Below are 229,400 nucleotides of genomic sequence, written 5' to 3' on the forward strand. Positions count from 1 at the left end.
GGAAGGCGCGCGGAACATCGCTCGCTCGCTCGCCTAGACCGCCAGATGGTCGATAGCAGCGTCCGCAACGGCGGTATCGTCGTAGGTTCGTCCGAGTCCTTCACTGAGGATCGCAATTCTCAGTTCACACCAGGGGTTTCGACAAGATCGTCGAAGCCGTCGCCACTCGTGCACCCCGCAGCCGGGAAGGGGGTTTCTTGCATTCGAACGGCTTGAGTTCGCAGTCCGCGAATTCGGCAGCGACCTTTCCCTGCTCGAAGCTGGTGTTGTAGTCCCATGCAATAGATCACCGCCCGGCCTTCCGCAGCCGCCTCGTCTGCGACCTTCTTCACGGCGCGACCACGCGCTCCCGCTCGGCTGCGTTGCGCTTGTCCGCCTCGACCTGTCGCTCGAAGCCGCGCGCGATCGCTTCGACCAGCTTTGGCGGCACCCTGCGTGCCTCGATCGCATTGGAGCATGCACCGTTAATATTGCACTTCAAGTGGACGGGCAGGAGGTCAGGAGGTCCACACGCACGGTGCCCCGGTTGAAGCGACCAGTCTTCCCCACCTGGGGAATGCCAGCGGACGACAGCAGCCTCCCTTGGCACCGCCGGTGATCCGAACGTCCCGAAAACGGCGTTGGTGTTTCGATCCGGAGTGACGTCGTATTCGGTAGCGGGATTAATCGGAATCTTGGAGATGACCGTGACTTCCAAGCCCTCGTGGGCCGCGGTCGCGGGTATGGCCAGATCCGTGACGGCCGCATGGTACTCCGGCCAGCCGAGATGCTTAGTAACGATTTCTGCGCCTCTGCGTCACGCCGAGGCTAGGCTGACCATGGTCCATCTATTCATCAGCAACGAACTTGCCGACGCGCCCACTATCCATAAGCCATTTGATATCCTGACCAGCGATATCGTCGCAACTGAAGTCGCTTCGACCTGAAGAAACAAACTCAACCTGCTGCCCCGACAGCGCTATTCCTTCGTAGGTATCCAGCGGATTTTTCGAGCAGGCCTTCAAGAATGACGCGAGGTTGGGAGAAATTTCCTCAGCCCACTCCAGCATGAGATGCCGCGTTGACGTGGGGGCCGTCCCGTAAGGCCAGTGCTGTTTCAGGAAAAGACATGGCTGACAATCGTCGTACGGAGGCGGCTCTCGCCGACCGGCATGAAATAGCACGAAACCTTCTGGATCGATCGACCAATTTCCTGCCGTCAGCATCATCCTGACGCAGGCCGATGCACAAACGGAATTGGCTGGCACCAGCAAAGGTAGGCCAATAGTTCGTAGAACAAGGCCGCCGGCTGTCGCGGCAAATCCGTACCCTCCAGGTCCCCAGATAAGCACACGCGACAAATGGTGAGAGCGCTCGCGGTAAGCAATCGCGATACGAACGGGCGTGGCATAATCGATGCCTCCATCCACGACGAGATCATCCGGATTTGCCTGGGTAAGCGCCTTAAACTTCCGGTGCTGTACAACGACCCGATGATGGGTTTCGCAATAATGATCAACAACAAACCATGAGACCACCACAATAAAAAGGCCGCCACATAACCAGATGCCTGCGGAAAGAAGATTTAATACCAAGCGTCGCAACTGCCATCTCCTTAATGAAATGGCGCCGCTCTACCGCGCACAGTTAAATGAAGTGTTGACGTGAGAACCGGGTGAAGGTCCTCCCACTCGGAATTCGGCTGATGGCTTTCAGCCGGTAGGTTCGGCAGCAATAATAGTAGCCTACCGGGAGACAAAAAATGACAGAAACGCTCAGCAACGAATTGGTCCCGCGCCGAATTGCGATGAACCGGATTGCTGGCAACGGGACTTTTCATCTGGTTTTCGTGATCGGCACGTTCGCGGCCTTGGTCGAAAAGGTTTTGAACAGCAGCACAGACTCACCTCTAATCGCCCTGGCGACCCTGATCCTCCTTTGTGTAGCTTGTTTCCTGTGTTTAGCGGGCCTTGTCGAATTCCGCGCGGCAGTGGCTGCTGGCCGAGGCAATTACATTCGCCCGGCGAGAACCGTTCTGGTTGGTTTCGCGATGGTAGCAGTGCATATTTTTGCTAAGGCGTCCTACTGCTGCGCTCCCCTCGGCTACCGATAATCTTGTGCGCCATTCAGTTCGGCTTTTGGCAAACGCGGCGGGCCTCGGGACCGCCGCGACGGCCTGCGCCGCGTCCCCCCGCGGGGAGGTCAGCCGAGTGAGGATCGGTAGGCGTCCAGGACCCGCGGAGATGGAAGCCTAGGGGTCGCGGATCGCAGTTGGCAAGAATTCAGCACGAGGTATAGCAGTGCCTTCTCACGTTGGAATCGCAAGCAAGCAAGTCTACCGTGCGTTAGGGTCGAATCAATTCAAGCGCTCGCACGATGTTCTTTCGAGTATTTTCCGCCGCTATTCCAGCCGACGCGAGAGACTGCGCCTACCTGATGGTGGACAACTGGGATGACTGGTTCTCGTTCCGGACCATGTTCACAGTCCTTGTCATCGATGAAACCGGCGTTCGACACCAGGTAGGCTCAGTCAAGATCGGGCGTATAGGACTCCAGCCAAGTCGCGAACTCAAGCCGGGACAACGTGCACCGGAACTCTACCCGGAATTCGACGAGCTTCCTGAAGGCTATTTCTCTCTCGGCCAGGGCGAGGATTATTATGAGTCCCTGAACAAGCTTAGTGACGCGCAGCGGCAGAAGATGCTGGAGGGCCTACGAGACGTTGCGTTCAATCTCGCCCTGTTCGACCAGGTCCAGCACGAACCTTCGATGACGACTTCGCTTCTGCGAAGCGTAAGCGCCAAGAGCGTCACGGGCCGTCTTCATCGCCTCACGACCGGGGATGCGGAACTGACGAAGTTCAGCTTCCTCTATACGCTGCCGCCCTCGATCGCACCGGAGGGTGTGACTTTTGAACCGCCCACGATGAGCTTCGAGGTCGTGCCGGATTCGGAGCCACCGTCGAACGTGCACGTGTTGATCGGTCGAAACGGAGTGGGGAAGACGCGAGCAATGAAGGGCCTGATCAAGGCGTTGCTCGACAGACACGACAAGGCTCCTGACTCTGGCGGTGGGGTCGTCTTCAACGCCGAGCGTGCGGGGGAGGGACAGTTTTCCAGCCTTGTGCTTGTATCGTTCAGCGCTTTCGACGATTTCGCGATTGTTCCAGCGGTCACCGACCCGATTCCGATAGAGCAGGTTGGCCTACGCGACACGGCCCCGGATTCGCAGGACCGGACTTTGAAGATCGGAAAAGCTCTTGCGATCGACTTCCGTAAGAGCCTGGATCGGTGCAGGACGGGCCTGAGGGCGTCCCGATGGCGGGAGGCAGTTGCAACACTTGAAGCCGATGATCTGTTCGCCGAAGCGGAGATCAGTGAGCTTCTTGGTGGGGAGGGGGATGAGTGGGCCGCAGCCACGGAAGAGCGTTTCGGTCGGCTCAGCTCCGGACACGCTATCGTTCTACTGACGATTACACGCCTGGTCGAACTCGTCGACGAGCGAACATTGGTGATGATCGACGAGCCGGAGGGCCATCTCCATCCTCCGCTTCTATCCGCATTCATTCGTAGCCTTTCCCGGCTCCTTGTCTCACGCAATGGCGTCGCCATCGTCGCCACGCACTCTCCCGTAGTGCTCCAGGAAGTTCCGAGATCGTGCGCCTGGAAGCTCCGGCGATCCGGTCGGAAGTCCGAGGTCGAACGGCCAACTATCGAAACCTTTGGAGAGAACGTCGGCATCCTGACGCGCGAAGTCTTCAGTCTCGAGGTAACGCGAACAGGATTCCACCGCTTGCTCGTCGAGGCAGTATTCGAGCGCAGACTCAGTTACGACCAGGCCGTCGCTCAGTTTGGGGATCAGCTTGGGACAGAGGCGAAGGCGATCATCCGGGCGCTTGTTCTCGAGAGGGACCGGTCTTAATGAGATCGCTCCCGAGGCCGCCATTCGCGGCAAAGAACGTGCTTGACGCCTGCGTCAACAGCATTCGTGACGAAGGGCTGAACAAGAACCTCTTGCTTGCTTCGACCGGGATTATCCTCGCAGAACTCGATTACCTGAATCAAGGTTTGGGGATGACGCTCTACTCGATCCCCGGATCCAACCTCGTAGCGTCGGCGCTTACAACAGCGGATATGAAGCGCGTGTACTCCGGCACCTTCGTGAAAAGCAAAGGCACTCGAGGACTATATGATCAATTGAAGGCGGCGCCAAAGAACGACGTGTGCCCGTTGTGCGCCCAGCGAACTGTCTCGACGCTCGATCACTATCTCGCGCAGGCGATACACCCGACGCTTACAGTTGTCCCATTGAACCTCGTCCCGGCTTGCGCGGAATGCAATAAGCTGAAGCTTGACTACCAGCCAACGTCGGAAATCCAACAGAGCTTCCACCCTTACTTCGACGACTTCGACGATGCCCAGTGGCTGGTGGCGGAAGTCGTGGAAACGTCGCCGGCGGCCGTCCGTTTCTCAGTATCTGCCCCAGCCGGATGGAATGCCACGAAAATCTCGCGGGCGGCATCGCATTTCGAAACGTTCCGTCTGGCATCGCTTTACGCCAGTCACGCGGGCGTCGAAATCAGCAACATCCGATATTCGCTGGAGCGGGTGGCGTCGTCCGGAACCGCCGATGATGTTCGGCTTCTCCTTTCCGACAGAGCCGAGAGTGCCCGGCGTGCCCAACTGAACGCCTGGCAAACCGCTACCTATCAGGCGCTTGCCGCATCCGACTGGTTTTGTTCCGGCGGCTTCAGGGCATAGGACTGCGCTGGTGGCACGGATACTCCAAGTGCCAGGCATGTCGCTGTGAGTTCTCCGTCACGACCGGTACAGTCTTCGCATTAGCTTCCAGGACATCCTGGCGGGCTCTGGTTCTCCGTGAACTCGGTCAAGGGGAATCGGTGCTGAAGGGGCGTCCAGGAACCATCGGGATCGATGGTCAAATCGTCGTGCTGGTGTCGCTCAAGGCGCTGGCAGACATCCTGTGCGGCAACGGACTGGAAGAATTCAAGCACGTTGTCGCGCGTGTTCCAAAGGGGAGGCGTCGCATCGTCTCGAACCGATAGCTTCAGCCGGTTCCACAGGATAGGTCGCGAAGCCGACGAGGCACGGGAGACGCGACGTAGTTAGGATTCGACCGCTGGTCATAAGAACAGGTTTACCCGCGGCGGCTATGACGGTCGAAACCTTCAGACGGACCGGTACATGACCAGAATGCTGATCGATGCGGAAGAATACCTTCCAGACATCCACAACGACTCTTCGAAATCCTACTTCGCGGAAGCGGTCGCGTGCTTCAATGCCGGCGCCTACAGGGCTTCCGTGGTCATGATGGCATGCGCGGTCTTTGAGGACCTAAGGCTGAAGGTCAAGGCCTACGGGCCATATGATGGCACTGCCGACGAACTCAGCGGAGTGCTAGAGAAGGCATATCAGGAGCAAAAGAGCTACGAGGCTGAATCCTTCAGAATGTTGCGGCACTCGGGGATGTTGGAGCCGACGGACAAGAACTATCTGTTGTCGCTAATCACCGCCCGGAACAACGCGGCCCACGCCTCAGGAGTCGCCATCACCGAGTCGGAGGCGTACCGCTTTGTCGAAGAGGGTGCCCGCAGGATCGTTGCCGTCCGGCTGATGTGGGACGAGCAGGGGGTGGCCGAGCTTATCCGGCGGATGGCGCGAACCGACCTCTTTCCTCCGACCGCATTCGAACATTTCAATGAAATAACACAAGCGGAACTGGCGTCGCTTCATCCCCGAGTCCACGGGCTCCTGATCGATACGATCGCTGACCAGCTCGGATCGGCCGGCCCAATCTTCCAACGCAATACGACGAGGCTTTTTACATGCCTCGCGGCTCGCCAGGACGGCGCAATTCGGCACGCTCTTTTCGAGAAGCTGATCGCGACGAGGACCCTCGACCCGTCGAACGTCTGGCTTTTCGAAATGCTCGCTGCCGATCCCCGTATCCTGAAGGGCAAGGCAAGAAACATCCATGCCGTCGATGCCGGACTCGCTGCGATCTGCGCGAACATAGACACTGAGGACGACAACCAGATTGCAGCACTCGAGACGGTTTTCCTCGGACTTCTTGCGGACGGCTCCTCTGGGACCTTGAGCTCCGACCTTGCCGCGCTCACCAGAGCAATCGGAAGCAAATTATGGCTGCGCCCGACCTTTGTCAGCGGTCTGGAGCACGGCGGGCCGGTCCGCGACATTCTAGTGGATGGACTGGTGGTCCGGACCTTAGATCCTGACATGGCCGAAGGCTGGCTCGCCGCCGTGGTGAGGACATGGGAAGAGGATGACGAACGTTTCTTCGCGGCCGCCATCTCGGAGGAGACGGCCCTGAGCCTGCTGCGCAACCTCGCCAACGGGGCCTCCGCCGGCAAGCCGGTATGTGCTAGGGTGCTAAATTCCGGATGCCAGATGCTTCCGTCGCTCCGACGCAGGGCGATCGGATGCATCGAGGCTGAACCGGATGTGGCTTGGCGCATCCTCGAAGACGATGAGGACGGAGGAATCTCTCCCAAAGAGTTCCTGGAACGCTATCTCAGCGTGGACCGATGGATCCGAGAAGAGGAAGGCGGAGAAGAGGATGCTGGGAGGAGCCCCAGATCGTTCGCCGGTCGAACGGTCACCGCTGCAGGGGCGAGGGCACGACGCTTTGGGCGTTGACACGGCGGGAAGTGGATCTCGTAGCGTCGGTACGCTCGCGGCGGGTGATCCACTCGCGGAGCGGCCGGTTCTCCTCCCAGCCGTTCCTCTGCCAGAGCGGCCAGCCGCCGATCCGATCGGAGCATAGACGACCGTGCCGGTTGAGACCGCTGCGGACTATGGCCGGAGGCATGATCGACTCCGCCATGTCGAGATCGTCGCGTACCTGGCGGCGCTCGAGGATGCGGACGCGGAGAGCGGTCTGATATTCCGCGGTGTCGAACCCTAGGATCAGAGCGTCCTTCATCGACAATGCTTCAAGGCCGACGTCGCGCAAGGGGGCGTCGCTCCTTTCGATAGAGCCGGTGGACCCATCTCGGACGAGGTAGTGCCGGAGGAAGCGATCCTCTGCCCAGACCAGGCTATCGTCGACTTCGTCGGCCGCCCAGCCGATCACTTCGTGCCTATCGAACATGGCGTCGGCCGGATATGGAACGCGGCGAACCGGATTCCATTCCTCCCAGTCTCCCGCCCCCTCGCGCTCCTCGGCCTCCCACTTGTCCTCGGGCGGGAGAAGTTCTGCTGCCAGCTCTTGCTCGCTTTGGATGAGAGCCCTCCGGAGCCAGCGGCTCCTCAGCCCCGCTTGATATTCGGCACTCGTGAAACCGAGGACTGTGGCGTCGTCGAGCGAAAGGTCTTCGAATCCTTCAACAGACAGCGGCCCCCAAGTGAAGGTGCGGCCTTCTTGACCGGCGCAGACCAACGGCGTGGCGAGTCGGTCGGAGGTTGTCTTCGTCGGGCCGCCGTCGGGACCTTCCCACCCGAGGACTCGGGCGCCGGTTTCGAAATAGTCGGACCCTCTGAAAATGCAGCGCGTCGCTACGGTGGTTGTGCCAGTCGATGGTGCAGTCATCACTATGTTCCCTGTTAAGGGGATGGTGGCCGACCGGCATGCAATGGACAAAGGGAATCTCGAAGGCCTGATACCGACCTTCACACGACCCCGACAGGCGACGGAGCCCAGGCTCTTACCGTACTAACCCAACTATGTGAGGCAGGTTCGACAGATGCAACATGTGCACGCCCGCGCGGGACGAGGAGTTCCTGGCGCTGACAAACCTTCGAGGCAAGGCCATAGAGGCGGTGTGTTCGAGCCCCGACGAAGCTGAGGCCATAATCGAGAGCAATGCACATCACGCTCGGGCCGCCGGCTCGCTCGACTTTCTCTTCACGGGAAGGATGGCGGCGGCGTAGGTTCATCCTCACTAACGGAGCTGCCCTGCATCCAACGGCGGGTTGGCCCCTCGACGTCCCACATGTGGTAACCCCACGCGACATCCCGGTTCTCCGGTTCCAGGAAGAGCCGGCCGTGCCTGTTGAGCGCAAGCTGTACATCTCTAGGCGGCGTCACCGAGCGCGCAAGATCTTGCTCGTCTCGAAGATGGCGCCGCTCGAATAGCCGCACACGAAGGGGCGGTGCGGTATTCCATCGTCGTGAACCCGAGCTTGATCGCGTGCTTGACAGACAGGGATTCCATCCCGACTTGAGCGATAGTGCATGCGCTCAGTCTCAACTGATTAGTAGAGGTGTCACGAACCAACCAGAGGCAGTTGAAGCGATCCGCCGGTGATTCTTTCAAGAGACGCCCGTCGACTGTCGCCCAACCTACTGCCTTTTCGTCCTGAACCAGATCTTCGCTGAGGGAACCTGCTCCACTGCGGTTGCACCTGGCCACTCTCCAGGTTCGTCGGTGCACAGTTCGCGATCCACTGCTTCAGAGAAGTCCGCAGGAGGGATATAAGCTCCGCTGCGAGCTCGGATCATGTGGCTTGGTTCCTGTTGACTAGGGAGGCGCCGGTGCAAGCGAATCGGCGCTTTCCGGCGCGATAGAATTGGCACTCCCGCCGCCTGTGGAATTTGATGTCGGCGCCTTGCGGCAGCGCCGCTACCTATCTACCTTCAGCTTTGAGCGTCGGCAGCGGCGCTTCGCACATTGATGATTGAAGCCGAGGTGGTTCTTGATGTCCGGAAATGACAGCGATCATGGCAGCAGAAGCTCTACTCCTCGCACAACGCCTCCGGCGGCCCCGGAAAGGGGACCGGGTCAAAGCTCGGCGCAGCCGTTGACCACTGGATCCGGCGATCGGCCGCCACCGCCCAGGCGCTGATTACTTCTTCCAGCCGATATCGATCTGCTTGATTTCGGAACGCGGAACGTAGGTGATAACGTTCTCCCCTGAAGAAGTGATCGTGTCGTAATCTTCTCGTTCACCTTCCGCCCGGTGAACTGCCGTAACGTAAAGCGCGATCCCATCTTCGTTGATGATCAGTGGTTTCGTCGGGATGCCTGACGATTCGGCTCTGTGAAACAGACTTTCAAGGATCTTTCCGCTGGCGAGATGAATCTGGATGAAACTCCACCTCGCGTTGGCGGATGTGAGAGATCTCAGGGCAGATGTCTCGTGGTCATCATGGTATACATTTAACGCCGACATTAGCTGTTTGATAGCTCTGTCCAGATAGCGCCGCCAGAGGAGTGCGAAGAAAGTGGAGCCTACCACGGCGAGCGTACCGATGATCAGAACGCTCCTGTAGTCGGTATCCACCACTGCCGTCGGTGCCGAGTAGCCCACCTTTACCGCCAGTTTTGTCACGACGTAGGAGAATGCCCGTCCGAGGGTGCCGAGGACCAGAACCTGCAGAAGGAAGTCTTCCGTCTTATGCTCGAGCTTCCGTGCGGCCGTGGTCAGCTTGTACCCGAGATAGCCAGCGACGAGAACGATCTGGATTTCGAAGGGAAGCTTGAGAAGCTCGTTCATACGTTCTCTCTACGCAACATACTGCGGAATGACTGGCACGGGTGCTGCCACGGCTCTCTGAGTCCGCTCTGCAGCCATCTCAACTGCCTTGCGGACGATCTTAAGCTTCTCGAGATCGTCGCCAAGGACGCGGAGGATGTCGGCGTCCTCGGCGCTTTCGATACTCGTCCCGGCGTCCAGCCGAGCTTCCGCGAGGGCACAATAGTCGCCGCGCGTGAGGGCGGCTCCAGCTTCCCTTGCCAAATCGACGGAGGTCGGCGCCACGCCATAAGTCAGCCTTAGGGTCAGCCGCTGGACGCGTTCTGAAAGATCTAGTTCGGGGTGCAGGATCTCGGCGACCTTCGCTGCGACGCCGATCAAATCTGCGGCACGGGACGATACACTTCGGATCGGACCGGCCGACCCGCCGAAAGCGCCGCCATGCTGCCCCATGGTGACTTCGATCTCGCTGATCGGTCGGCCCGACACATAGAGCAGGGAGGCCACTGCCTTCTTGGCCCGAAGAGTAGCGCTATGCTGATCGAGCGCCTCGGTTTCGAGGCTGCGCAGGACGTTCCAGTGGATGCCCTGCTGCTGAAGGAGGGAAGGCCACGTATGTGGTTCCTTATGCTTGCTGCTCTTGTTGATTGGAAAGTAGATCTCATCCAGCTCGATAGTGTTCTGAACAACAGCGAGCAGTGCCGGATCTGTGATGTCCGAAGGCGCGAGCCGCGAAAGGGCAGCAACAAGGCGAACGATCGACCCAACCTCGGTAGCACTTTCCCCTGCAAGGCGACCGAGCGGCGCAAGCGTATAGAAGCCTTCGGGATCCTTCTTGATGAGCCCATGCTTTTCGAGACTCGTCAGCGCACGCAACAGATCTTCATGCGACCATCGCCATCCGTCCTGCCGGCGACCAGCAAGGAATGCTCCGAAGCTGCTCTCCAGGAAGGAAACGACCGCGTCACTCGACACCCCGGCCTTCGCTGAGCGAGGCAATGCGACAAGGACGCGAAGGACAAGCGATCTCGGATCGGTGTTGCCAGCAATGAACCGCGACGATAGATCTTCAGGCCTTCCAGCGACATATCGGCGCCAGAGGTAATCTTCATCGCGTGAGTTCAGGGCCAGCAGATAAGATGTTCCGGCCTCGGCAAACCCCAAGCGGCCTGCGCGACCGACCAGGTTCTTGTATTCGGCAATTGAATACGGCACCTGGCCGGGATGTTCGAGGCCTACAATGATCACGCTGTTCGCGGGAGTATTCACGCCCATCGCGAGTGTCGTTGTGGCGGAGATCACTCGCAGGCCAGATCCTTCGCGACGGAATTCTTCCTCGATGACCTGCCTTTCAGCGGGCTGAAGGTCGGCGTTATGAAACGCGACCCCATGCTGAAGATCGGCGATCAGATCCTTGTGCGCCTGCGATGGGTCGAGCCGCGGCATGCGCTTCACCGCCTCGGTTGCCGGTGGCAATCCGAGCTGCGCTGCGAGGTAGTTGCCGACATGCCGGGACTCGCTCTTGGTTTCCCGGAAGACGATGACCTGCTCTCCGGCGGCTGCCAGCTTCCGGATCAGCGGGATGATCCAGTCCTGCGCACTGTCCTTCAGCCCCATACGGGCGGCTGCACCTCTTTCGATCTTCTCGCTTCCATCCGCTGGATCGATGTACCGGAAAGAGCCGTCGTGCCTCAGGATTCCTTCACGCAACGGAACAGGTCGCTCATCTCGCCGCAGCAGCCTGCCACCGAGCCAGGCCTCCAGACCACCGGTGTCGCCGATCACAGCGGAGAGAGCGATGATCTGTGGCTCGATACCTTCTCGTCTTCGCATTTTGATCAGCGTGAGGATGAACTCGAGGTTGGCTCCACGCGAGGGGTCGGCGATCATCTGAACCTCGTCGACAACGATCGTCCCGGCCTGAGCCAGGACATGCGGATGGGCCAAGGCGAGGGCCGCGAACTTCTCGTAGGTAAGAAGCGCGATATCGTACTTGCCGCGGATGAGTGGGGAAATATCGTCAGTTTCGCCGGTTGCCTCCAGGATGCGCAGACCGAACCCGCCATAGACTTTCTCGAAATGACGACGCTTGTCAGCGACGAGAGCCTTGAGGGGGAGAAGGAAGATCGCCCGCTTCCGATCCAGGACCTGCCGAAGGGCGGCCAACTCTCCGACCATCGTCTTGCCAGACGACGTCGGTGCGGAGACGAGGAGATGTTTCCCCTGAAGGATGCCGTACTCGTTGATCGCTTCGATCTGAAGCGCATTCAGCGAGGGGATTGCCTGTCTCCAGGCGGTGACGATTTTTTCGGGGAAGCCGTGAGCCGCAAGACTGTGGATGTCCGATGTGACGGCAGCCGCGCAAATCGAAGGAAAGGCCTTCGTGAAGCGCTCTCCCTGAACGAAGACGGGCCAAGTGAGGCCACCGTCGATCTGGCCACGCATGGATGGATTCTGGCTCTTGCCGATCTGCTGAGCTGCGGCCTTCACGCGCGCGGTCACATATTCAAGAATTCGGTAGACGGAAAGTCGTCCAGCCTCCTGGATTTCAGCCGGGCCGCGGAGCGCTTTCAGAAGGTAGTAGGTGAGGAGTCCGTGGCCGTGGCTCGAAAACTCCCATGCCTCTTCCGAGACACCTGATGCGGTGAGGATGAGACGACCATCACCCGCCAGGTTCTGAAGGCGGACCTCCGTCGAAGCGAGGCTGCGAGGCACTGCTGGCACCTGCAGAACCTTCGCGCCTAGGCCACCCGAGAAGCAGCAGTCGAGGAACAGGATCACGCGGCGAGCGGGTATCCGAGAGAACCAATCCTGAAGACGATCAAGCGGGAGGGAAGTAGCCGGTATGTCGTCGTAGGCGGTATCATGGACGATCAGTTCGTGCGTTTCCGAACCGTGACCGGAGAACGCGATGACAACGGTATCGTCAGGGTCGCAATTGGAAAGTGTCTCGAATTCCTCCTCGATCCTCCCCAGCGAAGCGTCCTGATCAGTCAGCAGGACCGTGCGGCCGCCCAGAGTATCGGCGAACATTGCCCAAAGCGCTCTCGCATCACGCGCCGCGCACGACAGGTCGCGGATCTCGGACGACTGGTAGCGGTCAATACCGACAAACAAACCCCTGAACGTCAACATATTCACCCTTTGTTCTGGAGGCTATTTTCCGGACGCCATAGACGCCCGGAAAGTTCATGTTCAAGACAGAAACGCCTTTGCGACAGAGTTTATGTCAAAAAGACAAAGTTCGTGTCATCGTACACTGTTGCTGACCGATAATCAGCTGCAGCCACTCGTGGCGCCGCACGTGTCGCACTTCTCGCAGGTGCCGTTCCTGACCATCGTGAAGTTCTGGCACTCGGAGCACATGTTGCCGGTGTAGCCCTGCATGATTGAGCGGGCGCGGCGTTCCGCTTCGACCTTCTTGGCTTCCGACTTGGCAGCGGCGGCCTCCGCGGCTGCCTTGTCGGAGAAGAGGGCGGTCACTTCCTGCTCGACTTCTTCGGCGATCTCCTCGGCGAGCTCGGCGGCGCGCTCCTCATAGTCGCGCTTGAAGGCGACGACCTCCGAGCTGGCAATGGCCGTTGTGGGCTCCAGCTTGCGGGCGGCATTGCCGGCAATCGAGGTCACCGTGGCGCCGCCGGCGGCGCGGGCCGGAGCGCCGGTCGAGGCACCCTTCGGCTCCGAGCGATCGCCCGTGCCGCCGACGATCGTCGGCTTGTAGCCGCGCGTCCAGCCGGTCGAGACGAGGTTGGTCTTGCCTTCCTGAATGCCGCGGCCGAGCGCCGTGTTGCTGAAGTCGGAGGTGTCGACATGGGCAAGGTCGTGACGGCCGAGATAGGAGACGGCGAGTTCGCGGAACACGTAGTCGAGGATCGACGTCGCGTTCTTGATCGCGTCATTGCCCTGAACCATGCCGGCCGGTTCGAACTTGGTGAAGGTGAAGGCCTCCACATATTCCTCGAGCGGCACGCCATATTGCAGGCCGAGCGAGATGGCGATGGCGAAGTTGTTCATCATCGCGCGGAAGGCGGCCCCTTCCTTGTGCATGTCGATGAAGATCTCGCCGATGCGGCCGTCGCCGAATTCACCGGTCCGCAAGTAGACCTTGTGACCACCGACGATCGCCTTCTGGGTATAGCCCTGACGGCGGTTCGGCAGCTTCTCCCGGGCGCGCACGACCTTCTCGATGACGCGCTCGACGATCTTTTCGGTGACGGCGACCGCTTGCGCAGCGGCCGGCGCCTGCAGCAGTTCTTCAAGCGCGTCCTCGTCTTCCTCGTCCTCGATCAGCGAGGCGTTCAGCGGCTGCGACAGCTTCGAACCATCGCGGTAGAGCGCATTCGCCTTCAGCGCCAGCTTCCAGGAGAGCATGTAGGCGTTCTTGCAATCCTCGACGGTCGCCTCGTTCGGCATGTTGATCGTCTTGGAAATGGCACCCGAGATGAACGGCTGGGCGGCGGCCATCATGCGGATGTGGCTTTCGACCGAAAGGTAGCGCTTACCGATCTTGCCGCAGGGATTGGCGCAATCGAAGACCGGCAGGTGCTCGGCCTTGAGGAACGGCGCGCCTTCGAGCGTCATGGCACCGCAGACATGGATGTTCGCGACTTCGATGTCCTTCTTCGAGAAGCCCAGGTGCTCGAGGAGATTGAAGTCCATTGAGGCGAGCTGCTCGTCCGTGACCTTCAGCGTGTCCTTGAGGAAGTCGGCGCCGAGTGTCCACTGGTTGAAGACGAACTTGATGTCGAAGGCGGATTTCAGCGCCGTGTTGAGGGCGTCGACCTTGTCGTCGGTGAAGCCCTTGGCTTTCAGCGTCGAAGGATTGACGGCCGGCGCCTGGTTGAGATTGCCATGGCCGACCGCATAGGCCTCGATCTCGGCGATCTGGCTTTCCGAATAGCCGAGGGTGCGCAACGCCTCCGGCACGGCGCGGTTGATGATCTTGAAGTAGCCGCCGCCGGCGAGCTTCTTGAACTTGACCAGCGCGAAATCGGGCTCGATGCCGGTGGTGTCGCAATCCATGACGAGGCCGATCGTGCCGGTCGGCGCGATCACCGTCGCCTGGGCGTTGCGGTAGCCATGCTTCTCGCCGAGCTCGACGGCCTTGTCCCAGGCGCTCTTGGCGTGCGCGATCAGATCCTGGTCCGAGCAATCGGCGTGGATGAGGGCGACCGGGTCGACCGACAGGCCCTCATAGCCCGTGGTTTCGCCATGGGCGGCGCGGCGGTGGTTGCGCATGACGCGCAGCATGTTGTCGCGGTTCGGCGCGAAGCCGGGGAAGGGGCCGAGCTTGGCCGACATTTCCGCCGAGGTCGCATAGGCAACGCCGGTCATGATGGCGGTCAGCGCGCCGGCGATGGCGCGGCCTTCGGCCGAATCATAGGGAATGCCGGTGGACATCAGCAGCCCGCCGATATTGGCATAGCCGAGGCCGAGCGTGCGGTATTCATAGGAGAGTTCGGCAATCTCACGTGACGGGAACTGCGCCATCATTACCGAGACTTCAAGCACGATCGTCCAGAGACGCACGGCGTGTTCGTAGTCGGCGATGTTGATCCGCTTGTTGGCGGCATCCTTGAACTGCATCAGGTTGAGCGATGCGAGGTTGCAGGCCGTGTCGTCGAGGAACATGTATTCCGAGCACGGGTTCGACGCGCGGATCGGCCCCGCCGCCGGGCAGGTGTGCCAGTCGTTCATCGTCGTGTTGAAGTGCAGCCCCGGATCGGCCGACGCCCAGGCCGCATAGGAAATCGACTCCCAGAGATCACGAGCCTTCAGCGTCTTCATCACCCGGCCGTCCTTGCGGGCCGTCAGGTGCCATTCGCCGTCGGCCTCGACGGCGCGCAGGAAGTCGTCCTTGATCGAGACGGAATTGTTGGAGTTCTGGCCTGAAACCGTAAGATAGGCTTCCGAATCCCAGTCCGTGTCGTAGGTCTTGAATTCGATGTCCTTATAGCCCTGCCGGGCGAACTGGATGACGCGCTTGACATAGTTTTCCGGTACCAGAGCCTGTTTGGCAGCGCGGATCTCGCGCTTCAGCGCCGGGTTCTGTTTCGGGTCGAAGCAGGCATCATCGCTGCCGTCGCAGTTGATGCACGCCTTCATGATCGCCTTCAGGTGCTTGGCGACGATCTTCGAGCCGGTGACGAGTGCGGCGACCTTCTGCTCTTCCTTGACCTTCCAGTTGATGTATTCCTCGATATCCGGATGGTCGATATCGACGACCACCATCTTGGCGGCGCGGCGCGTCGTGCCGCCCGACTTGATGGCGCCGGCAGCGCGGTCGCCGATCTTCAGGAAGCTCATCAGGCCGGAGGACTTTCCGCCGCCCGAGAGCTTTTCACCCCCGGCGCGCAGATGCGAGAAGTTGGAGCCGGTGCCCGAGCCGTATTTGAAGAGACGCGCCTCACGCACCCAGAGGTCCATGATGCCGCCCTCGTTGACGAGGTCGTCGGCGACCGACTGGATGAAGCAGGCATGCGGCTGCGGGTGTTCGTAGGCGGACTTCGATTTCCTCAGCTTGCCGTTGAAGGGATCGACATAGAAATGACCTTGGCCGGGGCCGTCGATGCCATAGGCCCAGTGCAGGCCGGTGTTGAACCATTGCGGCGAATTCGGCGCGACGCGCTGGGTGGCGAGCATATAGGCAAGCTCGTCACGGAAGGCGCTAGCGTCCTCTTCCGTGTCGAAATAGCCACCCTTCCAGCCCCAATAGGCCCAGGTGCCGGCGAGGCGATCGAAAACCTGGCGGGCATCCGTTTCGGATCCGTATTGCTCGTCCTTCGGTAGCGCCTTCAGCGCCTCCGTGTCGGGAACCGAGCGCCACAGGAAGGAGGGGACGTCGTTTTCCTCGACGCGCTTCAGCTTGGCCGGCACGCCCGCCTTGCGGAAATATTTCTGCGCGAGAATGTCGGCCGCGACCTGGGAGAACTGCGCCGGCACGTCGATATTGGCGAGGCGGAAGACGATCGACCCGTCCGGATTCTTGATCTCGCTCGTCGCCTTGCGGAATTCTATCTCGGCATAGGCCGATTGCCCTGCCTTCGTGAACCGACGTTCGATCTGCATTGTCCCGTCCTTCGTTGCCATGCGCCAAGGCGCAGTTAACCTCGCCCGGCCGCGAGGGTCCGCAGCCAGCTTCAGCTTCCGTTCTCTAGAGGAAACCCAATACCCGGGTGTTCCGTATCTTGTGGTGATGCTGGCTGCAATCACTAAATATAGTATTAACAGGTTCTTTATGCCAGCCTTAACATTGTTTCGGCGCCCTCGAATCGCGCAAAATTCCGCCGCTGCGGCCACGCGAGATCACCCGCTTCAGCCACATGCCAGAACCGACGATATGGGGGAATGAACCGGCTTCTCAACTTCCCGGTTCGCCGCCGTCGCAACGTGCAATCCATTAACCGTGAATCGCCTTGGGGCGTCAAGGGGTGGTTTGTGACGGAAATTTGAGCGCTAGATCTTGTGTGGATCGACTGTGGAAAACGGGGACATCAACCAAGCCGTTGAAAATCAGGGACTTCCGGTGGCTATCTTGCAACAGGCGGCGACCAGGGAAAGAAAATGAGAGTTTTCACGGGTAAAAAACAGGTAACGGGGCATCCCACGGTGCTACTAGCAATTGCGGTGCGCGCCGGAATGTGAAGCGATCGCTTTCATGATTCGGCTGACTATATGTTGTGCCTGGAGGGCCAGCACCCGAAGTCCGGTACATGCCTCGAATCGCATGTGAACGCGACCATGGCTCTCGTGCGGGGGCTCTCGTGCGGGGCTCTCTTGCGCTTGCGTTAGCCCACCCGCTTCTGCAATTCCCGCGCCCCGTTCGGAGCATTGACCTTGCCCGAACTGATGAAAAAGGCAAAAACATCGCGTGGCGCCTTCTTCGCCTTTCGGTCTGGCGCGCTCTTTTCCAATCCGTCCGGCTCGCCGCCGGCGGCAAAGGTCTTGAGCCTGTCGGCCCAGAGATCGAGTCCCGCCGGTGGATAGCAGGTCTTGACGTCGTCGCTGCCCTTCTGCAGCCGCGCATAGACGAATTCTGCGGTCACATCGGCGATCATCGGATAGTCCTCGTGCTCGGCGAGAACCACCGCCGCCTTGTATTTATCCAGAAGCTCCACGAAATCCGGTACCTGGAAGGAAGGATGGCGCACTTCGACGACGTGCCGGAGCTTGAGGCCGTCCTGCTTTTCCGGCAGGAGCTCCAGGAAGCCCTCGAAGTCGTCCGGCTCGAATTTCTTGGTCGGCGCGAATTGCCAGAGAATGGGACCAAGTCGGTCGCCGAGTTCCGTCAAACCCTGCGTCAGGAATCGCTCCATGGATTCGCCGGCTTCCGCCAGGACCTTGCGATTCGTCACGTATCGGCTTGCCTTCAGGGAGAAGATGAAGCCGTCCGGCACCTCCGCGGCCCATTTGGCGAAGGTTGCCGGCTTCTGCGAGCTGTAATAGGTGCCGTTGACCTCGATCGCGCGGAGTTCCTTGCCGGCGAATTCGAGCTGCCGCTTCTTCGGAAGGTCGGAGGGATAGAAGCTGCCCTCCCAGGGCTCGAAATTCCAGCCGCCGATGCCGACGCGGATTTTCCCGGTTTCTGCCATCATTCCTCCTTGAGGCCCAAAGTGCGCCCGCGCTTCTCATCTCATTCGACCGTCTCGCCCCCATCCCCGCGAGGCGCAAACCTTGGCGGATCCGTATAGGAATCGCCACCCGTTCCTTGAGCAGCAAGTCCGCCGACGTACTCCGCTTGCCCGTCCACGGCACGGCCAGATCACTCCGCCGCGACGACTTTCCTCACCGGACGTCGCTCCAGAAGCTCCTTCAGGAACTGCCCGGTATAGGAGCGTGGTTCCTTCACGACGTCCTCCGGCGTTCCTTTCGCGATGACCTCGCCACCGCCGTCGCCGCCTTCCGGCCCGAAGTCGATGACCCAGTCGGCCGTCTTGATGACTTCGAGATTGTGCTCGATCACGACCACCGAGTTACCCTGGTTGACGAGTTCGTGCAGCACTTCAAGAAGCTTGGCTACGTCGTGGAAATGCAAGCCGGTTGTCGGCTCGTCGAGAATGTAGAGCGTGCGTCCGGTCGAACGCTTCGACAGTTCCTTGGCGAGCTTCACGCGCTGCGCTTCGCCGCCCGACAGCGTGTTCGCCTGCTGGCCGATTTTGATATAGCCGAGCCCGACCTGGTTCAGCGTCACAAGCTTGTCGCGCACGGCGGGAACGGCCGAGAAGAATTCGACACCTTCCTCCACCGTCATGTCGAGAACGTCGGCGATCGACTTGCCCTTGAAGTGCACGTCGAGCGTTTCCCGGTTGTAGCGCTTGCCATGGCAGACGTCGCAGGTGACGTAGACATCCGGCAGGAAGTGCATTTCGATCTTGATGACGCCATCGCCCTGGCAGGCCTCGCAGCGGCCGCCCTTGACGTTGAAGGAGAAACGGCCGGGCTGGTAACCGCGCGCCTTCGCCTCCGGCAGGCCCGCGAACCAGTCGCGGATCGGCGTGAAGGCGCCGGTATAGGTCGCCGGGTTCGAGCGCGGCGTCCGGCCGATCGGCGACTGATCGATATCGATCACCTTGTCGATATGCTCGAAGCCATCGATCCGATCGTGATCGGCGGGGTTTTCGCGCGCCCCCATGACGCGGCGGGCGGCCGCCTTGTAGAGCGTCTCGATGAGGAAGGTGGATTTGCCGCCCCCCGAAACGCCGGTGACGGCGGTAAAGACGCCAAGCGGGATCGACGCCGTCACATTCTTCAGATTGTTAGCCCGCGCGCCTACGACAGTGATTTCCTTCTTCTTTTTCGGTTTCCGCCGTTCGCCGGGAACCGCGACGCACAGTTCGCCGGAGAGATATTGTCCGGTCAGAGACTTGGGATTGGCCATGATGTCGGCGGGCACCCCTTCGGCGACGATCTCGCCGCCGTGAATGCCGGCGGCCGGACCTATGTCAACGACATGATCCGCCGTCAGGATCGCATCCTCGTCATGCTCGACGACGATCACCGTGTTGCCGATGTCGCGCAGATGCCGAAGCGTGTCGAGCAGGCGGGCATTGTCGCGCTGGTGCAGGCCGATCGACGGCTCGTCGAGCACATAGAGCACGCCGGTCAAGCCTGAACCGATCTGCGAGGCCAGCCGGATGCGCTGGCTCTCGCCGCCGGAAAGCGTGCCGGAATTGCGCGACAGGCTCAGATATTCGAGGCCGACATCGTTCAGGAAGCGCAGCCGCTCGCGGATTTCCTTCAGAATGCGCACGGCGATCTCGTTCTGCTTCGTGCTGAGATGCTCGGGCAAGGCCTCGAACCAGTCGCGCGCGGAGCGGATCGACATGTTGGTGACCTCGCCGATATGCAGCCGGTGGATTTTTACCGCCAATGCCTCCGGTTTCAGCCGGTAACCGGCGCAGGCGGGGCACGGAGCGGCCGACATGAAGCGCTCGATTTCCTCGCGCGCCCAGGCACTATCGGTCTCCTTCCAGCGCCGCTCAAGATTGGGCACGATGCCCTCGAAGGTTTTCGTCGTATTGTAGGAGCGGGCGCCGTCCTGATAGTGGAAGGTGATCTTCTCGTCCGTGCCATGCAGGATCGCCCTCTGCGCGTCCTCGGAAAGCTCGCTCCAGCGATTGCCGAGCTTGAAGTCGAAGACCTTGCCGAGCGCCTCAAGTGTCTGGTTGTAATATGGCGAGGTCGATTTCGCCCAAGGCGCGATGGCACCGTCCCGCAAGGTCCGGTTTGGCTCGGGGACGATCAGCGCCTCATCAATCTTCTGCTGACTGCCGAGACCGTCGCAGGTCGCGCAGGCGCCGAAGGGATTGTTGAACGAGAACAGCCGCGGTTCGATTTCCGAAATGGTGAAGCCGGAGACCGGGCAGGCGAATTTCTCCGAGAACAGCACGCGCTCATGCGTTTCGTTCAGCGACTTGTTGGCGGAGCCACCGGCGGCTGTCTCTTCCGGCGGCAGCGGCTTGTCGGCGAATTCGGCGATCGCCAGTCCGTCGGCAAGCGTCAGGCACGTCTCCAGGCTGTCCGCCAGCCGGGCGGCGAGGTCAGCGCGTACGACGACGCGGTCGACGACGACATCGATGTCGTGCTTGTACTTCTTGTCGAGCGCCGGCGCGTCGGCGATTTCGTAGAACTGCCCGTCGACCTTGACGCGCTGGAAGCCCTTCTTCATCAGTTCGGCGAGTTCCTTCTTGTACTCGCCCTTACGGCCGCGCACGAGCGGCGCAAGGATATAGAGCCGCGTGCCTTCGCCGAATTCCAGGACGCGATCGACCATCTGGCTGACCGTCTGGCTCTCGATCGGCAAGCCCGTCGCCGGCGAGTAGGGGACCCCGACGCGGGCAAAAAGCAGGCGCAGATAGTCATATATCTCGGTGACCGTGCCGACCGTCGAGCGCGGATTGCGCGACGTCGTCTTCTGTTCGATCGAGATTGCCGGCGACAGCCCGTCGATCTGGTCGACGTCCGGCTTCTGCATCATCTCCAGGAATTGCCGGGCATAGGCCGACAAGCTTTCGACATAGCGGCGCTGGCCCTCGGCATAGATCGTGTCGAAGGCCAGCGAGGATTTGCCGGAGCCCGATAGGCCGGTCATCACGATCAGCTTGTTGCGCGGCAGATCAAGGTCGATGCCCTTGAGATTATGCTCGCGCGCGCCGCGAATGGAGAGGGTCTTGAGTTCGCTCATCGGAAGCCAGTTTTGCATGTCGGTTGAAAGCCCCCTATGTAATGACGAGAACGCCCATGTCGAGGCGCAAACGGCAAACAGGCGGCCCAATTGCGATTCGGTTGACAGGATAATACGGGAATATTAGAACAAATAAAGAACATACATAAGCCTCGGTCTGCCAAATGAGCTGTGGATTATGTACGATGCGGGGCGTATCGGCGACGGCTGGTCGCTAAGATGCGCGCTCTTGAGACATTCGAATGCCGGGCCGGTGGCCCTGCGGAAAGCACGGGAAAAGCGATATGGCTGGTAGCGTCAACAAGGTGATCTTGATCGGGAATGTCGGGGCCGACCCAGAAATCCGGCGCACGCAGGACGGCCGGCCGATCGCCAATCTCAGGATCGCCACCTCGGAGACCTGGCGCGACCGCAACAGCGGCGAGCGGCGCGAGAAGACGGAATGGCACAATGTCGTCGTCTTCAACGAGGGCCTCTGCAAGGTCGTCGAGCAATATGTGAAGAAGGGCGCCAAGCTCTATATCGAAGGCCAGTTGCAGACCCGCAAATGGCAGGACCAGACCGGCAATGATCGCTATACGACCGAAGTCGTGTTGCAGGGCTTCAATTCGACGCTGACGATGCTTGATGGCCGCGGCGAAGGCGGCGGAGCAGGTCGCGGCGGCAGCGATTTAGGCGGCGGTTACGAGGACTACGATCAGCCGCGGCAATCCTCCGGTGGCGGACGTTCCGGCGGCCAGCCGAACCAGGGCGGCGGCAATTTCTCGCGCGACCTCGACGACGATATCCCGTTCTGATCGTCAGGGTTTAAAACCTGCAGAAAAATACGGCCCGCCTCTGAGCGGGCCGTTGCGTTTTCTCGATCTAAATTGAGAATGCCGAGCGCACGCCGTCGATGACGAATTGCACGGCCAGCGCCGCAAGGATCACGCCAAGGAGGCGGGTGAGGATCGCCCGGCCGGTGACACCGAGAAAGCGATCGATCCGTTCGGCAATCACGAGGGCAAGGAACAGGATTGCCATCGACACGGCAATGACCACAAGAAGCTGCACGCGCTCGACGACCGAGGGAAACGAACTGCCGAGCAGGATGGTTGCCGAGATCGCTCCGGGGCCAGCTATCAGCGGCAAGGCGAGGGGAAAGACGGCGATGTTGTGGATGTGGTCCTTGGTCACCGCCGTTTCTCCGGTCTTTTCCTTTCTCTCCTGGCGCCGCTCGAAGATCATTTCGAAGGAGATCCAGAAGAGCAGCAGGCCGCCGGCAATGCGGAAGGCACCGATCGAGATGCCGAGCAGGCCGAGAATGCCGTCGCCGAAAAGCGCAAAGGCGGCAAGAATGAAGAAGGCGATCAACGAGCCGCGGGTAGCGACCTGGAAGCGCTCCTGCCGGCTCAAGCCGACCGTGAGGCTCAGAAAAATCGGCGCGAGACCCGGTGGATCGAGCGTGACGAGAAGCGTCGTGAGCGCGTTGACCAAGAGATCCAAATCGAACATCCGTTCCCCCTCCGGATTGACCCCGGTATTTCCGGTAGCAGAGCCGCATTGTTAGGCAAGCCATGCGTGCTTGGAAAGGGGCGCTAGCCAAGCGCCGCGCAATGGCTTAAACCCGGTCGACGCGGGAGCATGCCAGCAGATCCGGCGCCTGTAGAGGAAGTTATTCCGATTGGTGCACGCGTGCCCTAGAAAAGCCCGTTCCGCCAGCAAAAGACTGTTCAAAACCATTGGCCAAAATTGGCGCTTGAAGCGGCATTCGGCTATAAGAACTGACTGATTCTGAACAAAGATCGTGATCGACATTGACTGAACAAAGCACTCCCGGCGGCGGAAAAACTCCGCCAGGCATCGAGCCGATTTCCATCATCGAGGAAATGCAGCGGTCCTATCTCGATTACGCCATGAGCGTGATCGTTTCGCGCGCGCTTCCCGATGTGCGTGACGGCTTGAAACCCGTTCACCGCCGCATCCTTTACGGGATGAGCGAGCTCGGCATCGATTGGAACAAGAAATACGTCAAATGCGCCCGCGTTACCGGCGACGTGATGGGTAAATACCATCCGCACGGCAACGCGGCGATCTACGATGCGCTGGCGCGCATGGCGCAGGACTGGTCGCTCAGGCTGCCGCTGATCGACGGGCAGGGCAATTTCGGCTCCGTCGACGGCGATCCGCCGGCGGCCGAGCGTTACACCGAGTGCCGGCTGCAGAAGGCGGCCCATTCGCTGCTCGATGACCTCGACAAGGAAACGGTCGATTTCCGCGACAACTACGACGGCACGCTGCACGAGCCGGTCGTCGTTCCGGCGAAATTTCCGAACCTGCTGGTCAACGGCGCGGGCGGCATCGCCGTCGGCATGGCGACCAACATCCCGCCGCACAATCTCAGCGAAGTCATCAATGGCTGCATCGCGCTGATCGACGATCCGGCGATCGAATTGCCGGATCTGATGCAGATCATTCCGGGACCCGATTTCCCCACCGGCGCCCTGATCCTCGGCCGCGCCGGCATTCGCCAGGCCTATGAGACGGGCAGGGGTTCCGTCATCATGCGGGGCCGCGCCCATATCGAGCCGATGCGCGGCGATCGCGAGCAGATCATCATCACCGAAATTCCCTATCAGGTGAACAAGGCGACGATGATCGAGAAGATGGCCGAACTGGTGCGCGACAAACGCATCGAGGGCATCTCCGATCTCCGCGACGAATCCGACCGGCAGGGCTATCGCGTCGTCATCGAGCTGAAGCGCGATGCCAATGCCGAAGTCATCCTCAACCAGCTCTATCGCTACACGCCGCTTCAGACCTCCTTCGGCTGCAACATGGTGGCGCTGAACGGCGGCAAGCCGGAGCAGCTGACGCTGCTCGACATGCTGCGCGCTTTCGTCTCCTTCCGCGAAGAGGTCGTTAGCCGGAGAACGAAATACCTGCTGCGCAAGGCGCGCGAGCGCGCGCACGTCTTGGTCGGCCTTGCCATCGCCGTCGCCAACATCGACGAAGTCATAAAGTTGATCCGCCACGCGCCCGATCCGCAGACGGCGCGCGAGCAGTTGATGGAACGCCGCTGGCCGGCCCACGATGTCGATTCCCTGATCCGGCTGATCGACGATCCGCGCCATCGGATCAACGAAGACGGCACCTACAACCTCTCGGAAGAGCAGGCACGCGCCATTCTCGACCTGCGCCTGCAGCGTCTGACCGCGCTTGGCCGCGATGAAATCGGCGATGAACTCAACAAGATCGGCGAGGAGATCCGCGATTATCTCGAAATCCTCTCCTCGCGGCTCCGCATCATGCAGATCGTCAAGGACGAGCTTGCAGCGGTTCGCGACGAATTCGGTACGCCGCGCCGCACCGAGATCGCCGACGGCGGTCCGGATATGGACGACGAGGACCTGATCGCCCGGGAAGACATGGTCGTCACCGTGTCGCACCTCGGCTACATCAAGCGTGTGCCGCTGACGACCTACCGGGCGCAGCGCCGCGGCGGCAAGGGCCGCTCCGGCATGGCGACGCGCGACGAGGATTTCGTTACCCGCCTATTCGTCGCCAATACCCACACGCCGGTTCTGTTCTTCTCTTCTCGCGGCATCGTCTACAAGGAGAAGGTCTGGCGATTGCCGATCGGCACGCCGCAGTCGCGCGGCAAGGCACTGATCAACATGCTGCCGCTGGAACCCGGCGAGCGCATCACGACGATCATGCCGCTTCCCGAGGACGAAACGACCTGGGAAAACCTGGACGTGATGTTCTCGACGACGCGCGGCACGGTGCGCCGCAACAAGCTGTCCGACTTCATCCAGGTCAACCGCAACGGCAAGATCGCGATGAAGCTCGAGGAGGAGGGCGACGAAATCCTCTCGGTCGAGACCTGCACGGAATTCGACGACGTCGTGCTGACGACGGCGCTCGGCCAGTGCATCCGCTTCCCGGTCTCCGATGTGCGCGTCTTTGCGGGCCGCAACTCGATCGGCGTGCGCGGAATTTCGCTCGGCGATGCCGACCGGATCATCTCCATGGCGATCCTCGCTCACGTCGAAGCCGAACCGTGGGAGCGCGCTGCCTATCTGAGACGGTCGGCGGCCGAACGTCGCGCTACCACCGGCGAGGATGAAGAGATCGTGCTTGTCGGGGAGGAGGTCGCCAATGGTGGCGAACTCACCAACGAGCGCTACGAGGAACTGAAGGCCCGCGAGCAATTCGTGCTGACGCTTTCCGAGAGGGGCTTCGGCAAGCGCTCCTCCTCCTACGACTTCCGCACCTCCGGTCGTGGCGGCAAGGGCATTCGCGCCACCGATACCTCGAAGACAGCGGAAATCGGCGAACTCGTCGCGGCCTTCCCGGTCGAGCACAACGACCAGATCATGCTCGTTTCCGATGGTGGCCAGCTCATCCGCGTGCCGGTGGACGGTATTCGCCTGGCAAGCCGCGCCACCAAGGGCGTCACGATCTTCTCCACCGCCAAGGACGAGAAGGTTGTCTCGGTCGAACGGATCAGCGAACCGGAAGGCGAGGACGAGATCGAGGAGATCGTCACGGCCGGTGAAGCCATTGTGGCTGAGCCGCCAGCGGACGCCGACGATTGAGCGAGTTTGCTATAAGCGACAAGGAGCCCGCCGGATATGGCGGGCTTTCTTTATAAGTGAGTTTCGTCGAGGCCCGTGCGACGACACCGAGCTCTCGAATCAGTTCTTGAAGACAACGCAGGCGCCGCCGCTCCGGCGAATGGCGGTGCACAACTTGTCCGCCTCGGCGCGGGTCTGGCGGCCGATGCGGGCGGCATAACGCGTTCTGCCTCCGAAGCTGCCATTGCGCTCGCGCACCACCAGCGCCTTTTCACCACTGATTGGCGCCGGCAGTCTCTTTACGGCATTCACGAACAGGCGGTACGCAATGGTTTTGCGCTGGTGGGCCGCCAGTTGAACGCCCCATGGTGCCCAGGGAGCCTCGTCCACGACGACGACCTCTCGCAGTCGCCGGGTGTTGGCGAGCGCAACGCAGCCATCCAGGAAGCTCTTGTTTTTGTCGAGCGCGAGGTCGGGCGACTTTGGCGGGTTGTCACGCCAATCCTCCACCGGATGGGCGGTGATCGCCAGGACATATTCGCGCGTCTCGTAGGGCAACCAGTCAATCTCGAGAAACCGTTCGAGCCCGGCCTCTCCTGCATTGTAAGCGGCTGCTGCGAAACCAAGATTGCCGTAACGGAGCTTGAGTTCGCTCAGATATTCGGCCGACTTGCCGAGGGCCGCCACGGCGTCGAAGCTGTTGGACAGGCCGCGCAGCTTTGCCGTTCCGGGCATGAATTGGGCGATCCCTTCGGCGCCTTTCGGGCTGACGGCGTCCGGTTGAAACAGGCTTTCGCGCCAGATCAGCCGTGCGAAGAAGGGCGCTGGCAGACCGTTTGCCTCGGCATAATGCTCGATAATGCCGCATACGTCCCGGGCAAAATTCTCGCGGCGGACGCAGAGGGAAACCGACGGGCTTGTCGCAGACACACCGGAGTAGAGGCATTTGCGCGCGACCGGGGCGTCGGTTCGCGCGTCGGCGATACCGGCAAAGGCCATCACGGTCAGCAGTCCGGCCCCGGCAGTGCGCGCCAGACGTCCCATTCGGTTGCTCCAGATGTGGCATCGGCCCGCTCTGCTCGGTTTGACCATACGGCTCCTCGGCGCTGAACGAGTGAATATGAATAGCATCTTCGCCGCCGACGAGAAACGGGGCAGGCGCGGCGGCCGAACGAATCGCTGCTCTGCGCCCATACGCTTCGTCATCTCCCTCAACGATGTCGGGCAAAAAAAGAGGGCCGCAAGAAAACTTGGGCCCTTGTAGTTGTGAAGGTAATTAGAACCTCCAGAGGGGAACAGCTGCTGCGGTGGCACTGGGAGGAGAAGCCACCAAAGTGCATCAGCTGGGTTTGGTATGCTGCTTTTTTGGGCGAGGAGCAATCATATAATATGCATGACAGCCATGCCGCCTGCGCATCCCTGCATATTTTTGCATCGCACAATGGCATTGCCTTGCAGTACGGTTTCGCAGCGGAGAAATACTTATTCGCAAAAACAAGAGGTTAAGAGAAGTGCTGGCAACTGCTCATAAATCGAGCAATCGCTCCGAACGTCAGAAGTTCCAGTTGCGTGCCTTGGCGACAATAAAGTCGCGAAAGACCTTCAGCTTCGCGGCGTTCTTCATTTCGTCTGGATAGCAGAAATAAGTATCGAATGAGGGGATATCGGCGCTGATCGGCAGCTGGATCAACCCAGGATCCCGCCCGACGATGTAGTCGGGAAGCATGGCGATGCCGATACCAAGCAGGCAGGCGCGCTTGATCGAGGTCTGACTGTTGATCTGCAAGTGCGATACGCGCGGATTGTCCGGGTCCCGTCCGGCGATCTCCAGCCAGTTCACGTCAAGCAGGTAATTGGGTGCCGGTTCGCCGAAGGTAATGATGCGGTGGTTGTCGAGGTCCTGGATCGACTGCGGCTCGCCGTGCTTGTTGATGTAAGAGGGCGCGGCGTAGATATGCATGTGCACCGTGAAAAGCTTGCGCTGGATCAGATCCGATTGCTGCGGCTGGCGCAAGCGGATGGCGCAGTCGGCGTGCCGCATGTTCACGTCGAGCTCTTCATTGTCGAGAATGAGTTGCACCTGGACGTCCGGGTAGAGCGCCATGAATTCCTGGACCTTGTCCGTCAGCCAGCCCTGGCCGAGACCGACGGTCGTGGTGATGCGCAATTTTCCGCTCGGCTTGTCGGTCGTCTCGGTGAGCTTCGCCTTGACGCTCTCGAGCTTCATCAGCACTTCGTGCGCCGTCCGATAGAGCATCTCGCCCTGTTCGGTCAGAATCAAACCGCGCGCGTGGCGATGAAACAGTTTGATGCCGACATCCTGCTCGAGCGCGCTGACCTGCCGGCTGATTGCCGATTGCGAGAGGTGAAGTTTGTCTGCCGCATGCGTGAACGAGCCGGCCTCGGCCGCCGCATGAAATATGCGCAGTTTGTCCCAGTCTAGCGACATGAAATCCCCCATAAAGGACCGTTCGGAGGAAAGGGTAGAGTCCTCCGCGCGTCACCGATGCGTCTGTTCCCATGCGAAGCCACGCCCTCTACAGCGCCGCGTCAAGTCAGACGCAAAGATCGCCGTAGAACTTTGAATTACCGCATGTTTTTATCCTTAGATCGGCTCCGAACTAAGGAAACATGCAATAGGACGTAGGCCCCGTTTTGCAGCTTCTATTCGGCTGCAATTGCGACGGGCATATGACCCGCCAGATATTTCTCCGCCTCGAGCGCCGCCATGCAGCCCATCCCGGCGGCGGTGACCGCCTGACGATAGATATCGTCGGTCACGTCGCCGGCAGCAAAAACCCCGGCGACATCGGTCGCGGTCGAGTCCGGCGCCGTCCAGAGATAACCGTTTGGCTTCTGGCGCAGCTTGCCCTTGAAGAGTTCCACGGCCGGTGCATGACCGATTGCGACGAACACGCCATCCGCCGCCATTTCGGAAAGAACGCCGGTCTTGGTATTGCGAAGTTTCGCGCCATTGACCGAAGCCGGCATCGGCGGTTTTGCCGGTGTACCGAGATATTCGACCACTTCATGGTCCCAAACGATCTTGACGTTCGACTTGGCGAACAGGCGTTCCTGCAGGATCTTTTCCGCCCGGAATGAATCCCGGCGGTGGACGACCGTGACCGTCTTGGCCAGATTCGAGAGATAGAGCGCTTCCTCGACGGCGGAGTTGCCGCCGCCGACGACGATAACGTCCTTGTTGCGATAGAAGAAGCCGTCGCAGGTGGCGCAGGCGGAAACGCCGAAGCCCATGAAAGCCGGCTCGGTCTCGATCCCTAGCCACTTGGCCTTGGCGCCGGTCGCAATGATCAGGGCGTCGGTCGTCCATTCTGTGCCGCTGTCCGTCCTGATGCGGAACGGCCGCACGGAAAGGTCGACATCGGTGACGATGTCGTTGACGATCTCCGCGCCGACATGCATCGCCTGCTTCAGCATCTGCTCCATCATCCAGGGCCCCTGGACCGGATCGGCATAGCCCGGATAGTTCTCCACATCCGTGGTGATCATCAACTGGCCGCCTTGCTCCATACCGGCAATGAGCACGGGCGAAAGCATGGCGCGGGCCGTATAAATCGCTGCCGTGTACCCGGCAGGGCCGGAGCCGATGATCAGCACTTTGGTGTGGCGGGCGGTCATGCTTGGGTCCTTAGTTCGCCGGACGGGCGTGCGAGCCGGTTCGGTTCGATGCTAAAAAATATCGCCTTACTTTAGGTATTCACAGCGCGCTCTTTCAAGGGCACCGCTGCTGATACACACAAGTGGTTGCGTCCGCACCATGAATTTGACACCAGATCGGGCATTTTTGCATCGTTTTCGATGCAAAACGACCAATCGGGGGTCTGGAATCCGGCAAGCTGCGTCGTCGTCGGCGACGGCAGAAAGGTTTTTGTGCACGCAACCCCTTGCACTCTCGTTCAAGGGCGCAGTTACGTGCTACCCACAGCATGAAGAATATCGCCTCGGGCGAGACCCGACTCGCCCCGCCCGGGGAGCGGCGGGCAAGGGGAACCTCGTCGAGCGAGCTCCATGGAAACGGGGATTGGCAAATGGTCTTACGCGTCGACCTCGATGCAATCGACATGAAAATTCTGCGCGAGTTGCAAGGCAATGGGCGCATGACGAATGTGGAACTGGCCGAACGCGTGGGCATCTCGGCGCCGCCATGCCTGCGCCGCGTTCGCAAGCTCGAGGAAGCCGGCGTCATCCGCGGTTACCGCGCCCTTCTGAATGCCTCTGCGCTCGGTTACGACCTGGTGGCCTTTTGCATGGTCGGGCTAAAGCACCAGTCGGACGCCAATCTCAAGGCCTTTGCTGCACGCACCGCATCATGGCCGCTCGTCCGCGAGGCCTGGATGGTCTCGGGTGAATCGGACTTTCTGCTTCAGTGCGTCGCCGAGAACCTTGCGGCCTTTCAGGATTTCGTTATTGAAGAGCTCACTGCGACGGACAATGTCGATACAGTACGGACGATGCTGACGATCCGCCAAGTGAAGGACGCCTGCCAGGTGGAGATCTAGCGAAGCATCGCCGTTGTCAATCAATCTGGGCGAAACTGGGAAGCGGAGCTTGAAACTCGCTCGACAAGAGCCCTTTCGCGCCACGCAGGCTGCCGGTCGCGGCCGGTCAGAGGATCTCCATGACGCCAAAGCTTCCCCTGTCCGCTTTCATCATCTGCTTGAACGAGGAGGCTTATCTCGGCAATTGCATCGAGAGCCTCGAACAATGCGCGGAGATCGTCATCGTCGATTCCGGCTCCACCGACGGGACGGCGGCGCTGGTGCAATCCTATATCGACAAGGGCTGGCCCATCCGGTTCATGTACGAACCATGGCGTGGCTATGCCGGGCAGAAGCAATTCGCCCTCGAGCAGTGCGGCCAGCCCTGGTGCTTCAATATCGACGCGGACGAGCGGTTCGACGAACCGCTCAAGGCTCTGTTGCCTTCGCTCTTGAACGCCCCGGCCGACATCGTCGGCTGGCGGGTGGCGCGCCGCCCCTATCTGATCGGCTACGGCTACACGCCCGAAAAAGTGCAAGAACGGCGCAATCTTCGCCTGATCCGCAACGGCCGCGGCCGCTATGATCTTGGCCAGAAGGTGCATGAAGGGATCGTTCCGGACGGCAAGGTGGGCGCAGCCCGTTCCGGCAGCCTGCTGCATTATCGGCCGCTGATCATCGACGAGCAGATCCTCAAGGAGAACAAGTATTCGACGCTGAAAGCGGATCAGCAGATGGCGGAGGGCAAGGCAGCGCGGCCGTACAAGCTGCTGTTTAGTCCACCGCTCTATTTCTACCGGCTCTACTTCCGAAACGGCCTGTGGCGCTGCGGCTTTCCCGGCTTCATCGAAGCGATGACCGGAGCAGTCTACGCGTTCCTGACTGCTGCCAAGGTCTATCAGCGGCATGCGCTGAAGGCGCGGCCAAACATCGACGATGCGCTTTCCCGCTAATGCCCGGAAAAGGTGACCCATGAAAGTCATGCATATTCATTTCGGCAAGGAAGGCGGCGCGGAACGGTTCTTCGTGAACCTGGTCAACGCCCTGCATGACAGGGGTGTCGAGCAGCGCGTGCTGATCCGGCCCGGGCGTAGCTGGCGCAGCGAGATCGAGCGGAGCGCGCAGGTCTACGAGGGCGTCTTCCGCCGGCTTTCGCTGTCGCGATTTTTCCTGCAGTGGCGGATGTCGCGCATCCTGAGGGAGTTCCGGCCCGATGTCATCATGGCCTGGCAGTTGCGCGCCAGCCGCTTCATGCCTTCCTACAAGAACGCCTTACGGATTTCTCGTCTCGGCGACTATCCGGAGCATCTTGGTTACTACACCAATGTCGAGACATTGGTCTGCATCACCCCGGACATCGCCGCCAAGGTGCGGGAATTCGGATGGCGCCGTGATATCGAGGTGATCGCGAATTTCACGCGTGCCACACCCGTCGCGCCGGTCGCGCGATCGGAGATGCAAACGCCCGCCGAAGCATTCGTCGTAGTCGGCATGGGGCGTTTCGTCAAACGCAAGGGCTTCGACGGGCTGCTTCGCGCCATCCAGAAGGTCGAGGGTGTTTATCTTTGGCTGCTCGGCGACGGGCCGGAACGGGATGAGCTTGAGGCGTTGACCGACAAACTGGGAATACGCGAGCGTGTCCGCTTTCCCGGCTGGCAGACCAATGCCTATGGTTACCTCGCTGCCGGTGACGCTTTCGCGATCAATTCGTCGCATGAGCCTCTCGGCAACGTGTGTTTCGAGGGCTGGGGCGCCGGCAAACCGACTATTGCGGCACGGGCCGAAGGGCCTTCCTGGGTGATGACGCATGAGCGCGACGCCTTGATGGTGGACTGCGCCGACGACGAGGGCCTCGCGAACGCGATTCGCAGGCTGCGGGACGATCCGGTGCTACGCGAAAGACTGAGTGCCGGCGGCCGCGAAACACTGCAGACGCGCTTTTCCGAGAAGGCGATCACCGACGCCTATCTCGAGCTCTTCGCAAAAGGTGCGGCGCAGCGATGAAAGTGATGCACTTCCATTTCGGAAAAGACGGCGGCGCGGAACGTTTCTTTGTCCACCTCGTCAAGGCGCTTGCCGAACGCGGCGTCGAGCAGACAGCGGTTATCCGGCCCCACCGCCCGTGGCGCCCCGAAATCGAAGGTTCGACCAGGATAACGGAAAGCCATTTCCGGAACTTGTCTCTGGATCGCCTGCTTCTGCCGCGCAAGGTGATGCAGATGGCGCAGCGCGACAGGCCGGACGCCCTCATGGCCTGGGCACCGCGCGCCAGCCAACTGATGCCGCCTTATAAGCGGTGCATCAAGATTTCCCGGCTCGGCGACTATCCGCCTCGCCTCGACTATTTTCACAACACGGACTGCATTGTCTGCAATACGCCGGGCATTGCCGAGCATGTCCGCAAGCTCGGCTGGAAGCGGGATGTCGAGATCATTTCGAATTTCACCAGCACCGAACGTGTCGAACCTATAAGCCGGGCGACGCTCGACACGCCGGAGGGCGCGCCCGTCGTCATGTCGATGGGCCGTTTTGTGGAACGCAAGGGCTTCCACACACTCATCGAGGCCGTTGCCAAAGTGCCGGGCGCTTACCTTTGGCTGCTGGGCGATGGCGAGGAGGGGGAAAACCTCCACAAGCTCGCAACCGATCTCGGCGTCAGCCAAAGGGTCCGCTTCGCCGGCTGGCAGAAGGACACGAGACGCTTCCTCGCGGCGGCCGATATTTTCGTCATGGCTTCGAACCACGAACCGCTCGGCAATGTCATCCTGGAAGCCTGGGCCCAGGGAACGCCAGTCGTCTCGAGTCGCTCCGAAGGGCCGCAATGGTTCATGCGCGATGGCGAGAACGGCCTGATGGTCGACATCGGCGATGCCGATGGGTTCGCCCGCGCGATCGAGCGGATTGCCGACGATCGCAGCTTGGGCGCCGCACTCGCCGAACGGGGACATCAGACGCTGGTCAGTCATTTCTCCAAGGAGGCGATCACCGACGCCTATCTGACGCTATTCGCCTCGAAACGGTAAGCTTCAGCGTCAGCGCATCAGACGGTCGTAGATCGCGCCGATTGCCCGAGCTTCGCCCTCGATAGCGAAATCTCTGGACGCACGCGCCAGACCGTTCGCGGCGGCAGCCGCAAGGCGGGGCAGGTCGTCCATGAAGGTGGCGGCGCCATCGACCATCGCTTCGAGATTGCCGGCCGGAATGATGAGCCCGGTTTCGTCCGGCCCTTCTGCGATCAGTTCCGAAAAGGCGCCGACGTCACTTGCCACGACCGGCACGCCGCTCGCCATCGCCTCGAGTGGCGTCAGACCGAAGCCTTCCCAGCGCTGCGGCGCGACAAAGAGATCGAGGGCGCGATACCAATCGGGAATATTCGTGTGCTCGCCGACGAACAACAGGCGATCGGCGAGCCCCGCCTTGGCGACCCGGTCCTTCAATTCAGCCTCGAAGGCGAGGTGAGGGCCCGTGGCGCGTCCGGCGACGATCGCACCCCATTCGGGCCGGCCGGGCAAAAGGGCGATCATGCTGTCGACGAAAAGGTCGGTTCCCTTCTGGTGGCGGACACGGCCGAAGCAGCCGACGTATTTCCTGGACGGATCGAGATCGAGCCCACGCTTCGCTGCCGCCTTGTCGACCGGCGGGTGGAAACGTTTGGTGTCGATACCGTGCAGGATGACAGTGCTCGGCACCGCCAGATAGGCGGCGGTCTTGGCGCTGGTGGCGATCACCGCATCCATCCGGCCGATGAGGAACTTGCTCCACCCGGTATGCCGCCGCTGCGAGGCGGAGGTGAAGACGATCCGGATCTTCATGCGCAGCAGGTCGCGCAGCAGGATTGCCGGCAGCATTTCGACATTGCGGCGCGCATGCCAGACGCGGCAGCGGCGGCCTTTCGGCGTCCGCCACAGCTGGATCAGGTCGCGAAACCGGATCGATGGCAGACTCGTGGGCAGCCCGAGCCCGAGGACCGCGATCTTCTGCCCGAGGTTGCGCTGAACGGGAACAAGCTGGATGATCGTCGAAGTGACGCCGGAGAGCCGTCGCTTGAAATTGGGCGCAATAATCTCGATGTCCCGAATATCGGCCACGTGAGCGCTCTCCTTGCGCCGCTAGCAATCAGTTGTTTGGGGGAGAGGGGGGCGGAGCGAACGCCGCGCCCTGGGTGGAATGGCGAGGCCCTGTTCGGCCTCTGCCGCGTTCGCGCGTTTCGGCCGTGGGATCGGGCGCTCAGCCCCACTGAACGGCGAGGATCTCGTAGGCCTTGGAGCCACCCGGTGCGTTCACTTCGATCGAGTCTCCGACTTCCTTGCCGATCAGCGCGCGGGCGATCGGCGACGAGATCGAGATCCGGCCAGCCTTGACGTCAGCTTCCTGGTCTCCGACGATCTGGTAGGTCTTTTCTTCCTCAGTGTCCTCGTCGACGAGCTTGACCCTCGCGCCGAACTTGATCTTCGAGCCGGACATCTTCGACAGATCGATGACCTCGGCCCGGGCGATCAGATCTTCGAGCTCGGAAACGCGGCCCTCGTTGTGGCTCTGGGCCTCCTTGGCGGCATGGTACTCGGCATTTTCCGACAGGTCCCCATGGGCACGCGCCTCGGCGATCGCTTCGATGATTCGCGGGCGTTCTTCCTGCTGGCGCCAGCGCAGTTCCTCCTGCAGATTGGCGAATCCACCCTGGGTCATCGGAACTTTGTCGACCATTTCATTGTCCTTTACCAAGCGCGCGGCGCCACCTCCCGGCGGCATCGACGCAAAAGAAAACGGTCCCCGGTGCAAAAGCACCGGAACCGTCCGAAACATCCGAACCGTTCTTATAACAGAAACGGAACTGCGAAAGCCAGATTTTTCGCGACTGTCCACGGGCGGCCAAGGCCGCATACGACCTTGAGCTTCTCGCAATAAGCGGTCACTTGCAAAAGGCCTCTTTACCTCAACAGCACTTGAGGTTGTATCAATGCTGGTTCCATGAACAAACGATCGGAACCAATCTATGAGTGTAGCCGAAGAGAACCCGAGGATCTCCAGCGTGACAAGGCACAGGGAAGGCGAGGGACGCTGGAGCGAGTTGCTACGGAGGGATCATCTCGCCGCGACCGTGACATTGTGCCTCGGCGTCGCGCTCTTTGCTTTCAACGAATTCTTCATTTCGACGGCCTTGCCGACGGCGGTCGAGGAGTTCGGTGGCGCAGCCTTGCTGTCCTGGGCCTTCACCCTCTACCTCGTCTTCGCCATCATCGGCGGCGCCCTGGCGGCCAATCAGAAAGCCCGATTCGGTGCGCGCAATACGCTCATCGCTGCAGCGCTTGTCTTCGCCACAGGCACCGTCATAGCGACCTTGGCGACCGGAATGCCGCAAGTGCTCGCCGGCAGGCTGCTGCAGGGACTGGGCGAGGGCATCATTGCCGGGGTTTGCTACGCACTGATACCGGAGCTTTTTCCGCCGCGGCTCGTTCCCAAGGTCTTCGGGGCGGAAGCGATCGTCTGGGCTTCTGCAGCCTTTGCCGGACCGCTGATCTCCGGGCTACTCACGGAATACTGGTCGTGGCGCGCCGCCTTCTTCGTCAACATACCGGCCGTGGCGGTCTTCATCGCCCTCGTCATTGCGATCGTCGGTCAGCCGAAGCAACGCACGGTAGCGGCGGGCGCCGTTCCATTGCCGCGACTTGTCGCTTTCGGCCTCGGGATCTTGCTGATCTCGCTCTCCAACACCGCCAGCAAGGGTTATGTGATGGCGGTTTTGCTCATGATGGCACTCGCAGTTTTCATAATTGCGATCCGGTCCGACCGCAGATCGCCGCATTCCATTCTGCCGTCCGGTGCGTTCTCGCTCCGCACCGCACTTGGCACCGGCCTCTGGGTCGTTCTGTTGATGCCGCTGGCCCAGGCATCCGGTTCCGTCTATCTCGTCTATTCCATGCAGCAGCTGTGGGACTTCGGACCAACAGCCGCCGGCTTTTCCAGCGCCTTAATGGCCATGTCCTGGAGTGCAACAGCAATTGTGGTCGCCAGTCTGCCCTCGCATGCATTTCGCATTCGGCTGATGTGGACGGGACCGCTGATCCTCTGCCTTGGTCTCGTCGGGCTGACACTCGCCGTCGGCAGCGGCGAGCACCGGCTCGTCTTCATCGGGCAGGTGGCGATCGGTGCAGGCTTCGGGATCAGTTGGGGAACGCTCAGCCAGTTCCTGATGGACGTGTCGACCAGAGAGGAACGCGACAAGATCTCGGCGCTACTGCCGACGCTGCAATCGGCCGGCTACGCGATCGGAGCTGCCGCTTTCGGCGCAACCGCCAATGCATTCGGCTTCGATGAAGGCGCCAGCGACAATGTGTTGTCTTTGTCGTTGCTTGCCGTGTTTGCACTCGCTTGCGTGATTGCCGTCGCATCGGTCTTCTTTGCCGTCAGCACGCTAAGCTTGTCGCGGCAGGCACCTTCAGCCGCCACGCTCAAGTGAGAGCTCCAGTCACGGCGGAGAGGACGGCATTCTCAGGGAGGCGTCGCCTGGACGACGCCTGCCAATGAAAGCAAACTGCTCGTGGCCGCGGCCTTCGGATGGCGCGACGGTCGCGAGCAGTTTACCCTCGCTCGAGCGTACCTCCACCTTCAGCGATCCATAGTCCGCATCACGGCCGATCTTGTCGGCAATGCGCCGAGCGTAATAAAGCGCCGAACCCTCGTCGAAATGGACGATGCCATCCTCATCGATGAAGCGTTCATCGCCCCAGCGGAGATCGAAAAAATAGAGTTGCACGTCGTGGCCCCGCTTCGCGCGTTGCCGTTGATTGCGGCTTTGCTGACGGGTGGCATGGAACCACGGCGCATCCGAATGCAGCCTGAAGCAAACGTTCAGGTTGCATTCAGATATCTAACGAGAATTGACGCGCAATGGCGCACCGGAAAACAGATGCGCTATCAGGCATTCGTCAAGCCTCGAAATAGCTCTGCAGCGGACGCACCTCGAGGCTCCCGGCCTTCAGCGCCTTGATGGCGTGTGCCGCTGCCTCGGCTCCGGCCATGGTCGTATAATAGGGAACCTTCTGCATCAGGGTCGCACGGCGGAGCGACTTCGAGTCGGAGATCGCCTTGTTGCCATCCGTTGTGTTGATGACGAGCTGGATCTGGCGGTTGCGAATGGCGTCTTCGACGTGCGGCCGGCCCTCGAGCACCTTGTTCACCTTGGTGGCGGTAATGCCATGCTCGGCCAGGAACCGGGCCGTGCCGCCGGTTGCCATGACTTTGAATCCGATGTCCACGAGAACGCGGATGGCCGGCAGCACGCGTGCCTTGTCCTCGTCGCGCACCGAGACGAAGACGGTTCCGTCGCGCGGCAGGTCGACGCCGGCGCCGAGCTGGGACTTGGCGAAAGCCAGCGCATAGTCGGTATCGAGGCCGATCACTTCGCCGGTCGAGCGCATTTCGGGACCGAGCAGCGTGTCGACGCCGGGGAACCGGGCGAAGGGAAACACGGCTTCCTTGACGGCAATGTGCTTCAGATTGCGCGGATCCGGCTTCTTCCCATAGGCGGCAATCGCGTCATCCAGAGTTTCCCCGGCCATCACCCGTGCGGCGATTTTCGCAATCGGCGCCCCGATCGTCTTGGCGACGAACGGGACCGTGCGGGAGGCGCGCGGATTAACTTCGAGCACGTAGATCGTGCCGTCCTTGATGGCGAACTGCACGTTCATCAATCCGCCGACGTTCAGTGCCTTGGCAAGCGCTGCCGTCTGACGCTCGAGTTCGTCCACCAGGTCGTTGTCGAGCGAGTGCACCGGCAGCGAGCAGGCCGAGTCGCCAGAGTGAATGCCCGCCTCCTCGATATGCTCCATGATACCGGAAACGAAGACATCCTTGCCGTCGCACAAGCAATCGACATCCACTTCGATCGCATTCGTCAGATAGCTGTCGAAGAGCAGCGGGTTCTTGCCGAGCAGCGTGTTGATCTGGCCGGTCTTGTCGTTCGGATAGCGCTGCTTGATGTCTTCCGGCACGAGTCCGGGAACGGTGTCGAGCAGGTAGCTCTGCAGCATGCTTTCCGAATGGATGATCTGCATGGCGCGGCCGCCGAGAACGTAAGACGGCCGCACGACCAGCGGAAAGCCGATTTCGCCAGCGACGAGACGGGCCTGTTCGACGGAGTAGGCGATGCCGTTGCGCGGCTGGTTGAGGTCGAGCTTCATCAAGAGCTTCTGGAAGCGGTCGCGGTCTTCGGCAAGATCGATCGCGTCAGGTGCCGTGCCGAGGATCGGGATGCCGTTCTTCTCCAGCGCTTCCGCAAGCTTCAGCGGCGTCTGGCCGCCGAACTGCACGATTACGCCGTGCAAGGTGCCGTTTTCCTGTTCGGCCCGCATGATCTCGATCACGTCTTCGGCCGTCAGCGGCTCGAAATAGAGCCGGTCGGAGGTGTCGTAGTCGGTCGAAACGGTTTCCGGGTTGCAGTTGATCATGATCGCTTCATAACCGGCGTCCTTCAAGGCGAAGGCCGCGTGGCAGCAGCAATAATCAAATTCGATGCCCTGGCCGATCCGGTTCGGGCCGCCGCCGAGAATGACGACCTTCTTGCGATCGGAGACCTGTGCCTCGGAGCGGGCAGCGCCGACGAACGGCGTTTCATAGGTCGAATACATGTAGGCGGTCGGCGAAGCGAACTCCGCCGCGCAGGTATCGATGCGCTTGTAGACCGGGCGGACGTTCAGCGCATTGCGCAGCTCCGCCACTTCCTTCGGGCGCTTGCCGGTCAGCGTCGCAAGCCGGGCGTCCGAGAAGCCCATCGCCTTCAGCATTCTGAGGTTTTCGGCATCCTGCGGCAGGCCGTGTTCGCGGATGCGGGCCTCCATGTCGACGATCGCCTTGAACTGGGCGATGAACCAGGGATCGATCTTGCAGGACTCGTGCACTTCCGCCTCGGTCATGCCTAGGCGCAGCGCCTGGGCGACCATGCGCAGGCGGTCGGGGGTCGGGATGCCGATCGCGGCGCGAATGGCGTTGCGGCCGTCACCGTTCTCGTCGAAATCCGGAACTTCGATCTCGTCGAGGCCGGTCAGCCCGGTTTCAAGCCCGCGAAGCGCCTTCTGCAGCGATTCCGCAAAAGTGCGGCCGATCGCCATCACTTCGCCGACCGATTTCATCGCGGTGGTCAGCGTCGGCTCGGCGCCGGGGAACTTCTCGAAGGCGAAGCGCGGGATCTTGGTGACGACATAGTCGATCGACGGTTCGAAGGAGGCAGGCGTGGCTCCCCCGGTGATGTCGTTCTCCAGCTCGTCGAGCGTATAGCCGATGGCAAGCTTGGCGGCGATCTTGGCGATCGGAAAACCTGTCGCCTTGGAGGCGAGCGCCGACGAGCGCGAGACGCGCGGGTTCATCTCGATGACGACCAGGCGGCCGTTTTCCGGATTGACCGCGAACTGCACGTTCGATCCGCCGGTTTCAACGCCGATTTCGCGCAGAACCGCGATCGAGGCGTTGCGCATGATCTGATATTCCTTGTCGGTCAGCGTCAGCGCCGGCGCGACGGTGATGGAATCGCCCGTGTGGACGCCCATCGGGTCGATGTTTTCGATCGAGCAGATGATGATGCAATTGTCCGCCTTGTCGCGGACGACTTCCATTTCATACTCCTTCCAGCCGAGCACCGACTCCTCGATCAGGACTTCGGTGGTCGGCGAGGCATCGAGACCACCACCGATGATCTCGAAGAATTCCGAGCGGTTGTAGGCGATGCCGCCGCCCGTGCCGCCGAGCGTGAAGGAGGGCCGGATGATTGCCGGAAGGCCGACATCGTCGAGCGCCTGGGCGGCGATCGCCATCGCATGGTTCACGTAGCGCTGCTTGCGGTCGCCTTCGCCGAGATTCCACCTGTTTTCGAGATCGTCGAGGGCGGTGTCCAGTTCGGCACCGGAGAACTTGGCCTTGAGCGCGGCGCGCTCCGCCTCGTGCGCCTTGCGGTCCTGCTCCTTGATGTCGGTGGCGTTCGCCAGCCGCGACTTCGGCGTCTCGAGCCCGATCTTGGCCATCGCCTCGCGGAAAAGGGCGCGGTCTTCGGCCTTGTCGATCGCCTCTGGCTTGGCGCCGATCATCTCGACATTGTAACGATCGAGGACGCCCATCCGCCGCAGGGAAAGCGCCGTATTCAATGCCGTCTGGCCGCCCATGGTCGGCAGCAGCGCGTCGGGGCGCTCCTTGGCAATGATCTTGGCGACGACCTCGGGGGTGATCGGCTCGACATAGGTCGCATCCGCAAGCCCGGGATCGGTCATGATCGTCGCCGGATTGGAGTTGACGAGGATGACGCGGTAACCTTCCTCTTTAAGAGCCTTGCAAGCCTGGGTGCCGGAGTAGTCGAATTCACATGCCTGGCCGATCACGATCGGCCCCGCGCCGATGATGAGGATCGATTTGATATCTTGGCGCTTCGGCATGGTTCTCATCCGTTTTCTGGCTGCGCGAAAAACCGGCCGAGCTGGGAGATCGCCGGCCGGGTGCGCAATGAATGGTGTTTTCAGGCTAGAAGCGGCTTATAGGCAAATGTCTGTGCCAGCGGAACCCCGAAAATTCCGGAATCGACAATAAAGCGAAGATATTTGTGCGCCGATCAAGGGGGACGTCAGCAATCGATTTTCGCTGACGTGCGCGGCCTTCTAGGAAGACGGGATCACCAGCACTTTAACCTCTCCCGGGAGGGCTGGATTGGCAATGATATCCGGGGCCGCGTCGAGGGTCACGCGCCTTGAAATGAGCCGGTCGATTTCGATCGCCCCCGAGGCGACGAGGTCGGCGGCGCGGCGGTGCACAAAGGGATTGATGAAGGAACCTTGAACGCGCAGTTCACGGAAGAGAATATCGAAAGGTTCGATCTCGACCTTTTCGCCCTGCGGCAACACGCCGAGGATGACGACCGTTCCGCCTGCCTTGGCGAGACGTGTCGACTGCTTCACCGTTTCTGCCACGCCGGCGCATTCGATCACGACGTCCACGCCACCGGGAACGAGCCCGTGTGGCCCTGAAATCGCCTCGATGGCGTCGCCGGCGGCCGGATTAACCGTTGCGGTCGCCCCGACCTCTTCCGCCAAACGGCGCTTCGAAGCCTGGCGTGTCGAAAGAATGACCGTCGTGGCGCCGGCCAGCCGCGCGAGTTGAACGGTGAGGAGACCAATCACGCCGCCCCCGAGGACGACAACCGAGGATCCGGCGACGATGCCCGCGCTGTCAATACCGTGCAGGCAGCAGGCGAGGGGTTCGCAGAAGGCACCGTGCACCGGATCGAGACTAAGCGGAATTTCAAAGGCCTGCTTCTGAGGGACCAGCACGTACTCCGCGAAGCCGCCGTCACGATGGATGCCGATGGCGCGTAGATTGCGGCAGAGATTCACGCGGCCCGCCTGGCACTGTGGGCAGCGCCCGCAAGAGATATTGGGGTCTCCGGTGATCCTCGTCCCCGGCTTGAAACCGTGAACGGCGCTCCCGGCCCTCACGACAATGCCGCAGAATTCGTGACCGAGGGTGACCGGAGGCGTGGAGGGAAACTCCCCATGAAGGAGATGCCGGTCGGTCCCGCAAATGCCGCAAGCCTCGACTTTGACAAGCAGATCGTCGGGGCCAGGCTCGGGCACCTCGACGTGCCGAACGGAGATGTCGCCGACCGCTTCCAGACGCACTGCCTTCATGCACTGCTCCTCCGACCGTCCTCGCGCCATAGGAACGCGAAAGCGAAGAGACGTCAATCCTTTACCTGGCAGGACGAATCGGCGGCACACGCATCGCGGAAAATGACCGGTGCGATGAAACCGCGTGGCGGCGATTGCGTTTTACATGGGTTGTCGTGCGGGCATATAACTACTCAACGCGTCAGACAGAAAACGACGTCTCCGGAGGAAAGATCATGGAATGGAAGGGCCGCCGCCAGTCCAGTAACGTCGAGGATCAGCGGGGCGCGAGCCCCGGCGGCCTTGGAGGCGGCCCCTTTGGACGCGGCGGCGGGTTCCGCATACCGACCGGCGGGGGCATGCGTCGCGCCGGCGGCGGCTTGAGCTTCGGCACGATCATCTTCCTCGTCATTCTTTATTTCGTCCTGAAAGCCATGGGCATCGACATGCTCCAGATACTCGAGGGTGGTCCGGTGAACATGCCGGGCTTCGAACAGAGCGATGGCTCGCAGGCGCCGCGTGGCTCGGCCGAAGAAGAGGAAATGAAGGCTTTCATGGCGACGGTACTCGCGGAAACGGAGGATACCTGGAACGGCATCTTCCAGGCGGGTGGCGAACAATACGAGGAACCGAAGCTCGTGCTTTTCAGCAATGCCGTCCAGTCGGCCTGCGGGTTCGCCTCCGCTGCCTCGGGGCCGTTCTATTGCCCGGGTGACCGCAAGGTCTATCTCGACATGAACTTCTTCGAGGAACTCGCCCAGAAGTTCGATGCAGCCGGCGACTTCGCCCAAGCTTATGTTCTGGCGCACGAGGTTGGCCATCACGTGCAGAACCTGGTCGGGGTCCTTCCGAAGTTCAACCAGATGCGCCAGCGCATGAGCGAGGCCGAGGCAAACCAGATGTCGATCCGCGTCGAGCTGCAGGCAGACTGCTTTGCCGGCATCTGGGGCAAATACACCGAACAGAAGGGCTTGCTGGAGCGCGGCGACCTCGAAGAGGCACTCAATGCCGCGACCCAGATCGGTGACGACACGCTGCAGAAACGCACGCAGGGCTATGTCGTGCCAGAGAGCTTCAACCACGGCACCTCGGAGCAACGGATGAAGTGGTTCAGGCGTGGTTTCGACAGTGGCAGGATGTCGGATTGCGACACCTTCTCCGGTTCGGTTTGATTGCTCTCCGGACCGGGTAAATCCGGTCCGGAGCTCCGTCATTGTTGCCGCTCACTATCCATATGAACAAGCTGCGCCTCGGGATAGCGCGCGCCGGCGGCAGCGCCCTTCGGAACGGCACGCTCGATTGCCGCGAGATCATCGGCGTTCAATTGAACCGCCTGAGACCCGAGCGCCTCGGTAAGACGCTCACGCCGCCGGGCGCCGACGAGCGGCACGATATCGCACCCCTGAGCGGCAACCCAGGCAATGGCGATCTGCGCCACCGTCGCGCCCTTGTCAGCCGCGATGCGTCGTAACGCTTCAACCAAGGCGAGGTTCTGTTCGAGATTGCCTTCCTGGAAGCGCGGGCTCATGGCCCGGAAGTCGCCGCTCCCGGCCGCACCCTTTTGCCAATGACCGCTGATCAGGCCGCGCGAAAGCACGCCATAGGCGGTGACGCCGATCCCGAGTTCGCGGCAGGCAGGCAGGATTTCGTCCTCGATCCCTCGTGAGATGAGCGAATACTCGATCTGCAGGTCACTGATCGGGTGGACGGCGGCGGCGCGGCGGATCGTCTCCGCTCCCACTTCGGACAGGCCGATATGGCGAACGTAACCCGCCTTCACCATATCCGCGATCGCACCGATCGTCTCTTCGATCGGCACATCCGGGTCGAGCCGGGACGGACGGTAGATGTCGATATAATCGACGCCGAGGCGCTGAAGGCTATAGGCGAGGAAATTCCGCACCGCCTTCGGCCGTCCATCGTAGCCGGACCAGCCGCCCGCCGCATCGCGCAGCGCGCCGAACTTGACGCTCAGTTGCAGCTGATCGCGACGCCGGCCTTCGAGCGCCGCGCGGATCAGCATCTCGTTGTGCCCCATGCCGTAAAAGTCGCCCGTGTCGAGCAGCGTGATGCCGGCGTCGAGGGCGGCATGAATTGTAGCAATGCTTTCTTCGCGATCGGCGGGACCGTACATTCCCGACATGCCCATGCAGCCGAGGCCAAACGCCGAAACTTGGGGGCCGGACTTGCCTAGCGATACCATCTGCATCTGACTTCTCCTTGGTGAGGCCGCTGTGGCCGTATCGTTCGCTGCAATATTTACCCCGGATCAATCTGTGCGATAATCAGGCATTCCACACACAGGTTGTACGGATTTTTGCACAATGAACGATCTTCCCCTGGCCGATCTCGACGCCTTCGCCGCCGTGGCGCGCGAACGCAGCTTTCGTTCCGCCGCGAAGAAGCGCGGCGTATCGGCGTCGGCTCTCAGCGAAGCCCTGCGGCGGCTCGAAGCCAGGCTGGGGGTGCGGCTGCTCAATCGCACCACGCGCAGTGTCACCGTGACGGATGCGGGCAGACGCCTCATCGAACGGCTGGCGCCGGCGCTCGGCGAGATTGCCGGAGCTCTCGACCAAGTGGCGAGCGAACGCGACAACCCGGCCGGAACCTTGCGGCTGAACGTGCCGACGATCGTTGCGCGTAAAATCCTGCCATCCATCGTCGGTCCATTTCTCGCGGCTCACCCGTCGATTGCCATGGAGGTAACCGCCGAAGACGGATTCATCGACGTGCTGGCTGCCGGATTCGATGCCGGTGTGCGTTACGAGGAGCGCGTCGAAAAGGACATGATCGCGATCCCGATTGGCCCGCATGTGCAGCGCTACGTCACGGCGGCCGCACCGACCTACCTTGCCCGGCACGGAGTACCGCAGCATCCCCGCGATATCCTCGAGCACGCCACCATCCGCCATCGGTTCCAGAACGGCATTGCACTAGCCTGGGAATTCGGTGAGGGCGACGCCGCAATGACCGTGGCGCCGCCGGCAACCGTGCTCGCCAATGCGATCGACCTCGAGATCAGTGCGGCTGTGGACGGGCTCGGAATCATCCGGACGTTCGAAGAATTCCTAATGCCCGAAATCCATGCCGGACGCTTAGTGCCAATCCTCGAAGATTGGGTGACCAGCTTCCCCGGACCGTACCTCTATTACGCCAGCCGACGGCACATGCCGGCGCCGCTGCGCGCCTTCGTCGATTTCCTGAAGGCACGGCAGCGGCAACTGTCGCGGTGAGATACACGCGCCGCACGAAGAGCCATTCACGAATGTGATCATTCCGATAAGAACCTTTGAAATGTTCTCGGATTGTTTCGTTCCGGGCGATGCGATACACCTTATTTGGTGACGTCGTTCATGTTCTGTCTCCGTTTTGGCGGACAGCGGAGAGGAAGCTTCATGCTCGACAAGAAATTCGCGCGACGTGGCCTGTTCCTTGTCTTTCTGATTCTGCTTCTCGACATCATGGGCATCGCCATCATCGTGCCGGTGCTGCCCAGCTATCTCCAGGAACTGACCGGAACGAGTGTCGGCGAGGCCGCCATCGAGGGCGGTTGGCTGCTGCTCGTCTATTCGGCGATGCAGTTTCTCTTTGCACCGCTGATCGGCAATTTGAGCGACCGGTTTGGACGCCGGCCGATTCTGCTGGCCTCCGTGCTGACTTTCGCGATTGACAACCTGATCTGCGCTCTGGCAACCAGCTACTGGATGCTGTTTGTCGGCCGCATTCTTGCCGGCATCAGTGGCGCGAGCTTTGGAACGGCGTCCGCCTTCATCGCCGACGTCAGCGACGACAGCAACCGCGCCAGGAACTTCGGGCTGATCGGCATCGCCTTCGGCACGGGCTTCGCGCTCGGTCCGGTAATCGGCGGCTTGCTCGGCGAACTTGGCCCGCGTGTTCCCTTTTATGGGGCGGCTGGCCTGTCCTTTGTCAACTTCGCCATCGGCGTGTTCCTTCTCCCCGAGACGCTTGATCCGGCAAATCGGCGCCGCTTCGAGTGGCGCCGGGCAAACCCGCTCGGCGCGCTGAAGCAGATGCGCAACTATCCCGGCATTGGCTGGGTGGGTCTCGTCTTCTTTCTTTACTGGCTCGCCCATGCCGTCTATCCGGCGGTCTGGTCCTTCGTTTCCTCCTACCGCTACGGCTGGAGCGAGGGGCAGATCGGGCTGTCGCTCGGCATCTTCGGCGTCGGCGGCGCCGTTGTGATGGCGGTCGTCTTGCCGCGCGTCGTGTCTAGATTTGGCGAGCGAAGAACGGCAACGCTTGGTCTTATCTTTACCGCGCTTGGCATGGCAGGCTACGCCGCAGCCTGGGAGGGCTGGATGGTTTATGTCGTGATCGTCGCGACAGCGCTCGAAAGTCTCGCCGATCCGCCCTTGCGCAGCATCGCGTCGGCCCAGGTGCCGCCCTCGGCGCAGGGCGAACTACAAGGAGCTCTCACCAGCATTTCGAGCATAACGACGATTCTAGGACCGCTTCTTTTCACGCAGATCTTTGCCGTCTTCACAGGCCCGGCAACGGCCTATTCGTTCTCCGGCGCCCCTTACGCGGTGGCGGCGTGCCTGATCGTCGCAAGCCTGGCCGTCTTCCTGTTGCGGGTGCGCACCGTCCGAGGCAATGCGTTCCAGAATATCGTGCCGACTCCAATCGACGCTCCGCGTGGACAGGTCACGCCGCGATCGCAAGCGCCTGCGGATTGATCAATTTTCTTGATAGACCGATGAAAAATTAAGCAGCTCCGCCCTTGTCGCTGGCGCCCGTCCCGGTGGTGCTGTAATTCGGCTTACTCCTAGAATTTAATTTGTGCCTATGCGCCGCAGAGCGAGGATTTTTCCATGCTGATCGCGACAAAAGAGTTTGTCCCTGCGCAAACCGATAATTCGTGGGGCACCCACTTTCGCGCCAGCATCTATCTCGGCGTTCCCTTCATCGGTGCACAGCTAGCACAGCTTGCCATCAACACCACCGACGTGCTGATGGTCGGCAGGCTCGGAGCGGTCCAGCTTGCCGCGATTATCCTTGCCACGCAGCTCTTCTTCACCGTCTTCATCTTCGGCAGCGGCTTCGCAAATGCCGTGGTGCCGATGGTCGCGCAGGCACAGGGGCGCGGAGACCGGATCTCCGTTCGCCGCTCCGTGCGCATGGGCATGTGGGTGGTCGTGCTTTATGGCCTCGTTACCGCGCCGATCCTCTGGATGGCCGAGCCGATCCTGCTTCTCGCCGGCCAGAAGCCGGAGGTTTCGGCGCTTGCCGCGGAATATCTGCACATCGCGCAATGGGCGATCTTTCCGAGTCTTATCTTCATGGTGCTGAGGGCGTTCCTGAGCGGACTGGAGCGGGCTGGGATCATTCTCTATGTGACGCTCGCGACCTTGGTTCTCAACGCCGTGCTCTGCTACCTGCTGATCTATGGCCATTTCGGCTTTCCGGCGCTTGGCATTTTCGGCGCTGCGGTCGCGGCTCTCGGCGTGGCACTGCTTGGCGCAGCGCTGACGATCGGCTACATACGCAGCCAGCCTGAACTCGATCGGTACGAGCTGTTCGTGCGCTTCTGGCGTCCGGACTGGCTGGCTTTCCGAGAGGTCATCTATCTCGGCGTGCCGATTTCGGTGACGATTCTCGCGGAAGTGAGCCTCTTCACCGTCGCTTCGCTGCTCATGGGGACGATCGGCACGATCGAGCTCGCCGCGCACGGCATTGCGCTCCAGTTCGCGTCGATCGCCTTCATGATTCCGCTCGGACTCGCCCAAGCGGGCACCGTGCGCGTGGGTCTCGCCTATGGCAGCGGCGATCTCATCGGCGTCCGGCGCGCCGCCATTGCCGTTCTTGCCCTCGGCTCCGGGTTCGCGGCCATCGGCAGTACGATCTTCGCGCTGCTTCCGTACCAGCTTGCGACGCTCTATCTCGACACGAGCCGGCCCGATGCTGCCGAAGTACTAGCCTTCGCCGGCCCGCTGATCGTCATTGCGGGTGCGTTCCAGCTGGTCGACGGGCTTCAGGCGCTCGCCGCCGGCATGCTGCGCGGACTAAAGGATACGACCGTCCCGATGATCCTGGCGATGATTTCCTATTGGCCAATCGGCTTCGTCTGCGCCTGGGCCTTTGCCTTTCCGCTGAAGTTCGGCGGCGTCGGCGTCTGGTTCGGCTTCGTGCTAGGGCTGGCGGCGGCGGCCGTGCTGCTCAACTGGCGCTTCTTCCGCCTCATTCATTCGATGCGCGCTCCGACTGCTATTTGAGTGCACGGCGATCGCAAGAATATGCGAACAGGGTTCGCAGAAAAAGGAAAGCCGGACGCGCAGGGGATGCCGTCCGGCTTGTAATGAGCGGCCCCACCAGGGGAAGAAATGAGACCGCTTGTTGCGAAACTTCCTGGCAGAAGTTTCTGGAGGCATTCATCTCACAGCCACAGCGACCTAAGCACGGTCGCCGTCATTTTCTCCTCAGCCGATCCCTTGCTGCCGACAGGACCGTCACACGGTCACGGGCCTCGTCACGAAGCGCATGGATCGTCGCGAAAATCATCGCGAAAAACATCGCCATCGAAAACAGAGCAAGTCCCATGTCCGTCTCCTTTCAGCTGCTAAACGGCACGCCCTATGAAAAGTTCCGTTCACTTGTTGTTTCACGCTACAACTTCCGGTGTGAAACCATCTTGAACGTTGCCCTTCATCTAGCATTCATTCTCCCGTCGCTGCTGTTTCCGGTGGAACAGGGCTAGGGGGATCGCCCCACCCTTGCGGACGAGCGCCGTCCGTGACAAAAGGCTTCACCAAACGGAAACAGGCGCGATGACCACGGCTTTCTATCCCGGCTCCTTCGATCCGATGACAAATGGTCATCTTGATGTGCTCGTTCAGGCGCTCAACGTAGCGTCGAAAGTGACCGTCGCGATCGGCATTCATCCCGGGAAGGCGCCGCTTTTTTCGTTCGACGAGCGGGCAGACCTGATCCGCCGGTCGCTGAGCGAATTCCTGCCGGAAAGGGCAGGGGACATTGCCGTCGTCTCCTTCGACAATCTGGTCGTGGATGCGGCCCGTCAGCATGGTGCAGGCCTCCTTGTGCGCGGCTTGCGGGACGGTACGGATCTCGATTACGAGATGCAGATGGCCGGCATGAATCGACAAATGGCCCCGGATATCCAGACCCTGTTTCTGCCCGCGGGGACCGCATCCCGGCCCATTACGGCCACATTGGTCCGGCAGATCGCAGCCATGGGCGGCGACGTCAGCGCCTTTGTTCCCAGGGCGGTCTTTCAGGCGCTGCAGGCGAAGCACAGGGCCTGAGCTTCCACCACGCAAGGAGAACGCATGAAAATCCTCCAATTCGCTTTTGCAGGCGCCCTGGCGCTCGCCACCTTCACGGGAGGCGCGCAAGCGCAGTCGAGCGACAACATCCTGACGATCGAGCTCAAGGACGGCCCCGTCGCCATCGAGCTGCGCCCGGACATCGCGCCGAAGCACGTTGAGCAGATCAAGGCCCTGGCAACCGCGGGCGAATACGACAATGTCGCCTTCCATCGGGTCATCAAGGGCTTCATGGCACAGACCGGCGACGTGCAGTACGGCGACATGAAAGACGGCGTTCAGCCGGAGCTTGCCGGCACGGGCGGCTCCTCGAAGCCGGATTTGCCGGCCGAGTTCTCGGATGTTCCCTTCGAGCGCGGCACCATCGGCATGGCACGCTCGCAGGACCCGAACAGCGCCAACTCACAGTTCTTCATCATGTTCGCTCCTGGCGACTTCCTCAACGGACAATACACGGTCGTCGGCAAAGTCGTCGAAGGCATGGAAAATGTTGACAAGATCAAGCTTGGCGACGAAGCCAACAACGGCGCCGTCACCGACCCTGACCGCATGATCAGCGTCAAGGTCGGCAAGTAAGCTCAGCAGAAGGAGAAAAACCATGGCCGAGATCAAGGATCCGGAAAACACGATCATCATGGAAACCACCAAGGGCAGGGTGGTGATCGAGCTTCGGCCGGACGTGGCTCCCGGCCATGTCGCCCGCATCAAGGAGCTGTCACGAGAGGGCGCCTATGACGGCGTCGTCTTCCATCGCGTGATCGAGGACTTCATGGCCCAGACCGGCGACGTGCAGTACGGCAAGTCCGGCGGCGAGCACTTCGACCCGGCGCGCGCCGGCATGGGCGGTTCCTCCAAGCCGGACCTCAAGGCCGAGTTCTCCGAGGTCGCCCATGTGCGCGGCACCTGCTCGATGGCACGCAGCCAGATGCCGAATTCGGCAAACTCCCAGTTCTTCATCTGCTTTACCGACGCTCCCTGGCTCAACAAGCAGTATTCCGTCTGGGGCCAGGTCATCGAAGGCATGGAAAACATCGACCAGATCAAGCGCGGCGAGCCGGTGCGCGATCCCGACTCGATCGTCTCCATGCGAGTTGCCGCCGACGCCTGATTTGCGCCAATGCATGTCGCCCAAAAGTGTGCAGCGGTTTTGGGATGACGACATGCATAATAATAAAGACCTAAAGCGCGCCGCATGAATACGTTTGAATGCGACGCGCTTTAATGCACAGACCCGCCCCGGTGGCGCTTGGATCACAATGATTATCGGTCGAATCGACCCATAATCATGACCCGTGATCGATTCCAAGAAGTTGGAGCGGGACGCGGGCGGAAAACCGCGCACACTTTTCCTCATCCCGCTCTAGAGCCATCGGGGCGGGTTTGCTTTTGTTCGACACCCAGATGCGCGTAGACCTGTTCGATTTTGACCTGCCGGAGACTTCCATTGCGCTGAGGCCCGCAAGCCCCCGCGACAGCGCCCGCATGCTTGTCGTGCTGCCGCAAGGGGAACAGGTGCTCGGCGACCACGGCGTGCTCGATCTCCCTTCCTTCCTGAGACCCGGCGATGCGCTTGTCTTCAACGATACGAAGGTCATCCCGGCGCAGCTCGAGGGCATTCGCCGACGCGGCGAGGACGTCGCCACACCAGTCTCGTTGACGCTGCACATGCGCGTCGCGCCCGACCGCTGGAAGGCATTCGCACGGCCGGCGCGGCGGCTGAAGCCCGGTGACAGGATCAGTTTCGGCCACGGCGAAAATGCCTGCCTGCTCGGTGCGCTCGATGCGACCGTTGAAGAAAAGGGAGAGGCGGGCGAGGTCACGCTTCGCTTCGATCTTTCAGGCCCGGTGCTCGACGAGGCGATCATGTCGGTGGGGCACATTCCCCTGCCGCCTTACATCGCCGCCAAGCGCCCGGAGGATGCCCGCGATCGAACAGACTACCAAACGGTCTATGCGCGCGAGGAAGGTGCCGTCGCTGCCCCGACAGCGGGTCTGCACTTCACCGATCGCCTCTTCGCCAAGCTCGACGAAGCAGGCATCGAACGCCACTTCGTTACGCTTCACGTGGGGGCGGGAACTTTCCTGCCCGTCAAGGCCGACGATACCACGGATCATGTGATGCATGCGGAGATCGGTCATGTGGATGCGGCGACCGCCGAAAAGCTTAACGCGGTTCGGGCGCGCGGCGGGCGCATCGTCTGCGTCGGCACGACGTCGCTTCGGCTGATCGAAAGCGCAGCGACAGAGGAAGGCGAGATACGTCCCTGGTCGGGACCGACCAGCATCTTCATTACCCCCGGCTACCGCTTCCGTGCCGTCGACATGCTGATGACCAATTTTCACCTGCCGAAATCGACATTGTTTATGCTGGTGTCCGCCTTCGCTGGGCTGGAAACAATGCGTGCCGCCTATGCTTATGCGATCGAGGCCGGCTACCGCTTCTATTCCTATGGCGATGCAAGCCTGCTCTTCCGGAAAGACCAATGACCGAGACCTTTCAATTCAAACTACTCGCGACGGACGGTAAAGCGCGCCGCGGCGAGGTCTTGACGCCACGCGGAACGATCCGCACGCCGGCCTTCATGCCGGTCGGAACCGTTGGCACGGTCAAGGCCATGTATCTCGATCAGGTGCGGGATCTTGGCGCCGACATCATCCTCGGCAATACCTATCATTTGATGCTGCGTCCGGGCGCCGAACGTGTTGCGCGGCTCGGCGGACTGCACGATTTTATCCGCTGGGAGCGGCCGATCCTGACCGACAGCGGCGGCTTCCAGGTCATGTCGCTCTCGAGCCTGCGCAAGCTCAACGAACAGGGCGTGACCTTCAAGAGCCATGTCGACGGCGCGCTTTATCATATGTCGCCGGAACGCTCGATCGAAATTCAGGGACTGCTCGACAGTGACATACAGATGCAGCTCGACGAGTGCGTCGCGCTGCCGGCAGAGCCGGGCGAGATCGAGCGCGCAATGGAAATGTCGCTCCGCTGGGCGGAACGCTGCAAGGTCGCTTTCGGCGACCAGCCGGGCAAAGCGATGTTCGGTATCGTCCAGGGCGGCGACATCCCGAAATTGCGCGAACGTTCTGCCTTGGGACTCAAGGAGCTCGATCTCAAGGGCTATGCCGTCGGCGGTCTCGCAGTCGGCGAGCCGCAGGAGGTCATGCTCGACATGCTCGACGTCACGTGCCCCGTCTTGCCGGCCGAGAAACCGCGCTACCTGATGGGCGTCGGAACGCCGGACGATATCCTGAAGTCGGTCGCGCACGGGATCGACATGTTCGACTGCGTCATGCCGACGCGCTCCGGTCGCCATGGGCTGGCCTTCACGCGCCATGGGCGAATCAATCTGCGCAATGCGCGGCATGCCGAAGACACGCGTCCCCTCGACGAGCGGTCATCGTGCCCGGCGACGCGGGACTACTCGCGCGCCTACCTGCACCACCTGATTCGTTCCAACGAATCGCTCGGCGGCATGCTCCTGAGCTGGAACAATCTCGCCTATTACCAGGAACTGATGGCAGGCATTCGCAACGCGATCGAGGAGGGGCGTTATGCCGATTTCATGGCCGAGACGCAGGAAGACTGGCAGCGCGGCGACCTTCCGCCCGTCTAATTCGGCGTCGTGAGCTTGTTCAGAGCGCAGGACCAGGTGCCGTCGGCACCATCAAGACGCCATTGACCTTGTAGCTGCCGTCCGGCTGCGGGACGAGTTCGTAAATTGCCGTCCAGTCCTTGCCGTCTGATCCGACGATCAGCACCTCCTGGATGACTTCGTTGCCGACCAACTTCGATCGCCCGAAGGCAAAATTGCCGGGGCGGTACAGGTGCTGGTAGCGTCTCTTGACCATCTCGAAAAAGGCCAGCTCGTCCGGAAATTTTTCCCGGATTCCGGGGGAGGCGAAGGAATAGGCAGTTTCCGCGTCGTCCTCCAGAAAGGCCGTGATCTGGGCACGAATGACCGATTGCGCCTCATCGACAGGGTCCGCAAGTGCAGGTTTTACGCCCAGCGCGAGCACCAGACAGAGAGCGACGGAGACCCATCTTGTCATGGGTGCCTCTATTAGCTTCTTGTCATTGAAGCATATGCCCGGCAGTCGCATTGATAAGCACCACCTTCGGCTTACGGCGAGGCCGTGCGGGTGAACTCTACGATAGCGCTTTAATCTTTTCAGGGACTTATGCGGGCCAATTAAACATCTTGCGAAGCAGTCACAATCTCGTGAGCGAGGCCGCGTCGCCCTTCGCCTCGGGACGCACCGCAAGGAGCGCACGCACGCTTCTCGAAAGACTAACCGCGCTTCGAGATCGCCGGTTCTATCTTATGGTGGCGCGCGCCGTGGCATGTCGCGTATTTCTTGCCGGATCCACAGGGGCATGGATCATTGCTCCGGCGCTGCAGACGGCCGATCAAAGGCAGCAATAGCTTGGACGGCAACAGGGAAGTAACAAGGATTGCCAGCTTGGCCGAGATACCCGGTATGACGAGGCGACGGCCGGATCTGAAACCGCGCCAGGCGCATTCGGCGACATATTGAGAATCGACCTTGGGCAAGACCTTGAAGAGCGCCGCCCTGTTGGCACCCGATCGCTCGAGGAACTCGGTCGATACCGGTCCGGGGGCGACGCAGGTCACGGTCACGCCGGTGCGATGAAGTTCCTGGTGAAGGGCCTCCGAAAACGACCGCACGAAACCCTTGCTGGCGTAGTACAGGGCCATGTACGGGCCGGCCGTGAAGCTCGCGACGGAACCGAGATTGATGACGCCGCCGCGGCCGCGCGCCACCATGCCCGGCAGGAAGCGAAGGGTAAGGTCGGTGAGGGCGCGTATGTTAAGGTCGACGATCCCCAACTGCTCACCAACGGGCAACACCGTTGCACTGCCGCGAAGACCATAGCCGGCGCTGTTGACGAGGACATCGCAGAACAGGCCGTTGGCAGACAGGTATGATTCGAGCTGGCGTGCCGCATCGCCCGCCGAGAGATCCAAGGCGAGGGTGAATACCTCGCCGCCGGCCTTCGGCATATGCGCAGCGGCGGCCGAGAGACCGTCTGGCGAACGCGCCACCAGCACCACCGTGGCGCCGTCCCGGGCGGCAATGTCGGCAATCGCCTTGCCGATGCCGCGTGAGCCACCAACGACGACGACGGCTGGCCGGAGTTCCGTTTCCGCCGTCATGCCGCACCTGAGACGGCGGCGCCCGCAACTCCGGTGGTTTCCGCCAGACTAGCCACCTCGGCGGCGATGTCACCGTTCAGAATACTTTCGAATCGCTCCAGCGCCCGCGCCACATTGGCGCCATCCATGACCCGATGATCGTAGTGGATGCGGACGGTCACCGTTCCCTGGTCGTCGATCGGACCATAGTTGAAGATCGTCGTCAGAGGTGTCAGCGGATTGAGGGATTCGGCGCCGAGGCCCGAATAAACCGACAACTGGAAAGTCCCGAAATGACGGCCGCGCTGACGACCGAGATTGAGTCCCAACCACATGAGCAGCCAACGGATCGGCCCCGGCAGGCGGGCAATCTTCAGGGCGCGCCGGAACTCCTTGACCTCCATGATGGGACGCGTCCGCGCGGCCTCAACCAGGGCCGCGAGCTCGGCAATCGGCCGGCGTTCGGGAGTCTTGATCAGGCTCAGAAGCACAACCCGCTCGCCGTCAAGCTCGCGCTCGTGGGCGATCGAGGCGAGGCTTCCCGGATATTCGTAAAGCTGCGGTCTCGGCAGCTTGACATAAGCCCGCCGCAACTCTGGGGTTTCGAGAGACAGAAGCGCATATCCCTTGAGAAAGAGCACCGTCCAGGAGGGTCTGCTTTGCAGTGCCATGCGGGCCTTCAGCAGCGGACCGAGATTCATCTGCCGCTGCACGGTTACCCTCGGCACACGAATCGAAAACCGCATCAGATCGCCGACGAGGCGTCGCGACCCCGAAAGCTTGAGAGCTCGGCCTCGCATCAGGGCACCTCTAGTAAAGATATGGGATGATTCGCTTGGTTCTTTCCATGTAGGCGCGGTACTGCGGGCCGAATGTTTCCAGCATCATGCGCTCTTCGTCGTCCACCCTTAGGAAAAACAGGATCGCGAATCCGACGAGACCAGCGAATCCTGCCACCCAGTTCGACACCAGAAATGCCTGCCCGACTCCCATGAGCATGAACGAAGTGTACATCGGATGGCGGACGAGGCCATAGGGCCCGCCGCTGACCAGCTCGTGCCGATCGCGAATCTCCAGTGTGATGGACCAGTTGCGGCCAAGTTCCTTATGGGTCCTGCGAAACACCCACATGGCGGCAGCGAAGACGACGGCCCCGATCGCCACAGACCAGGCCTTGGCCGGATAATCGGCGGACTCGGGAATCCCCGTTACCACATAGAACCCGGGTACGATTCCGAGCCCGAGCAGGGCCGCAGCAAGCCCGATCATCTCCGAGCGCGAGCGACGGTTGCTGACGACCTCTACGCGCTTTGCGCGGCGTTCATAGGGACGGCGAATGAAGTACCAGGCGATGATGCCAAGCACCCAAATAATCTGGCCGATGGAAGCTATCGACATGCTTACCCTAGCTTACAAGGCTTTATTGCGATCATGCCGCTGAGAAGCGGGCAGAGCTCAAGCCGACCGCGTTAGCCGCCGTTCATCTCACGGAGCCTTGTAATGAATTCCTGCGGCCTTAGCCAGATGCCCGGCGTCTTATACCCCATGGAGCGCGCAATCTCCGCCACGAAGGCATTGCAGTTGTAGACCGACGCATGCCAGACGCGCGACTTTTCCTTCAGCTTGCGTATGAAGGCGACGACCTCGTTGTACTCTGCCTCGGTCAACATGATACGCCAGCTTGCCGACCTGTATTGCTCTTCCAGGTCGCCATCACTCGCTCCGGTCTCGGCCGGCACGGGAAAGAAATGACCAAATACATAGGGAGCGGCGTCATTGGTCGCCGGAGCGAGACCCGCAACCTCGGGGCTGATCATCGCCCCCGACGCATTCGTGCGGCCGAAAACTGCGTAAGTGTGGCCGTAGCTCAGCGCATAGCGCGAGCGGAATTCGATGAAGTAGCCTTGCTCTCGGGATTGGGAAACCAGCTTCGCCGGGCCGCCATTCTTCTGGCTGCTCGACACGTAAGCGGGTAGGGGGCCCTTGTCTTGCGTCTGGCACGCTGTTGCAGCGAATGCGAGTAAGAACACAGGGAGGATACGGCTTGCTGCAGATGTCATCACGTCACTTCGCTCTGTCGCCGAACTTTATTTTAGCAGAACTTTGGCCGGCTTGGGCCGATCAGTGGCGTTCTTTGACCGTCGGCCTTGCGCTGATTCGGTCGTAAAGGCGCCCCGTGGAAGGCGATTGGAGCCTCCCACGGAGCAAATTTAGATTTTACTTAAAAACGGGGGCAGGTTCTACTGCCGGCTCTGCTGCAACTGGCGGCGGAGCCTTCCCTTTGCCCTTGCCGATCGTGTCACAAGCCGTCAGGCCGGCGACAGAAAGCAACGCAATCATCACGATCAGAATTCTGCTCATCAAGTAGTCCTTTCCTCAATAGTCGGAATGGTTTATCGAAGGCAACACTCGAAGTAATAGTGGCGATTTGCGCCTAGGCCTAGTGCAAGAAGGACACAGTTGGCATCAGCTTTGTCGGTGCGGAACTGTTCAACGGGTACTTCAACACACATGGCTTGATTATTTATACCAAATACGCGCGCAAACACCATCAGATGATCAATACCGTGGTCCCGACGGGGGTCCGATTGTAGAGATCAACGATGTCGTCGTTCGTCAAGCGGATGCAACCGCTCGATACTGCCTGGCCGATCGTCCATGGTTCGTTCGTGCCGTGCAGGCGGAACATGGTGTCATTCCCGCCACGATAGAGGTAGAGGGCGGACGCACCAAGCGGATTGTGTAACCCGCCTGAGACACCCCCCGCATACTGACGCAGGTGCGGTTTGCGTTGCATCATGTTTTCGGTGGGTGTCCACGACGGCCACTCCGCCTTTCGGCCGATCGTCGCCTTGCCCTTGAGCGTGCGTCCTTCCTCTCCGACGCCGATGCCGTAGCGCATCGCCCAGCCGCCCCCTTGGACGTAGTAGAGATAGCGTTGCTCGGTGTCGACGACGATCGTTCCCGGTGCCTCGCCCCCGTGATAGACCACTTCCTGCCTGCGGTAGCGCGGGTCGATACGCGTCCTGGACGCGATGGAGCTTTCCATCGGTCGCGAAATCGAACTGCATCCAGTCACCAACGAAGCCAAACTACCCAACACGAGCATGCGACGCGTAACGTGGTTCTTGTCCATCTTCACCTGCTGAGAAATTCGTGAGTCCCCATTTTGCGTATTTAACACCGCTGCGCGTGTCGGCCAAGCCTAGCATCTCAGGCGGGCACAACGATGTGAATTTGACGTTCAAAATCAGGACGGTGCTGGCTCGATCCGACACACCACGTGGGTTCGCTGCGTCGAATCGGTCGACTGATTCGCGTCTGACTTACTCCTCTCAGTGTCCGATTCTTGCGGCCGCGGACGCCGAATCATGAACGGCTACGACTGCTGACGCCTGCGAATCATGGGGCAGTCCAACTGCGCGGATGGATTAAACCCTTGCGGCAACCACCTGTGTCTGCTCGACTAGGAGTGGGAAGAGGTAAGAAGGATAGAGAGCATGAAACTGGGCTTCGAGGGCAAGGTCGCCATCGTCACCGGCGGCGGTTCGGGAATCGGCGCCGCTATCTCCCGGCAATTGAGCGGCGAGGGGGCGGAAGTTGTCGTAGCCGATCTCAATCCCGAGGCAGCCCAGCAGATCGCCGAAGAGATCCGCTTCAATGGAGGCCGAGCCCGTCACTTCACGGTCGATATCGCCGACCCCCACGCCGTAGAGCGTTTGGTCGACTTCACTGTCCAGGAGTGCGGAGGCCTGAACCTGGCCGTCAACAATGCCGGCATTGAAGGCGTCCGGAAGCCGACCGCGGACTATCCGCTCGACGATTGGGCGCGCGTGATCGACGTCAATCTGAACGGCACGTTCTTTTGCATGAAACAGGAGATCGCCGCGATGCTGGGACGGGGAGGAGGCGCGATCGTCAACGTGACGTCGATTCTCGCCTCCGTCGGCTTGCCAACGGTATCGGCATACACCGCGGCAAAGCATGGGGTTGTCGGCCTGACCAAGACGGCAGCGATCGAATATGCGCGCATGGGCATCCGTATCAACGCTGTCGGTCCCGGATGGATCGAGACGCCGCTTCTGTCGGAGCATGCCGAGCTGGCGAAGACCCGGCGGCTGGAGGCCCTTCAGCCGATGGGCAGGCGCGGAATGCCGGAAGAGGTGGCGGCCCTTGTATGCTTTCTCTTGTCCGACCAAGCGAGTTTCATCACCGGCAGCTACCATCTCGTGGACGGCGCCTACACGGCTCACTGACGGTCATGAAGGTGCTGCGCTGCAGCTCGCGATGTCGTCGAGCGATTGGCGAGCGAATTGCTGCCTTATAACGGATTTGATACTCGCCAGAAGGGCTTGGCGATCTCTGCCTCGATCTGCCGTCTCGTCAGACCGATATCGTCGATCAAATGGGGATCGTCCTTCAATTTCTGCTCGAGCTCCCTGCGAAAGCGTATCCGCTCGCCCCAAGTCGCGATAATGCTTCGCAGGGTCGCTATGCTGTAGTGCCGATGCGAGACTTCCGCCAGCCCCACGGGCGTTCCCGGCCGCGCTGCCTGGTGCGGGGCCGACGCGAAGGTGGGGGTATTGTTCATGGCAACCTCCTTATGGTTTGAGGGTCCGGGGGCCCTCGACCTGAAAGAGGATGAATTCTGCAGGATGCGAACAGCGTCGTAATTAAGCTCTCCCAAAAAGTTCTCGAAAACTTCCAAACGGACTATAGATGCGGCTTATGCAGGGATCGCGTGTTGCCTTTGGTCCGTTCGTGCTTGATCCGGGTGCGGGAACGCTCCTCCGGAACGATGATCCCGTTGCCGTTGGCCATCGTGGGCTGAAGCTGCTTGCGGCGCTCGTCGGACGGCCCGGCGAAATCCTGGGCAAGGCCGAGCTGATGGACGCGGCTTGGCCGGGCACGGCCGTCGAGGAAGGCAACCTCACCGTCCAGATCGCGCAGCTCAGGAAGCTGCTTGGTCCGGCCGCCGACGGCGGTGAATGGATCTCGACGGTTCCGCGCGTCGGCTACCGCTTCACGGGGGTCATCGAACAGCTTGGTGGCGCGAGGCGAAAACCTTTGCCGCTGCCCAGCAAACCATCGATAGCCGTGCTGCCCTTCGTGAATGTCAGCAACGACCCCGAGCAGGAATCCTTCGCGGATGGGTTGACCGAAGACCTGATCACCGACCTGTCCAGGAGCTCCGGTCTGTTCGTCATCGCACGCAACTCGGCCTTTGCCTATAAAGGAAAGGTGATGGACGTCCGCGAAATCGCCGAGGACCTTGGCGTGCGCTACCTGCTGGAGGGGAGCGCAAGACGCGCCGCTGGGCGCGTGCGCATCAACGCCCAGTTGGTCGACGCGGCGAATGGCGATCATCTATGGGCGGAACGCTTCGATCGCAGCCTGAAGATATATTTGCCGTTCAGGACGAGGTCACCGGCAAGATCGTGGAGGCGTTACTCGGCCGGCTGCGCGCACCGCCGCCGCGCAATCGGCCCAAAAATCTCGAGGCTTACGATCTCTGCGTGCGGGCGCGCAAGCTGATCGATGATTCGCCACAGACGGCGCGGGAAGCGCATCTGATGCTCACGCGCGCGGTTTCGCTCGATCCGGGATACGCGGAAGCCTATCGTTGGCTGGCGATGAACCACTGGATGGGATGGGTGCATTGGGGCGAGCCAATCGAACCAAACCGTAGCGTTGCCTTGGAACTGGCGCGAAAAGCTGTAGCGATCGATCCCAACGATGCAGGCTGCCGCTGGGTCCTGGCCAACCTGCTTGCCTATGAGCGCAGCTTCGCGGACGCGGAATTCGCCAAGGCGATCGAGCTCGACCCGAACGAGGCCGACACCTGGGCGACATTGTCCGACATCGCGGTCTTGGCCGGGCGGGTAGAGGAGGGCCTTGAGCACATTCGCAAGGCGTTCCGGTTGAACCCGTTTCCGCCAAGCTGGTACTATCTGACGCTCGGCCAGACGCAATATGCGGCCGGCGAATACGAGGCCGCTGTCGAGACACTGCGCAGGGACGAGACTTATCGTACAAGCTCACGCCGTTTCCTGGCGGCAAGCCTTGCCCAACTGGGCCGGCTCGACGAGGCGCGCGCAGAGGTCGAACTGTTCCTCGTCAGCAACCCGCATTTCACAACCCGCCACTGGGCCACGACGGAACCATTTCGCGACGCTGCGACGCTTGAGCATTTCGTCGATGGATACCGCAAGGCCGGTCTTCCGGAGTGACGCTCCGGCGTGATCGAGGGCGCTGTCCTCGAGTATCTGGTTTGAGATGTCGAACAAGGCTTACATCTCGGTCACTCGTAACGGCGCCTTCGCACCTTTCGTGCGACCTACTCCTCAAAGCGACCCGTGGCGTCACGATCGCGTTCGTATCGCCTCGTGAGCGGAAACGGCGGCAACCAGGATTCGCGACGGATGATCCAGCTTTCGTAGGTTGGCATCAGTTGATCAGGGGCATCCAGGGAACCGAGGTTCACTTCGATTTCGTCTGCGGTGCGTGCGAAAATGGTCGAGCCGCAGCGGGGACAGAAAAACCGCCCGGCGTAGTCGCGTGTTTCGCCATTGATCGTCACCGCATCCTGAGGGAACACCGCGGAAGCGTGAAAAAGGGCGCCATGATGCTTGCGGCAGTCGAGACAGTGACAAAGGCCAACCCGGTATGGGAGTCCCGACGCCACAATTCGGACGTTGCCGCACAGGCAACCGCCGGTGAATCGGTCCATGCTGCGTCTCCTTTAAAATGAAGCGGTCCGAATGGTTACGACGAACAGCACCGTCATTGCAATTGCCCGCTGCGCGCGGTGACGCGTCGTTCTTCCGTAGCGGGCGATAGTGATCATCGCTTCCAGCCGAATGGAGCCTATCAGATGACACACCTGCATCCCCACCCAAACCGAGGCCCGATAAGGCTCTGACGAGCCTAGGGGTATAGCGAGGCTAAACCAAAGGAGAATATAAGCATCCTGGGCGGTTTCGAAGTCGAGGATCGGCTGAAGGCAGCCGTGCAGAAGATCGCCGTGGAGTTGCTTGCCGCTACACTGAGGGAGAAGGCTGCGAAGGCAAAGGCGTCGCATCTTCAGGTCGGAGACCTGTTGACGACGGCTTAGCGTAAGTGGGGCTCTCTGATCGGCTGGGGTATAGATCGATGCGCCTCCAATCGATCGATCACACGGTGGCGCAGCTGCGGGTGGCGCCTGAGCTTTCGTAAGCGTCCTCGACGCTCCTTGCTGATGTCGTCGGCGATGCCGCCGTAATAGCCGCTGTATTCCGGAAACTCGCGATCATGGAAGGTGTTGAGCGATAATCTTCGCTCGGACATGCAAAAATCCGCACCGCCAGCTCTGATCCGATCCAGCAGACGACGCACCTGGCGGGTGCTCAGATCGAGCACATGGGGGTCGGTTCCGGCACGGGGCGAAATGACACCTTAAGCCGATGCGATCTGTTTATCGGGCGCTTCGATCATAAAACGTGCGCGATATTCACTTGGGCTAATACCGACTTTCTTTCGAAAGTGATGCCGAAGCGTATGAGAGCTTCCGAAACCCACTGTCATCGCTACCGCCTCCATTCTTGCGTTGCCTTGGCACAGCAAACGCTTCGCTTCGTTGACGCGTTCGGCGGCGACCCAATCCCCTGGGGTCTGTCCCGTGGCTTCAGAAAACCGGCGTAGAAATGTTCGCGTGCTCATCCGGGTTTCATGTGCCATTCGCTCGACGCTCCAGTTGTTCGTGAGATCGGCACGTATTCTGTCCAGAAGCGGGGCGATTTCCAGCCCTTCCCGGATCGGAACAGGACGCTCAAGAAACTGCGCCTGCCCCCCTGTTCGGTGCGCGGGCATCACGAGACGTCTAGCGACGGAGTTCGCTGCAACCGCCCCGAAATCCTGCCTGACGATCTCGATCAGGAGGTCGATCCCGGCCGCGCTACCCGCTGACGTGTGGATGCGATCATGCGCACGATAGAGCGACGCGTCATCGACCTCGATATCGGGATAATGTTCGCGGAGCTTGTCAGCGTAGCGCCAGTGCGTCGTTGCTGTCCCACCCGAAAGCAGACCTGTCGCGGCCAGAACAAATGCGCCGGAACATATTGACGCGAGCCGGGCTCCGCGCATGTGAGCGGCACGAAGCTGCTGGCATAGTGTCTTTGGAACGGGAACGTCGGCGCCCTTCCAACCCGGAACGACAACGATGTCGGCTTGCTCGATGACCTCTGGTCCATGGTCCGCCACGATCAGCAAACCGCCATGGGCGCGCATCGGTCCTTCATCGACCGCGCAACTCGCAAAGCGATACCATTCTGATCCCATTTCTGGTCGAGAGAGCCCGAAGATTTCGGCGACGATGCCGAATTCGAAGGTGCAAAGGCCATCGTAAAGAAGGGCGACAACGAGTGGTCCGGTGAGGTTTGGCATAATCTTTACGTACATTGTCATTCACGCCAATTGCAAGCGTGGCGGCAAATCGTAGACAGAGAGAACAAAGGAGACCGATATGACCACATCCGTTACAGCTGTCCCGCCTGCACCGAGCGCGCTCGCCCGCGAACACTTCGCCGCTGAATTTGCCTTTGAATCCGATTGCTGGGACGTACACGAGGCCCTGGAGAAGGGTGCTGATTTCGTACTGCTCGATGTGCGTAGCCCAGCGATGTTTGCCAAAGGCCATGTGCCTGGCGCGATCAATCTTCCTCACGGCAAGATCGTCCGGTCGAAGATGAGCGTCTGGCCTGAGGATACGATATTCGTGACCTATTGCGCCGGCCCACATTGCAACGGTGCGGCACGTGGTGCTTTGCGTCTCGCTGAGTTGGGGCGCCCAGTCAAGATCATGGCCGGGGGCATCACCGGGTGGATCGATGAGGGTTTCAGGCTTGAAACGGTCGAAAACACATGACTCGAGTAAGGGGTGCTTTGCCGGAAGATGCCGCACAGTTGCTGGATTTGATCCGACAACATGCCCTCTTCGAGCGGGCGACCGCGCGCGTGACCGAAGCGGGGCTTGTCTCCATTCTTAGTACCGATAAGCCGCTTACACATCTTATCGTAGCCGAAGATGGAAAAAGTCTGATCGGCTATGCGGCAGTGACATTTGACTATGCATTGTGGACCGTTTGCCGCTTTGCTCACCTCGACTGCCTGTTCGTGCGCGAAACGGCGCGCGGACAGGGAATCGGAAAGCGTCTCTTTGAGCGCGCCTGCTTGCTGGCCGAGGAAGACGGTGCGGAACGGATAGAATGGCAAACGCCATCATGGAATCTGGATGCAATCCGATTTTACCAACGCGAGGGCGGCACAGGTCAACCAAAGATACGTTTCAGCAGGCATGTCAACCAACCGGAAGGATCTGGTGGTTCCGGCCGACATTAAGAAGGCATACCTAACCGATTTTTCGGTGGCCGTCGCCGAACGACGAAACGAAGGGCCGTGGGGAATCTAATCCAAGTGCAACATTGACGTGTGAAGGGTAGGGCACTACGCGCATTCGCGCAAATGCGCCATGAACACCTCGGCTGGTGTCCGATAGCCAGGCACTTCCTGGGCAGCGAATTTAGATGGTGGGCAAGGGCGAAAAGCTGCTGCTGGCTGACAGCGGATAGGTCCGTATCGCTCGGCACAAAGCGGCGGATGCGCTTATTGGTGTTCTCGACCGCACCTTTCTGCCACGGTGAATTTGGATCGCAGAACCAGCTCTTGGCGCCGATCCCATCTTCCAAAGCCCTGAAACCGCGAAACTCGGTACCACGGTCGAAGGTGAAGCCCTGCCGGGCAAAGGCGGGTAGCGGTGAGAAGGCATCGACGATCTTGTCGATGAGCGGCCGAGAGTGGCGGCTGCCATTCTTGATCATCACCGTGTAGCGGCTTTTGCGCTCGACCAGCGAGGTGACATTGGCTTCACCGAGGTCGCGCCGGAAGATCAGGAGATCGCCTTCCCAATGTCCGAACTGCGAGCGATCGGCAATAAAATCAGGACGTTGGCTGATCCTGCAATCAAACGGGATCGAGCCGTCGCGGGGCTTGCGGGAGCGGCGTGGGCGGCGCTTACGGCGGCCTTCCGGCAGATGCTGATAAAGCTCCCGCGCATCATCTTCCTTGCAATAGATGAAGCGGTAGATCGTCTCGGTGCAGACACGGACCGCGCTCACACCGTCGGCAAGCAGGCGGCCGGCGATCTGCTCCGGCGACCAAAGTGCCTTCAGTCGATCGATAATCAGCTCACGCAGCTGCGGGTGGCGCCTGAGCTTGCGCAGACGTCGCCGACGCTCCTTGGAGAGGTCGTTGGCGATGCCACTGTAATAGCCGCTGTATTCGGGAAACTCGGCATCATGAAAGGTGTTGCGCTTCAGCTCGCGGTAGATCGTCGAGCGATGGCGCCCGAGTTGCCGGGCGATCTCACCGACAGGAACCTTGCGTTCCATGAGCTGATGCAAACGTCGGCGATCGGGAAGGGCGAGCTGCGAATAGCACTGCGACATACAAAAACTCCAAGGGACAAGCCATTGTTTTATTGGCATGTCGCACTTGGAAATAGAATGCACCCCCGCTACACACAATGTCACAGCTATTTAAAGATGAGACAAAGTAGTCAACTTAGAAATGCGACACCATCTTATTCCTTAGTACTGCGTTTGCAAGTTGCTATATTTACCAAGTACGAAGGCGCAAGCCGCCGACCGGGTGGAGCTGGTCAGGGTTGCATAGCCCGGTCGGCGGCGGATGGCTCCAGCTGCAAGATAAACTTTAGCTTGGACATCCCGATCACTCCGCCGCTTTCAGCTGCGCAAGGGCTTGCTGGCGTCGGGCGATGACCACCGGATCCTTGGTAAAATCCGTCTTGCGGCCAGGCTTCGTGCCGCGCTTTTGGTAGCCATTGCTCTGACTGCCGTCGCGAATGCCGAACATATGGTCCGTCTGGCCGGTGCGACGCGGCCCGCCCTTGCTGCGCTGTTGCTCTCGTCCGGCCTGCATCCCGGCCACCAGCGCCAGCATGTCATCAAGGCGCTTGTTCTCAACCACCTCGGAGCGGTGCACCGAGCGCAGCGTGTCGAAGGTTCTGTAGGGCAGGGACGTCCCCTCATGGGTGATCTCGAGGCGACCATCGGGATAGTCGCAGACAATGACCTTCTGGCCGGCCAGCGCCGTGGCGAAATCCGTCGGATCGAGGATGAACATCACCTTGTCATAGCGCAGCGTCAGCGACTGCGACAGCTTGCGGATCTCCTTGCGGCACATGGCGCCATCGAGGTTCTCATGCGCGGCAAACGGCCGATGCATGTCCTTCGGATTGCGCGGCGCCTTGCCAAAGCGACGATTGAAGTCGGCCATGAACGCCGGCGCATAGGCATTGGCCGCCGCGATCGTGTCGATGCCGCGCAGCCGCAGTTCCTTGACGAGGCGATCCTGCAGCGTCTGGTTGGCGCGCTCGACGCGGCCTTTGGCCTGCGGGGTATTGGCGCAGATGATGTCGATGTTGAGTTCATAAAGGGCCCGGCCGAACTGCGTCAGGCCACTGGTTCTGTCCTTCTTGGAAGCATGGGTGGTGCGGAAGATGCCATGCTTGTCGCTGTAGAAGGCGATCGGCTTGCCCCATTGCTGCAGGTAGGCCTTCGTCGCGTGCAGATAGTCGAAGGTGCTCTCCGAGGCAGCAAAGCGTAAGTGCAACAGCTTGCCGGTGGCATCGTCGATGTAGACGAGCAGGGCGCATTTGGGACCGCGGTTCTCGAACCACCAATGAAGCGAGCCATCGATCTGGACCAGTTCGCCGAAACAATCGCGCCGGCCGCGCGGCTGGAAAACCCGCTTCTTGCGCTCGCGTCGCGACACCCAGATGCCGGCTTCCATCATCCACTGACGCAGCGTCTCCTTGCTGACGGAAATCCGGTGGCGTTCGAGCAGCTTCTCGGCGGCCAACGTCGGTCCGAAATCCACGTAATGCTCACGCACCAGGTCGAGCACCAGGTTGCGGAAATCCTCGCTGTGGCACCGGTTGCTCGGCCGGCCGCGCTTCTTCGAGACGAGACCGTCGGCGCCGACCAGGTCATAGGCCTGCAACAGCCGATGCACCTGACTGCGACTGAGACGAAGCAACTCGGCCGCCTGGACGACGCTCAGGCTACCACCGCGAATCCGCTGGATCAGTTCAAGACGATGCAATTCCTTCTGCGACATGGTGATCAAACAAGACATGACGACTCCGAACGCTCATGGTCTCAACCACGCTTCACGTCGCCAGTCTTCCTTCCAAACGTTGACGTTTGACCAGCCTCCCAAGAGGCGACGACTGTCGCATCTCTAACTGGCTCATATGTCGCATCTCTAAAATGCCGCTACACAACAAGATCGCATAAGATAGATTATGGAACATGCAATACGTGGCTAGGGGCCGCATGTCCCAATCTAAATCAACATCTTGCAGGCAAATTCTGTCAGCGGACTTTAGGCTTCTTCCGCCGATGGCATATCGATCTCGAACTCCAGCCGCATCATGTCGTAGGCCGGCTCGACATGCTCCGGCGTCTCGTCGAGCACAACGTCGTAATCCAATGGCACATGCATGTGGGTCAGCACCGCGCGCTTCGGCTGCAACCGTTCGATCCAGCCAAGCGACTGCACCAGCGACAGATGACTTGGATGAAATTTGTACTGCAGCGTGTCGAGGACAAGCAGATCGAGCCCACTGAGCTTGTCGACGGTTTCGGCCGGAAAGTCGCTGACGTCGCTGCAATAGGCAAAATTGCCGATGCGGAAGCCGAGCGAATGGATATTGCCGTGGAACTGCAACAACGGCTGGAATGCAATCGGCCCGCCGGCGCCTTGAACGGTAAACGGTGGAAGATCTTCCGGCATGACGTGCGGCTCGACGATCGGCGGATAGCCGCTTCCAGGCGGCGATTCCAGACAGTACCGAAATCCGTCGCGAATCCGCCCCATGGTAAAGGCGTCTGCCCAGATCGGCACACGCTTGCGATTCTCGATAACGAAGCCGCGCAGGTCGTCGATCCCGTGCAGATGGTCCGCGTGGGCGTGGGTATAAAGCACGGCATCGATGTGGCGGACATTGGCCGCCACCATCTGGGTACGGAAATCCGGCCCCGTATCGACGACCACGGTCGTCTTGCCGCCGTCCGGTGCGATTTGCTCCACGAGCAGAGCGGCCCTCGAGCGACGATTCCGCGGGTTTGACGGATCGCAGGCGCCCCAATCGCCAGTGATGCGCGGCACCCCGGGCGACGAGCCGCAACCCAGGATCGTAAAGACGCGCCGGAACGCCATGTCAAAGCCTCGGCATCTTAGCGAAGATCCGAAGGGCGTTTTCCGTGGTGATCTCCGCGATCTCCTCCTTCGAGACGCCGATCGTTTCGGCGAGCACTTCGGCCGTGTGCGCAACATAGCCCGGCTCGTTGCGCTTGCCGCGGAAAGGCTTCGGCGCCAGATAGGGCGCATCCGTCTCGACAAGCAGCCGATCGCGTGGAACCGTTTTGGCGATGTCCCTCAGTTCCTGCGACTTCGGAAAGGTGAGAATTCCGGAAAAGGAGACGTAGCCGCCGAGTTCGACGCCGATACGCGCCAGTTCGGCTCCAGACGAAAAGCAATGGAGAAGAAAAGGAAAGGCACCCTTCCCGGCTTCCTCCGTCAGGATCGCGGCCATGTCGTCGTCCGCCGACCGGCTGTGAATGACGAGCGGCAAGCCGGTTTCACGAGCCGCCGTTATGTGGCGTCGCAAGCCTTCCGCCTGGGCATCGCGCGGCGCGTTGTCATAGAAATAATCGAGCCCCGCTTCACCGATCGCAACGACCTTCGGATGCGCCGACAGGCGGACGAGATCCTCCGTCGTGACGTCCAGTTCTTCGTCGGCGTTGTGCGGATGCGTGCCGACCGAGCAGAAGACGTTCTCATATTCCTCGGCGATCGCCAAAATCGTCTCGAACCGTTTCACACGGGTCGAGATTGTCACCATCTGGGTCACGCCTGCCTGCCGGGCGCGCTCGATGATCGCGTCGCGCTCAGCGTCGAAGTCCGGAAAATCCAGATGGCAATGCGTGTCGATCAGCATGGGTTCGCTCTCGCTTACGCTTCCGGCGCGACGTAACGCGGGAAGACCGGCTTCGGCGCCTCGAGCGGCGTTCCGGGCACCAGACGGCCGGCCTCGCCGAGCTCGGCGAAACTGCGCTTTTCCGCAGGAACTGCCAGCAGGTCCAAGAGCTTACCGGCCGAGTCCGGCATGAAGGGTTGCAGAAGGATCGCGATCTGACGCACGACCTCCGCCGTTGCGTAGAGGACGGTCGCCATACGCTCCGGATCGGTCTTCTTCAGCGCCCAGGGCTCCTGGCCCGCGAAATAGCGATCCGTCTCGGAAACGACGGCGATGATCGCGGCAAGCGCGCGGTGGATGAGCTGTTTGTCCATTTCCTCGCGCGTCGCCTGGAGTAGCGAGTCAGCGGCAGCGAGCATTGCGCTATCCTCTTCCGTCAGCGCTCCGCACGCCGGGATCTGGCCGTCGCAGTTCTTAACGATCATCGATAGCGAGCGGCTGGCCAGATTGCCGATCCCGTTGGCGAGGTCGGAGTTGATTCGGGTCGCGATCCCCTCCTCGCTGTAGCTGCCGTCCTGGCCGAAGGAGACTTCCCGCAGGAAGAAATAGCGGATCTGATCGAGGCCGAAATGCTCGACGAGGTTGAACGGATCGACCACGTTGCCGAGCGACTTCGACATCTTCTCGCCCTTGTTGAGCAGAAAGCCGTGCGCGAAGACGCGCTTCGGCAGCGGCAGTCCGGCCGACATCAGGAAGGCCGGCCAATAGACGGCATGAAAGCGAATGATGTCCTTGCCGATGACGTGGATATTTGCCGGCCAGAACTTTGCTCGCGGCCCTGATGGATCGGTCAGATAGCCCGTCGCGGTGACATAGTTCGTCAGCGCATCCACCCAGACATACATGACATGGGAAGGATCGTTCGGGACACGGATGCCCCAATCGAACGTCGTGCGCGAGACCGACAGATCCTTCAGGCCCGACTTGACGAAGGAGATGACCTCATTTCGCCGCTCGGCCGGGCCGATGAAATCCGGGTTCTCCTCGTAATGCTTCAGGAGCTTTTCCTGATAGGCCGACAGGCGGAAGAAGTAGCTTTCCTCCTCCACCCACTCGACCGGCGTTCCCTGAGGCCCGTAGCGCACGCCGTCGCCGCGCAGTTCCGTCTCCTTTTCCTGGTAGTAGGCCTCGTCGCGGACGGAGTACCAACCGGCATAGGAATCCTTGTAGAGATCGCCCGCCTCGCCCATGCGGATCCAGATCGCCTGCGATGCCTCGTGATGTCGCTTCTCCGTTGTGCGGATGAAGTCGTCATTCGATGCGTTAAGCAGCTCGGCCATCTTTTCGAACTCGGCAGAGTTGCGGTCAGCGAGCTCCTGCGGCGAGATGCCTTCCTTCCGCGCCGTCTGCTGCATCTTCTGGCCGTGTTCGTCCGTGCCGGTCAGGAAGAAGACCTCGCGCCCGTCCAGCCTCTGATAGCGCGCCATGGCATCCGTCGCGATCAACTCATAGGCATGACCGATATGCGGTTTGCCGTTGGGATAGGAAATCGCGGTGGTGATGTAAAACGGGGACGTGTCTCTCATGGCGGACTTCGACTTACCTCGGATCGGAAACTACCGCTGCTATTAGCGCATCGCCTTTAGGTAGGGAACCGCCGCGCCAGAAAAAGCCTCACCGACAAGTGTGCCGCTTTCTTCCGCGGACGTTGACATCTGCGGCCATCAGGAACAAAACAGAAACACGGAAAAAGGGGAAATGCCGTGCTAAGCGACCTCAAGGACAAATTCGAGAAGGCTTCGGCCGCCTATGCGGCCGAGCACGCGATCATTCGCGATCCGGATTGGTACATTCTGAAGCTGCAGGAAGAGCTGGGTGAGCTCACACAGGCATGGAACAAAGCGAGCGGTCGCGGCCGAAAGCGCGGCGCGCCGATCGAGGAACTGCGCCGGTCGCTTGCGGATGAAACAGCCGATCTCCTCGGCCACGTCCTGCTCTTTGCGCACAACAACGGTATCGACCTTGCCGCGGCGATCGAGCGGAAGTGGAAATTCAGGCCGGCCCTATAAGGCGTCCTTCAGATCATCGAGCAGTGACAGGATCGTCTGCTTGCGATCGAGATTGTACGCGTCGCTTAAATTCAGGCGCTCGGTAAAACTGCTGGAGAGCCTTGCAAAGCGCTCGGCGCGGCCGATGTCGCCGGCAATCGCCGCCTCGCGCGCCAGTCGCATCACACGCCCCATGAGGAGCGACGAGAAGAAGTCGTAGATCGTTTCGCCATCCTTCGCCGAAAGGATATCGGCAAGCTTGTGCATCTGCTTGCGGACAGCTGGCCCCTGCCCTCTAATGACGTCCTCGAAGGCGGCGGCGATATCGACGCCGCCATAGTTGATCAGCTTCAGCGCCTCCGAAACGCTGCCGCTCGCCGCGGCAACGATCGCATCGGCGTTCGGACCCGTCATTTCGAATCCCAGATGGGTGAGCGCCAGGCGCATGGAGTCGGCCTCGAGCGGCTTCAGCCGCAGCGGCAGACAACGCGAACGGATCGTCGGCAGCAGCTTGCCCGGCGCGTGCGTCAGCACCAGGAAGAGCGAGCGGCGCGGCGGTTCCTCGAGAATCTTCAGAATGGCGTTGGCCGCATTGCGGTTGAGGTCGTCGGCAGGGTCGATGATGACGATGCGCCAGTTCCCCGTTCCCGATGTCTGCCCGAAGAACTTTCCGGCGCGCCGGACCTCGTCCACAGTAATTGCCCCTTTCGCCCTGCCCGTCTTCTCATCGACGGGGCGCGTCAGATGCAACAGGTTGTGCGACGCGCCGGAGGCAAGCTGGCGCGTGACGATCGAAGTCGGAACGGGGTCTGCGAGGTGCTCCGGCGCCTGCGCAGGTTCCGGATGGCTGAGCACATGGTTGGCGAATCGGAAGGCGAGCGTCGCCTTTCCAATGCCTTCCGGACCCTCGATGAGGATCGCATGGTGACCCTTGCCGGACCTGTAGCTCTGCGCCAGAAAGGCTTCGGCATCCCGATGGCCGAAAAGCTTGCTGTTTTCGACGGGAGCGACTGCCCCTTCGAGCACGCCGGGACGTTCCATCGTCATGACGCCGCTTCCACCCTGGACGGTTGCGGTTCGCCATCGTCCGGCAGCAGCGCTTCCACGTGCCTCAGCACTTCTGCGGCGATCACTTCCGGCGGACGCGTCGCGTCGACGACACGGCACCGTTCCGGATCGGCCTCGGCAATATCCAGGAAGGCCTCCCGGCGTTTCTCGTGCGTCTCCAGCTGCTCCTTCTCGAACCGGTCAGGCCCCTCATTGGCGGAACGGCGCCGGGCGCGTTCGAGCCCGACCTCTGCCGGCAGGTCGAAGATGATCGTCCGATCGGGAGTGACGCCGTTGACGGCGACGCGCTCGAGCGTTTCGACGAAGCCCGGCTCGAGATTGCCGGTGACCCCCTGGTAGACGCGGGAGGAATCCATGAAGCGATCGCAAAGGACGATCCTTCCCTGCTGCAAGGCGGGCCGGATGACTTGCTCGACATGATCGCTGCGCGCCGCCGCGAAGAGAATCGCTTCCATGCGAATGCCGAAGGGCTCCGCCGCGCCTGACAGCAGGACGTGTCGAACCGCCTCCGCGCCGATGGAGCCACCGGGCTCCCGGGTGGTCAGCACGTCATAGCCTCGGGCACTGAGCGAATCGGCAAGAAGGCGCATCTGGGTCGACTTTCCCGCCCCTTCTCCACCCTCGAATGTTACGAACAAACCCTTTGTTGGCGACACAAGTTCTTCCAGATCGGCGTGCATATCGGTTCTGTTTAGCCGATTGATCTGACGGAAGGAACCGCCAAGCGCCGCATTTGTCACAGCCAGAAGAACAGGAGTTCCTGAAGCGCATCGAGCGCACGGCTAGTGAGCGTGCCGGGTTCTACCGCCTCGGCCGTTTTGACCGGAACTTCCCTCAGCAGCTTGTCGCCGTTCCAGAGTTTGACGACGCCCACTTGCTGACCGGCCGCCACCGGCGCTGCCAGTGGCCATTTATAGACGATCCTCGCCGTCAGCCGTTCCGGATTGTTGACCGGAAGCAGCAAATCGACCGGGCCGGCGGCAACCAGCGAGACACGAGACGCTGCGCCGCCATAGACGCTCGCTTCGCCGATCGTTTCGCCATTGGAGAAAATGCGCCTTTTCTCGAAGTTCGTCATCGCCCAGTCGAGTACCCGGCGACTTTCTTCCGTCCGCTCCTTGTCGGTTTCGAGGCCGCCCATCGCCAGATAGACCCGGCGGTCGCCGCGCTGCATCGATGCGGCAAGCGAGAAGCCGAAGCCCTCCGCAAACCCCGTCGCCAGCCCGTCGACACCGACATTGGCGGCAATCAACGGGTTCTTGTTGCGCTGCAGGATCTTGTTCCATTCGAATTCCGGCTGCGCGTAGAGGCGATAGAAATCCGTATGCGCCTCGCGCAGATGGCGCGATAGCGCCACGAGTTCGCGCATCGTGATCCTGTTTCCCGGATCCGGGAGGCCGGTTGCGTTCTTGAAGGTCGCAACCGGCATACCAAGTTCGCGCGCACGTGCCGTCATCCGCTCGGCGAAGGCAGCCTCGCTGCCGGCCAGGCCCTCGGCGAGGATGATGCAGGCGTCATTCGCCAAGTGAACGATTGCACCTTGAACGAGGTCCGCAACGCGGATCTGGGATTTGATAGCAGCAAACATTGTGGACGTGCCGGAGGGCGCGCCGCCCGTGCGCCAGGCATGTTCGGAGACCGGGAAAACCGTCTCGGGCGTCAGTTCCCCTTTGTCCAGAGCCTCGAAGACCACCTCCATGGCCATCAGCTTGGCAAGCGAGGCGGGCGGTACGGGCTCATCTTCGCCGCGGGCAAAGAGCACGGTCCCGGTTTCCGCGTCGATGAGATAGATCTGCTTCGCCTTCGTATCGAAGGCCGGCGTTTGCGCCGCCGCCTCCCCCTGAGCAATCGCGGCCAGGATGCCCACGATCGCGAACCACTTCATGCGCATGAGAAACTCCGGTTTCTACACGGGCATAGCAGCGCAGACACCCCCGTTCAACCGGCGTCAACAGGATCAAATGGCGCCTTGCTGCCGCTTTGCATAGGCAAGGATCGACTCGGGCGTCAGCGGATTGGGGTCGACCATGATCGCTTCGAACGGCGAGGCCTTGTCGCTGACCCGCACTTCGACATAGGCCGCAGCATAGGCCAAGGTGCCGTCCGGCAGCGGGATCAATTCCGGTCTCTCGGTCGGGATCGGCCCGATCTCCGGCAGCAGCACGAACTCGGTCATCGAACGCGGCGTCGGAAAGCCTTGCGCCGGCGCGGCAAGGGCATTCACCGGGACTCCCGTGTCGAGCCGCGATTTGGCTGGGACAGTGACGGTGCCGAGGTCTTGCACCTGATTGCGCAACGGCTCGTTCGATGCGACCATGACACCCGTCGCGATCTGTCCTTCCGGCCTCACACCCGGGCTGCGATCGCCTTTGGTGACATAGGACGCCATAAGATAAGGCATGTCGTTGCCCTCGAGAGGTGCCCGGCCGACATATTGAACGCGGACCTTGGCACTTCCCTTGCGCTTGATGTCGAGCATGTCCGCCGTCTTCGACGATACATCGATGATCCGGCCGTATTCATAGGGACCGCGATCATTGACACGCACGATAACCGAAGTGCCGTTCTCCATATTGGTGACGCGGGCATAGCTCGGCAGCGGGAAAGTCGGGTGCGCGGCCGAGAGGTGATACTTGTCGTAGACTTCGCCGTTAGCGGTCATGCGACCGTGAAAGGCCGACCCGTACCAGGACGCGACACCGGTCTTGTTATAGCCGAAATCCTCTTTCGGCTGATACCATCTGCCCTTGACCTGATAGGCTTTGCCCACCTGATAGCGGCCGCCGCCCTTGGGGATGTTGCGGCCGGTGGCGACCCGGGGGCTGGCTTTGACCCCATAGACGGATTCGGCGAAGTACTCCGTGCTTCGCGACTTAGTCGTCTTGACACTGGATGCCGATCCGCAAGCGGCAAGTGCCGCGCACAGTAATGGAACGGCTGCGAGCCGTATTCCCCCCGCAAGGTATGCCGCTTTTCTATCGGAAGTCATCTGTCCCACAAGATCATTCGCAAAGCCGCACTCGAAACAATCCGCACGAGCCCCCGCGGACATTTCGATGTTCCAAAAAAGAACAATCGAGTAATCATGACAACAACAAGGCGAAATTGCGAATTGGATGGCGAAGACGCGATGCAAATCTCGCGTTATGGTTTATAAAGAGTAAAGCGCCGAAGCGGCACGCCGGCCAATGCCACCCCTGCGCAGTCCAATAAAATCATGCCGCCGCGCATCCTAAATCTTGCAAAGGCTTCCTGCTTCGGGCAATAACGCGCTGCCCGGAGGAGTGGCCGAGCGGTTTAAGGCACCGGTCTTGAAAACCGGCGTGCGTGAAAGCGTACCGTGGGTTCGAATCCCACCTCCTCCGCCATTTCCTCATTTTTGCCTCCCCTGCCCCATTTCTCAAATCGAGTACAAGGCGCATTATCGCCCCCGCCATGAAGGGGAAGGATCACAGCGAGCCGCCAACCGATTGCCGGGCCAGCGCTCAACGGCAAGCTCGGCAACATGAGCCCACGGCCATGACCCGCGAACCGCCGACAGCCGAGCAGATAGCCGGGATGATCGGCGAAATCCGCCGGCACGGTTTAGGACCGGCGGCGATAGCGCGCGAGGCGGGGATATCGAGGGATATTTATAGGATTGAGCAGGGCAACTCCGCGCGACCTCTTACGAAACCGTGCGCAAGCTTGAGGCGCTGCGGGATAGGGTATCGGCGAGCAACGATAACAGAATGCTCCGTGCTTACTAAACTTCATCAAAGTCACCCTCGTTGTCCTCAAGAGTAGCCTCAAGGCGTTGGAGCCTCGTGGCGACCCAAGGGTCCTCAGGCCTTGCACCTGCCAGACGTCGGATCGTTGTGTGCACAATACAAGCATCAAAGAGTTCATCGAGCGAGGTTCGCTTTGCTCTGTAGCCTGGCGGCATAAACAAAGCTGCCAACGTTGAGAGTGCCTCCAGAAAGTCGAGCTGCGCCGTGAGCGCGGTGCGCAATTCGCCGTCTCAGCGATCCGTGTTTGAAATCACGCAAATCGCTTCCACGTTTGGCAACCGCCTGACCGCCGTGCGCCGTCCAGCACCGCATCTCGATACCGAGGTAGCTCGCGGGAGAGCAAGGCTTGGGTTTCCTGCCGATCGAACACCTCGTTTCCTCTCGCAGGAGAGTGTTTTGCTGGGCCGTGAGCGAAGAGATGTTTGCGCAAGATCCACGGAACCAAGACGAGATCTCCGGCGGCTATCAAGGCTTCGATTGCGGCTCTAAGCCTAGCAACATGTTCGCTGTTGCGGTGCCCAAACCGGTACAAAGCAGCCCGCCGCGTCGTCGGCCAGCATATTCGTTGCGTCGCGGCCGACCAACCAATCTGTCTGTCTCAAAGGAATGTTGCACTTCAATTTAGCAGACCGATAAAAATCGCCCGAATACGGACACGGCAAGCGCCAGCGCGTACAGCCGCTAGAAGTTAAAGTAGATGGTGACGCCCGATCGCCGGTGGTAGCGGTGATAGTGGCGGTAGTTGGAGTACCCGTAATGGCGAGGGTAGCAGTGACCGTAATATCGGCAAGAACGGCGCGCGTAACGTCTATTCCAGTGACGTTCCGCGCGCCAATGGCGGTGACGTCGGTGATTGACTTGCTCGACGGCGTCAGCCTGCACTTGCGCGGGTTTCGGCACGAAAATGGGTGCGGCGCTTAGCGGCAAGGCAAAAGACGCGGCCAGAATTGTGGCTGTGAGGGCCGATAAGAGCTTACTCATCATGGTATCCTCCTCGGTGGCTATCAGAGTGCGCCAGGGAGGCTGAACTGCGGATGAACGGCTGCTCTTGAGGTTGACCTGCTGCGAGCAATGCGGCGTGCGGGGTCGGTGTGCTGATATCCGGAACCTCCCCGCCCGTTGTCGGTTCCTCCTTTCTCAACAGGAGAAACAACATGGCCAACGACGAACTGAGCGCCGGCTTCACCGGGACGCCGACCGAACCGCCCACTGGTGTCCGAAAGGTAGCGAAGACAGCCACCGACGCAGTGAGCCGCGAAGCAAACGCTGTGGTGGTCGGGGCCGCGGATCACCCATACACCGCAACTGGCTTGGCGCTCACAGTCGGCCTCGCCTTCGCGATCGGTTATGTTTTGGGCCGATCGTCAGTCGACAACGGGCGGAGTTACTGGCGATAGACGCCGCGCGAGACAAAAAGAGTACGGCGGGCCGGCGCGCTGCTTGTGTAGGCGCAAGTTGTGCTCGCGCCGGCCATAGGCAACTCAGAAATCGCCAGAGAATCTCGAAAAACTCACCTCGCCGCCAGGTCGTGTATGTCAACCAATCCATCGCGCCACGTTCTCTGTTGCAGCGGAGGCACGCGAGCGCAACGTTGTCGCGGCGCTTGCTTCCTCCCTCAGCGCGCCGCTCGAGGTGCTCGATCGTCTCAGCGTCGAGTGGCAGGAGCCTAGCTGTTCTGGACTTGCTCGATCGCCTGCGCCAGAAATTCCAGCATACGAACGCGGATCTCGCCTTCCGACTGAGGCACTCCGGCCGCATCGAAGTCAGCCTTGATCTTGCGCACGACATCTTCGTGGCCCGCTTCCTCGAAATCGGCGGCAATGACGTCCCGGGCATAGGCTTCCGGGTCCGACTTATTCAGGAGACCTGCGGCCCAAAGGCCGAGCTGCCTGTTGCGCCGTGCCAAGGCCTTGAACCTCAACTCTTCGTCCAGCGCAAACTTCGCCTCGAAGGCCTTCTCGCGATCCTGCATCGTCGTCATCAATCGGTCTCCCTGAAGTTCCTAGCGAGCATTCTCGCACAATCCAGTGCGCGGGTGAAAGAGCTACGTGCTTTTTCGTCTTTGGTGACTTTCATGATACCCTAATCTAATTCGGGGGACTGAAAGATACGCCGATTGTGAAATGCGTTCTTTTCAGATATGGACCCGCTGAGAAAATTCCAAATGCGCGACCCAAGAGCGCCAACAACCACAGAGACAAGTCCATGAATCGTCGCCGCCGTATCTACGAGGGCAAGGCCAAGATCCTTTATGAGGGCCCGGAACCGGGCACGCTGATCCAGTTCTTCAAGGATGATGCGACCGCCTTCAACAAGAAGAAACATGACGTCATCGACGGCAAGGGCGTGCTCAACAACCGGATTTCCGAGTACATCTTCACCCATCTGAACAAGATCGGCATTCCGACTCACTTCATTCGCCGACTCAACATGCGCGAGCAACTGATCAAGGAAGTGGAGATCATTCCGCTCGAGATCGTCGTGCGCAACGTTGCCGCCGGCTCGCTCGCAAAGCGTCTCGGCATCGAGGAAGGCACGGTGCTGCCGCGCTCGATCATCGAGTTCTATTATAAGGCCGATGCGCTCGACGACCCGATGGTGTCGGAAGAGCACATCACCGCCTTCGGCTGGGCAAGCCCGCAGGAACTCGACGATATCATGGCGCTCGCCATCCGCATCAACGACTTCCTTTCCGGCCTTTTCCTCGGCGTCGGCATCCAGCTCGTCGACTTTAAGATCGAGTGCGGCCGCCTCTACGAAGGCGACATGATGCGCATCATCCTGGCCGATGAGATTTCGCCCGACAGCTGCCGCCTGTGGGACGTCGAAACCAAGGAAAAGATGGACAAGGATCGGTTCCGCCGAGACATGGGCGGGCTGGTCGAGGCCTATCAGGAAGTGGCCCGCCGTCTCGGCATCATCAACGAGAACGAGCCGCCGCGCGGTTCCGGCCCAGTGCTCGTCAAATAGTGATGCTGGTCAAGTAATTTTCGGAGATAGCAAGTGATCAAGGCACGCGTAACCGTGACGCTGAAGAATGGTGTTTTGGATCCGCAGGGCAAGGCCATCGAGGGGGCGCTGGGGGCGCTTGGCTTCGACGGCATCGGCCAGGTCCGCCAGGGCAAGGTGTTCGACCTGCAGCTCGAGACAGCGGACAAGGCCAAGGCCGAAGCAGAGCTCAAGGCCATGTGCGAAAAGCTGCTCGCCAACACCGTGATTGAAAACTACAGCATCTCCCTCGCCTGAGGGCGGGCATTTTGCGCCGGCGGCCTCGCACGGACAGTCATCCGTACGGTCCTCCGGCGTCTGCAATGCACTGAAAATCGCCTCACGCCGCAGAGGCCGCGGGGCCAAGGCAAGGTATCTACGCCCATGAAGTCAGCCGTCGTTCAGCTTCCAGGCCTCAACCGTGATCGCGACATGATCGCGGCGCTCACGAAGATCTCCGGCAAGGCTCCGGTGACCGTATGGCAGACCGAGACGGAAATTCCGGATGTCGACCTGATCGTCATTCCCGGCGGCTTTTCCTACGGTGACTACCTGCGCTGCGGTGCGATTGCCGCACGCATGCCGGTGATGCAGGCAATCAAATCCAAGGCCGAGCAAGGCGTGCGCGTCCTCGGCGTCTGCAACGGTTTCCAGATCCTCGTCGAAGCGGGTCTGCTGCCCGGCGCACTGATGCGCAATGCCTCGCTGAAATTCGTCTGCCGCGAGGTGAAGCTCGAAGTCGTCAATGCCGATACGGATTTCACGCGTGCCTATGCCGAGGGCCAGGTGATCCGCAGCCCTGTCGCGCACCACGACGGCAACTATTTCGCCGACGCCGAAACGTTGAAGGCGGTCGAGGGCAATGGCCAGGTCGTCTTCCGCTATACCGAGGACACCAATCCGAACGGCTCGATCAACGACATTGCCGGCGTGATGAACGACAGGGGCAATGTTCTTGGCATGATGCCGCATCCGGAAAACCTCATCGAGGTCGCCCATGGCGGCTCGGACGGTCGCGGCATCTTCGCCTCGGCGCTCGATGTAATCGCTGCTTAACCTTATCGCTGCTAGATGGCGGCATCGATCGTCCCCCGTGTCCGAGGCCGCCTATGCCATCCATGAACCGCAGACATTTCAACGCTCTTGGCTGCGCTGCCGCAAGCCTCCTGCTCGTCGCCGGCTGTCAATCCAATCCCCCGGCCTCCCCGCCCGCGAGTTCCGCCGCTTTGCCGACGATGGAGCGCATCGCGCTTGGCGCCAATGGCTGCTGGTTCAAGTCGGGCGACGCGGCCTTCAAGGCCTATCGTCTTGCGCCGGAACTCAACTCCTTCTCGGGCCGCCCGCGCATCCTGATCGTGCCACGCAAGTCGCCCGAGTCGCGCCCCCTCGCCGTCATCGAGGCCGAAGGGCACCCTGCCCGCCTGCAGGCTTTCGGCCCGCTTCTCAGCGAGCCGGTGGGCACACGGATTGCGTCGGACGTCCGGCGCTGGGCCGCCGGCGGCCAAGGCTGTGGTTAACTTAGACAAATCTCCCGCGTCCCCGCCTAGCCTTCGCTGTGTGCCGGGTGGCTAACGCCAGAACGGAATGGCGGCCTCTCGCCGGGCCTCCGCCTCGGTGACGCCGATATCCTTGAGCTGGTCGACGCTCAAATCGCCAAGCTCCAGACGGCTGCGCCTCTTGGCGGCTAAAGTGCAATAGGCACGCCAGAGCCGAGCCAGAATATTCTCGTCACCAGGCGAAGCCCGAAACGCGGAGTTCTTGGTCCTTTGCGGTGACAATCGGATTGTATCAATTGTACTCATTGCATTGACCTGTGTGCCGTTTAAGTCTTGTCTTGTTGTAATAATTGACAGGGCAATCGTGGCAATATAGATAATTGTCACCATGACAACTACTTGGCTTCCCGACATACAGCAGGGACACGGCCCGCTTTACGCGCGGATCGCCGACCAGATCGAGCAGGCGATCGGCAATGGGGCGCTGCCCGTCGGCACCAAGCTGCCGCCGCAACGCAACCTCGCCTTCGATATCGGGGTGACGATCGGCACGATTGGCCGGGCATACAATATCGTGCGGGAGCGCGGTCTCGTCAGTGGTGAGGTCGGCCGCGGCACCTATGTGCTCGATCATCCGGAGAGCAGACCGCCCGAACAGGCCGATCCGCTCACCACCTCGCTTGCCGGTACCCGGCCGATCGTCGCACCGCCCGGCAAGCTGCGCTTCGACAGTACGGCGGCGCCGGACATCGGTCAGGGTGACATACTGGCGAGATTGCTCGGCGACATTAGCCGGGAGCACCACGCGGACATCGCAAGCTATGCCCGGAATTTTCCGGATCATTGGTTCGAAGCGGGCGCGCAGTGGCTGGCGAGCGGTCGTTTCCGGCCCGCACCGGAATGCATCGTGCCGACGCTCGGCGCGCACGCCGCGGTCATCGCAGTTATTTCTGCCGTCACCTCGCCAGGCGACCGCATCGCCTTCGAGACCCTCACCTATTCGCAGGTGAGCCGCAGCGCCGGGCTGATCGGGCGCCGAATCACGTTGATGGCAAGCGACGAGTTCGGCTTGATACCGGAGGATTTCGAGCGCGTCTGTGCCCAGCAGCATCCGAAGCTCGCATTCCTGATGCCCAGTGCGCAGAACCCAACGGTAGCAATCATGCCGTTCGAGCGGCGCCAGGCGGTCGCTGAGATCGCCAGGAAATACGGCGTCTGGCTGGTCGAGGACAATCTCTACGGTTCGATGACCGGTGACCCCATTCCGCTGCTTGCCGAACTCGCGCCAGAGCGGACCTTCCTCGTCGGCGGCCTGTCGAAGTCCGTCGCCGCCGGTGTGCGCGGCGGCTGGGTGGCCTGTCCGCCGCATTTCAGCCAGCGCATCCGCATCGCCCACAAGATGATCAGCGGCGGCCTCCCCTTCCTCCTTGCCGAGCTTTGCGCGCGGCTGGTCCTTTCGGGGGCCGCATCTTCATTGCGCGGTCGCGGCGTCGAGGAAATCGGCGAGCGCGTCGCCATGGCGCGGGAAATCTTCGCCGGCTTCGAGTTCAACTCCCATCCCAAGGTGCCCTTCCTCTGGCTGAAGCTGCCGGAGCCGTGGCTGTCGGGAACCTTCAAGCAGGCGGCACTCCAGGAAGGCGTGCTGATCGATGACGAGGACGAATTCAAGGCTGGCCGGGCCGATCGCGTCTTCCACCGCATCCGTATCGGCTTCTCCTCGCCGGCCAAGCGCGCCGACGTGGAAGCGGGATTCCACATCCTAAGACGCCTGCTCGACAGCGGCCGGACCGGCTACGACAGCTTCGATTGAATCCCTGGAAGACAGGTTTCGCGCAAGCGACGACGGTCTATAGTTCTTCGCATTCTGCGTGAGTCGATTCGTCTTTCCGAGGATTTTGCATGCTCTCTTCAACTTGGCTTGGGAGTCGGGATCGAGTCGTTCGCTCTACGGCTATCTCGGTACTGCTCGGATGCGCTTTAGCGACCTCCGTCCATGCGGAAGAGCCAATTTTCGATGAACTGCGTTTCGGTGCCACGACCTCCATCGGCGACGGCGACAATCAGGAAGACGGCGTCTTCCCGTCCGTCACGGTCTTTTTTGACCCATTTGGTGCGGACAATGCCGGCGGCTTTGTCGAAAAGGTCCTGCGGCCACGGGTGCACGCCGGAGCCTCGATCGCGACCGCGTCGAACGGCGTCAACCAGATCTATGGCGGCTTCAGCTGGGATGCCGATATCACCGAACGCTTCTTCGTCGAACTGGGCGCGGGCGCGACGGTCCACGACGGCGACCTCAACGACGATGGAGCGAGCGGACCGAAGCTCGGCTGCCGGCTGATGTTTCGCGAGTATGCCGCCGCCGGCTTTCGTTTCGACGACCACTGGAACCTTTCGGCAACCGTGGAACACTCCTCGAATGCCAATCTTTGCAACGGGCCCAACGACGGTCTGACCCGTGCGGGCCTGATGCTCGGCTACAAGTTCTAACAGCGGGAACGACGGAGTTTCCGGCCAGCAGTGCGTCGACCGGCCACCTGTTGATCTGCGGTATTTTTCTGTCGCGCCATGACGCAGCTTAGGCTAATAAGCCGCAAAGCGCCCCCACAGCGCCGGGCGTCTTATCAGACGCGCGAAGGTGCTGTAGCACTTTGAGTTGCTGCCTGTTTTGTCCTTGCATCGGCTACGATTAAGGAAACATGCAGTGTGTCTGTTGCGGTTCGCACGCGCCGTGTCCCTGTCGGAAGGGGTGCGGGCCGCCCGAAGGATTGACGGTCGACGATGACGATTTCCAACACCCGCCCCATCACCCCGGACCTCATCGCCTCGCATGGGCTGAAGCCCGACGAATACGAGCGCATTCTGAATCTCATCGGGCGCGAACCGACCTTCACCGAGCTCGGCATTTTCTCGGCGATGTGGAACGAGCACTGCTCGTACAAGTCCTCGAAAAAATGGCTCAGGACGCTTCCGACCAAGGGTCCGCGCGTCATTCAGGGGCCCGGCGAGAACGCCGGCGTCGTCGATATCGATGACGGCGACTGCGTCGTCTTCAAGATGGAGAGCCACAACCATCCTTCCTATATCGAGCCGTACCAGGGCGCGGCGACCGGCGTCGGCGGCATCCTGCGCGACGTCTTCACCATGGGCGCGCGTCCGATCGCCGCCATGAACGCGCTTCGCTTCGGCTCACCGGATCATCCGAAGACCCGCCACCTTGTTTCCGGGGTCGTTGCCGGTGTCGGCGGCTACGGAAATTCCTTCGGGGTGCCGACCGTCGGCGGCGAGGTTGAGTTCGACGCGCGCTATAATGGCAACATCCTCGTCAACGCCTTTGCGGCCGGCCTCGCGAAGAGCGATGCGATCTTCTATTCGAAGGCGGAAGGTGTCGGCCTCCCCGTCGTCTATCTCGGCGCCAAGACGGGCCGCGACGGCGTCGGCGGCGCGACCATGGCGTCGGCCGAATTCGACGAGTCGATCGAGGAGAAGCGCCCGACCGTGCAGGTCGGCGACCCCTTCACCGAGAAATGCCTGCTCGAGGCCTGCCTCGAACTGATGCAGACCGGCGCCGTCATCGCGATCCAGGACATGGGCGCGGCGGGTCTCACCTGCTCGGCCGTCGAGATGGGCGCCAAGGGCGATCTCGGCATCGAACTCGACCTCGACAAGGTGCCGGTGCGCGAGGAGCGCATGACTGCCTACGAAATGATGCTTTCCGAAAGCCAGGAGCGCATGCTGATGGTGCTGCGCCCGGAAAAGGAAGAGGAAGCCAAGGCGATCTTCGTCAAGTGGGGCCTCGATTTCGCAATCGTCGGCAAGACGACCGACGACCTGCGCTTCCGCATCCTGCATCAGGGCGAGGAAGTGGCGAACCTGCCGATCAAGGACCTGGGCGACGAGGCTCCGGAATATGACCGCCCCTGGAGCCCGGCCAAGAGCCCCTCGCCGCTTGCCACCAACGACATTCCCGAGACCGATGTCGCCGAAGCGCTTCTGAAGCTGGCGGGTTCTGCCAACAACTCCTCGCGCCGCTGGGTCTACGAGCAATACGATACGCTGATCCAGGGCAATTCGCTGCAACTGCCGGGCGGCGACGCCGGAGTGGTCCGCGTCGACGGCCATGCGACGAAGGCGCTCGCCTTCTCCTCCGACGTCACGCCGCGCTATGTCGAGGCCGATCCTTTCGAAGGCGGCAAGCAGGCCGTCGCCGAGTGCTGGCGCAACCTCACGGCAACCGGTGCGCTGCCGCTCGCTGCAACGGACAATCTGAACTTTGGCAACCCCGAGCGGCCGGAAATCATGAGTCAGTTCGTGCACGCGATCAAAGGCATCGGCGAAGCCTGCCGCGCTCTCGATTTTCCGATCGTTTCCGGCAACGTGTCGCTCTACAACGAGACGAACGGTCAGGCGATTCTGCCGACCCCGACCATCGGCGGCGTCGGCCTGATCGGCGATTGGGCAAAGATGGCACGCATCCGCTTTGCAGCCGCCGACGAGGTGATCCTCGTTGCCGGAGCGCCGGAAGGCTGGGGAACCCATATCGCCCAGTCGGTCTACATGCGTGATATCCACGGCCGCACCGATGGCCCGGCGCCACATGTCGATCTGGCGCATGAGCGCAAGGTTGGCGACTTCGTTCGCGGCCTGATTGCGGACGGGCTGGTCACGGCCGTGCATGACTGCTCTTCGGGTGGCCTGGCCCTTGCCGTCGCGGAAATGGCGATGGCCTCCGGGATCGGCGCGACGATTGAAGCGCCCGCTGGACACGATCCGATTGCGGCCTTCTACGGGGAAGACCAGGGCCGCTATGTCGTGACCGTTACGCCCGGGAAGCTCGAGACGGTCGCCGCACGGGCGAGAGACGCTGGCGTGACCTTGCCGGACATCGGCACGACCGGCGGCGACACGGTGAAGCTCGGCGATGCGAAGGCGGTCTCCGTCGAGGAATTACGCTCGGCCCATGAAGCCTGGTTCCCCACTTACATGGGCGGCGATCTCGCTCCCGACAATTGAGGGATTGGCGGTTCGAAGGGGGCAAATCATGATTTGCCTTCCGCCCCTGAATCGTGGTTCCCTTGAAGTCACGAGCGGTGGCAGCGCCGCCACAGAAAAATAACAAAGGGAGTTGGCATGTCATGCCCATGACACCAGGCGATATCGAAGACATGATCAAGGCCGGGATCCCCGGCGCCAAGGTCACGATCCGCGATTTGGCCGGTGACGGCGACCACTATGCCGCCGAAGTCGTGGCCGAAGCGTTTCGTGGCAAGACCCGCGTGCAGCAGCACCAGATGGTCTACAACGCTCTAAAGGGCAATATGGGCGGCATACTCCATGCGCTCGCCCTACAGACCAGCGCGCCGGAGTGAGCCTGTATGGCGGATCTGATCAAGGAGCTCGTCAGCGGCATCGTTGACAGCGCGCTGAAGGAGATTCTGAAAAAGACCGGCGCCAGGAAAGCCTCAACGCGGCGGGCGAAGCGTCGGACCCGGAAGACCGTTTCGGGCGGTGGCATCCTCGAGGAGATCATCGAGGCTGCGATCCGCAGACCGGCAAGGAAACAGGTCAGCCGCCGCCGCACGGCTGCGTCCCGAAGCAAAGTGCGCCGCCGCTCCGCCTGAGGGAGTGGTTCGCGAGCCGCATTTTGAGGACCATCAATATTTCTTGAGATTGGGTGGTGAAAATCGCGCCCGCGCATGCTATCTAAGCTGCAAAACGACATCCGGTCCTTGAAGCCGGCCAGGAAGGAAGACGATATGAGCGGAATTCAAGATTTCATCGCCAACGAAGTCAAGACGAACGACGTCGTTCTCTTCATGAAGGGCACGCCGCAGTTTCCGCAGTGTGGTTTCTCCGGCCAGGTGGTGCAAATTCTCGACTACATCGGCGTCGACTACAAGGGCATCAACGTGCTCGCCGATGCAGACCTGCGCCAGGGCATCAAGGATTACTCCAACTGGCCGACCATTCCGCAGCTCTATGTGAAGGGCGAATTCGTCGGCGGTTGCGACATCGTGCGCGAGATGTTCCAGGCGGGCGAGTTGCAGGAGCATCTTCAGGGACAGGGAATTTCCGTAAAGGGCGCCGCGTAAGGCCGCTAGTACCGAACAACTCTCGGAAAAGGCGGGCTGACCGCCTTTTTTGATTCCGGGATTATATGTCTCTCGGCTAATTTTCGACGTGCTCCAGGACCAGGCGGAGAAATTCACCCGCTCGGAATGCGCCTTCAACGGCCCAGAATTGGCAGACTTTTGACTTGCCCTCCATGGGGTTATCGACGGCATGCATTGACCCGGGGTGTGCGTCGTTGCGGCGGGATATTCTCGGCATCGACATCGGCAACGGTTCAACTCAGAACTGAAGTTTTACAGATAGTTCAACGTATTAAAGAGAGTTTTGCGCCTTCCGCATTAGCGGCGCGCTCTGGACTGCCGCCTGGTGGACGGTTAGCGGGAATCATGAAATGACAAAGCCTATAGATCAAACTGCCATGCTTTCCGGGCTGACCAAGGTCCAGTTCATCGCCCTGATGGCGATGCTGATGTCCATCAACGCAATTTCGATCGACATCATGTTGCCGGGACTGCAGGAAATCGGTGCGAGCCTTGGCGTTGCCGACGAAAACGACCGGCAATATGTCATCTCCGCCTATTTGTTCGGCATGGGCTTTGCGCAATTGTTCTTCGGCCCGCTTTCCGACCGTTTCGGCCGAAAAGCGCCCCTGCTGGCCGGGCTCGCGCTTTATGCTCTCTGCGCTGTCGCGATTGTATTTGTGCCGACATTCACGGCTCTTCTCTTCTTCCGCTTCCTGCAGGGTGTCGGTGCGGCGGCAACGCGCGTCGTCACCGTCTCGATTGTGCGGGATGTTTATGGCGGGCGCCAGATGGCGGAGATCATGTCGCTGGTGATGATGGTCTTCATGATCGTCCCGGTCGTTGCGCCGAGCATTGGTCAGTTGATCATGCTGTTCTCCGAATGGCACATGATCTTCGTCGTGATCGCCCTGTTCGCAATGATCGTGTCCACGCCGGTCGCTTTGCGGCTTCGGGAAACACTTGTTCCGGCGAACCGACGCGCTTTCACCCTGTCGACGATCCTGGACGGCTTCCGCATCGTTCTAACGAACCGGATCGCCCTATTCTATACGCTCGCGACGTCCGCGCTCCTCGGCGGCCTCTTTGGCTTCATAAACTCGGCGCAGCAGATCCTCGTCGGGATCTACGGGCTCGGCATCTGGTTCCCGGCTGTCTTCGCCACCTTTGCCGGGATGATGGCCGTTGCCTCGTTCACGAATTCGCGCCTGGTGGAGCGATTCGGCATGCGGGCGCTGTCGCATGCGGCACTGCTCGGTTTCGCCCTGGCAAGCTTCGTCTGGATGGTCGCGTCGCTGATCGGGCCGCTGCCGCTGCCGCTCTTCGTTCTCCTTCAGGCCGCCGCAATGTTCCAGTTCGGCCTGATGGCCGCGAATTTCAACGCGATGGCGATGGAACCGCTTGGCCATGTGGCTGGCACCGCCTCCTCCGTGTTGGGATTTACGCAGACGATCGGCGGCGGCTTTATCGGTGCACTCGTCGGCCAGGCTTTCGACGGGACCGTGACACCGCTGGCCGTCGGCTTTTCCATCGTAGCCACCCTTGCTCTGGTCTTCGTGCTGATCGCGGAGCAGGGAAAGCTTTTCAAACCGCACAATCCTGCCGGCTAGCCGGACGCCCGGTGTGGCACAACGGCCGGATTGTTCCTCCCAAATCTGCCTATTGTGGATACTCAAATGACTTCCATCTCAGAAGATACCCTCAACGCCCGACAACAATCGAAACATATCGACACGGTTTCAGGCGCGGCACGGATCGGCATGGGCCTCGTCGAATTCGTCGTGACCATTGCCGTGATGACGGCGAGCGTCGCGCTTGCGATCGACAGCATGCTGCCGGCGCTTTCGAGCATCGGACAGTCGTTCGGCGTTGCCAATGCCAATGACGCACAGCTCGTCATCGGCATCTTTTTCCTCGGATTCGGCTTTTCGCAGATATTCTTCGGCAGCCTTTCGGACGCTTTCGGGCGCCGTGTCGTGTTGCTCGGTGGATTGGCCTTCTTCACTCTTTCGAGCTTTGCCGCCTCGCAGGCGACGAGCTTCGAAGCGCTGCTCGTCCTCCGTTTCATCCAGGGGATCGGCGCGGCGGCCGTGCGGATCACGACCATGGCGATCGTGCGCGACTGTTTCGGCGGTCGCGAGATGGCACGCGTCATGTCCTATGTGATGATCGTCTTCATGATCGTGCCGATCGTCGCTCCGTCGCTCGGACAGCTCGTCATCCTCTATGCCGATTGGCACTGGATCTTCATCCTGATCGGACTGATCGGCCTGATCCTGTTCCTGGTAGCCCTGACGCGCATGTCGGAGTCTCTACCGGTTGAGGAGCGCCTGCCACTCTCGGTCAGCGCGATCCTTTCAGGATTCCGGACAGTCCTGACGAACCGCATCACCTGCGGCTATATGATCGGCCTGACATTGTTCACAGCGGTCATCTGCGCCTACATCGTCAGCGTTCAGCAGGTGTTCGGCGAGATCTACGGCCTTGCCGATTGGCTGCCGATCGCCTTCGCCGGAACGGCCGGCGGCATCGCCGTCGCGAATTTTGCCAATGGCTTCTTCGTCCGCAGCTTCGGCATGCGCCGTATCTCGCACGTTGCAATGATCCTGTTCACGCTGCTTTCAGCGGCAGGCTTTGCCATATCGCTTGCCGGCACTCCGGCCTTCGTCGTCAGCTATCTGCTGTTCTCGGTCCTGCTGATGTTCTTCGCCCTGATCGCAACAAACTTCACCGCCATCAGCCTTGAGCCAATGGGACATCTCGCCGGAACGGCGACGGCGATCACAGGCTTCATCTCGACGACCGCCGGCGCCCTCGTCGGCAGCGCCGTCGGTCAGCTGTTCAACGGAACACTGCAGCCCCTGTTCGGTGGTTTCGCCCTGTTCGGACTGCTCACCATTGCCGCAACGCTCTGGGCGGAAAAGGGAAAGCTCTTCACGCATCCGGGCGACAATCCCACGGCGCACGATCACGGCGGCGGTCATATCTAAGACAACGCCCGCTCGTCGTTTCGAGCGGGCTTTTTTGTCTCCGTGCTTCCTGTCGCGCTCAGACAGTAAAGACCTCGCGCCGCAGCACTTCCCAGCTTTCCTTGTCGGTGGTGAGCAGCAGCCCGCCATTGGTGTGCGCCGGTAGGTAGCGTGACCCGTCGAAGCGTGCCGCATAGGCGCCGGCCTCTTCGGCGATCAGCGTGCCGGCGAGGTGGTCCCACGGCATGAGCTTCTGGTACATCAGGAAATGCAAATAACCAGAGGCGAAGATGCGGTATTCATGCGCGGCACAGCGGTAGCTGGTGGCAATTCTCACCTTGGCCATATTGCCCATCACGATGCGGCGGTCGTCTTCCTTGTAAAAGGCCGTCGATGCGCCACCGACCATGTTTCCAAGCGGCACGCCGGCGGTGACCGACAGCTTCTCCTGCGATCCGTTCGGCCGGCACATCCAGGCACCGGAGCCCTTCTCGGCAATGACCCAATCGTTGCCGAGCGGGTCGTAGATAATCCCGGCAACCGTTTCCCCCTTGGCGACGACGCTCGCCATCACCCCAAAGAGCGGCATGCCGGCCGCGAAGTTGAACGTGCCGTCGATCGGATCCACGACGATAGCGAGATCAGCCTCTGCCAGCTTGTCGAGGAGCGCGGGATCGGCAGCGACCGATTCCTCGCCGATGAAGACTGCGCCAGGCGCAACCGCATCGATCTTCGATTTGATGAGCCTCTCGGCAGCCTCGTCGCCCTCGGTCACGAGATCGATAGCCTCGGACTTCATCCGCACATCGCCCGATTCCAGATTCCGGAAGCGAGGCAGGATCTCCTTCACCGCCGCCTCCTGCAACAGGTTTGCGAGGGCGGCGATATCGACGGATTGGCTCATTCTTTGGGCTCCGGAGAAAGGGATTGGAAATCGAAAAGCTTCGGGTCGAGAAGGTGAGACAGGTTTACATGCCCGAGCGCGCGCAGCATCGTATCCTTGCGGCCGGGCATGCGCCGCTCGATATCGGCAAGCATTGCCTTCATGGCATTGCGCTCGAGGCCATCCTGCGAGCCGCAGAGATCGCAGGGGATGATCGGAAACTCCATCGCTGCGGCGAATTTCGCCAGATCTTCCTCGGCCGCATAGGCAAGCGGCCTCAGGACCATCAGGTCGCCTTCGTCATTGAGGAGCTTCGCCGGCATGGATGCAAGCCGGCCGCCATGGAAGAGATTCATGAAAAAGGTTTCGAGAATGTCTTCGCGATGGTGCCCGAGCACCAGCGCGTCGCACCCCTCCTCCCGCGCGATGCGGTAGAGGTTGCCACGTCTGAGCCTGGAACAGAGCGAGCAATAGGTGGCGCCCGTCGGCACCTTTTCCTTCACGATCGAATAGGTGTCGCGGTATTCGATCCGGTGCTTGATGCCGATCGAGGCGAGATAGTCCGGCAGGATGTGCTTTGGGAAATTCGGCTGGCCCTGGTCGAGATTGCAGGCAATGAGCTCGACCGGCAGAAGCCCGCGCCATTGCAGGTCCATCAGCAGTGCCAGCAAGCTGTAACTGTCCTTGCCGCCCGAAACGCCGATAAGCCATCGCTTTGACCCCTTCAGCATCCCGAATTCATCGAAAGCCTGACGCACCTGGCGCAACAGGCGCTTCCTGAGCTTATTGAAGGAGACGGAGGACGGCATGCGCGCGAACAGCGGATGCGCACCGGTGTCCAAGCCGGGATCTTGCTCATCGATTGCGATGCCCGTCGTTTCGCACTGGGACGATTGTGAGAGTTCCATGGCGGTGGTCTCGGAATCTGCGGCGATAATAGAGCGCCCAAAGGTCTGCCTCAGCACTTGCCCCGTCCGGCCCGGAAGATCAAGGGAAAACGGGGGGCGTCCGTTCGTCACTTCCGTCCGTTCGTCACTGGCCGAAGACCGACCAGCCGGTGCGGGCGGCCAGCATTTCGAGTGCCAGCGATCCGAGCAGCGAATTGCCGTTCTCGTTGAGGCCCGGCGACCAGACGGCAATGGAGGCCTTTCCGGGCGCAACGGCCATGATACCGCCGCCGACGCCGCTCTTGCCGGGCAAGCCGACGCGATAGGCGAAGTCGCCGGAACCGTCATAGTGGCCGCAGGTGAGCATCAGTGCATTGATGCGCCGCGCCCGCTGGCGCGACACGACGGAATGGCCGGTCAGCGGGTTGGTGCCGCCGGCAGCCAGAAACAGGCCGGCCTTGGCAAGCTGGCTGCAGGTCATGGCGAGCGCGCAATGGTGGAAATAGACGCCGAGCACATGTTCGACCGGATGATCGAGGCGTCCGAACGACCGCATGAAGCTGGCAAGCGCGAAGTTGCGGTAGCCGGTGGCCGTCTCGGAGCGGGCCACCTCGTGGTCGATGACGATATTCTCGTCGTCGGCAAGATAGCGGACGAAACGCACGATCTCGCCGATCAATTCCCTCGGGGTATGGCCGGCGAGGATGAGATCGCTGATCGTGATCGCCCCGGCATTGATGAACGGATTGCGCGGCTTGCCGCCTTCATGCTCGAGCTGTACGATCGAGTTGAAGGCAGAACCGGACGGCTCGCGCCCTACCCGGTGCCATATATTCTCGCCATGCTTGCCGAGCGCCAGCGTCAGCGTGAACACCTTGGAAATGCTCTGGATCGAGAACGGCGCTTCCGCATCGCCGACGCGATGCATCTCTCCACCCGTCGTGATGATTGCCATGCCGAAATGCCGGGGATCAACGCGGGCAAGCTGGGGAATATAGTCGGCTACCTTTCCCTCGCCGAACCGCGGCGTCAGCTCTCGATAGATGTCGTCGAGGATCAGTTGCAGATCCTGTGGCGCTTTCTGCTCCGGCATACGGCACTCCTCGATCTCAAGCGGGATAGGAATGGTCTTTGCGGCGCGTCACCGCTTTCCCACTCCACCTATGATTCTCGTTTCAACATTTCCGTACAAAAAAACCGCCCGTCTCCGGGCGGTTTTCGAAAGTCGCAGGCGAGCCTGGATTAACGCGAATAGAATTCGACGACCAGGTGCGGTTCCATGACGACCGGGTACGGGACGTCGGTCAGAGCCGGAACGCGGACAAAGGTCGCGACCATCTTGTTATGATCGGCTTCGAGGTAGTCCGGAACGTCGCGCTCAGCGAGCTGGACGGATTCGAGGACCGAAACGAGCTGTTTGGACTTGTCCTTGACTTCGATGACGTCGCCCGGCTTGCAACGGTAGGAACCGATGTTGACGCGAACGCCGTTGACCTTGACGTGGCCGTGGTTGACGAACTGGCGGGCGGCAAAGACGGTCGGAACGAACTTGGCGCGGTAGACGATCGCGTCGAGGCGCGACTCGAGCAGGCCGATCAGGTTTTCCGGGGTGTCGCCCTTGCGGCGGGAAGCTTCGGCGAAGATCGCGCGGAACTGCTTTTCACGGATATCGCCGTAGTAGCCCTTCAGCTTCTGCTTGGCGCGCAGCTGCACGCCGAAGTCGGAGAGCTTGGACTTGCGGCGCTGGCCGTGCTGGCCCGGGCCGTATTCGCGACGGTTGACCGGGGACTTCGGACGGCCCCAGATGTTTTCGCCCATGCGGCGGTCAATTTTATATTTGGACGATTCGCGCTTGCTCATCGCATTTCCTTTCAAACAGTTACACCGGCCTGTTACCAAACCGGATCAAGGAAACACGCCCTCCTCTGAACCCATTTTAGGGGTTCTGACAGGTTTCTCACGATCGCTGCCGGAGAAACCACGGGACATGTCAAATGAAACACCGGGCATCGCTGCCCGGCGTTGGGCGGGTGTTTACGCATTGGGCGGTGAATTGTCAAATGGATTTACGCGAAAAACGCAGAGATTTCCGGCACTCGTCATTCCGCGGCGGCGCGTTCAGATATGCCGGTATCGAGCGCATTCGCATCGCCCGGCATGGTCTCGGCCGCGAGATCGGGAAAGGCTACGATGCGCCTGCCAGAGAAATCCGCATGAACGACGATCAGCCCCTGCTCCTCGAAATAGCCGAGCAGCCGCCGCGCGCGTCGGGCCGAGTGGGTGCCGTAAGCGCGCGCGATCATTGTGTCCGATGGGCACGGCAGGCCCCGCACGGCCGCCTGTGCGATCATCAGGAAGACAGCCTGCAGGTCTTCGGTCACCCGATCGGCGAGCCGGAGAGCCGATGCCCACGTTTCGGTCGCGGCCGTCTCGGCATCGACCCCTGAGCGGGCCACAGCCATTCTGCGCCGAAAGACACTCAGAGATGGTGCGGAGCCGGGTACACGGCGAATGCGGCAGCGGACGAGAAAATCCTGATACAGTTCCGCGTCCGGCCGGAAGGCCGCCTCAGGGTTGGCGAGAATTTCCGCGAACAGGCCGTCGAGCATGGCTTCGCGTTCTTCCGCTGAAATCTGTGGCTGCGCGGGCTTCAAGTCCACCGGCGCCACCGGCTCCGGTCGCGGTCGGGACAATTCTGCAAGGATATCGCTCGCGGGCCGCGGCTGCGGCGCCGGACGGCGCATGACGGGCCGGCTCAACTCTTCCGGATCCGGCGTGAAGATCAGGTCCTCGACGTCCTGCGGTGCTTCCGGCAGCGGCATCAGCTTCGGGCTCGTCGAGCGCGCCGAAGTCTCGACCGATCCGATCGTTACCTTCAGCGGCCGACGGGAAAGCGCCGGGCCAAGCGCCACGAACGAGCCGCGCTTCAGGTCGCGGAACATTTCGGCCGTGCGCCGGTCCATGCCGAGAAGATCGGCAGCGCGCTGCATGTCGATATCGAGGAAGGTGCGCCCCATCAGGAAGTTCGAGGCTTCCGCCGCGACGTTCTTCGCGAGCTTCGCCAGGCGTTGCGTGGCGATCACGCCGGCAAGCCCGCGCTTGCGGCCGCGGCACATCAGATTGGTCATCGCGCCGAGCGAGATCTTGCGCGCCTCTTCCGATACGTCGCCTCCGACAGACGGCGCGAACATCTGCGCCTCATCGACGACCACCAGAACCGGATACCAGTATTCGCGCTCGGCATCGAACATCGCATTGAGGAACACGCCGGCGCTGCGCATCTGCTGCTCGATATCGAGGCCTTCAAGCGAAAGCACGCAGGAGACGCGGTGCTGCCGAATGCGCGTCGCGATACCGATCAGTTCCGCGTCCGTGCGTTCGCCTTCGATCACCACATGGCCGAACTTGTCGGCAAGCGTCACGAAATCGCCTTCCGGATCGATGATGCACTGCTGCACCCAGGGCGCGGATTGCTCGAGCAGCCGGCGCAACAGATGCGACTTCCCGGAGCCGGAATTGCCCTGCACCAGGAGACGCGTCGCCAGAAGCTCCTCGATATCGAGCGAGGCCGAAGTCCCCTCGGACGTCGTTCCCATGTCGATGCCGACTTTCATTCTTACCTCTTCGTCAGGAATGATTCGCAACCCCGCCGGGATCGCCAAACGAGCGACACCTAGCACGCTTTTGCCAGCGGTCTGCGCCGCTATTCTGACAACTCACAGGAATACGAAGGCCACTCAGATAGAGCAAAACGCTTTGCAGGGAAAAGCTCGCAAAGGTTGAAATTTGATAGATGCGCTCCTATATGTTTATCGCCGCCTGAAAATGGCCCACAGAGGACTGCAACTCTTCCGATGTCCCAGTACGAAACCGAAAACCACTTTCAATTCGACCAGCAATTGCGCGAATCCGGGAAGGACGCTTACCGCGTCATCTCGCGAGCCGAAGCGCGGCGCTCCTGGCTCTAGCGATCGCCATTGTGCTTGCAATAGCCGCCTTCATCCTGCCGACGGCCTTCTGACGATCATGCGGAACGTACAGTGAGCCCAAAGCCCTGCATCAACCGTCGCGTCGCGAAATCGGGCCTGCCGGAGGTGAATATCGCCGGGTCCTCGCCATTCAACGGTTCGAAACCGTTCGGCAGCGGCACGAGCGAACGCGCCCGCCGCGCGATCGCCTCGGCCGGATCCAGCCAGTCGACCGGCCAGGGCGCGAGGCGTCGGAAGACGTTCGCCATGAAGGGATAATGCGTGCAGGCCAGCACGACGATATCGGTCTGCCTGCCGTCCATCTCGACGAAGCACGGCGCGATCTCCGCCAGCACCGCCTCGTCCTCCAGCTTTTCACCGCGGATGTAAGCTTCCGCCATGCGCGCCAGATTTTCGGAGCCGACAAGCCGGACGTGACATTGAGAGGCGAAGGACTGGATGAGGTCGCGGGTGTAGGCGCGCTTCACCGTGCCGGGCGTCGCCAGAACCGCGACCAGCCCTGAACGTGTGCGCTCGGCCGCGGGCTTGATCGCCGGCACCGTCCCGACGAAGGTCATCTGCGGATAGGCCGCGCGCAGATCCGACCCGACGAGCGTGAAGGCTGTGTTGCAGGCGATGACGCAGATTTCCGGATCGTGCTCCGCCAGCAAGTCGCCGAAGAGCGCAATCACCCGGGCCTTCAGAGCGCCCTCCTCCCATCCGCCATAGGGAAAGCCCGCATCGTCGGCGACATAGATGAAGTGCCGCTCCGGCATGAGCACGCGCGCTTCGCGCAGCACCGTCAGGCCGCCGATGCCGCTGTCGAAGACGAGAATGGGTTTCAGTTCAGTCGTCGTCACCGCTGCCTCGCACTTTCCTGCTGTCGGCGGGTGCGCCCGAGCCGCGCGGGTTTTCGCGCGTGAATCGGTCGAGCGATGAGATGACGCCGCGGAGCACCCGGATTTCGGATTCGCTGAAGGATGGCCTAGTCAGAACAGCGCGGAGATTTTCCACTAATTTCGGCTTTTTATCGGCGGAGCGAAAATAGTTGCGCGCCTCGAGCGCCTCCTCGAGATGATCGAACAGGCCCTGGAGATGCTCCTTGGTGGCAGGCTGCTGTTCGATCGCCTGGAATGAAGTTTCGTCCTCCGACTCCATGCCGGTCTTCATCCACTCATAGGACATCAGCAGCACGGCCTGGGCAAGATTGAGCGATGCGAAGGCCGGATTGACCGGGAAGGTGACGATCTCATCCGCCAGAGCCACTTCCTCATTGGTCAATCCGGTGCGCTCGCGGCCGAAAATAATGCCGACCGCCTGGCCGCTCTTGAAGCGCTGACGCAGCGTGCGAGTGGCGACGATCGGCGAACGCACCGGCTTGTAACCGTCACGGTCGCGGGCCGTGGTGGCATAGACGAAGTTGAGGTCGCCGATCGCCTCCTCGAGCGAATTATAGAGCTTGGCGCCGTCGATCACGTGATCGGCGCGGCTCGCTGCCGAGCGCGCCTTCTCACTTGGCCAGCCATCGCGAGGATTGACGAGGCGCAGCTCCGACAAGCCGAAATTCGCCATCGCCCGGGCGACCATGCCGATATTTTCGCCGAGCTGCGGATAGGCGAGAATGATCGCCGGACCTTCGGTCAAGAGTTCGCGCTCGCTGTTGGTGCCTGCCATTATGATACCCTGCCTCTCTTTGCCGCTTCCCTCGCACAAAAGCCTTCGAAGTTAAAGCCGGGACGCTGAAGACGGCGACCGTCCTACGTCACCTAAAGTTTCGGCCAAGCATGCTTTGCCTTGTGGGTCCACAGTGCTATAGGGCTCTGGATTTTCCCACCGTCGGAATGCCGCACGCGGTGTTCCGCAAGCTACGAGGCATATTCATGGCAAAGATCAAGGTCGCCAATCCGGTCGTTGAACTCGACGGCGATGAGATGACCCGCATCATCTGGCAGTTCATCAAGGACAAGCTGGTCCATCCCTACCTCGACCTTGATCTCGAATACTACGATCTCGGCGTCGAAAACCGCGATGCGACCGGAGACCAGGTGACGATCGATGCCGCAAATGCCATTAAGAAGCACGGCGTCGGCGTCAAGTGCGCGACGATCACGCCGGATGAGGCACGCGTCGAGGAATTCAACCTGAAGAAGATGTGGAAGTCGCCGAACGGCACGATCCGCAACATCCTTGGCGGCGTTATCTTCCGCGAGCCGATCATCTGCAAGAACGTGCCGCGTCTCGTTCCCGGCTGGACGAAGCCGATCATCGTCGGCCGTCACGCTTTCGGCGACCAGTACCGCGCCACCGACTTCAAGTTCCCGGGCAAGGGCAAGCTGTCGATCAAGTTCGTCGGCGAGGACGGCCAGACGATCGAGCACGACGTCTATGACGCGCCGGGCGCCGGCGTCGCGATGGCCATGTACAACCTCGACGAATCGATCACCGAATTCGCCCGCGCCTCCTTTAACTACGGCCTGCAGCGCAAGGTGCCGGTCTATCTGTCGACCAAGAACACCATTCTGAAGGCCTATGACGGCCGCTTCAAGGACATCTTCCAGAAGGTGTTCGAGGAGGAATTCGCCGAGCAGTTCAAGGTCGCCAAGCTCTGGTACGAGCACCGCCTGATCGACGACATGGTCGCCTCGGCACTGAAGTGGTCCGGCGGCTACGTCTGGGCCTGCAAGAACTACGACGGCGACGTGCAGTCGGACATCGTCGCCCAGGGCTTCGGTTCGCTCGGCCTGATGACCTCGGTGCTGATGACGCCGGACGGCAAGACAGTCGAAGCGGAAGCTGCACACGGCACGGTCACCCGCCACTACCGCCAGCACCAGAAGGGCGAGGAAACCTCGACCAACTCGATCGCCTCGATCTTCGCCTGGACGCGCGGCCTCGCGCATCGCGCCAAGCTCGACGGCAATGCCGAACTCGCGAAGTTCTCCGAAACCCTGGAACGCGTCTGCGTCGAAACCGTCGAAGCCGGCTTCATGACCAAGGACCTGGCGCTGCTGATCGGTCCCGACCAGCCGTGGCTCTCGACCACCGGCTTCCTCGATAAGATCGACGAGAACCTCAAGAAGGCGATGGCCGCTTAATCGGCCCATTCCAAACCACGAATGAGAAACCCGGCCTCGCGCCGGGTTTTTGCTTTTGACCAGAATAGACGGCTCGCGCGATAATTGGAGCGCCGGAGAGGCCGGCAGAGGACACGGTACTCGATCCTTTCCTATGGATGGTCCAATCCTACGGACAACGGAGATGGGGCGATCGCGATCTAGACCGGTAAGACTCGTCGCTTCTGATATCGACGGCACGCTGCTTGGCGATGACGCAGCTGCCGCACGCTTTCGGTCGACCTGGGAAGCGCTGGCCGAGGGCGAGCGCCCCCTTCTGATCTACAACAGCGCCCGTTCGTCCGAAGATATCCTGTCATTGGTCGACGCAAATCTATTGCCGGCGCCGGACTACGTGATCGGTGGCGTCGGCACGATGATGACCGAAGGGCGGATGCGCACGCGGATGGAGGCCTTCATCGAGGAGCTCGGTCCAGCCCTCGACCCGGCTGCCATCGCCGCGATCATCGGCTCGATCGAGGGTGCAATACTTCAGGTGGCCGCGGACCAGAATCCGCACAAGGCGAGCTGGCACCTACATGATGCCGAGCAGGAACGCATCCACGACATCGCGGCACGATTGAGGAGCGCCGGGTTGGACGTGAAGCTGATCTATTCCAGCAGGCGTGATATCGATATATTGCCGCGCACCGGCGGCAAGGGCAGCGCGCTTGCCTGGATTTGCCGGGAGCTTGCAGTCGATCTCGACGAAGTGGTCGTCGCCGGCGACACCGGAAACGACCTGGAGATGTTCGAGATGCCGCTTGTCCGTGGCGTCGTCGTTGCCAACGCACTTGCCGAACTTTGCCGGGTCGTTGCCCAGGATCGCCGACACTATCTTGCCCGCGCCTCCCACGCCGACGGGGTGATCGAGGGCCTGCGCCACTTGGGTGTCGTGCGGTAGTTCCGGCCGAACGCCAATCTGACAATGTCACTTCAGCGGCAGGTAGATTTCCGTCAGCAGCTCGGTCGGCGCCACCTCACGCGGATTGTTGAGGTATTTCTCGAACATGACGCTGTCACGGATTTCTCGGCCGGAGTTCGACAGCCAGGTCCCATAGAACCATTGATAGGCCTTCGGCATGTCGGCATAGGGCCCCTTATGCCGCAGCACGGCGTATTGCCCCCCGTCGATCGTCTGCGGCGTCAGCGGCGCCTCCGCCAACCGGTCTTCCTTTGTCGTGACGCAGGCGAAAGATCGGAGCTTGTCCGTCTCCACCAGTTCCGGATCATCCAGGTAGATGCCGATCATTTCCATCTCCGGCCGGAACAGGCCGCGCGCGAAGAGTGTGCCGTAGAGTGTCTCGAAGGCCTGACCGACGGCCATGTAAGAGCCGGAATGGGCAACGCCCAGCAAAGTCAGCGGATCTATCGTCCTCAGCGTAACGTCGTACATGACAGCATTTCCTTCCATCCAAGGGGTTTCAAAGGCTTTGTGGCTCCCCTCCTTCCTGTAGCGCGCCGGCGGAAGGCCAAAGACGGCCTTGAAGGTACGGTTGAAGGATTGAACATTCGGGTAGCCCGAGCGTCGCGCAATCGCGTCCACTGCGAGGTCGGTCTGGACGAGTTCTGCCGCCGCCCGCTGCAGCCGCAATCTCTTGACCGTCGCTGCCAAGGTCTCGCCGTGCACCGCCCGGTAGATGCGATGCCAGTGGTGCGGCGACAGGCAAGCGATCTCCGACAACCGATCGAGATCCAGCTCTTCGTCGAGATGTCCGTAGATATAGGCCGAGACGCGATGAAGCCGCCTCTCATATGTCGCCCATGCACCGCCCGTCATATCGAACCTTTCGCACTTCGCTCGAACACGTTCAAACCACGTATCGATTTGACAAATCCTGCTGATCTGAAGACCCGACCACCCGCTTGTACGGCATGGCGACTCAGATAGGCTGAGAATGCCCGGCACGTACGATTCCGCCAACGTGGCGGATCTGGAAAGTCTCGCCGATGTCCGATTCCCTCGTTCCGAAAACCGCCAGCGTCCTGGCCGAAGGATATGGCCTTGCCCGGCTGAAAGCGGACGCTTTCGCAGGCCTGACCGTCGCTATCGTTGCCTTGCCGCTCTCCATGGCAATCGCCATCGCCTCCGGCGTCACCCCCGATCGCGGCCTCTACACCGCGATTGTCGGCGGCTTCCTCGTTTCGCTCCTCGGCGGCAGCCGCGTCCAGATCGGCGGTCCGGCGGGTGCCTTCATCGTTCTCCTCGCCGAGACCGCCGCCCGGCACGGCATCGATGGCCTGTTGCTCGCGACTGCCATGGCCGGCGTCATGCTCGTTGCGGCCGGCTACTTACGCCTCGGGCAATACATCAAGTTCATCCCCTACCCCGTCACGGTCGGCTTCACGGCGGGCATTGCCGTGATCATCTTTGCCAGCCAGTTGCGCGACCTTTTCGGCCTGACGCTTCCGGGCGGCGAACCGGGACCGATTGTTGAAAAGATCATGGCACTCGGCCGGTCGGCCGACACGTCCAATTGGGCGGCAGTACTGACGGCTGCCCTGACCATCACCATCATTCTCGCGCTGCGCCGGCTGGCGCCGCATTGGCCCGGCATGCTGATCGCCGTCGCAGCGGCATCGATTGTCGTCGTCATCCTGCACCTGCCGACCGAAACGATAGGCACACGCTTCGGCGGTATTCCTCGCGGACTGCCGCTTCCGACCTTGCCGCCGCTGTCCTTCGAGAAGGCCGTCGCCGTCTTCCCGGATGCGGTCTCCTTCGCCCTTCTCGGCGCGATCGAATCCCTGCTTTCGGCCGTGGTCGCCGACGGCATGACGGGTCGCAGACATCGATCCAGCATGGAGTTGATTGCCCAGGGAATCGCCAATCTGTGTTCGGCGCTCTTCGGCGGCATTTGCGTGACCGGCACCATTGCCCGGACGGCGACGAATGTGCGGGCCGGAGGGACAAGCCCCTTCTCGGGCATGCTGCATTCCGCCTTTCTTCTTCTCTTCATGCTGCTCGCAGCACCACTCGCAAGCTATATCCCGCTCGCCTCGCTTGCGGGCGTGCTCGCCGTCGTCGCCTGGAACATGATCGAGAAGCCCGCCTTCATGGCGCTCTTGCGATCCTCCTACGGTGACGCCGTCGTGCTGCTCGCCACCTTTCTCATCGTCGTCTTCCGCGAGCTGACGGAAGGGATCGTAGTCGGCGTCGCACTAGGCGCCGTCCTGTTCATCAATCGAATGGCGAGAAGCATCGCAGTCGGCGAAACGAAGCCGCTCGCGATGCTGCAGTCGGCGAACGGCGAAGAGCACCCGGTCATCGCCGATGATCCGGATACGGTGATTTATCGGATCTCGGGTATCTTCTTCTTCGGCTCGGCGGCCACCGTTGCCGCAGTGCTCGACCGGATCGCCGACCAGCGCCGAAACTTCATTCTCGACTGCTCCGAAGTCCCCTTCATGGATTCGACCGCCGCCAACGTCATCGAAGGTACGTTGCGCAAGGCGGAGAGGATCGGCGTGCACTTCATCATCGTCGGGGCCAATACGCAGGTTCGCCGCGCCCTCTATCAGCACCACGTTCGTCCGCCGCGCGTCTTGATGCGCGCCTCTATCCAGGCGGCGCTCGAAACCATCCGCAGCGAAAAAGGCGCATGAAAAAGGGCGCCGCAGCGCCCTTCCCTCTGTCTTTTCTCAATGCTGTTCAGCCGGCTAGTGCGACGGCGACCGCCTCGATCGCTTCGGCGGCGCGCCCGCCATCCGGGCCGCCGGCCTGGGCCATATCGGGTCGTCCGCCGCCCCCCTTGCCGCCGAGCGCGGCTGAGGCGACACGCACCAGATCGATGGCGCTGACCTTGGAGGTGAGATCGTCCGTGACGGCCACCACCGCGCTGGCCTTCCCGTCGCCCGTGACGCCGACGAAGGCGACGACACCGGAACCGAGCGTCTTCTTGCCGTCATCGGCTAGGCTTTTCAGGTCCTTCGCCTCGACGCCGGAAACGACCTTGCCGAGGAACCGGACGCCGCCGATCTCGCGGGCCGCATCGCCCGAGCCATTCTGGCCGTCGCCGACGAGCGCGAGTTTCTTCTTGGCTTCGGTGAGTTCGCGTTCGAGCTTGCGTCGCTCGTCGAGGAGTGCCTCGACCCGACCAAGAACATCCCCGGCCTGTACCTTCAGCGCAGCCGCCAGCGTCTTGACGCGCTCATCCTGTTCGTTGAGGTAAGCCCGGGCCGCTTCGCCGGTCAGCGCCTCGACGCGGCGTACGCCGGCGCCCACCGCGCTTTCCGAGACGACGCGCACCAGGCCGATGTCGCCGGTTGCGGAGACGTGCGTGCCGCCGCAGAGTTCGACCGAATAGGGTTTTCCGGCCTTCGAGCCGCGAATGCCTTGGCCCATCGCTACGACGCGGACCTCGTCGCCGTATTTCTCGCCGAAAAGTGCCATGGCGCCCTCGGCGATCGCATCGTCCACGCTCATCAGCCGAGTCGTGACTGGCGTATTCTGGACGATGATCTCGTTCGCCATCTCCTCGACTTCCTTCAGTTCCTCCGCCGACATCGGCTTTGGATGGGAAACGTCGAAGCGCAGCCGCTCGGGTGCGACGAGCGAACCCTTTTGCGCCACGTGGGTGCCAAGCACCTCGCGCAGCGCCTCATGCAGCAGGTGGGTTGCAGAATGGTTGGCGCGCAGGCGCGCACGGCGCGCATGGTCAACGGTGAGTGCGGCCGCCTCGCCCGTCTTCAGAATGCCTTCCGCTACCACGCCATAATGGACGAAGAGCCCTTCGCCGCGTTTCTGCGTGTCGTTGACCGTAAGCTTTCCCGTTTCGGTGGCGATCACGCCGGTATCGCCCACCTGCCCGCCGGATTCTCCGTAGAAGGGCGTCTGGTTCAGGATCAGCTGGACACTCTCGCCTTTGGTGGCGGACTCAACGACCGCGCCATCGCGGACGATTGCCTGGATCACGGCCTCAGCCGATTCCGTGTCGTAGCCGAGGAAGTCGGTCGCGCCGTGCTTCTCCTTCAGTTCGAACCAGATCGTCTCGGTGGCGGCTTCGCCGGAGCCGGCCCAATTGGCCCGCGCTTCGGCTTTCTGCCGATCCATGGCAACCGAAAACGCGTCCGTATCGACGGTGATGCCCTTGGCGCGCAGCGCATCCTGCGTCAGGTCGAGCGGGAAACCGTAGGTGTCGTAGAGCTTGAAAGCCGTTTCGCCATCGAACTGGTCACCCTCGGACAGGCCGGCCGAAGCGTCTGCGAGCAGGTTCAAGCCGCGCTCCAGCGTCTTGCGGAAACGGGTTTCTTCGAGCTTCAGCGTTTCGGAGATCAGCGCTTCGGCGCGGACCAGTTCCGGATAGGCCCGGCCCATCTGGCCGACAAGCGCCGGCAAGAGCTTCCACATCAGCGGATCCTGCGCGCCGAGGAGCTGCGCATGACGCATGGCGCGGCGCATGATGCGACGCAGCACATAACCGCGCCCCTCGTTCGAAGGCAGGACGCCGTCGGCGATCAGGAACGCGGAGGAACGCAGATGGTCGGCGATGACGCGGTGGCTCGCTCGACGGTCACCCTCGGCCTTGACGCCGGTCGCTTCCTCGGAGGCAGCAATCAGTGCGCGGAACAGATCGATGTCATAATTGTCGTGCTGGCCCTGCAGCACCGCGGCGAGGCGCTCCAGACCCATGCCTGTATCGATCGACGGGCGCGGCAGGTCGACACGCTCTTCTTTCGTGATCTGCTCGTATTGCATGAAGACGAGGTTCCAGATCTCGATGAACCGGTCGCCATCTTCCTCGGCCGAGCCGGGCGGCCCACCCCAGATCTGCTGGCCGTGGTCGTAGAAGATTTCCGAGCACGGACCGCAGGGGCCGGTATCGCCCATGGCCCAGAAGTTGTCGCTGGTCGGAATGCGGATGATGCGGTCGTCACCGAAACCGGCGATCTTCTTCCAAAGGCCAAAGGCTTCATCGTCGGTGTGATAGACGGTGACGAGCAGGCGCTTGGCGTCGAGACCGTATTCCTTGGTGATCAGGTTCCAGGCGAGCTCAATCGCGCGCTCCTTGAAATAGTCGCCGAAGGAGAAGTTGCCGAGCATCTCGAAGAAGGTGTGATGCCGGGCCGTATAGCCGACATTATCGAGGTCGTTGTGCTTGCCGCCGGCGCGCACGCATTTCTGCGACGTTGCCGCCGTCGTATAGGGACGCTGCTCGAGGCCTGTGAAGACGTTCTTGAATTGCACCATGCCGGCATTGGTGAACATCAATGTCGGGTCGTTACGCGGCACCAGAGGGCTCGACGGCACGATTTCGTGACCGTTCTTGCGGAAATAGTCGAGGAACATCGACCGGATTTCATTCACGCCGCTCATCTTGCGTCCTATCTGTGCACATACCCGGCTGCAACCCACACGTTTTCCGCGCTTTGAGCCGTTATCTTTCAATCCCGCGTCTATCACCATAAACGCCTGCCCCGATGACGCCGCCATCGGAACCACAGGCTTTTATCGTTCGCATATCATGCTGTCCAGACGGCAGCAAAAACCGGCCGATCTGACCGACGGCCGGTTGATGCAGCATCCAAACCCGAAGCAGCTCCTACATGTCGGCCGCTTCGTCGCCTTCGCTCTCCGGCCCGCCATTCTCGAGGAACCGATCGGCGATGAGCCCGGCGTTCTGCCGCAAGGACATCTCGATCTCGCGGGCCAGATCCGGGTTTTCGCGCAGGAAAAGCTTGGCGTTTTCGCGGCCTTGGCCCAAGCGCTGGCTGTTGTAGGAGAACCAAGCCCCGGATTTCTCGACGATACCTGCCTTGACGCCGAGGTCGATGAGTTCGCCGGTCTTGGAAACGCCCTCACCATACATGATGTCGAACTCGACCTGCTTGAAGGGCGGCGCCATCTTGTTCTTGACGACCTTAACACGCGTCTGGTTGCCGACGACTTCCTCGCGCTCCTTGACCGAGCCGATGCGGCGGATGTCGAGGCGGACCGAGGCGTAGAATTTCAGCGCGTTGCCGCCCGTCGTCGTTTCCGGCGAACCGAACATAACGCCGATCTTCATGCGGATCTGGTTGATGAAGATCACCATGCAGTTGGACTTGGAGATCGATGCCGTCAGCTTGCGCAGCGCCTGGCTCATCAGGCGGGCCTGCATGCCCGGCAGGCTGTCGCCCATCTCGCCTTCGATTTCAGCACGCGGCACGAGTGCTGCAACCGAGTCGACGACGAGCACATCGATTGCGCCGGAGCGAACCAAGGTGTCGGTGATTTCGAGCGCCTGCTCGCCCGTATCGGGCTGTGAGATCAGCAGGTTTTCGAGATCGACGCCCAGTTTGCGCGCATAGATCGGATCGAGCGCGTGTTCGGCGTCGACAAACCCGCAGATGCCGCCTTTCTTTTGCGCCTCGGCAATGGTCTGCAGCGCCAAAGTCGTCTTGCCCGAGCTCTCCGGCCCGTAGATCTCAATAACACGCCCCTTTGGCAGGCCGCCGATGCCGAGCGCGATATCGAGGCCGAGCGACCCGGTCGAGACGGTTTCGATCTCGACGACGCTGTCCTTCGATCCGAGCTTCATGATCGATCCCTTGCCGAACGAACGTTCGATCTGGGAAAGAGCCGCTTCAAGTGCCTTGCTTTTGTCCACCGATTTGTCCTCTACGAGCCGCAAAGAGTTTTGTGCCATTGGTCCACCTTTAGGTTATTGGAGCTATCGAGGCAATGAAGCCGCCGCAGGAGTTTTTGTACATGTTTTGTTCCGCTTTGGCAATGGCGCTTCAAGCAACTGAATAATAAGGATTATCTCCAGAGTGTTCGATTCCTGTTCACGGGATGTTGTACTCCGTTTCCAGAAATTGTCCGGCGGTTCAGTCTGACGTCTCGCCAATGGGCCGATTCGCCGATAGAGGTGTTCAAATGACGAAGCGGGAAATTGCCGTTCTGGGCGGCGCCCATATCGACCGGCGCGGCCGTATCAGCGACACGACCGTCCCGGGTGCGAGCAACCCCGGAACATGGTTCGAGGAAGCGGGAGGCGGCGGCTTCAACGCCGCCAGAAATCTCGCGCGTCTTGGCCATCGGGTGCGGATGATCAGCCCGCGCGGCGGCGATTCCGCCGGCGAGACGGTGGCAGCCGCAGCCGCAGCGGCGGGCGTGATCGATTGTCCGTTCACCTTTCTCGACCGGAAGACGCCGAGCTATACGGCGATCCTCGAAAAGGATGGCAACCTGGTGATCGCGCTTGCCGATATGGATCTTTACGCGTTGTTCTCGCCGCGGCGGCTGCAGCAGCGCGCGACGCGCGAACTCCTCGCGGCGAGCGATCTCGTGCTCGCGGACGCCAACCTGCCACAAGAGACGCTGACGGCGCTGGTCGAGGCGACCGCCGGAACGAACCGGATCCTGGCCGGCATCGCCGTTTCACCGGCCAAGGTTGTCCGCTACAGCCAATGCCTGGCCGGGCTCGACTTCCTCTTCATGAACGAAGCGGAGGCCCGTGCCCTGACGGGCGCCGAGGCTGACGCCGCCGAGGAATGGCCGTCACTGCTGCGTGCCGCGGGCCTTTCCGGCGGCGTCGTAACTCGCGGCGGCAAGGCTGCGGTGGCCTTCGACCGCGAGACCGCCTGCCTGGCCGTACCGCCTGCCCTGCCCGCGCTTGCCGACGTGACCGGCGCCGGTGACGCTCTGGCGTCGGGCTTTCTTGCCGCCCTGCTCGACGGCATCGGTCTTGCCGGATGCCTCCGGCATGGCATCGCCGCCGCCATATTAACGCTCCACTCGCCCTTCGCCGCCGCTGTAGAGATGTCGCCGGGCAAGCTTGCACGGGTGCTGACCCTTGTGCCGGAGCCGCAAATGCTGTCATGAAATCGGCAGCCGAACTCCAGGCGGGAAGCGGAAAAATGCACGGCAATTTTCCGCCACGCCCCACTCATTGGAAGCGAAAGACCATGACAAGACCCACCTCGCCCCTCCTGCCCATTGAATATTCCGATGAAGTCGCATCCGCCAAGGCGCGCGGCGCGTCGATCGTGGCGCTGGAATCGACGATCATCACGCACGGCATGCCTTATCCGGGCAATCTAGACATGGCGCGCAGCGTCGAGGCGATCATCCGCGACCAGGGGGCGGTGCCCGCCACCATCGCGGTAATCCATGGCATTCTTTACATCGGTCTCGATGACACGAAGCTGGAGGCGCTCGCGAAAACCCAGGGAGCCATGAAGCTGTCGCGCGCCGACCTCGCCTTTGCACTCGCCGAGCGCCGCACGGGAGCCACGACGGTCGCAGCAACGATGATCGCCGCCGCCCGCGCCGGCATCAGCGTCTTTGCGACCGGCGGCATCGGCGGTGTCCACCGCGGAGCCGAACAGAGCTTCGACATCTCCGCCGATCTGGACGAACTCGCCCGGACCGGCGTGATCGTCGTCTGCGCCGGCGCCAAGGCCATTCTCGACATACCGAAGACGCTCGAAGTGCTGGAAACGAGAGGCGTCCCGGTCGTCACCTATGACAGCGAGACCTTCCCCGCCTTCTGGTCGCGCGATTCCGGCATCAAGAGCCCGCTGATGCTGAACAGCCCGGCGGCTATCGCCAACTTCCAGCGGATGCGTGACGTGCTCGGGGTCGAAGGCGGCATGCTGGTCGCCAATCCGGTTCCGGAAGAAAGCGAGATTCCGCGCGAGGAGATGGAAATCTACATCGCGCGGGCGCTGGACAATGCGGCGAGCGATGAGATCTCCGGCAAGGCGGTGACGCCCTATCTGCTCGACAACCTCTATCACATGACCGAGGGTCGAAGCCTCGAGACCAACATTGCCCTCGTCGAGAACAACGCGCGCCTCGCAGCCGAAATCGCCGTCGCCTTGGCGGCAAGCAAGGCGAAATAGAAGACCTCTGCGCCCGGCGCAAAAGCGTCGGGCCATCTTCCGGACTACCGCAGAGCCTTAGGAATCCAGCATTTCACGGACGGCCACCGCCAATTGCTTCAGAGAGAAGGGCTTCGGCAGGAAGCCGAACTTGGCATCGGCCGGCAGGTTGCGGGCAAAGGCATCCTCCGCATAGCCCGACACGAAGATGAACTTCAGATCCGGGTATTTCTTCCGCAATTCGCGCAAGAGCGTCGGCCCGTCCATCTCCGGCATCACCACATCCGACACGACGATATCGACCGCGCCGTCGAGCTCCTCCATAATCTCGAGCGCTTCGACGCCCGATCCCGCCTCATGGACCGTGTAGCCGCGTGTCTCGAGCATCCGCTTGCCGCCGCGACGCACCGCTTCCTCGTCCTCGACAAGGAGCACCACGGCGGAATCGCCGGTGAGATCCGTAGGCTCCGACTGAGCGGCCAGTGTCGCTGCATCGCTTGCCGGCGCCCGCGCTTCCTTGACCGGCGCGCCGCCGGATGCGGACGCTTCGCCGGTCTCGACCACTTCCACATAGCGCGGCAACAGAATACGGAAGGTCGTGCCCTTGCCGACCTCCGACTCCGGATAGATATAGCCGCCGGACTGCTTGACGATGCCATAAACCATCGAAAGCCCGAGGCCCGTGCCCTTGCCCACCTCCTTCGTCGTGAAGAAAGGCTCGAAGATCTTGTCCAAGATCTCCGCCGGAATACCCGTGCCCTGGTCGGAGACTTCGACCATGACGAAGTCGTCTTCCGGCAGTTCTCGACGTGCGAGCGCGGCGACTTCGCCCGCCGGCAGGTTTCGCGTCCGGAGCGTGATGATTCCGCCCTCGGGCATGGCGTCGCGGGCATTCACAGCCAGGTTGAGCAGCACCTGTTCGAACTGGCCGAGATCGGTCCTTACCGGCCAGAGGTCGCGACCATAGTCCACCTCCACCTTGACGTTGGTGCCGGTCATCCGATCGACGAGCATCCTGAGATCGCCGATCACATCGGTGAGATTGAGGACGGTCGGCCGCATCGTCTGCTTGCGGGAGAAGGCGAGCAATTGCCGCACCAGGACGGCGGCGCGGTTGGCATTGCGCTTGATTTCCATCAGGTCGGCGAACGTCGCATCCGCCGGCCGCGCCGAGAGCAGCAGATGGTCGGCAGAAAGCAATATCGCCGTCAGCACATTGTTGAAGTCGTGCGCGATGCCGCCGGCGAGCGTTCCTACGGCATTCATCTTCTGCGTCTGCGCCATCTGGTTCTCGAGCGCCTTCTGCTCGGTGATCTCCAGCGCATACACGATCGCCGCTTCTTCCGGTGCCTGGTCGCTCTGGTCGATGACGGCATTCACGTAGAAGCGGAAGTGGCGTCCTTCATCCGCCGGGTGCAGCGAGTCGATCGGCGCTATGTCGCCTTGCCGGTCCTTCGCCGCGGCGAGCGCCTCTTCGAGCTGGCCCCGCACGGCTTCGTGCATAACCGCGTCGATCAGCAGGCCGCGCTCGACGTCGTCCTGCGAAACAAGGCCGGCAAAAAGCTTCAGGAACGGGGCGTTGGTTCTGAGAATCCGCCCGTCACCGTCCACCGAGGCGATGGCCATCGGCGTGTTGTTGAAGAAGCGTGTGAACCGCATCGCCGCATTCGAGGCCGACTGATCGCCCTCGTCGCCCTCGCGGGACATGACAATCGTCCTGCTTTCCCCGGGCGCGCCGTCGCGGGTCGAGGAAACACGGTGGACCAGTCTTACCGGCAGGCTCTGGCCGTTCCCCTTGCGCAGGTCGAGATCCAGAACCTTGGTCTTCTTGAGGCCGGGCTCGGCCTGGACGGACTGAATGAGCGCAAGTCCCTCGCCGGCGACGAGATCGGCGATGCTGATCGATCCCGGCTGAAATTTTGTGAGGTCGATCCCCAGCCAATCGGCAAGCGTAGCGTTGATATAGAAGATCTCGCCCTTGCGCCCGGCGGAGAAAAAGCCTGCCGGCGCGTGGTCGAGATAGTCGATGGCGTTCTGCAACTCCTTGAAAAAGCGTTCCTGATCGTCGCGCTCTGCCGTTATATCGGCAATCTGCCACAGATAAAGCGGGTTGCTGTCGGCGTCCTCCAGCGGCAGCACCCGCGCCTTCAGTCGAAACCAATGCGCTCCTGAACCCGTCATCGCGCCATTTGCCAGAGGCTTCAGCAGGCGGAATTCCTCGTGCCCCTGCTTGCCCTCGTGCAGTCCGTTGGTCAGCCGGTAGATCGCCTCGGTCGCCTCCCGGTTGCGCGACAGGATGGTTTCCAGCGATTGGATTCCGGCGGCACCTTTAGCGCCAGTCAGGGCGCCGTAGGCCGCGTTCGCGTAGACGATGCGTCCCTTGCGGTCGGTCACCACGGTGCCGTCCTCATGGGCATCGACAAAGGCGCGGGCCAGTTCATCCGGTCGGGATTGCGGCATGACCTCGATAAAACCGATCACCGACGAAACCAGGAAGAATATCCCGACCATCGCCAGCACGCCGAGAATACCGAGGACGATCTCGTTCTCGAGCTGATTCTTGAAAACGACGAAGGCGGCAGCGGACGCGGTCAAGACGATTGCCAGCACGATGATCCTGAACACGGTACCCGGCCGCACGCCCCGGTCAACGACCGGCATCTGGTAGTCACCTGACTGCCGTAATTTCGTCATCGGGTCCTCACCTGCTGGCGGGATCGTCCGCCGCTACACCGGTACCCCGCTGACTTGCCGCGCCACGCATCCCGCGGACGCACAAGGGCCACCGTAATCCTTTGAATTTCCGCATAATTTATCCCTAAAACCGACACGGTTTAAGGTCCTATGCAGTTGCCGGCGTCCGATAAGGGTTTGCGAGACTCAAGTGTGTCGCATCCGCTTCGTCGAACTGGAATCATCTTTAACAATCAGAGATAACAGCAGAAAGCGTCTCGACGGAAGCGCAGAGGTCAATTCACAGGGAATGTCGGACGCAACCTTGTCCCGGCCCGAAAAAAGCCGTCAAATGTTGCAATTCGACCGGTAAAAGGAGTTCAGCCCATGATGGAAACGTTGGTCGGGGACAACGGTAGCCGATTCATCATCGCCGCCGGAGCCGTCGCCATCGGCCTCCTGTGCCTCGTGGCGGTGCTCTGGATCATGCGGACCAGACCCTCGTCTCCGTTCGTGCGCGGTGGCAAGAACCGACAGCCGCGGCTCGCCGTGCTCGATGCCGCCGCCGTCGATACGCGCCGGCGGCTCGTGCTCGTCCGCCGCGACGATGTCGAGCATCTGATCATGATCGGCGGGCCCACGGATATCGTCATCGAAAGCCGCATCGTGCCCGATGACGCGACGCCGACCGCGAGCCCCGTTCGCGCGGCGGCGGAACAGCAGACCGGCAAGCCCGCGGCCGCGCCGGAGCAATCCGTCTCGGCACCTCAACCTGTCGCGCCCCCCACACCTGCGGAAACCGAAAAGATAGAACCGATCCGGTCCGTGGGGCCGGATGAGACGCCGCGCGCCGCGCCCGTCCGAGAGCCACCGAAGGCGGAGGCGACCCTGCAGCAGCGTCCCATGCCTGTCGAACCGCCGCCTCGGCCGGAACCCGCCGTCAGGACCGCCCCCCCCCGCCCCGGCGATCGCTCCGGTGTCCGCCGTCGAATCGCCCCAGGAAACCCTAAGGGCGGCGCGCGACCGAATTCTTCCGATGACCCACCCCTTGCGTGAGGAGCGGTTTCCGCAGCCGGTAGCAGCGGCGCCGGAGGCTCCACGACCCGTCCAGATCCCGCCCGCCCCGGCCCGGCCGGCCGAGCCGGTGGTCGCCGAACCGGTTGCCATTGACAAGCCGGTCGCCGTTGACAAAGCAGCGGATTTCGAACGATTCCTCGATGCGGAAATCAGCGGCGATCTCCAGCGGCTTTCACCCACAGTGACGCCGAGGCCGGAAGTCCGCCCGACAGCAGTCACCCGCCAGGAACCGGTACTCGGCCCGGCACGAGAAGACAGCCGCAAGGAAGAGACGATCGAGGAAGAGATGAGCCGCATGCTGGCTGACATTTCCGCTGGCCGCAAACCCTGACTGGCGAAGCATGCATTTCTGCTGCTTCTGGACGTCTTGGCCCACACGCAAAGAAAAGTCGATAACGCAAAGAAAAACGGCGCGACCAAGCCGCGCCGTTCTCATAAGTCTGGAAAACCGGGCCTACTCGTCGCGATAGACCTTCTCGCGACGCTCGTGACGCTCCTGGGCTTCGATCGAAAGCGTCGCAATCGGCCTGGCGTCCAAGCGCTTCAGGCCGATCGGTTCACCCGTTTCTTCGCAATAGCCATAGGTGCCTTCGTCGAGGCGCTGCAAGGCGGCGTCGATCTTGGCGATCAGCTTCCGTTGGCGATCCCGGGCACGCAATTCGATTGCCCGGTCTGTTTCTGAGGAGGCTCGGTCTGCGAGATCCGGATGATTGGCGCTTTCCTCAGCCAGGTGATCAAGCGTCTCGCGGGCTTCGCGAAGGATATCGTTTTTCCAGGCATTCAGCTTTGCACGAAAATATGCCCGATGATTGGCATTCATAAAATCCTCGTCCTCGGAGAGGACATAGGTACTAAGATCGATCTTCTCACTCAACGCGATTCTCCTGAAGAACATCTCATTGCGGCGGTGTATAGACCTATGAAGGGCGCGATTCAAGCCTCGCCGACGACACCTCCGCTTATTTTAACAATGCTTTCATTGCAGGCTAACTGGCGAATATTTCACCAAAAATACACATGAAACGCCTTTCATAATATTCCGCTGGCGGTCGATGGCAATCCTGGGTGATGCCGGCCCAGCAGTTCAACCACATGGTCAATTGCGACGTTCGGTGTGCGGCGTGCGTCATATCAACGGCAGTGAGATTGCCGAACTAAAACCGTGGAGAACGGCTTGATCTTTGCGCCGACAGGGAGACAAGTTACCAATGCGACGGTATCCCGCGAAAGACTTCGCAGCTCCGGCGGCATCAGATTCGGATGGACATATGCAAGACAGCGCTCCGGCATTCCGCCTCATCCTCCTGCGTCACGCCCGGTCCGGCTGGGCCCTGCCTGGACAACGCGATTTCGACCGGATGCTTGACGAGACCGGCTATGCCGAGGCGAAACTGATTGCACAAAGTGCGGCAGATCGTGGGATACGTCCGGACCTCATATTGTGCTCGACCGCGGTGCGCTGCCGCCAGACCGCCGAACCATTCCGCCGGGCGCTTGGCGAAGACATCGACATCCGTTACGTCGATCACCTCTATGCTGGGCCTGCAGCCGTCTACACCGATCTAGTCGAGGCGCATGCTGAACGGGCGTCGCTGATGCTGATCGGACACAACCCCATGATCGAGGACGTTTTCCGAAGGTTCCTTGGCGAGGAGCATTCCGCCTTGACGAACGGCTATCCGCCCGCCGGCCTGGCGGTCATCGATTTCTCGACACGTTCTGCGGCCGGCCGCATCTCGGCTGCGGCGCTCTCTGCATGGCTGCTGCCAGAGCCCGAGGAAGTCGCAAGGCGGTGAACCGGTCCTTCATCAGGTTCGAATTGGGGGCCCAGGAACAGTCAACCCGGGAACGGTCAAAAGGCGGTGCATCATTGCGCCGACGCAAACGCTCCCTATATCGCGAAACACGTGAATGCGCGTAACCCGATGGGATATCGGGAAAAACGCTGGATCGATGGAAAATCCCGAAGGGGCGGAGACATTTGGCGTCCTTACTGACCAGCTTTAAAGACGGCGCGCTGATCGCCCTGGACAACCTCTCCGATCGCGCGGCGGGGCTCGTCAGTCCCTCCCTTCGGCTCGGCGTGACCGGCCTGTCGCGGGCGGGCAAGACCGTTTTCATCTCTTCATTGGTGCACAATCTGCTGAACGGCGGACGCCTGCCGCTTTTCGAGCCGGTCCGCTCCGGTCGGGTATCGAAGGTAAGGCTCGAGCCGCAGCCGGACGATGCGGTCCCACGCTTTCAGTACGAGGACCATATTGCCGCTCTCGTGCGCGACCGCGTCTGGCCGGATTCGACCAGGGCGATTTCGCAATTGCGCATCACCATCGACTACGAGAGCGCAAGCGGTTGGAACCGGATGTTTTCTGCCGGGCGCCTGTCGATCGATATCGTCGACTATCCGGGTGAATGGCTGCTGGATCTGCCCCTGCTCGCCCAGGATTTCCGGCAATTCAGCGAAACCACCGTGAAAAGGGCGCGTATCGGCACGCGGGCTGCACTGTCTCGGGAATGGCTGGCGCTTGCCTCCGCGAGCGGAGCGGAGACGGCGGCCGACGAGGGGAGCGCCCGGCGCCTCGCCGAGAGCTTCACCACCTACCTCAGGGCCTGCAAGGAAGACGACCATTCGCTCTCCACCCTGCCGCCTGGCCGATTTCTGATGCCCGGCGACCTCGAGGGATCGCCCGCGCTGACCTTCTCTCCGCTTCCGAACCTGCCCGAAGGCCGGGCACCCAAGGGCTCGCTCTGGGCGATGATGGAACGGCGATACGAAGCCTACAAGACGCATGTGGTGAGCCCCTTCTTCCGCGAGCATTTCGCCCGGCTCGACCGCCAGATCGTCCTCGTCGATGCGCTCCAGGCAATCAATCGCGGCCCGGAGGCAATGAGGGATTTGGAGCAGGCGCTCGCAGACGTGCTCGCCTGCTTTCGACCCGGGACCAATTCCTGGCTCTCGTCTTTCCTCACGCGCCGAATCGATCGGGTGTTGATCGCCGCCACCAAGGCCGATCACCTCCATCATGAGAGCCATGATCGGCTTGAGCGCATCGCCGCGCGCCTCGTCGGCCGTGCCGCCGATCGGATCGGTATGAGCGGCGCCGGCGTGGAAGTCATGGCTCTCGCCTCCGTCCGGGCGACGCGCGAGGCGACCGTCAATCATGACGGACATGCCCTGCCCGTTATCGTCGGCACGCCGATCGCCGGAGAGAAAATCAACGGAGAGGTTTTTGACGGCGAAAAGAAAACAGCGATATTTCCTGGAGATTTACCGGAAGATGCTGAAGTTCTTTTCCAACATATCGGTGGCAATTCTACGTCAATTCCGGCCGACCTGGAGCACGCAATGCCGGAGCTGAATTTCGTGCGCTTCCGCCCTCCTCATCTAGAGGAGACGCGCGGCGGATTGAAGCTCTCCGTACCGCACATCCGGCTCGACCGGGCCATGCAGTTCCTGCTTGGAGATCGACTGGCATGAACGACGATCCGAAGCATCGCCCCCGCAAGCCTGCCGTCTTCCCGGTGGAACCAGAAACACGTGCGGCACAGCGCACGCAACCAGCACGGCGCCCACCCGCAAGCTTCAGCGACAGGGTCATAATGACGCCCGATGCGGAGGATCCGTTCGTGGCGACGACCGCAGCGGTCGAAGCGCTCGATCCGCCCGAGGCGCGTCCCCGCCGGCACCGCCTCTCCTTCGGCAAGGTGGCTGCCGGGGCGTTTGCCATTGTCCTTTCGCTCGCTGCGGGGCTGTGGATCGACCACCTTGTAAGGGACCTCTTCTCGCGTGCCGATTGGCTCGGCTACACGGCGATCGCCGTCGTGGCGATCGGCACCCTCGCCCTGCTGGTCGTCGTCGGCCGCGAACTCGCCGGCATGATGCAGCTGACGGCGATTCAGAAACTGAAATCGGACGTCACCGATGCAACGACGCTCGGCAACAGCAAGGCCGCGCGAGCCACGACTGCGCAATTGGTCCATCTCCTTGCCGCCAATCCCCGCACCGCCAAGAGCCGGGCGCGGCTTGCGGAGACCGACGGCGAGATTATCGACGCGGCCCATCTTATCGAACTGACGGAGCGCGAGCTCCTTGCCCCGATTGACCGCGACGCCCGCCGAATCATCCTGGCCGCCTCGAAACGCGTCTCGATCGTCACTGCCGTCAGCCCTCGTGCCCTCGTCGATCTCGGTTACGTTCTTTACGAGTCGGCGCGGATGATCCGGGCGATGGCGGAACTCTATGGAGGACGGCCCGGCACGCTCGGCCTGCTGCGGCTGATGCGCGATGTGATCGCCCATCTGGCGGTCACCGGTTCCATCGCCGCCGGCGACAGCCTGATCCAGCAGGTCCTCGGCCACGGTCTCGCTTCCAAACTCTCCGCCCGCCTCGGCGAGGGTGTGATCAACGGCCTTATGACCGCGCGTATCGGCATCGCGGCTATGGATCTCTGCCGGCCGATGCCGTTCCGCGCTTTGAAGCGCCCGGGCATCGGCGATTTTCTGGCCGATCTGACGCCGGGCGCCTCGAGATCGGAGGGCTCGAACGGCGCCTGAGGTCTGCTTTCTGGAGCGGCGCGGAAACCCTCCATTAACCATTTTAGCGCAAATGTGGTTGCCAGATTTCGACGTTGACCCATCAAGGATCGATCATGTTCTCGCGCCCTTCTTTGATTGTTCGCGGCGTTGCCGCCATCGCGCTTGCAGCCACTGCCGGCACCGCGACGCCCGCGTCTTCCGGCGCGCGGGATAAGGCCTTCTTCGAGAAGGTCGCCGGCCAGTGGAAAGGCCCCGGCGAGATCGTCGCCGGTAAATACAAGGGCACCAAATTCACCTGCGATCTGACAGGTGAGCCGAGTTCAGGCAAGGACGCCGGGATAAAGCTCGACGGCTTCTGCCGCGTCGGCGTCTTCAAGCAGCCGATGTCGGCGATGATCACCCAAAAGGGTACCAGCTACACCGGGAAATTCCTCGATGGTGCGGATGGCAAGGGCCTGGACATCGTGTCCGGCAACGTCGCCAGCGACAAGGTCGTCGTCGGAATCAACCGCAAGAAATTGAATGGTGCGATGATTGCCCGCCTGCAGGACGCGGAGACGATGAACATCACGATCTCCGTCAAGGTCGAGGAGACGATGGTGCCCGTCATCGGCGTCAGCCTCAACAGGCAGATGGACGACATCGCCGTCGGCTCGATCAAGTAGCTGCATCGATCGGCTCCGAGCATGGGCGGACCTGGCAGCTACTCCAGATCGAGGAAGCCTGCGATCCTGGGAAGACACAGCTTCAGCGCTTGCCCTTCGAACGCGTAGAAGTCATGAGCGGCGGCAGGGACTGTATAGCTTTGCACAGCCTCGCCTCTTGCCCAGCAATCCGGGGGTCTGTTCGGATCATTTTCGCCGAAGACGGCCAAAGTCGGCTTCGGCATCATCGAAGAATTCACCTCGCGTAGCCTTGTCGAGGATATGCAAATCAGGCGATCAACGGTCAAGCCGTGTAGTACGCTGTGCCATAGAAGCGTGCCACCGGCGCTGTAGCCCAAGGCAACATCGGCAAATGCCGCAAGGCCCACCAGACGTTCGGATGCCCGGATAAATCCCTCGTTTTCAACAAGCTCGCGATGCAGGCGTTCGCCCGCATAGTCCACCCCAAGCAATTCGGAGACGCTTACAGTACGAACGAGCGATTGCTGCACGCCAGGCAAACGGCGCGACAGGCAATGATCGGCTGACGGCCTTCCGTGGATGTCGGTGACGATCAATAAACGCATCACTGCCTTCCCGATATGGAGCGCAACGCCGTCAATTGTAGGCCCGCCACCAGTCGGCCTTCTCGTCGGCCACTTCGATTCCTGTCACGTCTGCGTCCGCCAGCCACTCACCGACCGTTCTGCCCGCGACTTCGAGTTCGGCCGCAAAATCGGCAAGCGGCATCAACACGAAACCCCGCTCTGTCATGCGTGGATGAGGCAACTGCAGCTTGTCGCTGGCCAGGCTCGCTCCCTCGAAGGTCAGGAGATCAATATCGATCGTGCGCGGCCCCCAGCGCTCCTTGCGGACGCGCTTCATGACCCGCTCGATCTCGAGGCAGGTTTCAAGAAGCGCTTCTGGATCGCGCGTGGTTTCGACCGCTGCGCAGGCATTGAAGAACCAATCCTGGTCCGTCTTGCCCCAGGGCGGCGTCCGGTAGAGCCGCGAAACTGCCGCGACCCGGCAATCCGGCCGATCGTCCAGCTCCCGCAGGGCGTCCGCCATAGCACGGCGCGGATCGCCGATATTGCCACCCAGCCCCAGTGTAGCGCGCCGCCACTTCTTATCCCGCGGCATGCTCGACCGTGACTTCCACGTAGTCCAGGACCCCTGGGACCGGAGCATTGGGCTTGCGGATGGAGACTTTCGCTCGGCGTACCTGCCGGAAACGGGCGCACAACGTCTTGGCGACTTCCAGGGCGAGCGCCTCGATCAGGTAGCGCCGGCGCCCGGTAACGATCCTTTCGATCTCGGCGAAGGCGATACCATAATGCACGGTGTCATCGATGCAGTCTTCGGCGAGCGCCGTGCCCTGCTCCACCTCGAGTTCGGCGTCCACGAAGAAACGTTGGCCGAGGAACTCCTCCTCGTCAAGCACGCCATGGCGGGCAAAGAAGGCGCAGTTCTTCAGGGTGATCGTATAGGTCGCAGTCATGGCTTCATGTCCCGTCGGCTGTTCTTTGCGATGAGCATAGCATCCGCCATCGCCAGTGCATCCCTGTTGATTGCGACATCATGCACCCGAAAAATCGCCGCTCCAGCAACCCTGAGGAGCGCAGTCGTCGCGGCGGTACCGGCGTCGCGGTCTTTCGCCTCGCGGCCGGTGACGGCGCCGATGAAGCGCTTGCGCGACGTGCCGACCAGGAACGGCAGGCCGAGCCGGTGCAGTTCCGCAAAACGCGCCATGAGTTCCAGATTTTCGTCTGCGTCCTTGGCGAAGCCATAGCCGGGATCAAGAACGATCCGGTCGCGCGCAACGCCTGCCTCGGCGGCAATCTGCAGCGATCGACTCAGAAAATGGAACTGATCCTCGACGACATCGCCGAGCTTCTGACGATCGCGCCCCGTATGCATGACGCAAAGTCCGGCGCCTGTTTCGGCAGCGACTTGCGCGATCGCCGGCTCTCGCTGCAGACCGTGCACATCGTTGACGATATGCGCGCCGGCTTTCACCGCCAGGCGCGCCGTATCGGCGCGATAGGTGTCGACCGAGATGATTCCATCCGTCTGGCGGGCCAATGCTTCGATGACCGGCAGAATGCGCGCCTGTTCCTCGGCGGCATCGACCGGATCCGCGTCGGGGCGGGTCGACTCCCCGCCGATGTCCAAGATCGCCGCCCCATCATCGATGGCACGCATCGCCGTGGCGACAGCAGCCGTGGCATCGGCAAAGCGGCCACCATCGGAAAAGGAATCCGGCGTCACATTGATTATCGCCATCAGGACACCGCGCGGTCCCAGTTCCAGCGTGCGCCCATGCGCCAATTGCCAATGAGATATTCGGAAGGGGTCATAGGTCATCTTCGGGCGGTCCGCGGCTTTAAGCAGCGCCATCCTCGTCGGCATCGTGGGAGAGCGAGCGCCTTTGAAAGCAAAGGGTTAGCACGACTCTTTCACGCAGCTATCGATTTGTCGACTTCGGAATGGGCCGATTTTATGTTGCGCTCGCCCCGGCTATGCCCCAAGCTTGCGCCAACATCAATCCACGAGTGCCGACCAATGTTCCGAGTTCGCTATCCGCTGAGAGCCGTCCTGATCGCATTTCTCATCGGCCTTCCGCTTGGCAATGCCTCGGGCGAGACCTTGATCAGTAAAACCGTCACCTATTTCTCGATCGGCGGACGTACGGCGGCGGAGCTCGACAAGGCCCTTGCCGCCAGCGGCCCGCTGATGAAGAACACCGGCACGCGCCACCCCGGCGCGACACGCATCCAGTTCGGTGGCACTATAACCTATGTCAGCCGCGGCGGCCGCTGTGCGGTCGGCACGGCGCGCGTGACGCTTAGCACGCGCATCATCTTGCCGCGCTGGAAATACCGCCGGCAGGCAGGCCGCGATCTCGCGGTCGTCTGGGATACGCTCGCAGCGGACATCAAACGCCATGAGGAGCGCCATGCCGAGATCGCACGCAATCACGCCCGTCACATGGAAAGGGCGTTTCTTGGCCTGAAGCCGGAGGCGGATTGCGACCGCATGCAGGCCCGGGTGGCCGATCTGAGTGCGGCGGAAGTCGAACGCCACGACAAGGACCAGGCGCGCTTTGACCGCACGGAAGCAGCGAACTTCGACCGCCGGATGATTCGACTGCTGCAATACCGCCTGGACTCGCTGAAGAAAACCGAACGCTAGTCTAAGGCTAAGCGACGCCGGTGCTGACCACTGGCCATTGGCCCCGTCCGTACCATTCTCCGCCAAACGCCACCGCCCCAAAGAACAGCGTGATTTCGCCCTCAGCCGCCTCGGGCAAAGGAGCGAAAACCCACAGTATTTTATTGGCGGATTCTAACGATAGCCGGCGATAAACGACTCAGCTATATTAACACCATGAAACGAGTGGCGGAGCTAAAGTTCAACCACTCGACGGTAGGGACGTTTATTTTCGGATCGACAGTAAAAACGTCGCATTTGGATCGTCGACTTTGTACTTAATAGGGTTCGCTTCATTGCTTGTGGGTGTTCCAGCGGCCCCCGTGACATGAAGCAAAACAGGTTCTCCTGGCGTGTCTTGGTGCAGCAGGTGCTCCCTCCCTCATCTGTATGCGATACGCCCCCCTTGCCTCGCTCGTCGCCACGACCAGCGAGGCATTTTTTTGCGTATCCTCGATGCGTGGAGAGCAAGGACCGGGGGCGTGCCCCAGAAAGATAGGCCCTAGGCCTGGCGCTCCGGCACATGCACGACGAGGCCATCCAGGGCCTCGCTCATCTTGATCTGACAGGAGAGCCGCGAGGTCGCCCGTAGGTCATAGGCAAAGTCGAGCATGTCTTCCTCCATCGCCTCCGGAGCACCGACGGCCGCCGCCCAGGCATCGTCGACATAGACATGACAGGTTGCACAGGCACAGGCACCGCCGCATTCGGCCTCGATCCCTGGCACGGAATTGCGAACCGCATTCTCCATGACCGTGGAGCCGTTCTCGACATCGAGGTCGTGGCGCGTGCCGTCAAAGGCTACGATCGTAAGTTTTGTCATTTCTCTTTCCGGAATGAATGGATGGGATCCGCCCGCGAGCGCCGACCGCCGCGGCAGACACCGCCGGCCTGAATTCAGGGCAGTTTCTTCCAACAAATCGGCTGGTCAGTCAACACGAGGCCGTGCCGGGCCGCGGGATGTCCGCGCAAAAAGACCATGACCGGGCATTCAACGACGCCCGGCCGGACCCGGGATCAGCGGCAAAGCTTGAGGATGAAGAGCTCGGCTTCGAGTACGGCTGCGCCCAGTGCCGCGCGCAGGGTCCAGTCGGTCGGCCGCTGCTCTATGGCGGCGGCGGCTTCAGCGACACGAGTGGCTCCGATCGCGAGAGCTGCCCCCTTCAGCCGATGCGCCGATTGACCGAACCCGCCTGCATCCGCGTCGTTGAGTTCAGCCATTGTTTGACGTGCCTGGCGCGCAAACAGTTGAAGCACCTCGATTTCGAGGCCCTTGTCCCCCATCGTTTGCATGGAGAGCTGGACAAAATCGATAGGCTGTCTCCCGGCAGGAGATGAGTTTGCCGGGTTATCTGGCGAGTCGAAGGTTATTTTGAGCGCCGTCATGAGCCGATTTCCTTAATTGACGATACATCGGGTCCTGATCGACAATGCATCGGGCAACCGCACCATTTTCAGACATGATCATCCGGCGCGTGCGCTGCCATCGGCTTAAGAGCCATGGCGATGGAGGGGGGAATCTGAGGACATGGTTAACGATTGCTAAACAGGCTGATTCTCTTGGTTTTTCGGAGCGCGGCATCGTTGCCTCGTTAACAATTCATTAGGATTCTAGCGAATGCGGATTGCACTTAATTGTAAGAACCGGGCTAATGTGTCACTACGATACGATTAGGAACGGGCCTGCATATGAAAATGGCAACTGTTCTGGTGGATAAGCTGCGCGCCCGGTGTCCTGGGACGAGAGCTACGGCTATTCCATCGAGGCGATGCAATGGTGACCAATAGTAGTATTTGCGTAGATGTCTTGCGCGGAGCTTATGGGTCACCGCCCTGGTGAGGGAGTCTTGTGGCCTGGTATCGGCGCCAATGAGACGGCCATGAGCGGGCAATAGTAGTGAGGCGTATCCCTATGGCGACGAAGAAGAGCAACGAATCGATTGACGAAAAGGCCTTTCAGGCTCTGGAAGCGGCGCTGAAGATCGATTTTGACGACCTGAAGTCGGCCGTGCATGACAAGAATTCCTTGGATGATCCGGAGGAACAGGTGTCCGAGCCCAGCAAGAAGGCGGCCGCATCCGAGCAGAGGCGCCCTGCGAAGGAACAGCAGGAAGCACAGAAGGCCCGGACGAGTGAGACGCCTCGCAACCTTGCGCCGGAGCCCGCCCCGAAGCAGCCAGCACTTTCCCCGGCCAATGACGATACGCGCAGATCGCCTGCGGCAATGCTCCGCTCCCTCGAAGTACGATCCAGCCGAGCGGCGATCCGCGTCGCGGCGCTGATATCGCTGGTGTGGGCGCTTGCGGGTGTAGCGATCGGCCACCTCCTCTATGCGCCGCAGATCTGGCAGATACGCTCCCTCGGCGACCTGGCGGCCACGCCCGGTGTGGTCGGCATCCTGATCGGCATCGCCTTGCCGATCATGCTCTTCTTCTCCTTTGCCATCATGATTGCGCGTGCTCAGGAACTGCGCAATGCGGCCCGCTCGATGGCCGAGGTCGCCTTGCGGCTGGCGGAACCGGAAACCGCGGCAGCAGACCGCGTCATGGCCGTGGGCCAGGCGGTTCGGCGCGAAGTGTCGGCCATGAACGAGGGCATCGAACGCACGATCGCACGGGCGACCGAACTCGAGGCCCTTGTCCATTCCGAAGTCAGTGCGCTTGAACGCAGCTACAGCGAAAACGAACTGCGCGTTCGCACTCTGGTCCAGGAACTGGGGCTGGAGCGCGAAGCCATCGTCGGCCATTCCGAGCGGATCCGCTCGGCGATTGTCGGTGCCCACGGCAAGCTGAAGGATGACCTGGAGCTCGCAAGCGAAGACATCGCCTCGCGCATCGCGGTCTCGGGCGAAGCCTTCGCATCGCTGATCGACACCCGCGCCGCGGCCCTCAGCGAGAAATCGGATCATGCGCTGCAGACCCTCGGCACCATGCTCGACACCCGCACGGATGCGCTGCTTTCCGGCCTGACCGACGCCGGCGTGACGCTCAGCAAAGAGTTCGATGTGCGGCTCGATGCCCTCAGCGAGAACTTGACGAAGCGCGGCGAACAATTGCTCAGCCAGTTCGAAACCCGTGCCTCGACGCTCGATGCAAACACCGAGAAGCTGAACACCGCCCTTAACGAGCGCGCCCGCCAGTTGAATGAAACCCTGATCGCGCGCACCCGCGACCTCAACGAAAGCTTGAGCGTCGGCCAACACGCGATTGCCGGCGGCCTCGAAGACATGCTTTCGTCGCTCAATGCGGCACTGGACGAAAAGGGCGCGAGTTTCCGCCAGAGCCTGAAGTCGAGCGCCGACGACGCGATCATGGATCTGGATCTCCGCGGCGGTTTCTTCGAAGAAAAGCTGCAGACGACCGTCGGACACCTGGCAACCGCCTTCGACGAGCGTTTCCACGAATTCGCCAGTGCCTTCGACAAGCGGGCGAGCCTGCTCGACACCAAGTTGATGGAGAGCCTGCACAGGATCAACGAAACCGTGTCCGGCGGTTCGGATGCGATCGGCACTGCCTTGGACAGCAGCGTCGACAAGATCAGTTCGGCGCTCTCCGACCAGTCTCTGACGCTCGCCACGGCGCTTGGAGCAACCCAGGATTTCATCGAAGAGACGATCGGCAATCGCACCTCGGAACTCAGCAGCCTCATCGGCAATGCTCACAGCCGCATCGAGGGCGTGCTTACCGACAAGACCAGTTCGCTGATGGGCGCTCTGACGGAAGCACAGGAGAGGATCGAAGGTGGTTTCGGCCAGCGCGCCGATGCCCTCGCCAATGCGCTGACGACAAGCGAGCAGCGTCTGACGGATGGTCTGGATTCCCGGACATCCGCCTTCATCGACGGCCTGCAATCGGCCCATGCCCGCATCGAGCAGACGCTCACGGGCTCCACCGACGAGATCACCAGCGCCATCGCTGCCAGCCAGCATCGGCTGGACAATACGCTTTCGGAGCGCACCGCCGCGCTGTCGGCCGCCCTCACCTCGGGCGCGAGCGCACTGGAAGACACGGTCGGCGGCACGGCCGACCGTCTGGAGCGCGTCCTCTCCGAACGTGGCCAGACGATCTCCGCGGCCCTGACCGGCCAGACGACAATGCTTGAAGGGGTCCTGTCGGAGCGCAGCCAGGCGATCACCGACACGCTGGCCAGCCAGACGGCTGCCCTCGACGGCGTGCTCTCCGAGCGCGCCGTGCAAATCGATAAGACCATGTCGGCACGCGCAAGTGAGATGGCGGACTCGCTCAGCCGCCATGCCGAAGACGTCGCCGACAGCCTGACCTTCCGCGCGATGGCCGTGGCCGAAACGATGACCGACCGCGTCGGCGAGATCGAGAACAAGCTTTCGCTAAGCGTCTCCGAGGTCGCCGAGAATCTGGGCGGTCGCGTCAGTCAGATCGCCGACACCCTCACCGATACCAGTGCACGCATCGCCGAGGATCTCAGCAGCCGCGTCGGCAAGATTTCCGACTCGCTGGCAGGAACCAGCGCTGAGATCGCCGAAGCGCTGACGGCCCGCACGTCGGAAGCAACGGCGTCGCTCGCCGGCAAGGCGGCCGAGATCGAGCAGACGCTCTCCGGCAAGGCCGACCATCTGCGGGACACGCTGACGACGACGCATGATCAGATACGCTCGACGCTCGACGATCGCATAAAGGCGATCAATCTCGCCGTCGGACAGGGCCGCGATCAACTGGAAGAGCTGCTGTCCGACCAGTCGATGGCGATGGCAACGTCGCTTGCGACGAGCGCCGGTATGCTCGAAATGTCACTCGAAGAACGCCAGGCTTCGATCACTGGCGCGATCGAGCGCGGCACCGAGGCGCTCACCGCACGGACCTCGGAAGCGGCCGCGTCGCTCGCCAGCACGGCGGCCGAGATTGACCAGACGCTCTCCGGCAAGACCGCACAGTTGCGCTCGAGGCTCGACCAACAGATCGACACAATCAACCTGGTCGTCGGACAGGGCCGCGAGCGATTGGAAGAGCTGCTGTCCGATCAGTCGATGGCGATGGCGACAACGCTTGCGACGAGCGCCAGCATGCTCGAAATGTCGCTCGAAGAACGCCAGGCTTCAATCGCCGGCGCGATCGAGCGCAGCACCGAAGCATTCGCAGCACGGACCTCGGAAGCGGCCGCATCGCTTGCCGGCAAGGCGGCCGAGATCGACCAGACGCTCTCCAGCAAGACCGAACAATTGCGAGACACGCTGACGACGACGCGTGACCAGATACGCTCGACGCTCGACGATCGCATAAAAGCGATCAATCTCGCCGTCGGCCAGGGCCGCGAACAATTGGAAGAGCTGCTGTCCGACCAGTCGATGGCGATGGCGACGACGCTGGCGACCAGCGCCAGCATGCTCGAAATGTCGCTCGAAGAGCGGCAGGCCTCGATCGCCGGCGCTATCGACCGCGGCACCGAAGCGCTCGATCAGCGCATGCGCTCGACGACCGGCAACATCGCCGAGCGACTTGCCGAGACGGCCGACCAGATCAGCCTCGCTGCCGACACTCTGACCAATCGCGTCGATATTTCGCTCAACGGCATCAACAATCGTCTCGACGAGACCGGTGCGAGGATCGAATCGAGCTTCGCATCGCTCGAAGACCGCGTTCGCGGCGGCGTCAGCAACGTCAGCGCCATCGTCGACGACACCGGCGGCCGCATAGAAACGACGCTGGGCTCCCTCGAGGATCGCGTCCGCGACAGCGTCGGCAGCGTCAAGGCCATTGTCGACGATACTGGCAACCGCATTGGAACGACGCTCGGCTCTCTCGAGGGTCGCATCCGCGACAGCGTCGGCAGCGTCAACGCCATCGTCGACAATGCCGGACAGCGGATCACGGAAAGCCTCGCGGAGCGCGCCGGCGAAATCGACCGAATCAGCGAGACCGCGGCGGCCCGCATCACCTCCGCCATGGACGACGGGGCTGGCCGCATCGCCTCCGCGATGGATGCTGGTGCAGGCCGCATCGAAGAGCGACTCGGCACGATGGACCGCGCCCTCAACATCGGCCTCGAAAACGTCAACCGGACGATCGAAGGCAAGGCGGCGGCGCTTGTCACCAGCCTGCGAAGCGCCGTCAAAGATGCTTCCCAGGAAATTGACACGGAAGCCGCACGTTCCGCCGAGTTGCTCTCCAAGGCCGGTGCTGATTTCGCCAGTGCCTTGGCGGCCCGCAATGCCGAGTTCGCCAATTCGATCGAAGAGACGGCCTCGGCGACGGCGGCACGCCATGCCGAACTTGCCCGGACGGTCACGGACGCCGCCGATAAAGCCACAACCCGCCTCGCCTCGACCCAGGATCAGATCGCCGGCCACACCCAGAGCATCCAGCAAAGCCTGACGGATGCGGAAAAGGCGCTCGATGCGCGCGGCCAGTCGATCCGCAGCGTACTCGACGACAGCACCCGCGAGCTGAATTCCATGCTGGCCGGCCGTTCGCTCGAACTCACCCGTCTTCTCGACGAGCAGGCGCGTCCAGTCATCGAGCAATACGCGGCAACGGGCAAGGAAGCCGCCGCACGTATCGCCGCCCTGACCCAGGAAAGCGCCGAACGCCTGCGGGCGGAAAACGCGGCGCTCGTCAACGCCATCACGGAACGGACCAGCGAAACGCTCGATGCGATCTCGCTCCGGGCCGAAGAGACCGCCAAGGCGATGAAGATGGTCGAGAACCGGCTGCAGTCGACGGCCATGGGGCTCATCGACCAGCTCGCGACCAACAATTCCGCCATTGCATCGGTCATCGAGCAGGCGAACGGCAGTCTCGGGGACATGGATCAGCGTCTGGAAGCGGCCGCAGCGAAGGTTTCCGAATCGACGCGGCATGCATCCGACATGCTGTCCAGCTCCACCCGCCTCATCGAAGGCCGCGTCGACAAACTCTCCGACATCGCCGCATCGACGCTCTCGCAGATCGGCGGCATCGTCGGCCGGTTCGAGGACCATTCCAAGGTGCTTGGCCAGGCCTCCAACCTGCTGGCAGCAGCCCAGTCGAACCTGGTCAGCACGCTGGAGGAGCGGCAGGACGCCCTGCGGACCCTTTCCGTGGGTCTTGTTCAGCGTTCGGAAGAGATCGAACGCACGATGCGCGCGCTCGAAGGTTTCGTCGACGGCGCCTTCCAGCGAGCCGAGGAGCGCTCCGGTCAGGTCGCCGGCAACCTTCGCAACGGCATCCAGTCCTCCTTCACCGATGTCGGAAAGCTTCTCTCCAACACCGAGCAGCGTGCTGCGGAAGCTGCCGAGGCCATGCGCACCACACTTGCCGAAGCAGGCGGCGAAGCTGCCGCGTCCGTGGAGGGCGTGTTCTCCCGCGCCGAAGAGCGGTCGCGGCAGATCGCCGAGGCGCTGCGCTCCGGCGTCGAAAGCTCAATCGCGGACGCGAACAAGACGCTATCGCAGATCGAGGGCCGCGCGCTCAGCGCCTCCGAGGCCCTGCGCCAGGCAGTCGCCAAGGCTGGTGACGAAGCAAGCCAGGCACTTGAAGGCGCTTTCGGCAACGCGGAGGAACGCGCCAAGGATGCGGCGTCCCGCCTGCGCGGCAGCATCGGCGCTTCGGTCTCGGACGTCGAGCGGATGCTGGCGGAAAGCGGCAAGAGGTCGGATGGCGTTGCAACGCAGCTGCGCGAGGCCATGCGCCAGGCGATCGACGAAGCGATCAGCCGCTTCAGCGGCGCGACCGATGACATCCGTCGTTCCGCCGGCGAGATCCGCAAGGAACTCGACATGACCCGCGAGGAATTGAAGCGCGGCGCCTTCGACCTACCGGAAGAGGCCAAGGAGAATGCCGCGGTGATGCGTCGTGCCGTTGCCGAGCAGATCAAGGCGCTGCAGGAGCTCTCCGAAATCATCGGCAAGTCTTCGACGCATCTCGAGGTCGCCCAGCCGGTTCGCCAGCAACCGGCGCTGGCCGCTCCCGCCCCTGTCGTTCCGGCGCCCGTCGCGCCGCAAGAGCCTGCAGCCCAGCAGCCAGCGATCCAACAGCAGCCAGCGGTCCAGCCGCAGCCTGCCGCGCCGGCCCCGGCGCTGCGCGGCAGCCTGGGCCTGGAACAGGCGACGCGGCCGTTGCAGCCTGCCCGTCCGACGGCTGCCGAAGAGCGCGTCGAGGAAGGCGGCGGCTGGATGCGCGACCTTCTTCGCGCCGCCTCCCGCGAGGAAGAGCCGCAGGCCGCACGCCCTCGACCGGCCGAGAGCCAGCCTGTGGCACGCGCCGGAGACAGCCGCAATCCGCGTCACGTGGTCGAATCGTTGAACTCGCTGTCGGTGGATATCGCCCGGGCGATCGACCACGACGCCTCGGTCGAACTGTGGCGTCGTTACCAGCGCGGCGAGCGGGACGTCTTCACCCGCCGGCTCTATACGCTGAAGGGGCAGCAGACCTTCGACGAGATCAAGCGGAAGTATGATCGCGAGCCCGAGTTCCGCACCGCGGTCGATCGCTACATCGCCGACTTCGAAAAGCTGCTTGCCGATGTCGCACGCAACGATCCGGACAAGCGCATCACCCAGACCTACCTGACGTCGGATACCGGTAAGGTCTACACCATGCTCGCCCACGCGGCCGGACGCTTCAGCTAATCGCTGGCAAAAAGATCCTAGATGTTGAGAACGGCCTCGTTGAAAGACGGGGCCGTTCTTGCATTTGAACGAACGCAGCCCCAGCGTGATGTCAGCTCCTGCAAGTCTCCTTAAATCGGAGCCGATTTAAGGGTAAGAGCATGCAGCAGCCATTCAAAGTTCTACAGAGACCTTTGTGCGACTGAAGAGACGCAACGGCTCTGCGGTCCGCAGCCGCTCAGGAGTGTGCCATGAGACCCCGGATAAAAGTCCTTACGCTCGCCGTGAACGATCTGCAAAGGTCCCTCGCCTTTTATCGCGACGGCTTGGGCCTGCCGACCAAGGGCGTCATCGGTGAGGAATTTGAAGACGGCGCGGTCGTCTTCTTCCACATGGGCGATGATCTGATACTGGCGCTATATCCGGCGCCGTCGCTTTCCAAGGATGCGAAGATCAGCGTGACAGAGGCGCGGCTTGGCGCCGTATCGATCGGTCATATCGTCAACTCGAAGGCCGAAGTCGATGCAATCATGAAGCAGGCGGCGGACGCCGGCGCCGTCGTAACCGACCCCGCGTCCGATCGTTTCTGGGGCGGCTATTCGGGCTACTTCCATGATCCGGACGGACATCTGTGGGAAATCGCCTGGAACCCGCAATGGACCGTCGAGGACTGAAGCGGTCCGAGGGACGAGCGCGGATCGCGTCGAGAAAAAAGGCTCCATGCAAAAAAGCCCCGGTTTCTGCCGGGGCCTTTCTCCGTAACGCGGTCTGGCAATGCAAGCTTCCGATCAATGTTCCTTGTTGGCGTAAACCGACTTCTTCGTCAGATAGATCAGGCCGGTGAAGATCAGCAGGAACACCATGACCATGAAGCCGGTGCGCTTGCGGTCTTCGAGATGCGGCTCTGCGGCCCACATCAGGAATGCCGAGACGTCCCTGGCGTACTGGTCGACAGTCTGCGGTGCACCGTCGTCATAGGTGACCTGGTCGTCGGAGAGCGGTTTCGCCATCGCCAGCGCCGAGGCGCTCACGAAGTACGGGTTGTAGTGCGTCCCTTCGGCGACCTGAACACCTTCCGGCGGCTCCTGGTAGCCCGTCAGCAGCGCGTGGATATAGTCCGGACCGCCTTCCTGGTAGGGCCAGAAGATGTCGAAGACGAATTGCGGGAAGCCGCGCTCGATGCCGCGCGCCTTGGCGATAAGCGAGAAGTCCGGTGGTGCGGCGCCGTTGTTGGCGGCCGCTGCGGCTTCCTTGTTCGGGAACGGAGACGGGAAGTGGTCGGACGGAATGGCCTTGCGCGTGAACATCTCGCCATCGCCATTCGGGCCGTCCTGCACCTCGTAGTTCGCCGCAAACGCCTTCACCTGGGCGTCGGAATAGCCGAGGCCGTGCTCAAGCGTGCGGAATGCGACGAGCTCCATCGAATGGCAGGCAGAACAGACTTCGGTGTAAACCTTGAGACCGCGCTGCAGCTGGCCCTTGTCGTAGTGGCCGAAGAGGCCGGCGAAGGTCCAATCCTGCTGTTCCGGCTTGTGCAGCGGATAGTGCGGCGTAGCGCCGGCGGCATGCTCCTCGCCGCCTGCTTCCTCGCCTTGGGCCAAAGCAGCCCCCAGACCGAGACCGGCGACGACAGCGAGTGACAGAATGCCTGTAACAAGCTTTTTCATTTTTGTGAGTTCCTTATCAATCGCTGTTCCGGTCAGGCGTGCGCGGTCTTCGGCTGCGCCTTGGCATTCTGCTTCTCCAGCACCGCCTCGGTGATGGAGTTCGGAATGCGCTTCGGCGTTTCGATCAGGCCGAGGAGCGGCATGATGACGAGGAAGAAACCGAAGTAGTACAGCGTGCCGAGCTGCGACATGACGACGTACAGGCCTTCCGCCGGGCGGGAACCGAGCCAGCCGAGCATCAGGGCATTGGCGACGAAGATCCAGAAGAACAGCTTGTACCAGGGACGGTAGACGGCCGAGCGGACCTTGGACGTGTCGAGCCAGGGCAGGAAGAACAGGACGATGATCGAACCGAACATCACCAGAACGCCACCGAGCTTGGAGTCGATCGGGCCGATGTTGAAGGTGATGGCGCGCAGCATCGCGTAGAACGGCAGGTAATACCATTCCGGAACGATGTGAGCCGGGGTCTTCAAGGCGTCAGCCGGAATGTAGTTGTCCGGGTGACCGAGATAGTTCGGCATGTAGAAGACGAACCAGGCGTAGACGATGAGGAAGATCGAGACGCCCAGCGCATCCTTCAGCGTCGCATAGGGCGTGAAGGCCACGGTGTCGGTCTTCGACTTCACTTCGACACCGGTCGGATTGGTCTGGCCGGTGACGTGCAGAGCCCAGATGTGCAGGACGACAACGCCGGCGATCATGAAGGGCAGCAGGTAGTGCAGCGAGAAGAAGCGGTTGAGCGTCGGCTGGTCGACGGCGAAGCCGCCAAGCAGGAACTGCTGGATCCACTCGCCCACCAGTGGGAAGGCCGAGAAGAAGCCGGTGATAACCGTTGCACCCCAGAAGGACATCTGACCCCAGGGCAGAACGTAGCCCATGAAGCCGGTCGCCATCATCAGCAGATAGATGACGACGCCGAGAATCCACAGGATCTCGCGCGGCGCCTTATAGGAGCCGTAATAGAGACCGCGGGCAATGTGCAGATAGACCGCGATGAAGAAGAAGGAGGCGCCGTTGGCATGCAGGTAGCGCAGCAACCAGCCATGGTTGACGTCGCGCATGATCTTTTCGACCGAGTTGAACGCAACGCTTGCTTCGGCGACATAGTGCATCGCCAGCACGATCCCCGTCAGGATCTGGACGATGAGCATCACCGAGAGCATCGCGCCGAAGGTATAGGCATAGTTCAGGTTGCGCGGCACCGGATAGGAGACGAACGAGTCGTGAACGAGGCGCGGCAGCGGAAGACGGGAATCAACCCACTTCTCTATGCCCGTCGTTGGCGTGTAGGTTGAATGTTCAGCACTCATTATCAGTAGTCCCCTCAACCGATCTTGATAACTGTGTCGGAAACGAACGTGAAGGTCGGCACGGCGAGGTTTTCCGGTGCCGGGCCTTTGCGGATGCGGCCGGCCGTATCGTAGTGCGACCCGTGGCAGGGACAGAACCAACCGCCGAAATCGCCGGCCTGCCCGAGCGGAACGCAGCCGAGATGCGTGCAGGAACCGATCATCACGATCCAGTTTTCCTTGCCCTCGCCGGCGGAGCGATCGAGATCGGTCGCTTGCGCATCGGTGGTGAGATTGGCGTTGCGCGCGACCGGGTCCTTGAGCTCTTCGAGCGGCACGGCCTTCGCGTCCTCGACTTCCTTGTCGGTGCGGTTGCGGATGAAGACCGGCTTGCCGCGCCACTTCGCCGTCAGCGACATGCCGGGCTGGAGGCTCGAAACGTCGACCTCGATCGAAGCAAGCGCGAGCGTCGATGCATCCGGGCGCATCTGGTCGATGAACGGCCAAGCCGCCGCGCCGGCGCCGACAACGCCGGCCATGCCTGTGGCCAGATACAGGAAATCGCGGCGAGTGGGCTCGCCCAAGGTCTCGCTTGAAGTGTCGTGTTCGCTCACGGCTAAACCATCCTCTCACGCAATGTGCGGAAACCGCATCCGCCCCCGGCGCGTTTCCTTCCCTTCCCAGGTCTCGAAGCGCACCCTATCTTCACGCTGCCACCCTGCCCGACTTGCAGCAGCAAGCCTTGGCGGGCGTCAGAATCCGGAGAATCCTGCACGCAGAATCCCCAACAATCCGGCGCGTTCTATGCTTGATCGTGAACTATGTCCAGCCTTCACAAGAGGAGGTGGGCAGATTGTCGCGGGGGAGAGAGGCAGTCAATGAGCACAAGGGGTTGACGCGGTCGAGGGGCGTGTTGGCGCCCCCTATTCCGCCGCCTCTTCCTGCGCGATGAAACCGCCGGACTGGCGCGCCCAGAGTTCAGCATAGAGGCCGCCGCGCGCGATCAGCTCGGCGTGGCTGCCATCCTCGACGATATGTCCTCGGTCCATCACGACCAGACGGTCAAGTGCGGCGATCGTCGATAACCTGTGAGCGATCGCGAGCACCGTCTTGCCCTGCATCAGTCGCTCCAGATTGGTCTGGATCGCTGCCTCCACTTCCGAATCGAGCGCCGAGGTCGCCTCGTCGAGAACGAGAATGGGCGCGTCCTTGAGCATCACCCGGGCGATCGCAATCCTCTGCCGCTGGCCGCCGGAGAGCTTGACGCCCCGTTCGCCGACATGGGCGTCGAAGCCCCTGCGGCCGCGCTGATCCTGCAGACCGACGATGAAGTCATAGGCTTCCGCCTTGCGCGCCGCTTCCGTGAGCTGTTCGTCCGTCGCACCGGGCCGGCCGAAGAGAATATTGTCGCGGATCGATCGATGCAGAAGCGACGTGTCCTGGCTGACCATGCCGATCTGGGCGCGAAGCGATTCCTGCCGGACCGTGGCGATATCCTGGCCGTCGATCAGAATCCGGCCGCCCTCGAGATCGTAGAAGCGCAGCAGCAGATTGACCAACGTCGACTTGCCGGCACCGGAGCGGCCGACGATGCCGACCTTTTCACCGGGGCGGATGGTGAGAGAAAAATCATCGATGACGCCGCCACCCTTGCCGTAGTGAAACGCCACCTGCTCAAAACGGATCTCTGGCCGGTTTACGGTCAGATCAGGCGCGCCGGGCCGATCGACGAGGCCGATCGATTGGGAGACCAGCTCGGCCGAATTCTGGATCGTGCCGATATTGCGCATGATGGCGTTGAATTGCGACATCATCCGCCCGAGCAGCATGTTGAGGCGCAGCACCAGCGCCAGCGTGAAGGCGACCGCACCCGAGCTGACCGCCCCTGCAAGCCATAGGTGAACCGCGTAGACGGCAATCGCCGCGATCATCATCCCCGAAAGTAAGGCCTGCGACGCCCGCACGCCCGTCAGAAGCCGGGTAAATGGGATGACCGCCCCTTGGAAGCGGTCGAAGCCCGCGCGGATGTAGCGATCATTCTCCTCGTCGCTGCCGAAGAGCTTGAGCGTCTGGATGTTCGAATAGGCATCGACCATGCGGCCGTTCAGCATCGAGGCCATTTCCGCGGTGTCGCGGGCGTGCTTGCGCACGCGCGGAACGAAATAGCGGGCAAGCGAAAGGAAGACAACGATCCAGAAGGCCACCATCGCCGCCAGCCGCCAGTCGAGCTGGGCGATCAGCGCCATGGTCGACGCAGTATAGATGAGGATGAACCAGATGACCTGCAGCAAGGATACGATCAGGTCGCTCGTCGCTTGCGCGCCCGACCAGACCTTGGTGACGATGCGACCGGAAAAGTCGTTCTGAAAGAAGGTGAGCGATTGCCGGGCTACGTAGACATAGGTCTGCCAGCGCACCAGGTTGAGAAAGCCGGTGATGATCGCCTGCTCCTCGACCAGCGCCGCGAGCGCCACGGCCAGGAAACGGAACACCAGCACCGTCAGCAGCATGAAGAGCAGCTCCGGGCCGTTGGAGGCGATCAATCCGCTCCAGCCATCCTGCGGCCGGATGGTGTCGAGCACGTCGACCAGCCGGCCGACGAAATAGAACAGTCCCGCTTCGAGCATGGCGACCAGCCCGCCGAGCGCCGCCATGGCGAGGAACGGACCTTTCGCCTGACTTGCATAGAACCAGGCGAAGCCCCAGAGCGACCTTGGCGGCTGCAGCCGATCGCGCGGCGCGAAGGGGCTGATCCAATTCTCGAAGATGGTGACGATGGCGCGCAGCATTGTTCCGATAATAGGGGGCTGAGACCGGACGGCAATCCGTTTCCGCCGCCGGCCTGATTACAAATGCGTAAGCTTTTGCCCTGAAACGCGAGGAGGCGGCGGATTACTCCGCCGCCTCCTCCTTTTCGACATCGTCGGCGATGAAGCCGCCGGACTGGCGCGACCAGAGATCGGCGTAGAGCCCACCCTTCGCAACGAGCTCGGCATGCGAGCCGGTCTCGACGACCCGCCCCGCCTCGAGGACGACCAGGCGGTCCATTTCGGTCAGCGTCGACAGGCGGTGCGCGATGGCGATCACCGTCTTCCCGGCCATCAGGGCGAAGAGGTTCTCCTGGATCGCCGCCTCCACTTCGGAATCGAGCGCCGAGGTTGCCTCGTCGAGAATAAGGATCGGCGCGTCCTTGAGGAAGACACGGGCGATCGCAATTCTCTGCCGCTGGCCGCCCGAGAGCTTCACACCCCGTTCGCCGACCTGCGCGTCGAGCCCTTGCCTGCCCAGGTTGTCCTCGAGCGCCTGGATGAACTCCCAGGCGTTGGCTTTCTTGGCTGCGGCGATGACCTGCGCGTCGGTTGCCTCCGGGTGCCCATAGGCGATGTTGTCGCGAATGGAGCGATGCAGGAGCGATGTATCCTGCGTCACGACGCCGATCTGCGAGCGCAGGCTGTCCTGGCTGACGGCTGAAATATCCTTGCCGTCGATCCGGATCACGCCGTCCTCGAGATCGTAGAAGCGCAGCAGCAGGTTCATCAGCGTCGTTTTGCCGGCACCCGAGCGGCCGACCAGGCCGATCTTCTCGCCGGGACGGATGTCGAGCGACAGCCGATCGATGACGCCTTTTGCCTTGCCGTAATGGAAGCGGATATCCTCGAAACGGATCGCCCCCTTCTCGGCCGTCAGCGCTACGGCATCCGGCTGATCGACGATGTCGTGCGCCTTGGTCATCATTCCCATGCCGTCATAGACCGTCCCGATATTCTCGAAAAGCGCCGAGACTTCCCACATGATCCACTGCGACATCCCGTTGATGCGCATGGCAAGACCGATCGCAACGGCGATTGCTCCGACCGAGATCGCGCTGGTGAGCCAGAGGTAGATCCCAAGCGAGCCGACAGCGAAGAGCGCCACGCAATTGTTCGTGTAGACGCATATGTGGAACAGCGTGACCTTGCGCATCTGCCGGTAGACGGTGTCGAGAAACTCCTCCATACCGGCGCGCGCATAGGTTTCCTCCCGCCCGGCATGCGAGAAGAGCTTCACCGTGCTGATATTGGTGTAGCTGTCGACGATGCGTCCCGTCATCATCGAACGGGCATCCGCCTGCTCCTTGGAGATCTTCTGCAGGCGCGGCACAAAGGTGGTTACGATCACGACATAGATGACCAGCCAGATGGCAAGCGGCGCGACGAGCCGCAAGTCGGCAGCCGCGACGACGACCAGCATCGTCGTGAAATAGCTCACCACATAGACGAAGACGTCGAGGATCTTCATTACCGTTTCGCGCACGGCGAGCGACGTCTGCATCACCTTCGTGGCGACGCGACCGGCGAACTCGTTGGCGAAGAAGGTCATGCTCTGCCGAAGCAGATACCGGTGCATCTGCCAGCGCGCCATCATCGGATAGTTGCCGAGCAGCACCTGATGCATGATGAATGAATCGAGCGCCACGAGGGCCGGCAAGCCGATGAGGATCAAGGCTGCCATCCAGGCAAGCCTGCCCCCCTCGGTGGCGAGGAAGGTTTCACGCTCGGCATTGGACAGCCAGTCGACGACGTTGCCGAGGAACTGGAACAGCGCCACCTCGCCGATCGCGATCAGCATGGTGCAGACTGCCATGATGAGCAGCCAAGGCGCCGCGGGCCTGGTGTAGTGCCAGCAGAAGGCAAAGAGGCCCTTCGGTGGAAGCGTCGGCTCCTCCAGCGGGTAGGGATTGAGGCGGGATTCAAACCAGCCGAACATTAATTAGCTCCTTCAGATATTTTGAAGGAAGGCGGGTCGCCCCGCATTCTTTATCTTCGGAAAACTCGAAACCGGAGGGGATGCCCCGAATCGAGCTGCGCCCTCCGGGAAACCGGAGCACGCGTCATTCGATCGACAGAATGAAAGGGCGCGGAACCGGTCAGGCCTGGAACGGCCAGGCTACTTGCGGGAGGCGGGTCAACATCAGAATGGTCATGCATGCCTCCGTCGGTTCGCGTTGAAGAGGATTGAGCTTTACCTCTATTCCCGCCATTGCGCCAGATTGTCGCAGCCGTTTTCTTGCCTATTTTTTCACCGGGATCAGGTCTGTTGCCAATACGGCACAGATTAGCAAAGGGAAATTCGGCAGCGCGGCACGCAATCTCCCGCGCCCAATCCGGCAGTGGATCACGAGGCAATATGATGCCATACGGCCTCGCACGTTTTCGCGTCGCACCATCCTGCGTCTTCGGTACAGGCTCATGAACGACCTCCGCATCGCCCTCTACCAGCCGGATATTCCGGGCAATACCGGAACCATCCTTCGTCTCGCAGCCTGTCTCGGACTTGCCGTCGACATCATCGAGCCGGCGGGCTTCGATCTTTCCGACCGCAACCTCAAGCGCGCCGGCATGGATTACATCGCGGCTGTCACACTCACCCGCCATGTCAACTGGGAGCGCTTCGAGACATGGCGGGCGGAAACCGGCCGGCGGCTGGTGCTCGCTTCCACCAAGGCCGCCGAGCCCTATGCGCGCTTCGACTTTCGGGCCGACGACATTCTTCTCTTCGGCCGGGAAAGCGCCGGCGTGCCGGATCATGTCCATGACCGCGCCGACGCCCGCATCCTCATTCCGATGGCGCCCGGCCAACGTTCGCTCAATATCGCGATGGCGACCGCCATGATCGTCGGCGAGGCGATGCGGCAGACCGGCACGTGGTGACATGGTCGTCAACGCGCTGACACAAAGCAAGGTGAGATTGCGGCCGCGCGTTCCTGCAGCGAGAACGCCCGGCTCGCCCTCGTACGAAGATGCCGCGCTCGTCATGCGGCGATCTCGCTGTAGGGCGTAGTCTTGCGGGCATATTTCAGCGTTCGCGCCCACCAGGTGAGCCGGTCCATCATCAGGAACAGCGGCGCGCGCAGTTCTTCGGGCTTGTAGAGATTCCCGGCAGCGTCGAATTTCGACCAGGCCTTCGGAAGCGCAACACCGTCCCTGAGCGTCACCGCATGCAGCTCTCCGAAGACCTGGCGCAATTGCTCGACGGCGCGGATACCGCCCGAGGCGCCGCCGTAGGAGACGAAGGCGACAGGCTTGGCGTGCCAGGGTTCATAGACCGCGTCGATCATTTCCTTCAGCGCCGCGGGATAGCCATGATTGTATTCCGGCGTGATGACGATGAAAGCGTCCGCTTCGGCGACCTTTCGCTTCATCCATTCGGCCGGGTCTGCCGATTTCTCGCCGCGGGAGCTTCTCAGCCGCAACGGATCGATGATCGTCAGGCGGAAGACGTCGGATGCCGAAAGCTCGCGGATAAGCCAGCTGGCAACGGTATCGCAGAACCGGCCCTGCCGCGCGCTGCCGTAGATCAAGGCGAGGGTCAACTTCTCTGTCATGCGGGATCAGCTCCTAGTTGTCGGCTACAGGAAGCTCATGCTATAGAACCTCAACTATAGTTGAGGTCAAGAGCGCCCGTGAAAAAAGAAAATGACAGTGAATTCAAGCGCGAGCTGACGGTCGGCGAAGTGGCCGAACGCAGCGGCATCGCCGTCTCGACGCTTCATTTCTATGAAACGAAGGGGCTGATCCGCAGCAATCGCAGCCGCGGCAACCAGCGGCGCTATCCGCGCTCGGTGTTGAGACGTGTCGCTGTCATCAAGGTCGCCCAGCGCACCGGGATCCCACTGGCTGAAATTCAATCCGCCCTGTCGGTGCTCCCCAACGATCGGCCGCTGACGGTCGAGGACTGGGGCCGGCTGTCGAAGACCTGGCAGCAGCAACTCGACGATCGCATCGCCAAGTTGACTTCGCTGCGCGATCAGCTGACCGGCTGTATCGGCTGCGGCTGCCTTTCGATGCGGGACTGCCCGTTGCGCAATCCCTATGACGTGCTTGGGTCCGAAGGTGCAGGACCGCGCCTGATGGATCCCTCCGACAGCGTCGAGGACGCGGAATATGCACCCGGAGCTTGAGCGGTAAGCGGCCTCATCCGGTTGAGAAGCATCATGCTCGTCAAGGTACCGACGGAGCAAAAGAGCGCAATCGAAAGCGCCCAGCCATTCCCGGCTACGCCGAGGACGAATGAGAAGAATGGGGGTGCGGCGGCGAAGGCAAGGTTGAGCGGCAGCCCCAGGCGCGCCATCACCAACCCATATTGGGCCGGCGAGAAGAACACGAGCGGCATCGTCGCCCGGCTGACTGACATGGCGCCGCTCGAAAGGCCGTAGAGCACGAGGAAAAGTACGATCGATCCCTCGGTGCCCCCGCCGAGGATCAGAGCAAGCAATGCCAGGGGCATGATTGCCGCCGCAACGAAACCTGTCGTCAGCCCATCCCAGCGGTTGCCACCGAGGAAATCGAAAAGCCGCGCCGAGAGCTGAATGAAACCGATCGCCGATCCGAAGCCGACCGCGAGATAGTCGGGCACGGCATAACTGCGAAAAAGGTCGATGACGACGAGCTGAAAGCCCCAGGTGACGAAGCCGTTCAGCGCAACGGCTGCAACGATAAGCGCAACAAGCCGCCGATCGCGACGGGTCTTCGGCCGCTCCTGCCCGTCCGTCGCGGCGCGAGCTGCCTGGCCCACCGGTTCGCTTCGGGGCAGACCGAAGAAATGCAGCGGTGCACAGACGAGCAACATCATCGCACCGTAGATCACGAGAGTGCCGCGCCAGCCGAGCGCTGCCTCGAAGAACACGGTGACGGGCCAGGACACACTGGGTGCCAGCGCCATGGCGAGCATCTGCGCTCCGATCGCGCGGCGAGCGTCATCGCCGGCGATCTCGGTCAGGAAGACATGAGCAGAAGTCGTCAGCGTTGCAACACCAGCGATGCCAAGGACAGACCAGGCGACGAAATAAGTGATCGGCCCGTCGCCGCTCGCGAGCAGCCACAAGCCGGGTGCGGCGAGCGCCGAACCGGACGCGAGCACCAGGCGCGCGCCGAAGCGCGCATAAAGCGTCCCAAGCGGCGGCGAGCACAGCGCCATAGCCACCAGCATCACGGTCGGACCGAGATAGACCATCGATGGCTCGAGGCCGAGATCGCCAGCCATTCCCGCCGCCGTGACCGATACGAACATGAACATCGCGCCCCAGGCGACGATTTGCGTTACGGACAGGACGATTACCGAGCGGAAGACGGGCATGAGGTGAAGGCCGGTGAAAACGCACGCAGAAAGGGTGCCGAGAAGAGTGTCGGCAACTGTCTAGCGCGCCGGCGGGACCTTGGCGAGACGAATTGTCCATCACAAAGCGGAAGCTTTTGTCTCACGGACCGACCGCATGTGGCGGTCTTCGCCCCGGGCGGGAAATGCGGTCGTTCAGTCAGCGCTCGGCAGGCGCCGCATCGTGAACTCGATCTCGTCGCCCTCGAGTTGGCGCCAGCTCTCGACTTCCGTCCAATAGGCGGCCTTGGGCCAGGTCTCGAACCATTCGCGCGCCTTGGCGCGGGCGGCGCTGCGTTCGAGACGGAAGGTTTCGCGTACGAACAGGCTGCCGCCTCGCGCGGGGTGTTCCCGGCGGTGTCGGGCGATCTGGCGCCGCAAGCCATCGAGCGGCGGTCCTGGGGGTATCTTCGCCATGGCTGTACCTCTGATCATAAAGATAGGATGGGCACCGCCCCTTGGCCAGTCCATCGTCTCCAGCGCCTGCCAGCCATCGCCACGACCAAATGCCCGAGGCCCGTCATTGCTGTAGACTACCTTGGAGAAAGAGCCGCCGTTGCCATTCGGCCAAAAATATGGACTGTGACGGCGGCGACAGAATCGGCGGTCTCCTCTGCGGGATGCCGCAAATTGGAACCTGAACTCCATGGAAAGACCGCAATTGCCGCAGGAGCTGCCTGCAGACATCGAAGACAAGAAGGCCGAGGCGAAGGCCTGGTTCGAGAGCCTGCGCGACTCGATCTGCGCGGCCTTCGAGACAATCGAGGACGATTTGACTGGGCCGTTGTCGGATCGTCCGCCGGGCCGGTTCGTCGGCAAGGATTGGCTCCGCGAGGAAGGCACAGGCGGCGGCGGGCGCATGTCGATGATGGAGGGCCGCGTCTTCGAGAAGGTCGGCGTCCATACATCGACCGTCCTCGGCGAGTTTTCCCCCGAGTTCCGCAACCAGATCCCCGGCGCAAGCGAAGATCCGCGCTTCTGGGCGTCAGGCATTTCGCTGATAGCCCATCCGGTCAATCCGAACGTGCCCGCCGTGCACATGAATACGCGCATGGTCGTGACCACCAGCAACTGGTTCGGCGGCGGCGCGGACCTCACGCCCGTTCTCGACCGCCGGCGCCTCATGACCGACCCGGACACGGTTGTCTTCCACCGGGCGATGGAGATCACCTGCGACCGGCATCCGGTCGCCGATCATGCGAAGTTCAAGCAATGGTGCGACGAGTACTTCTTCCTCAAGCACAGGAACGAACCGCGCGGCACCGGCGGCATTTTCTACGATTGGCTGCACTCGCCCGAGGACATGGGCGGCTGGGAGGCCGATTTCGCCTTCACCCGGGACGTGGGCAAGGCGTTCGCGATTGTCTATCCGAAAATCGTCAGGGCAAATTTCAACACGCCATGGACGGAGGCAGATCGCGACGAACAGCTCGTGCGTCGCGGCCGCTATGTGGAATTCAACCTCCTCTACGACCGCGGCACGATTTTCGGCCTCAAGACCGGCGGGAACGTCGAGTCGATCCTGTCGTCCCTGCCCCCGGTCGTGCGCTGGCCCTGATTGCGCCTCCGGCTCAATGAAGAGCCGAACAAATCCCGAGGCTGCGGCGTTTTCTCCGGAACGAGGAGTGATCGCCGCATGATATTCAAGAAACGCACATTCTTCGGCCAGGAGCCCGAGAGGGAAACCCCCGAGCATCCGGCCGAACTGGAGCGCCGGGTTGCACACTGGCTCGCCGTCGCGCCGGGGCTCGATGCCGCCGACGTCACGGTGACCTGCACCGGCAACACGGTCCTGCTAGGCGGCACGGTTGCCACGGAGGACGAAATCGTCCGAGCCGCGGAAGCGGCAAGCCGTGTCGAAGGCGTCAGGGAAGTCATCAACCGAATCAAACGCGCCAAAGCGGGCACGGGATGACGCGGAGCAGCTGTCGCCGCTAGATCGACCGGAGCATCCAGCCGACGATATCCGCCGCCACGTGAGCGAAGGCAGAGTCGAGGGCTGCGACAAAGGCTGGATTGCCGGCGCCCTGGACCGGCGCGACGGCACGAAAGACCTGCTGCCGGCGGACGGTACCGGAGCGGTCGTCCAATATCTTGGCGAAGATCTCGACGACGGCCGTGTCGGGGCCATCGGTGGCTATCTCGAAGGCCCGGAGTTCGGTGACCAACTGATAATCTATGGCAAGCCCCTGGCCAGGCTTGCCGACACGAACCTTGCCCGTGTTGTCGAAAGTCTGAACGAGCCGATCCTGCACCATGCGCGGCAGACTATCGCCCCATTGCGCCCCGGCGAGATACCGAAGTTCCGATTTCGAAAGGCGAACGACGATCTGGTCGCTGCCGAGCGTCTTCAGGGCCGTCGGCTCCGGCACCAGTATCTGGCGGTTCGTCGCTGCCGGGCGCTCGACGACGGGCGTCGATGCCAGGCTGAATGTATCATTGGCCGCCTGGCGCGTGCCACAGCCCGCCAGCATCGTCGCCAATGAAAGAACCGCAGCAAACCGGGCCGTTCCCGCTCCACGCCATGCTACCAGACCCGGAAAACCCATACGCAATTATCCCCAAACAACGCGGCGCCGTTCGGCTCCCCGCCCCCATGCAACCCGCCCGCGACCGATGATAAGCGAATCACCGCCGCGTGCGGCCATCATATTGCTTAACAGTCTCGCCGCCGAATAGCAGGCGCTGTGGATTTCGATCGAAATTGGAAATCGTACTCTGCAGGCTTTGCACCGTTCGCCGTGTTTCCGTGACAAGCGTCTCCATGTCACGCAAGCCGGAATTGGAGAAACGCTTCAGGTTGTCGGAGATAGGACCGATTTGAGCGTTGAGGTTGTCGGCCATCCGGCGGAACGATTCAAGCGTCGAGCGCGCCTCTGCCGAAAGCGACGGCGCATTCGCGTCGCCGAGGAAGCCGTCGACCTTCGCGAGAATGCCGTCGACGCGGTTCGATGCCGCATTCAGCTTGTTCGACATCTCCGTGAAGTCGGTGATCGTCTGGTCTATGTCCTCCTGGCGGGCCGAAATCTTGTTGGCAAAATCGGACACCTGGGCGGCGACCTTGCGCGCATCGGCGCTCGCCGCGGAGATGTCGTTGACGACCAGCCCGACCTTCTGTGTATCGACGGCAGCCACCAGCGCATCGACGCGCTTCAATGTCTGCTGCGCGTTCTTGCCGAACTGGTCATAGGTCTCCACGGTGCGCCTGAAGCCGGCGACTGCCTCCGAGACCCCGCCGGAAGCTGCCTTGAGGTCGTTGCTCACCTCTTCGACATTGCTCACGATCGTATCGATCTTCTTCGGATCGACCGACTTGATCAGCCTGTCTGCGCTTTCAAGCGTGACATCGAGCTTCTTCGACGCAGCGCTGACCGATCCAGACAACTCCTCGACGCTCTTCAGGAATTGATCGATCGCGTCGGAATTGTCGGCGAGCGCCCTGGAGAAACGTTGCGCATTGCCGATCGTCGCGGTCAACGGGCCACGAACTTCGGTGACGAAGCCCTGAATGTCGCCGATGGCGCTGTTTGCCCGATCAAGGATCTGGTCGGCGGTCGCAAGCAGGCTCGTAACGCTCGACTGGTCGGCAAGGATCCGCGCCTGCGTCCCCTTTTCGAGTGCGCTCTTGAGGATGTTCTCATCGCCTTTTCGCCCGCCGCTAAGCTCGATATAGGCCGCTCCCGTCAAACCCTGGATTTCCAGCGTCGCCCGCGTGGACGTCAGAACCGGCGCATCGGCCGATACCTCGGTGAGGGCGATCGAATAGCGCGGATCATTGGCGTCGATCGCAAGGCTGTTGACGGTACCGACATTGATGCCGTTGAACCGCACCGGTGAGCCGACCGACAGGCCGTTGGCAGAGCCTGGAATGTTGACGACGAGTTCGACCATCTCGCCGCTTCGGCCGTATTGTGACATCCAATAGACGAAACCGAAGGCAGCGGCGATCACGAACACCGTGAAAAAGCCGACAATGGCATAGTTCGCTTTTGTTTCCATCGGTTCCGACTACCCCTGCGGCCCTTGCCGCCCTTTCACCTGCTTCGACAACAGTTCCGCCGAAACTATTTTAGCACCTTTGCCGTATCAGTCGTGCTCGCGCACGATCGCCCTCGCCCGCTTGCCGCGAAAATAGGATTTCACCCACGGCTCGTCGCAGGCAAGCATGTCCTCGATGGTCCCCTCGACCAGGACGTGTTTCTGGCCGAGGACGGCGATCCGGTCGCAAACCGAAAACAGGCTGTCCAGATCGTGGGTCACCATATACACGGTCAATCCAAGCGTGTCCCGAAGCTTGGCAATCAACTCGTCGAACTCCGCCGCGCCGATCGGATCGAGGCCTGACGTCGGCTCGTCGAGGAAGACGAGATCCGGATCGAGCGCCAGCGCCCTTGCCAGTGCGGCGCGCTTGATCATACCGCCGGAAAGCTCCGAAGGATATTTTTCTGCCGCTTCCGGTGCCAGGCCCACCAACTCGATCTTCAGACGCGCCAATTCATCCATCAGGTCTTGCGGTAGATCGAGATATTCCCGCATCGGCACCTGGATGTTCTCCCGCACCGTCAGCGCGGAAAAGAGCGCGCCATGCTGGAAGAGAACGCCGAGACGCATGTCGAGCGCGATGCGTTCCTCATCACTCACCTTGTCGTACTGCGCGCCGAGGATCTCGATCGTTCCGGAGCGCTTCGGCAGCAGTCGAAGGACCGTGCGCATCAGCACCGACTTTCCCGTCCCGGAAGCTCCGACGAATCCGAGGATTTCCCCGCGCAGCACGTCGAGATTGAGTTTGTCGAGGACGATATTGTCGCCGAAGCCGACCGTCAGGCCGCGAACGGAAAGGATGGTCTCGCGCCTTGCCGCCTGCTCCGGTTGCTTTTCCATGACCGCCTGAACCATTTTTCCGCCCACCTCAGAAATCGATCGCCGCATAGAACATCGCGAACAATCCGTCGATGAGAATGACGACGAAGATCGACTTGACGACCGACGATGTCACGCGGCGGCCGAGGGATTCCGCACTGCCGCCCACCTTCAGCCCCTCGACCGCGGCGACGACCCCGATGATCAGCGCCATGAAAGGCGCCTTGATCATGCCGGCCGCCACCGAGGAGAAATCGACGGCCTCCTGCAATCGGCCGAGGAAGGTCGGAATCGTAATGCCAGAATAGGTCCAGGCAACGAGCGCCGCCCCGGCGAGTGCGGCGAAGTTCGCGATGATGGTCAACAGCGGCAGCACAATCGTCAGTGCCACAAGCCGCGGAAAGACGAGCACGCCGACCGGGCTCAAGCCCATGACCTTCAGCGCGTCGACCTCTTCGCGCATCTTCATCGAGCCGATCTCGGCCGTGATCGCACTGCCCGAGCGGCCCGCGATCATAATCGCCGTCAGGAGCACGCCGATTTCGCGCAGTTGCAGGATGCCGACCAGATCGACGACGAAGATTTCCGCACCGAAGGACCGAAGCTGAAAGGCGCCCTGTTGCGCGATGATGGCGCCGATCAGGAAAGACATCAGCGTGATGATCGGTGTCGCCATCACGCCCATGCGGTCGATCTGGTGGACGATCGCCGCAGGCGAGACGCCGGCGTGGCGCCCGAGCTTCATCTGCGCACCGCGGACGGCCGAGCCGAGAATATACATCGCGGCAACCGTATCGGTCCAAATCGACACCGTCACTTCACCGATCGGCGCAAACAGCCGCTGGAAAAGCGGGTCCTTTCGCTTCGAACGCTCGGGCTGCCGCAATTCTCCGGGCAGTGCGCGGACGAGCTCGACGTAGCGCTCGCCGCCGTCGCTGAAGCGAACCTCCCCGCCGGCCTCGCTGCCGATGCCGTTCATGAAGCGGCGGATGATCCAGGCGCCGGCCGTATCCATCGCCGTGATCCCGGAAAAGTCGAATTCGTTACGGCCGCTCGCCGGCTTGCCGAGCCGCTTAAGCTTGTTGGCCATGGCTTCTGCCGTCTGGTGTCGCCAGTCGCCGCTGAACACATAGCGTCGCCCGGTCCCCCCGTCGGCCTCGGCGAGGGCGACATCGGCAGCATTCTGGGAAGGCGCTCGCGTCACGTGATCTTGGTCTTTCAATTGCTATTCGATAATCTCTTAAACCAGATTCGATCTTAGGACAAAATCGCCTAGAAATTCAAAGCCGTACAGCACGCTTTGTACGACCGATGCGACCCAAAAGACACAGCGCGGCATGACCGGCAAGCACCCGCCAAGCATCGAGGGGGCTGCGCGGCCTGCCGCGACCCTTTCGGAGGACACCAATGTCGATCTCGCTTGCAGCCGCCGTCGAACACTTTCCGATCGCCGGTGCCTTCACGATCTCCCGCGGCTCGAAAACGACGGCGAGCGTCGTCACCTGCCGCATCGGCGACGGCACGGCGTTCGGCCGGGGCGAATGCGTGCCCTATGGCCGCTACGGAGAATCGATCGATTCTGTCCTGAGCGAGATCGAAGCGGTTCGCCCGCTGATCGAAGCCGGCATGACGCGGCTGGAACTGCAGGAGGCGATGAAACCGGGTGCGGCCCGCAACGCGGTCGATTGCGCGCTCTGGGATCTCGAGGCAAAGCAGCGAAATACGTCGGCCGCTACACTTGCCGGCATAGCTGATCCGGTCTCCCTGACGACGGCCTATACCATCTCGCTTGTCGAGCCCGAAGAGATGATGGCGCAGGCCGCCAAATACGCCCATCGCGCCCTTCTGAAGGTCAAGGTCGGAACGGCTGACGACACATCGCGGATCCGTGCCGTCCGGAAAGGCGCACCGGATAGTCACATCATCCTGGATGCCAACGAAGGCTGGACTCCGGAAAACCTCGCCTTCCATTTTACTGCCTGCGCCGAAGCCGGTATCGATCTCATCGAGCAACCCCTGCCGGCAGGAAGTGACGCGGCGCTGGCGCATGTGGACCGCGCCGTTCCCGTCTGTGCGGATGAAAGCGTGCACGCGACCGCAGACCTCAAGGCGCTGGTCGGGCGGTACGATGCGGTGAACATCAAGCTCGACAAGACCGGCGGCCTCACCGAGGCGCTGCGCATGCGCGAAGAGGCCAAGGCGCTCGGCCTGAAGATCATGGTCGGCTGCATGGTCGGCAGTTCGCTCGCAATGGCCCCGGCGATCCTCGTTGCGCAAGGCGCCGATTTTGTCGATCTCGACGGTGCGCTGCTGCTTGCGGAAGATCGCAGTCCTGGTCTCCGCTACGAGGCCTCCCTGGTCTTCCCGCCCGATCCGAGCCTGTGGGGCTGAAGGTACCAGCCGGCGAAAGCGAAGCAGCAGCCGGAGAGCGCCACGACCGACATCGAGTAGAAGCCGGCGACGCCGAACCAGGCGTAGAAATAGCCGGAGAGAAACGTGAAAATTGCGGTGAAGATGCCCGTGTAGAAGAAATAGATGCCCTGGGCGGATGCCTCCTGCTCCTCGGCGACCCGTTCGACCAGCTTGTGCTGCATGCCGGTATGCATGATCGCATAGGTGAAGGCATGAAAGCACTGGAGGACGAAGTAGCCCGAGAAGCCCAGGTCCATCGGGAAGATCAGCCAGCGCACCACCGCCAGCAAACAGCCGGAGAAGATCATCGTCCAGACGCTGAAACGCCGGATGATTGCCTTGGCGAAAAAGAACATCAGCACTTCCGCCGCCACGCCGGCACTCCACAGGGCGCCGATCTGCGTGCCGCTGTAGCCGATCTGCTGCCAATAGATGGCCGAGAACGCGAACAGCATCGCATGGCTGCTGTTGACCAGCGTGACGCCGATCAGCAGCAGTTGCAAATCGGGCTGTCGCAGCGATTGCGGCGGCGGTTCGGTGATCGCCGTGATTGGCGAAGGCCGGCGCGGACGGCCGATGCGCGGGGCTGCGCAGGCCATCACTACGGTGAGGCCGAAACCCGCCGCCATCGCCGGCAGCACCATCGTGCCGCCGATGAGGCCGATCATCCAGCCGCCGAGCATCGTCGCGCCGATAAAGGCGATCGACCCCCAGACGCGCATCAGCGCATAATCGAAACCCCAGCGACGCACGCCCGACAGCGCAAGCGCCTCGACGATCGGCACGTAAGGCGAATATGCGGCCGATTGCAGGGCATAGATCACCAGCACAGGCCAGAAGCCCTTGGCAAAGAAGAGGACGAATGCCAGGGCAAGAGAAAGGCAGCCCGACCAGATCAGCACGATGGTGCGCTCGCCGAGCCGGTCCGCCAGCACGCCTGCCAAGGGCGCGGTGATGACGCGGATGAACATCGGAACGGCAAGCACCACGCCGATCTCGAAATCGCTCATCGAAAGGCTGCTGAGCCAGACCGGAAAATACGGCATGGCGAAGCCGTTGACGATCAACGGCGCGCAGAAGAGCAGCGCGATGCGGAGCGCAAAACGACGCGGCGGGGGCCCCAGGACGGGGGGCGCTGATGCGGGAATCATGGGAGGACCTGATGGTTGTCAGCAACCTCTAGCACGGCTGCCCGCTGCCTCGCCAGTCGCTAGTTTTAGCCAGTTGGCCCGGGGACGGTGGCTTCAGGCTGCCTGCGGTGCGGCAAGCGTCACGGGCAATTCCTCGACCGTGGTCTCCGACGCGGTCACGCCGCCCTGCAGGCTATGCCAGGTGATCAGTTCCATCGTGCCGTCGAAGTGCTCAGCGATCGCCGTGCAGCTTTCGACCCAGTCGCCGGTATTGATGTAGCGGATCTCGTCGATATCCTCGATCACCGCGTGGTGGATATGGCCGCAGATAACGCCTTGGGCGTGGTGTCGGCGGGCTTCCTCCGCCACGACTTTCTGGAACTCTCCGATGAAGTTCACCGCGTGTTTGACCTGCAGCTTGGCCCAGGACGAAAACGACCAATAGGGCATGCCGAGGCGGCGGCGGACGGCGGCAAGGCCGATATTGATGGCGATCGCCATGTCGTAGGCCCAGTCGCCGAGATAGGCGAGCACTCGCGCGTTGCGCACCACGACGTCGAATTCGTCGCCATGCAAGACGAGGTAGTTGCGCCCGTCCGCTCCTTCATGCATGTGGCGTGCCGCGACCTCGATACCGCCGAAGTGGACGCCCGGGAAATCCCGCATGAACTCGTCGTGATTGCCGGGAATATAGATGATGCGCGAACCCTTGCGCGCCTTGCGCAGCAGCTTCTGGACGACGTCGTTGCAGGACTGCGGCCAATTCCAGCTGCGCTTCAGACGCCAGCCGTCGACGATGTCGCCGACAAGAATGATAGTCTCGGCCTCATGGTGGCGCAGGAAATCGAGCAGATAGTCCGTCTTCGCCGCCTTCGAGCCCAGATGAACGTCGGAAATGAACAGCGTCCGCAATTTCCGAACCGGATTCTGTTGAGATCCCGATACCGCAGCCATGCGATCCTCGCCTTCTCGAGCTTTGTGTCGTCTCGTCAAAACCAGACTCGTGTTTCAGGAAGATGACACCGACACGTAGCCGGCGGGATCACACGGACGAAAAGCGCTGCCGTGAAACTGTACGTGGAGGGGAAATCATGCCAAAAGGCCGCCATCCAGAAACAGGGATGCTAGGTATGACCACGGGCGACAAAGCGAAACCTCAAGCGGCTCCGGCAAGCGGAGACATCGACCAGCAGGCACTTTTCTTCCACCGCTATCCTCGCCCGGGCAAGCTCGAGATCCAGCCGACCAAGCCGCTCGGCAACCAGCGCGACCTGGCGCTGGCCTATTCGCCGGGTGTCGCCGCACCCTGCCTCGCCATCAGGGACAATCCGGAGACTGCTGCCGATTTTACCGCACGCTCGAACCTCGTCGCCGTGGTCTCGAACGGCACGGCCGTGCTCGGCCTCGGCAATATCGGCCCCCTCGCCTCCAAGCCGGTGATGGAAGGAAAAGCCGTCCTCTTCAAGAAGTTCGCCGGCATCGATGTTTTCGATATCGAGATAGACGCACCGACCGTCGAACGCATGGTCGATGTGATTTCCGCCCTTGAGCCGACCTTCGGTGGCATCAATCTCGAAGACATCAAGGCGCCGGAATGCTTCGAGGTGGAGCGACGCCTGCGCGAGATGATGGAGATTCCGGTCTTCCACGACGACCAGCACGGGACGGCGATCATCGTCGCCGCTGCCGTTCTGAACGGCCTCGAACTGGCCGGCAAGGACATCTCCAAGGCGAAGATCGTCGCCTCGGGTGCCGGAGCCGCGGCGCTTGCCTGCCTCAATCTTCTCGTCATCCTCGGCGCCAAGCGGGAAAACATCTGGGTCCACGACCTCGAGGGCCTCGTCTACAAGGGCCGTGAGGTCCTGATGGACGAATGGAAGGCCGTCTACGCCCAGGACAGCGCCAATCGCGTGCTCGCCGACAGCATCGGTGGCGCCGACGTCTTCCTGGGGCTTTCGGCGGCGGGCGTCCTCAAGCCCGAACTGCTCGCCCAGATGGCGGAGAAGCCGCTGATCATGGCGCTCGCCAACCCGACGCCGGAAATCATGCCGGAAGTCGCGCGCGCGGCGCGGCCGGATGCGATGATCTGCACGGGGCGTTCCGACTTCCCGAACCAGGTCAACAACGTTCTCTGCTTCCCGCACATCTTCCGCGGCGCGCTCGATTGCGGCGCCCGCACCATCAACGAAGAGATGAAGATGGCGGCGGTGCGGGCGATCGCTGGTCTGGCACGCGAGGAACCGTCGGATGTCGCAGCCCGTGCCTATTCAGGGGAAACGCCGGTCTTCGGACCCGACTACCTGATCCCCTCGCCCTTCGACCAGCGGTTGATCCTGCGCATCGCCCCGGCCGTTGCCAAGGCTGCCGCCGAAAGCGGCGTTGCCACCCGTCCGATCCAGGATTTCGACGCCTACCTCGACAAGCTCAATCGCTTCGTCTTCCGCTCCGGCTTCATCATGAAACCGGTCTTCGCGGCGGCGAAGAACGCCACCAAAAACCGCGTCATCTTTGCCGAGGGAGAAGACGAACGGGTGTTGCGTGCCGCCCAGGTGCTGCTCGAAGAAGGTACCGCCAAGCCGATCCTGATCGGCCGCCCGCAGATCATCGAAACCCGCCTGCGCCGCTATGGCCTGCGAATCCGGCCCGATGTCGACTTCGAGGTGGTCAATCCGGAAGGCGATCCGCGTTATCGCGACTATGTCGACGACTACTTCGCTTTGGTCGGCCGCCGCGGCGTCATCCCGGAAGCCGCCCGCACGATCGTGCGTACGAACACGACGGTGATCGGTGCGCTGGCAGTCAAGCGCGGTGAAGCCGACGCATTGATCTGCGGTGTCGAGGGACGCTATAACCGACATCTGCGCGACGTTTCGCAGATCATCGGCAAGAAGCCCGGCGTGCTCGACTTCTCGGCTCTCAGCCTGTTGATTTCTCAGCGCGGCGCGACCTTCTTCACCGACACCTATGTGAGTTACAATCCGAGTGCCGAAGAGATCGCCCAGATGACCGTGATGGCGGCGGGAGAAATTCGCCGCTTTGGGATCACGCCGCGCGCTGCCCTCGTTTCACATTCGAACTTCGGATCGCGCGAATCCGAAAGCGCCGCCAAGATGCGCGCCGCACTCAAGCTCGTCCGCGAGCTCGCACCCGATCTCGAGGTGGACGGAGAAATGCACGGCGACGCGGCAATCTCCGAAACGCTGCGCGAGCGGGTGATGCCGAACAGTGCGCTGAAGGGCGAAGCCAACCTGCTCGTCTTCCCCAATCTCGACGCCGCCAACGTAACGCTCGGCGTGGTCAAAACGATGACCGACAGCCTCCATGTCGGACCGATCCTGCTCGGCTCGGCGCTGCCGGCGCACATCCTTTCGCCGTCCGTCACGTCCCGCGGGGTCGTCAACATGGCGGCTCTCGCAGTGGTCGAGGCAAGCCATCCCGCCTAGGGATGGCTCTCCGGACTATCGCGCCTTAGGCGATTTCCCTGGCCAAGTATCGCGAAACGCAACCTTGGGTGGATTTAATCCAAAGAGTTGCACCGATTACGAAATATAGCACTAGACAAAAACCGCCAGGCTAAACCATGTTTATTCTAGGGGCATGAATCGGTGTTACGGCATGACTAATCAACAGGCTGTCCTCGATCTGCTAGATATCGTCGAATATGGCGGGTGCGCGGAGCCGCAGCAATTCTTCGCCTTGATGCGTCGCACGTTCGATATCGCGCATCTCCTCTATGTCGAAGCGGAGCCGACGGCCGAAGGCCTCAAGGTCTGCCGGCTGCATCACACCTTCGGGGCCTATGCCGAGGAGCTCTATCTGTCCCGTGGTCTTCACCGGATCGATCCAATCCTTCGGCTTGCCCTCGGCGGCGTGAGACCCGTTGAATGGGCGACCGCCCGCCGCCGCTTTCCGGAATGCGAGCCGCTCTTCCAGGCTGCCGAGGAAATCGGCTTGGCCACGGAAGGCGTCGCTCTGCCGCTGCCTTCACCGACCGGACGCCTGGCGCTGCTCGCAATCAGTGGCAACATGTCGCCAGCGGAATGGTCCGAATATCGTCGATGCCACCTGCGCGACTTCCAGCTGGCCGCCAATCTTTTCCATGCCTCGATGCTTGAGAAGGCGGCGATGGTCGATGCGATGGACGAGCGCGATACGCGATTGACCAGCCGGGAGACAGAGGTCTTGACGTGGTCGGCAGCCGGCAAAAGCTATTGGGAAATCGCGACGATCCTCGGCATTTCCGAGCGCACGGTTCGTTTCTTCATGAGCAATACGCGCCGCAAGCTCAACGTCGTGTCCAACACTCAGGCCGTTGCGCAGGCGGTCCGCCATGCGCTGATCCCCACCATCTGAAGGGTGGATTTACCATCTGAGCTCGACCCATTGGCCGAAAACCCCACAAATTTGGTGGGAAAAACCTCCGGATTAAACTGTCACTACCGACAGTTACATGTGTCACCCGAGCCTGACAGCATCGCTCCATCGCGCAAACACGATGGAGCGAAAGATGATCAGGATAGTGAACGGAAACGCTCGCGGACAGCACCCGCAGGCCATCGACGAGATGTTTCGGCTGCGCAAGCGCGTCTTCCATGACTTTCTGAAATGGGACGTCAAGACCGAGGGCAACTGGGAAATCGACCACTACGACAAGGCCAATCCGCTTTATGTGATGTCGTATTCGCCGGACACCGGAAGGCTTCGCGGTTCCCTGCGACTTCTACCAACGCTAGGGCCGAACATGCTGGATGATACATTTCCGGTCCTGCTCGGCGGAAATCCGGAAATCCGCAGCGCATCGGTTTGGGAATCGAGCCGCTTCTGCATCGAACCGGATATCTCCCAGGACCGGACGTCGAACCAGGTGACGGTCGCCGCCGCCGAGCTCATGTGCGGCGTCGGGGAACTGGGCCTTGCCTCCGGCATCAGCCATATCGTCACCGTCACCGACGTCTTCCTCGAGCGGATGTTCCGCCGGATGGGGTGCCCGGGAGAGCGCATCGCAGAGCCGCAGAGGATCGGCAATGTCTACGCGGTCGCTGTCGCTTGGGAAGTGACGAACAGCCTTCTTCAAAGAATGAAGGCCGTTGCCGCCATCGAGGGCACTGTGCTCGAACGGCCGATGTCGCTCGAAACCGCCAGAGCGGCCTGATCTGTCGCCGGGCCGCTCACTCGGCCCGGCCGTTTCTGCTTCCAAACGCATTAACGCAAATGCCGACTCGCCGTTGCGCCCTCGCATCAACGTCGTATGATGTCAGGAAACAGGCGCCCCGCTTGTTCCGCGACTACTGCCTGTTTCTTTAAATCGCAGCCGATTTAAGGAAAACAAATATGCAGCAATTCAAGGTGCTACAGCGTCCTTTGTGCGTCTGAAAAGACGCACGGCGCTGTGGCGGGGCGAAACGCAGGAAAAGACGAGTGCCAGTGTTCAGAAGTGCGGCGTCCTGGAGGATGATGCGCCTTGCTGCAGCGCTCCTGCCGCTCGCCTTGTGTATGGCCGGACAGGCTTCGGCCGCAAGCGTATGCGAACGCCTGAGCGCCCGCCTCGCGGAGCTGCCGGCGGCCTTCACCACAACCGCCGATCTCCGCGATTTCACCGGCGCGGTTTCACGCCAGAACATCGAAATTCGCCGCGCAAAGAACGAACGCCGGCGCATGGCATGCAGCAATGACTCCGTCGTCTACATCGACAGCGAAAATGAAGCTGCCTGCGCCGAACTCGACGATGCGATCGGCCGGATGGAGGACAATCTCCGCACGCTCAAGGCGCAACGACGGCATTTGATTTCCAAAGGCAATGACGACATGCGCCGGCGGATCGTCGCCGCCATGGAGTTGAATGGTTGCTCAAGAGAAGCCGGCCTGAACTGGGACGAGACGATCCCTGACGAGACGATTCCTGACGAGTCGAGCACCGAAGAGGCTCACGTTCACCGCAACATTCTCGAAGACTTCCCGCCGGACGGCGAGGACTATCCGTTGCTGTTCGACGGTCCAGCGGACGACTTCACATTCATGGAGGACGGCGCTGCAGGCGGCCTCAGGACCATGTGCGTGCGTACTTGCGACGGCGCATTTTTCCCGATTTCGTCGAACGCGACACCGGCCGACTTCGGACGCGATACCGAGCTTTGCCGGGCACGATGCCCGGCAGCCGACACGGAACTCTACTATCACGTGCTGGCCACCGAGGAGAGCGAGCAGATGATTTCCGCGTCGACGGGCAGGCCGTACACGGAACTCCCCAACGCCTTCGCCTATCGTACCCGCGGGGTCGGTGCGCCCGGTATCTGCGGCTGCCAGATACCCAAGGTCGCAACGGGTAAGAGCAGCAACAATTCCGCGTCAGGAACGAAGCTTTCGGTGGTCAGCCCCTCCGTCGTGACGATCAAGGGCACGGCTTTGCCGGCGTCCGGATCGCCGGCAGCAAAGCCTGTGGAAGAGCGCCCCTACGACCCCACGACCAGCAAGGTCCGCGTCGTCGGCCCCGCCTTTCTGCCGCAGCAAGAGAGCGCGATCGATCTCAAGAACCCTCGGGGGCCGCGCTATCAGCCGCTGCAGAATGAATGACCTGGTCGACAAACCGCTTCCCGCCGTCGCGAAGGCCCCATCTTTCCTCGAAGATCAGGTCCTCGAGCGGTACCCGTTGCCGCCAGCCCTTCACCGCTAGTTCCGGTTGCTGGTAGAGTCGGTCGACAAAACCGAGGCACAGCCAGGCGACGATTTCGATGTGTTCGGGCATGCCGAGGATCGCCTTGATCTCGTCCTCGTGGAAAATGCTGACCCAACCGACGCCGACCCCCTCGGCCCGCGCTGCGAGCCAAAGGTTCTGGACCGCGCAGACCGTCGAGTAGACGTCCATTTGCGAATTATGCGTGCGCCCGAGCACGACGGCGCCGCCGCGCGTGCGATCGCAGGTCACGCAAATGCTGAGCGGCGCCTTGCGTATGCCCTCGAGCTTGAGTGAGCGATATTTCGCCTGCGCCTCGCCTGAAAACATGCCGGCGGCTTCCTCATTGGCGCGCCGGAATGCCTGCCAGACTTTCTCCCGCGTCTCGCTCCGGCGCACGAGCACGAAGTTCCACGGCTGCATGAAGCCGACGGACGGGGCGCGATGCGCCGCATCGAGCAAGCGGGAAATCAGAGGCTCGGGCAGCGGTTCAGGCAGGAACTCGTCGCGTACGTCGCGGCGCGTCTCGATGGCGCGATAGACGGCGGCACGCTCGTCCGGCGAAAAGGCACCGGCCGCCGTAAGGCAGTCGTTCGGGTCAGGCAGCATCGTTCGATCCCCAACAATGCACAACCTCCCGCCGTCCATGCGGGGCCGGTCTATCTTGTCAGGCCGGTCTTCTGACTACGGATCACTCGACTGGGCCGCCTTCCCGGATCGCATCAAGACCCAGTGGCAAAGCTCTGAAAACGTTCAAAGCTGTTTTGGCGCAGCCGTCCCCATCACAGCGTTGGGCACGTGCCGGAATTCAACCGGCTTCCCGATTCTCCCGCCTCAGCGGGCACCTGACGGCCGCATATGGGCACAGGCGCAGGCGAAAGGCAAGACTACAGCACGTGCGTCTTATCAGACGCACAAGGTCGCAGTAGAGCTTTGGATTGCTGCATGTTTCTACATGCAGCAGGCCGAGAGCGACTCAAAGCGGCGCTGTCGGATGCGGCGATCCGTCATACGCACCCCAGATTGACTGGTCGAAGCAGATCACCGAGCCGGTCATCAGACCGGACTCGTCGGAGGAGAGATAGGCGCACGCGCGCGACCTCGGCGGGATCGACGAGCCGCCCGAAAGGCTGGCTTGCCGCCGCCTTCTCCAGCCAGTCCTCGGGAGCGCCGTGATATTCCCGTTGGATGCGGTCTTCGCCTTCCGATGCCATCCAGCCGATGTTGAGGCCGTTGACGCGGATGCGGTTGCGCAGCAGCGCATAGGCGGTGTTCTTCGTCAGCGCCTCCAGAGCACCCTTGGATGCGCAATAGGCGGCGATGAAAGGCTGGCCCGCCTTCGCCGACATCGAACCGATATTGACGATCGTGCCTTCGGTCTTCTCACACCGCATCACCTTCACCGTCTCCTGCATCAGGAAGGAGGGAGCACGCACGTCTATCGAAAACATGCGATCGAAGAGTTCCGCGTATCGAGGATCGTGCCGCGGTCGGTGATTGCGGCGGCATTGACGAGCCCATCGACTCGGCCAAATTCACGATCCCAGGCCGCAACGACCGCCCGGGCGTCCTCCACGCGCTCCAGGTCCGCCTGGACATAAACGACCTTCGCGCCGGTCGCCTCACCGATCTCGGTCGCCTTTGCCTCGCCCTTCGCCGCATGGCGCCCGCAGATGACGATGCCCGCAGCGCCCCGTTCAGCGAACAGTCCCGCAATCGTGGCGCCGAGCCCCTGCGTGCCGCCGGTCACGACGGCGACCTTGCCGTCCAGCCGGGCGTAGTCTTTTCCCATGAATTCCTCCCATAGATCTGAGAGCGAACCGTCGGCTCGCCGTTGGCTCACGCGGGCCAATACCGCACGAAGGCGAAAGCCTCGCCCGAGGGCGACCAGTTCGGAACATTGATTGTCCCCTGCCCGCCGAAGAGCTCGAACAGGACGCGCGCATTGCCGCCTTCCGGATCCATCAGCCGAAGCCGCACATCGAGGTCGCGGGGGTGGTCGAAGACCTCGCCATCATAGGAAAGCACCAGCAGATGCTTGCCGTCTGGCGACGGATGCGGGAACCAGTCGCCATAGGAGCTGTCGGTAACGCGCTGGACATCGCTGCCGTCCGGCCTGATCCGCCAGATCTGCATGCGGCCGGTGCGGCTCGAGTTGAAATAGATCCACGCGCCGTCCGGCGACCAGTCCGGTCCGTCGTTGCGGCCCTCGCCATGCGTCAGCCGCCGCTCCTCGCCGCCATCGACCGAGATCGTGTAGATGTCGAAGACTTGGTCGCGGATGCCGCAATAGGCCACGGTCCGCCCGTCCGGGGACCAGCCGTGCCAGTAGGACGGCAGGTTGCGCGTGACGAGCCGCGGCGTGCCGCCCGCGACCGGCAGCAGATAGATCGCCGACTTGCCGAATTCGGTCTTGTCGCTGATCGCAAGCATTCTGCCGTCCGGCGAGATGCCGTGATCATTGTTGCAGTGGCGGGCAAAGCCCGTGTCGATCTCGGTAGGGTCGGCCCCGTCGAAAGCAAGTCGATAGAGCCTGCCGTCGCCGTTAATGATGAGGAATTTGCCGTCAGGCGACCAGTTCGGCGCCTCGACGAGCCGCTCCGTCTACCACACGACGCGCGTCTCTCCACTTGCGATATCGAAGATCTCGACCGAGCTACGCATGGCTAGCCCCTGTCACGGAAACGGTTGGTGATCGGGTAGCGCCGATCGCGGCCGAAATTCTTCTTGGTGATCTTCACGCCCGGCGCCGACTGCCGGCGCTTGTATTCGGCGATGTAGAGCAGGTGCTCGATCCGATGGACCGTCGCCTCGTCATGCCCGCGGGCGACGATTTCTTCCGTACTCAGTTCCTTCTCCACCAGGCACTCGAGAATGTCGTCGAGCGCCGGATAGGGCGGCAGCGAGTCCTGGTCGGTCTGGTTGGGGCGGAGTTCGGCCGAGGGTGCCTTGTCGATGATGTTCTGCGGAATGACCTCGCCGGAGGGACCAAGCGCGCCGGGCGGCACGGCACCATTGCGCCAGCGCGACAGCGCATAGACCTGCATCTTGTAGAGGTCCTTGATCGGATTGAAGCCGCCGTTCATATCGCCGTAGAGCGTGGCGTAGCCTACCGACATCTCCGATTTGTTGCCGGTGGTCACCACCATCGAACCGAATTTGTTAGAGATTGCCATCAGGATCGTTCCGCGCGTGCGGCTCTGCAGGTTCTCCTCGGTGATCCCGGACTCGGTTCCCTCGAAAGTATCGGCGAGTGCACTGAGAAAACCTTCAACCGGCTCCTCGATCGCGACCACGTCATAGTGGCAGCCGAGCGCCTTGGCGCAGGCTTCGGCGTCCTTCAGCGATTCCTGCGAGGTATAGCGATAAGGGAGCATGATCGTGTGGACCCGCTCCTCGCCGAGCGCGTCCACCGCGAGCGCCGTGCAGATCGCCGAGTCGATGCCACCGGAAAGGCCGAGCACGACGTTCTTGAAGCCGTTCTTGTTGACGTAGTCCCTGAGCCCCAGCATGCAGGCTCGATAGTCCGCCTCGTCGCTTTCCGGCAGGCGCGACCGAAGCCCGTTGGTCGAGACCCAACCATCTTCACCCCTCGTCCACTCTGAAATCGAAAGCGCCTCCTCGAACTGACTCATCTGGAAGGCCAGCGAGCGGTCGGCATTGAAGCCGAAGCTTGCGCCGTCGAAGACCAGTTCGTCCTGCCCGCCGATCTGATTGGCATAGATCAGGGGCAAGCCGGTTTCTATCACCTGCTTTAGAACGATCTGGTGGCGGACATCGACCTTGCCGCGATAATAAGGCGAACCGTTCGGAGAGAGCAGGATTTCGGCGCCGCTCTCCTTGAGAGTCTCGCAGACGCCGAGCTCGCCCCAAATGTCCTCGCAGATCGGGATGCCAATGCGAATGCCGCGAAAATTCACCGGACCCGGCATCTCGCCTGCATCGAAGACCCGCTTTTCGTCGAACTCGCCGTAGTTCGGCAGGTCCACCTTGTCGCGGACCGCGATGATCTTGCCCCCGTCGAGGACCGCCACCGAATTGTGCCGCTGGGCAGCGGCCTGACGCGGGAAGCCGATGATGACCCCCGGCCCTCCGTCTGCCGTCTCTGCGGCGAGTTTCTCGACGGCGCGCAGGCAGGACTTCAGAAAGGCCGGTTTCAGCACGAGATCTTCGGGCGGATAGCCGGACATGAAAAGTTCGGTGAACAGCACCAGGTCGGCGCCTTGGCGCGCCGCGTCGGCGCGCGCTTCACGCGCCTTTGCCAGGTTGCCGGCGATATCGCCGACGGTCGGATTGAGCTGGGCTACGACGATCCGCAGCTTTGAAGGTACGGCTTTCTGTGGGGTCATGGCAGGCCTGTCGGTTTTCCTCGGCGAATGCAACCAGCTTAGGCGTTGTTCTTACCGCATCCGGTGGGAAAAAACCCACTCCCAATCGCAGTGCCGCCGGAAAAATCCGAAAAATCCTGCGGTTCCGGTCCCTTAACGAATAGGCCCGCGGCCCTTCGACGCGGCCGGAACCTGAGGATCATCATAGCCGTTTCGCCATTCATCCCCTGTTCAAGATGACAGTCGTATGACAGTTGAGCGAAAGATTTATGAAATTGGAGAAGTTTTTGGCCAGTATCGATTCCGCCGCGAGAGGTTCTCAGGTCTATGTCGAAAGGCCGAGCTTTTCCGTTAGACATGCAAAAACCCTGGCGGGCGGCCGCAGCGCACTGTTTTCGCTTTTGATCGCGACGGCGATCGTTTTTGCAGTCGAGCTCCTCGTCCGCCAGTCAACTTCCGACACGATCGCCTATTTTATCGATCCGATGCGGCCAGCCTGGACGACGGTTGCTGCGTTCTTCCTCGTCATGCTGACGCTGGACGCGCTTTTCGGACGCGAACACAAGGGCGCGCTTCTCGTAGCGCCGCTCGCCATCGTACCGGCCTTTATCTGCCAGCAGAAGCAGGTCTTCCTGTCCGACCCGCTTTACCCGACCGATTTTCTGTTCGGCCGGCAGATCGTGGAACTGATGCCGGTGCTGGTGAAGGACAGGCCATGGACCGCCGTCGGCGTCGTTCTCGGCATTCTGGCGACCATCATCGTCATCGGGCTGCTGCTGCGCTACGCCTGGCGGAACTTTCCGAAGCTGGCGCGCAAAGAGCGTCTCGCGCGGGTAGCCTTCGCCCTGCCGCTCATCGTCGCCTTCTGGAACATCATGGATTACAACCAGTTCTCTTGGGTCCGCGACCGATTGCGGGTCATCCCGATCATGTGGGACCAGACCGAGAACTACCGGCACAACGGCTTTGTGCTCGCCTTTGCGATCAATTTGCCGATGGCGAATGTGAGCGCCCCGGCCGGTTACATGGCGAATGCCATCGAACGCATTCCCGTAAAGCCGCTTCCCGCCGGAACCACGCATCGGGGCAAGCCGGACGTGATCGTGCTGATGAGCGAATCCTTCTGGGATCCGACGCGCCTGCCTAAGGTCAAGCTGACACCCGACCCGATGCCGACGATCCGCGAATTGCAGGGCGGCAATGTCTTCTCGCCCGAATTCGGCGGCATGACGGCAAATGTCGAGTTCGAAGCGCTGACAGGCTTTTCGAACGCATTCCTGCCCTATGGCAGCATTCCCTATCAGCAATATATTCGCAATCCGATCCCGTCGCTCGCCACCTTCTTCCGTGGAGAAGGCTATGTCTCACGCGCCATCCATCCCTTCCAGGGGTGGTTCTGGAACCGCACCGCCGTCTATAAGGCCTTCGGCTTCGATACGTTCCGCTCGGAGGAGAACTTGCCGCCGATGCAGAAGCGTGGGATTTTCGCCTCGGATGAATCCCTGACGAAGGAGGTCATCCGCCAGGCGGACGCAACGGACGATCCCTTCTTCTTCTTTGCCGTGACGCTGCAGGGCCATGGGCCGTACGAGCCGAATCGCTACGCGAAGAACACGATCAAAGTCGAGGGCGATCTGCCGGAAAGCGACCGCCAGGTTCTCGCCACCTACGCCCAGGGCATCAAGGAAGCCGACGACAGTCTGAGAATGCTCATGGACTGGGCGAAGCAGCGGGACCGCGAGACGATCATCGTTCTCTTCGGCGACCACCTGCCGCCGCTGAACACCGTCTATACCAGCACGGGTTACATGAAGGACGTGACGGCGGAGCGCAAGGGATCGAAAGACCAGATGAAGGCGGAGCACGAAACGCCGCTCGTCGTCTGGTCGAACAAGACCGGTGCGCGCAAGGATATCGGCAGCATCAGCCCGGCCTTTCTCTCCTACGAGATCCTGAAGCAGGCCGGCTACGAGCACCCGTACTACACGGGCTTCCTCGGCAAGGTTCACGACCACTTCCGTGTTCTCGACCGCTATATGCTGATCCGCAAGAACGGCAAGGAGGTCGCAAACTGGCTGCGCCAACCGAAGATCCCGCCGTCCCTGCGCGACTATCGCTTCCTGCAGCACGATATGATGTTCGGCAAGCGCTATAGCACCGAGCGCTTCTTCAAGTCCCACGCCGAACTCTTCAGCGCGGGCTTATGAACGTATGCGGAAGCGACTTGTCGGCCCGGCGCCCCCGCCGGGGCCGATCTTCATTTCGAACTTTGCTCAATAGATTTCCGACTGCGAAACCGATCAGCGCATTCTGATGCGAGCTGTAAGCGAGATGCGGCCGCTGTAGATTCTCGGAATTCTTCGACGGTTTACGGGAGCCCTTGTTTTGCGGAATTGCCGCGCCCTGCTGCCCGGTTGTTGGCCTCTCCAAACACGCGCAATCCATACGCGAGTACCATTTGCTAAAATACCAAATAGACACGGTGTATTAACGGTTTTCGCGCATCGTACAGACGCATGGATGCTCAGAATTAAACTGCAAGTTCAGCGGAAACGGTGTCATGTCTGCTTTCAAGCACCATTCTGCGCGGGTCCTGAGGGCATCGGTCAAGCCGATATTCGTGCCGGCGATTGGCAGCCGTCTATCACCCGCTGGTCGCATCGGCCCCGCAAATTCCCCTAAATTTTGCGTGAACCCAAACGGTGTACTTGCGCGTTTAGCCCAAGGTGAGTTTTTATGTCGATTGCACTGGGGCACGGCGTAAGCGATGCGTTTGGTGCGTGGAGAGATCGGGAGCACGCGCAGCAGATGCAGCGGCTTGCAGGGACGGAAGATGCCGAACGGAAGACTCCACCCGCCTATACGGTGGATGCTCTGTTGCAAAATCCTCGGTTCCTTGAGGTCTTGCAGGCCGGCGCACGTACCCTCATTTCCATCAACGACCTGTTTCCGCGCGTCGCCCGCCTGGTGGCCGCCCACCAGAAATGGATGCTCACGCAAGCCGCCTATGCTTTGCATCTGGAGCGCGACCGAGACAACGCAGACTCCGGCATAACGGCAGCGCGATTGCTGAAAATCATGCGCGAAACGGGCGCTGCCAGCCGGAACACGGCAACGGCCTTCCTTGCGGAACTCATTGCCTACAAACTGCTCCGCCCCGCAAATGGCGGCCGCACCAAGAGGACGCGTCCACTCGAGCCGACGGAGATCAGCGAGAACGCCATGCGCCTCTGGTTCAGGACGCAGATGAGCACGCTCGATCTGTTGGATGGCGGATCGCGGGTGAGACGCGTCGAGGCCGATCCCACCATATTCGAGCGCGCGCAGCCTCGTGTCGCAAAACGGCTGCTCTCGGACGCAAGATGGACACAGCCTTCAGAAGGCGTTGCGATCTTCGTCTGGTCGGAATCTGGCGGGGTGATCCTCGACGACCTGATGGCGCGCGCCCCAAGTCTCCTCGCCGTTAACGGCAAGGTCTGGATAGACGTCAGCCTTGCAAGACTTGCGGAGCGCTACCTGATCTCGAATACGCATATTCGCCGCCTGTTCGCGCGCGCCGAGGCCGCCGGCTTGATCGGCAAGGGAGACGATGGAGCGCGTGGCCGCTACTGGTTGAGCAGCCGGCTTGTCGAGGAATACGCTGCGTGGGAAGCCGTCAAGTTCGAAGCTCTGGCGGACGCTTTCGATCAATCCGTCGTGGCGGTCCCTGACCCAACAGCGCCGCGCATCTCATGAGACGCACAAAGATCGCTGTAGCACTTTGAACGCTGTAAGTTTTCATCCTCAAATCGGCTAGGCTTCAAGGAAACATGCAGTAGGCGCGCTACCGAGACTCGGCGAAGCGCGGCAGGTCGTCGCCGATGTCATAGAAGTCGCCCTTGTCGGCGCAGAAGATGTGATAGCCGGGCTCCAGCCCTGTCGGCCCGTCAAATGTCCCCGCCAGGATCGAGGTATAGTCGAGTCCGTCCGCCTTCCAGAACAGCGCCGAGCCGCAATGCCGGCAGAAGCCGCGCCGAGCTGCGCTGCTCGATCGGTACCAGGTAATCTCGTCGGCGCCTTGGACATCCATCTGGTTGTCGAGCACATTCGTGGCGGCGTAGTAGAGGCCTGTCTGCTTTCGGCATTGGGAACAATGGCAGAAAATCAGTTCCCTCAGCTTTCCCTGCGTTTTGAACCGCACCGCGCCGCAAAGGCAGCCGCCCTCGTGGATGTCCGTCATTCCCCTCTCCCTTCAGCAAAAAGCCGGGCCAGCTTCACAAAGCTGACCCGGCCCTGTCAAATTCAGAAGACGCGCCGATTGTTCAGAAAAATTGAGCCATCGGCGCGGTTGCGATCGCTCAGCCGTTGACCACCATCTTCTTCTCGTCGCGCCCACCCTTCATCCGCTCGGCGAGCAGGAAGGCAAGCTCCAGCGCCTGGTCGGCATTGAGGCGCGGATCGCAATGGGTATGGTAGCGGTCGGCGAGATCGTCACCGGAAAGAGCGCGCGCGCCGCCGGTGCACTCGGTCACGTCGTTACCGGTCATCTCGATGTGGATGCCGCCCGGATGGCTGCCCTCGGCACGGTGGATCTGGAAGAAGCTTTCGACTTCCGAGAGGATCCGCTCGAAAGGCCGGGTCTTGTAGTTGTTGAGCGTGATCGTGTTGCCATGCATCGGGTCGCAGGACCAGACGACCTTCTTGCCTTCGCGCTCGACGGCGCGGATCAGACGCGGCAGGTGCTCAGCGACCTTGTCGTGACCGAAGCGGCAGATCAGCGTCAGGCGGCCGGCCTCGTTGGCCGGGTTCAGCAGGTCGATCAATTCCAGGAGGCCGTCGGCGGTCAGCGACGGACCGCATTTCAGCCCGAGCGGGTTCTTGATGCCGCGGCAATATTCGATATGCGCATGGTCGGGCTGGCGGGTGCGGTCGCCGATCCAGATCATATGGCCGGAGGTGGCGTACCAGTCGCCGGAGGTCGAATCGACGCGTGTCAGCGCCTGCTCGAAGCCAAGCAGCAGCGCCTCGTGGCTGGTGAAGAAATCGGTCTCGCGCAGGCTCGGATGGTTCTCCGAGGTGATGCCGATCGCCTTCATGAAATCCATCGTCTCGGAAATCCGGTCGGCGAGCTTGCGGTAGCGCTCGGCCTGCGGACTGTCCTTGACGAAGCCGAGCATCCATTGATGCACGTTTTCAAGATTGGCGTAACCGCCCATCGCGAAGGCGCGCAACAGGTTGAGCGTTGCGGCGGACTGGCGATAGGCCATGATCTGCCGCTCCGGATTGGGGACGCGCGCCTGCTCGGTGAACTCGATGCCGTTGATGATGTCGCCGCGGTAGCTCGGCAGCGTAATATCGCCCTGCTTCTCGACGCCCGAGGAGCGCGGCTTTGCGAACTGCCCGGCGATACGGCCGACTTTGACGACCGGCTGTTGCGCCCCGAAGGTCAGCACCACCGCCATCTGCAGGAAAGCGCGGAAGAAGTCGCGGATGGTGTCGGCGCCATGCTCGGCGAAACTCTCGGCGCAATCACCGCCCTGCAACAGGAAACCGCGGCCCTCGGCCACGTTGGCAAGCGCACTCTTCAGACGCCGAGCCTCACCGGCAAAGACGAGCGGCGGAAACTTCGCGAGACGGCCTTCAACAGCCTCAAGCGCTGAGAGGTCCGGATAGTCCGGCACCTGCTGAATGGGTTTTTGCCGCCAGCTGTTCGGAGTCCAAGTCTGTGCCATTTCCATCACCTGTTGTCTGACGCAGCCAGGGCCGCGTCGCGGATGCGGGCTTATAAACGTTAACAAGGAGCTTGGAAAGTCATTCTACCAGAAAATATGGGTTGCTTTCGAGCCAAACGGAACCGCGGTTCAGGCAACCCGCTCGCCCTTCCTCACACGGTAGCTCGGCTGATACATGGTCACCAACTCCTCCGCCGCCGTCGGGTGCACGGCCATGGTGCGGTCGAAGTCGTCCTTGGTGCATCCTGCCTTCAGCGAGATCCCGAGCAGTTGCGCCATTTCGCCGGCGTCGTGGCCGAGGATATGGGCGCCCACGACCTTGCGGTCCGCGGCATTGACGAGGAGCTTCATGATCATCTTTTCCTTGCGCCCCGAAAGTGTCGCCTTCATCGGGCGGAATTCGGCACGGTAGACTTCGAACTCGTCATATTTCCGCGCGGCCTCCTCCTCGCTCATTCCCACCGTACCGATCTCCGGCTGCGAGAAGACTGCCGTGGCGATCAGGTCATGATCCGGCGAAGTGGGATTGTTCTTGTATTCCGTCTCGATGAAGCACATCGCCTCATGGATCGCCACGGGCGTCAGTTGCACGCGGTCCGTGACGTCGCCGAGCGCATAGATTCCCGGTGCGCTGGTGCGTGAGAAAGCGTCGACGATGATGGCGCCGCGCTCGTCGATCTTGACGCCGGCATTCTCGAGCCCGAGGCCCTTCGTGTTCGGCACGCGGCCGAGAGCGAGCATCACCTGATCGACGGCGATTTCGCCATGCTTCATGGTCCTTGCAATCCGCTGGCCATCGGCGCCAGCCGATATCGACTGGATGATATCCTCGCAGAGTATGCGGATACCCTTCTCTTCCATCGCCGCATGCAGGCCGCGTCTCAGATCCTGGTCGAAGCGAGAGAGAATCTCCTTGCCGCGATAAATCAGCGTCGTTTCGACGCCGAGGCCGTGGAAGATGTTGGCGAATTCGACGGCAATATAGCCGCCGCCGGCGATCAGGATCGATTTCGGAAGCTCCGGCAGGTCGAAGGCTTCATTCGAGGTGATGCAGAGTTCGTGTCCCGGCAGCGCGTCATGCGGGCTGGGATGGCCGCCCACTGCGATCAGGATGCGCTCCGCAGTGACCGTGTTGCCGCTCGCGAGCAGTCGCACCGCATTGGTTCCGGCGAGTTCGGCGCGCGTGTTCAGGATCTCCGCACCGGCACTTGCAAGCCCCTTGCGATAAAGGCCCTCGAGCCGGGAGATCTCCTGTTCCTTGGCCGCGACGAGCTTCTTCCAGTCGAAGCGGCTTTCGCCGACGCTCCAACCGAAGCCGGCGGCATCCTCGAAATGCTCGGAATATTGGGAGGCATAGACATAGAGCTTCTTCGGCACGCAGCCGCGGATCACGCAGGTGCCGCCGTAGCGAAATTCCTCGGCGATCGCCACCTTCTTGCCGAGCGCTGCCGCCAGCCTTCCGCTTCTGACGCCAGCCGAGCCGCCGCCGATCACGAAGAGGTCATAGTCGAAAGCGCTCATGGAGAACTCCTGGAAAGCAATGGAATACCGATAGGAAGGCCGTTGGTCGGAACGTCAGGCTCGCGATGAAACGACGAGCCGGAGTCGCCTTTCGCCCCTGATATAGTATTGCGATGCAGAAAAGGAAAAGCCCGGATCGCTCCGGGCCTCGTAAATGGACGAGCCAAGGCTCGCCGCAAGCTTACTGCTGGGCGGGTGCCTGCGTGCCGGCATCTGCGGCAGGGGTGCTGCCGATCTTCTCGTCGAGCGACTTGGTGGCATCGTTGGCGAGGTCGCGCGAAACGCCGGCTGCCCAGATGTCGGCCGCCTTCAAGAGTTCGCGCGAGGCGATCGGACCGTCGTTCAGCAGCTTCTTGCCGGCCCCCGAGCTATAGAAAGCCGTGATGGCGTTGAGTTCCTCGACCGAAAAGGTCTTGGCATAGATCGTCGCTGCCTCGCGTTCCAGATCCGAGCGGCGTGCCGCCAAACCAAGCGCCTTCTCGTCAACGGTCGCCGAAATCAGTTCCTGGTGGTTCGGTGAAGCCTGAATGAGCGAGTTCTTCAGCCGTTCGGCAAGATTCGGCAGAATGTTGTCGAAGCTGTTGGTGACGCCGAGCGCTGCAATGGTGGCGCGAGCCGCCTTGATCTGATCTTCCGTCACGTCCTGCGCCATTACGGCCGGCACGGACGCCGAAAGAAGAACGGCTGCGGTTGCGAATGCGCGGGCAAAACCTGTGATTTTGTTCATTTTTATCAATGCTCCTGTGTTAGCACATGTCGCCCGGCCAATTGCCGCCGCCTGGCATTCATGTGCGGAATTTCACTTTTGCGCCATGGGCGCGGCGCGAGGTCAGATCGGCTTGGCCTCAGCCTGCCGTGAGCGTGCGCGCCCCCTCCGGACCGGCGATGATCGCCAGCGACGCCATCCCGATGAAGAGCCCATGCTCGACGACTCCCGGAATCGCATTCAACTCGGCCGCAAGCGCCTCTGCATCAGGAATACGGCCAAAAGATGCATCCAGAATGAGGTGCCCGCCATCGGTCGTGAAGGGTCCGTCGCCCGAGGCGCGCAGCGCGATGTCGCCAGTCAAGCCAAGACGCGCGGCAACTTTCTCGATTGCCAGCCGCGTTGTTGTCTGACCGAACGGGTTCACCTCGATCGGCAGCTTGAAGGCACCAAGAACGTCGACGACCTTCGATTCATCGGCAATGACGATCATCCGTTCCGAGGCGCTCGCGACGATCTTTTCGCGCAGCAGCGCTCCGCCACCGCCTTTGATCAGGCACAGTTTTCCGTCGAGCTCATCGGCACCGTCGATGGTCAGATCAAGCTCGGGCAATTCGTCGAGCGATTTCAGCGGCACGCCGAGTTCGAGGCAAAGCCGCGCCGTCCGCTCGGAGGTCGGCACACCTTGGATCTGATAGCCGGAGGCGACTTTCTCGGCCAGCAGCCGGACGAATTCCTCGGCCGTCGAGCCGGTGCCAATACCCAGCCGCATTCCACTTTCGACATAATCAAGCGCCGCCTGCGCGGCCTTGATCTTCATCTGGCGGGCGTCCATGCGCCACTCGCTCCCCTTCATGACCCGGCCGGCGAGCGGCCATCGGCCATCTCCCGTCCAATTTCCGCTGAGACACTTACACGCCCATCGCCGCAAACAAAAGCCAAAATGCGTGGGCTTGCGCCGGATTTCGGCAGCGCTACCGACCTAGGTCGCCATTGCATTCTCCGTGGACTTCGCCTACCCGAACGGATAGGCTTTTATAGAACGAGGTTCCCGTGTCTCCGCCCCTTGTCGTCTTCGATCTCGACGGTACTCTCGTCGACACCGCCCCGGACCTCGTCGCCAGCCTCAACCACGCGGTCACGCAAGCAGGTATCGAACCGGTTACTTACGCCGATCTCACCCATCTCGTCGGCCATGGCGCCCGCGCTATGATCGAGCGGACTTTCGCAATGCGCGGCAAAGCGCTCAGCGAGGAGGAACTGACCTGGCAGATGAGGGAGTTCGTGGACTTCTATCATGGCTCGATGCCGGGCGAATCGCTGCCTTATCCGGGGCTGATAGCGGCGCTCGACCGCCTGCAGGACGCAGGCCTCAAGCTTGCCGTCTGCACCAACAAGCCGGAGATGCTGGCGAAGCGTCTGCTCGACGGGCTCGGCCTGATGGACCGCTTTGCCGCCGTTTCCGGCGGTGACACCTTCTCCGTCCGCAAGCCTCACGCCGAACACCTCCTCTCGACGGTGGCCAATGCCGGCGGCGTCGCGGAACGCGCGGTGATGGTCGGCGACAGCCTCAACGATATCCTCGTCGCCCGCAATGCATTGGTTCCATCGATCGCCGTGCCATTCGGCTACTCCGATGTGCCGATTGAAAGCCTTTCGCCCGACCGGATCATCAAGCACTTCGACGAACTCACCCCAGAACTCGTCAGAACGCTTCTCGGCCGCGACAAGAAATGAAGCGTCGGTTTAGGGGGCGGAGTTCAAAGGTGCCGAACCTCGGCCGGCCTCGCTCCCCAATTGTCGTTCAGTCCGTCATAATAGGTCACCGGCGCCGCGATTAGCTCATTGATGTCAACGGCGTCGAGACAAGCAACATTGATGTTGTAATAGGGACTCCCGGTCATGTTGGGCATGTCGATCCGTTCGAAAGGATGGATTCCGCAACGCTTGCAGAAAAGATGGTGCGCGACCGGATTCCTCCCCTGAAAGTCAGTTAGTTCCTCCTCGCCGGCAATAAGGCGAAAAGCCTTCGGCCTGGCACGGGCCGACCAAAGGCGCATCTTCGTGCAGATTGAACAATTGCACTTGCCGGTGCCGGCACTGATATCCAGATCGGCCTCGAAGCGGATAGCGCCGCAATGGCAGCTGCCCGAATAGGTTCTCAGCATCGAATGGTCCCATCGCATGGCTTTAATGCGCGAAGGCCCCGCGCTTGGCAGGGCCTCCCTATTTTCGTTGGCATGATGCACATGGCAGCCGTCAGCCCTCGGCCTGCTGCCGAACCTTCCGCGTCGCTTCAAAGGCCCGATTCATGTACATGTCCCGGTCATAGACGTCGTTGAAATACTCGACCTTGCCATCCTTGTTCGGCCATGCGGTGAAGTAGGAAACATAGACCGGCACTTTCTGAGGCACCGGCAAAGCCCTGTTGTGCCCCTGGGCAATCTCTCTGCCGACATCGTCCATGCTGATGCCGAGGACGGCCGCGGCCATGCGGCGCGGGTCGGCAAGACGGACGCATCCGTGGCTGAGCGCGCGCTGGTCGCGCTTGAAGAAGCTCTTCGACGGCGTGTCATGCATGTAGATCGCATGGGAGTTCGGGAAGAGGATCTTCAGCTCGCCAAGCGCGTTGTCGCTGCTCGGAGGCTGGCGCACGGCGACCGAATTCGTCGATCCGTACCAGTCGACGGCGTAGGACGGAACGACCCGGCCGCCGACCTCGACCTGATAACCCATACGGTCGAGATAGCTCGGATCGCTGCGCAGCTTCGGCAGCATTTCGTTGACGATGATCGACTGCGGCACGCCCCAATAGGGATTGACCTCGACGGTCTGGATCTCGTCCTGGAAGAAATAGGTCTGGTTCGCCTTCGACCCGACCACGACCCGCATGGAGAACTGCTCCGCGCCATGGTCGGTATAGTAGGCCATGAAAGCGGGCTGGTTGATGAAGACGTAGCGACTGCCAAGATCTTTTGGCAGCCAGCGGGCCTGCTCCATCGCGATCTCGATCTTGTTGATCTTGCTGGAGGTCGTGTCGCCGCCAGTCAGCACGCGGATCGAGGCCTGGCCGACGACACCGTCCGCTTTCAGCCCTTGCTCCTTCTGAAAAGCTTCGACGAGCGAAACCAATTCGGGCGTCCCCTGATAACCAGCCAGCACGACCGCGTGCTCGGCCTTCAGCGCCTCGGAGGCCTTCTGCTTGATCCCGGAAACGATATTGGCAAGTTCCGGATTGTTGTCGCCTGGCTTCAACAGCGTTCCCGGCGCGATCTCGACGCGCGGAGCGGCGACCGTTTCGGCTCTAAGCCTTTCGAGCTCCTGCTTCAACACCAGGAATTGCGGGCTTTTCGGAGTCTGCTCTTCGATCAGGGCTGCGACGTCGGCACTCGTTGCGGCTTTATCGAGAAAGGAGACGAGATCGACGCTCTTACGCTTGAAGTCGTGATAGCCGGATATCTTGTTCGGGTCGATGCGGCCTCGCACCGTGTCCTGAACATAGGTGAGGACCGCGGCGGACATGGCGATCTCGAAACGCACCAGATCCTTTTCCCGCGTCACTGTGTCAGCGCGATCGAAGTTATCGGCCGGAACGGCGATGGCATAATCCTGCGGATCGAGCCCGATCCTTGCCGCGTCGGCAAGCACCGTGAGAGCGGATCGGGCCCGCGCATTCAGGCCATTGCCGTCGATCCAGACGAAATCGGTTCGGCCGGCATAAAAGGCTTCAACCGCCTTCGCTACATCGGCCGGTGCGCGCACCTCGACTTGCGGCAGAAATTGGCGGGCATCAGCAAGCGGAATCCGAAGCATGGGCGGAAGGCCGTAGTTCTGCACCGAGCCCGTGACGACAGGATCGAGCAACCGATCGGTCGCAATCTTGCGCATCTGTTCGGGCTTGTAGGTGTAATAGCGGGGACTGGAAACCCGCGGCGGCTTTGCCGCGCTCCTGTCTTCGAGGCGCTGCGGCGCCATCATGCCGTAACCCGGCTGACCTGGATAAGCCTGTTCAGGCGCGGTGCGCTTTCTGCCGCCGCGGATGAAGTCCATCAGCGTAATCGCCGAGGCAGGCCGCACATCCATGGTTGCAATCGCACAGCTGCCCATGAGCGCGACAATCGCTACCGTTCTGATAGTTTTCATAAGAATAAACGTCCCCGTATCGCGTTGCCGCCGAATTCGGCCGCTGCCAGATTCTCGCCCGCCCTCGTGCCCGAAGACTTATAGAAAAGGATGGTGAATGAAAAGGAAACGACCAGCGCTCGATGTTGATCAACTGCCCTGAAACCTCTCGCCCGCGTGTCGCGCGCAGATCCGCAAGCCTCTGATTTGCATCTACTTTGCACCAATCGCTTCCGCTTCGGCGTTCCCTGCGGCACTGGGAGTGCCAAAAAGGAAGGCGCCGCCTGTGACAGAATCGCCACAAGAATGCGCGTGAGGCGACGGCGTTGTGCAATGCTTCCATTCGCTGGCCGCAATTGCCGCATCGCAGCAGTATTCAAACGATTGTAGCTCGCTGCAGGTCCCCTGCAGCCCTTTACAAGCCGGCATGGTCGGGGCAGAGAGATGCCCGGCACCGGGGAGGACAACCGGCGGACAACCGGCATCTTCGCCTCGGCTTGATGAAGCGCATCACGAAGGCAGGTATCACGATGACATCGACGCGCACGGAAACAGATACGTTCGGCCCCATCGAAGTGGCGAACGACCGCTACTGGGGTGCCCAGGCCCAACGCTCGCTCGGCAATTTCAAGATCGGCTGGGAAAGACAGCCGCTGGCGATCGTCCGGGCGCTCGGCATCGTCAAGCAGGCGGCAGCCCGCGCCAACGTGGCGCTCGAGCGCCTCGATCCGAAGATTGGCGACGCCATCGTCAAGGCGGCCCAGGAGGTGATCGACGGCAAGCTCAACGATCATTTCCCGCTCGTCGTCTGGCAGACCGGCTCCGGCACTCAGTCGAACATGAATGCCAACGAGGTCATTTCCAACCGGGCGATCGAATTGCTCGGCGGCGTCATGGGGTCGAAGAAACCCGTGCACCCGAACGACCACGTCAATATGAGTCAATCGTCGAACGACACTTACCCGACGGCCATGCACATCGCCTGCGCCGAGCGGGTGATCCATGATCTGCTGCCCGCGCTCAAGCATCTGCACAAGGCACTTGAAGAGAAGGTCAAGGCTTTCGACCACATCATCAAGATCGGCCGCACCCATACCCAGGATGCGACGCCGCTGACCCTCGGCCAGGAATTCTCCGGCTATGCGGCACAGGTCGCCTCGTCGATCAAGCGCATCGAGATGACGCTGCCCGGCCTTTGCGAGCTCGCCCAGGGCGGCACCGCCGTCGGCACCGGCCTCAATGCCCCGATCGGATTCGCCGAGAAGGTGGCGGCGGAAATCGCCGCGATCACCGGCATCGCCTTCACTTCGGCGCCGAACAAGTTCGAGGCACTCGCCGCGCACGATTCGATGGTGTTCAGCCATGGCGCCATCAATGCGACGGCCGCCGCCCTCTTCAAGATCGCCAACGATATCCGTTTCCTCGGCTCGGGTCCCCGCTCCGGCCTCGGCGAACTCGCGTTGCCGGAGAACGAACCGGGCTCCTCGATCATGCCGGGCAAGGTCAATCCGACCCAGTGCGAGGCGCTGACGCAGGTCTGCGCCCAGGTCTTCGGCAATCACGCCTCGCTCACCTTCGCCGGCAGCCAGGGCCATTTCGAGCTGAATGTCTACAATCCGCTGATGGCCTACAACTTCCTGCAGTCGGTCCAGCTTCTCGCCGATGCGGCGATTTCCTTCACCGACAATTGCGTCGTCGGCATCGAGGCGCGCGAAGACAACATCAAGGCGGCGCTCGACCGATCGCTGATGCTCGTCACCGCGCTGGCGCCGAAGATTGGCTACGACAATGCCGCCAAGATCGCCAAGACTGCGCACAAGAACGGCACGACCCTGCGGGACGAGGCTGTCGGCGGCGGCTACGTGACGAATGAGGAGTTCGACGCGATCGTCCGCCCGGAAACGATGATCAGCCCCGCCTGATAGCTCACCGGCCGCGGTTGCCCGCCGGCGCCGCGGCCAACCTCACGCAAGTTTAATTCGAATTGCATGGATGCGCCCAAACAGTCGTTAAGACTCCACAAAACTTTTGTCCCTAAAAAATAGCAGACATTTAAGAAAATAATTTTAAGGGCTTGGCATATGCAGACGGCAACCTCGAACAAGACGCCGACTCCCGATATCGCTGCGCAGATTACCCATGCAATGCGTATGATGGGCGTCGCGCCGATACCGCGCAATTACGAGCTTTACTACGAGGCCTATCTGGGCTCGAACCCGCAACTGTCGAAAGAACTTGCGGCGCTCGGCAGCCGCGCCACACAGGACGAGCTCGACGCCATCGGATCGCGCTATTTCAGCCATATCCACCATTCGCGCGGGATCGAGCGTGCCCATAGCACGCTGGCGGAAAAGCTGACCGAACTGGTCACTCTCCTGCGGGACGAACAATACGCACTCGAGAGCTACAACAGGGTTCTCGACGAGGCTTACCTCAACATCACCAACAAGAGTGCCGCGAGCGCCGACATCCTCCGCCACGCGATCGACATTTTGAGCGAAGCGACCGCCGATACGATGAACCAGGGCAAGGAGCGTGTTCAGACGGTCGTTCAGAAATCCTTCGAGATGGAAGCGATTCGCCAGGAGCTCGATGAGTACAAGCGCATTGCCAATACCGATTCACTGACGCGGCTCGGCAATCGGCGTGCCTTCGACGAGACCCTCGCCGCGGTCTACAACAATGAGCAATTGCGCAACTACACGGGTCTGCTCGTCGTCGACATCGACCATTTCAAGAAGGTCAATGACAGCTTCGGCCACCCGGTCGGGGACAAGATCCTCTCCACCGTCGGCACCGTCATTCGCGCCAATCTCCGGCGCGACGCCTTCGTCGCCCGCACCGGCGGCGAGGAGTTTGCCGTCATCCTGAACGACAGCACGCAGGAGGAATGCCTGCAGGTCGCCGACCGCATCCGCAGCGTTCTGTCAAACACGCCGTTCAAGAACTCCAAGACTGGCGTCAACTACGGCCCGATCACCCTCTCGGTCGGCGTCTGCATGGCAACGGCGGCGGACGATCCACTCGATCTCTACCACAAGGCCGATATAGCGCTCTACGCGGCCAAGAATTCCGGTCGCAACAGGACGGTCCTCTTCGAGGACGGCATGCGTAAGGATTCCGGACGGAACTGGTTGATCTATCGCCGCTAAGCAGCGCCGCGTATCTATGGGCACCAGGTTCATCGTCCGCGACGAGCGGTTGCTACCACATCGTCTTCGCCGCGCGACCCGGCCATTCCCCGTCGTAGGTGTCCTTGTCGAAATCGGCCTTGGCCGCCTTCAGGAGGGTCCCGGGGGTCGGCAGCGACGTCGGTTCGACGAAGCGTTCCGAGTTCCAGAGCTGCGAGCGCAGCAAAGCCCTGGCGCACTGAAAATAAACCTCGTTGATCGTGACGACGACGACCGTGCGGGGATGCTTGCCGTCGATCTCGAAGGAGCCGATCAAGGCGGGATCGACACTGACGACCGCTGTCCCGTTGATGCGCATCGTGGTGTTCGAGCCGGGAACGAGGAATAGCAGCGCCACCCGCGGATCACGGACGATATTGATAAGCGAGTCGATGCGGTTGTTGCCCCGCCAATCGGGCATCAACACGGTCTTGTCGTCGGCGATCCGTACGACCGATAGGTCGTCGCCGCGCGGTGAACAGTCCAGCCCTTCCGGGCCGACGGTCGCCATTGCCGCGAAGGGCGAGGCCTCGATCATCTGCCGGTATTCGGCCGTGAGCGCATTTGTGACCTTGACGATCGATGTCTCGCCCGCTGCACCGTAGAGCGCCTTCAATTCCTCAACCGTCCTGATGATCGTCATTTCTCCCTCCGACCCGGCGATCCGCGCCTACGCCAGCAGCCCTATGCTGTGCGCTCGTTTGGGGGAATAGCATGACGCCCCGATGACGGCATCATGCGATCTTTCTGAGATGAGCCTCTTGTTCATCTTCGCCGAGGAAAGCGACGATCCTCTCGATGACCGGAGGCGCGGAAACGATGCGACGGTGGCCCAGGCCATTCGCCCAATGCAGTTCCACATTCGGCCCGATCGCACCATAGCGGCGCGCGTGATCGGCGGAGACCTCCTTGTCGTCTTCGGCATGGACGACAAGGACCGGCTTTCTCAAGGCACTCAGAACGCGTGCCGCGTCAAAGCCCTCCACGCGGCGGCCCGACAAGCGCTCGACCATGCCTTCGAAAGCCGCCTGAGCGACCGGCGCAAGGCCCATGATCTTGCCGAAGCCCTTGAAGAGCCAGGCCATTTCGCTCGGCGCGCCGATGAGCACCAGCTTGGCCGGCATGCGCGCGGGCGCGTCGCAAAGCACGCCTCCCGCCGCACAGGCGAGGCTGGCACCGCCGAAGGAATGGCCAATGCCGACATCGAAACCATCGAAGTGACGCCAGGCGGCATCGATCGCCCTCACCGCCTGCGGCATGGTGAGGGACCGACCCGGCGATGCGCCATGCCCCGGCCAGTCGAGCGCGACCACCTCGGCGCCCGCCGCCAACAAGCCATCGATAAGCACGGCCAGATAATCGCTGCGCGATCCCCAGCCATGTGCGAGCAGCACGCGCGGTCCCCTTCCGCTCCCGCGGCGCTCGAAATGGCGGGCAAAAACCCAGCCGCCCGCGAAAGAGAGCGTCACTTTTCGCGATTGCTCCATCAACGGCGCCGCTGCTTTCAGCAGTGCCCGTTCCTTGCCGTTCTTCGGCTTGCGGTTGGGGGTAAGGCAGAATATCCGAAACGCCAATTCGCCGGCGGCAGCGGGAGAGATCGCCGAAACGGCCTGGAGCGAGAGACGGATGACCTGGGTCGCAAAGGATGCCATAGTGAAACGAGCCTTAAAAGTTCAAGCATGAACATAATTGTACAACGATGAACAAAAAGCAAGTGACTGCCGAACATCACCACTTCCCCTGGGATCACCCGCGCTTTCGAAGCTGGATTGCCGTCGGGCGTGCCTGCCAACTGATGCAGCAGACATTGACGCGCCGGCTGGCCCATCTCGACGTCAAGCCGCCGCATCTCGATATCCTGATCAACCTTTACCGCTTCGACGGCATCACGCAGCAGGAGCTCGCCCGCAAGCTGCTCGTCGGCCGCTCCAACATGAGCATGCTGCTACCGCAGCTCGAGCGGCGCGGCCTCATCGAACGCCGCGGTGACGCAAGGGACAAACGTGTGCTGCGGTTATCGCTGACGCCGGCCGGACAGACCCTGACCGAGGAGGCGATGGAGATTCAGACGGCGATCATCGAAAGCTCGCTTGGCGGTGCTCCGATCGAGGATTGCATGAAGATCGCGGAATCGATGGAGCGGGTGATCGCCACCCTGCTCAAAGAGGATTACGAGCTTTCCTGATGTCGATGGAGTGATCAGCGCGGCTTCTCGGACCTGTCGCGGGACATGCCCTTTTCGGCGAGCTCCCGCTCATAGGCCCCGAAAAGCTCGTCGCCCTTCTCGCCGAGTTCGCGCAGATAGGTCCAGGTGTAAATACCGGTATCGTGGAAATCGTCAAAACCGATGCGGACCGCATAGTTGCCCGTCGGCTGTACAGAAATGATCTGCACATTGCGCTTGCCCGGCACGGTCACCCGTTGGCCTGGTCCGTGGCCCTGCACTTCCGCCGACGGGGAAAGCACCCGCAACATTTCCGCCGAGAGATCGAAGGAGGCGCCGTCGTCGAAGCTCACGGTCAGCCGGTTGCGATCCTTCGAGACACGCAGTTCGGTCGGCCAGAATTCACTCATCGTCATCGCTCCGTTTCTACTGCATGTTTCCTTAACTCGTAGCCGATTTAGGATAAAAACATGCAGCAATTCAAAGTGCCACAGCGACCTTTGTGCGTCTGAAAAGACGCACGGCGCTGTGGGTCACCGCTGAGTAAAGCATAATTGAACCGGCGAAAATCTCCCGGAGGTGTCTTTCCCGATATTTGAAACAGTTTGCGACAGTATGCGCCTTGACGCGACCTCTTTTGGTCACGACATTGAGCGCGCAGGGAGAAAAGACTTGAACACGGCCGCCATAGACCAGACCAACGCACGACCGCTCGACAAGATGACTGCGCCGATGATCGACCCCTTTGGCCGCATGGTCACCTATTTGCGCGTGTCGGTTACCGATCGTTGCGATTTCCGCTGCACCTATTGCATGGCGGAGCACATGACCTTTCTGCCGAAGAAGGATCTACTGACGCTCGAAGAGCTGCAGCGGCTCTGTTCCGCCTTCATCGCCAAGGGAGTGCGCAAGCTGAGGCTCACCGGCGGCGAGCCGCTGGTGCGTAAGAACATCATGTTCCTCGTGCGCGAACTCGGCAAGGAGATCGAAGCGGGCCGGCTCGACGAGCTCACCTTGACGACAAATGGCTCGCAGCTCTCGAAGTTCGCCGCCGAACTGGCCGACTGCGGCGTGCGCCGGATCAACGTGTCGCTCGATACGCGCGATCCGGACAAGTTCCGCGAGATCACCCGCTGGGGCGAACTGGCGAAGGTCATCGAAGGGATCGATGCGGCACAGGCGGCCGGCCTCAAGGTCAAGATCAACGCGGTGGCGCTCAAGGGCTTCAACGATGCGGAAATTCCCGACCTGATGCGCTGGGCGCATGGCCGCGGCATGGACCTGACGCTGATCGAAACCATGCCGATGGGCGAGGTCGACGAGGATCGTACCGATCACTACCTGCCACTCTCGGAGATGCGCGAGCGGCTCGAGACGCAGTTCACGCTCAGGGATATCCCCTACCGTACCGGCGGCCCGGCTCGTTACGTCGAAGTGTCGGAAACCGGCGGCCGGCTCGGCCTCATCACACCGATGACCCACAATTTCTGTGAGAGTTGCAATCGCGTCCGTCTCACCTGTACCGGCACACTCTATATGTGCCTCGGCCAGAATGACGCCGCCGACCTGCGCGCCGCGCTGCGCACCACGGATGACGACGCCTATCTCTCTCAGGTGATCGACGAAGCGATAGGCCGCAAGCCGAAGGGCCATGATTTCATCATCGACCGCGAGCACAACCGCCCGGCCGTGGCCCGCCACATGAGCGTAACCGGCGGCTGACGTTTCGTCCCTGTGAAAAGAGAACCGCCGCTGTGCGACACAGCGGCGGTTCTCTTTTGCACGATTCGTTTCTAGGCCGCGTAGCCCGAGCCGTAGCGCGGCTGGCCATAATCCGGGGACGCCCCGCCGGTGCCGGTCTTGAACCGCTCGATCTTCTCGTTCAGCACCTCCACTTGCCGGCGCAGGCCGTGGATTTCCGCGGTGTTCTCCTCGACCATGGCGGCGTTCTGCTGGGTGATCAGTTCGACCTCGTGAACGGCAGAATTGACCTCGTTGAGGCCCGTATACTGTTCGGCGGCAGCCGCTTCGATATTGGCGACAAGCTGGTGAATGGTTGCGATATGATCGTTGATGACCGACAGGGCATCGCCGGTCTCCTGTACCAGCGCGACGCCGCTTCGCACCTGGGCGGAGCTTGCCGAGATCAGCCCCTTGATCTCCCGCGCCGCTCCGGCGCAGCGCTGCGCCAGTTCACGGACTTCCTGTGCGACCACCGCGAAGCCGCGGCCCGCCTCGCCGGCTCGCGCCGCCTCGACGCCGGCGTTCAGCGCCAGGAGGTTGGTCTGGAAGGCGATCTCGTCGATCACGCCGATGATCGTGCCGATCTTCTCCGACGAGCGATTGATCTCCGCCATCGCATCGATCGCCTTGGCGACGACCTGACCGGAATGCTGCGCGTAGGAGTTCGTCTCGTCGACCGAAATTGTTGTCTTGCGGGCACTTTCGGCGGTCGTCCGGACGATTTCGGTAAGCTGCCGCAGCGCGCGTGAGCTCTCCTCCAGCGCCGCCGCCTGCTGCTCGGTGCGGCGCGCCAGATCATCAGCCGATGCCGAGAGATTGCCGGTGCCACCGGTGATCTCCTCGGTGACGAGGCGGACATCCATCAGCGTGGCGCGCAGAGCGTCGACGGCATTGTTGTAGGTCCGCGCCATCATCACATAGTCGGCCGGCAGATCCTCCGCCATACCCTCTTCGAGGTTGCCGGCGGCAAGCTGGGCAAGGACGTCCGACAGGGCATTGAGGGCCTGCATCTGCTCGGCTTCGATGCGGGCGCGCTCCTCGGACCGGCGCGCCTCCTCCTCGGCCGACAAGGTACGGGCAGCCTGGGCTTCGCGCTCCAGCCGCACGTTTTCCACAGCATTGTCGCGGAAGACGGCGACGGAACGCACCATGTCGCCGATCTCGTCGCCACGATTGCGACCTTCTATCGCCACCTCCAGGTCGCCATTGGCGAGACGCGTCATGGTTTCGGTCACCCGCTTCAGCGGGCCGCGCAGCGTTTCGACGAGCATCAGCCCCCCGATGATCGCAAGCAAAGTGCCGGCGACCATCGCGATGATCGAGACCGTCGCCGAGCGCTGGCTGTCCTGCTTGCCCGCTTCCTGGGCGCTACTGACGAAGCTCTCCAGCGTGCCGCTCGCTGCGGCGACAAGGCTCGACGCCTCGGCCTTGGCGGTCTGCCAGCGGGCGCCGACATCGATCAGCGCGCCGGTGCCTTTGTCGATATTGTCTAGCGACGGTCCGAGCTTGGCCGGCAGGTCGCGCAGCGCGGCGTTCTTGGCGCCGAGCTCGGACAGCTTGCCGGCCGTTTCGCGGACGGTGTTGATGTCGGCGACGATCGGCTCGCGGCTCGCCACGTCGAGGCGACGATGCAACTCGCTGATATGCAGTCGGGTGCTGGCCAGCCCCTTGAACGTGTCGTCCATCAAGGCGATCAGCGTCTTCAACGTCGAAATTTCTCCGTCCATGCCGACGAAGCGCTTGGCGGCGGTATCGGAATTCTTCGCCGCGTCCTTGGCGAAGTCGGCCTCGTACTTCGAGAACTTGCTGAGGATCGGCACAAGCGCGTTCTTCTTGGCCTCGTTGTCCTGCGCGGCCGCCAGGATCGCCTGAATCTTCTGGGCCTGCTCCTTGATTTCGCCGATCGGCTTCTTGACCTTGTCGGAGGCAATCCTCTCCGACTCGCCGATCTGCTTCATCAGGTGCGGCAGCAGCTTGTTTGCCTGTTCGATCTTCGCATCGGGATTGACGGCCATCGTCACCGGCAGGCGGAACTTCTTGATGCGCTCGGCGAGGCCCTGATAGGCGGCCGCATCGAAGAGCAGCGCCTTGGCGAAGGCTTCCTTCTCGCCCGATTCATTGCGGAGGATGTCGATCTGCTTATAGGCGCCATTGCCGTTCTTGGTCATCTCGGCGAGCGCCGTTTCCAGCGATTTCGTCACCGTCTCCCGTTCGACCTGGACTGTCCAAAGCTTGTCGGCCTGGCCCCGCATCTCTTCGCCGAGGGCGACGACGGAAGCGATCTGCGCCCGGTCCTCCTCACGCGTCAGCAGAGACTCCAGGCCTTTCACGCCCTCTTCCTGCTCGTCGATCATCTTGGCAAGCAGGCCGCGGCTGTCCTCGCCGGGATTGTCCAGGAAGTCCTGCAACGCGCTGCGCAGCGCCTGGAAATCCGACAGGTTGTTGATGGTTTCGCGCGTCACGGTCATGTGGCCGTTGAGCGTACGGGCCGTAAAGAATCCGACAAGGCCAATCCCGGCGATCAAGGCCACCAGCGGAACGACGAAAAGAAGGACTTTCGTAACGATGCGCAGGCGCTGCAGAAGACGATCGATGACAGACATCGCGAACCCCGATTTTTGTTATGGAGGGACATGTCCGCGCGGCTGGTATGCTTGACGGTGGCTCGCCTTCGGACGTTACGCCGTTGCAAAGCTCCGGACTGGCGCATCGAGGCGACAGCACAAGCATTAACGACTGCCGGCGGAAGCACCTCCCTGGCTTCGGCTGGCAATTCAGGATCGACGGCAGAGTATTTCCGAGCCGTCGCCCGCCGATCGCGTCATGCGATTGGACTGCGGAATCATCGGCACGATAGGCAGCGAAACTTAAGAATCCGCGAATGGACATCATTCTTGCGGGAGGCGGGTAGCCACAATGTAGCATTGCCCGCATCGCAGCGCTTCCGATGCAAACACGTGCTTGAGTTTACGCGCGTTGGAGGCCAAAGCTTTATCAGTGGGCGGCAGCCGATGGATTCGCCCATTCCCACCCGGAAACGCGCCCCAGCCGAAGGTCATCAGGAATGCATTCCTCAGCCAATATCCGCGGCATCGTCTTCATGACGCTTGCCATGGCCGGTTTCTCCTGCAACGACGCGCTCGTCAAATCCGTCACCGGCGCCATGAATACCGGGCAGATCATGTTCATCCGCGGCCTGATGACGACGCTGATGATCCTTGTGATCGCATACCGCTTCGGTGCCCTGCGCCCTGTTCGCACCGTCTTCAGGCCGGTCATCATGCTGCGCATCGCCATGGAGGCGCTCGCCTCGCTGACCTACATTTCCGCACTCGGCCAAATACCGCTCGCCAATGCCTCGGCAATCATGCAGGCCTTGCCGCTGGCCGTCACGCTCGGCGCAGCGCTCTTTCTGGGCGAGCCTGTCGGCTGGCGGCGCTGGACGGCGATCGTGATCGGCTTCCTCGGTGTCCTGATCGTGCTTCGGCCAGGGCCGGAAGGCTTCACGCCGGCCGCGCTGACCGTCGTCGCCTGCGTCTTCTTCACGGCAACGCGCGACCTCTGCACCCGCCGCATCGGCAGCGACGTGCCATCGCTGTTCATTACCGTCACGACCGCATTGGTAACGACGCTGGTGGGAGGCGCGCTCATCGTCCCGTTCGGCGGCTGGCAACCGGTGTCAGTGACGTCCTTCACCAATCTCGCCGGCGCCAGCGTGCTCCTCATGCTCGGCTACCAGACCATCGTGCTTGCCATGCGCGACGGCGACATTTCGGTGGTCGCGCCCTTCCGTTACACAGGCCTTCTCTGGGCGATCACCATCGGCATCATTTTCTTCTCGGAGGCACCGGACCGCTGGATGCTGACCGGCGTTGCCATTATCGTCGGCTCAGGCCTTTACACCTTCTATCGCGAGAGCCTGCGCGGCCGGCAGCCCGTCGCGCAGCGATCTCTCGCCGGCCCCCTCGAATAGAGGAGCGCAAGAATGGCCGAGCACGCTGCCGATTCGAACCTCCTTCCGCCCGCAGTCATCCTGGCCGGCGGGCGCTCGTCGCGTATGGGTAGACCAAAGGCCGCCGTCGTGCTCGGCGGACAAACCATGCTTGCCCGGGTCGTCGAGCGTCTGTCGCCACAAGCCGCGAGCATCGCCGTCAACCTCAACTCCGACCCGGGCATTGCTCTGCCGAGCGGGCACCCGGTCATTGCGGACACGATGTCCGGCTTGCCCGGCCCCCTCGCCGGCGTTCTGGCCGCCCTGCAGCACGCCAGGAAGGTCGCGCCGGAGGCGAGCCACGTTCTGACGGTGCCGATCGACACGCCGTTTTTTCCGGTCACGCTCACAGCCCGGCTACAGGGCGCGCTGATCGTCGGCGACGAGATTGCCGTCGCTTGGTCCCTCGGCGAGATGCATCCGCTCTTCGCCCTTTGGCCACTTTCGATCGCCGACGATCTCGACGTCTGGATCCGCACGGATGAGAAACGCCGCGTACGCGCCTTCATTGCACGCCATCCATCGGTCGCGGTAGACTTTCCGACGGTGACGACGAAGGCGGGGCTGCTCGACCCGTTCCTCAACATCAACACCCCGCAGCAGCTTGAACAAGCTGAAGAATGGCTAAACCGCCTCGAGGATTCCGCATGATAACCGCACCCAAGATATTCGGTATCGCCGGCTGGAAGAACTCAGGCAAGACCGGTCTGATGGTCCGGCTCGTCAGCGAAATGACCCGACGCGGCTATGTGGTGTCGACCGTCAAGCACGCCCACCACGACTTCGACATCGACAAGGTCGGTGCCGACAGCTACCGCCACCGCGAGGCCGGTGCTCATGAGGTGACGATCGTCTCCTCGACGCGCTTTGCGATCATGCATGAATTGCGCGGCGCACCAGAGCCGAGCTTCGAAAATATCCTGGCGCGGCTCGCACCCTGCGATCTCGTGCTGATCGAGGGCTACAAGCGCGAACCGATCCCCAAGATCGAGGCCCGCCGGCTCGAATCGGCCAACCGCGAACCGCTCGCGCCCAGCGATCCGCATATTGTCGCGATCGCTGCCGACCATCCTGTTACCGGCACCGATCTTTCCGTCTTCGATCTGGACGACACGGGAACGATTGCCGATTTCGTCGAGAAGACGGTCGGCTTGCGGCGCTGAGCATCGGACTTCGCTCACTGCTTGCTCGAACGGTCCAGACCCTGCCGCGCCGCGGGTAGCTGTTTCGCCGCCCTTTGCAGCCACTCAGCCGCATCCGTGGCGCCACAATAAAAATCGGGACTGGTTACCCAGCCCCGATTGAGAGCAACGGCGGCAGCAGAAGCCGCCGCCTCGAGTTTAGATATTATCGCTGCGCGACCGGACGCACCAACGGAGTGACGCGGCGGATCGTGACACGGCGGTTCTCCTGCTCGGCCTCCGGCGTGCGGATCTTCAGGAAGCGCTCGCCATAGCCCTGGGTCACCAGGTTTTCCGCCGGAACGCCATAGACCTCGGTCAAGAGCACCGCGACGGACTCCGCGCGCTCATCGGAGAGCACGAGATTCGACCGATCGTCGCCGACGGCATCCGTGTGGCCCTCGATGAAGAAGGTTTCACCCGGATCCTTCTCGAGGACCTTGCTCATTGCGTCCGCGACGCTGCGAAGTGTCTTTGCCTGCGACATCGATACTTCCGCACTGCCCGTGGCGAATTCGATGGTGTCGAGATCGATTCGACGGACCTTGTCGCGGAGGCGCGCGGAGTGGCGAACCTCGTCGATCGTGTAGACGCGCTCGACCGATTCCACCGGGGGTTCGGACAGGAACTCGTAATAATCCCGGTCCGGATCTTCGGCCACATCGACGATATACTCGTCGACCGGTATGGCAAGGCGCATCGGCGGCAGATCGTAGCCGACGTCGACGATCGCCGGCCGATCCTCCTCATATTCCGGCGTATACATCATCACATATTCATTGCCGTCCCGATCGACGCGCGTGCGCGTCAGGATATCGCCGTAGCGATTGTAGACGGTAACGATCTGGTAGCCGCCGGGGCGAACGATCGTTTCTCGGACGCGGCCACCCGAAAGATTATCGTAATACGACTCTTCCGAATTCCGCCGCAGACGCGGCCGGTCGTCGCCCCTTACGAAGATGCGGTCGCCAACGCCGAGGATCACACGGTCGTCGATCTCCTCGACGACCTGCACTTCCGTCACGTTATTTTCGGTCGTGTTGTTGACCGTGGTATTGTTGACAACGGTGTTGTTGATGACGGTATTATTGACGATGTTGGTCGTCTCCGGCACGGCAAAGGCTGGAGCTTCCTCGATCCGCTCGCCTTCCTCCTTCATCACGGCTTCGATCCGTTGCGACAGTTCCTCCTTGGACTCGACCGGGATCGCCGCCCGCGCCTGCGCGGACGCATCGTCGGTGGGAGGCGCTACGCTTTCCTCCTTGGCCCGCAGTTCCTCGCGCTGCTTGCGCCGGGCTTCGCGCGCCTGGTTGCCCCCTGAGTTGTCGGCATCCTTATCGCTGTCGAGCACGGCCGCCCCCTTGTCGACGGGAAGCACGACAGTGTCGTCGGAAGCAGACGGGTCCTCGGCGACCTTCTGCTTTTCTTCCTTCGTGCGCTCATCGACCACTTCGGGAGCGGGCTGGCCCTCGGGCTGCTCTCCTTGCAACTGCTCTGCCGTTGCGGGTTGTTCCGCGCCTGGAACCGGCTGCTGTTCGCCTTCGCCCGTCTGTTGGGCCGGAGCCTCAGTCGCTGGCTGCTCGGCGGTCGTTTTGCCTTCAGGCACGACAGCCGGCTGCTCGGCGGCTTTTTGCTCGTCGGTTTGACGCTGCTCTTCGGCCTGTTGCTGGCGTTTCTTGCGCGTGGGAGCCTGTTCCTCGGCCTGCTGCGGAGTGCCCTCCTCGGCGGCCGGTTGCTGCTCTTCAGCCTGTTGCTGGCGCTTCTTGCGTCTTGGAGTTTCCTGCTCTTCAGCCTGCCGCGGAGCGCCCTCCTCGGCAGCCGGCTGCTGCTCTTCGGCCTGTTGCTGGCGCTTCTTGCGTCGTGGAGCTTCCTGCTCTTCAGCCTGCTGCGGAGCGCTCTCCTCGGCGGCCGGCTGCTGCTCTTTTGCCTGCTGTTGACGCTTCTTGCGCCTTGGAGTTTCCTGCTCTTCGGCCTGCGGCTGCTGTTGTTCCGCCTGTCCCTGGGACTCCTCCTCAGCGGCACGCTGCTTGCGTTTCTTCAGCAGCAGCAAATCCTCCGGAGACGGCTGTTCGGTGCCTTCCTGCGCGACTTCGAACGGCGCCATCAGGCTATCGGCAAGCGCCGGTTGGACCGCAAGAGAAGCCGCGAATACGGGCAAGGCCACCGTTGCGAAAAGTTTGGATCGAATGGACATTGTCTTCCTTCCTCTTGTAGCTCGGCGCCTCGCGCGCCACGCCACAGTTCAAGCCGCATCGCATCGGCACAGGGCCATGACCCGCGGTTCCGACATTTTTGTGTCGGCCGGAAATCCGTAGTCGAACTCCGCAGCCACGGATCGGTTCCGCCCAAAGGCCTATCGGAGCCGACATTAACCATTCCTGAACGGAACGTTCATCCGCCCCCTTCAACCATGAGACAACAGCAAGAGAACATTTCGCGTTTCGCGGTGGGTGACGCCGCTTTCCTGTTGATTTTTACAGGAAAAGCGTACGAATATCGCCGCAACCGGCGGGCAAAGCCGCCGGCGCTATTTGGCATCCGCGCACAAGAACAGACCGGGTGCCGGCCAACAGAGAGGATAATCATGCGTATTTCCAGACGGCTGGCAGCCGCCGCATCGGCTGCCGTTTTCGTGCTCATGGCAGGCGCTGCCTTGGCGGAGGGCGAAAAGGTCGTGATCGGCACCGAAGGCGCTTATCCGCCCTTCAACAACCTCGAGGCTGATGGCTCACTGTCGGGCTTCGATATCGACATCGCCAAGGCGCTTTGCGAAGAAATGAAGGCCGAGTGCACCTTCGTGACACAGGACTGGGAGGGCATCATCCCGGCACTGATCGCCAAGAAGTTCGACGCCATCATCGCCTCCATGTCGATCACCGAGGAACGCAAGCAACAGGTAGACTTCACCAAGAAGTACTACAACACGCCGCCGGCCATCGTCGTACCGAAGGATTCGCCGATCACCGAGGCGACCGAGGCTGCGCTCGAAGGCAAGGCGCTCGGCGCACAAGGCTCGACCACGCACTCCAACTACGCCGAAGCGCATATGAAGGGTGCGGAACTCAAGCTCTATCCGACCGCGGATGAATATAAGCTCGACCTCATCAACGGCCGCATCGATGCCGCCATCGACGATGTCGTCGTCATCTCTGAATGGCTGAAGAGCGAAGACGGCGCTTGCTGCAAGCTGCTCGGCACGCTTCCGATTGACCCGGTCATCAATGGCGAGGGTGCCGGCATTGCCGTCCGCAAGGGCGACGACGCGCTGCGCGAGAAGTTCAACAAGGCGATCGACGCCATCCGCGCAAACGGCAAGTACAAGGAAATCAACGAAAAGTACTTCCCGTTCGACGTTTACGGCAGCTGATCGCCGCGCGTTCTGAGAAGATCCGGCAGTGATGCCGGGTCTCGGGTGATGAAGAAAATGCACCGGTGGATGGGCTTGCCCTTCCACCGTTTTTGTTTGACAACGAAACAAAAAATATGCGCTGCAGCGCCAATAAGAACGGATAAGGGGAATATAGAGTCATGAGCGGACTGTTTGCCGCCCTGTACTCCGGCCTTGCCTGGGTCGTGTCGATGATCGACCCATTCTGCGGGCCGGCCGGGGTCTTTCGTTGGTTCGGTTCCGGAACGCTCCTGGCGTGCGGCGATACCGGCTGGGGCGACGAGATCGCCTATGGGTTCCTGGTGACCGTGAGCCTCGCAATGGCCACCCTGCCTCTCGGGCTGGTGATGGGCTTCTTCCTCGCTCTCGCAAAGGAATCGAAGGAGCGGAGCCTACGGCTTTCGGCCAACATCTACACCACGATCTTTCGGGGGCTTCCGGAACTCCTGACGCTCTTCATTATCTACTACGGCCTCCAAATTCTCGTCCAGCGATTCCTGGCGACGTTAGGTTATGACGAGCCCGTTCAAATCAATGCCTTTGCCGCCGGCATGGTCGCGCTTGGCGTCGTTTTCTCCGCCTACTGCTCGGAGGTGCTGCTTTCCGCCTTCAAAGCCATTCCTCACGGCCAGTACGAAGCGGGCGATGCCCTCGGTTTTCACCGTGGCAGGACGATGCTGCTGATAATTCTGCCGCAACTCGTGCGCATCGCCCTTCCGGGGCTTGGCAATCTCTGGATGGTACTGCTCAAGGACACCGCGCTCGTTTCGGTCGTCGGCCTGCCCGACATTCTTCGTCAGACCGGCATAGCCGCTCGAGTCACCAAGGAAGCATTCCAGTTCTACGGTATCGCTTGCATCCTATTCCTCATTTTGGCGATGGTCTCTTCCATCGCCTTCGCGGCGCTCGAGCGACGGACCAAACGCGCGGAGATGCATCGATGAGCATTGCCGAGACCCTGATTCCGCCTCAGGCCCCGCCCCCGTCTCCACCCAGGCCCTATACGCTTTCCCGTTTTCTCGGCAGCGTGACGCTCGGTATCTGGCTGGCCCTCGCCGTCGGCATCTTCTTCTCCGTCGTCGAAGGTTGGGACCCGGAAAAATTCTCGCGCTACGGACCGAGCTTCCTGTCCGGCCTCGGGGTGACGCTGATGCTCGTCACCTCGTCGATTCTGATGGGCGCGGTTGTGTCGCTGCCGGTGGCGCTCGGGCGGATGTCGAAGCACCGACTCTGGTCCTGGCTCGCCTATGGCTATGTCTATTTCTTCCGCGGCACGCCGCTGATCACGCAACTATTCCTCGTCTATTACGGCCTTGGCAGCTTCCGCCCGCAACTGGACTCGATCGGCCTTTGGTGGTTCTTCCGCGACGCCTGGAACTGCGCGCTCTTCACCTTCACGCTGAATACCGCCGCCTATCAGGCCGAGATCCTGCGCGGAGCGATCGAAAGCGTGCCGCGCGGCCAGCATGAAGGTGCGGCTGCCCTCGGCCTGTCGGAGCGCGTCGCCTTCTTCAAGGTCATCCTGCCGCAAGCGATGATCGTGGCGCTGCGCCCCTATGGCAACGAGATCATCCTGATGATCAAGGGCTCGGCAATCGTCGCGATCGTCACCGTTTTCGACCTGATGGGCGAGACGAGGCGCGCCTTTTCCCGCACTTTCGACTACCAGATGTATGTCTGGGCAGCAGTGCTCTATCTGCTGATGGTGGAGTTGCTGCGCAATATCTGGGGGTGGCTCGAAGCCCGGCTGACGCGCCATCTCAAGCGCTGAGGCGCAACGCCGCGTAGCAGGATGGCTTGGCAGCACTCGTTTCCATGCGCTGCCAAGCCATTGTTTTACCGAGCTAATTTCCACCGCTACGCCAATATTAGGTCTTGATTAACAAATCAAGCGCTTCATCATAGGGACCAACCTTTGTTAGAAGCGAGGTCCTTGATGGCAAACGACATGGAACTGCAGCTCAGAGGGTACGGCCTGACGACGGCCCAGATACTCTACCGAATGCCCGACCATCCGGCCCTGTTGCAAACCTACATCTGGCAGCACTACGACGTCGCCCCGGACTTTCCCGAAATGCGCAGCTTTCTCAAGTTCTGGCAGGAGAAGCTGGACGGCCCGCTGCATTCGGTCCGCTATGTGCATCGCAAGCTGATATCGGCGACGGAATGGCGAGCGCTCAAGGGCGAACTCATTCTTCACTGAAAGTGTCGCCACTTCACTGAGCCGCCGCGGTCAGACATGCACTTCGCCGTGAGCAAGTTCGCCCTCGTGAGCTTCCTTGTGAAGCGAGCCGTAGAGAACGACGCCGTAGAAGAGCGCAACGGCGATCATGACGCTCCAGCCCGGCAAGAGGCCCAGCGCTGCATTCTCGGTCACATCCGCCCAGGATCGGACATGGCCGAAAGGTTCGCCGGTGGAGGCCATCTTCGGCGAGGATATCTTCAGCGTCCAGGCAAGCAGCAGGATCAGATACATCCAGCAGTAATTGCGCTGCAGCCGCCGGCAAACCGCATCCCTGTAAGTCATCAGGAAGGCCGGCCTTCGCAGACTCTGGGCAATTGACGCCGACCATTTGAAGCTCTGCGTGCCTTCCGGGGCAAGGATTTGTGCGAAATAACCGCGTTCAAGTTGCCGCACGCGCGCGCGATAGACATCGAAGAAACGGTAGCGCCTCGCTTCGATCAACAGCAGCAAGGTGATCAACAGGATCGCAAAGAGCAGCACGCCGTGATGCGACGTCGGCGTTGACAGCGACACGGAAAGCATCGCCGCAACCACCGTAATTGCCCAGTTGGACGTGCGGTCGATGCGATCGCGCCAGCCGGCCATCCGCCCCAGTTCGCCGCGGTAATAGTGCACGATGGTATTGATCGTCTCCTGCGACGACTGCGGCAGAGGCGGCCCCTGCCGATCCGGCAGCTCCGTTTCCAATGTCAGCGGGCTCAGTTCAGCAGACATCGGCATCCTCCCGACTTTTCACCCTTTTCATGATCATGACTCCAATCGCTCTCCGGATAAATCCCGCCAGATGGCGCGCCGCCGATTTCTTAAGGAAATGCGAAATGCACCCCAATAGGCAGGGAGTAGGCCAGCGGCCACAAACGGAGGAAAGGAGATGTCAAGCAAAGGACGACCGCTGACGGGCAATTGCCAAAGGTCTCCCGCAGTCGTAAGAAGCGCCCATGACACAAAAGAACAAAAAGATCGACGAGGAAGCGCTAGCGGAAGCATATAACCGCGCCCTTTCCCTGGAAAAGTCCGGCAATTTCGATGCCGCCGCGGCAGCTTACCGCGAAGTGCTGGATCTTGATCCGGATGACCACGGGGGAGCTTCGGTCCGGCTTGCGTCCATGGGTCGGGGCGAGACGCCGCTCAAGGCACCGGATGCCTATGTCGCAACGCTTTTCGACCAGCATGCGGACGTCTTCGACAATGTGCTTGTCGATCAGCTCCACTATTGCGTGCCGCTCCTGGTCCGCCAACGCGTTCAGGCCCTGGAACTCGGCCCCTTCAAGCGGGTGCTCGATCTCGGCTGCGGCACGGGACTGACCGGCGGCGCGTTGCGCGACCTTGCGGAAGACATCACCGGCATCGACCTTTCCGAGAACATGGTCGAGATTGCCCATGAGAAAGACCTCTACGAGACGCTCTACGTCGCCGAGGCGGTCGATTTCCTCGACGATAACGAAGAGGCGCCGTTCGACCTGATCGTCGCAACGGATGTGCTGCCCTATATGGGCGCGCTGGAAGCCCTCTTCTTCGGTGCCGTCGACAATCTCTTGCCGGGTGGCCTGCTGATCTTCTCCAGCGAAACTCTTCCCGATGAAGCATTCGCGGGGCACCCCTTCATGGTCGGCCCGCACCAGCGTTTCGCCCACTCGGAAGCCTATCTGCGCGACCGGCTCACCGCGACCGGATTCGAGATCGTCGAGGTGACCGACATCACGGTACGCTTGGAAGAAGGTGAGCCCATTCCCGGCCAACTGGTGATAGCCCGCTTTCTCTGAGCGCTCGGCCTTCCTCCTTCCGCCCAATTCCGCTAAATCTTTGGCCAATTGGAAACAGGAGCATTCGCAATGGCCAAAGTCGCATTCATTGGTCTCGGCGTCATGGGATATCCGATGGCCGGCCACCTCAGGACCCGCGGCGGACATGACGTGACCGTCTACAACCGCACGGCCGCCAAGGCCGAACGGTGGGCGGCCGAATTTGGCGGACGCGCGGCGGCGACGCCCGCCGAAGCGGCAAAGGGCCAGGACTTCGTTTTTACCTGCGTCGGTAATGACGACGACCTTCGATCGGTGACCATCGGCACGGACGGCGCCTTCGAAACGATCGGCTCCGGCGCAATCTTCATCGACAACACGACGGCGTCCGCCGAGGTCGCCCGCGAGCTCTATGCCGCAGCCCACGCCAGGGGCGCCCATTCCATCGACGCACCGGTTTCCGGCGGCCAGGCAGGTGCCGAAAACGGCGTGCTGACGGTAATGTGCGGCGGCGAAGCCGAAGCCTTCGATCGGGCCAAACCCGTCATCGAGGCCTATGCACGAATGGTGGGACTGATGGGCCCCGCCGGCGCCGGCCAACTCACCAAGATGATCAACCAGATCTGCATTGCCGGCCTCATTCAAGGCCTCGCCGAGGGCATTCATTTCGGCAAGAAGGCGGGGCTCGACATCGACAAGGTGATCGAAGTCATCTCCAAGGGCGCAGCCGGTTCCTGGCAGATGGAAAACCGCCACAAGACGATGATTGCCGGCAAGTATGATTTCGGATTTGCCGTCGACTGGATGCGCAAGGACCTCGATATCGTGCTCGCCGAGGCCCGGCGCAACGGCGCCAAGCTTCCCGTCACCGCCCTGGTCGACCAGTTCTATGCCGATGTCCAGGCCCTCGGCGGCAATCGCTGGGACACCTCGTCCCTCCTCGCCCGCCTTGAAAAGTGACGCTCTCGCCGATGTCCTCGGCCGAAGAGATCCTCGGTCATCTGCGTGGCCTCGGCTCTTCAGAGAACATTGATCGCTTGGGCCGCTTCGGCATCGCGACCGAAGCGGCCTTAGGCGTATCGAATGTCGAGCTTCGCCGCGTCGCGCGGCAAGCCAAGACCGATCACCGCCGCGCCCTCGCGCTCTGGCGATCAGGCATCCGCGAGGCGCGCATCCTTGCGGCCTATACTGCCGCCCCCAAGGCGTTGACACTCGAGGAGGCACGGCTTTGGGCCGGCGACTGCAATTCCTGGGAAGTGGTCGACACTGTGGCCGACCTCTTCGTAGCAGCGCGGTTCGAGCAAGTGCTTATCCCGGAATTCGCCGGCGATGGCCGGGAATTCGTCCGTCGCCTTGCCTTCGCGATGATTGCGACCTGCGCGGTGCATCTGAAGCAGGAGCCGGATTCGGCGCTGCTCGCATGGCTGCCCTTGATTGAGGCACATGCCGACGACGAACGCAATTTCGTGAAAAAGGCCGTCAACTGGGCGCTGAGGCAGATCGGCAAGCGCAGCGCCGCCTGCCACGGGCCGGCCCTGACGCTCGCGGAAAAACTCGCGTCGAGCGGCAATCGCGCGGCCCGATGGACGGGCAAGGACGCTGCTCGAGAACTGTTGGATGCGAAGGTCCGCGGCAGGCTGGGTCTTGCGGATTGAAAACAGAAACTAGCCAGCAAATTAGCGATGATAGAAGCGGAAGTTACACTGCCGCATCAACTGCGACAAGCTATTCCTCGCTGCTCTTCGCCTGATCGATGGCCATGTAGTCGAGCGGCAATTGCGTCGTATATTTGATCTGCTCCATGGCGAAGGCCGAGGAGACGTCGCGAATTTCGATTTTGGCGATCAGCCGCTTGTAGAAGGCATCGTAGGCGGCAATATCCGGCACGACGACGCGCAGCAAATAATCCACGTCGCCGCTCATGCGGTAGAATTCCACCACTTCCGGAAAATCGGCCACCACTTCGGAGAAGCGGCGCAACCACTCCATCGAATGGGAACTGGTGCGAACCGAAACGAACACCGTCACCTTGGTGTTGACTTTGACCGGATCGAGCAGCGCGACGCGGCGGCGGATGACGCCCTCTTCTTCCATCTTCTGAATGCGCCGCCAGCATGGCGTCGTCGAAAGCCCGACCTTCTTGGCGAGGTCGGCAACGGCCAAAGTCGAGTCCTCCTGCAGAAGACGCAGGATCTTGCGGTCCAGACGGTCCATGGAAAATCCTCTCGAATATTTTTCCCTCTATAGCGCGGAATTTATGAAAATAAAGAAAATTGTTTCAGCGGATCAGGGCTTCGACGCGCTCGCGCAGGAAGGGAAGCAGCTCTGCTTCGAACCACGGATTTTTCCGCAACCAGCCGGTGTTGCGCCAGCTTGGATGGGGCATGGGCAAGACGGCCGTGCCGGAATTGCGCTGCAGGTATCGGCGCCAGGCGCGCACGGTGTCGGTCATGGATTTCGGACAATCCGCTCCGAGATGCCAGCGTTGGGCGTAGTGGCCGACCGCCAGCACGAGTTCGATCTGCGGCATGGCATCCATCACCCGCTGGCGCCACAACGGCGCGCATTCGGCGCGCGGCGGCAGGTCGCTGCCGTGCCTGTCGTAGCCGGGAAAGCAGAATCCCATGGGCACAATGGCAAAGTTGCATGGATCGTAAAAAGTGTTTCGATCGACCGCCAGCCATTGCCGCAGCCGGTCACCGGAGGCGTCGTTGAAGGGAAGCCCGCTTTCATGCACCCGCAAGCCCGGCGCCTGGCCGGCAATCAGGATGCGCGCGGTAGCGGAAAGGACTGCCACGGGCCGCGGCTCATGTGGCAGGCGAGAGCCCTCGCCGCGCGCCGGATCGTCACGGCAGAGGCGGCAGGCCCCGATCGCGTGACGCAGTTCCCGCAGCCGGTCCTCGGCGCTAGACACCGCCGATCTCCTTCGCGATCCTCCAGGCCTCATCTTCGAGCCACTGCAGGATGAGTTCGAGCCAGTCGCCGGCCCGGTGCGGCGCCTCTTCGGCCTCGCCCTGCGAGCGGCGCCATTCCTGCGGGCGAATGAAGTCCCCCGCCCACAGCCCGGCTCGACGATTGCGCGCTCGTTCCTCCTCTTCACGGTAGAGCCCATAGCTGACGGCATGGCCGGAGAGAACCAGCTCGCGGCCGACGTCGCGCCCACTGGCGTCGCACAGGCCGAGCTCACGGCCGTAGCGGTCGCGGCCATGGAGGCGGCAGCGGGTCGTCGTTCCGTCGATGAGGTCCTCCAGCCGCCGCCGCGCCGCCGCGCCGCAGTCCCACCTCGTCCCATCGCGTTGGCACCTCTGGCCAATCTCCGGAGCGTCGATACCCTCGATCCTCACCCGGCGGCCGTCGAGACGCAAACTGTCTCCGTCACTCGCGACCGCCACGCCGCGCAGTTCTCCGGTGACGGGCTTTTCCGGCGGTGGCAGCCTGGAGGCCACATATGCGCCAAGGCTCAACAGAAGCAGGAACACCCAGCCGCCGATCAGGCCGCCGCGTCCCTGCGAGCGGTTGCTGCGCTGCAAACTGCCCGGCCGCCCGAATACGAAGCGCCGGCGGGGCGGCACCGGCTTTCCGCCACCGGCAATACGGAAATTGCGCTGCCCTGGCTTCAAGCGGCGACCTCTCTGTTTGGCGTCAGCATAAGGCTTCGCCCATTGTCACGCAGCGGGCACGAAAAACGCAATCGCGCCACAATGGTTTTCGAATCCTTCCTATGGGCAGCAACTTCTTAAGGATTGCATCCTAGACTGCAAGCCAGACGCAATTCCCGACCCACGAGCATGAGCATCGCCGTCAGCACATCGACTGATAAGATCATCGTCGACAAGTCGCGACACCATCGGAACAAGGCTGTTTCGAAGGCGGTGCGCGCGACTCGCCAGCGGCTGCAGACCGGTTCGTCCGCCCCTTCCGGCTTCGACCGCGAAATGCTCCTCCTCCACGTTGATGCCGTACTGCATGGCGCTATCGCCGTCCCCCTGCTCGTCGGCCTGATCTCGGCGATCGGCGTCTACCTTTCCGGGGAGCCGAGCATCCTCTTTTGGGGCCTGATGACGCTCTCGGCTCATGCGGTCACGGTTTACCTGGCGCGCAGGGCAAAGCGCCAGAATATCGGTGCGGAGAAAGTCGCCATCTGGCGACGCCGCTTTCTCGCCGGCCAACTGCTCATGGGGCTTTGCTGGGCAATTTTTGCCCTGCAGGACTGCAGTGCCTGCGGCGGGGTCCAGTTCGCACTCTTCGAAGGCGCCGGGCTCTTCATCGCGCTTGCCGCCACTGCGATGGGCACGTTTCTGCTGCGCAACGCCTTGGTCTATACCTTTCTGCCGGTCGTCGCCGCGCTCGGTTTCTCTTCGCTGGCGGGTGGCGATCCCATCCATGTCGGACTGACCGGAATCCTGTCGCTCTCGCTTGTTTTTCTCGCCTTCATGACCGAGCGCATGAACAAGGCGAACGTGCACATCCTCTCAATGCAATCGGAGAAGGATGACCTCATCGCCGAACTTGAAGTGGCAAAATCCATGTCGGACGAGGCCCGCCGCCGTGCCGAAGAGGCGAATCTCGCCAAGTCCCGCTTCCTTGCATCGATGTCGCACGAGCTGCGCACGCCGCTCAATGCCATTCTCGGCTTCTCGGAGGTGATGTCGACGGAGGTGTTGGGACCGCTCAATAATCCGACCTACAAGGAGTACACGGTCGATATTCACCGTTCCGGCGAGCATCTCCTGAACCTCATCAACGAGATCTTAGACCTGTCCCGCATCGAAGCCGGTCGGTACGAGCTCAATGAAGAGGCGGTCAGTCTCGTCGAGATCGCCGAGGATTGCATCGGCATGGTGCAGCTTCGCGCCCGCGGCAAGAACATTACGATCGAGCCGCAGTTCGAACAGGGCATGCCTTCCGTTTGGATCGATGAGAAAGCGATGCGTCAGGTCGCTTTGAATCTTCTCTCGAATGCCGTCAAATTCACGCCTTCCGGCGGCGAGATCACCGTCAAGGTCGGCTGGACCGCCGGCGGCGGGCAATACATTTCCATCAAGGACAATGGCCCGGGCATTCCCGAGGAGGAGATCCCGATCGTGCTTTCGGCCTTTGGCCAAGGGTCGATTGCGATCAAGAGCGCCGAACAGGGAACTGGTCTCGGCCTGCCGATTGTCCAGGCGATCCTCGCCAAGCACAATGGCCAGTTCATCCTGCGCTCCAAGCTCCGCGAAGGCACCGAGGCGATCGCCATCCTGCCGCCCCGCCGCGTCCTGCAGAGCCTGCCGCCGGTCGAGGACGTCCCCTCGCCCGCGCGCCGCCGCAAGAGCTTCGCCTGATCGAGCGCGTTTACGCTCCGTCGTCAGCCAAGGTAGTGCGCCAGGAACACCACGTAAGAGGCATAGGTGGCGTTCGCCAGGATGAGGCAGAGACAGGCGAAGGACCCGAGGTCCTTGGCGTGCCTACCCATATCCGAGATTTCCGGTGAGACGCGGTCGACGATCTCTTCGATCGCCGTATTGATCGCTTCGAATGCCATCATCAGCAGGAACAGGATGGCCATCACGACATACTGGACGAAGCTGGCGCCGACGGCGACGAAGGCAACCATTGCGACGGCGAAGGCAATCAGTTCGTGGCGAAAGGCCGCCTCGCCGATCAGCCGCTTCGCGCCGCCGAGCGAATAGCTCGCAGCCGCAAAGAGATGGCGGATGCCGGTATGCTTTGTGACAGGGGCGGTGCGACCGTTGCGGGAGGTGGTGTTCTTGGCGTCCATTTCGTCTCGACGAGCTTGAAACTGCGAAGCTTCGACATTCCGATTGCGGCGAATGCGAGGCCGGCTTCAGTTGAAGTACGCGCCAGACATCATCTCAATCCGGCGCAACGCTATTTCGCCTGAAACCGGAACGCGCCCGCTCCTCCCGATATGCGAGAAGACGCTCCGCATCAAGACCTGCAGTCGCCAAGCATAACATGGCCGACAGTCGACCGACAGGAATGGACGAAGCCGGTGCGTCAATCCTTGTTGCTGACGCCGGCCTGGGCAAAGGTCGCCATCCCGCCATGGCAGGCGGCTGCCGCCTTGACGATACCCGCGGCAAGGGCTGCGCCCGTGCCCTCGCCGAGCCGCATGCCGAGCGCCAGGAGCGGCGTCTTGCCGAGCTTGTCGATGGCGCGCATGTGCCCGGGCTCTCCCGAGACATGGCCGATCAGGCAATGGTCGAGTGCTGCCGGGTTGGCGGCCTTGAGGATCGCCGCCGCTGCCGTTGCCACGTAGCCGTCGATGATCACCGGCACTTTCTGCATGCGCGCCGCGAGAATGGCGCCAGCCATCGCCGCAATCTCGCGCCCGCCGAGCCGGCGCATCAGTTCGAGGGGATCGGACAGGTGATCGCGATGCAACGCCACGGCCCTTTCGACCGCCGCGAACTTGCGCCTCAGCACCTCGCCCTCGGAGCCGGTGCCCGGCCCGACCCAGTCCTCGGCCGTCCCGCCATAGAGGCCAAGGTTGATCGCCGCGGCGATCGTCGTGTTGCCGATGCCCATCTCGCCGACGCAGAGCAGGTCCGTACCACCGGCGATCGCCTCCATGCCGAAGGCCATCGTCGCAGCGCAGTCGCGTTCGGACAGAGCCGCTTCCTCGGTGATGTCGCCGGTCGGATAATCGAGCGCGAGGTCGAAGACCTTGAGTCCAAGGTCATGGGTGACGCAGATCTGATTGATGGCCGCACCGCCGGCGGCGAAATTCTCGACCATCTGTGCCGTAACCGACGAGGGGAAGGGTGTGACGCCCTGCCTGGTAACGCCGTGGTTGCCGGCAAAGATCGCGACGAGCGGCCGGTTGACCGCAGGCGGGCGGCCCGTCCAGGCAGCGAGCCAGAAGGCGATTTCCTCGAGACGGCCGAGCGCGCCCGGCGGCTTCGTCAGTTGCGCGTCCCGCTCGCGGGCCGCAACGAGCGCCGCCGCATCGGGTCCCGGCAGGTTACGCAACAACGCGCGGAAATCATCAAACGGCAGGCCGCTGGCACTCATAAGAAATCCTTGCATATCCGAAAGGGCGTTCGGCACCCTCATAGAGGCTGCCATCGCTCCCGGCAACGGCATTTGCGCCAAATGCTGTCGCCGGAGCATGATCCGGCAAAGGGCCGCGATTCGGGTGGTTCCGACCTGGGAGAGACTATGCGCATTGTTGGCGATCTCTGTGATGATCTGGCGCGATCGGTGGCGTTCTTGAGCCGCATCCCCATGCCTCGGCGGCATTTCGTCGGCCATGACAGTCGACTGAGCCGCGCCGTGCGTGCCTTCCCGCTCGCAGGCATTCTGATCGCCCTCCCCGCGGCGTTGCTGGGGGCGCTCCTGGACGTGCTTCAAGCAAGCTCGCTGTTCACCGCTTTCCTGATCGTTGCCTTGCAGGCACTCGTTACCGGCGCGCTGCATGAGGACGGCCTCGGCGATACGGCCGACGGCCTCGGCGGCGGCCGCGATCGCGAATCCGCACTGGCGATCATGAAGGACAGCCGCATCGGCACCTATGCAGCCGTAGCCCTCATCCTTTCCTTCGGCCTGCGCGTCTCGGCGCTCGCTTCCTTCCTGCCGCTTCTCTCACCTATGGGCGCCGCATCCGCGCTTCTCGCAACTGCCGCCCTCAGCCGTACCGCCATGGTCTGGCACTGGTCGCGCCTGCCGCCAGCGCGCCGCGATGGCGTCGCCGCCGCGGCCGGCGTTCCGGAGCCGCGCGCGACGTCACAAGCGCTTGGATCCGGAGCGCTCCTCTCGCTTCTGCTGTTTTATGCGGCCGGGGTTCCTCTGATCGCGGCTCTGCTCGCTTTCACCGCATTCGCCCTCACCGTGCGGGGATTCGGCAGGATCGTCTCCCGCAAGCTCGGCGGCCATACCGGCGACACGATCGGCGCCACGCAGCAGCTGACGGAAGTCGCCGTTCTCGGCGCTCTTGCGCTGGCGATATGAAAGACCGATATAATTCGACCAACCAGAGCAGAGCACGCCCGATGGAATCTCCCTGCATTCTCGTTTGCGCGATCGATGACCGGACAGGCTACTGTTTCGGCTGCGGGCGTACGCGAGATGAAATCGGCTCCTGGACGCTCTACTCCGATGCAGAACGGCACAGCATCATGCAGGCGCTGCCGGCGCGGCTGGAGACAGTCGAGCGCAAGCCGCGACGCGAAACACGCAGGGCCCGGTTGGCGCGGGAACGAAGCGGCGCATGAACCGTCTGATCCTTCTGCTGGCAATCCTCGCCGTTGGCCTCGCACTCCTGATCTTTAATCACGACAGCGGCCAGACTTTCGGCATGAACAATGACGACTTCGGGCGGCTCGTTTCGCTCGCAGCCATTGCGACGCTGTTTGCTGCCGGCATCCTTCACAGCCGACGCCATTTCGGGGAGAGTGTGCGCCAGATCGCCCTATGGCTGCTGATCGCCGTTGGTCTCGTTTCCGGCTATGCCTATCGCGTCGAGCTTCAGACCTTCGGCGACCGGGTGCTCTCCGAACTCATGCCCGGCCGGACGATGGTCATCACCGACGGCGAGGGGCAGCAGGAAATCGTGCTGCGCAAGCGCCTCGACGGCCACTTCCAGGCCGAGGCGACGATCAATGGCGAGGCGGTCAGCATGCTCGTCGACACAGGAGCCAGCAGCATCGCCCTCACCTACGAGGACGCCGAGAGGATCGGCCTCGACCCGGAAAGTCTCGGCTATTCGGTGACGGTGATGACTGCAAACGGCCGGACGCTGGCCGCTCCGGTTACACTGGAGCAAATTGCCATCGGCCCGATCGAGCGGCGAAACATCCGCGCAATGGTCGCCGCCAAAGGCAACCTCGATCGCAGCCTGCTCGGCATGAGCTTCCTCTCGACCCTGGACTCTCTGCAGATGCGCACCGACGAGTTGCGGCTGCGGGACTAGATCCAGCCGTCAATTGCGCAGCCTGTAGCCGGTGCGGAAGATCCAGGCCAGCACGGCCATGCAAATCGCGAGGAAAGCGACGATGATCACGGCGCTCGCGAGCGGATTGACGTCTGAAATCTCGAAGAAGCTCCAGCGGAAACCACTGATCAGATAGAGTACCGGATTGAAGTGGCTCAGCGTCCGCCAGAATGGCGGCAGCATATCGACCGAGTAGAAGCTTCCTCCAAGGAAGACGAGCGGCGGGACGACCAGCATCGGGATCAGGTTCAATTGCTCGAAGTCTTTCGCCCAGATGCCGATGATGAAGCCGAAAAGGCTGAAGGTCACCGCCGTCAGCACGAAGAAGAAGATCATCGCGAAGGGGTGGGCGATGCTGAGATCGACGAACAGTGACGCGGTGATCAGAATGATCGTGCCGATCATCAAGCCCTTGGTCGCCGCCGCGCCGACATAGCCGAGAACGATTTCCAGCATCGAGATCGGCGATGACAGCACTTCGTAGATCGTGCCGGTGAATTTCGGGAAATAGATGCCGAAGGAACCGTTTCCGATGCATTGCGTCAGCAGCGTCAGCATCATCAGCCCGGGCGTGATGAAGGCACCGTAGGAGACGCCGTCGATCTGCTGGATGCGTTCGCCGATCGCCGCACCGAAGACGATGAAATAGAGCGAGGTGGAGATGACCGGCGACACCACGCTCTGCAGCAGGGTGCGGCGCGTGCGCGCCATCTCGAAGAAATAGATGGACTTGACCGCTTCGATGTTCATCGCCCCGCCTCCACGATCTCGACGAAAATATCCTCAAGCGAACTCTGCCGCGTCGAGAGATCCCGTAGCCTGACCCCGGTCTCCGCGAGCGTCGCGAGCAGCGCGGTAATGCCGGTCCGATCGGCGCTCGTGTCGTACTCGTAGATCAGACTCTGGCCATTGTCCTCGAGCGTCAGATTGTAGGACGACAACGAGTCCGGGATGCGCTCCAACGGTTGGGCGAGATCGACGCGCAGCTGCTTGCGACCAAGCTTCGTCATCAGCGCGTTCTTGTCCTCGACCAGAAGGATTTCACCGCCATTGATGACGGCGATCCGGTCGGCGATCTCTTCCGCTTCTTCGATGTAGTGCGTCGTCAGAATGATCGTCACGCCCGAAGCGCGCAGCCGCTCGACGACCTCCCACATGCTCTTGCGCAGGCTGACGTCGACACCAGCGGTCGGCTCGTCGAGGAAGAGCACCCGCGGTTCGTGCGACAGCGCCTTGGCGATCAGTACGCGCCGCTTCATACCGCCCGAAAGCTCGCGCAGCATGTTGTCCTTCTTGTTCCAGAGCGACAGATCCTTCAGCACCTTCTCGATGTGGGCCGGGTCCGGCTTCTTGCCATGCAGGCCGCGCGAAAAGGAAACGGTGTTCCATACCGTCTCGAAGGCATCCGTCGTCAGCTCCTGCGGCACGAGCCCGATCATCGCCCGCGTCTGGCGGAAGTCGCGCACGACGTCATGGCCATTGACGGTAACCTCTCCGCCGCTCGGATTGACGATGCCGCAGATGATCGAGATCAGGGTGGTCTTGCCGGCCCCGTTTGGCCCGAGCAGGGCGAGGATCTCTCCCTCCTCGATATCGAGGCTGACACCCTTCAGCGCCTCGAAGCCGGAGGCATAGGTTTTCGACAGGTTTGAAACGGAAACAATAGAAGCCATGAAAAAACGGATCCGAATGCGGGCAATATCGGCAGGGTTGCCGCTCCTATATGGGCCAAGTCACGCTGTTTTGCAGCCCATGCCGCGCAAATTTAAAGGTGACGCTCCGTCAAATGATATCCGGGGCAGCGACGCTGAGAGGCCCGACGCCACCGCCGCGCTCCAAAAGGGCGATCATGGGCTGCCATCCCCGCCAGCATCTCCCTGGTGGCAGAAGATCTCATAAAGCGCCATGATCAGCCGCTCGGCTTTGTCATCCGCCAGCCGATAGAAGATTTGTTTGGCGTCGCGGCGCGTTGCGACGATGCCCGCTTCCCGCAGTACGGTCAGTTGCTGCGACAAGGTCGGCTGGTGGATGCCGAGCGTCTCCTCCAACTGGCCCACCGAGTACTCGCCTTCGACAAGCGTGCAGGCGATTATCAGCCGGTTCTGGTTTGCGAGCGTCTTGAGCAACGCCGCGGCTTCGCCCGTCCGCTCGCCCATGTGCGGGCGGACGTTTCGGAATTTCGTCAGCGTTCGCATCTCCATCTCCTTTCAGCCCCATGCCGCTCCCTTGAGCGCATTGAGCGGAAATTTCAGATAGCGCGCGCCATTGGCCTCCGGATCCGGCAAGCGACCGCCGCGAATATTGACCTGCAATGCGTGCAGGATCAGCTTCGGCATCGGCAGAGATCGGTCGCGTGCCTCCCGCAGTTGAACGAACTGATCCTCAGTGACGCCAGCAATATGCGTATTACAGCGCTTCTCCTCGCCCACGGTACTTTCCCAGCGCGGCTCGCGGCCTTCCGGTCGGTAATCGTGACCGGTGAAAACCCGGGTTTCGTCCGGCAGCGCAAGAATCTCGGCGATAGAGCGCCACAGCTGACGTGCGTCGCCTCCGGGGAAATCCGCCCGGGCCGTCCCGCTGTCGGGCATGAAGATCGTGTCGTGGACAAAGGCCGCGTCGTCGAAGATAAAGGTCACGGAAGCAAGGGTATGGCCTGGCGAATAGAGCACCCGTCCTTCGATCGATCCGAGATGCAAACGCTCGCCCCCTTCAAACAGGCGGTCCCATTGCGAACCGTCCACAGCAAGCTCCGGCCAATTATAGATCGCCTTCCAAAGCTTCTGGACGCGCACCACTTCGGAGCCAATGCCGGTCGGCGCGCCGGTACGTTCCTTGAGATAGGCCGCGGCCGAGAAATGGTCCGCATGCGGATGGGTGTCGAGTATCCATTCGACCGTCAGGCCATTCCGGCCCACATATTCGAGGATCAGGTCCGCCTGCTCGGTTGCCGTCGTACCCGATTTCTCATCGAAATCGAGCACCGGGTCGATGATGGCGCAATGCTTTGTCAGCGGATCGGAAACGACGTACTGGATGCTTCCCGTGCGACACTCATAAAAGCCTTTGACGTCCGGCTTTGCAGTTGCAGCTGCACACATCGTTGCCCCCATTTCATCAAAATACAATTAAATATAATGTAATCGTTCGGCCGAACAAGTGACCCAGGACGACGTCAATCTCGCGTCGCGCGTTCAAGAGCTCGGAGAAGCGGATTATCGCACAGGCGCGATACGGAGGGTCACCCAATTTCGGGTTGCCGGCGATGCCATGATGCGGGCCCGCTTATCCCGGGCCAGCCGTAGAGGCTGTAAAGGAAGCGCAAGGCTATCAAGGTCATGAAAATACCGAATACCGCCTCGAGCTGCCTTCTGTCCATCGCATGGGCAAGACGAACGCCGAGCGGCGCCACCAGCAACGAGACCGGAATGATCAAGGCAACTGCGATCCAGTTGACGAAGCCGGTCGAGAGCGGCGGTAGACCCGGCTCGCCCCAGCCCGCCCAGATGTAGCCGAACAGTCCGGGGATCGAAATCAGCACGCCGACGCCGGAGGATGTCGCGATCGCCTGATGGATGGGCCCGTTGTAAAGCGTCATGAATGTATTGTTGAGCACGCCGACGCCGACACCCATCAGCCCGGACAAGATGCCGATCACCGCCGACCAGCCACTTGACCGGATTCTTCGGAAGCTCCGTGCCGAGGCGCCAGGTCGCGCGGTTGAAGATCATCCGCAACGCGACCGCGAACGCAATGACAGCGAAGATCAGCCGCAAGGTCTCGCTGCTGACATAGGCCGCGATCACGGTAGCGAGGATGGCGCCGAGCGGAATGGCAAGGATCCAATTGCGCAACAAGGCCGTGTCAGCGCCGGTAGTGCAACAGGAAGGAGCGCACCGAGGTGGGGACGATGATCGCCGTCGAGGTGCCCACCGAAAGATGCATCCGCACCGCGTCGTCGACACCAAGAATCCCAAAGACCTGAAAGAAAACCGGTACGAGGATGGCACCGCCGCCGACGCCGAAGAGGCCCGCAAGCACGCCGGATACGACGCCGGCCGCGGCCAGCGCCAGGGCAAACATCATCAGTTCCGAGAGCGGCGGCATGGAAAAATCCGATCGTGCTGAAGGCCGGCAGCGGATGTGGATGAGTGCCATCACTGTCATGAAACGGTGATGGATTTCAATCACCTTCAAACGGCGCGGAGCGGCCCCGCTCTCGTGATTTGCACGCCGGAGCCTCCCCTATGCTCCGGCGTTTTGGCCGGCCCCCGCCGGCCTCTTTTTTTGTGTCGCCGACCGCTAATCGCAATGCCGGTAGCCGGATTTACGCGTCCGCAGATCAAAGTGGAAATGGTCCTTGTGGAACGGATCGCTGCCGGGGCCGAGCACGGTGTGGAAATACTTGCAGCTATCGGCGCGCACGGCCTTTAACAGCCCGCGCTCCCGGAAGGCGAAGAAGCCCTTCCGGCGCACGTCGATCTCCTTGCCGTTCTTCAAGACGAATTTGCCGACGTCGATGGCATTGCCGCGCGCATGTTCCGACATTGGATTGCCGCGGCGCGAGTTCATCGTCCGGCAGGAATAGCCGCCGAGCGGCTTGATCGTCTTGACGCCGGACCAGTAGCGGTAGCGCGAAGACGGCGCGAGTTCGTACTTCACCCACTTGGCAAACGCTTCGGTCACTTGGCAATTGAGCTTCACCGCAGGCTTGACGGCAATGTTGCCCGAAAGGCCGCTGATCTCGACCGGATAGTCGATGCCGCAAGACGGTCCGTTATAAATGCGCGGCACATCGCGGAAGATGACGCCGAGCCTCTTCAGTCGCTGGCGGCAGGCGATCTCCGAGCGAGGCATTTCGCCTGTATATTCGGGCGCCGAGAGAGGATTGCGGGCGCGCGGCAGGAAGGCGACCTGCTGCGGCTCCTCGGCACGCCGACCGGCCCGCTGCGGCGTGACGTGTCGCGCCCTCGACGGCTCTTCGGGCGAGATCTGTTCCGGCGTCAGCGGCGGCAGATCGGGATCGTAGCCCGGAGATGCTTCCGCTGCGGGCGCAAGCTCGGCGGAGCCGCCGAGCTGACGCACATTGTCCTCGCCGATACCGCCGACAACCGGCTGAGTGGCGTTGCCTTCGGCAATGTCACCGGCCTGCTCCTGCGCCAGGCCGACGACCGGCTCGACGCCGAGCATTGCATCCATATTGACGCCTTCGGGCGGAACCGACATTGGGCCGGCGCTTGCGACTTGCGTTTCAGCCGTATCCGGCTGGCTGTCGATCATCGGCAGACTGCCCTGCGGCTCGGCAGCGCCAGCGGCCCCGTCACTGAGGGTCGATACCGGCCCTTCCGACGGATAGGCGGCGGCCGCCTGTTCCGGTTTGGTTACGACGCGGCTCGGCCTGATGGCGCCGACACGGGAGGCGCCGTCGACCCTGGTCGGCGGCGAAAGTGCGTCAGTGCTGCAGGCCACAAGCGGGATGGACAGCAGCAGCGCCGTCAACGGTCGATGGAGAAGAGAAACATACGCCATACCAATTGCCGCCTTCGTCCATGACAAAGCCACGACTTTGTCGGTCCATCGCCCGCCCGCAATCAAAACGTGGCGCCCCGCTATGTCGCCAAGCGGGCAAGCGGCCGAGAAAGACGGGTTCAGGCCGTACTATATGCAAACGTGGTAAATGAAGCGTTTGCTCGACACCAAAAGTGGCGCGAGTCCTGCCTCGGGTCGCGGTCTCCTCAACCGCACTCGCCGCGATGGACAATGCGGAAACCAGCGGCGCCGGCTTCGCAGGCATTTGGAAAGGTCGAGAGCCGCCCGCCGCGCTGGCCGCAGACGGGAGCATATTCCCGCGTGCAAAACTGCTGGGGCGGCGCGGGATCTTCGCTGCGCCGGCATTCGCCCGACCCGATCACCCGGAATCCGTCGGCGCGCGCCTCACAGGCATTCGGAAATGATCGCCTCAGCCTGCCGCGCTCGCCGCAGACCGGTGCGAATTCGCGGGTGCAGGCCTGCTCCAGCGGCGGACGGAAATCCGGCCGGCATTCGCCCCGGTGAAGGACGCGAAAGCCGTCGGCGCGCGCGTTGCAGGCATTGGGGAAGGTTCTGAGGCGGTTGCCGCGTTCGCCGCAGACCGGCGCGAATTCCATCGTACACATTTGCGGCGGACGGACCGGCGCGGGCCCAGGTTCGTCGACGACGACCGTGCAGGCGGAAAGAAAGCCGATCACCATCAAGATCGAAGCGGACGGCCGCGAGATGAAAAGCCTGAGTAGCGACATGGAAATCCTCCGCGATCATCTTTGCCTCGAGCGAACTGCAACGGCCGCCCTCTCCCGAGCGTGATCTCACCTGCAATGGACGGTGCCGTCAAGTTCCGCGAACCGGATCCCCTTCATGCAACTGGGGATGGATAGAATAATGTCGAAACAAAGAACCCGCGCTCTTTCGAACGCGGGCCAGTCTGGCAATTGGTCTTCTATTTTGTTGTGTCAGGCCGCCCGATCATAGGCGGCTTGCCCGTCCCGCAGGCGGAACCTCTCGAGCAGCGACTTCAACTCGCGGCTCTCCTGGGCCAGCACCTGGCTCGCGGCGGTTGTTTCCTCGACCATGGCCGCGTTCTGCTGCGTCATCTGGTCCATGCTGTTGACGGCAGTGTTCACCTCCTGGAGACCCGTCGCCTGTTCGCGAGCCGCGGTGGCGATCGAGGCGACCTGTTCGTTCACTTGGTTGACGAGGGCCTCGATCTCCTTGAGGGCGTCACCCGTGGAGCGAACGAGCTCGACGCCCGCGCCGACTTCCTTGACCGACGTGCCGATAAGACCCTTGATTTCCTTCGCTGCCCCGGCCGACCGTTGCGCAAGCTCGCGAACTTCCTGGGCGACGACCGCAAAACCGCGCCCCGCCTCGCCCGCCCGCGCCGCTTCCACGCCGGCGTTCAGCGCCAGCAGGTTGGTCTGGAAGGCGATCTCGTCGATGACGCCGATGATCTGGCTGATGCGGCTCGAGGAATCCTCGATCCGCCCCATGGCATCGATCGCGTTACGGACGATGCCGCCGGATTTCGCCGCACTCGCCTTGGTCTCGTTGACCATGTCGCGCGCCTCGACGGCGCGATCCGAGGCGTGACGCACGGTCGAGGTAATCTCGTCGAGCGCCGCGGCCGTTTCTTCCAGGGCGGCCGCCTGCTGTTCCGTCCGCCGCGCCAGATTGTTCGCCGCCTCGGAAATATCGCCGGCACTGCCATGCACGATCTCGGTCGATTGCGAGATCGCCCCGATGGCATCCCGAAGCGCGGCAACGGCAGCATTGAAGTCATGCTTGAGCTTGCCGTATTCCGGCGCGATCCGCCCGACCTCGGCCGTGAGATCGCCGCTTGCCAGCCGCTCGAGAGCGGCGCCAAGTGTTTCCATCGCCTCGGCTTGGGCGGCGGCGGTCGAGCGCTGCAGTTCTTCATTGCCGCGCCGCTCGGCGTTCAGCCGATCCTGCTGCTCGACTTCGCGCGAGCGCAGTTCCAAGCGCTCCTTCACGGAATCCCGCAGTACCATAAGTACCTTGGCCATCTGGCCGATCTCGTCGGCACGGTCCGTTTCCGGAATTTCCGAGGAAACGTCCTCGTCGGCGATCGCCTGCATGGAGACCTTCAGTTTCTCAACCGGCCGCACCACGCTGCGGACGATCGCCAGTGCCGCCAGCAGGATCGCCAGCGCCGCCGCTGCAAGAATGCCGCCCACCTGCCAGGCGCGCTCGCGGAACATGGCCGCCAGATCGTCGGCATAGACGCCGGTGCCGACAACCCAGCCCCAAGGCTTGAAGCCTGCCACATGCGAATATTTCAGCACCGGTTCCTCGGCACCGGGCTTCGGCCAGTAGTAGTCGACGAAGCCCCTGCCCTGGGCCTGCACCGTCTTGACGAATTCGACGAACAGGAACTTCCCGTTGGGATCCTTGTTCTGGGAAAGATCCTTGCCGTCCAGTTCCGGCTTGATCGGATGCATCACCATCGTCGGATGCATGTCGTTGACCCAGAAGTAGCCACTGTCCTGGTAGCGCATCGCCTTGATCGCTTCCAAGGCACGTTTCTGCGCCTCCTCGCGTGAAAGCGTTCCGGCCTGTTCCTGCTTGTGATAGGCCTCGAACACCGTAACGGCGTTGTCGTTCATCGCCGAAAGCATCGCCTTACGCTCGGCGACGAGCTTGTCCTGCGCCTGGACCAGGCCGAAGGTCAGCGCCCCCGCCATCACCAACAACGCAAATGCCACCAGCGCGTAAAGCCGCGCCGAAATCCGAAATCGTCTCATCCCAGCCTCCCTTTCAGTGGCTTGCAGGATAAAGGGAGGAATTTGCGAAGCTCCTAACAAAGATTCGCTAGATTTTACGATTCAGGATTAACTTTTCGGCAACCAAGGCGCGTGCCGGAGAGGATGCGAGATTTGGTGCTGGCCTCTTTTTCGGATACCCGCCATAGACTAAACCTTTTGTCGGCAACGGGGGAGAAGCCGCATGAATGCAGTGATCAAGCCGAATGGCGAGCTAACCTTGCGCACCCTGGCGATGCCCGGCGATGCCAATGCCGCCGGCGACATATTTGGCGGATGGGTGATGGCGCAGATGGACCTTTCCTGCGGCATCCGCGCCGCCGAACGTGCCAGGGGCCGCGTCGTCACCGCCGCCGTCAAGGAAATGGCCTTCGCTTTGCCGGTCAAGATCGGCGACACGCTGTGCATCTATACGGATATCGTCAAGGTCGGACGCACCTCGATGACCCTCAAGGTTGAGGCCTGGGCGCAGCGCTATCTCTCGCATGTGATGGAGAAGGTTACCGACGCCATTTTCGTGATGGTGGCGCTCGACAGTACCGGGAAGCCGACGCCCGTGCCGGCGGAATAGCCATGGACGAGCCCGCGCCGGATCCGGCAATCTTTTCCTAGCGCCTTGCTCTACCAGTTTACCTGGATGGCGGGAGAAGGTCGCGGCAGCGGGATGAGGGGCAATTCATCCGCCCTCAGCCCTTGAAAATGAACGAGGCGCCGAGCGCGATCAGCGCGAAACCGACGAGTTGATGCCAGCCGATCGGCTCCTTCAGCCAGAAGATCGAAAAGAGGACGAAGATGGTGAGCGTGATCACCTCCTGCATCGTCTTCAACTGCGCCGCCGAATAGACGGAATGGCCGATGCGGTTGGCGGGTACCGCCAGCCAATATTCGAAGAAAGCGATGCCCCAGCTGGCGGCGATGACGATATAGAGTGGCGAGGACGTGAACTTCAGGTGACCGTACCAGGCGAAGGTCATGAAGACATTGGAGGCGAGCAGCAGCAGCACCGGCCAGACATAGGCGGGATTGACGGCAAAGGGCATTGGGACCTCGGGAGGACGCGAATCGGTGACCGAGGATGATCCGGCCGCCGTCCTCCTCGCAAGCGTCTTCGCCGTATCCGGAGCGGATGTGCCCTGCTTTTTCCGCACGATTTCTCGCGACCAGCAGCTGCCACATGCTGTCGGCTCTACGCCACCGTCCTCGAAAAATCCATCCGCTTCGTTTCCCTTTTGTACTCCTTCCCCCTTGGCTTTCGGCCTGACTCTGTCCATATTCCCCGCCATGGCCCAGAAACCGAAAAAATCCCCGAAAAATTCGTCCACACCCAGCGGTTTCGAGGAAGCCCCGCAGGCGCCGCTTTCCGGCACGCCGCTGTCCGGCAACGTCTCCGACTGGGTGAAGCAGCTCGAGGCTGAGGCGGAGGCGTCGACCTTCGAGAGCCAGCGCGAGGTCGCTTCGAAGGCGGGCAAGCACCGCAAGAAGGTCGAGATTGCCGCATCGAAAGCGACCTCGGACGGTGAAGAGAGATCGGCCGAAGGCCGCAAGCCCGAACGGGCGTCCGAGCTGACGCGAGGCCCCCGCGGAGCGAAGGCGCAACGCGCCGACAGCGCGAGCGGAAAGACGATCAGCGGCAAGACCGCACGCGGCACCTCGATGGGCGGCAGCCACGACCCGAAGACGCGTGCTGCCGCCGGGCTCAACCCGGTCGCCGGCCTCGATGTAGCGCTCGAGGATGCCGACAAGCTGACGACGGGCTCCGGCGTCACCGCCACGGTCGATGTATTGGCGAAGCTCATCGAGAGCGGCAATCCGCTGTTCAAGGACGGTAAGCTCTGGACGCCGCACCGGCCTGCCCGACCGGAAAAGTCCGAAGGCGGCATCGCCATCCGCATGCAATCGGACTACGAGCCCGCAGGCGACCAGCCGACCGCGATCGCCGATCTCGTCGACGGTCTCACCACCGGCGAGCGCAACCAGGTGCTGCTCGGCGTCACTGGCTCCGGCAAAACCTTCACCATGGCCAAGGTGATCGAGGCGACGCAGCGTCCGGCCGTCATCCTGGCGCCGAATAAGACGCTCGCCGCCCAGCTCTATTCCGAGTTCAAGAACTTCTTCCCGGAAAACGCCGTCGAGTATTTCGTCTCCTACTACGACTACTATCAGCCGGAAGCCTATGTGCCGCGCTCCGACACCTATATCGAGAAGGAATCCTCGATCAACGAGCAGATCGACCGGATGCGCCACTCGGCGACGCGCTCGCTGCTCGAACGCGACGACGTCATCATCGTCGCCTCGGTCTCCTGCATCTACGGTATCGGCTCGGTCGAGACCTACACGGCGATGACCTTTCAGATGAATGTCGGCGACCGGCTGGACCAGCGGCAATTGCTCGCCGATCTGGTGGCGCAGCAATACAAGCGCCGCGACATGGATTTCCAGCGCGGCTCCTTCCGGGTGCGCGGCGACACGATCGAGATCTTCCCGGCCCACCTGGAGGATGCCGCCTGGCGCATCTCGATGTTCGGCGACGAGATCGACGCGATCACCGAGTTCGATCCGCTGACCGGCCAGAAGACCGGCGACCTGAAATCGGTGAAGATCTACGCCAACTCGCACTATGTGACGCCGCGGCCGACGCTGAACGCCGCCACGAAGGCGATCAAGGAGGAGCTGGCGCAACGCCTGGTCGAACTGGAGCGCGCCGGCCGCCTGCTGGAGGCGCAGCGCCTCGAGCAGCGCACCCGCTACGACCTCGAAATGCTCGAGGCCACCGGCTCCTGCCAGGGCATCGAGAACTATTCGCGCTACTTGACCGGCCGCAGGCCCGGCGAACCGCCACCGACGCTGTTCGAATATATTCCCGACAATGCGCTGATCTTCATCGACGAAAGCCACGTCACCATTCCGCAGATCGGCGGCATGTATCGCGGCGACTTCCGCCGCAAGGCGACGCTGGCCGAATACGGCTTCCGCCTGCCCTCCTGCATGGACAACCGGCCGCTGCGCTTCGAGGAATGGGACGCGATGCGACCCGACACGATCGCCGTCTCGGCGACGCCCGGCGGTTGGGAGATGGAGCAGTCCGGCGGCGTCTTCGCCGAGCAGGTGATCCGCCCGACCGGCCTGATCGACCCCCCGGTCGAGGTGCGCTCCGCCAAGACGCAGGTCGACGATGTGCTGGGGGAAATTCGCGAGACCGCCGCCGCCGGCTACCGCACGCTGGTCACGGTGCTGACCAAGCGCATGGCCGAGGACCTCACCGAATATCTGCACGAGCAGGGCGTCCGGGTGCGCTACATGCACTCCGACATCGACACGCTGGAGCGCATCGAGATCATCCGTGATCTCCGCCTCGGCGCCTTCGACGTACTGGTCGGCATCAACCTGCTGCGCGAGGGCCTCGACATTCCCGAATGCGGCTTCGTCGCCATTCTCGACGCCGACAAGGAAGGCTTCCTGCGCTCGGAAACCTCGCTCATCCAGACGATCGGCCGCGCCGCCCGCAATGTCGACGGCAAGGTCATCCTCTATGCCGACACGATCACCGGCTCGATGAGCCGGGCGATGGAGGAAACCGCCCGCCGTCGCGAGAAACAGATGGCCTACAACCTCGAGAACGGCATCACGCCGGAATCGGTGAAGGCGAGGATCTCCGATATCCTCGATTCGGTCTACGAGCGCGACCACGTCCGTGCCGACATCTCCGGCGTCTCCGGCAAGGGCTTTGCGGATGGCGGCCACCTCGTCGGCAACAATCTGCAGGCGCATCTCAATGCGCTGGAAAAACAGATGCGCGATGCCGCCGCCGACCTCGACTTCGAAACCGCCGCGCGGCTGCGCGACGAGATCAAACGCCTCAAGGCCGCCGAACTCGCGGTCCTCGACGATCCGATGGCAAGAGAAGAGGCGAAGTCGCAAGAGAGCGGGAAGCGGGGTACGAAGAGCGCCCCCAGCCCGAGCTCTCCTGTTGCGGGGGAGATGTCCGGCAGGACGGAGGGGGGTACCTCGTCCACCGGCTACTTCCAGAAACCCTCCCTCGACGACATGGGCCCGGGCACCGACACCGAGCGCCCGCTCTTCCGCAAGCCGGATCTCGACGAAATGGGCCGCAAGTCGGAAGGGCAATCGCTGTTCAGGAAAAACACCCTCAACGAGATGACCGTCGGGCGGACCGAGAAGCCCATCACTGGCCACGTTCCGGAAAAGCCGATCCTCACCCGCGCCAAACCCGGCATCGGCTCCTATGAGGACCAAGCGGACGAGAAGCGGCAGAAGGGCCGAACGAAAGGAAAAACGGGGCGGCCGGGGCGGTAGTGGATCGATGGACTCGATTTTCACGAACCCATTTTTCACTACATTTACGGAAAAACCTCCCCAGACTAATAGAAGTCTCGTTCAGCCGAGTCTTGGGGGTACTTACAACGCGCTCGCACGCATACGTGTAGATATACACGGCAGCAGCCTGATCGTAGCCGACGAGTAGGTTCTCAATTGTGTCAACTTAAGCCATCACATCAGCAAGAGTATCGTTGCGTCGAACCTTAAATGAATGGGCCACTTCGCCCCTTTTTTGCGCCAGAATTATGCATCGCCTGCATTAGCACAACGTCAGTATTTTCTGGATCAACCCCAATGGGAAGCTGGCCATTACGCATTGTCACGGATTAATGCCTTTCCCGCTCCAAATCTCGCATCCCGCTGCAGCCAAGAAGCAACCGATTACTACGCTAATGCTACACCTAGGGATATATGGCTATTTGCATCAACTGTCATCTGGAGAGCACGCTTTTCCCTATATGGACAATCCGCTTTGACATGCCGGCTCTAACACAAACTGAGCGAAAACTCGACTCACCATAAGGTAGCTGGAGCTTGCCTAGACACTCGCGCTAGTCAGGGGGATGCCCCTCCTCCTCCGCCGCCCGACCGATCGATCGGCACACAAGCGCAACGTGAGAAGACGTGTACTCACGCGCTACACCCTATCATTTTCCAGGTCAATTTACGCGCCCACCCCGTTTTCCCGTCCTCACGCAGCCAAAAACCCTAACTTTATAGGGAACATTCCCGCAAATTGCGAATTTCAGTGCCATCTAATTTAGGGAGAACGAAGATGCGCATCTTGGAGACATTTTTAACGAGCACCGGCCTGGCGCTGGTTTCGGCTGGATTTATTGCATCGGCCCCGGTTCCGGCACAAAGCCAGGATGGTCCCATCCTTATGGCTCAACAGTGCAGCCCCCTTACAGACGCGAACTTTGCGGCTTGCTGCGCGGCGGAGAACCGAACCGACATCCTCACGTCCGCGCAGATCGCGCAATGTCCGCCTTTGGCCACGGCAGTAATCACGCCCACCAATCCGTTCTCAACGACTAACGCCGGCGGCGGCGGCAATGACGGCGGCAATGACGGCGGTGGCGGCGGCCAAGATCACGGCCAGGGCGGGCAGGATCGGGGCCAGGGCGGCCAGGATCGGAACAGGGACAACCGAGACCCCGGACCGGGTAACCAGGATTAAGGCAAGTGAACCCAGGATCTGGACGAAACCATTAGCGTAGTTTCGACGAGCGTATCCCAGCGCTCGCTGCCAATGACCTATAAACTAGTCGCGCCGGCTCACCCAACCGGCGCGACCAAAACCCTCCCCTCGGATTGGGAGAAGCAAAGCCACAGCTCCTCCCGTCCTGCCGGTCCCGCCGGAAATGAAGGATCCGGCCCTTTTTCGCCCGCTCGTTTGCTCTAGTCTTGGCTATGCTTGGCGCCGACCGCTGCCGTTCCGCCAGTGGAAGCTGACAAAGGGACCGCGGCGTCACGATTCCTCAGAATGCTTGGACTACTCCGCCGCCCGTGCCTCCACCTGAAGCGGCTCCATCTCATACGAATAGCCTTCCAGCATCGCATAAGCCTCCTCGATGATCTCGATCTGCGCTTCGGCATTCTTGATCGCGTCGCTGATCGACTGGCTGCGGGCGCGCAGCATCGAGCCGAGCACGTCGGTGTCCGGCCGCCGGCCGAGACGGTCCAGGTGCTTGCGGACGCGCGAGCGGTGGCGTTCGAGTTCGAGGATATGGAAGCGGGTCTTGACGATGTCGTCGGAGAGCTTGCGCCGCATCGCCGCCACCGGGTCGAAGCTGCCGGGCTCGCGCAGGTCGAGAATGAAATCGTTGACGAGTGTCTCCAACATCATCAGGCCCTTGAGCTGCTTGGGATCGACGAGCTGCGGATCGTAGCCGGTGTCGTCATAGACTTTGCGGCGCACCGGATCCTTCAGAAGATCATAGGCCGCCTGCAGCTTGCCGAACTGCTCGGCATCGCCGCCGCGGTCCGGATGGGCTGTCTTCACCGCCCGGCGATAGGCCGCCCGGATCGCCCGCTCGTCGGCGTCGCGCTCAATTCCAAGGAGGGCATAGGGATCGATCACGGCCACCTGCTTTCGTCGACTTGCAATTTTCTGTCCGGTTCAGACCTACCGGTTCGCTGTGCCAGCAGCAAGTCCAGTGGATGCGAGAAGACGCGCCACGCTCAGCCCAGCGTCGAGACGAAATTGTGGTCGAAACGAGGCAATCCACGACATTTGTCCGTCACTTCGACTTCCAGAAACACCGGACATAGCACGGCCTTGCGCGGACACTGCGACAGCCGGAACTCTTCGCTTGCCTTTTCCCCGAAATACTGCCACTCCTAACCCCGTTCGGGCGATTTCAATCCCGGAGACTGGACTTTCGTTTGAGCCCGGCCAAGACCGGGACTGCCGCAAGCGGCATCGTAGACGTCTTTTCCCCGAATCGTGACCACTCGACGCCTTTCAGCACCCTACATGGTTCCCTGGATCGGGACCAATTAGGGAGACGCTGAAGACGACATGTTCGTTTCCTTTTAGGGGCACGAACACACTACCTCAAGCAGCCAAGGCGTGCTATTGAAGCGCTGGGTTGCGGCAAAGACAGACTGAAGGAAAAGGACTTCTTCCATGGCCACCAAGGGCATCGTAAAATTCTTCAACCAGGACAAGGGTTTTGGTTTCATCACGCCGGATGGCGGCGCGAAGGACGTTTTCGTCCACATCTCCGCGGTTCAGGCCGCCGGCCTCGCGACGCTCAAGGACGGCCAGCAGGTCAGCTTCGACACCGAGCCGGACCGCATGGGCAAGGGCCCGAAGGCGGTCAACCTCCAGGCTATCTAAGCCGGACGTTCAGATCGGATTATGAAAGATGGCGCTTCGCAAGAGGCGCCGTTTTTCGTTGGGGGGAAGTTTGCCACAGCGCGGTCGCTCAAGGGACCCGCCATGCCCCTTGCTGGGCTCGGCCTACAGCCCTATTCCGCCGCCTGGCGGGCCATGACCGCCTCGAACACCGCGTCGAAGGCGGCATGGATCACCTCCGGGCCGGCGCTCTTGCGGGTGGCGTCGGCGGAGAGAATCTGGCGATAGCGCCGGGCGCCGGGCCAGCCTTGGAACAGCCCGACCATGTGGCGGGTGACATGGATCAGCCGGCCGCCATTTTCGATATGGGCGGCCGCGTAGGCCGCCATGGCGTCGCGCATGTCCGCCCAGAATGCGAGCGACAGGCAATGGTGGCGATCGGAAAAGGCTTCCGGCTTGAGCGGCGCGGCTGCGGCGCCGGTCAGCGGGTGGGCGAAATAGACATCCGCGGCCGTGAGCAGGCCGCTGTCGTGGTAGGCGGCGCGGCCGAGCATGACTCCGTCCAGCGGCGCTCCGTCTGCCGCCTCGGCCGCGGCAAGCCCCGGTGCGGACGCAGGGAGCAGTCGCGGATCAAGATGCGTGAGCGCTTGATCCAGTGTCTGAAGACCGCCATTGAGGCCGATGAAAAGATTCGGATTTTCTACCTTCAGTCGATGCACGAGCCCATAATCGAGCGGCGGGATCTCCCGGTTCTCCCGCGGCGACAGGCCCTGCAGCCAGGCCTTGCGGGCATGCACCCAGACGGCATCCGTGCGTGCCTCCTTGACGCGGGCGACGAGCGCGCGAAGCGCCACCTCCGGATTCTGGTCGTCGACGCCGATGCGGCACTTGACCGTGACCGGGATCGTCACGGCCGCCTTCATCGCCGCCACGCATTCGCCAACCAGCGCCGGGTCCTGCATCAGGCAGGCGCCGAAGGTGCCGGACTGCACCCGGTCCGAGGGGCAGCCGACATTCATGTTGATCTCGTCGTAGCCGAAGCCTTCGGCGATCCGCGCCGCCTCTGCCATCTTCGCCGGATCGCTGCCGCCGAGTTGCAGCGCGACGGGGTGCTCCGAGGCGTCATGGCCGAGCAGCCTATTCCTGTCGCCGCGCAGGATCGCATCGGCGACAATCATCTCCGTATAGAGCAGCGCATGGCGCGAGAGCTGCCGCGCAAAGAAGCGATAGTGACGGTCCGTCCAGTCGATCATAGGCGCCACGGCAAAGACAGGCCCCTTGAAGTACCTGCTCTTTCCCGCTTTTCCAGCCGTTTGCGCCGTTTCCTTCATGTCTCGTTAGCTCTCGTTTGATCCCTTTTTAGCCCGTTTCTACTGTGCTATTGCTACAATGTAGCAAACAGTCAGGGGCTTGTAGCAAATCCATGGGCAGCATCGTCGAGCGAAAGCGCCGCAATGGGCAGAAATCATATACCGCGCAGATCCGCATAATGCGAGAGGGCGTCACAGTCCATAGCGAGGCGCAGACGTTTGAACGCCGGCCGGCCGCCGCGGCGTGGCTGAAGAAGCGTGAGACGCAGCTGGCCGAACCGGGGGCGCTGGACAAGCTGAAAGAACCCCAGTCGACGCTCGCCGACGCTATCGACCGCTATGTGAAGGAGAGCAAGAAGGAGATCGGCCGGACGAAGGCGCAGGTCCTTGAGAAGGTCAAGGAAGAGTTCAATATCGCCAAGATGTCCTGCAACGACATTGGCAGCGCCGAGATCGTCGAGTTTGCGACGGAGCTCTCCAAGGGCCGTAAACCGCAGACGGTCGGAAACTACATTTCGCACCTGGCGAGCATCTTCGCGATCGCCCGTCCGGCTTGGAAGATCGATCTCGACTATTCGGCGATGGAAGACGCCCAGGTGGTGTTGAAGCGCCTCGGCCTCGTCGCCAAGTCGGCGCAGCGCGATCGGCGGCCGACGTTGGAGGAGCTCGACAGGCTGATGGAGCACTACAGCGATCGAGAGACGCGATATCCGTCGTTGATTCCCATGCGTCGGCTGATCGCGTTCGCCATCTTCTCGACGCGGCGCCAGGAGGAGATATCGCGGATCGCCTGGTCGGACTATGAGGAAGACAACAAACGCGTGCTGGTCAGGGACATGAAGAACCCGGGCGAGAAGATCGGCAACGACGTCTGGTGCGATCTACCGCCGGAAGCGATGCGCATTATCGGCGCGATGCCGCGCGGCGCACCAGAGATCTTCCCTCATGACGGCAGGAGCGTTAGCGCATCATTCACCCGCGCCTGTAACCTGCTGGAAATCGAGGATCTGCATTTCCACGACCTGCGACACGAGGGCGTGTCGAGGCTGTTCGAGCTCGGCTGGAATATCCCGCACGTTGCGACGGTGTCAGGGCACCGGTCGTGGAACTCGCTCAAGCGCTATTCGCACATCAAACAGCGCGGCGATAAATACGAGGGCTGGAAGTGGCTGGATATCATCGCGCCTACGCGGATCGCTGGGTGATCCAGCAATTGATCCTGACTGATATCCAGAAAGAAGGACTCCCACCCAGAACCTTGCCATTCTTTGCAGACATGATCTGGTCTGCGCCCCAGCACTTGGGCAGCTTTGCTATAGAGGGCGTGTCGATGCGCATCGCTGCGGCGGCATAGCCTCCTTTGTCCCGTCGAACGCGCGAGTATCGAAAATTTCCGCCATCAACATAGTCGATCCTAGGCACCCAGTTGCCACCTTTTGTCGGATAACGGTGCGGATGGACTGAAGCAAAATCGGCCTTATTCTTGAGTAGAAGCGGATATTTCTGGCGCAACTCGTTTTCTAACCTGACTTCAATCAACGGGAACGATCCTTTTTCGTCTCCGCATCCGGGCAATTCCGTAACGTATCTAGGAAACGAAGAGCCGGCAAAAATCAGAACGTCTGGGTAACTGTTACCCACCACATCGATAATATAAAACTCACACGCGTTCCTAACCTTATCGTACTGATTTTCATCGATGTAGTAGAGCACGGGGCACAAGACGATGTTTTCTGGGAATGTTGCATCCAAGGCCCAGCCATAAAGAGTGCTCGCGAATTCATCTAGAACCGAGGTTCGAATACATACCTTGCCGAACTGCGCAACAATTGCCGATACTTGTCGCTTAAATTCGATCTCTCGCCCCAATTCTATGTAGAGTGCACATGGAATTACAGGCTTGGAAAAGTTTTTCTGCAAGAACGATAGCCAGTTCGAATACCCACCAGTTTCATCGAACAATTCGAGAGTCTCATCGTTCATTAGATCCTGCTCGGTGCAGAGGTCGATGACAAAAGCATTACTTCCGTAGATCTCCTTAAGCTGATCGGCTCGCCGGTATAGATACCTCTGATAGTCAATGCGGCGTTTCCGCTGAGCTGTGCGTTAATTGGCGCATGGGAAAATCGTCATCGAAGAAACCGCCCGCTCTATAAGCCCACCCGATAGATCACGACGCCCTAGCGCTGCATTTAAGGGCGCGCTAAAATGCCAGTATGGCCCAGCGATATGAATTGAAGGATGACGGCAACGGACTGTGGAGCGTGATTGACCGCTTCACAGGAATGCCCGCGCGTTGGGAGGGCGTGCTGCAGACTGGCTTGCTTCTATACGCTGCAGACGATCTAAATGAGTTGCTCAACCTGCTAGACGAACGCAGGCGTGCAAAGGGCAAACCAGAGCGAGACCAGCTGTTGTGAGGGAGACGGCGCGCTCCACAATAGCGATCTAGTGTAGGCGGTCGCTCTAACATGCTCTCGGCATCTGATCTTTAGCTCTATCCGTCCATCCACTCTATACAACCCGATCCTGTGATCCCCAGCCAGAACGCACGGTAACTGGCTGTAGTCCGCTAGCCATGGGCCGCGATCGGAGGGAGGGGCGGGCGCGGCAGTTGCCGGTGGGACCGCTCAAAGGAAATCGTGGCCGGAACCGCTGATGAAATTGCCACGTTTAGCCGCCGATGGCCCACACCTCATCCAAGACGCCAACGCCGCCCACCGATCCAATGCCGAGCCGCGTGGATCCTTGCCTCGCAATGCTCGTAGATCGGCCCCCCAAGGGGCCGGAATGGTCCTGCGAGGTGAAATGGGACGGGTATCGGCTCGCTGTTCATATCGAGCCGAGCCGAGTGCGCATCATCACGCGCGGCGGTTATGATTGGACCAGCCGTTTTCCCTCGATCGCGGCGGAGGTGCCGCAGCTCGGGCATGCGACCATGATCCTCGACGGCGAGGCCGTCGTGCTCGACGACCAGGAGCGCTCCGACTTCGGCCTGCTGCAGCGAGCGCTCGGCAGGAAGCCGAGCCTGCACGATCCGGGCGAGATACTCTTCTTCGCTTTCGATCTGCTCTACCTCGACGGCCGCGACCTGCGCCGGCTGCCGCTCGTCGAACGCCGGCGGCTGCTCGAGCCGATCGTCGCCGGCCGCGACGGCGTCATCCGGCTTTCTGAGGAAGTCGAGGCAGACGGGGACGAGTTCTTCCGCATCGCCTGCGAGCACGGCCTCGAAGGCATTGTCGCCAAGCGGCGCGATAGGCCATATCACTCGGGACGCCGCCCCGACTGGCAGAAGATCAAGTGCGTGCTCCGCGACAGCTTCGTGATCGTCGGCTATGAGCCGTCGACGGTGCCTGGTGCCATCGGCCGGCTATTGCTGGCGGCGCAAAAAGGCGAGGGGCTCGTTTATGTTGGCGGCTGCGGCACGGGTTGGACCTATCAGGAGTCGATGATCTGGTCGCTCTTGCAACGCCAGTCGTGACCACGATCGAGGGGCTACTCGGGCCCTTCCTCGTGCCTTGCTGGCCGGGTGCCATGGTGGTGTAGCCCGCCGGATACCGATCAGAATACGCCCAGAGAGCTGAGCAACGAAACCGCGCCGACGATCAGAATGACGATCTGAGCCATCTGCTTCATCGTAGAGTCGATCGGAAGCTTCTGCACGAGATAGACCAAAACGACGACGAAAAGAACCGTGACCAGGATGCTGATTATCACGGACATGCCCCAAGTCCTTTAAGCAGAAAGCCTTTCGGCGACTAAGGCTTAAATATGACTGAGTTCCTGAAAGGGAAGAGCGCAGGATGGCGAACCCGATCTATACGCGCCTGCAGGGGACCGCGCAGCGCCTAATTGCAAAGTATGGCCAAGCCGGCACGGTGACGCGCATCTCAGAGCCTGACCCGATCGAGGGCGGCGATCCTGTGCCGACGCCGTACGAGGCCACGCTGGTGCCGATGGCGTACAGCGCCCAAGAGATCGACGGGACGGAGATCCTGTCCGGCGACATGCAGATTTACATTTCATCCGTCGGTCTCGCGATCGAGCCCAAGCCCGGCGACCTGGTCTCGGCCAGTGGGAAGACATTCCGCGTCATCAAGGCGGATCCGAACAATTACGACGGCCTGACCAACGTCGTCTTCATCGTCCAAGGAAGGATTGCTCCTTAGTCGTTTTCAGGCGGCGCCCACTGAAGCTGAAAAAGGATGCTGTCATCGTGTGACGGGAACCAGCAGTGAGCATCGAGCCCAGATGTTCCCGTTTCGCCGCTTGGGGCCTTGAGAATGCAGCATCCCGCGTACGTCTTCACGGACTTGCAAAGCCTCACCAAATCCGAATGTCGGACATTTCTGACTAGAACAGGCTCAAACTCTTCCATTGGTCGCTCCCTGCGATCCGGCGGCAAGAGACTATTATCGAAAGCTAATGTTGAAAAGAGAGAATTCTGGCCATGAAAATCCGCTTCGTGAAGGCTATCCAGGCCATTCTGTCGGCGACGTCGTCGATGGAGGTTCCCTGTCTGGTGGCCTTGCTCAGGGCCTCTCTCCGGGCGCTTTGTCCGTTTCTAAGCAGGCCGCGCCACCGGATTTACCGCCTCAAGAGCGTGATAGAAATCAGCCCATTTCGCTACAATTTTGCTACAATCGTTTGCCAACTGTTGCCTTTGCTTTACTTTTTCGCGGTTTCAGTCCCATCGATCATCGGTGCAACGGCAAAGACCGGCGCCTTGAAGTACCGGCCCTTCTCAGACGTTTCGACCGTTTGCGACGTCTCTCTCATGGTCTGGTCAATTCTCTTCAATTCTCTTGCCCGCTTCCCCCGTATACGGCAGAGCCAATTTGACGACACGTGTAGCGTCGAATTGAGCGCGGGATCCGAGCATAAGCACCAGGCGGAACGCGGCCTTATACTGTGCCGATCCAAATAAAGCGAGATGGCGCGGCCGTTCAGTGCGCACGCAAATGCTAGCTGGCATGCGTGCGGAGAAAACAGACGTGCCGCGGAGGCTCGTTCGCCGGGTTGAATAACCCGCATCGGTGAGGCGGCGGGATGTCTCGCGCTACCGAAATCCGGCCTGGCGAAACCACTCCTGGACGCCGGCCAGTACCGCCGCCTTGGCGCCTTCGAGCGTCGACGCATAATGGAAGCTCGGATTGTTGGTGCCGTTACAATGGGATATCCGCCAAGCCCAGTCGCTCATCGTCTCGCGTTTCATGACGAAGGCGACTTCATGCCGGCCCAGCATTGCACAATAGGTCCCGTTGCGCAGTGGCAACCAGGTCAAACGAATATCTGCAACCTCTATCATTTCAGCCTCCCCAGCAGAAAAGATATAGGCCGGCTATCAAGTGCTTAAAACCCCGCCATTTAAGGGGCTTGTGAGCCGTAGGGGCGAAGAAAAGGCGTCGCGAACGGGAACAACCCTGGATAGGGAATCGGGGGCTTGGCGAAGATACGGCAACGCCCGGCCAGTCCCTCGCCAGCATTGCGCACCAATACCCAAGTCCGACTTCGCGAAATTGCGGACAAACGGAAAATCATGCGCTAGATTGAAGACCCTCGCCCGGCTGGCGCCCACAGACAACGCGCGGAACCGGGCCGTGGCCGGCGACGTTTTTGCATTGAAACCCGAAATGCGGGAGGAGCAGCGCGCGAGGGGGCCCTCCACCCGGCTGTCTGTACCGAAATCGCGGTGCTCCGGGACTTGTCGGTGTATCGCACCCCAGGAGGAGAAGCATGCATAAAATGTTGTGGAACCGTCCGATCGAGCTTGGATTGACCGGCGGCGACGTGCGTGTGGTCAATGGGCCGTCCGATGCGCTCGCGTGCCTCGCGGGCCAGTGGCCCCACCGTGGGCCCTATTACGTCGCAGCGCGCAGCGCCTGCCGCGCGGCAATATGCGGTCGGCGGACTCCTGACGAGGCTCGCAGGCTGTTCATTTTCGCGGTCGAGGAAGCGCACCTGTCGGCTCATTGACCGGAGAGACGCGCCGCCAGCAAGCCAGTGTTCAGCGTCTGTGTACGCCGGGACGTCTATTGTTGCTATATGCCTACCGAAAAACGCCTCAGTAGGCAGGAATTATATTATTAATAGGTAGTTCGCACCTGGATAAATAGTATTAATAGCATCTGCGCGCGGCTTTGCTTGAAGATCAGAGTCGTTTCTAATATAAGCTATGGCGCAGGCTTTAAGTCATCAGCATGCCTTTGGGCCTGGCCGGATTTCCGGCCGATCTTGAAATGACACGGAAATCTCCGCGAAACCGCCAGATTTCTGTCGTGAAGCGTTCATTTAAAGCACGTATATTCTGAGGTGCCTCACAAAGAACAAGTTCGGAGTGTTTAACTCCGGATCAAAAGGGAAAAGAAAATAATACGGGAGAGACATCATGATGAGAGAGAGCAATCTCCGACGAATCGTCGAAGTCAGCATGAAGCGCGAAACCGGCCGCAAGGACATCGGCATCATGACCGTACGCCAGGCCCTTGAACTTCCCGAAGTACCGAGCCTCGAATACAGCCACCCGGAACTCAACTCGCGCTCGGACGGTCGCTTTCTGACCCGCGACCAGCTTGAAGCCTATGCCCGCTGCGCCTGACAGCAGACCGCGCGTGGCTAATAAATCATCCTCGGCATAAGTTTGCCTTTTGCCGGAGCCCGTCCGGCTGCTAACGTCCCACCCAAAGAATCGCTACAGCACCACCGTCACCACCGGCATGGTAGGTCGCTGTAGCGTTTCGACTTCCCGCAGAAATCTTTCGCCCCGGTAATTTCTTTTGCTCGGGCCAGCCTGGGTCATGCGAGAACCGGACGACCATGGAAACCGTCATACCGCCCTCACCGCCTATCCTCTTGCCGATTTCCGCAAGCCCGGTCGGCTTTCCCGTGCGGCGGGTCTATTGCGTTGGCCGCAACTATGCCGCCCATGCGCGCGAGATGGGACACGATCCCGAGCGCGAAGCCCCGTTCTTTTTCCAGAAGAATGCTGACAACCTGTTGCCGCCCGGCCAGGATTTCCCCTACCCGCCGCTCTCGTCGGATGTACACCACGAGGTGGAACTGGTCGTTGCCCTCGGAAACGGCGGAGCGGACATCCCCATCGATGAAGCGTTCGCGCGTGTCTATGGCTATGGAGTCGGTATCGATTTCACGCGCCGCGACCTGCAGGCGCAGGCGAAGGAGGCCGGCCGACCCTGGACCGCGGCCAAGGCATTCGAGCATTCCGCGCCGATTTCCGCGATCGTCCCGGCGACGGCGGTCGGCCACCCGACGAGCGGCAATATCTGGCTTAAGGTCAATGGCGAGACGCGCCAACAGGGCGATCTCGGCCAAATGATCTGGACGGTCCCGGAGATTATCGCCGAACTCTCGCGCCTCTTCACACTGGCCCCCGGCGACATCATCATGACCGGAACGCCCGCCGGCGTGGGCGCCGTGCAGCGCGGCGACATCGTTACGTGCGGCGTCGATGGGGTCGCGGCGCTCTCGGTCAAAGTCGTTTAGTCGCTCCCGGATAGGGGAAAGCCGCGCACCCGGCGCTACAAGCAGAAGGAATGAGTCATGCCACTCTACGCGCTCGGTCCGCTGCAGCCGACCACGCCGCCGCAAGGAAGTTACTGGGTGGCGCCGGACGCCAATGTCATCGGCCAGGTTGAGATCGGCGATGAGGTCGGCATCTGGTTCGGCGCGACATTGCGGGGCGACAACGAGCCGATCCGCATCGGCGCACGCACCAATATCCAGGAGGCGGTGATCGTCCATGTCGATCCGGGCTTCCCGGTGACGATCGGGGAAGGCTGCACGATCGGCCACAGAGCGATCATTCACGGCTGTATGATCGGCGACAATTCGCTGATCGGCATGGGTGCCACCATCCTGAACGGCGCCAGGATCGGCCGCAACTGTCTGGTCGGCGCCAATGCGCTGATCACCGAGGGCAAGGAATATCCCGACAATTCGCTGATCATCGGCGCACCGGCCAAGGTGATCCGGACGCTCGACGACGCAGCCGTGCAAGGCCTGAAGCGCTCGGCCGAACATTATGTGAAGAATTGGCAGCGTTACGCCGCACAGTTCAACCGGCTAGATTAAGCCTGCTTGGTTCAAGCAGAACGAGGCATGGGCGCTGTGAGCGCGTTGCGCTATGCTCGGGCCACTACTTCAGAGATCAGAGCAATGAGGCGTGGACTTCTCGTCGGTGCCGTAATTGGTCTCGCCGCCATCCTCAGCGGTGCGTACGCATTGCGGCCGGCCGAAGTCTCGCCTGCCGCGATCCGCGCCTCGGTCGACCAATCACCGGAACTGCTGAACCGCGCCTGGAGCTTGCCGGTGGCCTTGAGCTACGAACGAAGTCTGACATGGCAGGCAAATGGCTCCTTCTGCGGCCCGGCCAGCGTCGCCAACCTCTTTCGTTCCATCGGAGAAGAGGAAACGAGCGAAGCCGAGGTTCTCGCGGGGACCGGCTGGTGCCGCCTCGGTTTCTGCTGGATGGGGCTCACGCTCGACGAACTCGCCGAGGTGGCGAGAGCCCACACGGATCGCCGTGTGACCGTGTTGCGCGATCTGACGCCGGACGAGTTTCGACGCCATTTGCGGGCGAGCAACGATCCGCGCAAGCGCTATATCGTCAACTTTTCACGAGAGGCAATCTTCGGCGCGGGCGTCGGCCATCACTCGCCGCTCGGCGGCTATCTCGAGGCGGAGGACCTGGTTTTCGTGCTGGACGTGAACGAACGCTTCAAGCCCTGGCTCGTCCCGCGCGAAAAGCTCTATTCGGCGGTCGACACATTGGACGGCGAACACAAGCGCGGTTTGCTGCTTATTGAATGAAGCTCAGGCGCAGCTCTTGCAGTGACCGCGGATCTCGATGGTCGTCTTCTCGGTCTTGAAGCTCTGGGCGCGAACCAGCGTCGACAGTCGCTGTTCGATCGCCTCGTCATGGAACTCGGTCACCTGCCCACAGTCCTCGCAGATGGTGAAGGCGGTGACGCCGTGGTCATGCTCATGGTCATGCGGGCAGGAGCAGGCCACGAAGGCATTGAGGCTTTCCAGTCGATGGACGAGACCGTATTCCAGAAGCTTGTCGAGGGCGCGATAGACCTGGAGCGGCGCCCGGAAGCCCTGATCCCTGAGCTTGTCGAGGATCGTATAGGCGCTCAATGGTCCGTCCGAATGAGCGAGCGCCCCCATCACCAGCGACTGGTTTTTCGTCAATTGGGGCGTACCCATCAGTTTCCTCCATGCGAAGAATGTGACGCGCGCTCCAGCCGACCGACAGGCAGCAGGCTCAGCACGAAAAGCGCCAGCGCAGCAACGACGATTGACGGTCCGGATGGGGTGTCCCAGTGGAGCGAACCGAACAGACCGCCGGCAACCGCAACGGCGCCGATCAGCGAGGCAAAAACGGCCATGACTTCCGGCGACCTGGCGAAGCGGCGCGCAGTCGCCGCCGGAATGATCAGCAGCGAGGTGATGAGGAGAATACCGACGATCTTCATCGCAATCGCGATCACCAGCGCCATCAGGAGCATGAAGAAGAGCCGGGCGCGTTCCGGCTTCAGCCCCTCTGCCTCCGCCAGTTCCGGGTTGACGGTCGAGGCAAGCAACGGCCGCCACAGATAGATAAGTGCGAAGATCACCAGAATGCCGCCGCCCCATATGATCTCGATATCGGCCTCCGAAACCGCGAGGATATCGCCGAAAAGGAAGCCGACGAGATCGATCCGGACCCAGGTCATGAAGGCGACGATGACCAGGCCGATCGACAGCGCCGAGTGCGACAGGATGCCGAGCAGGGCGTCGGTCGACAGCGCGCCGCGCTTCTGCAGGAAGAGAAGCAGCAGCGAGACGACCGAAGCGACGATGAAGACGCTGACCATCAGATTGAGTTCGAGAAGCAGTGACAGCGCCACGCCAAGCAGCGCCGAATGGGCCATCGTGTCGCCGAAATAGGCCATGCGCCGCCAGATGACGAAGCAGCCGAGCGGTCCCGCGATCATGGCGATCCCGATGCCGGCGACGAGCGCGCGAATGAAGAAATCGTCAAGCATCGCGCTTCTCCGCCGTCTCATATCCGTGCAGCCGCGTGTGATGGCCGCAGCCGCAGTCCGCATCGTGGTCGTGGACGTTTTCAGCCTCGTCATATTGATGATGGCCATCGCCCGGGAAACAGCTCTCGGTAATGCTGCCGTCGGCGTGCAGCACCCGCCCGTCCGGCAGGTGCGTATGGTCGTGGTGGTGACTGTAGACGGCCAGTGCGCCGGCCGCCCGCCGCCCGAAAAGCTTCAGGTATTCCGGGCTCTGGCTGACGGTCTGCGGCGTGCCGCGGCAGCAGACATGGCCGTTCAGGCAGACAACCGTATCGGTCTCCGCCATGACGATGTGCAGATCATGCGAGATCAACAGAATGCCGCAGCCGGTGCGGTTGCGGATCTGCTTGATCAGTTCGTAAAGCGCGATCTCGCCGGAAAAATCGACGCCCTGGACCGGCTCGTCGAGAACGAGCAGGTCCGGCTTGCGGGCGATTGCGCGCGCCAGCAGCGCCCGCTGGAACTCGCCGCCGGAAAGGTGCTGCACCTCGGCCTTGGCCATATGCAGCATGCCTGTCGACGCCAGCGCCTCCTCGATCTCGCGTCCCTTCAACGGCCCGGTGACAGTCATCAACCGCTCGACCGTCAGCGGCAGGGTCCAATCGACGGCAAGCTTTTGCGGCACGTAGCCGACCTTGAGCCCGGTCATCCGCTCGACATTCCCTTCGTCGGGCTTCAGCACGCCGATCGCGGTCTTCGCAGTCGTCGATTTTCCCGAGCCGTTCGGGCCGATCAGGGTGACGATTTCGCCGCGGCTGATCGAAAATTCAACGCCACGGACGAGCCAGCGCCCATTGCGGCGCACGCCCGCATTGGTGAGGCTGACGAGCGGAGTGACGTCTGGCGATCGGAAATTCAGCATCGAAAAAATTCCGGTTTTGGCGATTGCCTCTGGCTATCGCACACGTTATAGCATAACGCAATTGATGTAATAACATTACACGGCAATGTCGCGCAACATCGGGTGCGAATTCGCCGATGCATGTTGAACTTTGAACTGCAAGCTCGGAGAACCCTATGAAATCGACGCCTGCCCTCCTCCTGCTATCCACTGTCCTCCTGTCGTCGCCCGCCTGGGCGGAGGCGCCGAATGTGGTGGCTTCGATCAAGCCTATCCATTCCCTCGTCGCCTCGATCATGCAGGGCGTCGGCGAGCCCTCCTTGATCGTCGAAGGGGCCGCCTCGCCGCACACCTTCAATATGAAGCCGTCGAATGCCGCCGCGCTGCAGGCGGCAAAGGTCGTGTTCTGGGTCGGCCCCGATCTCGAGATCTTCCTTGAAAAGCCGCTCGAAGCCCTCGGCAGCGGCGCCAAGGTGGTCGAACTCAGCGAGGCGCCCGGCATCGAGAAGCTGAAATTCCGCGAGGGTGGCGCCTTCGAGGCGCATGACGACGGCGACGAGCACGGCGCAGAGGAAGGCACCCATGTGGGGCACGACGCCGACGCCCATGGCGCCGCAGCGGAAGAGGCCGAGCACGACCACGGCCACGGGGAAGGCGAGTTCGACATGCACATGTGGCTCGACCCGGTGAATGCCAAGGCCATGGCCGCCGAGATCGAGAAGACGCTCGCCGAGGCCGACCCGGCCAATGCCGCTGCCTATGAGGCTAATCTGGAGAAGCTCAATCAGAGGCTCGACGCGTTGGACAAGAGCCTTGTCGAGACGGTTGCGCCGATCAAGGACAAGCCCTTTGTCGTCTTCCACGACGCCTATCAATATTTCGAGCACCGCTACAAGGTCAGGGTCGCCGGCTCGATCACCGTCAGCCCGGAGGTGCTGCCGGGTGCGGAACGGCTTTCCGAGATTCACGCCAAGATCGAGGATCTTGGCGCCACCTGCGTCTTCGCCGAACCGCAATTCGAGCCGAAGCTGGTCAATGTCGTCATCGAGGGCACGCCGGCAAAATCCGGCACGCTCGACCCGGAGGCGGCCACCCTCGAGGCAGGCCCGGATCTCTACTTCCAGTTGATGGAAGGCATCAGCGCTTCTTTGAAGGGCTGCCTTTCGTCGGCGAGTTGACGTCGTCCTCCGAAGACGGCGAAGGCGGGCTCGCAAGAGCCCGCCTTCCATGAGGATGCATAACCGGGGCAGATCCTCCGGGCCCTGTCTTTCAAACGCTAGTTAACGGAAGCCAAGCCGACGATGACGCCCGTGGCAAGGCTGATCAGCAGGAAGTCATTGTCGACGCGCACCCATTGCTGGCCACGCGGTGGCGGCCGCAGTCTATAGCGACGATAATCGCGGACATAGGCCATATGGCGCCGCTCGGCCGGGCTCAACCGGTGACCGCGCGCCCAGCGATATTTCTTGATTATCACGCGCTTTTCGATGGTCTTATCGACTCGCTTGTCGAGATGGCGCTCGACCGGCCGGTGTCGATAGCGTTCATGCGCCTGTGCAAGCTCGAAAGACGAGCCAGCCGTCTGAGCGAACGCCATTGGCGTTGCAAGGAAGGAACTGGCGGCAAGCGCGATCAGGAGGCGTTTCATGGGGTTTCCTTTCGTAGATGCCCCTTGAAATTAGCCCTCGGCCGCTGAACCGAATATGAAATGCGATATTACAATTATGTAATGATAACCGGCACTTATACGCGACTTCTGATAAAGAAATCTCAGATTACACCGCAAGCGCCTCGTAGCGAAACACGTCGAAATCCGCCGGAATGCCACTGCCGGAGGTGTCGAAGGCGAACATGCCGGCGAAGGCGCCGGTGAAGGAACCATGCTCGCCGCGGCCGCCCTCGTCCGAAATCACGCCTGCATCCAGCGCGGGTCCGATCGACGCCCAATCCTGCTGCGCCGACGCCCGCCAGAAGAATTGGAGATCATTGCCCCTGATCTCCATCGCCAGATGAATCGGGCCTTCCGGAACCGCAGCGCCGCTACCGGCCGGATACTCCAGACGCCCGTGCGGGAAATCGCCCGGGCATGAAAGGATGCTGACGACACGGCCAAGCGTCTCGTGCCAGGTGACGCCGAGAGCATGGAACTTGTGGCGGTTATAGTAGTGCGTCAGGCCAGCGACCTGCTGGTAGGTGTCAGGCGCGAAGTCGACGACCGTCTCGGCCCGGAATGAATGATGCTCCTGGCGTCTGGCGACCAGTGCCTGCTCGAACCAACTACCGATGCTTTCGCGGCCGAACAGGCGCAAGTGCCCTTCCCGCCTCTCCAGCGAAAAGATCCGCTCCGGCAGCGGGGTGCGCAGCCATTGTAGCTCGGGCGCAAGCACCCCCTCGTCGAAATCCGTCTCGATGACGGCGGGCTTCGGAACGACGCTCGTCTCGGCCGGGGCTGGCACGGTAATCTCCGGCACAACGCTGCCGCTCTCCAGATAGAGC

The 229,400-nt window shown here is 61.6% G+C and carries 206 protein-coding genes, 1 tRNA gene, 8 pseudogenes and 1 riboswitch (1 of these 216 cut by a window edge); of the genes and pseudogenes, 99 read left to right on the forward strand and 116 right to left on the reverse strand.

Annotated elements, in window-relative coordinates; translation table 11 throughout:
* Positions 1-827: 827 nt before the first annotated feature.
* Complete coding sequence (locus tag USDA257_RS36180) at positions 828-1,583, reverse strand: hypothetical protein (RefSeq protein WP_144051947.1); 756 nt, start codon at positions 1,581-1,583, stop codon at positions 828-830.
* A gap of 158 nt (positions 1,584-1,741) precedes the next feature.
* Here USDA257_RS36180 and USDA257_RS19380 point away from each other — a divergent pair, with 158 nt between their 5' ends.
* From USDA257_RS19380 to USDA257_RS19395, 5 genes are all read left to right on the forward strand, one after another.
* On the forward strand, positions 1,742-2,092 hold the full coding sequence (locus USDA257_RS19380) for a hypothetical protein (protein WP_041414424.1): 351 nt from the start codon (positions 1,742-1,744) through the stop codon (positions 2,090-2,092).
* Positions 2,093-2,355: 263 nt separating this feature from the next.
* Entirely contained in the window at positions 2,356-3,900 is a 1,545-nt protein-coding gene (locus USDA257_RS19385; RefSeq protein ID WP_014764657.1) for an AAA family ATPase, read from the forward strand.
* Positions 3,901-3,938: 38 nt separating this feature from the next.
* Positions 3,939-4,739: a hypothetical protein gene (locus USDA257_RS19390; protein WP_223843345.1), complete on the forward strand. Its 801-nt coding sequence runs from the start codon at positions 3,939-3,941 to the stop codon at positions 4,737-4,739.
* Between the two features lie 140 nt (positions 4,740-4,879).
* The gene (locus USDA257_RS36645; RefSeq protein ID WP_014764659.1) at positions 4,880-5,044 is read left to right on the forward strand and encodes a hypothetical protein; all 165 of its coding nucleotides are present in this window, start codon (positions 4,880-4,882) and stop codon (positions 5,042-5,044) included.
* Positions 5,045-5,183: 139 nt separating this feature from the next.
* Complete coding sequence (locus tag USDA257_RS19395; protein ID WP_014764660.1) at positions 5,184-6,656, forward strand: hypothetical protein; 1,473 nt, start codon at positions 5,184-5,186, stop codon at positions 6,654-6,656.
* On the opposite strand, the gene USDA257_RS19400 is transcribed toward USDA257_RS19395, so the two are convergent.
* The 6 genes from USDA257_RS19400 to uvrA form a co-directional block, all read right to left on the reverse strand.
* Complete coding sequence (locus USDA257_RS19400; protein ID WP_014764661.1) at positions 6,616-7,548, reverse strand: hypothetical protein; 933 nt, start codon at positions 7,546-7,548, stop codon at positions 6,616-6,618. The genes USDA257_RS19395 and USDA257_RS19400 overlap by 41 nt on opposite strands.
* A 1,256-nt stretch (positions 7,549-8,804) precedes the next feature.
* Positions 8,805-9,455, reverse strand: a complete 651-nt coding sequence (locus USDA257_RS19410; protein ID WP_014764664.1) for a hypothetical protein — start codon at positions 9,453-9,455, stop codon at positions 8,805-8,807.
* A gap of 9 nt (positions 9,456-9,464) precedes the next feature.
* The gene (locus tag USDA257_RS19415; protein WP_014764665.1) at positions 9,465-12,569 is read right to left on the reverse strand and encodes a DEAD/DEAH box helicase; all 3,105 of its coding nucleotides are present in this window, start codon (positions 12,567-12,569) and stop codon (positions 9,465-9,467) included.
* A 141-nt stretch (positions 12,570-12,710) separates the two neighbouring features.
* Positions 12,711-16,502, reverse strand: coding sequence for a vitamin B12-dependent ribonucleotide reductase (locus tag USDA257_RS19420; RefSeq protein WP_014764666.1), 3,792 nt, complete (start codon positions 16,500-16,502; stop codon positions 12,711-12,713).
* A gap of 719 nt (positions 16,503-17,221) precedes the next feature.
* Positions 17,222-18,025 (reverse strand): DUF72 domain-containing protein, encoded by an 804-nt coding sequence (locus USDA257_RS19425; RefSeq protein ID WP_014764667.1) that lies wholly within the window; start codon positions 18,023-18,025, stop codon positions 17,222-17,224.
* Positions 18,026-18,195: 170 nt separating this feature from the next.
* Positions 18,196-21,117 (reverse strand): excinuclease ABC subunit UvrA, encoded by a 2,922-nt coding sequence (uvrA, locus tag USDA257_RS19430; protein ID WP_041414426.1) that lies wholly within the window; start codon positions 21,115-21,117, stop codon positions 18,196-18,198.
* Positions 21,118-21,401: 284 nt separating this feature from the next.
* Between uvrA and USDA257_RS19435 the strand changes: the two genes are divergently transcribed.
* Positions 21,402-21,914, forward strand: coding sequence for a single-stranded DNA-binding protein (locus USDA257_RS19435; RefSeq protein ID WP_014764669.1), 513 nt, complete (start codon positions 21,402-21,404; stop codon positions 21,912-21,914).
* A gap of 67 nt (positions 21,915-21,981) precedes the next feature.
* On the opposite strand, the gene USDA257_RS19440 is transcribed toward USDA257_RS19435, so the two are convergent.
* The gene (locus USDA257_RS19440) at positions 21,982-22,611 is read right to left on the reverse strand and encodes a MarC family protein (protein ID WP_014764670.1); all 630 of its coding nucleotides are present in this window, start codon (positions 22,609-22,611) and stop codon (positions 21,982-21,984) included.
* A 302-nt stretch (positions 22,612-22,913) separates the two neighbouring features.
* Here USDA257_RS19440 and gyrA point away from each other — a divergent pair, with 302 nt between their 5' ends.
* Positions 22,914-25,697 (forward strand): DNA gyrase subunit A, encoded by a 2,784-nt coding sequence (gene gyrA / locus USDA257_RS19445; RefSeq protein ID WP_014764671.1) that lies wholly within the window; start codon positions 22,914-22,916, stop codon positions 25,695-25,697.
* Positions 25,698-25,796: 99 nt separating this feature from the next.
* Here the strand turns inward: gyrA and USDA257_RS19450 are convergent, their stop codons facing one another.
* The 3 genes from USDA257_RS19450 to trxB form a co-directional block, all read right to left on the reverse strand.
* Entirely contained in the window at positions 25,797-26,720 is a 924-nt protein-coding gene (locus USDA257_RS19450) for a transglycosylase SLT domain-containing protein (protein WP_080605639.1), read from the reverse strand.
* A gap of 508 nt (positions 26,721-27,228) precedes the next feature.
* The gene (locus tag USDA257_RS19455; RefSeq protein ID WP_014764674.1) at positions 27,229-28,125 is read right to left on the reverse strand and encodes a LysR family transcriptional regulator VtlR; all 897 of its coding nucleotides are present in this window, start codon (positions 28,123-28,125) and stop codon (positions 27,229-27,231) included.
* Positions 28,126-28,340: 215 nt separating this feature from the next.
* The gene (gene trxB / locus USDA257_RS19460) at positions 28,341-29,315 is read right to left on the reverse strand and encodes a thioredoxin-disulfide reductase (protein WP_014764675.1); all 975 of its coding nucleotides are present in this window, start codon (positions 29,313-29,315) and stop codon (positions 28,341-28,343) included.
* Positions 29,316-29,725: 410 nt separating this feature from the next.
* Here trxB and USDA257_RS19465 point away from each other — a divergent pair, with 410 nt between their 5' ends.
* The 4 genes from USDA257_RS19465 to USDA257_RS19480 all read left to right on the forward strand — a co-directional run bounded on the left by USDA257_RS19465 (position 29,726) and on the right by USDA257_RS19480 (position 33,198).
* Positions 29,726-30,196, forward strand: coding sequence for an Lrp/AsnC family transcriptional regulator (locus tag USDA257_RS19465; RefSeq protein WP_012708105.1), 471 nt, complete (start codon positions 29,726-29,728; stop codon positions 30,194-30,196).
* A gap of 119 nt (positions 30,197-30,315) precedes the next feature.
* Positions 30,316-31,128, forward strand: coding sequence for a glycosyltransferase family 2 protein (locus tag USDA257_RS19470; protein WP_014764676.1), 813 nt, complete (start codon positions 30,316-30,318; stop codon positions 31,126-31,128).
* 19 nt (positions 31,129-31,147) lie between these two features.
* Positions 31,148-32,179: a glycosyltransferase gene (locus USDA257_RS19475; protein ID WP_041414428.1), complete on the forward strand. Its 1,032-nt coding sequence runs from the start codon at positions 31,148-31,150 to the stop codon at positions 32,177-32,179.
* Positions 32,176-33,198, forward strand: coding sequence for a glycosyltransferase (locus USDA257_RS19480; protein WP_014764678.1), 1,023 nt, complete (start codon positions 32,176-32,178; stop codon positions 33,196-33,198). Before USDA257_RS19475 ends, USDA257_RS19480 begins: the two co-directional genes overlap by 4 nt.
* Positions 33,199-33,207: 9 nt before the next feature.
* On the opposite strand, the gene USDA257_RS19485 is transcribed toward USDA257_RS19480, so the two are convergent.
* Complete coding sequence (locus USDA257_RS19485) at positions 33,208-34,263, reverse strand: glycosyltransferase family 4 protein (protein WP_014764679.1); 1,056 nt, start codon at positions 34,261-34,263, stop codon at positions 33,208-33,210.
* Positions 34,264-34,402: 139 nt separating this feature from the next.
* Positions 34,403-34,879: a transcription elongation factor GreA gene (gene greA, locus USDA257_RS19490; protein WP_014764680.1), complete on the reverse strand. Its 477-nt coding sequence runs from the start codon at positions 34,877-34,879 to the stop codon at positions 34,403-34,405.
* A gap of 289 nt (positions 34,880-35,168) precedes the next feature.
* Between greA and USDA257_RS19495 the strand changes: the two genes are divergently transcribed.
* Positions 35,169-36,632 (forward strand): MFS transporter, encoded by a 1,464-nt coding sequence (locus tag USDA257_RS19495; protein ID WP_048657416.1) that lies wholly within the window; start codon positions 35,169-35,171, stop codon positions 36,630-36,632.
* A gap of 9 nt (positions 36,633-36,641) precedes the next feature.
* On the opposite strand, the gene USDA257_RS19500 is transcribed toward USDA257_RS19495, so the two are convergent.
* The 3 genes from USDA257_RS19500 to USDA257_RS19510 all read right to left on the reverse strand — a co-directional run bounded on the left by USDA257_RS19500 (position 36,642) and on the right by USDA257_RS19510 (position 41,838).
* Positions 36,642-36,929 carry a DUF6894 family protein gene (locus tag USDA257_RS19500; protein ID WP_014764682.1) on the reverse strand — a complete coding sequence of 96 codons (288 nt, stop codon included), beginning with the start codon at positions 36,927-36,929 and terminating at the stop codon, positions 36,642-36,644.
* A gap of 172 nt (positions 36,930-37,101) precedes the next feature.
* Positions 37,102-40,593 (reverse strand): carbamoyl-phosphate synthase large subunit, encoded by a 3,492-nt coding sequence (gene carB, locus USDA257_RS19505; protein ID WP_041414430.1) that lies wholly within the window; start codon positions 40,591-40,593, stop codon positions 37,102-37,104.
* A gap of 219 nt (positions 40,594-40,812) precedes the next feature.
* Positions 40,813-41,838: a zinc-dependent alcohol dehydrogenase family protein gene (locus tag USDA257_RS19510; protein ID WP_014764684.1), complete on the reverse strand. Its 1,026-nt coding sequence runs from the start codon at positions 41,836-41,838 to the stop codon at positions 40,813-40,815.
* A 215-nt stretch (positions 41,839-42,053) separates the two neighbouring features.
* On the opposite strand from USDA257_RS19510, the gene ypfJ reads away from it, so the two are divergent.
* Positions 42,054-42,989: a KPN_02809 family neutral zinc metallopeptidase gene (gene ypfJ, locus USDA257_RS19515; RefSeq protein WP_014764685.1), complete on the forward strand. Its 936-nt coding sequence runs from the start codon at positions 42,054-42,056 to the stop codon at positions 42,987-42,989.
* A gap of 38 nt (positions 42,990-43,027) precedes the next feature.
* Here the strand turns inward: ypfJ and USDA257_RS19520 are convergent, their stop codons facing one another.
* On the reverse strand, positions 43,028-44,026 hold the full coding sequence (locus USDA257_RS19520) for an aldo/keto reductase (protein ID WP_014764686.1): 999 nt from the start codon (positions 44,024-44,026) through the stop codon (positions 43,028-43,030).
* A gap of 115 nt (positions 44,027-44,141) precedes the next feature.
* Between USDA257_RS19520 and USDA257_RS19525 the strand changes: the two genes are divergently transcribed.
* The 3 genes from USDA257_RS19525 (at position 44,142) to USDA257_RS19535 (ending at position 48,050) form a co-directional block, all read left to right on the forward strand.
* Positions 44,142-45,050 (forward strand): LysR family transcriptional regulator, encoded by a 909-nt coding sequence (locus tag USDA257_RS19525; RefSeq protein ID WP_014764687.1) that lies wholly within the window; start codon positions 44,142-44,144, stop codon positions 45,048-45,050.
* A gap of 162 nt (positions 45,051-45,212) precedes the next feature.
* Complete coding sequence (locus tag USDA257_RS19530; protein ID WP_041414431.1) at positions 45,213-46,514, forward strand: TCR/Tet family MFS transporter; 1,302 nt, start codon at positions 45,213-45,215, stop codon at positions 46,512-46,514.
* A gap of 135 nt (positions 46,515-46,649) precedes the next feature.
* Positions 46,650-48,050 (forward strand): MATE family efflux transporter, encoded by a 1,401-nt coding sequence (locus USDA257_RS19535; protein ID WP_014764689.1) that lies wholly within the window; start codon positions 46,650-46,652, stop codon positions 48,048-48,050.
* Positions 48,051-48,243: 193 nt separating this feature from the next.
* Here USDA257_RS19535 and USDA257_RS38445 read toward each other — a convergent pair whose 3' ends face one another.
* Positions 48,244-48,375: a hypothetical protein gene (locus USDA257_RS38445; RefSeq protein WP_041414432.1), complete on the reverse strand. Its 132-nt coding sequence runs from the start codon at positions 48,373-48,375 to the stop codon at positions 48,244-48,246.
* A gap of 227 nt (positions 48,376-48,602) precedes the next feature.
* On the opposite strand from USDA257_RS38445, the gene coaD reads away from it, so the two are divergent.
* From coaD to tgt, 5 genes are all read left to right on the forward strand, one after another.
* Positions 48,603-49,097 (forward strand): pantetheine-phosphate adenylyltransferase, encoded by a 495-nt coding sequence (gene coaD / locus USDA257_RS19545; RefSeq protein ID WP_041414434.1) that lies wholly within the window; start codon positions 48,603-48,605, stop codon positions 49,095-49,097.
* Positions 49,098-49,121: 24 nt separating this feature from the next.
* On the forward strand, positions 49,122-49,694 hold the full coding sequence (locus USDA257_RS19550) for a peptidylprolyl isomerase (protein WP_014764692.1): 573 nt from the start codon (positions 49,122-49,124) through the stop codon (positions 49,692-49,694).
* Positions 49,695-49,716: 22 nt separating this feature from the next.
* Positions 49,717-50,226: a peptidylprolyl isomerase gene (locus USDA257_RS19555; protein WP_014764693.1), complete on the forward strand. Its 510-nt coding sequence runs from the start codon at positions 49,717-49,719 to the stop codon at positions 50,224-50,226.
* 293 nt (positions 50,227-50,519) lie between these two features.
* Positions 50,520-51,605 (forward strand): tRNA preQ1(34) S-adenosylmethionine ribosyltransferase-isomerase QueA, encoded by a 1,086-nt coding sequence (gene queA / locus USDA257_RS19560; protein WP_041415445.1) that lies wholly within the window; start codon positions 50,520-50,522, stop codon positions 51,603-51,605.
* Complete coding sequence (gene tgt / locus USDA257_RS19565) at positions 51,602-52,732, forward strand: tRNA guanosine(34) transglycosylase Tgt (RefSeq protein ID WP_014764695.1); 1,131 nt, start codon at positions 51,602-51,604, stop codon at positions 52,730-52,732. Before queA ends, tgt begins: the two co-directional genes overlap by 4 nt.
* A gap of 19 nt (positions 52,733-52,751) precedes the next feature.
* Here the strand turns inward: tgt and USDA257_RS19570 are convergent, their stop codons facing one another.
* The 7 genes from USDA257_RS19570 to USDA257_RS19595 form a co-directional block, all read right to left on the reverse strand.
* A complete protein-coding gene (locus USDA257_RS19570; RefSeq protein ID WP_041415447.1) occupies positions 52,752-53,168 on the reverse strand; it encodes a DUF4864 domain-containing protein in 417 nt (138 codons plus the stop codon).
* 239 nt (positions 53,169-53,407) lie between these two features.
* Positions 53,408-54,295 carry an SDR family NAD(P)-dependent oxidoreductase gene (locus USDA257_RS19575; RefSeq protein WP_014764697.1) on the reverse strand — a complete coding sequence of 296 codons (888 nt, stop codon included), beginning with the start codon at positions 54,293-54,295 and terminating at the stop codon, positions 53,408-53,410.
* Positions 54,292-55,074 (reverse strand): hypothetical protein, encoded by a 783-nt coding sequence (locus USDA257_RS19580; protein WP_014764698.1) that lies wholly within the window; start codon positions 55,072-55,074, stop codon positions 54,292-54,294. The genes USDA257_RS19575 and USDA257_RS19580 overlap by 4 nt, the downstream gene beginning before the upstream one ends.
* Before the next feature lie 10 nt (positions 55,075-55,084).
* Positions 55,085-55,672: a protein-S-isoprenylcysteine O-methyltransferase gene (locus USDA257_RS19585; RefSeq protein WP_014764699.1), complete on the reverse strand. Its 588-nt coding sequence runs from the start codon at positions 55,670-55,672 to the stop codon at positions 55,085-55,087.
* Between the two features lie 71 nt (positions 55,673-55,743).
* Positions 55,744-56,334 carry a hypothetical protein gene (locus USDA257_RS19590; RefSeq protein WP_014764700.1) on the reverse strand — a complete coding sequence of 197 codons (591 nt, stop codon included), beginning with the start codon at positions 56,332-56,334 and terminating at the stop codon, positions 55,744-55,746.
* A 157-nt stretch (positions 56,335-56,491) separates the two neighbouring features.
* Positions 56,492-56,635, reverse strand: a complete 144-nt coding sequence (locus tag USDA257_RS34335) for a hypothetical protein (RefSeq protein WP_014764701.1) — start codon at positions 56,633-56,635, stop codon at positions 56,492-56,494.
* 190 nt (positions 56,636-56,825) lie between these two features.
* Positions 56,826-57,410, reverse strand: coding sequence for a L,D-transpeptidase (locus tag USDA257_RS19595; RefSeq protein ID WP_041414435.1), 585 nt, complete (start codon positions 57,408-57,410; stop codon positions 56,826-56,828).
* A gap of 364 nt (positions 57,411-57,774) precedes the next feature.
* On the opposite strand from USDA257_RS19595, the gene USDA257_RS19600 reads away from it, so the two are divergent.
* Entirely contained in the window at positions 57,775-58,530 is a 756-nt protein-coding gene (locus tag USDA257_RS19600) for an SDR family NAD(P)-dependent oxidoreductase (RefSeq protein ID WP_014764703.1), read from the forward strand.
* 65 nt (positions 58,531-58,595) lie between these two features.
* On the opposite strand, the gene USDA257_RS35580 is transcribed toward USDA257_RS19600, so the two are convergent.
* Positions 58,596-58,865 (reverse strand): DUF1127 domain-containing protein, encoded by a 270-nt coding sequence (locus USDA257_RS35580; RefSeq protein ID WP_014764704.1) that lies wholly within the window; start codon positions 58,863-58,865, stop codon positions 58,596-58,598.
* A 137-nt stretch (positions 58,866-59,002) separates the two neighbouring features.
* On the opposite strand from USDA257_RS35580, the pseudogene USDA257_RS19610 reads away from it, so the two are divergent.
* Positions 59,003-60,504 (forward strand): annotated as a pseudogene (locus USDA257_RS19610) (winged helix-turn-helix domain-containing tetratricopeptide repeat protein).
* A gap of 107 nt (positions 60,505-60,611) precedes the next feature.
* Here USDA257_RS19610 and USDA257_RS19615 read toward each other — a convergent pair.
* The 3 genes and pseudogenes from USDA257_RS19615 to ftrA form a co-directional block, all read right to left on the reverse strand.
* The gene (locus USDA257_RS19615; protein WP_014764706.1) at positions 60,612-61,004 is read right to left on the reverse strand and encodes a GFA family protein; all 393 of its coding nucleotides are present in this window, start codon (positions 61,002-61,004) and stop codon (positions 60,612-60,614) included.
* 407 nt (positions 61,005-61,411) lie between these two features.
* Positions 61,412-61,648 (reverse strand): annotated as a pseudogene (locus USDA257_RS34345) (hypothetical protein); the annotation flags it as partial.
* A 60-nt stretch (positions 61,649-61,708) separates the two neighbouring features.
* The gene (ftrA, locus tag USDA257_RS19625; RefSeq protein ID WP_014764709.1) at positions 61,709-62,713 is read right to left on the reverse strand and encodes a transcriptional regulator FtrA; all 1,005 of its coding nucleotides are present in this window, start codon (positions 62,711-62,713) and stop codon (positions 61,709-61,711) included.
* Between the two features lie 64 nt (positions 62,714-62,777).
* Here ftrA and USDA257_RS19630 point away from each other — a divergent pair, with 64 nt between their 5' ends.
* Both USDA257_RS19630 and USDA257_RS19635 read left to right on the forward strand, forming a co-directional pair.
* Positions 62,778-63,179, forward strand: coding sequence for a rhodanese-like domain-containing protein (locus tag USDA257_RS19630; RefSeq protein ID WP_014764710.1), 402 nt, complete (start codon positions 62,778-62,780; stop codon positions 63,177-63,179).
* A gap of 38 nt (positions 63,180-63,217) precedes the next feature.
* Positions 63,218-63,652: a GNAT family N-acetyltransferase gene (locus USDA257_RS19635; RefSeq protein ID WP_223843346.1), complete on the forward strand. Its 435-nt coding sequence runs from the start codon at positions 63,218-63,220 to the stop codon at positions 63,650-63,652.
* 105 nt (positions 63,653-63,757) lie between these two features.
* Here USDA257_RS19635 and USDA257_RS19640 read toward each other — a convergent pair.
* The 5 genes and pseudogenes from USDA257_RS19640 to metG all read right to left on the reverse strand — a co-directional run bounded on the left by USDA257_RS19640 (position 63,758) and on the right by metG (position 69,901).
* Positions 63,758-64,758, reverse strand: a pseudogene (locus USDA257_RS19640) (IS30 family transposase).
* A 283-nt stretch (positions 64,759-65,041) separates the two neighbouring features.
* A complete protein-coding gene (locus USDA257_RS19645; RefSeq protein ID WP_014764713.1) occupies positions 65,042-66,469 on the reverse strand; it encodes an ISNCY family transposase in 1,428 nt (475 codons plus the stop codon).
* A gap of 249 nt (positions 66,470-66,718) precedes the next feature.
* The gene (locus USDA257_RS19650; protein WP_014764714.1) at positions 66,719-67,555 is read right to left on the reverse strand and encodes an MBL fold metallo-hydrolase; all 837 of its coding nucleotides are present in this window, start codon (positions 67,553-67,555) and stop codon (positions 66,719-66,721) included.
* Between the two features lies 1 nt (position 67,556).
* On the reverse strand, positions 67,557-68,336 hold the full coding sequence (locus tag USDA257_RS19655; RefSeq protein WP_014764715.1) for a TatD family hydrolase: 780 nt from the start codon (positions 68,334-68,336) through the stop codon (positions 67,557-67,559).
* Between the two features lie 14 nt (positions 68,337-68,350).
* Complete coding sequence (gene metG / locus USDA257_RS19660; protein WP_014764716.1) at positions 68,351-69,901, reverse strand: methionine--tRNA ligase; 1,551 nt, start codon at positions 69,899-69,901, stop codon at positions 68,351-68,353.
* Between the two features lie 177 nt (positions 69,902-70,078).
* Between metG and USDA257_RS19665 the strand changes: the two genes are divergently transcribed.
* Entirely contained in the window at positions 70,079-70,384 is a 306-nt protein-coding gene (locus USDA257_RS19665) for a MazG nucleotide pyrophosphohydrolase domain-containing protein (RefSeq protein ID WP_014764717.1), read from the forward strand.
* On the opposite strand, the gene USDA257_RS19670 is transcribed toward USDA257_RS19665, so the two are convergent.
* The 4 genes from USDA257_RS19670 to USDA257_RS19685 form a co-directional block, all read right to left on the reverse strand.
* Entirely contained in the window at positions 70,379-71,410 is a 1,032-nt protein-coding gene (locus USDA257_RS19670; RefSeq protein ID WP_014764718.1) for a DNA polymerase III subunit delta', read from the reverse strand. The genes USDA257_RS19665 and USDA257_RS19670 overlap by 6 nt on opposite strands.
* A complete protein-coding gene (tmk, locus tag USDA257_RS19675; RefSeq protein ID WP_014764719.1) occupies positions 71,407-72,111 on the reverse strand; it encodes a dTMP kinase in 705 nt (234 codons plus the stop codon). Before tmk ends, USDA257_RS19670 begins: the two co-directional genes overlap by 4 nt.
* Before the next feature lie 56 nt (positions 72,112-72,167).
* Complete coding sequence (locus USDA257_RS19680) at positions 72,168-73,322, reverse strand: D-alanyl-D-alanine carboxypeptidase family protein (protein WP_014764720.1); 1,155 nt, start codon at positions 73,320-73,322, stop codon at positions 72,168-72,170.
* Positions 73,323-73,388: 66 nt separating this feature from the next.
* Positions 73,389-74,420, reverse strand: a complete 1,032-nt coding sequence (locus tag USDA257_RS19685; RefSeq protein WP_041415450.1) for a septal ring lytic transglycosylase RlpA family protein — start codon at positions 74,418-74,420, stop codon at positions 73,389-73,391.
* Between the two features lie 289 nt (positions 74,421-74,709).
* On the opposite strand from USDA257_RS19685, the gene USDA257_RS19690 reads away from it, so the two are divergent.
* Positions 74,710-74,799: transfer RNA gene (locus tag USDA257_RS19690), tRNA-Ser, on the forward strand.
* Between the two features lie 1,083 nt (positions 74,800-75,882).
* Here USDA257_RS19690 and USDA257_RS37985 read toward each other — a convergent pair.
* Positions 75,883-76,182, reverse strand: a complete 300-nt coding sequence (locus USDA257_RS37985; protein ID WP_080605820.1) for a hypothetical protein — start codon at positions 76,180-76,182, stop codon at positions 75,883-75,885.
* A 173-nt stretch (positions 76,183-76,355) separates the two neighbouring features.
* On the opposite strand from USDA257_RS37985, the gene USDA257_RS19700 reads away from it, so the two are divergent.
* A complete protein-coding gene (locus tag USDA257_RS19700) occupies positions 76,356-76,598 on the forward strand; it encodes a membrane protein (protein WP_041414439.1) in 243 nt (80 codons plus the stop codon).
* Here the strand turns inward: USDA257_RS19700 and USDA257_RS34355 are convergent.
* Positions 76,519-76,959: an HNH endonuclease gene (locus tag USDA257_RS34355; RefSeq protein WP_080605642.1), complete on the reverse strand. Its 441-nt coding sequence runs from the start codon at positions 76,957-76,959 to the stop codon at positions 76,519-76,521. The two genes, USDA257_RS19700 and USDA257_RS34355, sit on opposite strands and share 80 nt — an antisense overlap.
* A complete protein-coding gene (locus USDA257_RS19710; protein WP_014764722.1) occupies positions 76,868-77,182 on the reverse strand; it encodes a DUF1476 domain-containing protein in 315 nt (104 codons plus the stop codon). Before USDA257_RS19710 ends, USDA257_RS34355 begins: the two co-directional genes overlap by 92 nt.
* Before the next feature lie 224 nt (positions 77,183-77,406).
* Between USDA257_RS19710 and purC the strand changes: the two genes are divergently transcribed.
* From purC to USDA257_RS19730, 4 genes are all read left to right on the forward strand, one after another.
* A complete protein-coding gene (purC, locus tag USDA257_RS19715; RefSeq protein ID WP_012708153.1) occupies positions 77,407-78,171 on the forward strand; it encodes a phosphoribosylaminoimidazolesuccinocarboxamide synthase in 765 nt (254 codons plus the stop codon).
* 33 nt (positions 78,172-78,204) lie between these two features.
* Positions 78,205-78,447 (forward strand): phosphoribosylformylglycinamidine synthase subunit PurS, encoded by a 243-nt coding sequence (gene purS, locus USDA257_RS19720; protein WP_012708154.1) that lies wholly within the window; start codon positions 78,205-78,207, stop codon positions 78,445-78,447.
* Between the two features lie 126 nt (positions 78,448-78,573).
* The gene (gene purQ, locus USDA257_RS19725) at positions 78,574-79,245 is read left to right on the forward strand and encodes a phosphoribosylformylglycinamidine synthase subunit PurQ (RefSeq protein ID WP_014764724.1); all 672 of its coding nucleotides are present in this window, start codon (positions 78,574-78,576) and stop codon (positions 79,243-79,245) included.
* Between the two features lie 53 nt (positions 79,246-79,298).
* Positions 79,299-79,706 (forward strand): hypothetical protein, encoded by a 408-nt coding sequence (locus USDA257_RS19730; RefSeq protein ID WP_014764725.1) that lies wholly within the window; start codon positions 79,299-79,301, stop codon positions 79,704-79,706.
* Positions 79,707-79,757: 51 nt separating this feature from the next.
* Here the strand turns inward: USDA257_RS19730 and USDA257_RS37400 are convergent, their stop codons facing one another.
* Positions 79,758-80,075 carry a DUF1127 domain-containing protein gene (locus tag USDA257_RS37400; protein WP_041414440.1) on the reverse strand — a complete coding sequence of 106 codons (318 nt, stop codon included), beginning with the start codon at positions 80,073-80,075 and terminating at the stop codon, positions 79,758-79,760.
* On the opposite strand from USDA257_RS37400, the gene USDA257_RS19740 reads away from it, so the two are divergent.
* From USDA257_RS19740 to USDA257_RS19775, 8 genes are all read left to right on the forward strand, one after another.
* Positions 80,074-81,495 carry an aminotransferase-like domain-containing protein gene (locus tag USDA257_RS19740; RefSeq protein ID WP_014764726.1) on the forward strand — a complete coding sequence of 474 codons (1,422 nt, stop codon included), beginning with the start codon at positions 80,074-80,076 and terminating at the stop codon, positions 81,493-81,495. The genes USDA257_RS37400 and USDA257_RS19740 overlap by 2 nt on opposite strands.
* Positions 81,496-81,584: 89 nt before the next feature.
* Positions 81,585-82,172 carry an acyloxyacyl hydrolase gene (locus USDA257_RS19745; protein ID WP_014764727.1) on the forward strand — a complete coding sequence of 196 codons (588 nt, stop codon included), beginning with the start codon at positions 81,585-81,587 and terminating at the stop codon, positions 82,170-82,172.
* 291 nt (positions 82,173-82,463) lie between these two features.
* Entirely contained in the window at positions 82,464-84,695 is a 2,232-nt protein-coding gene (purL, locus tag USDA257_RS19750) for a phosphoribosylformylglycinamidine synthase subunit PurL (protein WP_014764728.1), read from the forward strand.
* Positions 84,696-84,817: 122 nt separating this feature from the next.
* Positions 84,818-85,051 carry a BolA/IbaG family iron-sulfur metabolism protein gene (locus USDA257_RS19755; protein ID WP_014328481.1) on the forward strand — a complete coding sequence of 78 codons (234 nt, stop codon included), beginning with the start codon at positions 84,818-84,820 and terminating at the stop codon, positions 85,049-85,051.
* Positions 85,052-85,057: 6 nt separating this feature from the next.
* The gene (locus USDA257_RS19760; RefSeq protein WP_014764729.1) at positions 85,058-85,303 is read left to right on the forward strand and encodes a hypothetical protein; all 246 of its coding nucleotides are present in this window, start codon (positions 85,058-85,060) and stop codon (positions 85,301-85,303) included.
* A 135-nt stretch (positions 85,304-85,438) separates the two neighbouring features.
* Positions 85,439-85,774, forward strand: coding sequence for a Grx4 family monothiol glutaredoxin (gene grxD, locus USDA257_RS19765; protein WP_014764730.1), 336 nt, complete (start codon positions 85,439-85,441; stop codon positions 85,772-85,774).
* Positions 85,775-86,145: 371 nt separating this feature from the next.
* Positions 86,146-87,384, forward strand: a complete 1,239-nt coding sequence (locus USDA257_RS19770; protein ID WP_014764732.1) for a multidrug effflux MFS transporter — start codon at positions 86,146-86,148, stop codon at positions 87,382-87,384.
* Between the two features lie 150 nt (positions 87,385-87,534).
* Positions 87,535-88,764, forward strand: coding sequence for a multidrug effflux MFS transporter (locus USDA257_RS19775; RefSeq protein WP_048657499.1), 1,230 nt, complete (start codon positions 87,535-87,537; stop codon positions 88,762-88,764).
* 58 nt (positions 88,765-88,822) lie between these two features.
* Here the strand turns inward: USDA257_RS19775 and USDA257_RS19780 are convergent, their stop codons facing one another.
* From USDA257_RS19780 to USDA257_RS19810, 7 genes are all read right to left on the reverse strand, one after another.
* On the reverse strand, positions 88,823-89,647 hold the full coding sequence (locus USDA257_RS19780) for an inositol monophosphatase family protein (protein ID WP_014764734.1): 825 nt from the start codon (positions 89,645-89,647) through the stop codon (positions 88,823-88,825).
* Positions 89,644-90,534, reverse strand: a complete 891-nt coding sequence (gene ttcA, locus USDA257_RS19785; protein ID WP_041414442.1) for a tRNA 2-thiocytidine(32) synthetase TtcA — start codon at positions 90,532-90,534, stop codon at positions 89,644-89,646. The genes USDA257_RS19780 and ttcA overlap by 4 nt, the downstream gene beginning before the upstream one ends.
* A 124-nt stretch (positions 90,535-90,658) precedes the next feature.
* On the reverse strand, positions 90,659-91,606 hold the full coding sequence (locus USDA257_RS19790; RefSeq protein ID WP_041414444.1) for a glutaminase: 948 nt from the start codon (positions 91,604-91,606) through the stop codon (positions 90,659-90,661).
* Positions 91,607-91,755: 149 nt separating this feature from the next.
* On the reverse strand, positions 91,756-92,373 hold the full coding sequence (gene rpsD, locus USDA257_RS19795; RefSeq protein WP_014764737.1) for a 30S ribosomal protein S4: 618 nt from the start codon (positions 92,371-92,373) through the stop codon (positions 91,756-91,758).
* A gap of 239 nt (positions 92,374-92,612) precedes the next feature.
* Positions 92,613-94,127 carry an ATP-binding protein gene (locus USDA257_RS19800; RefSeq protein WP_014764738.1) on the reverse strand — a complete coding sequence of 505 codons (1,515 nt, stop codon included), beginning with the start codon at positions 94,125-94,127 and terminating at the stop codon, positions 92,613-92,615.
* A gap of 410 nt (positions 94,128-94,537) precedes the next feature.
* The gene (murI, locus tag USDA257_RS19805; protein ID WP_014764741.1) at positions 94,538-95,341 is read right to left on the reverse strand and encodes a glutamate racemase; all 804 of its coding nucleotides are present in this window, start codon (positions 95,339-95,341) and stop codon (positions 94,538-94,540) included.
* Positions 95,328-96,155 carry an RNA methyltransferase gene (locus USDA257_RS19810; RefSeq protein WP_014764742.1) on the reverse strand — a complete coding sequence of 276 codons (828 nt, stop codon included), beginning with the start codon at positions 96,153-96,155 and terminating at the stop codon, positions 95,328-95,330. The genes murI and USDA257_RS19810 overlap by 14 nt, the downstream gene beginning before the upstream one ends.
* A gap of 206 nt (positions 96,156-96,361) precedes the next feature.
* Here USDA257_RS19810 and USDA257_RS19815 point away from each other — a divergent pair, with 206 nt between their 5' ends.
* Both USDA257_RS19815 and USDA257_RS19820 read left to right on the forward strand, forming a co-directional pair.
* Entirely contained in the window at positions 96,362-97,576 is a 1,215-nt protein-coding gene (locus USDA257_RS19815; protein ID WP_014764743.1) for an NADP-dependent isocitrate dehydrogenase, read from the forward strand.
* Positions 97,577-97,739: 163 nt separating this feature from the next.
* On the forward strand, positions 97,740-98,498 hold the full coding sequence (locus USDA257_RS19820; protein ID WP_223843347.1) for an HAD-IIB family hydrolase: 759 nt from the start codon (positions 97,740-97,742) through the stop codon (positions 98,496-98,498).
* 27 nt (positions 98,499-98,525) lie between these two features.
* Here USDA257_RS19820 and USDA257_RS19825 read toward each other — a convergent pair whose 3' ends face one another.
* The gene (locus USDA257_RS19825) at positions 98,526-99,374 is read right to left on the reverse strand and encodes an AraC family transcriptional regulator (protein WP_014764745.1); all 849 of its coding nucleotides are present in this window, start codon (positions 99,372-99,374) and stop codon (positions 98,526-98,528) included.
* 170 nt (positions 99,375-99,544) lie between these two features.
* Between USDA257_RS19825 and USDA257_RS19830 the strand changes: the two genes are divergently transcribed.
* Positions 99,545-101,200 carry a SulP family inorganic anion transporter gene (locus USDA257_RS19830; RefSeq protein ID WP_014764746.1) on the forward strand — a complete coding sequence of 552 codons (1,656 nt, stop codon included), beginning with the start codon at positions 99,545-99,547 and terminating at the stop codon, positions 101,198-101,200.
* A gap of 46 nt (positions 101,201-101,246) precedes the next feature.
* On the opposite strand, the gene alaS is transcribed toward USDA257_RS19830, so the two are convergent.
* A complete protein-coding gene (gene alaS / locus USDA257_RS19835; RefSeq protein WP_041414445.1) occupies positions 101,247-103,910 on the reverse strand; it encodes an alanine--tRNA ligase in 2,664 nt (887 codons plus the stop codon).
* A 226-nt stretch (positions 103,911-104,136) separates the two neighbouring features.
* Complete coding sequence (gene recA, locus USDA257_RS19840; protein WP_014764748.1) at positions 104,137-105,222, reverse strand: recombinase RecA; 1,086 nt, start codon at positions 105,220-105,222, stop codon at positions 104,137-104,139.
* A 230-nt stretch (positions 105,223-105,452) separates the two neighbouring features.
* Here recA and USDA257_RS19845 point away from each other — a divergent pair, with 230 nt between their 5' ends.
* Positions 105,453-106,400, forward strand: coding sequence for a carbohydrate kinase family protein (locus USDA257_RS19845; RefSeq protein ID WP_014764749.1), 948 nt, complete (start codon positions 105,453-105,455; stop codon positions 106,398-106,400).
* A gap of 83 nt (positions 106,401-106,483) precedes the next feature.
* Positions 106,484-107,422 carry a pseudouridine-5'-phosphate glycosidase gene (locus USDA257_RS19850; RefSeq protein ID WP_041415455.1) on the forward strand — a complete coding sequence of 313 codons (939 nt, stop codon included), beginning with the start codon at positions 106,484-106,486 and terminating at the stop codon, positions 107,420-107,422.
* A gap of 57 nt (positions 107,423-107,479) precedes the next feature.
* Here USDA257_RS19850 and cckA read toward each other — a convergent pair whose 3' ends face one another.
* Positions 107,480-110,095, reverse strand: a complete 2,616-nt coding sequence (cckA, locus tag USDA257_RS19855) for a cell cycle histidine kinase CckA (protein WP_014764751.1) — start codon at positions 110,093-110,095, stop codon at positions 107,480-107,482.
* Between the two features lie 366 nt (positions 110,096-110,461).
* On the opposite strand from cckA, the gene USDA257_RS33060 reads away from it, so the two are divergent.
* The gene (locus USDA257_RS33060) at positions 110,462-111,130 is read left to right on the forward strand and encodes a flagellar biosynthetic protein FliO (RefSeq protein WP_420135948.1); all 669 of its coding nucleotides are present in this window, start codon (positions 110,462-110,464) and stop codon (positions 111,128-111,130) included.
* Positions 111,111-111,482, forward strand: a complete 372-nt coding sequence (locus USDA257_RS38850) for a hypothetical protein (RefSeq protein WP_041414446.1) — start codon at positions 111,111-111,113, stop codon at positions 111,480-111,482. The genes USDA257_RS33060 and USDA257_RS38850 overlap by 20 nt, the downstream gene beginning before the upstream one ends.
* A gap of 123 nt (positions 111,483-111,605) precedes the next feature.
* Here USDA257_RS38850 and dksA read toward each other — a convergent pair whose 3' ends face one another.
* The gene (dksA, locus tag USDA257_RS19870) at positions 111,606-112,025 is read right to left on the reverse strand and encodes an RNA polymerase-binding protein DksA (RefSeq protein WP_012708186.1); all 420 of its coding nucleotides are present in this window, start codon (positions 112,023-112,025) and stop codon (positions 111,606-111,608) included.
* 394 nt (positions 112,026-112,419) lie between these two features.
* On the opposite strand from dksA, the gene USDA257_RS19875 reads away from it, so the two are divergent.
* The 4 genes from USDA257_RS19875 (at position 112,420) to USDA257_RS19890 (ending at position 116,349) form a co-directional block, all read left to right on the forward strand.
* Positions 112,420-112,947, forward strand: coding sequence for a SixA phosphatase family protein (locus USDA257_RS19875; protein WP_041415458.1), 528 nt, complete (start codon positions 112,420-112,422; stop codon positions 112,945-112,947).
* A 185-nt stretch (positions 112,948-113,132) separates the two neighbouring features.
* Positions 113,133-114,626, forward strand: a complete 1,494-nt coding sequence (locus tag USDA257_RS19880) for a YcjX family protein (protein ID WP_014764755.1) — start codon at positions 113,133-113,135, stop codon at positions 114,624-114,626.
* Complete coding sequence (locus USDA257_RS19885) at positions 114,623-115,702, forward strand: YcjF family protein (protein ID WP_014764756.1); 1,080 nt, start codon at positions 114,623-114,625, stop codon at positions 115,700-115,702. The genes USDA257_RS19880 and USDA257_RS19885 overlap by 4 nt, the downstream gene beginning before the upstream one ends.
* 95 nt (positions 115,703-115,797) lie before the next feature.
* Positions 115,798-116,349 carry a hypothetical protein gene (locus tag USDA257_RS19890; protein WP_014764757.1) on the forward strand — a complete coding sequence of 184 codons (552 nt, stop codon included), beginning with the start codon at positions 115,798-115,800 and terminating at the stop codon, positions 116,347-116,349.
* A gap of 38 nt (positions 116,350-116,387) precedes the next feature.
* On the opposite strand, the gene USDA257_RS19895 is transcribed toward USDA257_RS19890, so the two are convergent.
* The 4 genes from USDA257_RS19895 to folP are packed head-to-tail and all read right to left on the reverse strand — an operon-like array spanning position 116,388 to position 118,695.
* Positions 116,388-116,915, reverse strand: a complete 528-nt coding sequence (locus tag USDA257_RS19895) for a hypothetical protein (protein WP_041414448.1) — start codon at positions 116,913-116,915, stop codon at positions 116,388-116,390.
* A 31-nt stretch (positions 116,916-116,946) separates the two neighbouring features.
* Positions 116,947-117,471 (reverse strand): 2-amino-4-hydroxy-6-hydroxymethyldihydropteridine diphosphokinase, encoded by a 525-nt coding sequence (gene folK, locus USDA257_RS19900; RefSeq protein ID WP_041414449.1) that lies wholly within the window; start codon positions 117,469-117,471, stop codon positions 116,947-116,949.
* Positions 117,458-117,829 carry a dihydroneopterin aldolase gene (gene folB / locus USDA257_RS19905; protein ID WP_014764760.1) on the reverse strand — a complete coding sequence of 124 codons (372 nt, stop codon included), beginning with the start codon at positions 117,827-117,829 and terminating at the stop codon, positions 117,458-117,460. Before folB ends, folK begins: the two co-directional genes overlap by 14 nt.
* Positions 117,826-118,695 (reverse strand): dihydropteroate synthase, encoded by an 870-nt coding sequence (gene folP / locus USDA257_RS19910; RefSeq protein ID WP_041415460.1) that lies wholly within the window; start codon positions 118,693-118,695, stop codon positions 117,826-117,828. The genes folB and folP overlap by 4 nt, the downstream gene beginning before the upstream one ends.
* Positions 118,696-118,893: 198 nt before the next feature.
* On the opposite strand from folP, the gene USDA257_RS19915 reads away from it, so the two are divergent.
* Positions 118,894-119,523: a DUF922 domain-containing Zn-dependent protease gene (locus USDA257_RS19915; RefSeq protein WP_041414450.1), complete on the forward strand. Its 630-nt coding sequence runs from the start codon at positions 118,894-118,896 to the stop codon at positions 119,521-119,523.
* 520 nt (positions 119,524-120,043) lie between these two features.
* Here the strand turns inward: USDA257_RS19915 and USDA257_RS19920 are convergent.
* Together USDA257_RS19920 and USDA257_RS19925 are read right to left on the reverse strand one after the other, a co-directional pair.
* Positions 120,044-120,364: a 2Fe-2S iron-sulfur cluster-binding protein gene (locus USDA257_RS19920; protein WP_014764763.1), complete on the reverse strand. Its 321-nt coding sequence runs from the start codon at positions 120,362-120,364 to the stop codon at positions 120,044-120,046.
* Between the two features lie 194 nt (positions 120,365-120,558).
* Positions 120,559-120,927: an Hpt domain-containing protein gene (locus tag USDA257_RS19925; RefSeq protein ID WP_014764764.1), complete on the reverse strand. Its 369-nt coding sequence runs from the start codon at positions 120,925-120,927 to the stop codon at positions 120,559-120,561.
* A 526-nt stretch (positions 120,928-121,453) separates the two neighbouring features.
* Here USDA257_RS19925 and USDA257_RS19930 point away from each other — a divergent pair.
* Together USDA257_RS19930 and USDA257_RS19935 are read left to right on the forward strand one after the other, a co-directional pair.
* Positions 121,454-128,122, forward strand: a complete 6,669-nt coding sequence (locus USDA257_RS19930; RefSeq protein ID WP_014764765.1) for an apolipoprotein A-IV repeat region-like domain-containing protein — start codon at positions 121,454-121,456, stop codon at positions 128,120-128,122.
* A 230-nt stretch (positions 128,123-128,352) separates the two neighbouring features.
* A complete protein-coding gene (locus tag USDA257_RS19935) occupies positions 128,353-128,775 on the forward strand; it encodes a VOC family protein (RefSeq protein ID WP_014764766.1) in 423 nt (140 codons plus the stop codon).
* 114 nt (positions 128,776-128,889) lie between these two features.
* Here the strand turns inward: USDA257_RS19935 and USDA257_RS19940 are convergent, their stop codons facing one another.
* The 5 genes from USDA257_RS19940 to USDA257_RS19960 all read right to left on the reverse strand — a co-directional run bounded on the left by USDA257_RS19940 (position 128,890) and on the right by USDA257_RS19960 (position 135,806).
* A complete protein-coding gene (locus tag USDA257_RS19940) occupies positions 128,890-129,768 on the reverse strand; it encodes a cytochrome c1 (RefSeq protein ID WP_014764767.1) in 879 nt (292 codons plus the stop codon).
* Positions 129,769-129,800: 32 nt separating this feature from the next.
* The gene (locus USDA257_RS19945) at positions 129,801-131,081 is read right to left on the reverse strand and encodes a cytochrome b (RefSeq protein ID WP_014764768.1); all 1,281 of its coding nucleotides are present in this window, start codon (positions 131,079-131,081) and stop codon (positions 129,801-129,803) included.
* A 14-nt stretch (positions 131,082-131,095) separates the two neighbouring features.
* Complete coding sequence (gene petA, locus USDA257_RS19950; protein ID WP_014764769.1) at positions 131,096-131,674, reverse strand: ubiquinol-cytochrome c reductase iron-sulfur subunit; 579 nt, start codon at positions 131,672-131,674, stop codon at positions 131,096-131,098.
* Positions 131,675-131,983: 309 nt separating this feature from the next.
* Entirely contained in the window at positions 131,984-133,849 is a 1,866-nt protein-coding gene (locus USDA257_RS19955; RefSeq protein WP_014764770.1) for an ABC transporter ATP-binding protein, read from the reverse strand.
* A 103-nt stretch (positions 133,850-133,952) separates the two neighbouring features.
* Positions 133,953-135,806, reverse strand: coding sequence for an ABC transporter ATP-binding protein (locus USDA257_RS19960; protein ID WP_014764771.1), 1,854 nt, complete (start codon positions 135,804-135,806; stop codon positions 133,953-133,955).
* A gap of 482 nt (positions 135,807-136,288) precedes the next feature.
* On the opposite strand from USDA257_RS19960, the gene USDA257_RS19965 reads away from it, so the two are divergent.
* On the forward strand, positions 136,289-136,750 hold the full coding sequence (locus USDA257_RS19965) for a tRNA (cytidine(34)-2'-O)-methyltransferase (RefSeq protein WP_014764773.1): 462 nt from the start codon (positions 136,289-136,291) through the stop codon (positions 136,748-136,750).
* 101 nt (positions 136,751-136,851) lie between these two features.
* On the opposite strand, the gene USDA257_RS19970 is transcribed toward USDA257_RS19965, so the two are convergent.
* The gene (locus USDA257_RS19970; protein ID WP_014764774.1) at positions 136,852-137,424 is read right to left on the reverse strand and encodes an NADPH-dependent FMN reductase; all 573 of its coding nucleotides are present in this window, start codon (positions 137,422-137,424) and stop codon (positions 136,852-136,854) included.
* Positions 137,425-137,502: 78 nt separating this feature from the next.
* On the opposite strand from USDA257_RS19970, the gene soxR reads away from it, so the two are divergent.
* Positions 137,503-138,000, forward strand: coding sequence for a redox-sensitive transcriptional activator SoxR (gene soxR, locus USDA257_RS19975; RefSeq protein WP_014764775.1), 498 nt, complete (start codon positions 137,503-137,505; stop codon positions 137,998-138,000).
* Here soxR and USDA257_RS19980 read toward each other — a convergent pair.
* A complete protein-coding gene (locus USDA257_RS19980) occupies positions 137,910-139,175 on the reverse strand; it encodes an MFS transporter (protein ID WP_014764776.1) in 1,266 nt (421 codons plus the stop codon). The genes soxR and USDA257_RS19980 overlap by 91 nt on opposite strands.
* A 174-nt stretch (positions 139,176-139,349) precedes the next feature.
* Positions 139,350-139,610: a hypothetical protein gene (locus USDA257_RS19985; RefSeq protein WP_014764777.1), complete on the reverse strand. Its 261-nt coding sequence runs from the start codon at positions 139,608-139,610 to the stop codon at positions 139,350-139,352.
* Between the two features lie 229 nt (positions 139,611-139,839).
* On the opposite strand from USDA257_RS19985, the gene hemF reads away from it, so the two are divergent.
* A complete protein-coding gene (gene hemF / locus USDA257_RS19990; protein ID WP_014764778.1) occupies positions 139,840-140,751 on the forward strand; it encodes an oxygen-dependent coproporphyrinogen oxidase in 912 nt (303 codons plus the stop codon).
* Between the two features lie 78 nt (positions 140,752-140,829).
* Positions 140,830-141,108 (forward strand): BON domain-containing protein, encoded by a 279-nt coding sequence (locus USDA257_RS19995; RefSeq protein ID WP_014764779.1) that lies wholly within the window; start codon positions 140,830-140,832, stop codon positions 141,106-141,108.
* Between the two features lie 19 nt (positions 141,109-141,127).
* Here USDA257_RS19995 and USDA257_RS20000 read toward each other — a convergent pair whose 3' ends face one another.
* The 4 genes from USDA257_RS20000 to USDA257_RS20015 all read right to left on the reverse strand — a co-directional run bounded on the left by USDA257_RS20000 (position 141,128) and on the right by USDA257_RS20015 (position 145,257).
* On the reverse strand, positions 141,128-141,742 hold the full coding sequence (locus USDA257_RS20000; RefSeq protein WP_014764780.1) for an ABC-type transport auxiliary lipoprotein family protein: 615 nt from the start codon (positions 141,740-141,742) through the stop codon (positions 141,128-141,130).
* Positions 141,743-141,821: 79 nt separating this feature from the next.
* Entirely contained in the window at positions 141,822-143,192 is a 1,371-nt protein-coding gene (locus USDA257_RS20005; RefSeq protein ID WP_014764781.1) for an MlaD family protein, read from the reverse strand.
* Between the two features lie 87 nt (positions 143,193-143,279).
* Positions 143,280-144,089 (reverse strand): ABC transporter ATP-binding protein, encoded by an 810-nt coding sequence (locus USDA257_RS20010; RefSeq protein WP_014764782.1) that lies wholly within the window; start codon positions 144,087-144,089, stop codon positions 143,280-143,282.
* Positions 144,090-144,102: 13 nt separating this feature from the next.
* Positions 144,103-145,257, reverse strand: coding sequence for an ABC transporter permease (locus USDA257_RS20015; protein WP_014764783.1), 1,155 nt, complete (start codon positions 145,255-145,257; stop codon positions 144,103-144,105).
* A gap of 203 nt (positions 145,258-145,460) precedes the next feature.
* Between USDA257_RS20015 and dgcA the strand changes: the two genes are divergently transcribed.
* Complete coding sequence (dgcA, locus tag USDA257_RS20020) at positions 145,461-146,444, forward strand: N-acetyl-D-Glu racemase DgcA (protein WP_014764784.1); 984 nt, start codon at positions 145,461-145,463, stop codon at positions 146,442-146,444.
* Here the strand turns inward: dgcA and USDA257_RS20025 are convergent.
* Positions 146,396-147,616: an MFS transporter gene (locus USDA257_RS20025; protein ID WP_014764785.1), complete on the reverse strand. Its 1,221-nt coding sequence runs from the start codon at positions 147,614-147,616 to the stop codon at positions 146,396-146,398. The genes dgcA and USDA257_RS20025 overlap by 49 nt on opposite strands.
* Before the next feature lie 93 nt (positions 147,617-147,709).
* Complete coding sequence (locus tag USDA257_RS20030) at positions 147,710-148,549, reverse strand: UDP-2,3-diacylglucosamine diphosphatase (RefSeq protein ID WP_014764786.1); 840 nt, start codon at positions 148,547-148,549, stop codon at positions 147,710-147,712.
* A 176-nt stretch (positions 148,550-148,725) separates the two neighbouring features.
* Between USDA257_RS20030 and USDA257_RS20035 the strand changes: the two genes are divergently transcribed.
* The 4 genes from USDA257_RS20035 (at position 148,726) to USDA257_RS20050 (ending at position 154,165) form a co-directional block, all read left to right on the forward strand.
* A complete protein-coding gene (locus USDA257_RS20035) occupies positions 148,726-151,038 on the forward strand; it encodes an NADP-dependent malic enzyme (protein ID WP_014764787.1) in 2,313 nt (770 codons plus the stop codon).
* A gap of 172 nt (positions 151,039-151,210) precedes the next feature.
* Positions 151,211-151,948: a helix-turn-helix transcriptional regulator gene (locus USDA257_RS20040; protein WP_014764788.1), complete on the forward strand. Its 738-nt coding sequence runs from the start codon at positions 151,211-151,213 to the stop codon at positions 151,946-151,948.
* Positions 151,949-152,102: 154 nt separating this feature from the next.
* Positions 152,103-152,747 (forward strand): acyl-homoserine-lactone synthase, encoded by a 645-nt coding sequence (locus tag USDA257_RS20045; protein ID WP_014764789.1) that lies wholly within the window; start codon positions 152,103-152,105, stop codon positions 152,745-152,747.
* Between the two features lie 299 nt (positions 152,748-153,046).
* Positions 153,047-154,165, forward strand: a complete 1,119-nt coding sequence (locus tag USDA257_RS20050) for a DUF2865 domain-containing protein (protein WP_041415462.1) — start codon at positions 153,047-153,049, stop codon at positions 154,163-154,165.
* Here USDA257_RS20050 and bluB read toward each other — a convergent pair.
* The 4 genes and pseudogenes from bluB to USDA257_RS20070 all read right to left on the reverse strand — a co-directional run bounded on the left by bluB (position 154,119) and on the right by USDA257_RS20070 (position 158,614).
* Positions 154,119-154,874 carry a 5,6-dimethylbenzimidazole synthase gene (bluB, locus tag USDA257_RS20055; protein WP_014764791.1) on the reverse strand — a complete coding sequence of 252 codons (756 nt, stop codon included), beginning with the start codon at positions 154,872-154,874 and terminating at the stop codon, positions 154,119-154,121. The genes USDA257_RS20050 and bluB overlap by 47 nt on opposite strands.
* Before the next feature lie 44 nt (positions 154,875-154,918).
* Positions 154,919-155,129: riboswitch (cobalamin riboswitch) on the reverse strand.
* Between the two features lie 112 nt (positions 155,130-155,241).
* Positions 155,242-156,057 (reverse strand): annotated as a pseudogene (locus USDA257_RS20060) (SDR family oxidoreductase).
* A 47-nt stretch (positions 156,058-156,104) separates the two neighbouring features.
* Positions 156,105-156,929: pseudogene (locus USDA257_RS20065) on the reverse strand (TolB family protein).
* Positions 156,930-156,931: 2 nt separating this feature from the next.
* A complete protein-coding gene (locus USDA257_RS20070) occupies positions 156,932-158,614 on the reverse strand; it encodes an NAD+ synthase (RefSeq protein WP_014764794.1) in 1,683 nt (560 codons plus the stop codon).
* 266 nt (positions 158,615-158,880) lie between these two features.
* On the opposite strand from USDA257_RS20070, the gene USDA257_RS20075 reads away from it, so the two are divergent.
* Together USDA257_RS20075 and USDA257_RS20080 are read left to right on the forward strand one after the other, a co-directional pair.
* Positions 158,881-160,800 carry an LTA synthase family protein gene (locus USDA257_RS20075; protein ID WP_014764795.1) on the forward strand — a complete coding sequence of 640 codons (1,920 nt, stop codon included), beginning with the start codon at positions 158,881-158,883 and terminating at the stop codon, positions 160,798-160,800.
* A 529-nt stretch (positions 160,801-161,329) separates the two neighbouring features.
* A complete protein-coding gene (locus USDA257_RS20080) occupies positions 161,330-162,328 on the forward strand; it encodes a hypothetical protein (protein WP_014764796.1) in 999 nt (332 codons plus the stop codon).
* Between the two features lie 88 nt (positions 162,329-162,416).
* Here USDA257_RS20080 and USDA257_RS20085 read toward each other — a convergent pair whose 3' ends face one another.
* The 5 genes from USDA257_RS20085 to rpiA all read right to left on the reverse strand — a co-directional run bounded on the left by USDA257_RS20085 (position 162,417) and on the right by rpiA (position 167,366).
* Positions 162,417-162,812, reverse strand: a complete 396-nt coding sequence (locus USDA257_RS20085) for a GFA family protein (protein WP_014764797.1) — start codon at positions 162,810-162,812, stop codon at positions 162,417-162,419.
* Positions 162,813-162,930: 118 nt separating this feature from the next.
* Entirely contained in the window at positions 162,931-164,304 is a 1,374-nt protein-coding gene (locus USDA257_RS20090; RefSeq protein WP_014764798.1) for a class II 3-deoxy-7-phosphoheptulonate synthase, read from the reverse strand.
* Between the two features lie 129 nt (positions 164,305-164,433).
* Positions 164,434-165,825, reverse strand: a complete 1,392-nt coding sequence (gene gor / locus USDA257_RS20095; protein WP_014764799.1) for a glutathione-disulfide reductase — start codon at positions 165,823-165,825, stop codon at positions 164,434-164,436.
* Between the two features lie 181 nt (positions 165,826-166,006).
* Positions 166,007-166,552, reverse strand: coding sequence for a DUF2059 domain-containing protein (locus tag USDA257_RS20100; RefSeq protein WP_014764800.1), 546 nt, complete (start codon positions 166,550-166,552; stop codon positions 166,007-166,009).
* 118 nt (positions 166,553-166,670) lie between these two features.
* Positions 166,671-167,366, reverse strand: a complete 696-nt coding sequence (gene rpiA, locus USDA257_RS20105) for a ribose-5-phosphate isomerase RpiA (protein WP_014764801.1) — start codon at positions 167,364-167,366, stop codon at positions 166,671-166,673.
* Positions 167,367-167,584: 218 nt separating this feature from the next.
* Between rpiA and USDA257_RS20110 the strand changes: the two genes are divergently transcribed.
* On the forward strand, positions 167,585-168,268 hold the full coding sequence (locus USDA257_RS20110) for an HAD family hydrolase (RefSeq protein WP_014764802.1): 684 nt from the start codon (positions 167,585-167,587) through the stop codon (positions 168,266-168,268).
* A gap of 23 nt (positions 168,269-168,291) precedes the next feature.
* On the opposite strand, the gene USDA257_RS20115 is transcribed toward USDA257_RS20110, so the two are convergent.
* Together USDA257_RS20115 and USDA257_RS20120 are read right to left on the reverse strand one after the other, a co-directional pair.
* Complete coding sequence (locus USDA257_RS20115; protein ID WP_014764803.1) at positions 168,292-168,699, reverse strand: GFA family protein; 408 nt, start codon at positions 168,697-168,699, stop codon at positions 168,292-168,294.
* A gap of 91 nt (positions 168,700-168,790) precedes the next feature.
* Complete coding sequence (locus tag USDA257_RS20120; RefSeq protein ID WP_014764804.1) at positions 168,791-170,674, reverse strand: L,D-transpeptidase family protein; 1,884 nt, start codon at positions 170,672-170,674, stop codon at positions 168,791-168,793.
* A 509-nt stretch (positions 170,675-171,183) separates the two neighbouring features.
* Between USDA257_RS20120 and fumC the strand changes: the two genes are divergently transcribed.
* Together fumC and USDA257_RS20130 are read left to right on the forward strand one after the other, a co-directional pair.
* On the forward strand, positions 171,184-172,575 hold the full coding sequence (gene fumC, locus USDA257_RS20125; RefSeq protein WP_014764806.1) for a class II fumarate hydratase: 1,392 nt from the start codon (positions 171,184-171,186) through the stop codon (positions 172,573-172,575).
* Between the two features lie 159 nt (positions 172,576-172,734).
* Entirely contained in the window at positions 172,735-173,805 is a 1,071-nt protein-coding gene (locus tag USDA257_RS20130) for a GGDEF domain-containing protein (RefSeq protein WP_014764807.1), read from the forward strand.
* Between the two features lie 52 nt (positions 173,806-173,857).
* Here USDA257_RS20130 and USDA257_RS20135 read toward each other — a convergent pair whose 3' ends face one another.
* Both USDA257_RS20135 and USDA257_RS20140 read right to left on the reverse strand, forming a co-directional pair.
* Positions 173,858-174,466, reverse strand: a complete 609-nt coding sequence (locus USDA257_RS20135; RefSeq protein ID WP_014764808.1) for a pyridoxamine 5'-phosphate oxidase family protein — start codon at positions 174,464-174,466, stop codon at positions 173,858-173,860.
* A gap of 91 nt (positions 174,467-174,557) precedes the next feature.
* Complete coding sequence (locus USDA257_RS20140; RefSeq protein WP_014764809.1) at positions 174,558-175,475, reverse strand: alpha/beta hydrolase; 918 nt, start codon at positions 175,473-175,475, stop codon at positions 174,558-174,560.
* Positions 175,476-175,522: 47 nt separating this feature from the next.
* On the opposite strand from USDA257_RS20140, the gene USDA257_RS20145 reads away from it, so the two are divergent.
* Positions 175,523-176,008 (forward strand): MarR family winged helix-turn-helix transcriptional regulator, encoded by a 486-nt coding sequence (locus USDA257_RS20145; RefSeq protein ID WP_014764810.1) that lies wholly within the window; start codon positions 175,523-175,525, stop codon positions 176,006-176,008.
* Between the two features lie 14 nt (positions 176,009-176,022).
* Here USDA257_RS20145 and USDA257_RS20150 read toward each other — a convergent pair whose 3' ends face one another.
* Positions 176,023-176,397, reverse strand: a complete 375-nt coding sequence (locus USDA257_RS20150) for a gamma-butyrobetaine hydroxylase-like domain-containing protein (protein WP_014764811.1) — start codon at positions 176,395-176,397, stop codon at positions 176,023-176,025.
* Between the two features lie 262 nt (positions 176,398-176,659).
* Here USDA257_RS20150 and moaA point away from each other — a divergent pair, with 262 nt between their 5' ends.
* Entirely contained in the window at positions 176,660-177,709 is a 1,050-nt protein-coding gene (moaA, locus tag USDA257_RS20155; protein ID WP_014764812.1) for a GTP 3',8-cyclase MoaA, read from the forward strand.
* A gap of 71 nt (positions 177,710-177,780) precedes the next feature.
* On the opposite strand, the gene USDA257_RS20160 is transcribed toward moaA, so the two are convergent.
* Positions 177,781-180,333, reverse strand: coding sequence for a methyl-accepting chemotaxis protein (locus USDA257_RS20160; protein ID WP_014764813.1), 2,553 nt, complete (start codon positions 180,331-180,333; stop codon positions 177,781-177,783).
* Between the two features lie 461 nt (positions 180,334-180,794).
* On the opposite strand from USDA257_RS20160, the gene USDA257_RS20165 reads away from it, so the two are divergent.
* Genes USDA257_RS20165 through mobB form a run of 3 tightly spaced genes read left to right on the forward strand, consistent with a single transcriptional unit; the run spans position 180,795 to position 182,884 of the window.
* The gene (locus tag USDA257_RS20165; RefSeq protein WP_014764814.1) at positions 180,795-181,703 is read left to right on the forward strand and encodes a DMT family transporter; all 909 of its coding nucleotides are present in this window, start codon (positions 180,795-180,797) and stop codon (positions 181,701-181,703) included.
* Positions 181,704-181,715: 12 nt separating this feature from the next.
* Complete coding sequence (gene mobA, locus USDA257_RS20170) at positions 181,716-182,372, forward strand: molybdenum cofactor guanylyltransferase MobA (protein ID WP_014764815.1); 657 nt, start codon at positions 181,716-181,718, stop codon at positions 182,370-182,372.
* The gene (gene mobB / locus USDA257_RS20175) at positions 182,369-182,884 is read left to right on the forward strand and encodes a molybdopterin-guanine dinucleotide biosynthesis protein B (RefSeq protein WP_014764816.1); all 516 of its coding nucleotides are present in this window, start codon (positions 182,369-182,371) and stop codon (positions 182,882-182,884) included. Before mobA ends, mobB begins: the two co-directional genes overlap by 4 nt.
* A 184-nt stretch (positions 182,885-183,068) precedes the next feature.
* On the opposite strand, the gene USDA257_RS20180 is transcribed toward mobB, so the two are convergent.
* Complete coding sequence (locus USDA257_RS20180; RefSeq protein WP_014764817.1) at positions 183,069-185,096, reverse strand: OmpA family protein; 2,028 nt, start codon at positions 185,094-185,096, stop codon at positions 183,069-183,071.
* 390 nt (positions 185,097-185,486) lie between these two features.
* Between USDA257_RS20180 and USDA257_RS20185 the strand changes: the two genes are divergently transcribed.
* The 4 genes from USDA257_RS20185 to USDA257_RS20200 all read left to right on the forward strand — a co-directional run bounded on the left by USDA257_RS20185 (position 185,487) and on the right by USDA257_RS20200 (position 188,493).
* Entirely contained in the window at positions 185,487-186,269 is a 783-nt protein-coding gene (locus tag USDA257_RS20185) for an ABC transporter substrate-binding protein (RefSeq protein ID WP_014764818.1), read from the forward strand.
* A gap of 161 nt (positions 186,270-186,430) precedes the next feature.
* Positions 186,431-187,234 (forward strand): ABC transporter permease, encoded by an 804-nt coding sequence (locus USDA257_RS20190; RefSeq protein ID WP_014764819.1) that lies wholly within the window; start codon positions 186,431-186,433, stop codon positions 187,232-187,234.
* Entirely contained in the window at positions 187,231-188,061 is an 831-nt protein-coding gene (locus USDA257_RS20195) for an ABC transporter permease (RefSeq protein ID WP_014764820.1), read from the forward strand. Before USDA257_RS20190 ends, USDA257_RS20195 begins: the two co-directional genes overlap by 4 nt.
* A gap of 165 nt (positions 188,062-188,226) precedes the next feature.
* Entirely contained in the window at positions 188,227-188,493 is a 267-nt protein-coding gene (locus USDA257_RS20200) for an usg protein (RefSeq protein ID WP_014764821.1), read from the forward strand.
* A gap of 30 nt (positions 188,494-188,523) precedes the next feature.
* On the opposite strand, the gene USDA257_RS20205 is transcribed toward USDA257_RS20200, so the two are convergent.
* Entirely contained in the window at positions 188,524-189,249 is a 726-nt protein-coding gene (locus tag USDA257_RS20205) for a DUF2270 domain-containing protein (RefSeq protein ID WP_014764822.1), read from the reverse strand.
* 224 nt (positions 189,250-189,473) lie between these two features.
* Here USDA257_RS20205 and USDA257_RS20210 point away from each other — a divergent pair, with 224 nt between their 5' ends.
* From USDA257_RS20210 to USDA257_RS20220, 3 genes are all read left to right on the forward strand, one after another.
* Positions 189,474-190,298, forward strand: a complete 825-nt coding sequence (locus tag USDA257_RS20210) for a class I SAM-dependent DNA methyltransferase (RefSeq protein ID WP_014764823.1) — start codon at positions 189,474-189,476, stop codon at positions 190,296-190,298.
* 69 nt (positions 190,299-190,367) lie between these two features.
* Positions 190,368-191,237: an NAD(P)-dependent oxidoreductase gene (locus USDA257_RS20215; RefSeq protein ID WP_014764824.1), complete on the forward strand. Its 870-nt coding sequence runs from the start codon at positions 190,368-190,370 to the stop codon at positions 191,235-191,237.
* Positions 191,234-191,932: a DNA alkylation repair protein gene (locus tag USDA257_RS20220; protein WP_041414456.1), complete on the forward strand. Its 699-nt coding sequence runs from the start codon at positions 191,234-191,236 to the stop codon at positions 191,930-191,932. The genes USDA257_RS20215 and USDA257_RS20220 overlap by 4 nt, the downstream gene beginning before the upstream one ends.
* Before the next feature lie 70 nt (positions 191,933-192,002).
* Here the strand turns inward: USDA257_RS20220 and USDA257_RS20225 are convergent, their stop codons facing one another.
* The 3 genes from USDA257_RS20225 to USDA257_RS35585 all read right to left on the reverse strand — a co-directional run bounded on the left by USDA257_RS20225 (position 192,003) and on the right by USDA257_RS35585 (position 193,897).
* Complete coding sequence (locus tag USDA257_RS20225) at positions 192,003-192,491, reverse strand: Lrp/AsnC family transcriptional regulator (RefSeq protein WP_014764826.1); 489 nt, start codon at positions 192,489-192,491, stop codon at positions 192,003-192,005.
* A 64-nt stretch (positions 192,492-192,555) separates the two neighbouring features.
* The gene (locus USDA257_RS20230) at positions 192,556-193,224 is read right to left on the reverse strand and encodes a uracil-DNA glycosylase family protein (protein WP_048657418.1); all 669 of its coding nucleotides are present in this window, start codon (positions 193,222-193,224) and stop codon (positions 192,556-192,558) included.
* A complete protein-coding gene (locus USDA257_RS35585) occupies positions 193,184-193,897 on the reverse strand; it encodes a thermonuclease family protein (RefSeq protein WP_041414458.1) in 714 nt (237 codons plus the stop codon). The genes USDA257_RS20230 and USDA257_RS35585 overlap by 41 nt, the downstream gene beginning before the upstream one ends.
* A 168-nt stretch (positions 193,898-194,065) precedes the next feature.
* Between USDA257_RS35585 and USDA257_RS20240 the strand changes: the two genes are divergently transcribed.
* Positions 194,066-195,601 carry a sensor histidine kinase gene (locus USDA257_RS20240; RefSeq protein WP_014764828.1) on the forward strand — a complete coding sequence of 512 codons (1,536 nt, stop codon included), beginning with the start codon at positions 194,066-194,068 and terminating at the stop codon, positions 195,599-195,601.
* Positions 195,602-195,624: 23 nt separating this feature from the next.
* Here USDA257_RS20240 and USDA257_RS20245 read toward each other — a convergent pair whose 3' ends face one another.
* Both USDA257_RS20245 and cobT read right to left on the reverse strand, forming a co-directional pair.
* Complete coding sequence (locus USDA257_RS20245) at positions 195,625-196,038, reverse strand: diacylglycerol kinase (RefSeq protein WP_014764829.1); 414 nt, start codon at positions 196,036-196,038, stop codon at positions 195,625-195,627.
* Positions 196,039-196,277: 239 nt separating this feature from the next.
* Positions 196,278-197,294 carry a nicotinate-nucleotide--dimethylbenzimidazole phosphoribosyltransferase gene (gene cobT, locus USDA257_RS20250; protein WP_014764830.1) on the reverse strand — a complete coding sequence of 339 codons (1,017 nt, stop codon included), beginning with the start codon at positions 197,292-197,294 and terminating at the stop codon, positions 196,278-196,280.
* 147 nt (positions 197,295-197,441) lie between these two features.
* On the opposite strand from cobT, the gene USDA257_RS20255 reads away from it, so the two are divergent.
* Genes USDA257_RS20255 through USDA257_RS20265 form a run of 3 tightly spaced genes read left to right on the forward strand, consistent with a single transcriptional unit; the run spans position 197,442 to position 199,191 of the window.
* Positions 197,442-198,230, forward strand: coding sequence for an adenosylcobinamide-GDP ribazoletransferase (locus USDA257_RS20255; protein WP_014764831.1), 789 nt, complete (start codon positions 197,442-197,444; stop codon positions 198,228-198,230).
* Between the two features lie 41 nt (positions 198,231-198,271).
* Positions 198,272-198,493 (forward strand): DUF1289 domain-containing protein, encoded by a 222-nt coding sequence (locus USDA257_RS20260; RefSeq protein ID WP_041415464.1) that lies wholly within the window; start codon positions 198,272-198,274, stop codon positions 198,491-198,493.
* A complete protein-coding gene (locus USDA257_RS20265) occupies positions 198,490-199,191 on the forward strand; it encodes a TIGR02281 family clan AA aspartic protease (RefSeq protein ID WP_014764833.1) in 702 nt (233 codons plus the stop codon). Before USDA257_RS20260 ends, USDA257_RS20265 begins: the two co-directional genes overlap by 4 nt.
* Before the next feature lie 9 nt (positions 199,192-199,200).
* On the opposite strand, the gene USDA257_RS20270 is transcribed toward USDA257_RS20265, so the two are convergent.
* From USDA257_RS20270 to USDA257_RS20305, 8 genes and pseudogenes are all read right to left on the reverse strand, one after another.
* Positions 199,201-199,962: an ABC transporter permease gene (locus USDA257_RS20270; RefSeq protein ID WP_014764834.1), complete on the reverse strand. Its 762-nt coding sequence runs from the start codon at positions 199,960-199,962 to the stop codon at positions 199,201-199,203.
* A complete protein-coding gene (locus USDA257_RS20275; protein WP_014764835.1) occupies positions 199,959-200,885 on the reverse strand; it encodes an ABC transporter ATP-binding protein in 927 nt (308 codons plus the stop codon). Before USDA257_RS20275 ends, USDA257_RS20270 begins: the two co-directional genes overlap by 4 nt.
* A 174-nt stretch (positions 200,886-201,059) precedes the next feature.
* Entirely contained in the window at positions 201,060-201,407 is a 348-nt protein-coding gene (gene bigR, locus USDA257_RS20280) for a sulfite-sensing transcriptional repressor BigR (protein ID WP_014764836.1), read from the reverse strand.
* Positions 201,408-201,419: 12 nt separating this feature from the next.
* On the reverse strand, positions 201,420-202,310 hold the full coding sequence (locus tag USDA257_RS20285) for an MBL fold metallo-hydrolase (RefSeq protein WP_014764837.1): 891 nt from the start codon (positions 202,308-202,310) through the stop codon (positions 201,420-201,422).
* A gap of 140 nt (positions 202,311-202,450) precedes the next feature.
* Positions 202,451-203,316 (reverse strand): annotated as a pseudogene (locus USDA257_RS20290) (sulfite exporter TauE/SafE family protein).
* 195 nt (positions 203,317-203,511) lie between these two features.
* The gene (locus tag USDA257_RS20295) at positions 203,512-204,738 is read right to left on the reverse strand and encodes an extensin-like domain-containing protein (RefSeq protein ID WP_041414459.1); all 1,227 of its coding nucleotides are present in this window, start codon (positions 204,736-204,738) and stop codon (positions 203,512-203,514) included.
* A gap of 206 nt (positions 204,739-204,944) precedes the next feature.
* Positions 204,945-205,487 carry a Kazal-type serine protease inhibitor family protein gene (locus USDA257_RS20300; RefSeq protein WP_014764839.1) on the reverse strand — a complete coding sequence of 181 codons (543 nt, stop codon included), beginning with the start codon at positions 205,485-205,487 and terminating at the stop codon, positions 204,945-204,947.
* A 210-nt stretch (positions 205,488-205,697) separates the two neighbouring features.
* Positions 205,698-207,506 (reverse strand): methyl-accepting chemotaxis protein, encoded by a 1,809-nt coding sequence (locus USDA257_RS20305; RefSeq protein ID WP_014764840.1) that lies wholly within the window; start codon positions 207,504-207,506, stop codon positions 205,698-205,700.
* 202 nt (positions 207,507-207,708) lie between these two features.
* Here USDA257_RS20305 and USDA257_RS20310 point away from each other — a divergent pair, with 202 nt between their 5' ends.
* Positions 207,709-208,095: an acyl-CoA thioesterase gene (locus USDA257_RS20310; protein ID WP_014764841.1), complete on the forward strand. Its 387-nt coding sequence runs from the start codon at positions 207,709-207,711 to the stop codon at positions 208,093-208,095.
* Between the two features lie 115 nt (positions 208,096-208,210).
* On the opposite strand, the gene USDA257_RS20315 is transcribed toward USDA257_RS20310, so the two are convergent.
* Positions 208,211-208,564, reverse strand: coding sequence for a DMT family protein (locus tag USDA257_RS20315; RefSeq protein WP_014764842.1), 354 nt, complete (start codon positions 208,562-208,564; stop codon positions 208,211-208,213).
* 241 nt (positions 208,565-208,805) lie between these two features.
* Here USDA257_RS20315 and uvrB point away from each other — a divergent pair, with 241 nt between their 5' ends.
* Both uvrB and USDA257_RS20325 read left to right on the forward strand, forming a co-directional pair.
* Positions 208,806-211,838 (forward strand): excinuclease ABC subunit UvrB, encoded by a 3,033-nt coding sequence (gene uvrB / locus USDA257_RS20320; protein ID WP_041415466.1) that lies wholly within the window; start codon positions 208,806-208,808, stop codon positions 211,836-211,838.
* A gap of 799 nt (positions 211,839-212,637) precedes the next feature.
* Positions 212,638-213,042, forward strand: coding sequence for a hypothetical protein (locus USDA257_RS20325; protein ID WP_041415467.1), 405 nt, complete (start codon positions 212,638-212,640; stop codon positions 213,040-213,042).
* Between the two features lie 315 nt (positions 213,043-213,357).
* Here USDA257_RS20325 and USDA257_RS20330 read toward each other — a convergent pair whose 3' ends face one another.
* Positions 213,358-213,945 (reverse strand): J domain-containing protein, encoded by a 588-nt coding sequence (locus USDA257_RS20330; RefSeq protein ID WP_041415469.1) that lies wholly within the window; start codon positions 213,943-213,945, stop codon positions 213,358-213,360.
* Positions 213,946-214,494: 549 nt separating this feature from the next.
* On the opposite strand from USDA257_RS20330, the gene USDA257_RS20335 reads away from it, so the two are divergent.
* Entirely contained in the window at positions 214,495-214,707 is a 213-nt protein-coding gene (locus USDA257_RS20335; protein WP_014764845.1) for a cold-shock protein, read from the forward strand.
* Between the two features lie 131 nt (positions 214,708-214,838).
* Here the strand turns inward: USDA257_RS20335 and dusA are convergent, their stop codons facing one another.
* Complete coding sequence (gene dusA / locus USDA257_RS20340) at positions 214,839-215,996, reverse strand: tRNA dihydrouridine(20/20a) synthase DusA (RefSeq protein ID WP_014764846.1); 1,158 nt, start codon at positions 215,994-215,996, stop codon at positions 214,839-214,841.
* A gap of 92 nt (positions 215,997-216,088) precedes the next feature.
* On the opposite strand from dusA, the gene USDA257_RS20345 reads away from it, so the two are divergent.
* Complete coding sequence (locus USDA257_RS20345; RefSeq protein ID WP_014764847.1) at positions 216,089-217,180, forward strand: tyrosine-type recombinase/integrase; 1,092 nt, start codon at positions 216,089-216,091, stop codon at positions 217,178-217,180.
* On the opposite strand, the gene USDA257_RS20350 is transcribed toward USDA257_RS20345, so the two are convergent.
* On the reverse strand, positions 217,161-218,057 hold the full coding sequence (locus USDA257_RS20350; RefSeq protein WP_080605647.1) for a beta family protein: 897 nt from the start codon (positions 218,055-218,057) through the stop codon (positions 217,161-217,163). The two genes, USDA257_RS20345 and USDA257_RS20350, sit on opposite strands and share 20 nt — an antisense overlap.
* A 601-nt stretch (positions 218,058-218,658) precedes the next feature.
* Here USDA257_RS20350 and ligD point away from each other — a divergent pair.
* Positions 218,659-219,423: pseudogene (ligD, locus tag USDA257_RS20360) on the forward strand (non-homologous end-joining DNA ligase); the annotation flags it as partial.
* Positions 219,420-219,521, forward strand: a pseudogene (locus USDA257_RS38955) (DnaT-like ssDNA-binding protein); the annotation flags it as partial. The pseudogenes ligD and USDA257_RS38955, both read left to right, overlap by 4 nt.
* 15 nt (positions 219,522-219,536) lie before the next feature.
* On the opposite strand, the gene USDA257_RS37200 reads toward USDA257_RS38955, so the two are convergent.
* Entirely contained in the window at positions 219,537-219,698 is a 162-nt protein-coding gene (locus USDA257_RS37200) for a Thivi_2564 family membrane protein (RefSeq protein WP_014764850.1), read from the reverse strand.
* 80 nt (positions 219,699-219,778) lie between these two features.
* On the opposite strand from USDA257_RS37200, the gene USDA257_RS20365 reads away from it, so the two are divergent.
* The gene (locus USDA257_RS20365; protein ID WP_014764851.1) at positions 219,779-220,144 is read left to right on the forward strand and encodes a hypothetical protein; all 366 of its coding nucleotides are present in this window, start codon (positions 219,779-219,781) and stop codon (positions 220,142-220,144) included.
* Here the strand turns inward: USDA257_RS20365 and USDA257_RS38570 are convergent.
* Positions 220,141-220,353: a hypothetical protein gene (locus USDA257_RS38570; protein WP_080605648.1), complete on the reverse strand. Its 213-nt coding sequence runs from the start codon at positions 220,351-220,353 to the stop codon at positions 220,141-220,143. The genes USDA257_RS20365 and USDA257_RS38570 overlap by 4 nt on opposite strands.
* Positions 220,354-220,425: 72 nt before the next feature.
* Between USDA257_RS38570 and USDA257_RS36790 the strand changes: the two genes are divergently transcribed.
* Entirely contained in the window at positions 220,426-220,902 is a 477-nt protein-coding gene (locus tag USDA257_RS36790) for a hypothetical protein (protein ID WP_041414464.1), read from the forward strand.
* 132 nt (positions 220,903-221,034) lie between these two features.
* Here the strand turns inward: USDA257_RS36790 and USDA257_RS20375 are convergent, their stop codons facing one another.
* Positions 221,035-221,283, reverse strand: a complete 249-nt coding sequence (locus USDA257_RS20375) for a hypothetical protein (protein WP_014764853.1) — start codon at positions 221,281-221,283, stop codon at positions 221,035-221,037.
* 428 nt (positions 221,284-221,711) lie between these two features.
* Between USDA257_RS20375 and USDA257_RS20380 the strand changes: the two genes are divergently transcribed.
* The 5 genes from USDA257_RS20380 to USDA257_RS20400 all read left to right on the forward strand — a co-directional run bounded on the left by USDA257_RS20380 (position 221,712) and on the right by USDA257_RS20400 (position 224,804).
* The gene (locus USDA257_RS20380; protein WP_014764854.1) at positions 221,712-221,951 is read left to right on the forward strand and encodes a DUF982 domain-containing protein; all 240 of its coding nucleotides are present in this window, start codon (positions 221,712-221,714) and stop codon (positions 221,949-221,951) included.
* 412 nt (positions 221,952-222,363) lie between these two features.
* Entirely contained in the window at positions 222,364-222,573 is a 210-nt protein-coding gene (locus USDA257_RS20385; protein ID WP_012708291.1) for a hypothetical protein, read from the forward strand.
* Between the two features lie 218 nt (positions 222,574-222,791).
* Positions 222,792-223,478 (forward strand): fumarylacetoacetate hydrolase family protein, encoded by a 687-nt coding sequence (locus tag USDA257_RS20390; RefSeq protein WP_014764855.1) that lies wholly within the window; start codon positions 222,792-222,794, stop codon positions 223,476-223,478.
* A 57-nt stretch (positions 223,479-223,535) separates the two neighbouring features.
* Positions 223,536-224,066, forward strand: coding sequence for a gamma carbonic anhydrase family protein (locus tag USDA257_RS20395; protein ID WP_014764856.1), 531 nt, complete (start codon positions 223,536-223,538; stop codon positions 224,064-224,066).
* A gap of 84 nt (positions 224,067-224,150) precedes the next feature.
* Positions 224,151-224,804 (forward strand): phytochelatin synthase family protein, encoded by a 654-nt coding sequence (locus USDA257_RS20400; protein ID WP_041414465.1) that lies wholly within the window; start codon positions 224,151-224,153, stop codon positions 224,802-224,804.
* Positions 224,805-224,807: 3 nt separating this feature from the next.
* On the opposite strand, the gene USDA257_RS20405 is transcribed toward USDA257_RS20400, so the two are convergent.
* The 3 genes from USDA257_RS20405 to USDA257_RS20415 are packed head-to-tail and all read right to left on the reverse strand — an operon-like array spanning position 224,808 to position 226,925.
* Entirely contained in the window at positions 224,808-225,203 is a 396-nt protein-coding gene (locus USDA257_RS20405; RefSeq protein ID WP_014764858.1) for a Fur family transcriptional regulator, read from the reverse strand.
* Positions 225,203-226,024 carry a zinc ABC transporter permease subunit ZnuB gene (znuB, locus tag USDA257_RS20410; RefSeq protein ID WP_014764859.1) on the reverse strand — a complete coding sequence of 274 codons (822 nt, stop codon included), beginning with the start codon at positions 226,022-226,024 and terminating at the stop codon, positions 225,203-225,205. The genes USDA257_RS20405 and znuB overlap by 1 nt, the downstream gene beginning before the upstream one ends.
* Positions 226,017-226,925 (reverse strand): ATP-binding cassette domain-containing protein, encoded by a 909-nt coding sequence (locus tag USDA257_RS20415; RefSeq protein WP_014764860.1) that lies wholly within the window; start codon positions 226,923-226,925, stop codon positions 226,017-226,019. The genes znuB and USDA257_RS20415 overlap by 8 nt, the downstream gene beginning before the upstream one ends.
* Before the next feature lie 155 nt (positions 226,926-227,080).
* Between USDA257_RS20415 and znuA the strand changes: the two genes are divergently transcribed.
* Positions 227,081-228,082, forward strand: coding sequence for a zinc ABC transporter substrate-binding protein ZnuA (gene znuA / locus USDA257_RS20420; RefSeq protein ID WP_014764861.1), 1,002 nt, complete (start codon positions 227,081-227,083; stop codon positions 228,080-228,082).
* A 98-nt stretch (positions 228,083-228,180) separates the two neighbouring features.
* Here the strand turns inward: znuA and USDA257_RS20425 are convergent, their stop codons facing one another.
* Both USDA257_RS20425 and USDA257_RS20430 read right to left on the reverse strand, forming a co-directional pair.
* Positions 228,181-228,552 carry an RcnB family protein gene (locus USDA257_RS20425; protein ID WP_014764862.1) on the reverse strand — a complete coding sequence of 124 codons (372 nt, stop codon included), beginning with the start codon at positions 228,550-228,552 and terminating at the stop codon, positions 228,181-228,183.
* A gap of 127 nt (positions 228,553-228,679) precedes the next feature.
* A protein-coding gene (locus USDA257_RS20430; protein WP_014764863.1) for a glycoside hydrolase family 43 protein crosses the window boundary here: on the reverse strand, positions 228,680-229,400 show its end. It continues 905 nt past the right edge of the window; 721 of the gene's 1,626 nt are visible here — the last part of the coding sequence; its start codon lies off the right edge, out of view; it ends in the stop codon at positions 228,680-228,682.

The organism is Sinorhizobium fredii USDA 257 (assembly GCF_000265205.3).
In the GTDB taxonomy this organism is placed as follows: Bacteria; Pseudomonadota; Alphaproteobacteria; order Rhizobiales; family Rhizobiaceae; genus Sinorhizobium; species Sinorhizobium fredii_B.

Coding starts and splice junctions, on each gene's coding strand:
- USDA257_RS19915 (WP_041414450.1), top strand. CDS start 118,894: ATGTTCCGAGTTCGCTATCCGCTGAGAGCCGTCCTGATCGCATTTCTC.
- USDA257_RS19470 (WP_014764676.1), top strand. CDS start 30,316: ATGACGCCAAAGCTTCCCCTGTCCGCTTTCATCATCTGCTTGAACGAG.
- uvrA (WP_041414426.1), bottom strand. CDS start 21,117: ATGAGCGAACTCAAGACCCTCTCCATTCGCGGCGCGCGCGAGCATAAT.
- USDA257_RS20100 (WP_014764800.1), bottom strand. CDS start 166,552: ATGAACAAAATCACAGGTTTTGCCCGCGCATTCGCAACCGCAGCCGTT.
- USDA257_RS35580 (WP_014764704.1), bottom strand. CDS start 58,865: ATGAACAATACCCCCACCTTCGCGTCGGCCCCGCACCAGGCAGCGCGG.
- dgcA (WP_014764784.1), top strand. CDS start 145,461: ATGTCGATCTCGCTTGCAGCCGCCGTCGAACACTTTCCGATCGCCGGT.
- USDA257_RS19425 (WP_014764667.1), bottom strand. CDS start 18,025: ATGGCAGAAACCGGGAAAATCCGCGTCGGCATCGGCGGCTGGAATTTC.
- USDA257_RS19415 (WP_014764665.1), bottom strand. CDS start 12,569: ATGTTGACGTTCAGGGGTTTGTTTGTCGGTATTGACCGCTACCAGTCG.
- USDA257_RS19555 (WP_014764693.1), top strand. CDS start 49,717: ATGGCCGAGATCAAGGATCCGGAAAACACGATCATCATGGAAACCACC.
- USDA257_RS19850 (WP_041415455.1), top strand. CDS start 106,484: ATGACAAGACCCACCTCGCCCCTCCTGCCCATTGAATATTCCGATGAA.
- folB (WP_014764760.1), bottom strand. CDS start 117,829: ATGACTGCGACCTATACGATCACCCTGAAGAACTGCGCCTTCTTTGCC.
- USDA257_RS20225 (WP_014764826.1), bottom strand. CDS start 192,491: ATGGACCGTCTGGACCGCAAGATCCTGCGTCTTCTGCAGGAGGACTCG.
- USDA257_RS20050 (WP_041415462.1), top strand. CDS start 153,047: ATGATGCGCCTTGCTGCAGCGCTCCTGCCGCTCGCCTTGTGTATGGCC.
- USDA257_RS34355 (WP_080605642.1), bottom strand. CDS start 76,959: ATGCGGCCGGAGTGCCTCAGTCGGAAGGCGAGATCCGCGTTCGTATGC.
- USDA257_RS19955 (WP_014764770.1), bottom strand. CDS start 133,849: ATGCTGCGCGCCATCGTCACCATCTTCGAGAATTGGATCAGCCCCTTC.
- rpiA (WP_014764801.1), bottom strand. CDS start 167,366: ATGGACGCCCGCCAGATGAAGATCAAGGCCGCGCAGGCGGCGCTTGAT.
- USDA257_RS19875 (WP_041415458.1), top strand. CDS start 112,420: ATGCAAGACAGCGCTCCGGCATTCCGCCTCATCCTCCTGCGTCACGCC.
- USDA257_RS19845 (WP_014764749.1), top strand. CDS start 105,453: ATGACGAAGCGGGAAATTGCCGTTCTGGGCGGCGCCCATATCGACCGG.
- USDA257_RS20325 (WP_041415467.1), top strand. CDS start 212,638: ATGCGCATCTTGGAGACATTTTTAACGAGCACCGGCCTGGCGCTGGTT.
- ttcA (WP_041414442.1), bottom strand. CDS start 90,534: ATGGAACTCTCACAATCGTCCCAGTGCGAAACGACGGGCATCGCAATC.
- USDA257_RS20265 (WP_014764833.1), top strand. CDS start 198,490: ATGAACCGTCTGATCCTTCTGCTGGCAATCCTCGCCGTTGGCCTCGCA.
- USDA257_RS19520 (WP_014764686.1), bottom strand. CDS start 44,026: ATGCAGATGGTATCGCTAGGCAAGTCCGGCCCCCAAGTTTCGGCGTTT.
- USDA257_RS19480 (WP_014764678.1), top strand. CDS start 32,176: ATGAAAGTGATGCACTTCCATTTCGGAAAAGACGGCGGCGCGGAACGT.
- USDA257_RS19970 (WP_014764774.1), bottom strand. CDS start 137,424: ATGACAGAGAAGTTGACCCTCGCCTTGATCTACGGCAGCGCGCGGCAG.
- USDA257_RS19550 (WP_014764692.1), top strand. CDS start 49,122: ATGAAAATCCTCCAATTCGCTTTTGCAGGCGCCCTGGCGCTCGCCACC.
- USDA257_RS20150 (WP_014764811.1), bottom strand. CDS start 176,397: ATGAGTGAATTCTGGCCGACCGAACTGCGTGTCTCGAAGGATCGCAAC.
- USDA257_RS20285 (WP_014764837.1), bottom strand. CDS start 202,310: ATGTGTGCAGCTGCAACTGCAAAGCCGGACGTCAAAGGCTTTTATGAG.
- ypfJ (WP_014764685.1), top strand. CDS start 42,054: ATGGAATGGAAGGGCCGCCGCCAGTCCAGTAACGTCGAGGATCAGCGG.
- metG (WP_014764716.1), bottom strand. CDS start 69,901: ATGAGAGACACGTCCCCGTTTTACATCACCACCGCGATTTCCTATCCC.
- znuB (WP_014764859.1), bottom strand. CDS start 226,024: ATGCTTGACGATTTCTTCATTCGCGCGCTCGTCGCCGGCATCGGGATC.
- USDA257_RS19400 (WP_014764661.1), bottom strand. CDS start 7,548: ATGACTGCACCATCGACTGGCACAACCACCGTAGCGACGCGCTGCATT.
- USDA257_RS20070 (WP_014764794.1), bottom strand. CDS start 158,614: ATGACCCCACAGAAAGCCGTACCTTCAAAGCTGCGGATCGTCGTAGCC.
- USDA257_RS19775 (WP_048657499.1), top strand. CDS start 87,535: ATGGGCCTCGTCGAATTCGTCGTGACCATTGCCGTGATGACGGCGAGC.
- cobT (WP_014764830.1), bottom strand. CDS start 197,294: ATGAGTGCCAGCGGCCTGCCGTTTGATGATTTCCGCGCGTTGTTGCGT.
- mobB (WP_014764816.1), top strand. CDS start 182,369: ATGATAACCGCACCCAAGATATTCGGTATCGCCGGCTGGAAGAACTCA.
- USDA257_RS20335 (WP_014764845.1), top strand. CDS start 214,495: ATGGCCACCAAGGGCATCGTAAAATTCTTCAACCAGGACAAGGGTTTT.
- USDA257_RS20165 (WP_014764814.1), top strand. CDS start 180,795: ATGCATTCCTCAGCCAATATCCGCGGCATCGTCTTCATGACGCTTGCC.
- USDA257_RS20215 (WP_014764824.1), top strand. CDS start 190,368: ATGGCCAAAGTCGCATTCATTGGTCTCGGCGTCATGGGATATCCGATG.
- purC (WP_012708153.1), top strand. CDS start 77,407: ATGAATCGTCGCCGCCGTATCTACGAGGGCAAGGCCAAGATCCTTTAT.
- USDA257_RS19980 (WP_014764776.1), bottom strand. CDS start 139,175: ATGCCCGTCTTCCGCTCGGTAATCGTCCTGTCCGTAACGCAAATCGTC.
- USDA257_RS19600 (WP_014764703.1), top strand. CDS start 57,775: ATGAAACTGGGCTTCGAGGGCAAGGTCGCCATCGTCACCGGCGGCGGT.
- USDA257_RS19885 (WP_014764756.1), top strand. CDS start 114,623: ATGAACGACGATCCGAAGCATCGCCCCCGCAAGCCTGCCGTCTTCCCG.
- USDA257_RS19450 (WP_080605639.1), bottom strand. CDS start 26,720: ATGGGACGTCTGGCGCGCACTGCCGGGGCCGGACTGCTGACCGTGATG.
- USDA257_RS19395 (WP_014764660.1), top strand. CDS start 5,184: ATGACCAGAATGCTGATCGATGCGGAAGAATACCTTCCAGACATCCAC.
- USDA257_RS20115 (WP_014764803.1), bottom strand. CDS start 168,699: ATGCTGAGAACCTATTCGGGCAGCTGCCATTGCGGCGCTATCCGCTTC.
- USDA257_RS19930 (WP_014764765.1), top strand. CDS start 121,454: ATGGCGACGAAGAAGAGCAACGAATCGATTGACGAAAAGGCCTTTCAG.
- USDA257_RS38445 (WP_041414432.1), bottom strand. CDS start 48,375: ATGGGACTTGCTCTGTTTTCGATGGCGATGTTTTTCGCGATGATTTTC.
- USDA257_RS19730 (WP_014764725.1), top strand. CDS start 79,299: ATGCCATCCATGAACCGCAGACATTTCAACGCTCTTGGCTGCGCTGCC.
- USDA257_RS19925 (WP_014764764.1), bottom strand. CDS start 120,927: ATGACGGCGCTCAAAATAACCTTCGACTCGCCAGATAACCCGGCAAAC.
- USDA257_RS19700 (WP_041414439.1), top strand. CDS start 76,356: ATGGCCAACGACGAACTGAGCGCCGGCTTCACCGGGACGCCGACCGAA.
- uvrB (WP_041415466.1), top strand. CDS start 208,806: ATGGCCCAGAAACCGAAAAAATCCCCGAAAAATTCGTCCACACCCAGC.
- USDA257_RS20140 (WP_014764809.1), bottom strand. CDS start 175,475: ATGGCATCCTTTGCGACCCAGGTCATCCGTCTCTCGCTCCAGGCCGTT.
- USDA257_RS38850 (WP_041414446.1), top strand. CDS start 111,111: ATGACCCACCCCTTGCGTGAGGAGCGGTTTCCGCAGCCGGTAGCAGCG.
- USDA257_RS19495 (WP_048657416.1), top strand. CDS start 35,169: ATGAGTGTAGCCGAAGAGAACCCGAGGATCTCCAGCGTGACAAGGCAC.
- USDA257_RS19810 (WP_014764742.1), bottom strand. CDS start 96,155: ATGGCAGGCACCAACAGCGAGCGCGAACTCTTGACCGAAGGTCCGGCG.
- USDA257_RS20300 (WP_014764839.1), bottom strand. CDS start 205,487: ATGTCGCTACTCAGGCTTTTCATCTCGCGGCCGTCCGCTTCGATCTTG.
- USDA257_RS19525 (WP_014764687.1), top strand. CDS start 44,142: ATGAACGATCTTCCCCTGGCCGATCTCGACGCCTTCGCCGCCGTGGCG.
- USDA257_RS19670 (WP_014764718.1), bottom strand. CDS start 71,410: ATGACGATGGAACGTCCCGGCGTGCTCGAAGGGGCAGTCGCTCCCGTC.
- carB (WP_041414430.1), bottom strand. CDS start 40,593: ATGCCGAAGCGCCAAGATATCAAATCGATCCTCATCATCGGCGCGGGG.
- USDA257_RS20080 (WP_014764796.1), top strand. CDS start 161,330: ATGTCGATTGCACTGGGGCACGGCGTAAGCGATGCGTTTGGTGCGTGG.
- USDA257_RS20205 (WP_014764822.1), bottom strand. CDS start 189,249: ATGTCTGCTGAACTGAGCCCGCTGACATTGGAAACGGAGCTGCCGGAT.
- USDA257_RS20085 (WP_014764797.1), bottom strand. CDS start 162,812: ATGACGGACATCCACGAGGGCGGCTGCCTTTGCGGCGCGGTGCGGTTC.
- queA (WP_041415445.1), top strand. CDS start 50,520: ATGCGCGTAGACCTGTTCGATTTTGACCTGCCGGAGACTTCCATTGCG.
- USDA257_RS19790 (WP_041414444.1), bottom strand. CDS start 91,606: ATGCCGGAGCAGAAAGCGCCACAGGATCTGCAACTGATCCTCGACGAC.
- USDA257_RS20275 (WP_014764835.1), bottom strand. CDS start 200,885: ATGGCTTCTATTGTTTCCGTTTCAAACCTGTCGAAAACCTATGCCTCC.
- USDA257_RS19420 (WP_014764666.1), bottom strand. CDS start 16,502: ATGCAGATCGAACGTCGGTTCACGAAGGCAGGGCAATCGGCCTATGCC.
- USDA257_RS20135 (WP_014764808.1), bottom strand. CDS start 174,466: ATGACGATCATCAGGACGGTTGAGGAATTGAAGGCGCTCTACGGTGCA.
- USDA257_RS20180 (WP_014764817.1), bottom strand. CDS start 185,096: ATGTCCATTCGATCCAAACTTTTCGCAACGGTGGCCTTGCCCGTATTC.
- USDA257_RS19940 (WP_014764767.1), bottom strand. CDS start 129,768: ATGAAAAAGCTTGTTACAGGCATTCTGTCACTCGCTGTCGTCGCCGGT.
- USDA257_RS19760 (WP_014764729.1), top strand. CDS start 85,058: ATGGCGGATCTGATCAAGGAGCTCGTCAGCGGCATCGTTGACAGCGCG.
- USDA257_RS20400 (WP_041414465.1), top strand. CDS start 224,151: ATGAGGCGTGGACTTCTCGTCGGTGCCGTAATTGGTCTCGCCGCCATC.
- USDA257_RS20145 (WP_014764810.1), top strand. CDS start 175,523: ATGAACAAAAAGCAAGTGACTGCCGAACATCACCACTTCCCCTGGGAT.
- USDA257_RS20315 (WP_014764842.1), bottom strand. CDS start 208,564: ATGCCCTTTGCCGTCAATCCCGCCTATGTCTGGCCGGTGCTGCTGCTG.
- USDA257_RS19630 (WP_014764710.1), top strand. CDS start 62,778: ATGACCACATCCGTTACAGCTGTCCCGCCTGCACCGAGCGCGCTCGCC.
- USDA257_RS19780 (WP_014764734.1), bottom strand. CDS start 89,647: ATGAGCCAATCCGTCGATATCGCCGCCCTCGCAAACCTGTTGCAGGAG.
- rpsD (WP_014764737.1), bottom strand. CDS start 92,373: ATGAGCAAGCGCGAATCGTCCAAATATAAAATTGACCGCCGCATGGGC.
- purL (WP_014764728.1), top strand. CDS start 82,464: ATGACGATTTCCAACACCCGCCCCATCACCCCGGACCTCATCGCCTCG.
- USDA257_RS38570 (WP_080605648.1), bottom strand. CDS start 220,353: ATGGAAGAGTTTGAGCCTGTTCTAGTCAGAAATGTCCGACATTCGGAT.
- USDA257_RS20005 (WP_014764781.1), bottom strand. CDS start 143,192: ATGGAAACAAAAGCGAACTATGCCATTGTCGGCTTTTTCACGGTGTTC.
- USDA257_RS20035 (WP_014764787.1), top strand. CDS start 148,726: ATGACCACGGGCGACAAAGCGAAACCTCAAGCGGCTCCGGCAAGCGGA.
- USDA257_RS19465 (WP_012708105.1), top strand. CDS start 29,726: ATGGTCTTACGCGTCGACCTCGATGCAATCGACATGAAAATTCTGCGC.
- USDA257_RS20245 (WP_014764829.1), bottom strand. CDS start 196,038: ATGGACGCCAAGAACACCACCTCCCGCAACGGTCGCACCGCCCCTGTC.
- USDA257_RS19475 (WP_041414428.1), top strand. CDS start 31,148: ATGAAAGTCATGCATATTCATTTCGGCAAGGAAGGCGGCGCGGAACGG.
- purQ (WP_014764724.1), top strand. CDS start 78,574: ATGAAGTCAGCCGTCGTTCAGCTTCCAGGCCTCAACCGTGATCGCGAC.
- USDA257_RS19380 (WP_041414424.1), top strand. CDS start 1,742: ATGACAGAAACGCTCAGCAACGAATTGGTCCCGCGCCGAATTGCGATG.
- USDA257_RS20010 (WP_014764782.1), bottom strand. CDS start 144,089: ATGGTTCAGGCGGTCATGGAAAAGCAACCGGAGCAGGCGGCAAGGCGC.
- hemF (WP_014764778.1), top strand. CDS start 139,840: ATGGAAAGACCGCAATTGCCGCAGGAGCTGCCTGCAGACATCGAAGAC.
- USDA257_RS36790 (WP_041414464.1), top strand. CDS start 220,426: ATGAAAATCCGCTTCGTGAAGGCTATCCAGGCCATTCTGTCGGCGACG.
- USDA257_RS20345 (WP_014764847.1), top strand. CDS start 216,089: ATGGGCAGCATCGTCGAGCGAAAGCGCCGCAATGGGCAGAAATCATAT.
- USDA257_RS20090 (WP_014764798.1), bottom strand. CDS start 164,304: ATGGCACAGACTTGGACTCCGAACAGCTGGCGGCAAAAACCCATTCAG.
- USDA257_RS19935 (WP_014764766.1), top strand. CDS start 128,353: ATGAGACCCCGGATAAAAGTCCTTACGCTCGCCGTGAACGATCTGCAA.
- USDA257_RS20120 (WP_014764804.1), bottom strand. CDS start 170,674: ATGAAAACTATCAGAACGGTAGCGATTGTCGCGCTCATGGGCAGCTGT.
- USDA257_RS37200 (WP_014764850.1), bottom strand. CDS start 219,698: ATGTCCGTGATAATCAGCATCCTGGTCACGGTTCTTTTCGTCGTCGTT.
- USDA257_RS34335 (WP_014764701.1), bottom strand. CDS start 56,635: ATGAGCAGAATTCTGATCGTGATGATTGCGTTGCTTTCTGTCGCCGGC.
- USDA257_RS19830 (WP_014764746.1), top strand. CDS start 99,545: ATGTCCGATTCCCTCGTTCCGAAAACCGCCAGCGTCCTGGCCGAAGGA.
- USDA257_RS20425 (WP_014764862.1), bottom strand. CDS start 228,552: ATGAAACGCCTCCTGATCGCGCTTGCCGCCAGTTCCTTCCTTGCAACG.
- USDA257_RS20185 (WP_014764818.1), top strand. CDS start 185,487: ATGCGTATTTCCAGACGGCTGGCAGCCGCCGCATCGGCTGCCGTTTTC.
- USDA257_RS19945 (WP_014764768.1), bottom strand. CDS start 131,081: ATGAGTGCTGAACATTCAACCTACACGCCAACGACGGGCATAGAGAAG.
- USDA257_RS19535 (WP_014764689.1), top strand. CDS start 46,650: ATGCTGATCGCGACAAAAGAGTTTGTCCCTGCGCAAACCGATAATTCG.
- recA (WP_014764748.1), bottom strand. CDS start 105,222: ATGGCACAAAACTCTTTGCGGCTCGTAGAGGACAAATCGGTGGACAAA.
- USDA257_RS19455 (WP_014764674.1), bottom strand. CDS start 28,125: ATGTCGCTAGACTGGGACAAACTGCGCATATTTCATGCGGCGGCCGAG.
- USDA257_RS20310 (WP_014764841.1), top strand. CDS start 207,709: ATGAATGCAGTGATCAAGCCGAATGGCGAGCTAACCTTGCGCACCCTG.
- grxD (WP_014764730.1), top strand. CDS start 85,439: ATGAGCGGAATTCAAGATTTCATCGCCAACGAAGTCAAGACGAACGAC.
- USDA257_RS19965 (WP_014764773.1), top strand. CDS start 136,289: ATGAACGACCTCCGCATCGCCCTCTACCAGCCGGATATTCCGGGCAAT.
- USDA257_RS20385 (WP_012708291.1), top strand. CDS start 222,364: ATGATGAGAGAGAGCAATCTCCGACGAATCGTCGAAGTCAGCATGAAG.
- USDA257_RS19685 (WP_041415450.1), bottom strand. CDS start 74,420: ATGACTTCCGATAGAAAAGCGGCATACCTTGCGGGGGGAATACGGCTC.
- bluB (WP_014764791.1), bottom strand. CDS start 154,874: ATGCTGCCTGACCCGAACGACTGCCTTACGGCGGCCGGTGCCTTTTCG.
- USDA257_RS19770 (WP_014764732.1), top strand. CDS start 86,146: ATGACAAAGCCTATAGATCAAACTGCCATGCTTTCCGGGCTGACCAAG.
- USDA257_RS19580 (WP_014764698.1), bottom strand. CDS start 55,074: ATGCGAGGCCGAGCTCTCAAGCTTTCGGGGTCGCGACGCCTCGTCGGC.
- USDA257_RS20190 (WP_014764819.1), top strand. CDS start 186,431: ATGAGCGGACTGTTTGCCGCCCTGTACTCCGGCCTTGCCTGGGTCGTG.
- USDA257_RS20230 (WP_048657418.1), bottom strand. CDS start 193,224: ATGAGGCCTGGAGGATCGCGAAGGAGATCGGCGGTGTCTAGCGCCGAG.
- USDA257_RS19820 (WP_223843347.1), top strand. CDS start 97,740: ATGGGGCGATCGCGATCTAGACCGGTAAGACTCGTCGCTTCTGATATC.
- USDA257_RS19410 (WP_014764664.1), bottom strand. CDS start 9,455: ATGAACGAGCTTCTCAAGCTTCCCTTCGAAATCCAGATCGTTCTCGTC.
- folK (WP_041414449.1), bottom strand. CDS start 117,471: ATGCCGCGGGATAAGAAGTGGCGGCGCGCTACACTGGGGCTGGGTGGC.
- USDA257_RS19960 (WP_014764771.1), bottom strand. CDS start 135,806: ATGTTCGGCTGGTTTGAATCCCGCCTCAATCCCTACCCGCTGGAGGAG.
- USDA257_RS20405 (WP_014764858.1), bottom strand. CDS start 225,203: ATGGGTACGCCCCAATTGACGAAAAACCAGTCGCTGGTGATGGGGGCG.
- USDA257_RS19510 (WP_014764684.1), bottom strand. CDS start 41,838: ATGAAGGCAGTGCGTCTGGAAGCGGTCGGCGACATCTCCGTTCGGCAC.
- USDA257_RS19740 (WP_014764726.1), top strand. CDS start 80,074: ATGACAACTACTTGGCTTCCCGACATACAGCAGGGACACGGCCCGCTT.
- USDA257_RS20415 (WP_014764860.1), bottom strand. CDS start 226,925: ATGCTGAATTTCCGATCGCCAGACGTCACTCCGCTCGTCAGCCTCACC.
- coaD (WP_041414434.1), top strand. CDS start 48,603: ATGACCACGGCTTTCTATCCCGGCTCCTTCGATCCGATGACAAATGGT.
- USDA257_RS19815 (WP_014764743.1), top strand. CDS start 96,362: ATGGCAAAGATCAAGGTCGCCAATCCGGTCGTTGAACTCGACGGCGAT.
- USDA257_RS20200 (WP_014764821.1), top strand. CDS start 188,227: ATGGCAAACGACATGGAACTGCAGCTCAGAGGGTACGGCCTGACGACG.
- USDA257_RS37400 (WP_041414440.1), bottom strand. CDS start 80,075: ATGGTGACAATTATCTATATTGCCACGATTGCCCTGTCAATTATTACA.
- tgt (WP_014764695.1), top strand. CDS start 51,602: ATGACCGAGACCTTTCAATTCAAACTACTCGCGACGGACGGTAAAGCG.
- bigR (WP_014764836.1), bottom strand. CDS start 201,407: ATGCGAACGCTGACGAAATTCCGAAACGTCCGCCCGCACATGGGCGAG.
- greA (WP_014764680.1), bottom strand. CDS start 34,879: ATGGTCGACAAAGTTCCGATGACCCAGGGTGGATTCGCCAATCTGCAG.
- USDA257_RS19615 (WP_014764706.1), bottom strand. CDS start 61,004: ATGGACCGATTCACCGGCGGTTGCCTGTGCGGCAACGTCCGAATTGTG.
- ftrA (WP_014764709.1), bottom strand. CDS start 62,713: ATGTACGTAAAGATTATGCCAAACCTCACCGGACCACTCGTTGTCGCC.
- USDA257_RS19995 (WP_014764779.1), top strand. CDS start 140,830: ATGATATTCAAGAAACGCACATTCTTCGGCCAGGAGCCCGAGAGGGAA.
- USDA257_RS20130 (WP_014764807.1), top strand. CDS start 172,735: ATGCAGACGGCAACCTCGAACAAGACGCCGACTCCCGATATCGCTGCG.
- znuA (WP_014764861.1), top strand. CDS start 227,081: ATGAAATCGACGCCTGCCCTCCTCCTGCTATCCACTGTCCTCCTGTCG.
- USDA257_RS20305 (WP_014764840.1), bottom strand. CDS start 207,506: ATGAGACGATTTCGGATTTCGGCGCGGCTTTACGCGCTGGTGGCATTT.
- gor (WP_014764799.1), bottom strand. CDS start 165,825: ATGAGCGCTTTCGACTATGACCTCTTCGTGATCGGCGGCGGCTCGGCT.
- USDA257_RS19590 (WP_014764700.1), bottom strand. CDS start 56,334: ATGACATCTGCAGCAAGCCGTATCCTCCCTGTGTTCTTACTCGCATTC.
- mobA (WP_014764815.1), top strand. CDS start 181,716: ATGGCCGAGCACGCTGCCGATTCGAACCTCCTTCCGCCCGCAGTCATC.
- USDA257_RS19435 (WP_014764669.1), top strand. CDS start 21,402: ATGGCTGGTAGCGTCAACAAGGTGATCTTGATCGGGAATGTCGGGGCC.
- trxB (WP_014764675.1), bottom strand. CDS start 29,315: ATGACCGCCCGCCACACCAAAGTGCTGATCATCGGCTCCGGCCCTGCC.
- fumC (WP_014764806.1), top strand. CDS start 171,184: ATGACATCGACGCGCACGGAAACAGATACGTTCGGCCCCATCGAAGTG.
- USDA257_RS20255 (WP_014764831.1), top strand. CDS start 197,442: ATGCGCATTGTTGGCGATCTCTGTGATGATCTGGCGCGATCGGTGGCG.
- USDA257_RS19585 (WP_014764699.1), bottom strand. CDS start 55,672: ATGTCGATAGCTTCCATCGGCCAGATTATTTGGGTGCTTGGCATCATC.
- cckA (WP_014764751.1), bottom strand. CDS start 110,095: ATGACGAAATTACGGCAGTCAGGTGACTACCAGATGCCGGTCGTTGAC.
- USDA257_RS20375 (WP_014764853.1), bottom strand. CDS start 221,283: ATGATAGAGGTTGCAGATATTCGTTTGACCTGGTTGCCACTGCGCAAC.
- folP (WP_041415460.1), bottom strand. CDS start 118,695: ATGACCTATGACCCCTTCCGAATATCTCATTGGCAATTGGCGCATGGG.
- USDA257_RS19825 (WP_014764745.1), bottom strand. CDS start 99,374: ATGACGGGCGGTGCATGGGCGACATATGAGAGGCGGCTTCATCGCGTC.
- USDA257_RS20295 (WP_041414459.1), bottom strand. CDS start 204,738: ATGGCGTATGTTTCTCTTCTCCATCGACCGTTGACGGCGCTGCTGCTG.
- USDA257_RS19895 (WP_041414448.1), bottom strand. CDS start 116,915: ATGCGTTTATTGATCGTCACCGACATCCACGGAAGGCCGTCAGCCGAT.
- USDA257_RS19890 (WP_014764757.1), top strand. CDS start 115,798: ATGTTCTCGCGCCCTTCTTTGATTGTTCGCGGCGTTGCCGCCATCGCG.
- USDA257_RS19595 (WP_041414435.1), bottom strand. CDS start 57,410: ATGGACAAGAACCACGTTACGCGTCGCATGCTCGTGTTGGGTAGTTTG.
- USDA257_RS19755 (WP_014328481.1), top strand. CDS start 84,818: ATGCCCATGACACCAGGCGATATCGAAGACATGATCAAGGCCGGGATC.
- USDA257_RS19680 (WP_014764720.1), bottom strand. CDS start 73,322: ATGCGCATGAAGTGGTTCGCGATCGTGGGCATCCTGGCCGCGATTGCT.
- alaS (WP_041414445.1), bottom strand. CDS start 103,910: ATGAGCGGCGTGAATGAAATCCGGTCGATGTTCCTCGACTATTTCCGC.
- USDA257_RS19710 (WP_014764722.1), bottom strand. CDS start 77,182: ATGACGACGATGCAGGATCGCGAGAAGGCCTTCGAGGCGAAGTTTGCG.
- USDA257_RS20210 (WP_014764823.1), top strand. CDS start 189,474: ATGACACAAAAGAACAAAAAGATCGACGAGGAAGCGCTAGCGGAAGCA.
- USDA257_RS19530 (WP_041414431.1), top strand. CDS start 45,213: ATGCTCGACAAGAAATTCGCGCGACGTGGCCTGTTCCTTGTCTTTCTG.
- tmk (WP_014764719.1), bottom strand. CDS start 72,111: ATGCACGCCGATCTGGAAGAACTTGTGTCGCCAACAAAGGGTTTGTTC.
- USDA257_RS20030 (WP_014764786.1), bottom strand. CDS start 148,549: ATGGCTGCGGTATCGGGATCTCAACAGAATCCGGTTCGGAAATTGCGG.
- USDA257_RS19800 (WP_014764738.1), bottom strand. CDS start 94,127: ATGAAAGTCGGCATCGACATGGGAACGACGTCCGAGGGGACTTCGGCC.
- USDA257_RS19655 (WP_014764715.1), bottom strand. CDS start 68,336: ATGCTGATCGACACGCATTGCCATCTGGATTTTCCGGACTTCGACGCT.
- USDA257_RS19440 (WP_014764670.1), bottom strand. CDS start 22,611: ATGTTCGATTTGGATCTCTTGGTCAACGCGCTCACGACGCTTCTCGTC.
- USDA257_RS37985 (WP_080605820.1), bottom strand. CDS start 76,182: ATGAGTAAGCTCTTATCGGCCCTCACAGCCACAATTCTGGCCGCGTCT.
- USDA257_RS20365 (WP_014764851.1), top strand. CDS start 219,779: ATGGCGAACCCGATCTATACGCGCCTGCAGGGGACCGCGCAGCGCCTA.
- USDA257_RS20000 (WP_014764780.1), bottom strand. CDS start 141,742: ATGGGTTTTCCGGGTCTGGTAGCATGGCGTGGAGCGGGAACGGCCCGG.
- USDA257_RS20195 (WP_014764820.1), top strand. CDS start 187,231: ATGAGCATTGCCGAGACCCTGATTCCGCCTCAGGCCCCGCCCCCGTCT.
- USDA257_RS19920 (WP_014764763.1), bottom strand. CDS start 120,364: ATGACAAAACTTACGATCGTAGCCTTTGACGGCACGCGCCACGACCTC.
- USDA257_RS20045 (WP_014764789.1), top strand. CDS start 152,103: ATGATCAGGATAGTGAACGGAAACGCTCGCGGACAGCACCCGCAGGCC.
- USDA257_RS20270 (WP_014764834.1), bottom strand. CDS start 199,962: ATGAACATCGAAGCGGTCAAGTCCATCTATTTCTTCGAGATGGCGCGC.
- USDA257_RS20240 (WP_014764828.1), top strand. CDS start 194,066: ATGAGCATCGCCGTCAGCACATCGACTGATAAGATCATCGTCGACAAG.
- USDA257_RS20390 (WP_014764855.1), top strand. CDS start 222,792: ATGGAAACCGTCATACCGCCCTCACCGCCTATCCTCTTGCCGATTTCC.
- USDA257_RS19385 (WP_014764657.1), top strand. CDS start 2,356: ATGTTCTTTCGAGTATTTTCCGCCGCTATTCCAGCCGACGCGAGAGAC.
- USDA257_RS19570 (WP_041415447.1), bottom strand. CDS start 53,168: ATGACAAGATGGGTCTCCGTCGCTCTCTGTCTGGTGCTCGCGCTGGGC.
- USDA257_RS19575 (WP_014764697.1), bottom strand. CDS start 54,295: ATGACGGCGGAAACGGAACTCCGGCCAGCCGTCGTCGTCGTTGGTGGC.
- USDA257_RS20380 (WP_014764854.1), top strand. CDS start 221,712: ATGCATAAAATGTTGTGGAACCGTCCGATCGAGCTTGGATTGACCGGC.
- USDA257_RS20040 (WP_014764788.1), top strand. CDS start 151,211: ATGACTAATCAACAGGCTGTCCTCGATCTGCTAGATATCGTCGAATAT.
- USDA257_RS19650 (WP_014764714.1), bottom strand. CDS start 67,555: ATGGCGTTCCGGCGCGTCTTTACGATCCTGGGTTGCGGCTCGTCGCCC.
- dusA (WP_014764846.1), bottom strand. CDS start 215,996: ATGAAGGAAACGGCGCAAACGGCTGGAAAAGCGGGAAAGAGCAGGTAC.
- USDA257_RS19985 (WP_014764777.1), bottom strand. CDS start 139,610: ATGGCGAAGATACCCCCAGGACCGCCGCTCGATGGCTTGCGGCGCCAG.
- USDA257_RS19645 (WP_014764713.1), bottom strand. CDS start 66,469: ATGTCTTGTTTGATCACCATGTCGCAGAAGGAATTGCATCGTCTTGAA.
- USDA257_RS20025 (WP_014764785.1), bottom strand. CDS start 147,616: ATGATTCCCGCATCAGCGCCCCCCGTCCTGGGGCCCCCGCCGCGTCGT.
- USDA257_RS19745 (WP_014764727.1), top strand. CDS start 81,585: ATGCTCTCTTCAACTTGGCTTGGGAGTCGGGATCGAGTCGTTCGCTCT.
- USDA257_RS20395 (WP_014764856.1), top strand. CDS start 223,536: ATGCCACTCTACGCGCTCGGTCCGCTGCAGCCGACCACGCCGCCGCAA.
- USDA257_RS33060 (WP_420135948.1), top strand. CDS start 110,462: ATGATGGAAACGTTGGTCGGGGACAACGGTAGCCGATTCATCATCGCC.
- USDA257_RS20260 (WP_041415464.1), top strand. CDS start 198,272: ATGGAATCTCCCTGCATTCTCGTTTGCGCGATCGATGACCGGACAGGC.
- USDA257_RS20160 (WP_014764813.1), bottom strand. CDS start 180,333: ATGTCTGTCATCGATCGTCTTCTGCAGCGCCTGCGCATCGTTACGAAA.